This window comes from Mucilaginibacter panaciglaebae (assembly GCF_039539265.1).
GTDB classification, from domain to species: domain Bacteria; phylum Bacteroidota; class Bacteroidia; order Sphingobacteriales; family Sphingobacteriaceae; genus Mucilaginibacter; species Mucilaginibacter panaciglaebae.
This window is the reverse complement of sequence record NZ_BAABCV010000001.1, coordinates 346,029-528,286: the sequence shown is the minus strand read 5'-3', so window position 1 is coordinate 528,286 and position 182,258 is coordinate 346,029. Positions and strand designations below refer to the sequence as shown.

Genomic DNA, 182,258 nt, shown 5'->3' with positions numbered 1-182,258 from the left:
TGGCGCAGGAGCAGCGGCGACAGCGACGGCAGGGACCTACACCGGCAGCATCACCCCAAGCGCAGCCACGGGCGGAACGTTTAATGCCAGTAATTATACGATTAGCTACGCAACCGGAGACCTGATCGTAGACAAGGCAGCCATCACCATTACAGCTAATACTGTTCATAAAACCTACGGACAAACGCTGACAACAACCACCGGTTCGACAGCCTACACCATCACCAGCGGATCACTAAAGAATGCGGAAACCATAGGCAGCATCACCATTGCTTATGGCGCAGGAGCAGCGGCCACAGCAACGGCAGGGACCTACACCGGCAGCATCACCCCAAGTGCGGCCACCGGCGGAACCTTTAATGCGAGCAACTATACCATTAGCTACGCAACCGGAGACCTGATCGTAGACAAGGCAGCAATTACCATTACAGCTAATACTGTCCATAAAACCTACGGACAAACGCTGACAACAACCACCGGTTCGACAGCCTACACCATTACCAGCGGCTCCTTACAAAACGCGGAGACCATAGGCAGCATCACGATCGCATATGGCGCAGGATCAGCGGCCACAGCAACAGCAGGGACCTACACCGGCAGCATCACGCCAAGCGCGGCCACGGGCGGAACGTTTAATGCCAGTAATTATACCATTAGCTATGCAACCGGAGACCTGATCATAGACAAGGCAGCCATCACTATTACAGCTAATACTGTTCATAAAACCTACGGACAAACACTGACAACAACAGCCGGTTCGACAGCTTACACCATCACCTCAGGTACTTTACAAAACGCGGAAACCATAGGCAGCATCACGATCGCATATGGCGCAGGATCAGCGGCGACAGCAACAGTGGGTAATTATCCAAATACGATCACCCCAAGCGCGGCCACGGGCGGTACGTTTACTGCGAGCAACTATACCATTAGCTACGCAACCGGAGACCTGATCGTAGACAAAGCAGCCATCACCATTACGGCTAATACTGTTCATAAAACTTATGGACAAACGCTGACAACAACAACCGGTTCGACAGCTTATGCCATCACCAGCGGTACCTTGCAAAACGCAGAGACCATAGGCAGCATCACGATCGCATATGGCGCAGGATCAGCGGCCACAGCAACAGTGGGTAATTATCCAAATACGATCACCCCAAGTGCAGCGACCGGCGGAACATTTAATACCAGCAACTATACCATTAGCTACGCAACCGGAGACCTGATCATAGACAAAGCAGCCATTACCATTACAGCCAATACTGTTCATAAAACCTACGGACAAACGCTGACAACAACCACCGGTTCAACAGCCTATACGATCACCTCAGGTACTTTACAAAACTCGGAAACCATAGGCAGTGTAACGATCGCATATGGCGCAGGAGCGGCGGCCACAGCGACGGCAGGGACCTACACCGGCAGCATCACGCCAAGCGCGGCCACAGGCGGAACGTTTAATGCAAGTAATTATACGATTAGCTATGCAACCGGTGACCTGATCATAGACAAAGCAGCCATCACCATTACGGCCAATACTGTTCATAAAACCTACGGACAAACGCTGACAACAACCACCGGTTCAACAGCCTATACGATCACATCCGGCTCCTTACAAAACTCGGAAACCATAGGCAGCATCACGATCGCATATGGCGTAGGAGCAGCTGCCACAGCGACAGCAGGGACCTACACCGGCAGCATCACGCCAAGCGCTGCCACGGGCGGTACGTTTAATGCCAGTAACTATACCATTAGCTACGCAACCGGAGACCTGATCATAGACAAAGCAGCCATTACCATTACGGCCAATACTGTCCATAAAACTTATGGACAGGCACTGACAACAACCACCGGTTCGACAGCCTACACCATTACATCCGGCTCTTTACAAAACTCGGAAACCATAGGCAGCATCACCATTGCATATGGCGCAGGAGCAGCGGCGACAGCAACAGCAGGGACCTACACCGGCAGCATCACCCCAAGTGCAGCCACGGGCGGAACGTTTAATGCCAGTAATTATACCATTAGCTACGCAACCGGAGACCTGATCGTAGACAAGGCAGCCATCACCATTACAGCTAATACTGTTCATAAAACCTACGGACAAACGCTGACAACAACCACCGGTTCGACAGCTTACACCATCACCAGCGGATCACTAAAGAATGCAGAGACCATAGGCAGCATCACCATTGCTTATGGCGCAGGAGCAGCTGCCACAGCAACAGCAGGGACCTACACCGGCAGCATCACGCCAAGCGCGGCCACGGGCGGAACGTTTAATGCCAGTAACTATACCATTAGCTACGCAACCGGAGACCTGATCGTAGATAAAGCAGCAATCACCATTACAGCCAATACTGTCCATAAAACCTACGGACAAACGCTGACAACAACCACCGGTTCGACAGCCTACACCATCACCTCAGGTACTTTACAAAACGCGGAAACCATAGGCAGTGTAACCATCGCATATGGCGCAGGAGCAGCGGCGACAGCGACGGCAGGGACCTACACCGGCAGCATCACCCCAAGTGCAGCCACGGGCGGAACATTTAATGCGAGCAACTATACCATTAGCTATGCAACCGGAGACCTGATCATAGACAAAGCAGCCATCACCATTACAGCTAATACTGTCCATAAAACTTACGGCCAGGCGTTAAGTGGCTCAGCCGGTTCAACAGCCTATACCATCACCTCAGGTACTTTACAAAACGCGGAAACCATAGGCAGTGTAACGATTATTTATGGCGCAGGAGCAGCGGCGACAGCAACAGCAGGGACCTACACCGGCAGCATCACGCCAAGCGCGGCCGCGGGCGGAACGTTTAATGCAAGTAATTATACCATTAGCTATGCAACCGGAGACCTGATCGTAGACAAGGCAGCCATCACCATTATGGCGAATACTGTTCATAAAACTTACGGACAAACGCTGACAACAACCACCGGTTCAACAGCCTACACCATCACCTCAGGTACCTTGCAAAACGCGGAGACCATAGGCAGCATCACCATCGCATATGGCGCAGGAGCAGCGGCGACAGCAACAGCAGGGACCTACACCGGCAGCATCACGCCAAGCGCGGCCACGGGTGGAACGTTTAATGCGAGTAATTATACGATTAGCTACGCAACCGGTGACCTGATCATAGACAAAGCAGCCATCACTATTACGGCCAATACTGTCCATAAAACTTACGGACAAACACTGACAACAACAGCCGGTTCGACAGCGTACACGATCACCAGCGGCTCCTTACAAAACTCGGAAACCATAGGCAGTGTAACGATTACTTATGGCGCAGGAGCAGCGGCGACAGCAACAGCAGGGACCTACACCGGCAGCATCACGCCAAGCGCGGCCACGGGTGGAACGTTTAATGCGAGTAATTATACGATTAGCTACGCAACCGGTGACCTGATCATAGACAAAGCAGCCATCACTATTACGGCCAATACTGTCCATAAAACTTACGGACAAACACTGACAACAACAGCCGGTTCGACAGCGTACACGATCACCAGCGGCTCCTTACAAAACTCGGAAACCATAGGCAGCATCACGATTACTTATGGCACAGGAGCAGCGGCGACAGCAACAGCAGGGACCTACACCGGCAGCATCACCCCAAGCGCGGCCACGGGCGGAACATTTAATGCGAGCAACTATACCATTAGCTACGCAACCGGAGACTTGATCGTAGATAAAGCAGCCATTACCATTACGGCGAATACTGTCCATAAAACTTATGGCCAGGCACTGACAACAACCACCGGTTCAACAGCCTACACCATCACATCCGGATCACTAAAGAATGCAGAGACCATAGGCAGCATCACGATCGCTTATGGCGCAGGAGCAGCGGCGACAGCAACAGCAGGGACCTACACCGGCAGCATCACGCCAAGCGCGGCCACGGGCGGAACATTTAATGCGAGTAACTATACCATTAGCTACGCAACCGGAGACCTGATCGTAGATAAAGCAGCCATTACCATTACGGCGAATACTGTCCATAAAACTTATGGCCAGGCACTGACAACAACCACCGGTTCAACAGCCTACACCATCACATCCGGCTCACTAAAGAATGCAGAGACCATAGGCAGTGTAACGATCGCATATGGTGCAGGAGCAGCTGCCACAGCAACAGCAGGGACCTACACCGGCAGCATCACGCCAAGCGCGGCCACGGGCGGAACGTTTAATGCCAGTAATTATACCATTAGCTATGCAACCGGAGACCTGATCATAGACAAAGCAGCAATCACCATTACGGCCAATACTGTTCATAAAACTTATGGCCAGGCACTGACAACAACCACCGGTTCGACAGCCTACACCATCACATCCGGCTCTTTACAAAACGCGGAAACCATAGGCAGCATCACGATTGCTTATGGCGCAGGATCAGCTGCCACAGCAACAGCAGGGACCTACACCGGCAGCATCACGCCAAGCGCGGCCACGGGCGGAACATTTAATGCGAGCAACTATACCATCACTTACGCAACCGGAGACCTGATCATAGACAAGGCAGCAATCACCATTACGGCCAATACTGTTCATAAAACCTACGGACAAACACTGACAACAACCACCGGTTCAACAGCCTATACCATCACCTCAGGTACTTTACAAAACTCGGAAACGATAGGCAGCATCACGATTGCTTATGGCGCAGGAGCGGCGGCCACAGCGACAGCAGGGACCTACACCGGCAGCATCACGCCAAGCGCGGCCACCGGCGGAACGTTTAATGCAAGTAATTATACCATTAGCTATGCAACCGGAGACCTGATCGTAGACAAGGCAGCAATCACTATTACGGCCAATACTGTTCATAAAACTTATGGACAGGCACTGACAACAACCACCGGTTCGACAGCCTATACCATCACATCCGGCTCCTTACAAAACTCGGAAACCATAGGCAGTGTAACGATCGCATATGGCGCAGGAGCAGCGGCGACAGCAACAGCAGGGACCTACACCGGCAGCATCACGCCAAGCGCGGCCACGGGCGGAACGTTTAATGCGAATAATTATACGATTAGCTACGCAACCGGAGACCTGATCGTAGACAAGGCAGCCATTACCATTACGGCCAATACTGTTCATAAAACTTATGGCCAGGCACTGACAACAACCACCGGTTCGACAGCCTACACCATCACATCCGGCTCTTTACAAAACGCGGAAACCATAGGCAGCATCACCATTGCATATGGCGCAGGAGCAGCGGCCACAGCAACAGCAGGGACCTACACCGGCAGCATCACGCCAAGCGCGGCCACGGGCGGAACATTTAATGCGAGCAACTATACCATTAGCTATGCAACCGGAGACCTGATCGTAGACAAGGCAGCCATCACCATTACAGCCAATATTTTCCATAAAACTTATGGACAGGCGTTAAGTGGCTCAGCCGGTTCAACAGCTTACACCATCACCAGCGGATCACTAAAGAATTCAGAGACTATAGGCAGCATCACCATTGCATATGGCGCAGGAGCAGCGGCGACAGCAACAGCAGGGACCTACACCGGCAGCATCACCCCAAGTGCAGCCACGGGTGGTACGTTTAATGCGAGCAACTATACCATCACTTACGCAACCGGAGACCTGATCATAGACAAGGCAGCCATCACTATTACAGCTAATACTGTTCATAAAACCTACGGACAAACGCTGACAACAACCACCGGTTCGACAGCCTACACCATCACATCCGGCTCCTTGCAAAACGCAGAGACCATAGGCAGTGTAACCATCGCTTATGGTGCAGGAGCAGCGGCCACAGCGACGGCAGGGACCTACACTGGCAGCATCACACCAAGCGCAGCGACCGGCGGAACATTCAACGTCGCTAATTATAATATTGCCTATATTCCAGCTGACCTCACTGTTACTCCTGCCGCGATTACGGTTACTGCCGACGCAGCAACAAAAGTATATGGTAGTTTGGATCCGGCGTTAAATTTTCAGATTACATCAGGTACCTTACAACCTGGTGATACATTTAGTGGTAATTTAGGTCGGACACCTGGCGAAAATGTAGGTACATACGTAATTAACCTAAATACTCTGGCTCTCAGCACAAACTATATATTGACTTATGTTCAAAATAATCTGAATATAACACCTGCATCATTAGTAATTACTGCTGACAATGCTACTAAAGTTTACGGTGCTGCCTTGCCGCAGTTGACAGCAAATTATAGCGGTTTCGTTAATGGCGATTCTCCAGCTAGCTTATCTACTTCACCAAACCTGACTACAACCGCCACACAAGCCTCGCCGGTAAATAGTTACATAGTAACAGTTAACGGCGCTGCAGATCCTAATTATAATATATCTTATCATCAAGGTACCCTGACCGTAACGCCGGCAGTATTAAACGTTAGTGCAACCGGAATTAACAAGGTGTATGATGGTACTATCAATGCAACTGTAAGTTTAAGTGATAATCGCATCAGCGGAGATAATCTGACCATCGCTTATACTACCGCGTCTTTCAGCGATAAAAATGTGGGTGCCGGCAAATCTGTAAACGTTCGTGGAATAACAGTGAGTGGCCCGGCAATAGCCAATTATACTTTTAATTCTTCTACCATTACTACTGCTGATATCACCAAAGCCAACGTCACTGTAAACGCTCAGCCAGTTGCTAAAGTTTATGATAAGAAGGCCGTCTCCTCGGTAAATCCGACAGTTACCGGCTTGATGAGTGGCGATGTTATTGCGACAGCGCCGGTTCAATCTTATAGCAATGCTAACGCAGGTACAGGTAAAACAGTTATTCCTTCTGGTTTGGTGATTAACGATGGCAATGGTGGTAATAATTACAATATCACTTATACAAACAGTACAGATGGTACCATTACGCCAAAAAGCATAGCCGTAACCGCACAAGCAAACAACAAGGTTTATGACGGAACCAATAGATCGGCTACTGTGCCGGTAATGGACGCATTAATAAGTGGCGACGTGGTGGCTATATATCCTACGCAGGTTTATGCTAATATAAACGCAGGAACAAATAAAGTGCTGGTGCCATCTGGTGCAGTAATCAGGGATGACAATAATGGCAATAACTATGTTGTTAACTACATTAACAACAATAGTGGAGTAATTACGCCAGCTACATTGACTTATACAGCTAACGCGGTGACAAAAGTTTATGGCAGCGCAAATCCTGTATTTTCAGGCACTGTCACCGGATTTGTTGGTGTCGATACCGAAGCTTCGGCAACAACAGGGACGCCTATTTTCATAACTTCGGCTAATTTGGGTAGTTCCGTTGGAAATTATGCGATAAATGGTTCGGGGCTTGCTGCAAGTAATTACGTATTTGTTCAAGCTTCAACTAATAATTCGGCTTTAACTATTACCCCTGCGGATTTGACAATTAAAGCTGACGACCAAACCAAAGTATATGGCTCAACAAATCCTCCACTGACATTAAATTATGCAGGTTTAGTAAACGGTGATAGCCCGGCAATGCTAAATACACAGCCGGTAATCAGGACCAATGCTGATGCGAGCAGCCCTGTAAATATTTATCCTATAACGGTTAATGGAGCGTCGTCGGCTAACTATACTATAAACTACGTGCCGGGAACATTAACGATAACCCGGGCGGCATTATCGGTTTCTGTAGACAACGCCCAACGCAGCTATGGCAAAGCCGATCCGGCATTTACTGTAAATTATAATGGTTTTGTTAATGGCGACGATCAGCGTGTGTTAACGAGTCCGGTTCTGGTTGCCACTCCGGCCAAGATTGGTAGCTTGCCTGGCACTTATCCACTTGCTGTGAGCGGCGGCGCATGTGACAATTATACCATTAACTATACCAATGGCATACTTACAGTGATGCCTTTAACTAATGCTTCATTAGATAACTTATCTTTAAGTGCGGGCCTGCTTACACCGTCTTTCGATACCGATATTCAAAATTATACTATTGATGTACCTTACTCGACCAATCAAACAACGGTTACGCCTATTATGGGCGATCAAACGGCCAATATTGCAGTTAAGGGTATTCGGGTATCAAACGGAACCGCATCTCAAAGTATTCCATTAGCGGTTGGTACTAATGTTATTACTACAGTTGTTGTTGCGCAGGATGGTATCACCAAAAAAACTTATACTGTAACTATAAACCGGGCACCTCAACCTGTAATTACCGTGTTGGGCATTTTACCTTCGCAATCAACAATATACGGCAATGCATCGTCAATAGCCTCGTTCACTGTTTCGGGCCTACATATGGTTGAAGGGATCTTGATTACTGCGCCTAAGGGCTATGAGTTGAGTCTTGACAAAGATTCATTTAGTAAAACGCTTACTATTGGTGCCGGGGCTACTGTTGCACCTACTTTGGTCTATGAACGATTAGCAGCAACTGATGTAGTAGGTACTTATCAAGGCGATATCAAATTAAGTTCGGGTGAAGCAAACAATGTGACGATGTCTACCGGCGAAGGTACCGTAAGCCCCGCGCCGTTGCAAATCATAGCTGATAACAAAACCAAGGGAACAGGCCTTACTAACCCACCACTCACAGTTACCTACAAAGGCTTTGTTAATACTGACGGACCGGGCTCACTTGTTACGGCACCGACGCTTAACACGCCTGCAACTGTTACATCAGCCCCGGGGACTTACCCAATTGTAGTGGGTGCAGCTGCTTCGCCAAATTATCAGATAACTTATCAGGAAGGTACATTAACTGTTGCCAGCCTTGATTTCCCTAACTCATTTACTCCAAATAATGACGGCATAAATGACACCTGGGTAATTAAAAATATTGAGGATTATCACAATCTTACGGTCGAAATTTATAATCGCTATGGTGCGCGCGTCTTTTATTCTGTTAATTATCCATACCCATGGGATGGTAGAATGAATGGCAGCGACATACCGGCAGGTACGTATTATTATGTTATCCGCCTGGGCGGCGAAAATAGGCCATTATCCGGCTCGTTAACGGTTATCAGATAAGTAGGCAAACCAGCAGTGAACTGAACTGTTAAGTAAATATGCCTGCATCTAAAACTCCGATTTATACCGCTTTGGCTGCCAATATAGTTATTGCGGCTACTAAACTGATTGCCGCCGGCATCACTGGTAGTTCAGCAATGGCTTCAGAAGGCATTCATTCACTTGTCGACTCCAGCAATGAGGTATTGCTATTACTCGGTTTGCGTCACAGCCGGCGCCCGCCCGATACCAGGCGTCCTTTTGGTTATGGTAAAGAGCTTTACTTCTGGGCTTTTGTAGTGTCATTGTTGTTTTTTGCATTAGGTGGAGGTGTGTCTATTTATGAAGGCATTCACCATTTGCAAGAACCTGAACCGATGAAAGAGCCGGTGTGGAATTACATTGTGCTCGGTGTTGCATTTTTATTTGATGGTATTTCTTTTATCACAGCCCTGCGCGAATTTAACCGCCAGCGTGGTGGGACACCATTTTGGCTTGCTATCAGACGCAGCAAAGACCCATCTACTTTCGTAGTGTTGTTTGAAGACGCAGCAGATGTTATAGGTATAATTATAGCTTTTATTGGTATTTTTCTCAGTCGCCTGTTAAATAACCCCTACATTGACGGTATTGCCTCAATCCTCATCGGATTACTGTTAACCACCGTGGCTTTGTTGTTGGTACGGGAAAGCCGCAGTTTGTTGATGGGGGAGACCGTTGCACCGGAAGAATTAGCCGAAGTGAAGAAACTGCTATTAGCCGATAAATCTGTTCGCGAAGTATTCGACCAGCAATCCATGTATCTGGGCCCCGAGGAAGTGATCTTACTATTGCGTATTGGCTTTGAACCTGATCTGAGCAGCGAAAACGTAGCTATGCTTATAAAGCGATTACGTCAACGTGTTTGTCAGCATTATCCACATTATCGCCATTTATTTATTGAACCAGTTTAGCTTATGATTACAAACTGAACTCTTATCTGACCCTGATCCTCTTGCCTTCGCTGGTGATTGCCGTTCCCGTTAGCACCGATCCACTCTTGAATAAACGTTGCCTTCTTTCGCCTACCGATAAACGAAGATAATTAACCGTAAAATTAACTGAATAGTAAAACATTTATATTGTTAGTTGTTATTAATAAAGAATTCTATGAAAACAATTAATTCAAAACCCCAAAATCAATCGGGCAGCCGCTGACAGCCGACATTATGCAAGGAACGCTACGTGCAGGAGGAAGAACTATAAGATCTAATATAGAGGCCTAACAGATGCCGCGATCAACAAGTTCAGCCTTATTAATAAATTATTCAGACTTGCTTGCTTGCTATCTATTTCATAATAAATAAGAATATTACCAGTTATTTTCGTTTGATGAACCATGATGCTAAATTACCGCAAATAAAAGCCGACGATTCAAGCCCGTTGGAAGATAAGCAGGCTATGCTTGCGGCTATCATAGCATCTACGGATGATACCATAGTCAGCAAGACACTTGAGGGAATAATTACCAGCTGGAATCCAGCTGCCGAACGTATGTTTGGTTATACAGAGGCAGAAGCCGTTGGACAACATATTTCGCTTATTATACCGCACGATCGCCTTGACGAAGAAACCTTTATCATCAGGCAAGTAAAAAAGGGGGAAAAGGTAGATCATTTTAAAACAATAAGGCGCAAAAAAAACGGTGACCTGATACCGATATCGTTAACAGTTTCTCCGATAAGGAATAATAGTGGCAAGATTATCGGCGCTTCAAAAATCGCCCGCGATATAAGTGAGCAAGAAGAAGCCTATGAAAAGCAAGCTATGCTGGCCGCCATTGTAGCCACTTCTGACGATGCAATTGTCAGCAAAACTATTAAAGGAATTATTACAAGTTGGAATCCCGCCGCCGAGCGGCTTTTTGGATATTCAGAAAAAGAAGCAATCGGCAAACATATTTCCCTTATCATTCCGCCCGATCGGCTGGGCGAAGAGGATATGATCATTAGCAACATCACCAAAGGAAAAAAGATAGATCATTTTGAAACGATGAGGATGACCAAAGATGGCCGTCAGATACCAATTTCTCTAACTATTTCTCCTATTTTAAGCCCAACCGGCGAAATTATTGGAGCCTCAAAGGTTGCGCGGGATATTTCGGACAAGAAAGCAGCCTCTGAAAAACAAGCCGTGCTGGCAGCGATTGTGGGTACATCAGACGATACCATACTTAGTAAAACCTTAGACGGCATTATAACCAGTTGGAATAAAGCTGCAGAACGTATGTTTGGTTATACTGAAGAAGAGGCGATAGGGCAACATATCTCACTTATTATACCCCCCGACCGTTTGGAGGAAGAAACCTACATTATTAGCGAAGTGCGGAAAGGAAACAAGATTGACCATTTTCAAACCTTAAGGTTGGCAAAAGATGGCAAACTGATACCCATATCGTTGTCCGTATCGCCGGTACTGGATAACAGCGGTAAAATTGTAGGCGCGTCTAAAATAGCACGGGACATCTCTGCCGAGCAAGCAACACAGCACGAAATAACTAAGCTATATGAGCAGTTAAAAGAGCTAAATGCTAAAAAAGACGAATTTATTGGCTTGGCAAGTCATGAATTGAAAACGCCGTTGACCAGCATTAACGGTTATTTGCAGATAGTTGCTCAGCGAATGACTGATGAGAAGAACAAAATCTTTCTGCAAAAAGCGCAACAGCAGGTAGTTAAACTCAGCTCGTTAGTAAATGATCTGCTGGATGTATCAAAAATACAAGCCGGTAAATTAAGATTTGCTATACATCAATTCAATATACGTGATGTTGTAGAAGATGCTATCGAGCTCATTTCCCAGTCGAACAATAATTATGAGATCATCTTGAAGACGTCAGTTTCAAATTTGGTTATCATGGGCGACGCTCATCGTATTGAGCAAGTGATAATTAATTTACTAACTAACGCCATTCGATATTCACCAGGAAAAGACCGGATAGAAGTCTATTTAATTCAGGAAACCAATGAAATAAAGGTCGGAGTTAAGGATTTTGGTATAGGTATTTCACCTGAAAAGTTGGGCGATATCTTTTCGCGGTTCTACCGGGTTGATGACACTAACGCTAATGTTTCCGGATTGGGTATAGGGTTGTATTTATGTCATGAGATTATAACCCGTCATAAAGGGAGGGTATGGGCGGAAAGCGAACCTAAAAAAGGTAGTACCTTTTGGTTTGTATTGCCTTGCCTTGCTGATCTCTGAAGTATTGATCCTGTATGGAACCGGATGATTGCTCATATTAATATTCAGTCTGTTTAAATACTAAATTACCAACTTTGTCAACGTTGCGACCCCTGTTTCCACCATTTGGATGGTGTATCCCTGTAGTGACTTATTTCCTCAACTAATTGTTCTATTTGTTCAGTGTTTAACCGGTGCAAATTATTAGGCGTATAGGTAAAAATTTTGCCGGGCAACTCAAATGTTATATAGCCCAGATAACTTTCGTCGTCCTGCTTCTCTAAATGCTGCTTGCTATACTTCCCCCTTATATCAAATTTTCCGGATAAAGTTTCATCGTTTCGATATACGCTATAAGTATACGTAATTACGGGGTGCCCATTTACATGTGCCTCAGAGTCCGGAATTATCACCAGGCTTGTATAGCTGTCAATTGTAATGTAAAGTGGTTGCATGAAATAGTCCATTTCAGAAATGCAGCAATTTGTATGCCTCAGCACGCTTTGTTTTATTATTTTTTATCTTTCCGGTCAGCTCTTGATTTCTGAGCACCGCCTGGAATAAAAATTTACCAGCGTTCAGCGTCTTTTAACCTAAGGCTTTCTGGCAACTGCGGCATGATCTTCTGAATACAATCTGAAATGGAGTAATTTCGATAAGGAGATCAAAACTCCGTGCCAGATTATCTGCTTACATAACCAAAATATTTGGTGATAAATATTTTGGTTATTAAACTATTATGCAATAAATTTGTTGTAATCTAAACCATCTGCCTGTATTATAAGTTAAACGCTTTACTACGGAGAAATTCCCCCTTTAATTATTTGAACTTTTGGTCGTCATCCTAAATAGTTGATTGAATAAAATTTTTATAACCAAAATATTTCAGAGGCCTATATCTAAGAGAAACCAATTAGTAACCAGTTAAACGCAAAAACCTAAAAAGAGGTAAATAATCATCTATGAAAAAAAATAATATCGTTAAGGTACGGGGATTTCTATTGCCCAAATTTTTGGATAACCATAGCGCTCGCCCCTGGTATAAACCGCCTTGATGGTGGCGAAGGCTTCGTCTTCATCTCAAATCTATTCTGTACAGAATTACTATAAACACTTAACTAACTATTATGAAGAAATATGTAATTTATTCGATCTTATTTGCTTTGCTGTCGATACAAGCGATGGCACAAAGCAAAATAGCCGGTACGGTGACCGACGCGAAAGATAACTCACCAATGCCGGGCGTATCAGTAACAATCAAAGGTGCGCAAGGTGGTACTCAAACCGACGTAAATGGTAAATACAGTATCGATGTTTCTGACGGTAACTCAGTACTGGTTTTCTCGTTTATTGGCTATACCAGCCAGGAAATAAGTGCAGCCGGTAAAACAACAGTTGATGTAAAATTAGCCGGCGAAGCTAAAGCCATTAACGAAGTAGTTGTAATAGGTTACGGTACCGCCAGAAGGTCTGACCTTACCGGGGCCGTATCTACTGTAAGGGCTGAGCAATTGCTGGATAAACCGGCGCCAAATTTAAGCCAGGCGTTAGAAGGCAAGGTGGCTGGTGTCGATGTAAGCGTTAACAGTGCGGCTCCGGGTTCTCCTGCGAAGGTCCGCATCAGAGGTATCGGTTCTATTAATTCTAATGTCGACCCGGTTTATGTTGTCGACGGCGTAGTTGGTGTCGACCCTAACTCTATCAACCCAAATGATATCGCTTCCATTGAGGTATTGAAAGACGCGTCATCTACAGCTATTTATGGTGTACGTGGTGCCAACGGTATTATTATGGTAACTACCAAGCGCGGACGATCTGGCCCTGCTCAAATAAGCTATGAGTTTAATGGGAATGTTAGCGAATTGAACAGACATGTAAAAACGTTAGATGCCCAGCAATTTGTAGATGTTTATAACCAAGCATTTGCGAACGGACAAAAGTTTGCAACAGATGGCGCAGTACAAACTCCGGCCAAACCATTAAATCACGCTAACTTCCCGTTATTGTTTGATGTTAATGACAAGCCGCTGTATAACACCAATTGGGAAAAGGAAACCTATAAGCCGGCATTTTCTCAAAGCCATCAGTTAAACATACAGGGCGGTACTGATAAATCTCTTTACAGTTTATCATTGGGTTATCTTAATCAAAAGGGTTTGGCGCCTACGTCGGCATTTAAACGTTACTCTATTAAACTTACCATGGATAACGATGTTAAAGACTGGCTCAAAGTTGGTGGTAGCGTTAATTTAATTGCCAGCCGTCAGCGTATGGTGACCGATGGTAACGGAGGCCTTAACGTACCGCGCGACGTGATCGAAGAGGTACCTATTCTACCAATAAAGTACCCTGACGGAACCTGGGCTAATAATTACGATATCGATGGTTTAGAAGGTGCGCCTAACCCTATAAATGTGGCCAATAATCGTTATACCTTAAACAATACCACGCAAATGCTAGGTAACATTTATGCCACATTTAAAATTACTAATGACCTGGAGTTTAAAACTGATTTTGGCTACGACCTGAATACCCAGAAAAACAACTTCTATTCGTCTTTAGCGTTAAAGCATTTATCTTATGATCAGGGTGGTGTTGCTAATATTAATGAATATTCAAATTACTATTGGCAATCAGAAAATTACCTGACCTGGAACAAAAAAGTAAATGACAGGCAAAGATTTACTGCGTTATTAGGTTTTTCCTTAAGCCGCAACGGCTTTGAAAGGGTGCGTGCTGAAACGCAAAACTTTATTGACGATGCTTTTCAATATAATAACCTGAACGCCGGCTCGGTTAGAAGTGCTTCGGAATCTGATGCGCAATCAAATCAATTAAACTCCGTTTATGGCCGTATTAGCTATAATATCGATGAAAAATATTTGTTTACCGCTACCGGCCGTTATGATGGTTCATCACGCTTTAGTGCTAAAAACAAATATTCGTTTTTCCCATCGTTTGGTGCTGCCTGGCGTGTATCGCAGGAAGATTTCCTGAAAGGCAACACGACGATTTCAAATTTAAAATTAAGAGCTAGTGTTGGTGTAACGGGTAATCAGGAGATTGGTAACTATCGTTCGCTTGGACAATACGGAACCGGTCAAACTGTTTTAAATGGCGCAGCCGCTATTACTTTATTGCCAAGTTACCTGGGTAATCCTGACTTAAAATGGGAACGCACTACCCAGGTAGACGGGGGCCTTGAGTTAGGATTATTTAACGACAGAATAAACCTTGAACTTGATTATTATAACCGTACAACTAATGATTTGCTGCTGCAGGCACCAATCCCCTGGTCGGCCGGTTATACAACAGCAAATGTTTATAAAAACGTTGGCTCGGTTAGAAACAGCGGTGTTGAGTTAAGCTTGACTACGGTTAATGTCAGAAATAAAAACTTTCAGTGGACAACCACCTTTCTGGCAACTGCTAATAAAAACAAAGTGCTGAAACTAAATGCGGGTAATGCCGATATCTTCCCCGGCCCAAATTTCCTGGGGCAAAACTACGTGATTAGGGTAGGAGAGCCGATAGGAGCATTTTATGGTATGACTCGCGTGGGCACTTATAGTACCAGCGCCGCAGACGTAGCCGAAGCTGCAAGCCACGGTTTAAAATCGGGTGATCGGAAATATATATATAACGCCGATGGAAGCCCGTATTATAGCGTTATTGGTCATGCCTATCCGGATTGGACCGGCACTTTCAGCAGCTCAATGAGATATAAAAATTGGGATTTCTCATTTGACATCCGTTTTGTTGAAGGCGTCAACACCTCTGCTAACTTCAAACACTCAAGCGAGGATAGGCAAACAATTTCAAATAGTTTGGCAACGGTGTTAAACGCCTGGACTCCGACCAATCAGGATACTTATATCTCCCAGGTACGTAACTACAAATACGCCCAAGATTCACATTTCGATACATGGTGGGTTGAGGATGGGTCGTTTATCCGCGGTCAGAACTTTGTACTGGGATATAACTTCCCGGCAGATAATCTGAAAAAAATAAATATTAACCGCCTGCGTATTTATGCCAGCGTTCAAAACTTGTTCTTAATAACTAAGTATACCGGTTATGATCCGGAGGTTGATACTTTTAACTCAGGTTATGGATCGAACACTGCATTTTCACAAGGGTTAGACTTTTTCTCAGTACCACGCCCACGTGTTTGGAACCTGGGTGTACAAGTTGGATTTTAAACTTAACGTTATGAGAACAGTGATGAAAACCGAAAAAAAGTATTTAAATCACATTAAATGCATTAAGATGAAAAACTTTAAAAATATACTGGTAATTACATGCCTGCTGCTTACGTGCTCATGTAAAAAATTCCTGGAAGAAAAGCCATCAGGTTTTTTAACACCAGGATCGAACCTGTCCAGCGAAAAGGTAGCGCGGGCATTGGCTAACGGGGCCTATCAAAATCTGACCGGCCTGGTAGCAGGACAAAATGGTTCATACGGTGGAAATACATGGAACCTAATGGAGTTTATGACCGGAAAAGCTAACAGTGATCTGGGGCAAACCGGATTTGTAAGTTTCCAAACCTTAAACTATAGCTCGACATCGTTCTATTTTGATACATGGTGGCAGCAAATGTATTTAGGTATTGGTGCCGCCAATCTTGCTATACAAAAAATACCTACTATTACTGCCTCTGATTTAAGCGACGCAGAAAAGACGAACCTGCTGGCAGAAGCACACACTTTACGTGCCTTATATTATTTTTACCTGGTGCGTATGTACGGCGCGGTACCTGAAATAACAGTGCCGGCAGTTGATCTGAATTTGCAAGTTGCACGTACACCTGCGAAGCAAATTTATGATGAGGTGATCATTCCTGACCTGTTATTGGCCGAGAAATCAACCCTGCCCTGGCGAGATCCAAGTGGCAAAGTTAGTATGGGCGCGGTAAAATCAATTTTGGCCGATGTTTACTTAACCTATGCCGGTGCAGCTATTAATGGCGGTGCTGCTGCTTATACCGAATCAGCTAAACGCTCACTGGAGGTTGTAACTCAAGGTGGCTATACCTTATTCCCTAATTATACCGATATGATTAATCCCGCTAACAAAAACAGCGGCGAGTTTATCTTTCAGGTACAATTTGCGGCTGCGGTGCCGGCAACCAACCCGTTAACGGCTTTAACTATACCAAACTATTCGGGCATATCTAAATATTCAGACGAATATGGTTCAGTGTATCCCACACCACAGTTTATCGCCTCTTTCCCGGCTGGCGACAAAAGGGTGCAAGAGAAGCAATTCTTTTATACCAGTTATCCAAGCATAAGTAATGGCGCTACGGTAACCTTTCCTCATCCATATATTTATAAATGGTTTGATCAGACCGCCGTTACTACAACAGCCAAATCTGACCTGAATTATACCATTTATCGTTTAGCTGATGTAATGTTAATGTACGCAGAAGCGTCAAACGAGGCCGAGGGCGCACCAAACCCAACTGCCATAGACTATGTAAATGAAATCAGAGTCCGCGCGAATTTGGACCCTATTGGGGCACTTAGCAAAGATGCATTTGAACAAGAGGTTTGGTCGCAACGTTATTTTGAACTATGTTTTGAAAATAAAATGTGGTTTGATATCGTGCGTACCCGTAAGGTACGTAATGACATTACCGGTACATTTGACAATTTTGTAGGGCACAAAACGGTATTTGGATCCACTTTTACCGAAAAACAATTGCTCTTTCCAATACCTAAACAGGAAACAGATGTTAACCCTAAATTATTGCCAAATAATCCGGGTTTTAATTAATCTATAAACATTGAAAAGCAAGTCCTTGTCACTTTGTCTGACAAGGACTTTTTTTATGTTCTTTTCCTGGTATTGCTTGAAAGCAGAGGCAATGAGAATGGTTCAAAGCATAAACGTAACATTATTGCCGCTGCGGTATTCTCATTTCGTTTTCATAACTACGGTAGTCGGAATAGGGCTCGTGAATCCGGCTGTTCGGTTTTAAATAAATATAACCGTTCAGGTTATCAATGATCCAGTTGAAATGATTTAAGATTACATTCCCAAAGTACGTTCCGCTTCGCCTGGCCACGGGTAAGTTTGGGTCTGCCGCGTTGGTTACAATGTCTTTAAAGGTTACACCCGCTACAGTAACGTCAAGCCTGATGATTTTACGCCCATTGATTACAGTCAGTTCTTTTAAATTGTCCCATACCCCGGGTTGCCCCGTAAACTCCTCACCAAGCCGCATGGTGCCATCACGCCCGGTATCCATACCCACATAAAAAGTGTATTTTTTACCATTCTGTACGATACGCGTTTTCAGACTCAACTTATCAATTAGTGGCTGCTTAGTAAAGCTTTTTGCTTTCACGGGCAGCTTGTCGTGTACAATAAATAATTGCTTATCGTAGTCAATTTCGATAACCTTATGGCGTAACAGATTATAGCCGATGATTAGGTCCTCGCCCGGCTGCATATTACCGGTTTCTACCAATTGGATGTTTTTGAAATTTAAATGACCAACGGTGAGATTGTTGTTCAGGCTTTTCCGGACTTCATTGATCCCCTGCGAATTACTCAACACCGTTTTAGCGCCGAAGACCAGATTCAGCCTTCCTGACGAAGCTTTGCTGACACATGGTGCATTAGCGCCGGTATCAAACTGGATATTGACCGTGTCTTTACCGTTCAACACACCCTTTAAATAAAGCCGCGACCCAATTAAAGTAAGGGGTATAGTATCGGGGAAAGTGCCGCCGGGTTGTAAGGCCCTGGTCGCAGGGTCATCTTTGGCGCTGATGCGTATATGGCAGCTATCTTTGCCATTAATTAAAACAATCAGATCGTAATCATGACCAAACCTGGTTGTAAAGCTTATCCTACCTTGATCGGTAACTAAGCTTACCTTTCCTTTTCGCCGAGGCACATTTACATAGTAAATATCAAGCTTTTGCCTGGGATCCAAAGCAAAAGGCATTTTGATCATACCATCATAAATTGTAGACTCCCGGCTTGTAGCATTTACCAACGGTAATTTCGTTTGCGCTGGTGCAGGCACGTTGAAGCACAATATTAATAACAATGGTGTAATTAAGCTTGTTTTGGTTTTCATGCCGCAAAGAAAGATAAAACCTGAAACATGCAACCTGTTCCTTAGCCGCCAATTAGGCGACAATTGCCCGACCAGGCTAAAATAAACTGAACTTAATGTCAATGCGCAGTGCCCTGTTGCCGGCAATTGCTGCTGCATTGAGTAAGATGATGAAAACGTTGGCGAGTAGCCAGATAACCGGCACCAGTTTCATATACTGTCCCCGGATACCAAATACGTCGTTCAATAATATAATCATTAAAATCAATACACCGGCTACCAGTGTCCATACAATTTGAATAGTAACAATCTTTTTGGCGATCGGCCCAAACTGCTTTTTGAAGAGCATGACGAGCAGCGGAGCGGCAATATTTAGAGGTGGAAAAATAATGAATGGTAAAGAAGAAATATTGATCCATTTCAACAGGGTGGCGTTATGTTCGGTGACGGTAACGCCTTCCTTTTCCCGTAACTCGTCTTCAGGTATACCTAAGCCTTTTGCCAATGCTTTGAGTGTATAGCCTTTGGGATCGCTGGTACCTGCTTCTATTCGTTGAATGGTACGCACAGAAATGCCCGATCTTTCATATAACTCTTCCTGCGTTAAATTTTGTTGTTGCCTGATGGCATATAATCGAGACATATAGGCTGCTTTTTATGATAAAAATATAATAATAACAGCACTATTTTAAGCTTATCTGCTTTAAATCTATATAACAAAAAAACCGTAAGCCAAACATAGGTTCAACTTACGGTAATGATTTTTCTCGGTGGAGCCGGAGGGATTTGTATTACCCTTGTACTGCGCTGATATTCAATATTTTATAATGGCTCAATTTCTTACTCACCGAAACACTCACCACTTTTTTTGTACAGCTTAATTGCAAATCTTGTTAAGATAAAGATAAGCTTTTTATACAACTATCGCAAGTAATTACATCTATTGAACTGATGGGTTATAGGACTTTATGAAGTGATTCTCATAGTGATGTATATTTAAGTTTCATAAGACAAACCTACTAATGAATTAACAGGTATAAAGTATTGATCATCAGCTGAATTATTTTCAGCATATTCAAGAATAATTTTTCACTCAAATTGACCATCGTAGAGTATGTGGTATGCCGACTTATCGGTACCAAGTAGGATAACGGAAAGTTAATCAGGTATCGGGACCATAGTCCGATAACCAAAGGATTGCTTGCTCAGATCGAAATGGAAAATAATCGATTGATTAGTGGCAGCGGAGACATAAAGCATGGGAGAAAGTTGCTTATTCCCGAAGGAAAATTAACAGGTTTAGTAATCCGGGATACTACGTTGGTAGATTTCTTTATAAAATTTTACATACGTTTCAAGGCTGAATATTACCTATTTGGAGCAGAGAGGAGAACAGGGAAATTATTAGTTTGATATATCATGAACTCTGTTTTTGACGGGGATTGGTATAAGTTTACGCATTATTGAGAATGTATTTGTGGTTTTGCGGCAATCTATATTTGGTAATACAACCCTTCTAAACCTCTACTGTTTTGGCGATTAGCTTCTGCGTTAAAACAAAAAAATCGTTTTTGTTATTACCCTTAAAACTAAATGCCTCATTGGTTAAAAACTACTTTAAAGATCACCGTTGGCTTGGTACTACTTTTAGTGCTACTTATCGCGGGGGCGTCTTTGTACATTACCTTTCGCAAGGATAGATTTTTAAAGCTAGTCAATGCTGAATTGTATAAAAGTGTGGATGGCACTATCCAGATCGGCGATATGCACCCGCAATTTTTTAAAGGGTTTCCTAATATTTCGCTCGGACTGGAAAATGTATTAATTCGCGACAAGCGTTTCGCCCAACATCACCATACCTTACTGGCTGCAAAAAACTTTGACGTATCCGTTAATACCGCTAAATTATTCACCGGTACGATTGACGTTAACCATGTCGATATTAGTAACGCAACTATTGACTTATATACCGATAGTAGCGGCTACAGCAATATTTCTGTTTTTAAAACCGGGCCTGGTAAGAAGGATAAATCAGCCAGCGGCGGTTCGGCCACTCAACTTAAAAACTTCAGTCTGACTAATGTGAATTTCAAGGTGGATGACCAAAAAGCGAAGAAGCTCTTTGAGTTCGTGGTCAATGATATCCATGGAAAAATGGGCTATCCTGATTCCGGCTGGCATGCAGCCCTTCATTTGGATGTAACCGCCAAAAGCATGGCTTTTAACACTAAAAATGGCAGTTTCGTCAAAGGTAAAGACCTTGAAGGCGATCTGAATGCTGGCTATAATGCGCGAAATAAGCAAATCAGCGTACAGGCAGACAAATTGAATATCGGCGACGACCCTTTCCGGCTAAAGGCCACCTTTGCTGCCGGCAAATTCAATTTTTTTGTGAGTTGCGACCAATTGCTTTGGCGAAATGCTTCGTCTTTGCTAGCCAATAATATTACCTTAAAATTAAATCGGTTCAATATGTCTAAACCCATCGCCGTAACTGCTATTATATCTGGCAGTTTTAGCGGCGGTGACCCCAATTTGTATGTGACCGCTAAAGTAATAGACAACACGATCACTATTCCCGGCAGTACACTGGACAATTGTAGCTTCGATGGCATTTTTACCAATGAGTATGTAAAAGGCAAAGGCTTTACCGATGAAAACTCGGTCATTAAACTGATCGGCATGGGTGGCAGCTATCATCATTTACCTTTTCGTATCGATACCGGCAGCATCATTAACCTCACCCAACCAATTGCTACCGGCAATTTCAAATCCAGCTTCCCCATGGTTAGCCTGAATTACCTGCTTGGCGACAAGATCGCCAAATTCAGTGCGGGCCGGGCCAGCTTGAACCTGAAGTATAAAGCAGATATTGTGGATTACCGGATCAATAAACCAATAGTGACAGGTCGTATCGATGTCCGGAATGCGGATATCCATTATCTTTCTGCGAACTTATTATTAAAAAACACTTCCCTGTCGCTGATATTTGTTAAAGATGATCTCATCCTAAGTAATATTCGCCTGCAAACCGGCCGAAGCGTAGTTTTAATGAACGGCCGCGTCAATAATTTTTTAAACCTGTATTATAATGCCCCGGAGAAGATCTTGCTGAACTGGCATATTCGCAGCCCGCAAATGTATTTGGGAGAATTTATTGGTTTGCTTAGCAGCGGCAGCAGTCGGCCTACACCAGTAAAAAGCGCTAATAGCGGCGACGTGATCGACCAGTTAAGCAACGTGCTACAAAAAGGGCAGGCGGCTATGCAATTAAATGTCGCGAATTTGCATTATCATAATTTTTTGGCGACCGATGTACACGCCGATTTGCTCACCTCGCCGAATGGAGTGGCGATCAAAAATGTAGGGCTGAAAACTTCTGGGGGGGCTTTGCGACTGAATGGCAGTATCAAAAAGAATGGCGAGTTAAATCAGCTGGCTATAAACACGACAGTTAGTAATGTAAATATTCACGACTTTTTTTATGCCTTTGATAATTTTGGCATGACCGATTTTACCTATCAGAATTTGACGGGCATACTTTCTGGTAAGACGACTATCACCGCAGCTATAGATCGCAATGCGAACCTGGTACCGCGTACCGTTAGGGGGAACCTGGCTATCCATTTAAAAGATGCTGCTCTCATCGACTTTAAACCTTTGCAGGGTATCGGTAAATACGCCTTTCCCTTCCGGGACCTGAAGCATATCCGTATCCCGGTCCTCGACGCCAGTTTTAAAGTAAATGGCGATCAGATCGAGATCAGCCCGATGCAGATCAGTTCGAGTGTGCTGAACCTGGATATCGCCGGAACTTACGGACTAAGCAAAGGAACGAATATTGCTATTGATGTGCCGCTACGCAACCCCAAGGGAGATAGCACTATCACCGATCACGAGCAACTACAAAAAAAACGTTTTAAAGGTATCGTGCTGCATTTGCTGGCCAAAACAGATGAAACCGGAAAAGTCAAGATCGGGTTAAATAAGGACCGGAAAAAAAACGAGACGGATAACAAAACAGACGATAAAAAAAAGAACAATTGATATGGACCTGAAAACTTTTACCGGCCTGCCTTTTTACATCAAATTAGCCTGCGTGCTTTTTAGTCTTTTCGCTATCGGCTATCTCGTCATCCTTGGCAAAGAAATTTTGTCCCCACTGGTTTTCTCCTGTTTATTTTCTATCCTGCTATTACCCGTGGCAAAATTCTTTGAATTTAAACTTCGGTTACCCCGTAGTGTCGCTTCGATGCTTTCGGTGCTGTTGCTGCTTACTTTCATTAGCGGATTAATTTACGTGATCGCCTCTCAAATAGCTGAACTATTGAAAGACTGGCCGGAATTCCAGGCGCAGATCACCCACTCCCTGTGGGAGTTCAGGGGATGGGTCCAGGAACATTTGCATATCAGTCGCGGTAAACAGCTGCAGGTGGTCAATACCGCGACCAACAAAGTCCTGTCGCCCGACACCGCTGCTGTTGGAGCTACGGTGTTGTCCCTGTCTGCTATCCTGCTATTTCTGGTGTTTACTTTTATTTATTCTTTTTTCTTTTTATTATACCGCCGCCTCATTATGTCATTTCTGGAGTCGGTATTCCTGGAAGAAAATAAAGCCACCGTCCATGAGATCATTGACCAGGTGCAATATATCATCCGTAAATACATTATTGGTTTACTGATCGAAATGGCTATCGTGGCAACCGTCGTCAGTGGTGCATTTTCTGTTTTGGGACTGAGATATGCGATATTATTGGGCCTGATCACCGGATTGTTCAACATAATTCCCTACATCGGGATTTTAACGGCCCTGGCGATCAGCGCCGTTGTTACGCTGGGCAGCTCGCCGGATAGCACAAAAGTCATTTGGGTTATCGGCATCATGGCAGTTACTCATTTGGTGGACAGTAATGTTTTGTTACCGCTGGTGGTGGGCTCCAAGGTACGTATCAATGCGCTAATAACGGTGTTAGGTGTCGTGATTGGCGAGATGATCTGGGGTATTCCGGGCATGTTTCTGTCCATTCCAGTTACCGCCGTTTTAAAAATCATATTTGACCGGGTAGAGAGCCTGAAACCTTGGGGCATTATAATGGGTGATGAAGAAAAGAAGCAAAATAAGTTGGCCACCCGATTGATGATCAAGAAAAAGAAGATTATTATCAAAGCCGGTTAATTTTGATTCTGATTAATCATGTTTTTTGAAGTAGTAACAGCAGTGTGAGAGGGAGATGGCTAAAACATCTGAAACAAAATCATCTTCAGGGCTTTGGTATATGAGCAATCGTCCCTTCCCTAGTTTCTTTTAGTTACGGAGTAAAAGGAATATACTAGTATAATCCTATGGAAACCATTGAAACTCTGAAAAAAGAAATCTTATCTTTAAAAAAGAAAATCTAAATTTAAAACGTTCGCAAAGTTTAGATATATCAAAAATGCGGAACAGGAAAAATACTAAGTATCACAAATTCGCTTCCGAACTGTATTTGAATCTTCGCCGCTGGGCAATAAAATTATCGCTCCCGACTTAAGAATTTGGAAGTCAATCCCGTCCAGTTAGATCTTTTAGGTTATGACCATAAAGTAGAACTTTATCGGAACAAGGGTACTGATTATTCACTTACGCGCTACTAAAAACAATATTATAAGGCGCTAAAAGACTACAACAAAGCATTTGCAGTCTTTTTATTGGTATCAAAACACCATAATATAAGATCAGCGGGATATCGGCAGGCAAATATATCAATCACCTGAAAAATTGTCAACCATTGCCTTGCTAATGGATAACTAAAGCAAAATTCTTTTATCAATTACAAGTCAAGTACAAAGCCAAAGGGGCACTAAGCTGCATATCTTATCAGATCACATAACCATTTCCCGATTGATAGTGCGAACCTAGAATGCCCCTATTACATATAATATTTAGGTTGGTCATCTTATTAGGTTAGATTTCTTTGACACTTATTTATGAAGTATAAGCTAATATGGTTTTAGATAATATATCCTATTTTTTCACCTTCCAGTAGTTACGAAGAGTAATTCAACTTAGGAACACGCCATCGTGTACTGCCATCGGATTTAGGTGTCAGCCAGCAGATCAAAAAATTCATCATCTTCATTTTTACCGCCGAAGCCTTTTCCTATATGCTCGTGCGTGTCTAAAAACTCTATTTTTCTAATCCACTTTACCATTTTATAACCTAACTGGTTTTCTATCCGCACACGGAGCGGAGCTCCATATTTTTCCGGTAGCGCCTGATAATTCATTTCCCAGGCCAAGATCGACTCCGGTTTCAGGCAATTATCTAAAGTGTGGGTGTCGTAATACGTACCGCCGTAAAGCCCCTCGCCAAATGAGTAAAATACAACAGTAGTAACTGATTTGTGCGGCTTAACGAGTTCTATGAGCGACCTGATAGACAAGCCGCCCCACTCAGCGATACCCGACCACCCTTGTATGCAATGATGCATGGTAATATTTTGTTCCAAACCTAATTCTTTAAGTTCGTCGAGTGATAACTCAACAGGCTTTTCAACCCGACCACCAACAGAAAGCTTGAAATCTAAGAATTTATTCGCTGCTAATTTTCGCCACTCTTCAGATACCGGCATTTTGCCGTTTACCCAAAAATAAGGTGATATGTCCTTTTCCTTATAGTAGAGCTTAGGTTTGAATTTATTAATGGTGTTTAGCCACAATGTACCGTTGATAGCAGCTTCTGTATACTGTAAAGATCGCGGGCGTTGCCAGGAGATCCAATGTGCCAGAAACCCAAAGGCGATGGTAAATAAAATAATACCTAAGCCGATATATAAACCGGTATGGCTAACCGGGTTATCTGTATTTACCGTAATATGGTTCATGTTCCGGGTTAGCCCTGTTGCAACCACCATCGCCACATGAATGACAATGAATGCCAGGTAAGCCAGCATAACTAAAAAGTGGACCGAACGTGCACCTTGCCGGTTACCAAACAGTTTAGGCAGCCAATGAAAACGGTTTTCAATAGCGGGTGACATGGACATGCCGCTTATCATGGCAATAGGTGCCAAAAGGAAAACAACCGCGAAATAGGAAATTTGCTGTAAGGCGTTAAAATGATAAAAGCCGTTAGGTTCAACCGGCATGTGGAACGTGGCATAATGTACAAATACATTCCAGGAGTCAGGTAGGATTTGCCATGACACCGGAACCAGGCGTTTCCATTGGTTTGTGAAAAATAACAGGAGTATAAAAACTACCCCATTAAGCAGGAAAAACGGAACAGTTATAAAATGCCATGCACGGGCGATGCCTACAGAATAACGATACCCCGGCAATCCAACAATGGGATTTAAATAACGGCCATCTTCTTTTGCCGTATAAACACGGTCATCAGGAACCTTTACAGGTGTAAATCTAAGCCACTCCGAGTTCGGCGAACATCCCCGGTTCCAGTACAGGCGAGGGTGATCTGCTAAGATGGAAAGCCCGCTTCTGATAATCATTATTAGAAAAAAGAAGTTCACCCAGTGGCTTAAGCTTAACCACAAAGGAAATCCTTTTGGATCTGAAGGAGATAAAGTGGGAAGGTTTGCAGAAGGGTCCATCGGCAAGCCTAAAGCAATAAACTGGCACCACGCAGCGCCAACAGTTAATAATAATAAAATTACAACAATAACAAGCGCAAGGGGCTTAATGCCCATAAACCATCTTCTGTCATCGGGGAAACGTATTTCCCGTTCTGCTTCGTTAAAATTGGTAAACATTATTGTGAAGAATTGACCAAATGGCTTAATTGCCCGATTGATAGCTTTAAGTTAAGCTATACTCGGTTAAATAACCCATGCATCTTTTAATTGTTTCAGCAGGTTAACTTCAGGCGTTAGGTAATGTAAACCAGAAATCAGAGCCTTTGCCTGGTTCACTATCGACACCGATGTCATCCGCATGTCTTGATGATCTCAGAAAATATGTATAACCATTTCTGTTGCCTCCTGTCCAAACTTAACTGCATTTATGGACAAGGTTCACCAGCACCTGCTCTATAGTGTGTCTGTCGCCAGTTACCGTTAATGCCAGATCGCCTGTATAATGTAAATAGATGCATTCGATATAGTTTGATGGTTGAGGCTGCTGTCTATTAATCTTTACTGGCAACTCGCCTTGATGAGCTCCAATTGTTCCAGATCCAGCTTTGTTGTTTGTAAAAATTTTCCACCAGATTGGTCAGCTTTCCAATTCGTTCTCTTCCTTTTAAAGCGGCAATTCCTTCCGTAGCGACTCTAAAGTCTTCATAGGATTGACGGATATTTATTTATACAATCCTGCCGAAGTGGAAGATATGCTTATCCATGTAAGTCCGGAATCTACATTTTTTCAGTTTCATCGTCTTTTCTGTTTTTAATTAAAAAATTAAAAACTATCGCTCTGTACGGGCAAGGTGAACCAGAAAGTAGAACCCTTTCCCAGCTCACTGTCTACACCAATTTCACCTCCATGGGCTTTAATGATTTGTGCTGATATATATAACCCAAGGCCCAGCCCGGGAGTTTGAGTGTTGCCTTTGTTAATCTGGTAATACCGGTCAAACAGATGTGGGATGTCTTCGGGGGGAATGCCCGCACCTTTATCGCTAACTGATATCTTAATATGGTCTTTTAACTGTTCCACACGAATTGCTATCTCTTCTGATGCGGGGGCATACTTAAGCGCATTGTTGACAAAGTTGACAATGACCTGGTCGATCTTATGCCTGTCTGCATATACTTCGATGGCAAGATCGCCACTGTGTGTCACGTAATGTCTTCGGTCTAACTGCACATGATTACAACATCCGTCTATTACGTCAGATAACGGGAAGCAGCGTTTATTGATTGATAGCTTCCCCTGTTCATATTTTGCGGTGTTTAAATAATCCTCAACTAAATGGGTAAGCTTTAAGGTATAAAGCTGTGCGTCGGCGGCCAGTTTGGCTATCTTTTCCGGAATGGCAGATTCGTTTTTGATCATCCGATTCATCAGTTGCAAAGATGCTTTTAAGCTGGTAATCGGTGTTTTTAGTTCATGTGTTGCTATCCCTATAAATTCGTCCTTTTGTAGGCGAAGATCATGCTTTTCTGTAATGTCCTCAATAATAGTGTACCCTAAAGTTTCGCCCTGATCAGGAAATAGTATAGAGGTTACCTGGCACCAAATCAGAGAGCCATCTTTCCTTATCAGCACAGTTTCCAAACTAAAGGATGGGGTTGCTTCTTTCCAAAGTTGTTTCTGAAGCATTTGCCAATGCTTATGATTTTCTTTTGGGGAATAGTCCAGAATCTGGGTTCCAATAATTTCCTCCTTACTGCTATAACCCAAAAGCGCTACCATGGCCGGATTAACCTGCACAATTTTGAGATCCGCGGTAATAACTTTGTTGCCAAGCCTTGAATATTCAAATATGGTACTAAACCTGGTTTGACTATTCTGGAATTCGGTTTTGTCTACCTGTGAATTATTAGATTGTAATTGCTGATTTTCATTTTTCAACCGCTCATTTTCATTTTTGAGTGCAATTATGGTTTCCTCGTGGTTTTCCTGATGCGTTTTTTGCGGTGCCATAATTAAAATATCATGTAAATATAATCTTTATGTATAAAAAACTTTAAATATGAATACAGTAATTCGGTCCTTATACTATTGGGCCACTTATCGGGTAATCAATTCGTTCATAATATAATCTACTCCAATATAGGTCTTTATAAAGGGGCGTTTTAATAACTAGCGAATATGGCTTTTGCGAGGTTGAAATGACATAAGCGAGACGAAGATTATCGATTGCTTTAAAGTAACACCCTCTTACAACAAATAAGTAAGTTATGCGTTTATATATTATAGTCTTCCAAAAGAGACTCTACAAAGTACCTGCTGTTTTTGGCTTAATATCCCATAAACGTTTACTGATTGAATACAAACGCAGCTTAATTTATGCGTAAGTCTCACCAGACAAATCCAGGCCGACAGTGAACCACCCTCTCTGTTTAATTTCCTGTCAACAGTTATGGAAAGCCATGCCTGTTATTAAATCATTTATACCAAATTTCCATGTTAATTATTCTTTCATTTTTTATTGCACACTGGTTCCTGTCACTTTTTTTTCAGACGTTTTTTCAGCACCGCTACGCCTCACACCGTATGTTTACCACAAGCAAGATCTGGGAACGCATATTTTATGTTTTGGCTTACCTTTTTGAAGGTGCATCTTTTTTAAATCCAAGAGCCTATGCACTAATGCACCGTGCGCACCATGCATTCAGCGACACTGAAAAAGATCCTCATTCGCCTCATTTCTTTGTAGATGTCTACCAGATGATGAAAGCGACTATTGTTACTTTCGGCGACTATGTCAAACGTATTAAAGACCCCGAGGCGCAGTTTCCAGGGCATTACCCTGAATGGCCGCTGATCGACCGCATGGGTTCATCTATCCTTTCCAGGATATTGTTTGGCGCAGCCTATACTACTTTCTATATCTTTTTCGCGCCATACTGGTGGCTATTCTTATTGCTGCCGATCCACTTTATGATGGGTCCCATTCATGGCGCTATTGTAAACTGGTGCGGCCATAAATACGGTTATGCTAATTTTGACAACAAGGATAAATCTAAAAATACTACCCCGTTTGATTTTTTAATGCTCGGCGAATTGTTCCAGAACAACCACCATAAGCATCCCAACAGCGCCAATTTTGGCAAGCGCTGGTTCGAGCTTGATCCGGTTTATCCGGTGATGAAACTGATGCATTGGATGCGTATCATCACTTTAAGAAAAGCTTATTAATAAACTAACATTAAAATAGAACACTTATGAGTAAAGACAAAGGCGGCAAGAATATCAAAAAAGCGCCGGCTACCGAAGGAAAAAAGACCACCTCAGATTACCAGGCTGGCAAAAAAACAGTATCGAAGGACGATTTAAACACAAAAAAAACCAAATAAGATGAATGATCAAACAGTGGAGTTCCAGGCTAAAGTATATGTTTATGATTTGAATAACTGCGCGCGGGAATTTGGCTTTAAGGCCGATGAAACCTGGGAAGTCGACATGGCTTCCAGCCGCGATAAAGCCGACATTGAAAAAAAATATTTCCCCACGTTATCTGCCAAAGTATTGCCAGAGATGCTTGCCGAGATGATGAGCTCCGTCAAATTTAAATTAAGCCAGCGGCTGGCGGGTATTGAAAAAAACACAGACGCAACCCATATCCGGCAGCAAGAGCTGCAATACCTGATTGCTTACAGCCCTAACCGGTTGCGCCGTTAATATGATATTTATAAAATTTTAAACAAATGCCATTTCTAGATCATGTCTTACAAACCCCTCCTGCGGATGGAAGGATGATAACGGGCGTTTGGTAAAGCCTAACGGGAAACAAAAGCAGTTCTACAAGGATTATCATCTTCCTTACCGCCAGAACAGGCGCTTAAAGATCAATCAACAGGAAATATGAAGTTTAAACAAATAGGGTACGTAATAAGTATGTACTTTTTACTGCCTGCTGCGCTGTATGCGCAGGATGCCTCCAATATGATCCCGAAGCAAAGCGCCGTCAAGGATACATCGCGGCAAACCGATCTGATAGATATTGCCAAGGAACTCTTTAAAATCAACCCACAGAAACCGCGGGTACAGCAGGAAAAGAAGATCTATTTCTCCATATTGCCCATTCCGGGTGCAGTGCCCGGGGGAGCAGGTCGCGCGCTGATTACCAGTACAACCGCCGGTACCTATCTCGGGCCGAAAAGCACAACCAATCTTTCCAGCGCTACTTTTGCGCCTTACTGGAATCTGCACGGCCGATACGGCTTACCACTGCGCACCAGTATCTGGCTAAAGGATAATGCCTGGAACATACAAGGAGATATTCGATTCCTGGTCTATCCACAAAACACCTGGGGCCTGGGAAGCAGCCATGCTTATAACGAGAAAACGTTGGTTGATAACAATTATATTCGTTTTTACCAAAGCGCGCTCAAACGCATTAAGCCTTATTTTTTTGCCGGTTTAGGCTATAACCTGGATTATCACAGTAATATTAAAAGCGACGATGCCGCAATTGACCTGCGACAGTTTACTGGCTATCCTTACGGCACGAAAAACAGTTCGGTTTCGTCAGGCGTGAGCCTTAATCTTCTCTATGATACCCGAAATAATTCCATCAATCCTTTACCAGGTAGTTATGTAAACGTAGTCTACCGGGTAAACCCGACGTTTATGGGCAGCGGTGATTATTGGAACTCTTTATATGTTGATGTAAGAAAATACGTCCCTTTAAACCCGAGTAATAAAAACCAACAGAATACACTGGCTTTTTGGTGTTATTATTGGACCGTATTGGGGAGTAACGCACCTTATCTTGATTTACCGAGTATTGGGTGGGACCCGTATAACCGCTCGGGCGAAGGGATTGATCAGAATCGTTACCGCGGGAAATCGCTATTCTACCTCGAAAGCGAATACAGACGCGATATTACCACCAACGGGCTTTTGGGCTTTGTGGTGTTTGCCAATGTGAATACTGTCAGTGGTTCAGGCACCTTGTTTAAATCCTGGCATCCGGCTGCTGGCACCGGTTTAAGAATTAAATTCAACAAAGGCTCTAATACCAATATTGGAATAGACTACGCCGCAAGTAAAGGCTATAATGCTGTAATACTGAATATTGGCGAATCTTTTTAACTGGCATTTAAATGGTGATTGAATTTTATCACATTGTATAAATTAAAGCAGTTTTTCTTTTGAAACCTCTATAGAGCTCTCACTGAGGAAGATTGTTATAAGTCCACTATCAGTGCATTCAGCCCTCCGGCTGAAGCGCATACAACGATTAGTTGGCAGGTTTAGGATTGAAAGTTTCGAATCGTGGTCTTCATAATTTATAAGAACATCAAAAATCACTAAAGTTCCATTAGGGAAACAGTCCGCTTATTTACAGAATTTATAGTATTACAAACAATAATAAAATGCTCATTTCAAAAATATATTGTAAGTTTGATTTAATTCGATTGTCTGCCATCTAAGAATTGTTTAAATTCTGCCACCGCTCTTTAAAATCCTACAATGTTAAAAGATGATCCCCACCATATCATTGCTATAGGCGCCTCCGCGGGCGGCATGGAAGAGATAAATTCTTTTTTTGACCATACGCCTTTAGATGGCGTTTCTTATATCATCGTGCAACATTTATCTTCTGATTTTAAGAGCAGAATGGTTGAACTGCTGGCAAAACACAGTAAGCTTAAAGTTGAACAGGCTGAAAATGGAATGACCGTACAATGCAATCAGGTGTATCTTATCCCAAGTGATAAGTTCATGACCATCCGGCATAATAAATTATATCTAACAGCTAAAGAAAAAGTTAAAGGGCCTCATTTAACGATCAATGCGTTCTTTAACTCTCTTGCGGAAGATTCCGGCAAAAAGGCAATTGGTATTATTCTGTCTGGCTTAGGTGCTGATGGCACTGAAGGCGTTAAGGCCATAAAAAAAGCTGGCGGCATGGTAATGGCGCGTGATCCCGAAACTTCGGAGTTTGGCAGCATGCCTTCCCATGCTATCGCGACCGGAGTGATAGATTTTGTCATGGAACCTATAGCCATGCCGGATGCCATAGAAGATTATGTAAAAAACGAAGGAAATTTAACTATTGATCAGGCTGATGATGAAAAGAACCTCGCGGCTATTATTGATCTGATCAAAGAAAGATCGCCGCTGGACTTTACAGATTATAAATTACCTACCATATTACGAAGGACTAAAAGAAGGGCTTCTTTCGGGAATTTTACAACGCTGGGAAATTATCTTGATTTTCTGAAAGTCACCCCAAAAGAGGTAGAGGCCCTGACCAAAGAATTTCTGATCAGCGTTACTTCGTTTTTCAGAGATAAAGAAGCTTTTGATTTTATAAAAAGCAAAGTATTACCCGGCATCCTCGAAAGTTTATCCCCTGCTGAGGAACTTAAAGTATGGGTAGCCGGTTGTGCAACCGGAGAAGAAGCCTATTCCATAGCCATATTGATAGCCGAGCAATTAACGGGCAGGTTAGCGGATACCGTAGTAAAGATTTTTGCTACAGACATTGACAGCGCTGCTTTAGTGCATGCAGGCAAGGCCGTTTATAATAAGAACATTTCAAAAAATGTACCTGCTGATCTGCTTGAAAAGTATTTCTTAAAAGAGGGAGATAATTACAGGGTAAAACCAGTCATTCGCAAGATGCTGATCTTTGCGCAGCATGACTTGGTTAAAAATCCTCCCTATTGTAATATGCACTTGATAAGCTGCCGTAACCTGCTGATTTATATGGCCCCTGTTTTGCAAAAGAAAGTATTTGCCATGTTACTCTTCGGACTAAAAAAAGGCGGGTATTTATTTTTAGGTTCCAGCGAAAACCCGATGCCCATTATCAAAAACCTGGAAGTGACCCATAAAAAATGGAAGATCTACAAGAACCTGGAAACAAAGCGGGCCGTAAGCTTTGATGCCTTTTCAATGCCTGAATTTTTGGATACCAAACCCAAGCCATCCCGCTTTTCGCACGAAGAAGCATCTAAAAATACAAACCATTCCTTGGCCGAAGCCATGCATGAAAGCCTGGCAAAAAAATTGGATTATTTTACAGTTTGTGTAGATGAGAATAACCAGGTGATCAAATCTTATGGAGATAGTACCAAGTATTTACTTCATAAACATTTCAGTTCAAACCTGGCAGAACTTTTACCAAAGCCGCTTGCGGTGGCTTTCAATGCGTTGAGCAAAAAGGCTTTAAAAACAAAGGACGGTGTTGTTTTAAACGGTATAAAGATCAAACGGGGGCAGGTTATCGTTAAGGTAAACCTGGCAGTAAGTCCTTTCGTAGTAAAAGGTGAAGAGAAATTATTACTGGTCACTTTCAGTGAAGATAGATCGGTTCCGTCCTTACAGAAAGATACTGTATATGATGAAAAAATATACCTTGATCAATACGTTGTTAACCTGGAAGAGGAATTAAAGGAATCAAAAGACAAACTTCATTTTTCCAATGAAAAGCTGGATGCCTCTAATGAAAACTTACAATCCTTCAATGAGGAACTGATCTCTGCTAATGAAGAAATGCAAAGTACCAACGAGGAAATGCAGTCCGTAAACGAAGAACTCCATACTATTAATGCAGATTACCAGCTAAAAAATAAAGAGTTGCTGGAAATTAACGACGATCTGAATAATTATTTCAGGAGCAATATCAACGGGCAGTTATTTATTGATAATGAGCTGCGGTTAATGAAATTTTCGCCAGGTACGGTAAAGCAGATCAACTTACTGGAAACGGATATTGGCAGACCGCTCAGCAATATTTCTACCAATATTAAATTTGAAACCATCATTGAGGATGTTAAAAAAGTATTGGCCGATGGGAGTGTAATCACCAAAGAAGTTGAAACAAATAATGGTAAATGGTACCAGGTCATGACCATGCCTTACGTGCAGCAGGCAGATCATAAAAATACCGGCGCTATTATTACTTTTAATGACATTACCGAACTAAAAAAAATACAGCAGGAATTAAATATTAGTAATAAAATGCTGGGGATTGCTATGGATTCAGCCGCAATGGGTATGTGGTCTATAGAACTACCAACCCGCGAATTTATTCCGTCCCAACGACTTAAAGAGATATTTGGCTTTCACCCTGATGAGCAAATGACCTATGAAGCGGCTATTGCCCAAATTGATAGTAAATACCGGAGTTTAGTGACCGATGCTGTGGAAGCCAACATTAGCCAGGGTATTAAATGTGATGTGGAATTTCCGCTACAGGGATTTCACGACGGAAAACTTCGCTGGGTAAGGGCCAGTGGTGACCTTTCCTATGATCAGGACGATAAGCTAACCTATTTTACAGGAGTATTGCATGATATAACCGTACATAAATTGGATGAGATCCGGAAAAACGACTTTATCGCTATGGTGAGCCATGAGTTGAGAACCCCGCTTACCTCATTGCAAGGATATATACAGCTGCTAACTTCCAGGGCAAAGAAAGCTGAAGATACTTTTAATGTGGATAAATTGGATAAGGCGCACATCCAGGTAAAGAAAATGACCGCCATGATCAACGGGTTTTTAAATGTTTCGAGCTTTGAAGCCGGGAAGATTTATTTAAATGAGCAGACATTCGAGATGAATGCCCTGCTGAACGAAATAGTGGAAGAGGTTACGCTGATAACCGCCAGCCACAACTTTGTAGTACTGCCAGGTCCAACGGTATCTGTTAAGGCGGATAGAGATAAGATCGGCCAGGTGGTTAATAATTTTTTAAGTAATTCGGTTAAGTATTCACCGAAAGGTAAAAATATCGAGATCTCCTGCAAGGAAGTGGAAGGCGATATCCAGGTAAGTGTAAAGGATGAAGGAATGGGCATAAAACCGCAGTATCAGGAAAAGTTATTTGACCGGTACTATCGGATAGAAAATATGAATACCCAAACCATTTCCGGTTTTGGTCTTGGTCTATATCTGTCTGCTGAAATTATCCAGCGACATAAAGGTAAAGTATGGGTGGAGAGTGAAATGGGCAAAGGATCAACATTTTACTTTAGTTTACCGCAATTTTAATAGACTTATCGTTTGCAGGAGGGCCTAAAAATGGTAATCGTAAAGGAATTTTATCAAACTTAATATTGGCATCATATTAGCGATGAAACATTAAGTATTGTGTCTTCTCCTGATTTATGAGTAAAAAAAATATTAATTATTGACGATGATCCTGACATTTTAAAAATTCTTTCTTTAGTATTAGTAGAGGCTGGGTATGAAGTGCGGATGTTATCTTGTGGTGATACCGTATTTGACGATATTAAAGACCTTCAGCCAGACCTCATATTAATGGACGTAATGCTTGCCGGAATGGATGGTCGCGAAATTTGTAAAAGTATAAAGGAAAATCATTTGACTAATTTACTGCCCGTTATTCTGATTTCCGGGACACATGACCTGGCTGAATCACTACTTCTTCCAGGTGGGCCAAATGATTTTGTTGCTAAACCTTTTGATATTGACCATTTACTTGCACGAGTAGAAAAACAACTTGTAGCCTGTTAATTATGTATGTTTATTGCGAACACAAAACGTTAGCTACAGTCAATATTTCATTGAACACCATCTCATATTCACCGGTTGTACAACCCAAAAGCGGGAGCCGGGTAAAAAGTCAAAGCCGAGCCGCTAAAAAACAAAATACAACTGGCAGATTGTATATGTTGAGTTTAATCCCAACGATGGCGACCTTTGCCGCACTGATAATTTGGAATGTATCCATAAGGTGGTGGCCAATATACCCCGGTGTTAAAGTAGATATTGATGTTATTAATAATGACTTTCATGCTGAATTTACTTTACTTGATATTCAAATTTCGGCGCGGGTAAAGCCGTACCGAACCCATAACACGGGTAATTTATTTATTTGGCCGTGTGGCTTACCCGCCATGCCCTGCTGCGTTCAGGTGTGCCGAAAGAGGTGATGAACACGCGGGCCATACTCAACTGTTAAGCAACCAAGAGCGTGTAGCCGGGTAAAAGTCAAGGGCGGGCGGGGCCGCTGAAAGCGAACAACTCCCGCCCGTTTATATACCCTTTACTTTTTATTCCGGCGTGGGCTATCTTCGCTGTACAGGTGAATATGGAATGTTCCACGAGTGGGATTAGTTAAATTATATATAAAGGAAATTAATTTAGGCGCAATCATGGGAATTAATTCATTATCAAGTACCATAAAAACAACAAATCTATTCTATGAAAAAACATTAATCATTGTTATTGATTTTAGGTCGTCTCTTTTTTACAGGTTGATTTTTACTCTTTAGCGCTGCTACCTTTTCATTTGCCAACCTACTTTCCTCGGCGGCTTGCTTCGCCGCAAAGGCAGCTTCGGACATTGTTTGCTGTTCATCAATATTGGCTTTTGCCTTTTTTATCAGGAAGTCGGCGTTACTGATATAAGCGGTATCAATATATTTTGCCACATTGGGATAAAAACCCCGCAATATCAAAAATTTGTTGGTTTCATCTGCCCGGCGGTTGTTCTCAATCCAGAGGCTTATTGAAATACCTGTTAAAATGGCCACGGCAACTAATAGCCCTATTATTGTGCGGACAACATATCTTGACTTCGTATCAAACTGGTGTGTATGCCTTACGGGTATTTCTTTTGGTACGGCCTTTATCTTTTCATTCAAACCGTTAATTTGATTTCCGAATTGATTTATCTGGTCATTATAAGCTAATATATTGACTGTTGGATAGCTCGCAGCTTGTGTTTCTAATTCTTTTACCCTCGGTTGTAGTTTATTCAGTTCCATGTTATCTACCTTCTGTTGGCGGTTTTCCAGGTCAGTTACTTTCTTGGCCAAACTGTCTATGATTTCTTCGTGCATGTTCTTTTCTTCCTGATATGGCATAATTTACTCCTTTCTATTGGTTAATGATTTTTAATAGTTAATTCCACGGCTTTGATCCTGGTCTTGATCCTGTCCCTTCTTCTTTTTTCTCCTGTAAGGTTTATCCGGTTCCGGCGTAATTACCGGCAGGTGCCCAAATGGGTTAAATGATAGGTGATTAGATTGCTCTTTGCCTGGTTGTTTATTGATGACCTCCCTTAGCTGCTGTCCCAAAGATAGACGTTGTTCTATGACTTGCTTCTGTTGTTGCTCTATCTGTTTGCTCAACTTACCGTAGCTTAAACTGCGGTCAATCTCTGACCCCTTGAATTTGTATTTACCCTTACTGAAACTAATACCTTGTTTCTCCAACGTGCCGCTTTTGTATTTAAACTGCATACCAATGCCCTGCTTTAACAGCTCCTGTTTGAGTTCGGCCATACTGCTAACCTTTTGGCTAACCGATTTGATGGTATCGTGCAATTCATATTTCAGTTTGTCTATGCCTTTTAATTGCTGACGGTTTACTTTTTCCTTGCCCTGGCCTATGTGCATACCATACTTCAAGGTTAGCTCTTTGCTGATCTTGACGTTTTTTAGGTGTTGAAAATTATCAGGTATCGACTTGCCCTCATTATCCACCCGGTTATAAACGATATGGACATGTGGGTGCTCTTTATCCTTGTGGCGCACCATTAAGACCTGTGTATCCTGAATTTTCATTTTCTGTAAATACTCCTTGGCGATGCTCACCATTTTTTCATCGTTTAATTTATCGCTGTCGCTCGGGCTCCAGCTTAAAGCAATATGCCCGACCGCCTGACCTAAACCGGGGTTCATCTTCCGCTGCATGTTAAAATCATCAATGGTATGCGCTATCTTATCGATGCGCACACCATCCGCATAGAGTATCGCTGCCTCCTTTTTAAGCACATTATATTGGATGCAGCCCCCAAAGCTTTTTCCGGGTTTAGGTATCTTGCCTATCATTGCTGTTGAAATATTTTAAGGCTTCATCTATTTCTATCAGAAGCTGACCGCATTTAGTCGCAATGGTTAACAAGCCGTCCCTATGAGCGAGTTTGGTTAACTGGTTTAGGTTGTTGGCCATTCCCGTAAGCATCCGCATGATTTGTAAATCTTCCGGTTTTAGCCTGGCGACAACTTTAGCTGTTCGGGCTGCTGCCCTTATCCAGTCACTTAAACGCATACCCGCGTCTTTGGCCTTAGCGGCCATAAAAAAACGTTCCGTTGCGGTAAGCCTAACCTTTACGTGAGTTTCCCGTTTGATCTTCACCTTCGGCCTGCCGCCTTTGTGTTTTGGTTTATCGGTCTTGGCCAGTAACTTATTGCTTGTTTCCATACACTTCACTCTGTATTAATCCCTTGACTTTTTGCCTTTTCCTTTTTGCAACCAACGGGCGCAAAAAGCAAGTTTGCCGTTCAGCCATAGGCTGTAACGGAGTTTTTGGGTACCAAAAACACAAACTTGCTCCTTACAACGGATAAAAAACCGCTGTCCCCGCAAGGGGGAATAGGCGGTATATCTGTATATTTCAAACCGCCTAAAAGCCCGTGGCTCTTAGGCTATCCCGGCCAATAAATCAGGCTGCCATTTGCCGGGTGAAAAGATGGTTGATATCGGATGTAGCCATACTTATCAAGCTCCCTGATGCACTTATGATAAGTGGCAATGGATGCGATTTTTGAAAACGCCATCACTATCTTTCGAGTAATGGCAAAAGGACTAACAAAGCCGTCCCGCTGCCAAAAAATAAATAAAGCCGTGAATAAGCTTACATGAGTTGCCAGTACCCGCTTGTCCGTTCCCATGCGTCTAATAATGTCGCTGTAACCAGTTAATTCTTTTGAAACAATCATTGCCCGTTCTCCTCCAAAACCTTATTGATGTCCTCTAACTTGTAGTACATGATGCTGCCCATTTTGGTAAAGCGTAACGTACCGTTGATACGTAGATTCTGTAAAGTGCCTGGTGATATATTTAGCATCTTCCTTACCTCGCTGCTCTTTAGCCATTTTTTAGGCTGGCTTTGTCCCGGCTGAATAATCTGTTTGATCTCTTTTAATAAATCTTCCAACCGCCTTAAATCTTCTCTTGTGACCAATTCCACATTCATCTGTCATCCTCCTTTAATCTTTAATAGTTTGTTGCATGGCATTGAGTACCTCACTTTTTTTGAAGTACACCCGTTTATGCAGGCGCAAATAGGGTAAGCCTTTTTTCATCCAGTCGGTAAGCGTTACCAATGACACGCCGAGTTCGGCGGCAAGCTCCTGCTTGGATAAAAGTTTTTCTGATTCCAGCGGCTGGCTGTCGCCTGTTTTAAAGTGTTCCTGTAGTTCTGCCCTGACTGCCTCGCGTATGCATTGGCTTAGGGCGTTTGTGCTGAATATTTCCATAGCCTTTGATTTTTAAATCAAATAACTGGCAAAAAGGCTATTTTTCGTTACCACGCAGATTCGCGTGGTTAAATTGGAGTGGTTTTAGTTAAGTTGCAATGCTGTGCAATTAACTCATTATCAATAAAATGATAGATGGGATTAAACAACGTGGTTAAGCGAAAAGCGAGCTATATTAGCTTCGTTTTTTCGCTTCAACTATTTGGAAAAGCTGTGATTTAGTGGGAACTGCGGCTGACCTGCCGCTGGGTTCATCAGGATTGCCGGGGAAATATCGCCGAATGGTCTCAAACTTAATTTCCTTATTGCCATGCCTGAAATTCTTACAGATCATCTTTGTCCAGACGGATTGTGTTTGTGAAAATACAAGTTCCTTACCATTCATTTCTAAGCCTTGCATCTTCTTTGCGAGGTCAATCACGGTCAAAAGATAGCCCTCTTGGATATTTATAAAGTCTTCGGTTTCAAGTTTCCTTGCGGCTTTAAGTTCCTCTTTTAGCTCGGCGTTTTGTTCTTTCAGGCTTCTGATTTCACCCTCTTTATCTGCAATGATTTCATCTTTGGTTCGGCCTGTATTCCATTGGTCAATAATTTTAAGGTAAGCTAAGAAACTTTTTAAGTGCTGTTTATTTCTGAATTCCATTGCATGCCTGGAAGTGTAGCGGTTTTTTACTTTCAGTTCGGCGGTGGCATCGTCAATTATTTCCCAAACGTGTGTGAAAAATTCTTTTTCTTCGGCATCGGGATAAAGCTTTAGGAAATTATCCAGATGATATTGATAAAAAGCAGGAAATTCTGCTTCCTGCTTATCATATAACCTATATAAAAAATGATTGTCTTCGTTATCTTTTGGCCAAAACAAGGGACGGCCTATATCGTTAGTGTCTTGGGAAAAATCAGCCCAATGACGATGTTTAAAATATTGTGCTCTCATAAACCTGTTTCTTAGATAGATAACAAATTTACTATAAAGCTTTGTTTTCAAATGATTCTTAAAAACCGTCTGGTTTAAAGCCAATTACTTTGCGTTGCGGTTGGTTGTCTTTTTTATCGATTAGCTCGTCAAGGTAACGGAATACTATTTCCATATTCTTATCCTGATTATCAAGCTTGGATTTTATCTTTTCAATAGCTAACCAAACTTCCGTTTGTTCAGCGTAAACCTCTCTTAGCCGAACAAATACATCTATAATCCGAATACTTACCTGTACAGCGCTTTCACTTTTAAGCACATTAGATAACATTAAAATACCATGTTCTGAAAAAACAAATGGCAGGTATTTGGAATGTTCACCTTTCTTTAAGGTTGCATTTTGCGACCTTAAAAGTTCATTTTCTTCTTTTGTCAACTCAAACATATAGTGGTTTGGAAATCTGTTAAGATTTCTGTTAACCTGTTGCTTGAGCTTTTTGGTTTCTGTACCATACAATTCCGCCAAATCCTTATCAAGCATTACTTTTTGTCCTCTGATGTAAAATATTTTAGTCATGATGACTTCATCAGGTATAATTTGATTTTCCATTTTAATATGTTGGGTGATTAATGAAATTCTCTAAGGTCACAAAATGTGACCTTAGAGATCATAAAATTAAATTGCGGCGTATTTCTGTCTAATGGCGGCCATGTCCCGGCTAACTTTTAAATCCAATATTTTAGCGTAGTGTTGTGTAGTTTTAATATTGGTATGACCTAACATTTTGCTTACGCTCTCTATGGGTACACCGTTGGATAGTGTAACGGTAGTAGCAAAAGTATGTCGGGCAATGTGAAAAGTCAAAGGTTTATCTATGCCACAAATTCCTGCTATTTCTTTTAAATAAGCATTCATTTTTTGATTGGTACTTACCGGCAGGGCTTTACCTAAATTACTGCAAATTGGATGATCTGTGTATTTATCAAGTAGAGTTAAGGCAGATGGTAATAATGGAATACGGCTTGGGGTATCTGTTTTTTTACGTTTTGTGAATATCCACATCTCACCGTCTGGCCCTGTAACAATCTCATTTCTCTTAAGCTTATTTACATCAGCATAAGCTAATCCCGTAAAACAACAAAATAAAAAAATATCCCTTACCTGGTTTAAGCGCTCTGTTGAAAATACTTTGTTAGCCATAGCTTGTAAATCATCGCCACTAAGGAAAACCCTGTCAACCTGTTTAATTCTTATTTTGTAATTAATAAATGGGTCTTTGTCTAACCATCCGCTTGACAGACAGATACCAACAATTTTTTTAAAATTCTTTATATACTTAAAAGCAGAGTTATTTGCGCAATTACGTTCTGAACGGAGATAAAACTCATAATTGGCAATAAAATCATGGTCAATTTTTTTAATATCTATATCCGACACTTTGTATTGCCACTGCAAATATTCTTGCGTATGTTTTAGTGAGGTTTGATAGCGAATAGATGTACCTGCGGCATACTCTTTACCAACTAATGCTGCAATTTTCTTATTATGGTCTTTAAATATGTCTATGAGCATTCTCGCTTTTTCGCTTTTCCCCAATAGTTTATCCCTAAGAGTTTCAGCGGTAATAATGCTTTTTGTTTCAGTCAATTGACTGTGCGCCTCGTAAACTTGTTTTTGCAACGTGTCTAAATAGGCATTAAAGGATTTAGTGTCCTCCTTAGTCCCTTTTAATCTGCCCGCAATGCTGTTCCATAGACTTGGCTCACATTCCCGCCCTGTCGTAGTTTCGGAACGTTTACCGTTTACGGTAATACGTAGATAAATCGGCACCAGGCCGGCTTGATAGTTTTTTGGCTTTTTTAAATAAAAAAGCAAGCTGAAATTAGTTTTCATAATGTTTTAAGCATTAAAAAGTGAAACAAAATTAAGCTTGCAATCACACCTGTACAAGATGTTCAAAATTTAAACACGTTGATTATCAAAGGGATATGTCGTATTGGTGAGTAAGGAACTTTTAAAACTTACTCACCGAATTACGCTCCTTTTTATTACGAATTGGTGAATAATATAGCCATTTGACTAAAAAACAAAAGCCTGCAATCATTTGATTTGCAGGCTTTTAGTCTGTCTTAACATTGAACTTAGTGGAGCCGGAGGGATTCGAACCCTCGTCCAAACATGGTATAAGGTACGCTTTCTACATGCTTAGCGTCTGTTTAATTGTCGGGAAGGGGAAGGTCAGCAGCCTACCTGTACCGTCTTCCTTAGGTGCTTTGTTTCGCCGATTGCCCACACCTTACAATCAGCTATTTTCATTTTTCGATGCCCCGATTGCCGATCCAATGAAACGGAAAACCGGCGGGACAAAAGCTATGCTAATTCTAAATTAGGCAGCTAAGGCGTAGTTATTTTCGCCATTTGTAGTTTTGAACGTTCAGATTAAAGCGCTAATTCGTCCAACGCGCTGCATGCTTACATACTTATCTCCATCCTGTCAATTCCGGTCGACCCCTGTATTTTGAGGTAAAAGCTGAAAGAATAAAGCTTAAAGCGATTACAAATATACAAAACTCAGGCCAAAGGTATAGCTTATAAAATGCTTTCGGCTTTCTGCTTTCGGTTTTCTGCTGTAACTCTGCCGGGGTAAACTTTTAAAGCTTCTTCCAAACACTTCATCGCTTTGGCCAGATCATTATTATTCAATACGTAAGCCAACCGAACTTCGTTTAATCCTGCGCCTGGAGTACTGTAAAACCCTGTTGCTGGCGCCATCATTACCGTTTGGTTTTCATAGCTGAATTCTTCAAGCATCCACTGGCAAAATTTGTCTGAGTTATCAATGGGCAATTGAGCCATTACATAAAATGCACCACCGGGATTGGGGCAAAATACGCCTTCCATATTGTTAAGTGCGTTTACCACTGTATTGCGGCGGGCTGTATACTCGGCTTTTACGCGCTCAAAATATTCGTCGGGTGTGTCTATAGCCGCTTCGCCGGCAATTTGTTCAACCAGGCCGGGGCTTAGCCGCGCTTGCGCAAATTTGATAGCTGTTTCCCAGAACTTTCTGTTTTTGGTAATGATACAACCCAGGCGGGCACCGCAGGCGCTGTAACGCTTGCTTACCGTATCAATGATGATCACGTTTTCATCCAACCCATCCAAATGCATGGGCGATACAAAAGGTTGATCGTTGTAACAAAATTCGCGATAAGCTTCATCTGCAAATAAATACAGATCATGCTTTAATACCAGCGCTTTCAGAGCTTCCATTTCCTCGCGAGAGTAGAGGTAGCCTGTTGGGTTATTAGGGCTGCAGATAAAGATAGCGCGGGTTTTATCAGTAATGGTTTTTTCAAACTCGCTGATAGGCGGTAATGCGAAACCATTGGTGATGTGCGATAATATCGGCCTAACTACAATATCGCTCTGGCTGGCAAAGCTATTGTAATTAGCATAAAATGGCTCGGGTACAATCACTTCATCACCGGCATCCAGGCAGGTCATAAAGGTAATGGATATCGCTTCCGAACCACCGGCAGTAACAATGATATCTTCCGGGGTGATGTTGTATCCTGCTTTATTGTAATACTTGGTAAGTTGTTTACGATAAGACAAGGTGCCTTCTGATGGCGTATAGGCCCAAACTTTAAAATCGATATTTTTAACGGCTTGTATCATCCCCACAGGGGTTTCAATATCCGGTTGTCCAATATTAAGGTGGTAAACAGTTCTGCCATTAAGCTTAGCTTGATCGGCATAGGGAGTTAATTTTCTGATCGGGGAGGCGGGCATCCGCTGTCCCTTACGAGAGATATTTGGCATTTGGCAAAAATAGAAAAAAGATGAATTTTATTTTGATGAAACTGGTTGTTTATATAATTAAATTATACATAAACAGAAAAGGCCCGAATTTTCGGGCCTTTTCTGTTTTATTAAGTGACCCTTTATTCTGTAGAGATTAAAGGGTTAAGTCTGAAATCGCTACTTCGTACTTGGTGCCGCCGCTTTGGCTACAACTTCGCCTATAATTGTTAAATATTTTTGTGGAGTTTTTGCATTGCTGGTAACCACAATGGTTTTGCTAAATGGTGCTGCTACCGCCGCATTATAAGTAATGGTAATTTTACCGTTTGCACCTTTTTTTACCGGAGTTTTAGTATAATCTGCAATGGTGCAACCACAAGTTGGTTTTACTTCAGTTAAAATAAGCGGATCATTACCCACGTTGGTGAAAGTAAATACAGTAGTAACTGGTGTACCTTGAGGCACTTTACCGAAGTCGTGTTTTTCTTCGTTAAATTTAAACTCAGGTTTGTTGGCGTCCTGTGCAGTATTATCTTGTGCGGATACATTCAGAACAAATCCTAAAACTACTGCGCACATTAAAAATAATTTTTTCATAACGTATGTTTGATTATTACAAAGATATAAGGTTTAACCAAACTATCAATTTTTGGTTTCAAATAATGACCTCTTTGTGTGGCTTATACGGTTATTTGCACTGTTTTGTTGGTTTCAAAACAGATTTGTTACAATGTGAGCGGTAAGCTATAGTTGCCTTTATGGTATTGTGCCATTAAATACTTTTTATATGTTTGCCAATGTCAGGTGTGGGCGGTTAACTTATGTGCTCATCAAAACAGCTGCTTTAATGTGGATAAAAACTTATAGCGCAAAGTGCTTGTTTTGATTGATAGTTATGCCGATTACCAAATAGAATTTTTTAATTTTACAGACTAAATAAACGCTTATGCCCGAAACTGCAAATCCTGGTACCAGTAAAATTGATCTTACTGAGCTAAGTTTTGATGATTTCAAGAATGTAGTAATCAATGACTATCGTATAGCTTATGAAAGCCGGCAGGCCAGCTTAATAGGCCGCCGTGAGGTGCTGACGGGCAAAGCTAAATTTGGCATATTTGGCGACGGTAAAGAAGTTGCCCAGATAGCTATGGCAAAAGCGTTTAGAAAAGGCGACTGGCGCGCCGGCTATTATCGCGACCAGACTTTCATGTTTGCTACAGGCATGAGTAACCTCCCTGAGTTCTTCGCGCAGTTATATGCTCATCCGGATATCAATGAAGACCCGTCATCGGGTGGCAGGCAAATGAACTGTCATTACGCTACGCGTTTTATTGATGCAGATGGCGGTTGGAAAAATCAGGTTGAAAGCCTCAACTGCTCCTCCGATATGTCTACTACCGGCGGTCATATGCCGCGTTTGCTTGGTTTGGCTTTTGCATCAAAATTATATCGCCAGAATAAAGAATTAGCCGGAATGAACAATTTTTCAATCAACGGCAATGAGGTTGCTTTCGGAACCATAGGTAACGGCGCTACTTCTGAAGGTTTGTTTTTTGAAGTATTTAATGCTGCCGGGGTACTGCAGGTGCCTATGGCTATTTCTATTTGGGACGACGCTTACGCGATATCTGTTCCGGCTAATATACAAACTACCAAAGGCGATATTTCTGAAGTGCTGAAAGGCTTCCAGCGCGAAGACGGTACCAACGGTTACGAGATATTTAAAGTTCGGGGTTGGGATTATGTAGCCCTTTGCGAAACTTATGAGCGGGCTATAGCTTATTGCCGCACCGAGCACGTACCGGTGCTGATTCATGTGGTGGAGATGACACAGCCGCAAGGCCACTCAACATCGGGTTCGCATGAGCGTTATAAGAGTAAAGACCGTTTAGCCTGGGAAAACGAACACGACTGCCTGTTACAAATGCGCAACTGGATGTTGGAGTCGGCAATTATTGCTGAGGATGATCTTTCGTTTTTAGAAGACGAAGCCAAAAAATATGTTCGTCAATGCCAGCGCGACGCCTGGAACAACCTGTCTGACAAAATTAAAATAGAGATAGACGAGGTTGCAAACCTCATCAGCGAGCTGGCGCAGGTGTCGGCTTACGGTAACGACCTGGAAGCTATCAATGCCGAGTTACTGGCATGCGTTGATCCGGGGCGTAAAGACACTACCACAGCGGTGCGCAAAGCCTTACGTTTAACGATTACCGAAACATTTGCAGAAAAAAATGCTTTGACTAACTGGCTGGAGCAGGAAAACGAGACAAATGCAGATCGTTATAACTCAAAATTGTTTAGTAATTCACCGGCATCGCCATTAAAAGTACCGGTTGTGCCTGCGCAATACCCTGCAGATGCACAATTGCTTGATGGCCGCGAGGTATTAAACGCTTGCTTTGATGCCAATTTTACCCGCGATAAGAGGGTAGTGGCTTTTGGTGAAGACGTTGGCGCCATTGGCGACGTGAACCAGGGATTTGCCGGTTTACAAAGTAAATACGGTAATCTGCGTATTTTTGATACAGGTATCCGCGAGTCGGCTATTATAGGTAAGGGTATGGGGTTGGCTATGCGCGGCCTTAAACCAATTGCAGAGATACAATATGTAGATTATGTGCTTTACGCCATGACCGTGTTAAGTGATGACCTGGCAAGTTTAAGCTATCGCACAGCAGGGGGGCAAAAAGCGCCGGTGATTGTACGTACCCGGGGCCATCGTTTAGAAGGTATCTGGCATTCTGGCTCGCCGCTTGGAATTATTTTGAATGCTATGCGTGGCTTACATGTTTGCGTTCCGCGCGATATGACACAAGCAGCCGGCATGTACAATACCCTGTTGCGCGGAGACGAGCCGGCAATTATTATAGAGTGTCTGAACGGCTATCGTCTTAAAGAAAAATTGCCGTCAAACGTTGGTGATTTTACGGTACCGCTGGGCAAAGCAGAGATCATGCGCGAAGGCCCGGATATGACCGTGGTATCATATGGCTCTACGCTTCGTATAGTACTTGAAGCTGCTGTTGAACTGGAAAAATTAGGTGTTCATATCGAGGTCATCGATCCGCAAACTTTATATCCGTTTGATATTGATAACGTTTGTGGTAACTCGCTTTATAAAACCAATAAATTATTAGTAGTTGATGAGGATCTGCCCGGCGCGGCATCGGCTTATATACTGCATAATATCCTGGAAACGCAAAAAGGTTATTATGCTTTAGATGCGCCTCCGCGTACACTGACTGCCAAAGATCACCGCCCGCCTTATGGCTCGGACGGCGATTATTTTACAAAGCCCTCTGCCGATGATGTTGTGGAGCTGGTTTATGGCATGATGAGCGATAGCAATCCAGGCAAATATCCCCCGATTTATTAGTCGACAAGGTGTGGGCAATCATCCTAGCAACGACGAAGCCGGTATGGTTTGGCTCCCTTACCGCCGGTATGAATTAACAAGCAAATTATCGCCTGAGCAGATCAAAGAAAAATTGCAGGAAGGCGATTCGGAATATACCGCTGATTTTTTACCGGATTATATCCGCCTTAAAGAACAGGATATGTTCAGTTTCGGAGCATATTCCCGATCGTTTAAGCCTCAGGCAAAATTATATTTAACAGTAACGACGGACGGTACCAAAGCCAGCGTTGTACTAAAACCGGCAGCAAAAGTTATTTTGATATCATGCCTCGTTATCATCTTGTTATTGGCCAGTATAGCGTTTTCAAAAAGAAGCGATTTAAGTACGGGAAGATATAAAGAAACAGCGGTAGCCTGTTTTGGCATACTGGTGTTTGGTTATCTGTTGCCGGTAGTAGCCTTTAATGCCGACTTATCGAAATTCAAACTATTTATTGCCAACCTTCTGGAAGTTGAACAAGATTAATTTATGGATACCAACTTTGATATATTATCTTCTGTCGTAAAAAATCGCCGTACCATAAAGCCTTTTATGATGAACGGCCAAAAGATAGCCGACGACCAAATTAGCCAATTATTAGAGCTGGCCGACTGGGCGCCAACGCATGGCCTGACCGAGCCCTGGCGTTTTGTGGTTTATGCTAACCCGGCCGATTTTTGCAGCGTTCACGCAGAATTATATAAACAAAACACGCCCGCTGAAGAATTTACTCAGGGTAGTTATGATAATCTGTTGCATCAGGGCGATAAGGCGTCGCATGCAATTATAGCGGTGATGCAGCGTGGAAAGCTGGCTAAAATACCTGCCGTTGAGGAAATGGCTGCCACGGCCTGCGCAGTTCAAAATATGCTCTTAGGTGCAACCGCTCTAGGATTGGCTTCGTATTGGGGTACAGGGGGTATGATACTAAAACCTGCCATGCGTACGTTCTTGAATTTAAATGACGAAGACGAAGTAATGGGGGTTCTGTATTTTGGTCATGCTGATGAGCAGCCCAAAGGTGCCAGACGGATCCCATTGACTGAAAAGGTTAAATGGGCATAAACAACAATTTGCCGGGCTTTTCGTAAGCCAATTATAAATTTAATTTGAATATAATTGTTTTGTCAGATTTTAAATAACTGTTAATAAAATTTAGTTAGAAAGAAAAAAAAATGGTACATTTGTATAATCAATTATACCAAGTCACACCTGATTTTTTATTAACTATTTAGATTTAAACTCAACAAAGTATGAGAAAACATTTTTGGTGGATAAATTGCGTTGTACTGATTCTGGTAATGAGCATTATTGGTTGGACGCCGGTACGCGCAACAAAAAATACAGAAACTTTAAAGACAGCACATGTTACTACCGCTAAAGAATTATTTAGCCGGTATGTAAACACAGTATATCAAACTGCCCATTTACAGGAAACTGGTATGGATCTGGGTGTTTTTCAAAAAGCATTAACCGGTTATTTCAATATTAAATCGGCCAATAACCTGGCAAAAAACAGCTCGGTTATTACCGTGGTCGACTTTAGCAAATCAAGCCGCGAAAAACGTATGTGGATCATTGACTTGTTAAACAATCAGTTGTTGCTTAATACCTGGGTGGCTCATGGTCAGGGTAGTGGTAACGATATGGCAACCAGTTTTTCTGATACTAACGAGTCGCACCAAAGTAGTTTAGGCTTCTATTTAGCCGATGACGTATATTTTGGCAAGCATGGCCGCTCATTACGTTTAGATGGCTTAGATCAGGGTTTTAACGCTAATGCACGGTCGCGCGGTGTGGTTGTTCATGCCGCCGATTATGTAGGCGCGGGTACTATTGCAGCAATAGGCCGCTTAGGTCGTAGCTTTGGTTGCCCGGCTGTATCTCCGGCAGTGATTGATCAGGTTATCAATACTATTAAAGGTAAGTCAGTATTTTTCATCAATGGCAATAGCTCTGACTATACTTCAAAATATTTAAACGATACTGTATTCGCTAATTTTACTGCGCAGGATAGCACCATGATAGAGGCACCCAGATCGTAAACTTTTTCATTGTAGTTTTTTATAAAGAAGCCCCGCAGTTACTGCGGGGCTTCTTCTGTTTATATATTATATACTTTTTGTCATTTAGACGAGGAACGGGGAGAAATCTATACACGCTAATCAAATCTTGAATGTCGGTGTATGGATTTCTCCCGATGGTCGAAAAGACAATCGGGAGAGAAGTATGAATTTTGTTATTTTAAAGTTGCCAAAGCGTTGTACAGCACAATGTCCAACCCGTAAACATCGGGCACCGCGTGTACCGTGCCGGCGTCGTCAACCCAGGCCGTCATGTAAGTAATCAGTACCGGTACTTTTGGTGTCAGTGCTACAGATGTAGGCTCGGGTTTATCCTCACTCATATCTTTGGCAATTAAATCATATTTGGGGCCCCGTCCAAACAAGTTAAGCGCCAAACCCTGAGGGTCGCCTAAACGCACACAGCCATGGCTGATAGCTCGCATAGACATCCCGAACGCATTTTTGGCCGGCGTATCATGCAAGTAAACGCTGCTTTTATTATTAAACAGAAACTTGATCTTACCTAACGAGTTTTGGTCGCCCGGCTGCTGTTTAAACTCATAGTCGGCTGCTGATACATTATCCCAGTCAATATCATCCGGATCAACCAGATGGCCATTGTCGTAAACGTTGATACCTTTGTTTTCAAGATAGTACCGATCCTTTTTAGCTTCAACTATGATCTCTTTGCTGGCAATACTTTGCGGGATGTTCCAAACAGGGTTAACCTCGACACTATGAATTAAACTGCTTAACTGGGGAGTAGAGTGACGGTTAGGTTTGTCTACCTTGCCTGAATCGGCGTAGTTCATCAGTGTTTCACTGTTGTTTATATTGCGGCCCTGTCCCACGCAAACTTTCATATTCAGTACCGATTTGCCATTCTGCATTACATCAAGTTGGTAAGCCGGAATATTTACGCTGACATATTTGCTTGCATTAGGAGCGTTGTGCCATCTTAAACGCTCCAGGTTTACTGCGATGACGCGCTTGGTTTCTTCGGCTGATATCCCGTTTGCGGCGACGCCGCTTGCCAGTGCTTTTTGTAAGGCAATATAGCCCGGATCTTTAGGCTGAATGCTGTCCAGGTAAGTTTTTAAATCCGAAACCTGAAATACTTTAGTCATAGATGCACTGTCTGGCCGGGGTGTTGGGATATAATATCTGACATAAACAGATTTTGGATCGATAACACCAAACTGCAGCGCATTTGAATAACGCAGTAACGAGTTGGCCGAGAGTATCTCCAGTTCGGCAATGTCATGATATGCCTGATCGAGTGTCTTAATTGCTTTTTTATTATAAAACTTGTTAATCAATTCCCCTATCTCATTAGCCTTAAATAATTCGGGATTAAGTCCGTGCTGACCGGCATTTTTATAATAAGTAACCGATGTCTTGAGGTCTTTGTTAAAGATGTGATCCATCACAAAAACCGGGTCATAATTGTTTTGTTCGTAAAATTTGCTGATGAAGGAGCCGTAAGTGAGGTTAGATTTTTCTTCGGCTAATACTTTCTGAAATACGCGGGCAAGGCCATCAGGGGTTACATCTTTAAAAACTTTATTTCTGGTTTTCTTGAAAAGAATCTTGCCCATATCAGAGCGGCTTTTTTTGCAACTTTGAAAAACCGCCGCCGACGCCACGAGTAGGATTATTGTTAGTTTGACGAATTTTTTTGTATCTGTTAGCATAAGTTTAAATTAAAAACGTTTGGGGATATAGCAATACCTATACCATTTATTAAGGCGCATAATATTTGCAGTAGAATATATTCAAAAAAACTAGTAAATTGATGTATGGCAGATAAGCAAAAACCAGAAGTTTGGCTACGCGGTGCGCTGGAAGGTATTCCGCCTTTATTGCAGCCGGTAGCTCATGCCTTATTGCAAGCACGTGAGGAAGTTAACGCTTTAATGGCCGACTTTCCGGAGATATTGCTATGGGTAATGCCTGTGGGCATGGCTTCGCCGGGATTTCACCTGCAACATTTGGCCGGCGTACTCGACAGGTTGTTTACCTATGCACGAGGTGAAACGCTGACCGAACATCAGCTCAATAAACTGGCGTTAGAAGGAAAAATGCCCGAAATAGGCTACAGTGTAAACACTTTACTGGAAATTTTTAATCGCCAGGTAGACGATGCTGTCAAGCAATTAAGTGGTACTGATGAATTGACGCTGACGGATAAAAGAGGGGTAGGGCGGGCGCAGCTGCCGTCGACGGTCATTGGTTTATACACGCATGCAGCTGAACATATCATGCGACACCTGGGCCAACTGCTGGTAACCTCAGGGATATTGAGGGGATAATTTAATTATTAAAAAATATACCAGAAAATGTTGGATATCCGGAATCTTTATAGCCGTCGTAGAAAAAGCGGGTTAGGCGAAATTGCAAATGTCCGCTTATGGTGTAATTGAGATAAACGCCATTATCAAAACCCGAAATTATATTCGATTTCAATATTTTTTTGGTGACCGGATCAATCACATCAATAAGTATTTGCCGGTGTTGATGCTGCCAATCCAACAGATAAATGGACACTTTTTTCTTTGAGCCGTCAGCGATGTTTACATCAATAAGTTCATGCAGCGTTGCCGTGTTACCGCCCGCTACACGGCTTTCTTTTGTTGCAGAAGTATAGGGTGCGCTATCATTTACCGGTTTTAAGGCCCATCTTTCTAACTTGTTGCCGATGTAATTAAGGCTTAATGACGATGGTAATTTCTGTTTTCCGGCTGCTATATCATAACCTGATTTACCATATACGCCAACCCAATTGCCCCTGGTTTTTCTATCTGATCCATTAAATACCACAGTGCCTGAGACGGCAAGTTCATATATAGTACGGATATGTTTCATATCGGTACCATGCGGAACAATGCTCAAACATTCGCCTGCATTCATTTGCAAGATTATGGAGTGATCTCTGATATTTCTATTAGCTTCTTTAAGTACAATGGTATCCGGCCTGATCCAATAAATATCCGCGGTTTTAACTTTTTCCCAGGTTTTTGGAAACACCCAGGTACGCACTTTCCCGCTTATCGAATAACACATTATTTCAAGGTGGTCGAGCCAGTAAACCGGCATAAAAACGTCATAGCCTGATTTGATTAGATGTCCATCCTGTTCAATAGTTTGCAGGCTGTCTTTATAAGTGCTTATGGTATTCTCAGAAAAATTGGCGGTATAGCTGCCATTGTCCGCCGTATATTTTTCGCGCAGCAAACGGTTTAAATTAAAATAGGTAAGGGTATGATGTGCAAACTCGCGTTGCGCCCTCTCGGGGTGGTACTGAAACTGAATATCCTCAAACTGTACGCTGCTGCCAAATACCTGTAAGGCCGGTTTAATATCAAGCCGCTGGCCCAATAACCTATCGTGAGCTATGTCGCGGCCCCCGCACATTAAATACGGCGGTATTTCCATGGGATTGACACCTAACGAATATTGGCCCCAATCCCAGGTAATGCCTTGCGATAAATATCCGTATAATTGTTTATCTCCATATTCGGCAATTAACTGAATACCGTAACGGTTTTTGAGATAAAGAGCAATCTTTTTAATGGTATTGCGCTGATCGTCACTGGTATGCCCGTAAAACGGACTGGCCGGATATTGCGTAATGTTATCAAAATAAAGTACCCCGGTTTCTTTTAGCTGGGGAAAGGCTGCGATGAGCGCATCAATTCGCTTTTTAGAGACACCCGATTTCCATTCATTCACGAGGTCGACAAAATAACTTTGCCTGCCCCACCACTTTTGCCCTTTTACAAACGACCCGTCTCTTTCCTTGCAGATAAGATCTTTACCGGCATAAAGGCTCCACTTGGGGCTTTCCATATAAGCATCAAACGGGTTAACATGAAATGTACAATGCGTATGATATCGGGCGGCCTCTGCCATTAACCAATCTATTGCCGGCTTCCCCTTTAATCCGCCCGGCGCAAAAAGTGTACTGTCTGCAGGCAACCACCAGGGGTACTGATGATCATGCCCATTTTGTTGAAAGCCACCTAAGATGACTATTTTAGGCAAACCGCGCGTTATATTATCTAATTGTTTGATGTATTTCAACACTGCACCCAGATCAAGATTAGATACCTGGTCGGGCGTAGCGCATCTTAGCATTATTTTATAAGTCATGGTTTGCGACAAATCCCTGCCGAAAGGATAGGCAACCTGGGGCGTCTGTGCAGATAAAGCGTCGGTAAGCAGTAGTGAGGCTAAAAAAATAAATAGGTATTTCATCGGAATCGTTGCCCTAAATTAGCCTTTTTGAGAATAATAATAGTTAATTCTTTATCTTTCAACAACAAACCGGAACGCATGCTTATCAAAACCAAAAGAATTTATGAGCCGGCGGCAAAAGGGGACGGCTATCGTATATTGGTTGACCGCCTGTGGCCGAGGGGATTAAAGAAGGAAAATGCGCATATCGATAAATGGTTAAAGTCCGTTGCACCATCATCAGCTTTGCGCACCTGGATACATGGCGATAAGGGTAACTGGGATGAATTTGAATTAAGGTATCTGGATGAACTTAAAAATTCGGAAGGCTTACAGGAGTTGGAAACATTGCTAAAAGAACATCATACCGTTACTTTTTTATATGCGGCAAAAGATGAACAGCAAAACCATGCGTTGGTTCTTAAAAAGCTTGTATTGGTTTTAAGAGAAAGGTAATATCAGGAGTTGTTTGTCTTTAACCTATCCTGAAATAGGTTTACCGCAAGGTGTTTCACCGAGGTGTTTCACTGACAAAATTCTGCAGTACCCTAAAAATAGCTAAAATGCTATGTTTCAAATAATTATAACGATTAACTGAACCTTTACTACTGTTTCAAAGTGTTTCACCCGGTTTATGTAAATGGCTCATTTATAGTAAGTTGTCTTGAAAAAGTGTTTCAAGTGTTCCAAAGTGTTTCACTTTTAAGCGGAACACTTTATATCAATAAATGGTTATTGTGGTAAAATAGTATTGCGGTTGCGCAGCCAATGATCGGCCAATACCAAAGCAGCCATAGCCTCAACAATAGGCACAGCACGTGGCACCACGCAAGGATCATGGCGGCCTTTGCCTGATATCTCGGCAGCATTACCTTCGCTGTCAACAGTGGCCTGGTTTTGCATAATAGTAGCAACCGGTTTAAAAGCTACTTTAAACTCGATAGGCATGCCGTTACTGATACCACCCTGTATGCCGCCCGAGTAGTTGGTGATGGTGCGAATATCACCTGAATCAGATTTAATGAAGATATCATTATGTTCTGATCCGCGCATCTCACTGCCCTGAAAGCCAGAGCCAAACTCAAAGCCGTGTACGGCATTGATACTTAGCATAGCCTTACCTAAATCGGCATGTAATTTATCAAACACAGGCTCACCTAAGCCAACGGGGCAGTTCAATATATGGCAGCTTACCTTACCGCCAACGGTATCACCGTCTTTACGTACTGAATCAATAAAATTGATCATTTCTTCGGCTGTCGCCGGATCTGCACAACGTACAATGTTTTTCTCGCGGTCGTCAATAAACTCTTGTGCACTCTTGATCTCTACATTAGGCGCATTGATCTTGCCTACGCTGCTCACATGGGCAACAATCTCAATGCCCTGGCTTTTCAATAATAACTTGGCTAATGCCCCCGCAGCTACACGCGCTGCTGTCTCACGAGCTGATGAGCGGCCACCACCGCGGTGATCACGGATACCGTATTTGGTTTGATAAGTGTAATCCGCATGCGATGGGCGAAACACATCTGTATTGTGGCTGTAATCCTTGCTGCGCTGGTCCTCATTCGGTATCAGCATCATAATAGGGGTGCCGGTGGTTTTACCTTCAAATACACCCGAAAGAATGCGTACCGTATCGCTTTCCTTGCGCTGGGTAGTAATCTTCGACTGGCCGGGTTTGCGTTTATCCAGCTCAGCTTGAATGTATTCCAGGTCAACCGGTAACTGCGACGGGCAGCCGTCAATAATTACGCCTATAGCCTCGCCATGCGATTCGCCAAATGTGGTTATCCTGAATAATTGTCCGAATGAATTACCTGCCATCTCTATAATGAGTGAGTGAGTTATTGAATGGGTGAGTTTGTGTTATCTAAATTGCATCCACGCTAACAACAAAACGCAGATGCAATCTTTTGATTATATGTCTTTTACTTCAAAGCCTGCTTTTTCAAGATCGGTCCAGAAAGCCGGATATGATTTTTCAACCACTTTAGCGTCTTCAATTTCCAGTTCAGGAATGATCAGTGCCAGCGGTGCAAAAGCCATAGCCATGCGGTGGTCGTCATACGTATTGATAAACATGCGTTCGGGAATAAATTTACCACTACAGTCAAGCGTATAGGTTTCATTATCCTCAATAAGTTTAACACCCATTTTGCCAAGCTCATTTTGTAAAGCTTTGATCCGGTCAGTTTCTTTAATTTTTAAAGTTTCCAGGCCGGTAAAAGTAGCCTCATGATTCAGCGCTGCACATACTACCACAATGGTTTGTGCCAGGTCAGGGCATTTCTTTAAGTCGAATGCCTTGCGAACTATTTGCTTAGGCTCTTTCTTAATATGCACGCCACCGTCTCTGAACTGCGAGGTGATGCCAAAGTTAGCCATAATCTCGCCGATCACGCTGTCGCCTTGCAAACTGTAGGATGTCAAGCCGTGTAAAAACAAATCCGCTTTATCAGCCAAAGCCGCTATAGAGTACCAGTAAGATGCAGCACTCCAATCAGGCTCAACCGGTAGGCTGGTCTCTTTAAACTCCTGATGCGGAATGTCGATCACATTGCCGTTCCAATCATGTTTGATGCCTGCCTGCTCCAGCATACCCAAGGTCATTTCCACATAAGGGCGCGAAGTTAGGTCACCCTCGATATGAACTTCAAGACCCATCGGTAAGTTCGCAGCAATCAGCAATAACGCAGTAATGTACTGGCTACTAATATTCCCTTTAATACTAATTTTATTCGTAGCCTGTTGGATGTTACCCTGGATGCGGATAGGGGGGAAACCATCATTCTCCTCATAGCTGATCTCGGCACCCAGTTTGCGCAAAGCATCAACCAAAATACCTATGGGGCGTTGCTTCATTCGCTCACTGCCGGTAAGTACAACCTCTCCGTCTTGTAAAGTGTAGTAAGCAGTTAAAAAACGCATAGCGGTGCCGGCCGGGCCGATGTTTACAATTTTATTTTCGGCCACCTGCGTAACAGGCTCCGGCTCATGACCAGCGGTTTGCAAAGTCAAGCCTAAAGCCTTTTGCAGGGTAACGGTGTCCGCAGCGTCTGATATATTTTCAACGCGTACTTTTCCATTACTCAGGGCCTCGATTACCAGCGCACGGTTGCACTCGCTCTTTGAGCCGGTTAAGTGTACTTCGCCAATAGCTACTTTATCTTTTTTAGTAAGCAGGATATTCTGACTCATCTGGGTATTAAACGTGGGTAAGTTTCTCTGCTTGCTGACCTGCTGCCTGACCTTCGTTCATGATCTCAGTTTGCTTGCGGATAGACTCGGTGTGCAATAACTCTAATAATTTCTCGGTAAAATCCGGGCTTAATTTTAGCGCTTTGCCGTAGTTAATGCGTTTGTTTAATATTTCATCCCAACGGTTTACCTGTAAAATGGTAATGTTGTTCTCTTTTTTGTAAGCACCAATCTGTTCGGCAATTTTCATGCGCTCAGCAATTTTCTGGATCAGCAAATCGTCGATTTTATCGATGTTATTGCGTAGCTCGGTTAGTTTGTCATTAACCTGTGCATTGTTAGTATCAGGTTTACGTAAAGTCAAATGGTCTACCAATTCAGCCAAAGCAGCCGGAGTAACTTGTTGTTTAGCATCTGTCCAGGCCACACTTGGATCAATATGCGACTCGATCATCAAACCTTGCATATCCAGGTCTAACGCTTTTTGAGACACGTAGCCAATCAGGTCACGGTTACCAGAAATATGGCTTGGGTCGCAGATTAATGGTAAATGCGGAGCTAAAGTTTTCAGGTGGATAGCGATATCCCACATTGGCTCGTTACGGAAAGCCGATTTTTCGTATGATGAGAAGCCACGATGAATAGCGGCAAGTTTAGTGATGCCTGCATTATTGATACGCTCTATAGCGCCAATCCATAAAGAAATATCAGGGTTAACCGGGTTTTTGATCATTACCGGTACGTCAGCACCTTTCAAAGCGTCAGCAATTTCCTGAACAGTAAAAGGGTTGGCAGTTGAACGGGCGCCTACCCATAAAATATCAACCCCTGCAGCTAGCGCTTCTTCAACATGTTTTGCAGTGGCAACTTCAACGGCGGTTGGTAAACCGGTTTCAGCTTTAGCGCGTTTTAACCACTCTAAGCCAATGCTTCCTATGCCTTCAAACTCGCCCGGGCGGGTACGTGGTTTCCATATACCTGCGCGCAATGCCGTAACGCGGCCGGTGTTTTTTAATAAATGAGCAGTGGCTACTAACTGATCTTCAGTTTCTGCGCTGCACGGACCGGCAATCAATAGCGGTTCGTTGGTTGCTGTTATCCAAGAATTTAGTGGTTGGATGTTTAAATTAAGTTTCATTTTGTTGTTGTTATAATGTCTTGACTTATTAACTGTTTTTGGCCAGCTTTTTTACGCTGATATATTTACGCTCAGATTTTCCAGGCGATGTTTTGATGACTTTCTCAGGGCTTACTTCTTCCTCATGACGTTTATACTCACCCAGGATATTAAAGTTGTGGGTATATTTTAATATTTGTTTAACTGCGCTGTCATACTGCTTGGTTTCCTCCCATTCTACGTCCACATAAAAATTATACTCGTTGCGTTTACCCAATACCGGCATTGACTGTATCTTGCTCATGTTTACACCCAGGCTAGCAAAAATATTAAGCACTTTTGCCAAAGCACCTACCTGGTTACTCACCTGGAAACATAATGAAGCTTTGTTGGCCGGAACTTTAACCACATTTTCATGGGCAGTCAATATCAAAAAGCGGGTAAAGTTTTTCTTATTCGATTCTATACGCCGCTCAATTATATCTAATCCGTACAGCTTTGCCGCTAAATTATTAGCAATGGCAACAGTATCGGTTAACTTTTCGTCGGCTATACGTTTGGCGCATGCTGCGGTATCGCTGCTTTCAACGATTTTGAGGTGCGGGTACTCATCAAAGAAATCAATACACTGGCGGATAGCAATAGGATGCGAGGTTACATATTTGATCTGCTCGAACGATACCCCCGGCAAAGCCATCAGGTGCAATTGGATAGGCAGGTAAATCTCGCCAATCACGGGAAAATTGTAGTTTAATAACAAGGAGTAGTTTGGCAATATACTCCCTGCAATGCTATTTTCAATCGCCATTACTACATAATCGGCCTGGTTATTTTCCAGCGCGTCAAATGTTTGTTTAAAAGAGTTACACTCAATAGTCTGGATGTTTTCTCCAAAGTATTTTAAGGCCGCCTCTTCGTGAAACGAGGCGCGGATACCTTGTATGGCAACTCTTGTTTTTTCCTTTTTCATAATGGTTATTAAAGCAAAAAGTCCCGGCTTTTATGCCGGGACTTTTCAATTTCTTTATATGATTGTTAGTGCATATTAGTCCCGGCTCTTACTGGTAAAGTAAAAGTAGTAGCCATAAAAATATGCAGCGTTCAATTTCATTTGCTTGTTAATTATGGCGTAAAAATAGGAGTAATAAACTACTTTGTCAATAGATTATTTTATTTATTTGAAAATAATTGGACTTAAGCAAATTTTATATTGAAAAATGGAGTTTGTGCATAGTTTATTTGGTTGCAATTGTAAGCATGGACGCTTAGCTGAGTTCAAGGTGTGGACACTCGAACCGGTAAATAACAATAATGCCCATTCAAGTGTCCATTTGAATGGTTGCTGAATGTAAGCGTCTACGCTTACGATTATACAAACTATAAATTAGCGTAATAATTCAAGCCTTCAATAAGCTCTTCTTCGGTACAGATATTGTCGATATTAAACTGGCCGATCTTACTCAACAAGGTACAATTGATCTTACCATTCTGGTTCTTTTTATCCTTCAGCATATAATCAATAAGCGTAGTGTTGTCAGCTGTTTTTAGATTATAGCGGGGGTACAGATTCATCAGCACTTGAGTAATTTCGGTTAGTTCTTCGGCACTAAGGCTTGATTTTTTATGTGACAGATAAGCTTCGCAGATCATGCCGATAGCGATTGCTTCGCCATGCGACAATGAATCTTTATCATTGATCAGTGAGTACGTCTCAACTGCATGACCAATAGTATGACCAAAGTTTAACGATTTGCGGATATTTTTTTCGTTTGGATCTTCAAGTACCACCGCATTTTTGATAGCCACCGAACGATAAACCATCCAATCGGCCGGCGTTGTAAGGTCGCTTTGTTTTAGTTGGTTCCAGTATTCAGCATCGCAGATCAGCCCATGTTTCAGCATTTCTGCCGTGCCTGAAAGTATCTGGCGTGACGGAAGCGTTTTCAAAAACTCACCCTCAATAAATACTGCTTTTGGTTGGGTGAATGTGCCGATGATATTTTTAATGCTGTTAATGTCAATACCCGTTTTGCCGCCAACTGATGCGTCGACCTGCGAAAGCAGGGTAGTAGGCACATGTACAAAGTCGATACCACGTTTAAAGGTCGAGGCTGCAAAGCCGCCCAGATCGCTGATAACGCCGCCACCCAGGTTAATTAATAAACTCTGACGATCAGCGCCAAAGTCGATCAACATTTTCCATACGCCGATGCAAAAATCAATATCCTTGCTTTCTTCGCCGGCATTAACTTCGATAATATCAAAATTGTCAGGATCGCCCAGTCGTTCTCTAAGTAAAGGCAGGCAATATTTGGCCGTATTTTCATCGGTTAAAATAAAGAAACGCGAGTAACCTCCTTTTTCGACAAAACTGGCCAGCTCGCTTAAGCTGTTTTGAAAATATATGTTGTAATTGTTACTCTCAATGGTATCCATAACGTCAACTTTGCAGCTATCGGCATCTATTGTACTCATAAACTAAATCACTTTTATTTTATTACCGGCAAACTCAACCACATCACCCTTCTTTACTTTTAAGCGCTTGCGGTAGTCAATCTCACCGTTATATTTTACTTCGCCCTGGTCTACAACTATTTGTGCCTCGCCGCCGGTTGCAACCAGGTTGGTGGCCTTTAATAATTGTATCATGGGGATGTAATCGCCGGTAACTTTAAACTCTATCATTGGGCAGCAAAAATAAACTATTCGCAGAATAATGAGTTATGTAACTATCATTTTATAATTTTGTACCACGCTAATGATTCATAGCCAGCCGTATTATTGGTTGGCACAAGGCAAAACGTGAATCATAAATAATAACTATGACTCAAAAATACAGCTTATCTTTTGAGAATACGGAAATCGCATTCCGCCATTCATCAAATGCTGATCTAAAACGGGCCTATTGGCTTTTCAAAATTATCAATGTAAACTTCCTCGTTAAAATAGGCCCACCCATTACCAACTTTGCTGTAAAAATAGGTTTGCCGATAAAAGGGTTGATCAAAGCTACCATCTTCAAACATTTTTGCGGCGGCGAGACTATCCGCGAATGCGAAAACACCATTAAGACTTTAGAACGTGGTGGAGTAGGCACCATATTGGATTATTCCATAGAAGGTGAAGATGACGAGAAAGTTTTTGACGAAACCTGCGAGGAGATCATTCGTACGATAAAACGTGCTAATAAAGATAAAGCCATTCCGATTACGGTTTTCAAGGCCACCGGCGTTGGCCGTTTCGGTCTGTTAGAAAAGCTGGATGCGAAAGTAAAACTGAGCGCTGCCGAAGAAGAAGAATGGCAAAAGGTGCAGAGCCGGGTTATAGCTATTTGCGATAAAGCACACTCAATAGGTGTCCCGGTGATGATTGATGCCGAGGAAACCTGGATACAAAACACTATTGATCAACTGGCACTGGGTATGATGCGCAAATTCAATAAAGAAAAAGCCATCGTTTACAATACTTACCAGCTTTATCGGCACGATAAACTGGCCTCAATAAAGAGCGATACCAAGGTTGCCATAAAAGAGGAATTTATTTTGGGCGCCAAACTGGTGCGCGGCGCTTATATGGAAAAAGAACGCAAACGCGCTGAAGAAATGGGCTATCTATCGCCGATACAACCTACCAAAGAGGCAAGTGACCGCGACTTTAATCTGGCCCTGGAATATTGCACTGACAACATCGCTCACATAGCTTTTGTAGCCGGAACGCATAATGAAGATAGTTGCCGGTTGCTCACTGAATTGATGGAAAAAAAGAATATCGACCACAAATATCCGCACATATATTTTGCACAATTATTGGGTATGAGTGATAACCTTAGCTTTAATTTGGCCGATGCGGGTTACCTGGTTGCCAAATACGTTCCGTACGGGCCGATCAAAGCGGTGCTGCCATACTTGTTCCGCCGTGCGCAAGAGAATACCGCCATTGCCGGGCAAATGAGCCGCGAGTTAAGCCTGATTGTTAAGGAAAAGAAACGACGCGGAATATAGTACTATAATAATCCGCTGTTCATGAAATAGTCCTGAATATTATCCGGTGCCGTCATTAAGTACGTTTGCAAGCCAAGCTTTTTCGCGGTCTCTAAATGCTGCGGACTATCATCAATAAACAAAGTTTCGGCGGGGTCGAGGCTGTTTTCATTCAATACCTGTTTAAATATTTCAGCATCAGGCTTGCGCTTGCCCATTAGGTGCGAATAATAAACTTTTTCAAACAAGCCGGAGTTATCCTCCATATTATACTCGCGCTTTAAATAAGCATGTACATAATCATAATGGATAGCATTGATGTTGCTGAGCAGAAACGTACGGTACTTGTGTTTTAATTGCAGCAATAACTCGTGATTTCCTTTGGGAATACCGATAAAAATGGCATTCCAGGCATCGTCGATTTGCTGGTCAGTAAGCGTGGGTTTATGGGTGAGCTCGCGTATTCGATCTCTAAATACTGGTGGCGATATCTCACCACGTTCTAAAGCATCAAATACGTCGTCTTGTTTGCGATGCCCGTAAAACTCGTCGGCATTATCGATACCCAGGGCTTTCCAGGCCTCGGCTACTCTTTTAAAATCTATGTGGAATATTACGTTGCCGTAATCAAAAATAATGTTCTTTATATTGTTCATATACCTTGAGTAATCGCTTTCATTTTAGCCAGGCCCATTTTGGCTACTTGTAAGGCATCTTGTTTATAATAGCTTTCATTAAATACTTCCAGCGATAACACTGTAGGTCTTTCAGGGTTTTTGATAATCTGCAGTATTTGTTTAAGCGGAGCGACGCCATCGCCCGGATAAACCCGGTCGGGTTCAGATATTTTTTCGGGTGCGATGCCGGCAGGGTAGTCATTAATGTGAAATACCTCGATTGCATTTTTACCCACCAGAGGCAGACTGTTTAAACTTGAACCGCCTTTGTAAATGTGAAATGAATCCAGCAGTATTGAAGCATCTTTATGCTCGCTTGCGGCAGCCACATACAGTACGTCGCTTATTTTTTTGAGATTGTGCGATCCGCCCCACATCTCTAATATTGGCTTAACGCCAGTGCGTTTGCCTATTTCAAGGACAGCACGGTATCTTTCAGTAATTTTATCCAGGCTGATTGTTGGCAGGCCGGTAGCGCCTGCAGGGGGCGCCGCAATACGATGGCAGCCCATTTCAGCCAGCAAGTTCATTTGCCGCTCTAGTTGTAATAAGGCCTCTTTGCGGGTTTGCTCATCATCTACTATCCACGGTGCGAAGCCTATAGCATTTTCTACAGTAACCCCCAGTCCCGCAATAATTCTCCTGGCCTCGTTGGTCGACCCGGCATTTTGCAGGAAAACCTGGAAAGTATCTAGCCAAATCTCAACCGAAGTAAAGCCTGCGGCAGCGGCAGTTTGTATTTCTTTTATAAAGCCTAGCTTTTGCCCGCGGATGGTACTCATGTTCAATGAGTATTTAAAAGCCGGATTGGATTTCTTAGAAACGCTCATGCCGGAAGCCGTTGTATTAAGCAAAGCAGCACTTGCGCCCAAACCCAGGGTTTGCAACGCCTGCCTGCGATTTTGTGATAAATGAGCCATTTAGCAAAAATACTTTTAACCGTATCGATACCAAAAATATACTATTTTAATTAAAATAAGCCTTTGCATTTGTTGGCAGAAAATTGTAACATTGCAGCCTGAAATTTATAAGATTTCGACCGCGCCTATAGCTCAGTTGGTTAGAGTAGAAGACTCATAATCTTTTGGTCCCTGGTTCGAGCCCAGGTGGGCGCACTTAAGTAGCAAGATCTACACCTAAAAAGCCCCTTAAATCAGCGATTTAAGGGGCTTTTTTATTAATTTCCCCTTACTCGCCCCTTGTAAAGCCAAGGTTCTCGTTGCCTATCCGACTACCTGTTTTTGTTTTTAACTTAGAAACCGATTCAATGCATTGATAAATAGTTTATTACAGGGGTAAAAGTTTTTAAAAATAAACATCGCCCGCCCGCTTACGCCCCTGTTTTCATATAGTTTGATGATTATGTTGAAAACATGGGGCGCTTGAAAAAAGGCATTTTTAAGCTAAATGGAATAAATAATTTATCCAATTGTTATTAAGATGAATAAAGCTATAATATTGCATAATAATTCTGCTGTAGCCCAAATACGTAAGTATGCAACATACTATCCTGATCATCGATGATGAAAAAAAATTAAATGATCTGTTAACACGCATTATCGGTTTGGAGGGTTTCCGTGTATTGCAGGCATTTACAGGGAAGGAAGGCCAAAAGCTGTTGCAGCAGGAGGATGTTTTGCTGGTAATAAGTGATGTTAAGCTGCCCGATGTAAACGGTGTTGACCTGGTAAAAACCCTCAAAGAAAAGAAGCCTTACGTTGAGGTAATTAACTTAACCGCATATGGTACCATTGCCGATGGTGTGAAAGCAATGCAAAACGGCGCTTTCAACTATATAACCAAAGGCGATGATAATGATAAGATAATTCCTTTAGTTAACCAGGCAATTGATAAAGCTTTACGCCAATTGCACATTTTTAAAGCCGAAAAGAAAACAATTAGTAAGTATAGCTTTAACAATATAATTGGGAACTCGAAAGCTATTTTGGAGGCTGTATCGTTGGCGCGGAAAGTAGCAGCAACTGATACTACGGTATTACTTTTAGGAGAAACTGGCACAGGCAAAGAAGTATTTGCGTCGGCTATCCATTATGAAAGTGAACGCCGCTTAATGCCTTTTGTGGCTATTAATTGCAGCAGTTTTTCGGCAGAGTTATTAGAGAGTGAACTATTTGGCTATAAGGCAGGGGCCTTTACCGGTGCGCTGAAGGATAAGAAAGGTTTGTTTGAAGAGGCACAGCATGGCACCATTTTTTTAGATGAAATAGGCGAAATGAGCCAGGATTTGCAGGCTAAATTATTGCGGGTGCTCGAAAACAAAACCTTTATTAAAGTAGGTGACACTCAAACTACCCGTGTGAATATGCGCATTTTGGCCGCCACCAACCGCGATCTTAGAAAGGAAGCTGAGGCGGGCCATTTCCGGTTAGACCTATATTATCGTTTATCGGTATTCACTATTTCCCTGCCCTCACTTAATGACCGAACGGCCGATATTGAATTGCTGGCGAATTATTATTTAAAAGACTTTGCCGCTAAAACCGGTAAGTCTCCGCTTAAAATGAATGAAGAATTTTTAAGTCTGCTTAACCGTCACCATTGGAAAGGAAACATACGCGAACTAAAAAATGTGATGGAACGGGTGGTTATACTGGCTGATGATGGTTTAACAACCGACCTGTTACCTGTGGAATTCAAAAATGAAAATATTGACTACAGCGCTCTTGATTTGGCTAATATTGAAAGGCAGCACATCCAAAAAGTGCTGGCCCATACCAATGGCAATAAAACTGAAACCGCCCGCCTGCTGGGTATCGGTTTAACCACGCTTTACCGCAAGCTTGACGACTATAAGCTTAGCTAAAACTTATTCATAATGAAAATGAACCCTTCCATTTTGGAAGGGTTTTTTGTTTTAGTATAATTTCCGGCACGACAAAAAAATTATAAATGGCTGTCTGATAGTTAATTAAATCAAACCCTTTCTTGTTGGCTTCGGCTTTGCCAATTGTGGTGAAAAACATTTATAAAAATGAACACCATAATCCTACTCCTGGCCATCATCATCTTTTGTTGGCTATTTTTTAAATCCATCAATTGGTTCGAAAAAATCTAGTCGCCATGATCGCATTATTTATCATTTCCATCGCGGTATTCATATACATGATATATGTGCTGCTTAAACCCGAAAAATTTTAACTCAACATGAACACGGAACTATTTGGAATTTTAGTCTCTTTCATTATTACCCTGCTCATTGGTATTCCGCTGGGTAAGTACCTGGCTAAGATGTTTGCAGGAGAAAAGGTTTGGACCGATTTTATGAAACCGCTTGAAAAAGGTATTTATAAACTATCGGGCATTAACCCTAATGAATCCATGGACTGGAAACAGTTTTTAAAAGCCATGATGATGATCAATTCGTTATGGCTGGTTTACGGATTTTTTGTACTGCTGTATCAGGATAAATTACCGCTTAATCCGGATGGGAACCCTGGTATGACGCCCGACCTGGCTTTTAATACCATCATCAGCTTTGTAGTTAACTGCAACCTGCAACATTATTCGGGCGAAACCGGGGTTACCTATTTAACACAGCAATTCATACTGATGTTTCTGCAATTTACCAGCGCTGCAACAGGTATAACTGCTGCGGTAGCGATATTTAAGGCATTCAGAGATAAGACAACTACTAACCTGGGCAATTTTTGGGATTTCTTCGTAAAATCCATCACCCGTTTATTGCTGCCGCTTTCAGTAGCAATGGCGTTGATACTCACTTTTAACGGCACTCCTGCCAGCTATGCGGGCAAGGATCGGTTTATTTCTTTACAGGGCGATACCGTTAAGGTATCACGGGGGCCTGCGGCTCAGTTTATTGCCATAAAGCACCTAGGTACTAATGGGGGCGGTTGGTTTGGCGCCAACTCTGCACATCCACTGGAAAACCCGGATTATTTAACCAACATGGTTGAAGTCATTGCGCAAATGATCATCCCAATAGCAATGGTGCTGGCATTTGGTTATTTCATCCGCCGTAAAAAATTAGGGTGGGTTATATTTGGGGTGATGGCCGCGGGTATGTTCATGCTCATGATACCAACGATCTGTAGCGAGATGGGCGGCAATTTGGCCATCGCTAAAATGGGTATTACGCAGCACAGCGGCGCAATGGAAGGCAAGGAAGTAAGGATTGGCGCCATGGCTACCGCTTACTGGAGTACGCTCACTACAATCGTGTCTACCGGATCGGTCAACGGCATGCATGACAGTACCATGCCACTAACCGGCTTATGGCAGTTACTGGGCATGATGATCAATGCCTTTTTTGGGGGATGCGGTGTAGGTATACTTAATTATTTGATCTATTTGATTATCGCCGTGTTTATATCCGGTTTGATGGTTGGCCGAACTCCTGAGTTTTTGGGTCATAAGGTTGAGGCGCGCGAAGTAAAGATAGCCGCCATTATTACCTTACTTAGTCCGTTTTTAATATTGGCTGGTACTGCTTTATCCAGCTTTATATTTACCCATTTCGGAGCAGCCGACTGGGCCGTTAAGCCATCTGCGTGGTTAAATAACCCAGGCTATCATGGTTTTTCCGAAATGCTGTATGAAAATACATCAGCAAACGCCAACAATGGCTCTGGCTTTGAAGGATTAGGGGATAACAATATTTTCTGGAACGTAGTTACTGGTGTCGTACTTATTATGGGCCGTTTCCTGCCTATAATAGGTCCGGTTGCCATTGCCGGTTTGCTTGCGCAAAAGAAATACATTCCCGAATCGGCAGGGACACTTAAAGTTGACACGGTGACTTTTGGCGCAATGACCTTCGCCGTAATTATAGTTCTTAATGCATTGTCATACTTCCCTGCACTGGCTCTGGGGCCTATTGCCGAGTATTTCTCTATGCTTAAATAATTGATATCTCCATGAAAACTCAATCTAATAAATTATTTGAACCTTCTTTAGTTCAAACTGCACTCAAAGAATCGGTCATCAAGCTTAATCCTAAAACTATGCTGCGCAACCCCGTAATGTTTACGGTGGAGGTTGGTACGGTGATTATGGCCTATGTAACCTTTTACAGCTTAATACATAGCGGCCAGGGTTCATTCGTCTATAACTTCAGCATTTTTATTATGCTGTTGCTTACCCTGCTGTTCGCCAATTTTGCCGAAGCTATTGCCGAGGCACGTGGCAAGGCACAGGCCGACAGCCTTCGTAAAACCAGGGAGGATACACCCGCCAGGGTTTTACTGGACGACGGTTCAGTAATTTCCCGCTCATCCAACCAATTATTGAAAGGCGATGTGTTTATTTGCGAAACAGGCGATACCATACCTACTGATGGCGAGATCATCGAGGGTTTGGCAACCATTGATGAATCGGCTATTACCGGTGAATCAGCTCCCGTTATTCGGGAGGCAGGGGGTGATAAATCATCTGTAACAGGTGGCACTAAAGTATTGTCGGACAAGATAAAAGTGGTAGTGACTACTCAGCCCGGCGAAAGCTTCCTGGATAAGATGATCGCTTTGGTGGAAGGTGCATCCCGTCAAAAAACACCAAACGAAATTGCCCTTACTATTTTACTGGCCAGCTTTACTCTGGTATTCATTATTGTATGTGTTACGCTTAAACCATTTGCCGACTATGCTGATACGCCCATTACCATAGCCGCCCTGATCTCTTTATTTGTTTGCCTGATACCCACAACTATCGGTGGCCTGTTATCGGCTATCGGTATAGCGGGTATGGACAGGGCATTGCGTGCAAACGTGATCACCAAATCAGGAAAAGCTGTTGAAACTGCCGGTGATATTGATGTTTTACTATTAGATAAAACAGGTACCATCACTATTGGCAACCGCAAGGCCACCCAATTTTGGCCTGCCGATGGCATATCACAAGACGAATTGATCAAGGCCTGTGTACTGGCATCATTAGCTGATGAAACTCCCGAAGGTAAATCTATTTTAGAACTGGCCCAACAGGGTGGCAGCAAATTATCATTGAACGTTCCGGAGGGTTCGGCATTTATAAAATTCTCTGCCGAAACCCGTTGCAGCGGTATTGACACGCCTGATGGTAAACGCGTCCGCAAAGGTGCTTTTGATGCTATCCGTAACCTCACTATTAAAGCCGGGAATAAATTTGACGGCCAGGTAGGGGATACGGTAAAGCAGATTGCCTCAAAAGGAGGCACGCCCCTGGTAGTGGCACAGAACGAACAGGTTTTGGGTGTTATTGAATTACAGGATATTATAAAACCGGGCATAGCCGAACGTTTTGAGCGCTTGCGCAAAATGGGTATAAAAACCGTAATGGTAACCGGCGATAACCCCTTAACCGCCAAATTTATTGCGGAGAAGGCCGGTGTTGATGATTTTATTGCCGAGGCCAAGCCCGAAGACAAAATGCGCTATATTATAGCCGAACAAGCCACAGGTAAATTGGTAGCCATGATGGGTGACGGCACTAACGATGCGCCTGCCCTGGCCCAAGCTGATGTTGGGGTTGCCATGAATAGCGGTACCCAAGCCGCCAAAGAAGCAGGTAACATGGTCGACCTGGATAACGACCCAACCAAATTGATAGAGATCGTAGAAATTGGTAAACAGTTGCTCATCACCCGTGGCACATTAACTACTTTCTCTATCGCTAATGATGTGGCCAAGTATTTTGCTATAGTCCCGGCATTATTCATTGCATCTATTCCGGCATTGCAGGCCATTAATATTATGCACCTGTATAGTCCTGAAAGCGCCATATTATCTGCTGTAATATTTAACGCCATTATTATCCCAATGCTGATCCCACTGGCCTTAAAAGGTGTGGAATATAAACCCATTGGCGCCAGTGCATTATTGCGCCGCAACCTGCTCATATATGGCTTAGGTGGTGTAATAGCCCCATTCATCGGCATTAAATTAATTGATTTAATCATATCTATTTTAATATAAATAAAAATGAAAACCCTTATACAATCCATCAGATTGACCTTAGTACTTACGGTACTGTTATGTATCATATACCCGACTATCATCGCCTTTGCAGGCAAACTATCAAAAGGGCAGGGTGATGGCGAAAAAATAATTGTTAATGGCAAGGTGGTTGGCTATGCGGCCATCGGGCAAAAATTTAATAAGCCTCAATACTTCTGGGGGCGTCCATCGGCTGTCGATTATAATGCCGCCGGTTCTGCCGGTTCAAATAAAGGCCCGAGCAACCCTGACTATTTAAAGGATGTGAACAGTCGTATCAATACGCTGCTAAAATATAATCCCGGTTTAAAAAGAAGCGATATACCTGCCGACCTGGTAACCGCATCCGGCAGCGGTTTAGATCCCGATATTTCGCCTGAAGCTGCCCGCATACAAGTAAAGCGTATAGCACAATACCGTAAGCTCGACGAGCAAAAGGTAGCCGTATTGGTGAAAACTCATATACAAGCCCCGCTGTTGGGCATGCTTGGTCCGGCTACTGTGAACGTGTTAAAACTAAATGTGGCTTTGGATGAATTAAGATAAGTATTTCGCGACCGGCTAAAGGGGCGGGCTATTTAAAAACAAAATGGACGAACGCAAAGACAATACGGTAAAAAACTTTATCGACTTGGTTAAAAGATCAAGGCGCGGCAAGCTCAAAATTTATATTGGGATGAGCGCTGGTGTTGGTAAAAGCTATCGTATGCTACAGGAGGCACATACCCTGCAACGTAACGGTATTGGTATACAAATAGGTTATATTGAAACACATAACCGTAGCGAAACCCATGCTTTGCTGGATGGATTGCCTGTTATCAGCCGTCGAAAAATATTTTACAAAGGGAAGGAGCTGGAGGAGATGGATTTACGGGCTATCCTGAACCGGCATCCCGAAGTGGTAGTTGTTGATGAACTGGCGCACAGTAATATTGAAGGCAGCAAAAACTCTAAACGCTGGCAGGATGTACTGGATATACTGGAAGCGGGCATCAGTGTAATTACCGCCGTAAACATCCAACATCTGGAAAGCTTGAACGGAGAGATAGAAGAAATAACCGGTATTGCTATTACCGAGCGGATACCCGATAAGGTGTTGGAAATGGCTGATGAGATAGTCAATATTGATCTTACAGCTGATGAGTTGATAGACCGTTTAAAGGAAGGTAAAATTTATGATAAAAGTAAAATAGAACGGGCGTTACAAAATTTTTTCCAGAACGATAAGATATTGCAATTGCGCGAGATAGCCCTCAAAGAAGTGGCTCATCATCTGGAACGGAAAATAGACATTGAAATACCCAAGCAAATCAAACTGCGGCCCGAACGCTTTTTGGCCTGCATATCGTCCAACGCCGAAACGGCCAGGATAGTGATTCGAAAAACAGCAAGACTGGCTTCTTACTACCGTTCGCCGTGGATAGTGCTTTATGTTCAAAGCAGCAGCGAAAGTTTGGATAAAATAAAACTGGACAAGCAACGCCATTTAATCAATAACTTTAAACTGGCAACCGAGTTGGGCGCAGAAGTAATTAAACTAAAAAGCGACCGGATTACCCAAGCCATTATGAAAATTGCTGAAGAACGCGATATTACGACCATCTGTATTGGCAAACCACATTTAAGCTTGTTCCAGGTAATTTTAAGAACAACGGTATTTAACGAGCTGCTTAAAAAAATAGCAGCTACTGAAACTGATTTAGTAATACTATCATGAAAGTAAAAAATAAACTCTGGTTAGGATTCGGCTTTTTGTTTATTGTCGTGCTGTTTTTTGGTGCTGTGTGCGTTTTTTATATCAACCAGATATCGAATAGTGCTAAAGTGATTTTGAAGGATAACTATGAGACCCTGAGTTATTGCCGCGAAATGCGAACTATTTTAGATGAGAATGCCCTTCCCCTGAATGCTGCCGCGATAAGCGGATTTGATAACCAATTAACTAAAGAAGCCCATAACCTTACAGAACCCGGCGAAAAAGAAGGCGTGGAAGGATTAGCGGCGTCATTCCGCAAATTACAAAGCAAATTAACAACTGTAGCTGAACTTGCGCAGGCGGAAAAAGAGGCCCGCCGATATTTGCGTCGGATAGAACTCATTAACATGAGAGCCATTGTTCATAAAAATGATACTGCCCATGCCTCGGTTGACAACGCTGCCCTGTTTTTGGGTTTTGCCGCCACTTTTACCTTCCTGATATTGTTTAGCTTCAGCTTCAACTTTCCTGGAATTATTCTGAATCCTTTAAATACCCTTTTATCCGGCATAAGGGCTATCGGGCAAAAAAATTATAGCCAGCGCATACACTTTGATAAAAACGATGAGTTTGCCGAAGTAGCAGACGCGTTTAATGATATGGCCGTCAGGCTGCATGACTGGGAGAATAGCAACTTGTCAAAAATCATGTCGGACAAGCAGCGTATTGAAACCATAATTGAACAAATGCACGATGCTATTATTGGTATCAATGAAAAGCAGGAGATATTATTTATTAACACAGCGGCAAAAAATATTCTCAATTTAGGTGTAGATAGAATAGATGGACATTTGGTTGCGGATATTACAAAAAGCAATGACCTGTTTAGATCGATCATTGATGAAGATAAAACAGGTAAGCCATTCAAAATTGTTATTGATGGCAAAGATTCCTATTTTCAGTTAGAAGCCAGGGAAATTTCGGTACCCAATCTGTCGGCCAATACGGTGCAGCCATTAAACATTGCTAAAACAAGAGCTGGTAAAGTTTACATACTTAAAAATATAACAGAATTTAAAGAGCGGGATGAAGCCAAAACTAATTTTATCGCTACCATATCACACGAACTAAAAACGCCGATTTCATCGATTAAAATGAGCCTGAAGCTAATGAAGGATGAACGTGTCGGGCATATCAATACAGAGCAGCAACAATTGTTAGAGCATATTAAAGATGACAGCGACCGGTTGCTGAAAATAACAAGCGAACTCCTGGAACTTTCACAGGTGGAAACCGGAAACATCCAATTAAACTTTGTAACCGTTAAACCGGAGCAAATAGTAGATTATGCGATTTCATCTGTAAGCTTTCAGGCCGAACAAAAAAGTGTTAAACTGGAAGTAGTAAAGGACGAAAACTTGCCAATGGTAAATGTTGATGTCGAAAAAACTGCCTGGGTACTGGTAAATTTTTTATCGAATGCGTTGCGTTATAGTCCCGAAAAATCAAAGATTGTGATCAGCATAGTTAGTCAAGCTGGCGAGGTAGTATTTTCTGTAAAGGATACAGGTAGAGGCATTGATGAACAATATCAAAAACGCTTATTTGATCGTTATTTCCAGGTTCCTACTGATGGGCAAAATAAGTCAGGGTCTGGACTTGGGCTGGCCATATCTAAGGATTTTATTGAGGCACAAAACGGTCGTATTTGGGTAGAAAGCGCCATTGGTGAAGGAAGTACGTTTAGCTTCTTGCTACCTGAAACTATGAAGTGATAATTCAGGAAATTAAGTAAAAACGTAGAAGCCGTGTTTTTATCTTTTTTTGGATACTTTACTACAGAAATCCTTCAGGTGGGGCACTTAGGTAAATAAAAACCTCGATTCTTCAGAATCGAGGTTTTTATTTTTACTATTTTAACAAACTAACTTCACGGTATAATTCGGCGGTTTTTGGTGCGGGCCCATTGGTTTAAATCAAAGGGTAAATCTCAATATATGATGATTCACAATAAATTATAGCCCGAAGCTGAAACTAAACCAACCGGTAACTGACGAATCAACGATTCAACAATTGTATCAATAAAGGCTGTTGTAATGTTTTATTAACAATTACCTCGTGCCCTGAATTATTAATATGAATACCATCGCCGGCTTCATATATTGGTTTAATGCTCCAGGTTGGTGTGCTCAATGCATTAAGGTAATCATTTGCGTGAAGAGGATATAGGTAGTCAATTTTATCGTTGATGATTTTTAAACGCGTCCTTTGGCTGCTATCCTGAAAATCGCGCGGCTGCGTACTAAAAATTATATAAGCTACTTTTGCCGAATCGAGCATATGGGTAAGTTTGGCATAATTATTCAAAATTTCTTCATCTGTATAGTTAGCGGCAATATCATTAGAAGGAAAATTTATCATTACCATATCTGGCAAATATGATAAAGCTTTGGTAATGTTCCGGGCAGTATCGGGTAACGGCCTGTCGTCATGATGATATCCGGTTGGCATGGCCTTATATAAGGTATAACCTTCGACAGCCAAATTAATAAACCTGGCCTTTTGCTCTGTTTTATTAATTGTTGATTGCAGCCGGAAAACCCACCCGGAGTCACGAGGATTGGCCCCGCCGCCGGCAGCGGTTGACGAACCTAAAACCACTATGGTAGCTGGCTTTTTAATAATATGGAAATTTATAGGTGAAGACTTTTTGCAAGCTGCAGTACAAATTATAAGGAATAATAGCAGGCTGCGTGTTGAGTTTTTTATACAGAAATACGGGATGTTCATTTATTATTATTGTTATAGTGGTAAATATTTGATGTTGCAATTATCTAAAGACACAATCTATTTCGAATAAATTTTAGCTTTAAAGCGTTAGTTAATTACGCTTAGCTACAACCATGCCGATTTTGCCGATATTGATAATTATTTTAATTTTAAAGAAATCTGCTCAGATTTATCGTCATTTATCTCCGCTCAATTTCAGGTAAATCTGTTCAACCAAAAGGAAAACAAAAATAAATTTGCGTAACTCAGAAGTTACTTATACATTTGCGTAACCTTAAAGTTACTTATTATGGCAAAAATTATTAAACACCAGTATTTCTTTGCTCATCCAATTGAGACGGTTTGGGAATATCTGACCAACGCTGAACTCATTGGGCAATGGCTCATGAAAAACAATTTTATGCCTGTTATAGGGCACGAATTTCAATTTCGGACGGGAGGAAAAGCAAACCTGAATTTTGACGGCATCTTTTACTGCAAGGTATTAGACATTCAACCGCCAAAAACACTCAGCTATTCATGGAACTGTGGCCCCGGCGAAGGCAGAATCACGCTTGAATCGGTAGTGACCTGGCAACTGGAACCCAAAGACAACGGTACTGAGGTGTTCCTGGATCACCGCGGCTTTGATCGGGCAGAAAACCTGGACATGTATCACGGCCTGATGCACGGTTGGCTGGAGAAATTCCAAAACATCGACAAACTTTTAAACACTGAAGCTCATGGCCATACCAACGCTTGATACCTTCCAGGTAATTGGAGACCCCAGTAGGCGGAAAATGCTTATGCTGCTGTCAGAGGATAGCCTGACCATAAACAGCCTGGCCGACAATTTCGACATGAGCCGGCCTGCAGTTTCTAAACACGTGAAAATTTTAGAAACTGCCGGATTTATTTCCATAAAGGATAGGGGCAGGGAACGGTATTGTACACTGAAGAAGGATGGCTTCGAAGAATTACAGGCCTGGCTCAATTACTTTGATCAGTTCTGGACGACGAAACTTAGGAACCTTGAAAATTTATTAAACAGCAAATTACCCAATTAAAGAAAATTTAAACATGAAACTTAAAGGTCTGATAACAGCACTATGCCTGATCATAGGCAGCCAGTTAGCTACGGCACAAATAAAAGTAGCCGAATTAGTAAAGGAATGGGAAAGGTCAAAGGCGTATACCAAAGAATACCTGGATGCCATGCCCGAAAGCAGCTATGATTTAAAGCCTACGCCCGCAATGCGGTCTTTTGCAGAACAAAACCTACACTTGGCCGATGCAAATTACGGCCTGGCTTCGGCGGCATTAGCGATTAAAGATCCCTTTGTATTGGGAGAATGGGAAAAAACAAGAGATAAATCTAAAGCTAAGGTGACAAGGATCGTGCTGGATAGCTACGATTTCGTGATCGGTCAAATTAAGAAGCTGTCTGACGCGCAGTTGGATGAGCCGGTTAAAATGCTGGGCAGTTTTGATATGTCCAGAAGGATCGCTTTGGCTAAGGCTTTCGAACATCAGGTACATCATCGCGGGCAAACAACTGTATATCTCAGATTGGCAGGCGTTACGCCGCCGCAGGAAAAATTATTTTAACCAATTAACCAAAAAGCAGATGACAACGCAAGATTTTACCACTACCGTGATGGTAGACCAAAGCCCGGAAGAAGTATTCCGGGCGATCAATGACGTTCGTGCCTGGTGGTCGGAAGACTTTAAAGGGCAGTCGGAAAAACTGAATGATGAATTTGAAGTGCGTTTTGCAGATATGCACTACTCCAAACAAAAACTGGCCGAAATGATTCCCGACAAAAAGGTCGTCTGGCTGGTTACCGAAAGTTACTTAAGCTTCCTCGATGATAAAGGAGAATGGACTGGCACCCGGATCAGTTTTGAGATCGATCATAAAGAAGGCAAAACGCAGCTTCATTTCACCCATATTGGTTTAGTGCCCGAAAGTGAATGTTATCAGGATTGTTTTAAAGGCTGGAGCTATTTTCTGCAGCATAGCTTGTCCAATTTGATTACCACGGGCGCCGGAGAGCCGCACCGGCTGACTGATACAGAAGTAAAAACAGAAGTATAAGCTAAAACCTATCATGGAACGTGATATCACTGTAAAATGGTTTTTTACGCACTCGCCCGAAAAGGTTTGGGAGTGCCTGACTGACCCGGAACTGATTGGCCTGTGGCTGATGAAAAATGATTTTAAGCCGGTGATTGGCCACCGGTTTAACTTTCATACCAAACCGATACCCAAAATGGGCTTTGATGGGATTGTTTATTGCGAGGTCCTTGATATTGTCCCCGCTAAAAAACTGGTCTACACCTGGAAGGGTGGCCCCCGTCCTGGTGTGATCAAACTCGACACCCTGCTGATCTGGACGCTGAACGCCAAAAATGGCGGCACGGAAGTGCTGCTGGAGCATAAAGGCTTTAAAGGATTTGGCAATTACCTGGCCAGTATCTTTATGGGCAGCGGCTGGAAAAAAGGGATTACCCGCGCCTTCGAAAGAGTATTAAATAATTATGTGCAGGGCGGGGTGTTAACCAACCAACTGCCCGGCAATTGTTAACCACTAAGTTAAACATATGAAAGCTATTGAAATTATATCTATACCAGTAACCGATCAGGCAAGGGCTAAAGCTTTTTACTTGCAATTAGGGTTTGAATTGATCACTGAAGCGCCATTTGAGGGTGGCAATCAGTGGATACAACTGGGTTTCCCCGGTAGTTCGGTAAGTATTACGCTTGTCACCTGGTTTGAGAATATGCCAGCCGGTTGTATCAATGGCCTTGTCATCCAAACAGACGATATCGCTCGCGACATCGAAGAGTTGACCGCGAAAGGAATCAGCGTAGGTAAGGTCGATCAGACACCCTGGGGCAAGTTTGCGGCTGTGATAGACCCTGATGGTAACCGCCTGAGCTTGCATCAGGCATAAACCGCGTATCGAGATTTAAAGAGCCGCTTTAAAAACTAAAGCGGCTCTTTGTTTGAAGTGGAGCGATAGTAAAAACCGACTATCACGCTGAAGACTATTCTAATAGTCCAGCTGGTATTTTTCCATCTACTTTCGGAAACGGAATGCCAAGAAGTTTAACCATGATAGGCGTCATATCGCGCAGGTTCATCTCTTCTATTACAGCGCCTTTGCGGATGCCCGGGCCATGAGCCACCAAGCCCGTACGGATATTTTTTGTATCGGGGAAATGCCCGTGCGTGCCACCCTTGCCAGGCTTTAATATATTGCCTGTAATTGCGTTGCCAAAAGCCGCATCATGCTCACCCGTAAGTGCAAAAGCCACATTTGGGTTATAGCCGCCTTTGTCCATTTGTTCACGGCTTATAATGCGGTAGTATTGCTTTACGCTATCTGGTTGAGCTTCTAATAATGCTTTTACTTTGTTGGCGGTACCTTTATCAGCCGGGTTTTTCAGGTACAGGTAAGCAGATCCTCCCGAAGCGTTGAATTGTGCTTTCCAGTCGCCCGATTTTACGTCATTCATTAATCCCGCTTCTTTTAGCAATATATTAGGCGAAATAGATTTTTTTACGTCATAAAATCCGTGATCTCCACCAACAAGTAATACGGTGCTATCCCATATACCAGCTGCTTTCAAGGCATCTACAATAATGCCTACTGCTTCATCTGCATCGGCCACAGCTGCCTGTACTCGGCCGCCATCACGTCCCGAGGCATGTTCCGCACCGTCTACAGAGAACACGTGAATTGTCATTAGCTGAGGCTTGCTTTTCTGTATAATATACGCTGCAATCTTAGCTATATTCTGATTTTTTCCGTGATCTATCTTGTCAACGCCGCCAAACACTTTCTCCTTCACCTCAGCATAAAAACCTTTTGGCAAAGAATATTGTTCACGAACTCCGTCGCCCAGGCTCCCTATGTCCGGAATGTTATAGTCAACAGGAGCATTGGCAGATACCGGCCAGTAAAGCGAAGCTACGGTCATACCTTTGGCTTTGGCCGCCTTCCAGATAGTAAGTGCGTGGATAGAACTGTCTTGCCAGTAAGGTGGCTGCGGGGAACCATCAGGCATAAACATATTGTTATAAAATACGCCATGCTTGACGGGCTGCACACCGGTAACGATGGTGGTATGCGAAGGGTAGGTCATAGATGGAAATACACTGTTTACCCCTTTGGCATAAGCCCCGTCTTTCATCAGCGCATGAATGTTAGGTGTTTGCCATCCGTTGTTCAAATAAAAATCAGGCCGAAACCCGTCTATGGTAATAAAGATTACGTGTTTGGCGGTCTGTGCTTGGGTAACACTGCTGCTAATTAATAGCAGCAGTGTTAACAGGTATGTGTTTTTTTTCTTCATGGTATTGTTGTTCGACTATTATTGCCAACCCGGGTTTTGACCGAGTTTAGGGTTGATTAACCGATCTGCTTCGGGTATTGGGTACAGATAGTATTTATCATCCCATTTACGTGTTACATTTGTTAACCAGGTAAGCTCATTATCGCTATTCAGGCGCTGCGGATTTACCGAACCTGTTGTAAGTGTTTCGGCCACGCTTACGTAGGTAACTCCGGCTACGGGGTTAGCAGGCATGGTTTGGTAAAAAGCAACATCGAGCTTTCCATCGCCATTAAGGTCAAGCGGCGTGTTCAATGCCGGAACATAAAATCCATTCCAGGCCATATCCATCAACGAACCTTTTTTCCAGCGAACGATGTCATTAAAGCGGAAACCTTCAAACACCAATTCAATGCCACGCTCACGTCTGATCTCTAATAAAGAAGGGTCACTTATCTCCGGGAAATAAGTGCTTTGTAAATATGGATCAATCGTAGTGGGCTTGGTTGCCGTGTTACCGGTGATACCTGCCCTGCGGCGCAGGGCACCGATGGTTAGGTTCCAGTCAGCATCGGTTAGCGTGCCTAATTCTGCTTTTGCCTCTGCATAGTTTAACAATACTTCGGCGTATCTGATTGATGGTATCGAGTTTGTATTACGAGAACCACCATCCATCGAGGCGTCATCCTGCGTGAATTTTATTGGCTGATAACCGGTATAGGTATAAGAAAATACCGGCGGTGCAGCTTCTTGCGTTGCACCATTTAAACGGGTATAGTTACCCATGCGGATGGTTTGTTGCAAACGCATATCGCGGCCTTTAACCTCGTCAACAAAAGGCATAGTTTTATAACCGGCTGTGCTGGTAAACGGCGTACCGTCAATGTTTAAATAAGTATTGACAAAGGTACGTATCAGGCTTAAACGATCGCCATAGGTGGCGCTTGTCCAATACCAGTTAGCATCATTAAAAATACCTAATGTAGGGTCAACAACCGCAGCCAACATAGTTTCATTGGCAACCGGCACAGTGCTGGTAAATAACTGCCTATAGGCTTTGTCTGTACCACCAGCTGTATTTAAGCTAAACGCACCACCGTCTATCACTTGTTTTGCCGCGTCGGCAGCTTTTTGTAATAAGGCAGGAGCTGAGGCACCCAGCGGATATTCATTATGGTACTTACGGAATGTACCTTCAAAAAGGCACACTCTCGATTTAAAAGCGTACACAATATTTTTAGTGATCTGCGTGCGCGATGCATCGGTTGTTGTAAGGATATTCTGACCGGCGTAATCAAGGTCGGCCAGGATTGAGTCAACCACCAATGTCCGTGAATCACGACCCGCATAGAGTCTGGGGTCAGCAACATCCATTGGCGTGTTTATCCATGGTACATCACCAAAACGCTTCAATTTGTCAAAATAAAACCAGGCTCTGAAAAAGCGGGCCAGGCCGTTGAAATGTTTACGCTGATCTGCAGATACTGCTGCCCTGACATTGTTGGCTAAGAAGAAGTTAATATTTCTTAGTTGGGTCCAGGTCCAGCCTGTGCCTTGCTGCGCGCTGTAGGCACCCGGTCTTAAAAAATCGGGTACAGTGGTACGCGCGGCATAATCGGCCATGGCGTCGCCGCGCACCAGAGAGCCGGCATCTGGCAGCATTTCATAAAAAGAGTTGGTATACAATTGCAAACCGTTAACGCTGCTAAAAACTGCAGAGTTTGTAGCCTGGGCCTGTGGTTCCTGGTTAAGTTTTTTGCAGCCGTTGGCCATAATGCCTGTTATTGCTACTGCTAATAACAGACCGGCGTATTTAAATTTTATTGAAAACATATTTAACCTGATTAAATTGTTTGTAGTTAATTAAAATGTTGCGGTTACCCCAAGAGTTACACTTTTAAGTATCGGGTAGTTGTTGCCGTTACCATTGGTACCATCGGTTAACACACGGTCTGATCCGTTGATGCTTTCCGGATCAATATCTTTAGTGACCTTATACAAAGGCGACCATGTTAACAGGTTTTCGCCCGAAACAAATACTTTCAGATTGCTCAGCTTGATTCTGTGTACAAGCTGTGATGGCAGGTTGTAACCCAACTGAACATTTTTCATGCGCAGATAAGCTGCATTTTGCAGGTATTTGGTTTGCGCCGCTGTTAACTCGCCCGAACCGTTCTGCGCAACATAACCACGATAACGCGGGAAGTAAGCATCAGGATTCTCCGGCGACCAGATCTTGCCTATCATAGATTGCGGAACCTTGTTGTAAGGCCTGTTGTATTGTCCCCAGAATACGCTGGCTTCTGCACCAGGATACCAATCGCGTTTAGCCACACCCTGGAAGAATGCAGAGAACGAGAAGTTACTCCAGTCGGCATTTAAACCTATACCATAAACATAGCGCGGGGTTGAGTTACCTATTACACGGCGGTCGCCTGGTTTGTTGGCGGTTTGTGCTCCGTAATCGATAACGCCGTTACCGTCAAGGTCGGCAAATTTGATATCACCCGGCAGCAATTGTCCGGTATTTGAAGCTTTGGTCAATATTTGTTTTGGCGAACTGGCAATCTCTGCGGCCGATTTAAAGTAGCCTAAAGTAGTGTAGCCCCATATTTCACCCAGGGTTTCGCCGGTGTAATAATCGCTTAACCTTTTATCAATATTATTGTACTTAGTGATCTTTGCCAGGTAGTCAGACAAAGTTAGTCTGATGCCATAACTAAACGGCTTGGCGGCTACGTCAAAACGGTCATGCCAGTTCACGCTTATTTCCCAGCCTTTGGTTTGTAAGTCGGCGTAGTTCCCTTTTGGCGGATCTGCACCAAATACTGCCGGTAAAGTAGGCCCTACGGTATACATATTTTTTGTATCGCGTATGTAAGCATCAGCACTAATATTTAGGCGATCTTTCAATACACCTAAATCTAAACCAATGTTTTTGGTGCGCGATGTTTCCCAGGTAAGCCCGTCAGGTAATACAGTCGGGCTGCTTGTACGCTGTGGTAAAACACCGTTTATTATCCGGCCCGATTTTGAAATATTAAAGGTTTGCTGAAACTTATAAGAACCAATACTGCCATTTCCTAATGAGCCATATGAACCGCGGATCTTAAGGTTGCTAATCGCGTCTTTTGATATATTAAAGAAAGGTTCTTCAGATAATCTCCAACCTACTGATACAGAAGGGAAAAAAGCATAGCGTTGATCAGCAGGGAATTTTGACGAACCGTCATAACGACCATCGGCCTCAACTAAGTACCTTTCTTTATAAGAATAGTTTAAGCGGTAAAAGCCGCCAAGTATTGCCCAACGGTCCCAATTGCCGGTAGTAGTTATACCCTGACCAAGTGCCAGATTGATGTTGGTTGCGTCTTCAAATACCAAACCATTACGCACCACTTCTAAACTTTGAAAGGTTGATTGCTCAAAATTATAGCCGGCCAACGCTTTGAAATAGTGGCCGCCTTTTAGTTTAGGCTCAAATTCGCCGTAAACGTTGGTGGCCAGATAATTGGTTGTCTGGCTAACATTCTGTAAATCGTTATAAGCGGTACCAACATATTCAATAACCCCTGGTTTACGACTGTAAGGTACCTGTACACGTCTGCGGTCCTGGCCATTATCCGTATTCTGGAAGGTAAAGTCGCCTTTTACGCGGAACACGTCGTTAAAGAAATGAGCATTAAAGCTGGTAGTGTTTCTGAAAACACGGTTATCCATATCAATGCCGTTTTTGCCATAAACAAAATCACCCACAGTATAAGCTGCCGAATAAGTTAAAGTTCCGTCCGGGTTAAATAGCGGCACCATGGTATGGCCTTCGTCAGAAATGTTGCGCCATATACTACCACCCTCGCCCACGTTAAGCGGGTTATGATATTTCATGTTTGAGTAGTCGGCATTATTGGTTACCGTTAACCACGGATATACCTGTAATGATCCTTTTGCACGCAAATTATACATAGAATAGTCGTCGCTGTTATAGCGGAACAGACCATCCTGAGCATAGTACCGGCCAGTGATCAGGAAGTCGGCTTTGCCGCTGTTTCCTGAAATTGCCAGGTTGTGTTCGGTAGCGTTATTGTGATCTTTGTAAAGCAACTTATACCAGTCGGTATTATCATAATACTCGTACTCACCGGCAGCATTTACAATAGTATGAGGCAACGATGGATCGGCATCATGTTTTTGAAGATTTGCTAAATAGTCCTGTGAGAACTTTACGGTTTTGTTGATGTTTTGAGGCGTTTGCGAATAGTCGTTCCAGGCGCTCCAGGCATCATTAAACATTTTGCCGAAAGTATAACCGTTAGTAACATACTTAGGTACTGTTGTCGGGCTTTTTATTGATTCATTGAATGAGTAAGTCACACTGGTTTTGTCTTTAGACGGGTTTTTGGTAGTGATCAATACCACACCAAAAGCAGCACGAGCACCATAGATAGCAGAAGAAGAGGCGTCTTTCAATACTGATACGCTGGCGACGTCAGCCGGATTAAGGCGGCTCGGGTCACCCTCAACACCGTCTATCAATACCAACGCATTGCCACCCTGGCCAATTGATGTTGTGCCACGAATGTTAAATGTCGGCGATTGTATAGGCTTACCATCAAGCGGCACAATGTTTAAGTTAGGGATGGTACCTTGCAGGCCTTGCGCCAGGTTAGGTAATGAGCGATTCTCCAATACTTTTGAAGTTACCTGATCTACCGCACCGGTAAGGTTTTCCTTTTTTTGCGTACCATAACCTACCACCATAACCTCGTTCAAAGAACCGGTTTGAGCAGTAAGGGTGATAACATTAAGCGAGGTGTTTTCGCCACTCTTAATGCGCACGCCAGGAATCTTTTTGGTTTCGTACGACAAATAGCTCACGGCAACAGTGTATACACCCTCTTCAGCATCGAGGCTGAATGAACCGTCGAGCTGTGCCTGCGTCCCTTTGTTGTTTTCAACCAGCATAATGGTGGCGCCAGGCAGCGACTCGCCTTTTTCGTCGACAACTTTACCTGTTATTTTACCTGGTGCAGCAATTGCCACCTTTGGTTTTTTAAACAAGGTGACTTCTTTTAATGACGCAGCAAGTATTTGGTTTTTTAATGAAACGCTAATGCGCTTTTGAAAGATCCGCCCACCAGATGGTGAGGCGCTTGACGCGCCAGAACAGGCGATCAACGTAGTGTAAATCAGAAACTTAATACATATAGCCTTATTTAAGCGTCGTAGATTTTTTTTCATACATTTGATTAATTAGTGAAATTGTAAGTAACTAAGAGCAAAGCTGTTAGGGCTCAATCTGTCAGCAATGCAAACACGGGCCGGTACTGCTACAGTGCCGGCTTTTTTATTTGTTGATAGATAATTACTTCATTGTGTTCCTCCTGTAATGGTTTGATGCACCGAATTATTAATACGCAGTGTTTCGTCCAGTGTTACATTTTGTGTTGATTAAACTTAAATTTTAAACATTTTGTTCTGTCACCAGTTTTGGGTAAGCGTTGGTAATAGCAAAGCCAACTCATTAAATGCAGTGTTGCTGAATACCAGTTTACCCTCGGTATATGAACGCACTGCGCGTGGTTGTTTTTAGCGGTTGTAATAACCCCTCATCATTGAGGACGCGATTGCTCATTTTGCATGCGACAAATTTAGCCTCACAAAATAAAGTGTATGTTAAGTTTCTGTCGTATAATGGTTAGTTTTACTGGTGCCTGCGATTTGGAAATTCACGGCATGCTGTCTTTAATTATTTTTTTTACTGTTATGATAAAACAAACAACAGCACGCTTTGTTAAGTCAATCGCTGTTAAAACCAAAAAGTTGAAACAATCATCAACATTGCTTTTTTGTAATATTTTTTATGCCGTAGCTGATTTTTCTGCTTGTTATTTTAATGCTCGTTTCAGTAACTTTAATCGACATTCTCTACGTATACATTTGACCACTAGTTATTAACTATATACTTCATCCGAATCATGGAAGACAATACCATCGACGAATTGCTTGGCCATACACTAAAAACGGATACCTCCGACAGCGAAACGCTTGATCTTAAAGAGCTTTTACGAGTACTTTCTCTGGTAAAAAACGGGAAATTAAATGCCCGTATGCCGGTAACGCAAGCCGGAATCAACGGCAGGATCTGTGAGGTATTGAATGATATCATTGATATGAACGAACGCTTCGTTGCCGAAATATCTTCGGCCGAGGTGACTATCGGTAAGCGCGGTAACCTTGCTAAACGAATCGAACTGCTTGATGCCAAAGGCGAATGGGCCAGCGGCGTAAACTCGTTAAATAACCTGATCGAGGACCTCACTTCGCCCACGTTAGAGATTGCAGGTATGATTAACTCGGTAGCCAACGGCGACCTTTCTAAACATATCCCCTTAGAAATTAAAGGACACCCGCTGAAAGGCGAGTTCCTTCGTATCGCTAAAGAATCTAACCAAATGCTTTCTAAACTCCAGTTATTTTCAATGGAAGTAACCCGGGTAGCACGACAGGTTGGTTCTGAGGGTAAACTGGGTGAGCAGGCTAAAATTAAAGGCGTAGCCGGTGTATGGGCCGAATTGACCGATTCGGTTAACCAAATGGCAGGTAACCTTACCGCGCAGGTACGTAACGTAGCCGCCGTAACTACAGCGGTGGCAAAGGGTGACCTTTCCCGTAAAATTACCGTGGAAGCCAAGGGAGAAATTTTGGAGCTCAAAAACACTATTAATACCATGGTGGATCAGCTTAACTCCTTCTCTTCGGAAGTAACGCGTGTGGCGCTCGAAGTAGGTACGGAAGGTAAACTGGGCGGCCAGGCTAAGGTGCCTGGTGTTGCCGGAACCTGGAAAGATTTAACAGACTCGGTGAACCGCATGGCCGGTAACCTGACTTCGCAGGTGCGGAATATAGCGGGTGTAACAACAGCCGTGGCTAATGGCGATTTGTCTAAAAAAATTACGGTGGACGTAAAGGGCGAAATGCTCGAATTGAAAAAGACCATCAACACCATGGTGGATCAGCTCAACTCGTTTGCATCCGAAGTAACGCGTGTGGCGCTGGAAGTGGGTACCGAAGGTAAACTGGGCGGGCAGGCGCGTGTAAAAGGTGTCGGCGGGGTTTGGGCCGATCTTACCGACTCAGTAAACCAGATGGGTAGTAACCTGACCGACCAGGTACGTAATATAGCCGGTGTGACTACAGCGGTGGCGAAGGGTGACCTTTCGCGGAAGATCACGGTAGATGCCAAGGGCGAGTTATTGGAATTGAAAAATACCATCAATACGATGGTGGATCAGCTAAACTCCTTCTCGTCCGAAGTAACGCGGGTAGCACGTGAGGTGGGTTCTGAGGGGCAATTGGGCGGCCAGGCCAATGTACCCGGTGTAGGTGGTACCTGGAAGGATTTGACCGACTCTGTAAACCAGATGGCGGGTAACTTAACCGGCCAGGTGCGTAATATAGCCGAGGTAACTACCGCGGTGGCTAAAGGCGACTTATCTAAAAAAATTACAGTTGACGTACAGGGCGAAATGCTGGAGCTGAAAATAACCATCAATACGATGGTGGATCAGCTTAATTCATTCGGTTCCGAAGTAACGCGTGTGGCGCGTGAGGTGGGCTCAGAAGGGCAATTAGGCGGTCAGGCCAATGTGCCGGGTGTAGGGGGTACCTGGAAGGATTTGACCGACTCGGTAAATAAAATGGCGGATAACCTGACCTCGCAGGTACGTAATATAGCCGAAGTAACCACAGCGGTGGCTAAAGGCGACCTTTCGCGCAAGATAACTGTAAATGCCAAAGGCGAGCTCCTGGAATTGAAAGATACCATCAATACCATGGTTGATCAGCTGCGTGGTTTTGCATCCGAAGTAACACGTGTAGCGCGTGAGGTGGGTTCAGAAGGGCAGCTTGGCGGTCAGGCCAACGTACCTGGTGTTGACGGTACCTGGAAGGATTTGACCGACTCGGTAAATAAAATGGCCGGTAACCTAACCGCCCAACTAAGAAATATAGCGGATGTATCCATAGCAATTGCGAATGGTGACTTATCCAAAAAAATTACGGTTGACGTACGGGGTGAAATTTTACAGCTCAAGGAAACCATTAATACCATGGTTGACCAGTTACGGGGCTTTGCTTCCGAAGTAACACGTGTGGCCCGTGAGGTGGGTACTGACGGTAACCTGGGTGGCCAGGCCTTTGTACCTGGCGTTGCAGGCACCTGGAAGGACTTAACGGATTCTGTAAACCAGATGTCAAGTAACCTAACTTCGCAAGTGCGTAATATAGCTGAGGTAACCAAGGCGGTGGCCAGCGGCGATTTATCTAAAACGGTAATCATCGACGTTAAAGGCGAGATCATGGACTTAAAGAACACCATCAATACGATGGTGGATCAGTTGAACTCTTTCGCATCCGAAGTAACGCGTGTGGCCCGTGAGGTAGGTACGGAGGGCAAACTGGGTGGCCAGGCGCACGTAAAAGGGGTGGCCGGTACCTGGAAGGATTTGACCGACTCTGTTAACCAAATGGCTTCTAACTTAACCGGACAGATACGCGGTATAGCTAAGGTAGCAACGGGTATAGCTAAAGGTAACCTTAAACAACGCTTGTCCATTAACGCCTTGGGCGAGGTGGCGCAGTTAACGGATACAATTAATGAGATGATTGATACGCTGGCGGTGTTTGCCGATGAGGTAACAACGGTAGCGCGTGAGGTGGGTGTACAAGGGCGGCTTGGCCGGCAGGCCAGTGTGCCGGGCGCATCAGGTACCTGGAAGGATTTGACAGAGAACGTAAACCAGTTGGCGCAAAACCTTACCGTGCAGGTACGTTCCATTTCAGAGGTGGCCTCGGCGGTAACAAAAGGCGACTTAACGCAAACTATTCGAGTGGATGCTAAGGGCGAGCTCGAAGCGTTGAAAGATACCATTAATCAAATGATTGCCAACCTGAAAGGGACGACCTTGCGTAACCACGAACAGGACTGGCTCAAATCCAACCTTGCTAAATTTGCCCAGATGCTGCAGGGACAGCGCGACCGTAATGCGGTGGCTAACAAAGTACTGTCCGAACTGGCAGAGCTGGTGAACGCCCGCTACGGCGCATTTTATATTTTGCAGCAGCCTGAGGTATCTGACGAGCCTAAGCTTAAGCTATTTGCCGGCTATGCGCAAAAGAGCAGAAAACTGATAGATCAGGAGTTCTCTATGAGCGAAGGTTTGGTAGGTCAATGCGCTACTGACAAAGAACGGATAAGGTTGTCTAACGTGCCGGGTGAATATCTGCACATCAGTTCGGGCATTGGCAGTGCAGCGCCTATTGACCTGGTTATATTGCCTGTATTGTTTGAAAATAATGTAAAAGCGGTAATAGAACTCGCCTCTTTCGAAAATTTCAGTGATACGCACATCGACTTTTTGGATCAGTTGACTGAAAGTATCGGTATCGTATTGAACAATATCGAAACCAATACCCGTACAGAAGAATTGCTGGCACAGTCACAATCGCTGGCAAGTGAGCTTTCTGCTCAACAGGAAGAATTAAGAAGAGCAAATGATGAGCTGCATGACAAAGGCCGTTCATTAGAAGAAAAAGCCGAACAGTTAACTCTTACATCCAAATACAAGTCAGAATTTTTGGCTAATATGTCGCATGAGTTGCGGACGCCGCTTAACAGTTTGCTCATACTGGCCCAGCAGCTTTTTGAAAATCCGGAAGGAAACCTGACCGACAAACAAAGGATGTTTGCCAAAACGATTCATTCGTGCGGCGATGATTTGATTCAATTGATCAATGATATTCTCGATCTGTCTAAAATCGAGTCGGGTGTTATTGCTGCTGATGTCATGCCTGTTAGCTTTAAGGAAATTATCTCCTTTGCTGAATCGACCTTTAAGCCTATTTCAGAGGCCAAGAATCTCAAATTTGAGATCGAACTGGACGAAACGCTGCCTGAACTCATGGAAACGGATATGCAGCGGTTAAATCAGATATTAAAAAACCTGCTTTCCAATGCCTTTAAGTTTACTGAAAAAGGCCGCGTGAAGCTGCGTGTTTTCCGCCCTGACCGCGCGCAGGAAAACCCGCTTGGGCAAGATTCCGTGATCGCTTTCTCTATCGAAGACTCCGGCATCGGTATCTCTCAAAATACCCAGGGTATTATTTTTGAGGCCTTTCAACAAGCAGAAGGCTCTACCAGTCGCAAATATGGCGGTACCGGCCTGGGTTTGTCCATCAGCAAAGGCTTTGCCGAGTTGCTGGGCGGTACCATTACTGTAGGCAGCGAGCTGGGTAAAGGAAGTACATTTACGTTATACCTGCCGCTAAAATATAAAGCAGAAAAAGCAACAGCCCTTAAAGTCAGCGAGCCTCATGCCCTGCCGCAGCTTCGGGCCAGCATGATTGAGGCGCCGGAACTGGTAATTGATGATGACCGCCATAATATCACGGCCGAAGATAAAGTGTTACTGGTTGTAGAGGATGACCTGCGATTTACCAAGATCCTGATAGACAAAGCGCATGGCTTCAACCTGAAAGTAGTGGTGGCAATTACCTACCTGGAAATTTTTGATAATATCATAAAATATAACCCGGTTGCCATTACACTGGATGTGAATATGCCAGAGTCAAACGGCTGGAAGCTTCTAAAATTACTTAAAACAGATATTAACTTACGCCATATTCCGATCCATGTGATCTCTGGCGAGGATAATAGACAGATGGCCCTGAAGTTTGGTGCCCGCTCGTTTAATTTGAAACCACTGTCCAATGTTTCTCTGGATGAACTGATCAGCGGTATCGTCAAATTTAATATGCACACTAAAAAGCACGTGCTGGTCATCGAGGATAATGAAAACGAATTGCAAAGGCTGACTGAACTGCTATCCAATGAACGAATTGAAGTTTTCAGTGCAACTACGGCCAAAAAAGCGTTAGCCGTATTAAAAAAGGAGCTGTTTGATTGCATTATATTGGATTATGTGCTGCCCGACGCCAATGGCATAGAATTGCTCAATAAGATCGATTTACTAAAGCAGCCGCAAACTACTATCATCCTGCATTCTGCCCGCGATTTTACTCCGGATGAACTCATTCAGTTAAAGCGCCTTAACCACAAAATCGTTACCAAAACTCCTGCTTCGCATATACAGTTGCTTGAGGATATCCTGGTATTGCTGCATGTTGATAAAAATTTCATTAGCGAAAGCAAGTTGAAACTGATAGACAGCATCCGGGATAAAGCTGATGTACTCGATGGTAAAAAAGTGCTGGTGGTAGATGACGATGTGCGCAACCTCTTTGCGCTTACCGCGGTATTTGAACGCTCGAAAATTGAAGCCATTACTGCTGAAAGCGGCCGGGAGGCACTTGAGATACTTAATAAAGACAAAACAATTGATATTGTACTAATGGATATCATGATGCCTGAAATGGATGGTTATGAGACAATACAAATGATTCGTAGAGAATCTAAATATAAAAGCCTGCCTATTATAGCTGTTACTGCAAAGGCGATGATTGGAGACAGGCAAAAATGTATTGCATCGGGTGCGTCAGATTATATTACCAAGCCGGTTAAAACCGATCAGTTGTTGTCGTTGATGCGTGTATGGCTGATCAAGTAATTAATAATATGCCGGTAAAAATACTTTTGGTAGATGATAACGAAAATAACCTGCTTTCTATTGAAGTAGTGCTACAAAAGGAAAAGTATGAATTCTATCGTGCTACATCCGGCCGGGAGGCATTACGCCTTTTATTAAAGGAGGAAGATTTTACGCTGATCTTGCTTGACGTGAAAATGCCGATCATGGACGGTTATGAAACTGCCGAACTGATCTATCAACGGGATAAGCTGAAAAATATCCCTATAATTTTCATCACTGCCCATGATTACGAAGAAGCCGCTGTTTTTAAAGGTTATCGTGCCGGGGCAGTTGATTTTATCCGCAAGCCGTTTAATCCGGAAATATTACGTACCAAAGTAGCGGTGTTTACCGAGCTGTATCGAAAAAATCGATTATTAAGTCAACAGGAAGAGAAATTGCAGCTAATTAACAGCGAACTGGTGCAGTTGAACCGTGAGCTGGAAAAAAGAGTATTGGATCGAACCATCGCCTTAGAAAAGTTGAACATTGAACTCACTGCGCTCAATTCCTCAAAAGATAAATTCCTTTCGGTGATCTCTCATGACTTGCGTAATCCGTTGACCTCCCTGCTTGCTTCATCGGCCCAACTGGACCGTGATGCCGAAAAGTTAAAGCCCGAACAGATCAGAATGTTCTCCGGGATTATTAACCGTACTTCGCAAAAGATATTGAATCAGCTGAATGAATTGGTCAATTGGGCCAAAGAGCAGCGGGAAAAGCCTTATTTCAATCCTCAGAAATTTGAATTGCGCAAAGGAGTGGAGGAATCGCTCGAATTATTAAAAGCCAGCGCTTTGCAAAAACGTATCCAGTTAGATAACCTGGTACCGGGGGACATTTATGTACATGCAGATATTATGATGTTCCGCTCAATATTGCAGAACCTGGTAACTAACGCCATCAAGTTTACTCCCGAAGGGGGCAAAAATGTTATCGTTAGCGCTATCAAAAAGGGCAACGGGGTTGAGATATGTGTGAAGGATTTTGGAGTAGGCATGTCGGAAAAAATAAAAGATGTGCTGTTTGACAAGATGAATTCAACCTCGAATGTTGGTACCAATTCTGAAAAAGGCACTGGTTTAGGATTGTTACTGGTAAGAGATTTTGTTGTTCAGCACGGAGGTACCATAAGTGTAGAAAGCGATGAGCAGGCGGGCACTTGCTTTACTTTTACCTTGCCGACAATTGAAAATTGAACAGACAGGCCGATATACGGTATCGGAATATTTAAGAAGAATGAATAAATGCTATGTAAAAGTATTGGATGCATCTAATAAAGTATATATGGCAAAACTTGCAGATACACAATAGAATAATTATGGAAGCTCAATCAAAAAAAATTGTATTGTTTGATGACGATGAAGATATATTGTCGATTTGTTCATATATCCTTAGTGAGGCGGGCTGGGAGGTGCATGCTTTCACTGATTGTAACAACGTCATTGAAAGGGTTAGAAAGATTATGCCGGATGTTATTTTGATGGATAACTGGATACCGGATGTTGGGGGTATAGAAACAACACGGCAGCTAAAGAATGATCCTAAGTTAAAAGCTATTCCTGTTATTTACTTCTCTGCAAATAGCGACATCCACGAGTTAGCCGCGAGTGCGGGTGCAGAAACTTACCTGGCAAAACCTTTTGACCTGGATGACCTGCAAAAAAAGGTTAATGAATATTGTCTTTAACTCCGGTTCAAAAGGGAATAGGGAGTAAAAAGCCGCTTACTGCATAGTGCATAGGGCACCGATCAGGGTGTTTCACTTAGATGTTTCACCTCATTTGGTCAGAAAGTATAAAATCACATGTAAGTCGTTCATTTTCATTTTGTTAAACGTATTTACCTGAAGTATTGGTGCTGTTTCAAAGTGTTTCACTCTGTTTTTTCAAGTGCTTAATTTACAGGTGTTTATTAGTAAAAAGTGTTTCAACTGTTTCAATGTGTTTCATATTTAGGTGAAACACCTCATCAATAAAAAAGCCTTCAACCATGTCCGGGCCGAAAGCTAAATCCAGATTGAGGTTGATATTGGGTGAGCTATTCAAACTGCAATTCCCATTTATCTTCGCCCGCATCCACTACGCGGAATATTCGTTTTTCAACAGACTGCGTATGGTCGGTAGAACTGATCTGTACAATTTCATGATCATGAAACTCTTCTGATTTAGGCACCATAATGGCGGTCATACCATGTGGATCGCCGGGGATTGTTAAGGTCTTCATAAATATTGTTATTTGGTTTATAGTTTAATAACAATAAAGATCGCAATAAGTTTAGCTATTATTCTGATTTTCAGTGCTATTTATCACATATTTTCCTGCGTGGTAATCTTTAACATATTGCCTGTGATATTGCTTCAATGTCCTGGCGTAATTTTGTGCATAGTCTATCACCTTTTCCTGCCAGGCTGTGTCGGTGCCAAAGGCCATCAACTCGTCTATAGTGGCCGAACCCTGCATACCACCGCTACGCAGCTGTGCAGAAGCGGTTAGCGCTGCCATATCATCAATAACCTGGTACATATCCCGGTAGTTCTCCAATAATTTAAACCTGATGGTATCCTTGGCAGGCTGCAGCTCCTGTATAATATATGCGTCTCCCCGAAAAACAGTAGTGCTTAACAATGCAGCAGTTACGTTTTGCATCCGCTGCTGCACGCCAATTACCCTGTCGGCCTCTGTTGGCCACTGCAGTTGCTGCACAGGCAGGTACGGCAATACTGACGATGACCGGGCCTGTTTCATATCAAGCAGTAAATACTTATTTTTAGTATTAGTGCTTTTCAATAAGAATAAATAGCGTTTCAACCCAATACTGCCGGTACCTGCCAACCGGAAGACGGTACCAATTGTCTTATAGTTGTACGGGCCGTCGCTGCTGTTTTTTATCCATTCATTAATATGCAATTTTAACTCGTCCCGCAACTGCTTGTTTAACTTAAAATGCCGCTCATCTTCCAGCGACAGCATAATACTTTTTTTCTTGCTGACCGTACGCTTCTTAAGCAGTTGCTTATAACTGTTCTTTGCCGCCGATTGCAAAAAGTTGCACACAATACCCTTTGCCGTCCGTGGCTCAATGCTGATAGCCTTGCCTTTAGCCAATGTAGCCGAGTACGTTTTAAGAAAGAGCCCCGCCATCTTCAAAGCTTTCTTATGGTCAAACCCCAGGGTGTCAAAAGCTATAAAAATGCTGGTGGTCATTCGTGCCACTTCATAGCTGGCCGGCGCCAGCACTGCTTCGTCAAAGTCGTTCATGTCAAAATATACCAGCTTGTTATCACCCTTATAACTGCCGAAGTTCTCGATGTGCAGATCTCCGCATATCCATGCTAATGGAGAAAGGGGCAGGGGTTCGGCAGCTGCCAGATCCTCATAAAAAAGATGACAGGTGCCGCGAAAAAAACGGAAGGGGTTTTCGGCCATAGCCTCATATTTTAGCGGCACCATTTCAGGCAGCGCATCCTGGTTAAAAGCTTTTAATCGCTCAAGCAGTGTATCCATGCTCGATAATACTGTTATAACAATAGTTTTGTTTGATAATTTTTACATCGATGCGGCCAAATACTAGATTCATTAAAAAAAATCAGGGTAACACCTCTCAAGCGTGTTTCAGAGGAAAACACAAAGGCCAGGGCATTTTTTCGGCCGTCAGTGGATCTGTATGATCAGGAGGGTAATAATACCGCCTGGCATAGCGGAAAGTTTTAAAATGTGGGTGCGGTAGACAGTTGGGGTCAGTTTGTTTTAAGAGGATGTAATAGATATCGTTACAGGCCTGTTGCCAAATATCGGGTCTGAATGAAATCATCAGCAATATTTAAAGGAATCTTACTTTTCAAAAGCAAGGTCCTTTTTTAAAACTCGTCAACGGTAGACCGGCTTTCGGCAAATGGCGAGCTAAATAGCGTCATATTTTTTTCAGCCGGATTTACGGTAAACGTCCACTCAGATGTCTGGTCAGGCTTATCGGTTGTTACATCTTCGCAACCAAAAGTAAAGCTAATATCCAGTAATGTCCTGAAACTGCCTTTGGCAGTCGCAGCGTCATATTTTATTCTGTCGAATGATATCCGGCTTATATCAGGCGAACCGCCCCCTTTAAATTCACGTTGAAGCTCATAAACCAGCTTGAGATAGTTGTTGGTACCTGGCTGAAACAGATCACTTAATAAGTTTGCAATAGCAGGTGGAAATTGATTTAATAGGCAGATTTGTGCACTACTAAGTACAATGTTAAGGGTTTCCATGTGCTCAAAAGTCAGGAAATTTTTTGAATACTGCCATAAACAGGTGATCCAAAAAACGACTTAAAAGTCATATTTAGTGATCCAAAGTGATCCACTTTTTGAGTTTGCTATTTTTAACATCCTTATTTTCAGTATCTTGAATTCTCGGGGTGATCCAACTGATCCAAGTGATAGACATTCGCGCGTGGATCAGTGTTCATCGCTAATTGTATTATTCATTGTAGCTCAATTTTGTTCGCAATAAAACAATGCGTTTAGTTAACAGTTGGGATACTTTAAGCACCATATTTATAATATCGATTTAAAAGGTAAATTTGATAAGCAATCACTACTATCTATGAATTATCAGCAATTATTAGAAGATGTAAGAAAATATGTTTTAAACCATTTTAAAACGCATCATGACGATGATTTGCTGTATCACGACTTACAACACACTAAAGATGTTGTAGGCGCGGCTACTATGATAGCTAATCATTATCAACTAAGCGACGAGGATTTTTTCGTGGTAATAACCGGAGCCTGGTTTCACGACACCGGTTACTTTGTTGACAAAGCCGACCATGAAACTGCAGGGGCTAACCTGGCTGCCGGTTTTTTGAAGTCAAATAACGTTGATAAGGCTGTTATAGATAAGGTAAAAGCGTGTATCCTGGCTACCAGGATGCCACAACAACCAAACGGCTTGCTACAAGAAATTCTGTGCGATGCTGACCTGCATCATTTAGGCACTCCGGAGTTTATGGAAAAAAGCAAGAAGCTTCGTAAGGAAATTGAGCGAACCAAGAAAATAGAGATTGATAAGCCATTGTGGCTACAAAAAAACATAGAGTTTCTGCACTCGCACAAGTATTTTACTGATTATGCTCAGCTATTGCTTGCTGACAAACAGAAAAAAAATCTGCGTAAGCTTACGGAAAAGCAGACGGAAGATATGGCGGGGGCAACGCAGGCAGAGCAAAAGGATGTGATTGAAAAAGCGGACGATAGAAAAAAAGAAAAAGAAGGAACGAAAGCCGAAAAAGACGAAAAAAAGAAAAAGAAAGACAACGAGAAACCTGAAAAAGGCATAGAAACGATGTTTCGTATTACCTCGAACAATAACCAGCGCCTGAGCGATATGGCGGACAATAAGGCACACATTCTGATCACTGTAAACTCTATTATCCTTTCGGCTATTATCAGTTTGGTATTGCGTAAGCTTGAAGAAAACGGTTTTTTAGCTATTCCCAGCTTTATATTGCTTACTGTTAGTTTACTGTCGATGATATTTTCTATACTGGCTACGCGGCCGTCAATCCCGCAGGGGACTTTTACCCAGCAAGAGGTCGATGATAAAAAGGTAAATCTTTTGTTTTTTGGTAATTTTTATAAAATGGGATTGGAAGAATACACAGCCGGGATGCTTAAAGTAATGGACGACCGTGCTTTTCTATACGGCACCTTAATTAAGGACGTGTATTCGCAAGGTGTGGTTTTAGGGCGCAAATACCGGCTGCTGCGTGTGGCTTATAATATTTTTATGTTCGGGCTTATTGTAGCCGTAATAGCATTTATTATGTCGTCGGCGTTTCATGACAATGCAACCTCAGCTAACCACTAATATGGCTTATAGGTTTTTTGACAGGGACTTAAGCTGGTTAACGTTTAACGGCCGTATTCTGGAGTTGGCTGCGCAGGCCGATACGCCCCTTATGGAGCGTATCAATTTCATGGCTATATTCTCTTCAAATCTTGATGAGTTTTACCGCGTACGTATGCCGGTATTACAGGCCATGGATAAATTAGGTAAACTTAATTCTGATAATAAAGCTGTAGATGATGTGCTCGAAACAGCACAACAACTCATTATGGAGCAGCAACAGCAGTATGGTAAAGTGTTTTCGGGCCTGGTAGTGCCAAAGTTAAAAGAAAACAATGTTCATCTATTGGTGAATCAACCCATACCAAAGCGTTTGATGGAGAAGATAGAAGACTACTTTTTTGCCCAGGTAATGGCATTTCTGCAGCCTGTTGAACTGGCGGCGGATAAAAAATTTTTCCCGGAAAATAATGAATTGTATTTTTTAATAATGCTTGAGAATGACGGCGGGGATGAGAAAATCTTTGTGCTGAATATTCCGTCAATTGAACTGCCTCGATTTTATGTTGCTAAAGAGCAGGAGCAAACTTATGTGCTTTTCCTGGACGATATTATCCGGTATAATCTCGATAAGCTATTTCCTGACGAAAAAGTTAAAGGATGTTATTCATTTAAAGTTACCCGTGATGCCGAGCTGGAATTAAAAGATGAATACTCAGGTGATCTATCAAAACAAATTGAAAAACAATTGTTGAAGCGCGACTTAGGTATTGCTACACGTTTTCTGCATCAACCGGGAATACCTTTGCGCATATTGCATAATGTCTGCCATAACTGGAACATCAAATCATCAAGTTTGATTGAAGGCGGCAACTATCATAACCTGAAAGACTTATTTAGTTTTCCGGTTAATTTGTTTGATGAGCATTTTGAAAAATGGCCGGCGATATATAGCCGTTTGGATGCTAATCGGTCGATTTTTGATCAGATCGAACAAAAAGATCTGATTATAAATACGCCATACCAGTCTTATGACACTATTCTGCGATTTTTTAATACCGCCGCGCTGGATAACGATGTCGAAGAGATTTACGTTACCGTTTACCGCGTTGCCCGCGATTCGCGCATTGCCAATGCTTTGATCAATGCTGCATCTACAGGGAAAAAAGTAACGGTGATGATCGAGCTAAAGGCGCGGTTTGACGAAGCCAATAATATTAAATGGGCCAATCGTTTAAAGGCTGCCGGTGCTACAATTTTATATAGCGTTACTGCACTTAAGGTACATGCAAAAGTGGCACTTGTAAAACGCCGCGTAAAGGGCCGCTCAAAATATTACGGTTTGCTGGCCACCGGTAATTTCAATGAAAATACTGCGGCCATATATACCGACCAGATACTTATGACAGCCAATAAAGACCTGTTGCGGGAGGTAGAATTACTATTTATTTTTCTTGCCCGCCGGGAAAAACCGTCGTCGCCAGATCTGATTAAGTTTAAACACCTGCTTGTAGCGCAATTTAATTTGCAGCAGCGCTTTTTGGAATTGATTGACCGGGAAATTGGTAACGCTAAAAATGGACTGCCAGCATCAATTATTATCAAAATTAATAATCTGGAGGAACAGGTACTCATCAGGAAACTGTATGATGCTTCGCAAGCCGGTGTTAAGATATCTATGCTGGTACGTAGTATCTGCTGCCTTGTACCGGGCGTTAAAGGTATGAGTGAGAATATCACCGTAAAACGCATCGTAGACCGGTTCCTGGAGCACGGCCGCGCTTTTATATTTCATAACAATGGTAATCCTGAAGTTTACTTAGGTTCGGCCGATTGGATGAACCGGAATATTTACCGGCGCATTGAGGTTTGTTTCCCTGTGTATGATGAGCAGATCAAGCAACAGATAACAGATACAATTAATCTGCAACTACAAGACAACGTGCAGGCCGTAATGTTGAATGAACATATTCAGAACATTCCTGTTAAGACAACAGAGCTTGCGGTGCAGTCGCAGCACGCTATTTATGAATATTTAAATAAACCGGCATGAAAAAACGCGGATCTATTATTATCGTGTTCATATTATTAATGGTCTTTGTGACTTTATCTTGCATTGACAAAAAGACTTTTTCCAGTCCTCCGGGATATGATCTGAATAGCCCGATTAAATATTTTATGTCTGACGATTTGCTGGAAATATCAGGTATTGCCTTTCATCACGGTAACGCCGACTCAATTTATGCCGAGCAGGATGAAGAAGGCAAGGTGTTCTATTTAAAGTTAGGTGATAAAAAGCCGGGGCATTCTAAATTTGGTAAGGCTAATGATTATGAAGATATCGCTATCCTGAATGACCAGGTTATCTTGCTGCGCAGTGACGGCGTGTTTTTTATTTTTCCGTTTAAACTGTTACGTAGTGGCGAAATCCAAAATGTCCAAAAATGGAATAACGTGCTGCCCGCGGGCGAGTATGAAGGCCTGTTTGCAGATGAAAAGGCAAACCAACTTTATGTGCTTTGTAAACATTGCAATATAGATAACACTAAAAAAACAAATTCGGGTTACACTTTTCAGGTAGCTGCTAATGGTTCAGTTAAACAAACCGGCCAATTCAGCATCAGCGTAAAAGACATTGAGGCTAAACTAGGTAGCAAAAAGATTGCTTTTCATCCATCTGCATTTGCTAAAAATCAAAATACAGGCGAGTGGTTCGTCTTATCATCAGTAAACAAGTTGCTGGTGGTAACCGATGCCAATTTCAAGGTGAAAAATGTCTATCCTATTAATCCAGCGGTATTTATCCAGCCTGAAGGTATTGCCTTTGATAATCAAAATAACTTATACATCAGTAATGAAGGCAATAAGACATTGCCGGGAACCGTGTATAAATTCAATTACAAAAAGTAGCGTATGAGTCTTAATAGATACCTGATCTTTGCTTTTTTTACTGCATTTTCAACTCAGCTTTTTGCACAAAAAGAGAGAGATAGCATCACTGTGGCTATCGATGCAGATTATGCCAAAGTGACCAGGGTGCATAAAATTTTGTTGGGCGATAACTATCGCGAGTTGTGGGCAACGCCGGTATCATTTAGAATATTTCGCCTGGAAAAAGAAAAAGGCGGATTAAAGATCTTACAACCTGGCGGCGGTATGCAAACTAAATCGTTACGCCTGCAAGATTCAGCCGGCCACGAATGGGTGTTGCGTACGGTACAGAAATATCCCGAGCGGGTTTTGCCTAAAACTTTAAGGAAAACTATAGCAAAGGATATTATTCAGGATCAGATTTCAGCCGAACATCCGTTTGCGTCGTTAACAGTACCTGTAATGGCCGAGGCTTTGGGAATTCCTCACGCCAATCCGGAGATTGTTTATGTGCCCGACGATCCGGCCCTGGGTAAGTACCGTAAAGACTACACCAATCAGGTGTTTTTATTTGAGGAGCGTGAACCGCTTGACGCCACTAATACAGACAATACCGAGAAAACGCAGGATAAATTAGAGAAGGATAACGATAATAGGGTTGAGCAGAAATTAGTGCTACGAGCCCGTTTGCTGGATATGTTGTTAGGTGATTGGGATAGACACGAAGACCAATGGCGCTGGGAACGTATAAAGAACGATACGGGTATTGTTTATAAACCCATTCCGCGCGACAGGGATCAGGTATATTATTATTCCGTTGGTGTATTTCCGTGGCTGGTGTCAAGATATTTGCTGATGGCTAAGTTTCAGGAATTTCATGAACGCATACGTTCTATTAGTCGCTGGAATTTGAATGCCCGTAATTTCGACCGGTACTTTTTAAATGGCTTAAGCCAACAAGATTGGCAAGAGCAAATTACCTTTGTGCAAAACGCATTGACCGATGATGTAATAGAAAGGGCCATGCGCAAAATGCCCCCGGCAATTTATCGCGAAAGCGGTCAGGTCATCAAACGTAAACTCATTGCCCGCCGCAGTATTTTGAAAGACCAGGCTTTGACCTATTACCGCGACCTGGCGAGTACAGTTGCAGTTGGTACATCTGAAAAGCATGAAAATTTCGACATAACAAATCTGCCTGACGGACAGGTGAGCGTGAAAATCAACAAGATCAAGAAAGACGGCAAGGAAGAGCAGGTGATTTATAACAGAACATTTGATCCGAAAGTGACCAGGGAAATTCGTCTGTATGGCATGGGTGGTCCGGATGTATTTAATATGCATGGCGCAGCCCATTCGCCAATTACGGTGAGAATGATAGGCAATGATAAAAAAGACGAGTTTATTGCTGGCAATGACATTAAAGGCAAAGGCAACCGGTATATCTACGATGTACCGGAACAGGAGAATACATTACCTGTGCACCAGGCAAGGATAAATGTTTCTGGAGACACGTCGCTTACCAATTTTCATCGCTTGGGTTATAAATATGATTTTTTACAGCCATTGATGCTGGCCAATTATAACCGGGACTATGGATTTGTGCTGATAGGTAATCTGGTATATCAAAAGCAAGGTTTTGGTAAAGAACCCTATGCTTTCAGGCAGGCATTGAAAATAAGTTATGGCTTCGGTGTTAGCTCTTTGCTGGTAAATTATACCGGCGATTTTAAAGAGCTTGTTAAAAAAAACGACCTGGTTGTGAATATTCTTGATAAAGGCCCTAATTACAACAGTTATTTCTTTGGGATAGGTAATAACACCCAGTTTATTAATACACCCAATAGGCGCATTCATTACTATCGTAATATTTACAACTATATAAATGCCGACGTTAGACTAAAACATAATTACAACGATTGGATAGTCACCGCAGGTGTGGCTGGCCAATACTATAATGGCGATGGAGGTGGAAATCATGGTCGTTACCTGGATGATTACAACGCCACACATCCTGTTGAGAATGTTTTTGCGGCTCAGGAAAACGTTGGTTTAGTAGCGGGCTTTAGTTTTGATACGCGCGACAAAGGCAGTATCACACCACATCGCGGCGTTTATTGGAGTACCAATTTTACCGCCATGAAAGCACTGAATCAGAATGCACGTAATTATGGGCAAGTGGAGTCAGAATTTAGTTTTCTGCTTAACCCCGACCGTGATTCAGTGCTGGTATTTGCCGATAGGATAGGCGGTGGCGCCACCATTGGTAATGCATCATTCTATCAACAGCTAAAATTAGGCGGCAGTAATAATCTGCGTGGATTTTACACCTGGCGATTTACCGGTAAAGCTATGCTATATAATAACTTCGAAGTTCGCTTGAAATTAGCCGATTTCGCTTCATACCTTTTGCCCGGTACACTAGGGTTGATCGGTTTTGATGACATAGGCAGGGTATGGACACCCGGCGAACAATCAAATACCTGGCATAACGGTGTCGGTGGCGGCTTTTACTTTGAGCCCGCACAACTAATATCGGTGCAGGGCGTTCTGGGCTTCTCTAAAGAGGGTATATATCCGTATGTATCGGCTGGTTTCCGGTTTTAGGCAGCCTTTTGTATAGCTTGCTGTAGTCGATCGTATGATCTTCTTGTATGGCGCGGGTATGAATCAAGCCAACGCGCAGGGCTTTTAATCCGGCTACGCCCTGTAGTTCTTCTACCTCGAAATGTTCAACATCGTCACTTAGAACACCAGCATCTTGCAGGATGGAAATGTATCGCTGATATTCTTTACGCTCTTCGGCCTTGGCATAAATAATAGTGATCTTGCCTTGTTGAGTAATTCGTTCGGAAGTGCCCTTGATCATGGCCTTGTCAATACGCTTTTTAATTACCTCATAGCGGATATTGTAAGCGCCATCTACATCAAAATGTTTTTCGTGCATCCTGAAGCGTATAGCCAGCGGTGTACTGAATACCAGGACAAGCGACGTAACCCCCAATTGGTAAGGTAGGATACTTTTAAGGTTGTATTGCTCAACTTCCATTTCGGCAATTACACGCAACTGCCACAGACGCAGCCGGTGCAGGTCGTTAACCGTGAAAGTTTTATTAGGCGTTATGGTTTGCCCGATATAAATATTATGCTCAATACCATCAGTTTTGAAACGCTCGTAATAGTGAGGGAAAAACTCCTGTATTTCGGTCTGGCGGTTATCAATAATAGTAGCCAACTTCTGGTTGATCATCGACAGCGTCTTATCATAATTACGACGATGAACGTGATAACTACCGGTTAGAGCATCGGTATGGCTGAAATATTTCTCAATCCTGATCGTAAGTTTCGGTCCGTCATTTGCCTCTTTTAATATAGGGTGGATGTTTTCTTCAAGGTAATGCAGAATAATTTGCTCGGTGTCAGCCTTGAAGTTAGTTTTTAGGTCGACGATGAAATTTTTCAGGTCCGTAAGCCTTTCGTTGTTAACCGGCTTTTTATCGGCCTTGGGCATCATCTCCAGGATAGAGATCAATTCATTAAGCTGGTTAGTTAAATCGTTACAAACACTCAGATTGCGTGTCGCAGACGACTCACTGATGTCAACCTGCCCATAAAGCGGGTAAACATCGGCAAACTTAATTTCTTTAAGTTGATAAGTTGACCCTCCATTAGCGCAGTCAATAAAATTCTGCGCTTCACGCCTGAATTTCCAGTAAACGCTTGGGTGAAGTGTGGTATAATGCCGCTGAATAACTGCACGTACCCGGTCTTGCAATTCATGGATCTTACGGTCAATAGTATCTACCAAAAACGGCATTACGATATCCAGTTTATTAGCGGTCACACTATTTAACTCGCGTATACGTGGCGATACCAACTCTAAAATTCCCAGTAAAACACCATCTTTAACAATAGGCGCCAGTATAAAGCTGTTAATACCCTGCTTTTTCAAATGCTCGCCCAGCGAGTTGCCGCGTTCCTGCTTTATATATTTAGATATGTCGCTAACAGCAAAGTACGTTTGTTCTTTAATGATGCGTTGGTATGAATTGCCGCACAGTAGTTTTTCACCTCTATGAGCCTCTTGGTAAGGCACGAGAAAGCTATGAATATCAGGCCCAAAATGTGAGTTGATAAACTTGCCCTCATTAATATCAAATAAGGTAAATCCCATGCGCATATCAGATATTCCATACATCGACCTGAAAATGGTGATAAGGTTCTCTTTAATATCAGGGGTCGAGTAGTTGCCAAGTAAGTTGCTTTTTAGGTTAGATAGTGCATTCTCAACCGTAACATCAATCAATGTCATCAACCCAAAACCTTTAATAATATAACTGTTTATGGGGAATTTTTCTATCCAGACATCTATGTTGTCGTAGCTGTTCATCAGCTCATCGATATCAGCTTTAGATAATTTGGGCACTTTATCCGTAGCGCTGACATCCAGAAAATCAGCATTATATAAAATACGGTAATGCCGCATTACGCCATCAGCTGTGGGGATATCGTAAAACATAGGCCGGGAGAAATCGAGCTTAGTACCATATAAGCGATTAAGAATAATGCAACAGCTTAATATATACAGGTGCTTGTCGTCAAAATCTCGGATGGCCACCTGGAAATCTTGTCCGGCATCCGCCAATATCTTTTTAAAACGACAGGTATGGTTAAAGCTCAGTCCCATGTAGGGTATGCTTACCGCTTTAATTTCGTTGTTAGTCAGTGCTTCGGGGAACAGATCGGACAGCAAGTCGGCAATTAGCTCAGTATTGTCAGCAATCTGTTTTATGCTGGTTATACCTTCATCTAATTCGGGATGTTGCGCAAGGCGCATTAACAACTCCTTTGCGCGTACAGCCTTATAGCCGTTGTCAATGACAGCAGTTTGCCGTAGACCTTCAATCAGTTTATGGAATGAAAGCTCAAGCCTAAAGGGTTTGTCTGTTTTTTGCGTAAACATTATAACTAATAGCGCACAAATTTATTATAATATATAACGTTAGATATTAAATACAGGTTTTTGTGACAGTCTAGCTAACATTTTATTTATACTCTGTCTACCTGATTTGTAGATCAACCATAACCCATAATGATTGGATTAGTCGATTTTAAATTTATTCGGTAATAAATCCGTACTTCTTATAAATAGCTTTGGCGGCAGGGCTTATCATAAAGTCCAGAAAATCTTTTGCAGCTTGTGGGTGCGGTGCGGTTTTTAAAGATGCAGCTACATAGTTGGCGGCAATGTTGTGTTTAACAGGTATTTCAACAGCCTCAACAGGGTTGCCAATTTTTTGCTGGTAATAAACCTCGGTAAACCAAACCGGCCCGGCATCGCTTTGTCCATACAACACACGCATTGGTGTTTCGCGATGATGTATTTGGGTTAAATAGGTACTGCCAATCTTCACTTTGCTTTCCATAATTGCCTTTTGCAAATGCTCACCACCGGCTTTGGCATAGGCGTTCATAATTTGCGCACCGATGCCTTCAGTTTGTAAGTTGGGCATGCTCACGCGAATATCCTTTTTACCTAAGTCATTCAGGCTTTTTATTTGCTTGGGATTTCCCTTTTTAACCATGATGGCCAATTTATTACCTGCGTACGCCTCGGTACGGTTAAATAATTGTGCCAATTTTTCGATACCATTTTTGCCCGCGGTATAAATGTCAGGTTTTAAGCTGATGCGCATATTACCGACAGTAATCGTACCGGCAGTAATTTGTTTAGCCAGTATACCCGGTGGCAAGGTTTCAGCAAACACACGCTGATATTGAGGATATTTAGCTTTAAAAGCAGCCAGTAAGTCATCAACCACCATGAACTGGTTGCCGGCAAAAAATACGACCAATTGCGGGTCGTTAATGTCTCCATACAGATCAGGTACATTGTCAATACCACGCACGGTAAACTGCAGTTTACTGGCAGGTGGAGTATTCCAGGGCGGGTCGAAACGATGGTTTTGTGCTTTAGTAGTAAACGAAGTACTTAGCAGACCTAACAGCGAGGCTGCCGCTATTTTAACTTTATACATAGGTTACGAAATATGGAATGACCAAATGTAGGCATCGAAACAGATAATCGGGAAAGAAAATACGGTTAAGTTTTACTGGTAATTAACTGATTTATTCTGCTTAAATTTCATTGCTGAGTAAGTAATGCTAAAATCGTTTAATGAATAGACAATAACACAAAATTTTATATAGCGGCAATGTACTTTCTTTGATGTTAACCAATTTAGCCAATTCCCGTTAAATGCATTTATAATTAATATGATATCAAAAAAACTACCCTTAGTACTGGCCCTTACCTTATTGAGTTTTTCTATAGTATTTGCTCAAAATAGCGTAGTGACGGAAGTAAATACCAGAAACGAGCATTTAAAAAAATTGCAGCAGCAATTTATTGATTTGCGCTTTGGTATGTTCATCCATTTTAATATACCTACCTATATGGATGCCGACTGGCCTGATCCGGAAGCATCGCCCTCAAACTTTAATCCAACCAAACTAGATTGCGACCAGTGGGCAAAGGCTGCTAAATCGGCAAATATGACTTATGGCTGTCTCACTACCAAACATCACAGCGGTTTTTGTATCTGGGATACCAAAAGTACTGACTATAATGTAATGAATAGTCCGCTTCACCGCGATGTGGTAAAAGAGTATGTTGATGCTTTTAGAAAGAATGGTTTAAAAGTGATGCTTTATTATTCAATTCTGGATACTCATCACAAGCTGCGCCCTAACCAGATACAGCCAAGCCACATTGAAATGGTTAAAACCCAGATCACTGAGCTGTTAACAAAATACGGTAAAATTGAAGCGCTGATCATTGATGGATGGGATGCGCCATGGTCAAGAATCTCTTATGACGATGTGCCCTTTGAAGATATTTACAACCTTGTAAAAAAATTACAGCCTGATTGTTTGCTGATGGATCTTAACGGTGCTAAGTATCCAAAATTGGGTTTGTATTATACCGATATCAAGACGTACGAGATGGGCGCCGGTCAGCGTATGGAAGCCGGTAGCAATACCATGCCTGCTTTAGCCTGCTTACCTATTCAAAGCTCATGGTTCTGGAAAACTGATTTCCCGACTACACCGGTTAAAACCGCTGCCAGTTTGGTTAATGATTACCTGAAAAAACTAAATAACGATCGTTGTAACTTTATTCTGAATGTAGCGCCGAATAAAGACGGCCGTTTTGATGATAATGCCGTGGCCGAATTAAAGGAGATTGGCAAGATCTGGAAAAATGATGGCCCGTTGGCAGCATTGCCTGATAACGAAGCCCCAATCATTTCTTCAAATCTGGCTAAAAACGCTCCGGCTAACTCAAGTTGGAGTGATGATATGAATATCAGCGACTTTGGTAATGATGATAGCTTTAATACTTCATGGGTATCAAATCCGCGGGTAAAAGAACCATGGTATGAAGTTAGTTTTAAACGCGAAACTGCACTTAATACTATTGTTATTGCCGAAAGAAGATCGAACATTAACAAATACAAGTTGGAGTATTTTTCAGCAGGCTCCTGGAAGTCGATTTTAGAAGGCAATAAAACTACCGCTGTAAAGGTTCATCGTTTTAGCCGTATCTGGGCTAACAAAGTAAGGATACAAATATTAGGCTCACAAAGAAATCCTTCAATATCAGAGTTTGAGGTTTACAACGAGCAGCGTTAATCATCGAAAATAAAATTAAACAGGTTAAAAGTCGGTAACAATTACGTTATTTGCTTTTAACCTGTTTTGTTATTTATAGGCGTTATAAAACTAAATGCGAATTTTCTTTTCTATTTTAATGCTACTGGGCGGCTTAACTGCTATTGCTCAGGAAAGAAAAATACCTCCCGGCAAGGCCGGCAAGCAGCTTCGTTATGGGCACGAGCTGATCGCCAATACCGCCGTTTATCTTGGTCCGAAAGGCAAGGTAGCGCATCTGACCAATGGTATGAATTGCCAGAATTGCCACAACAACGCAGGGACTAAGGCGTACGGTTTAAGCCTTAAGGCTACTTCAGCAAATTATCCGAAATTTATGCCGCGTACCAATAATGTATTATCTATAGCGGGGCGAATAAACGGTTGCATGCAACGCAGCCTTAACGGCAAGACGATGGATACTACCAGCCGCGAAATGAAAGCTATGATTGCTTACATTAAATGGTTAGGCAAAGGCGTACCCAAAGGCCAGAAGCCCGCTGGTAGCGGTGTTTTGAAATTGGCTTATATGGATAAAGCTGCCGACCCGATTAAAGGCAAAGAGGTATTCATGAAAAAATGCCAGGTTTGCCATGGTGCTGATGGGCAAGGGCAGCTGACCCCAGATAAGGTAGCTTACACCTTCCCGCCGCTCTGGGGAAGTCATAGTTATAATGACGGGGCCGGTTTATACCGCGTAACCAATTTAGCAGCTTTTGTAAAAAGCAATATGCCTTTTGGTACCACCTATAAAAACCCGCAGTTAACTGATGAAGAAGCATGGAACGTGGCAGCTTTTGTTAACTCGCAGCCGCGTCCGCATTTTGATCAAAGCGCCGACTGGAAAAATATTGCCAAAAAGCCTGTGGATTTTCCATTTGCTCCGTATGCTGACAGTTTTAACGAACACCAACATAAGTTTGGCCCGTATCAGCCTATCGCTAATGAGCAGAAATTAAACACAAAAAAATAATAACTTTAAATTAATATACTGATTATGAAAATTCTATTTAAATACTTTCTTGTTTTGGCGGTAATTGCGTTGGTTAAACCGGCATTTGCACAAAAAACTGATGTCGGATTTAAAGGCGCTGCCGCTAGTAAAGCTCATTATAAAGCTTTGTATTTTGTTGACGATACCGCATCAGCAAAAATTAAAATGACCTTACGTAATATCGACAATGCTTTGGAAGATCCGCGTTTAAAAGGAAAGGTTGAAATTGAACTTGTGGCATTTTCTGGTGGTTATACTATGTTTTTGAAATCTGGCCCATACGAGAAAACGTTACAGGCTTTACAGAAAAAAGGTGTGGTGCTGGCACAATGCAACAATACCATCAAAGAACGTAATATTGATAAAAACACGTTGTTTGATTTTATCGGTTATGTACCTAGCGGTAATGGCGAGATCATCATTCGCGGTAACGACGGATGGGCCATAGTACATCCATAATAAATATACGCAATGAAGAATTTACTTTTATTAGCCGCATTTGTATCAAATGCGGCTTTTGTTTTTGCACAGGATATCAAAGGCAATTATGCCATTAAAAATGTACAAACAGGTATGCTGTTGCGTGTAAAGGATGCGAGCTCAAAAAATGGCACCCCTCTGGTGGCGTATTATCCCGAGAACTGGAAGTGTATGACCTGGAATTTTAAAAAGACCGGCGACAACACTTACCAGCTGCAAAACCTATTAACCAATAAAACGTTTCAACCGATAGGTACACCGGCAGCAAATGTGGCTTTTAATGAACAGCCACTGGTACCAGATAACAACAAACAACAGTATGAATTTATTCCGGTTAAGGCGGATATTTACCTTATCAAGCTAAAAGGAACCGATCTGTATATAACGTCGGCCGACAATAGGGGCGGCGTAAACTCAGCTATTATTTTGGGTGTAAAACGCAATACACCCGATCAGCTCTGGAGCATCTATGAGCAGGCACCCACTATGTAATAATATAACTGTGAGCGATTAAAACACTATTTATTAAACCGTTATCAACGTGGTCATTATTTCCATGTTGGCAGCAGTTATTATCGCCATGATATTTAATATCACATGGCAAAAGCGATATTATGAAAAGTTGTTTTTTGATTCGCAAAAGAAAGAGTTATCATTTATTAATTCGCATGAAGTGCGTCGTCATCTCTCTAATATTTAAGACTAATTGACCTGATCAAAAACAGTAACGATAAGCACAAGCAATACCTTGAAGCCGAAGAAAATATTTTAATATCGGTTGAAAAGCTGGACGGCGCCATTAAGACGATCTCTGAAAAACTGGAGCACGACGGAGATTTCTGACAATGTCAGGTTTTATGGGCAGTCTTTTGGCGGATAAAAATTAATGCCATTAACGCTCCAACGAACCCCAAACCTGCAGATATGCGCATAATATTAGCATAAGCGCTGATAAAACCTTCATGATAATATTTCTCTATCTGCGATTTATTGGCATTTAAGGCAGCGGGTACTTTAGCGTTGCCCAGGTTTTTTACTTGCTGCATAACCAGTTGTTTTTCCTTTGCGCTGAAAGACCCAGCTTGCAAACTTTGCTGCAACGCACCCGAGAAAAACAGTACGGCCATTGCTCCAAATATGGCATTAGCAAAAACACCGGATATCCGTGTCATGGCATTGTTAACACCCGATGCAGTGCCCGAAAAGTGATCGCTGACTGAACTCATCACCGCTGCGGTTAACGGAGCAACAGTGAAGGCCATACCGAGACCTAAAACCAACACGCCGGGGAAGAAGGAAGTCCAGTAATCCGCCGGTCCGCCGGTTTGTTTTACAAACGACAGAATAAGTAAGCCACTGCCGGCAACGGCCGGCCCCGCAATTAGAAACAAACGTGGGCCGAGCTTGTCAGCCAGGCTGCCGGCAAACCGTGCTATAGCAATCATAAGCACGGTAAAAGGTAAAAACGTTAACCCCGATTGCAGCTGGCTATAACCCTGTATCTGTACCAGGTTCAGTGACAAAAACAGCATCCCGGAACCTAGCCCTGCATAAAGAAAGAACGTTAGCAAGTTAGCCCCGCTAAAAGTGCTGTTGCTAAACAATTTTAACGGCATCATGGGGTTAGCACTCTTCATTTCAATCACGATAAATACTACCAAAAACAACAAGCCTGTAGTTAACGACCCGTAGGCCTGCACATTTGCCAAACCAACAGACGGTATCCGCAAAAATCCAAAAGTAATCATTGCCAGAGCCAGGGCAATAGTAATGGCTCCGGTGAAATCAAGCTCTGCTTTGCTGTCTTCATCTTTGATCTCATGTACCTTAAAGGCCAGCATAAATAAAGCTAAAACCCCAATAGGTATGTTTATGAAGAAGATGTATCGCCATAAACCAGCGTCGGCCAACGCACCACCTAAAACCGGGCCGCCCATAGTTACCACTGTTGTAAAAGCCGACCACGTGCCTATTGCCTTGCCGCGCTCTTTAGCATCGATAGATGAAGATATGAGTGACAAGCTTCCAGGTATCATTAGCGCGCCGCCAATGCCCTGTAGCAGCCGGCAAATCACCAGCATTAAGACGCCGGTTGATAAACCACATGCTGCTGAGCCAGCGATAAATATAAATATTCCGACCATGAATATTTTTTTGCGGCCCAGTTTATCTCCTATGGCGCCGCCAATCAGGATCAGCGAGGCAAGCATGAGCAGGTAAGCATTCAATATCCAGAAAAGATCGGCACCGGTTGCGCGCAGACCTTGTTGCAATGCAGGTAGTACAACATTAAGCGCCGTAGCGTCAATAAACGCCATAGACGACGCCAGTATGGTCGATGCCATGATCCATTTACCTGCGGGGCTATTTAATGCTACTGTCGCCATTGATTTATAACAGGGTGATTTATCGAGATTCGTAAAAATAAGTGTAAACTATGCTGATTAACGTTCATGCAATCTCCTGATTACGGCAAACGCCTCTTTCAACAATTGTTTAACCTCAGCCTCGGGCTTTTTTATTTCGGCGGCAAGTTGTGCCGTAGTTATCCTGCCATAGTAAATGTTGCAGAAAACAAGCTTTTGCTCATCGGTCATTTGGTTAAGGTAAACGTTTTGGAGGGTAGCTGATCTATTGTGTGCTGGGATTTCATAATCTTCTGCCAGTTTATAAAAGTCAACCAGTTCGTTTTTAGCAAAACGCCGCAATTGACACGATATATTGGTTTCGCCCCAGTCAGTTTCATTAAATTTTTCAGCTATGCGGCAAAAGGTTTTTACCAGGTAGTGTTCAGCTATTTTGTGGTCTTTTACCACTTCAAAAATGTAGCCAAGCAACATACCGGCATAAGCATCATATATACTACGGATACTTAAAGGTTTGGTATTTAATATTTCCTGATCCTGTTTCGCCATTCTAATTTCTTGTATAGAAATCCGCCCAAGGTTGCTGTAGGTAAACAGATTACGAAACTACACAAACTTATAATAATATGATACAAGTATTTTTTAGTGCTACGGCTTATATGTTTAAAGCTTATTATTAAAGATTATACCCATGTTTTGACTTTGCCTTTTAAGACGATAAGCTTTAACTTGCATATTATAAAACAGCCTGTTTTAATAAAATAACATACTTAAAACAAACGTCCGCTTTATGAAAAACCGTGTAATTATATTAACCACCGTTGCTTTGTTATCAGGCAATCTGCTAAACGCCCAAACCGGCGTTAAGTTTATTAAACATGTAGTTACTAACAATTTTATATCAGAAGGGGTATCTGTTGGCGATGTTAATCGCGACGGGAAGCTTGATATTATAGCCGGCAGTTGCTGGTTTGAGGCGCCCAATTGGACTCGCCACGAAATAGCCCCGACGCCAGTTTTAAAACCTGGTACCGAATATAGTACATCATTTTTAAACTATAGTATTGATGTGAACCAGGATAGCTGGGCCGATCAGGTCATTGTCGGTTATCCCGGTACGCCGGCCTGCTGGTATGAAAACCCAAAAGGCGAGGCTGGTTACTGGAAAAAACACGCTATTGTAGATAACCTTGGGGTGGGAAATGAGTCGCCCAATTTTGTAGATGTCGATGGCGATGGCCGTGTTGATATTTTGTGTGCCGATATAGATGCTAAGCAAATGGTATGGCTCAGTCCGCCAGTAAAAAAAGGCGATACTGCCTGGGTGCGTTATGCTATCAGTGATACAAATGCCCCGGGTACCGATCGTTATTCGCATGGTTTGGGTTTCGGCGATGTTAATAAAGATGGACGCAAAGATGTACTCATTAAAGAAGGGTGGTGGGAAGCCCCAGCCGATCGTAAGCAGACTGACTGGAAATTTCATCCTGCCAACTTTGGCGATGATTGCTCTGAAATGTATGTAATAGATGTTAATGGTGATGGTTTGAACGACGTAATCAGTGCATCAGCACATAAATATGGTATATGGTGGTATCAGCAGGGTAAGGATGTGCAGGGAAATACTACCTGGACAAAGCACGAGATTGACAAATCATTTTCTGAAACACACGGTGTGGCCCTGGTAGATATAAATAATGACAGCTATCCTGACCTGGTTACCGGTAAGCGCTGGTTTGCTCATAACGATACCAACACCGACCCCGGCTCGCACGAACCGGCTGTATTATACTGGTTTGAATTTACACCTGGCAAAGCGCCTTATTTCATAGCACACCAAATTGATGATAACTCGGGCGTTGGTTTGCATGTTGTGGTACAGGATATGAATAAAGATAAATTGAAGGATATCGTAATTTCCAACAAAAAAGGTGTATTTTATTTCGAAAATAGTCGTTAATAAAACAAGCATCAAACTTATGACCCTGACTCGTAAACAAGCTTATCGCCGCATTGAGATAATTCGCATTATCATGATTGTTATTGGTATTGCCAGTGCCGCTTTCGGACTTAAAGGATTTTTAATCCCTAACGAGTTTATTGATGGAGGCGTTACCGGTATCTCGCTATTGATTAGTTCATTAACCGACTGGCCGATATCAATATTGATTGTGGTGATTAATGTACCGTTTATTTTTTTAGGATATAAAAGGATAGACAAACTGTTTGCTATAAAATCCTCTGTAGCTATAGTCCTCCTGTCGCTTGTTCTATACTTTGTTAACTTTCCGTTGGTAACTCATGATAAGTTGCTTACCGCAGTTTTTGGCGGGTTGTTTCTGGGCACCGGCATCGGCTTAGCCATGCGCGGTGGCAGTGTGATTGACGGCACCGACTTGCTGGCGGTTTATATTAACCCCAAGTCGCCACTATCCATAGGGCAGATCATTCTGGTAATTAATATCTTTATTTTTGGAATTGCGGCTTTTTTCCTGGGGATTGAGGCGGCTCTATATTCAATATTAACTTACCTGGCAGCTACGCAAACCATTAACTACATCGTGCAGGGCTTTGATGAGTTTACATCAGTAACCATTGTATCACCCAAAAGCGAGTTAATAAAAAACGTTATAATGCGGCATCTGCATAGAGGAGTAACTGTTTACAAAGGCGAACGCGGTTTTGGTAAGACGGATATAAATGAAAAAAATGTTGATATTATTGTAACCGTTATCACCCGATTAGAGGTACAGCGTTTGGTAGCCCGGGTACAACAAATTGATCCAACGGCTTTCATTGTAACCAACTCTGTTTCGGAGGTGAGAGGTGGATTGATTAAACGCCGTGCATTAGATCATTAAAACCCAGGTTTTATTGCGAAATTCATAATAAAAGTTTGGCATACCCCGGTTTTGAGGGTTTTGAACTGATTGGAGCTGTTTTAGACCAGAAAGTAGTGAATCTGGTCAATTTTTCGGATTTTTTGTCATGATTTGTCAGTAATGTTGTTCGGCTGACAATATGGCGTAAAATATTTTCCCCTTTAATTAAGGATTGATGATCAAAATCAATAGCGTCGAATTTTTGGACGAGTCTTTCAAATTGAGTTGTTTTTCAGGCTCTTTTTTTTTAAAAAATAGTACTTTTTTCGATTTCGGCCCGCTAAACATCGGAAAATTCGCAATTGTCAGTCTTTTTTCGGCACGTTTTTACTTTTTGGCCAAAAAACACTTTTTTGTTTTTCCGAAGCAAACTTTTTTCCCGTGCCAATTTTAAAAAACAGACAATATCTAACCAAACTTTAATATTCACCGGTGAATTGTTTAAATTTTTGATTTCAAAAAATTTGGTTTTTAGACTCGGGAAACGCCTATTTTTTTATGGCATATTTTGTGTCGAATAACAACACGGATGCAATCGCTTTGTGCGATTGTTTCTGCAAAGACAGTTAACATCAATTAAAACATTAAAATTAAGAACCACTATGTTAGTAATATTAGAAGTTGTCGCATTATTAGCTGCTATTATTCTTCCATTGGCTTATCAGGCTAAAAGAGCAGAGTCAAGAAGAGCTAATTAAATACAGTTTATCCGTCCTGAAACAAGAAGGGATAGTCCGATCGGGCTATCCCTTCTTGTTTGTTGTATTAGTAACAATTGTAATACAGATTAAGCCTCTCGTTTAATTTAATTACTGTTTTCAGCTTTAAAAGTGCATTGCTGACACTGGCAGTAACAGTTTTTAATTATAAAATTTATTTTTCATTTGCATTTGTGCCATCGATTGCACAACTTTGATGGTCTATTGATATTGTTTAACTTTGTTCGTCGCCAATTAATTTAATAAGAGCTGATATATAAACGTGTTTAACTGTTAAACCTCTTAGTTAATAATTAGTCGTACCACCAAGTAATCAATTTTATACATATATACACAATATCCGAAATGAAGAAGATCGCAATCTTAACTACCGTTTTTTTTACAATGTTTGCTGTGAGCACATCGTTTGCACAAAAAGTTGTAAAAAAAACCACTACAAAAAAAACTACTGTAGTTAAAAAAACTACACCAGCTGCGGCCGGTAAGGTTAGCGCTGTAACCCTTGAACAAGGAAAGCAACTACTAACAAAAAACGATTGCTTAAGCTGCCATAAAGTTGACGTTAAAAATGTAGGCCCTGCTTACAAAGACGTTGCTAAAAAATATCCTGCAACTGCCGCAAATTATGAGAAACTAACGCAAAAAGTTATTGCCGGTGGTAGTGGTGTATGGGGCGATGTGCCAATGTCAGCACACCCCTCGGTACCACCAGCTGATATCAAAAAGATGGTGCAATACATCTTATCGCTTAAATAAATTGCATGAAAACGCGGTTATCGTATACCATACAATTATACAATAACCCCCAAACTGGCCGGTATAGCAATCCATATTAATACTATATAGATTACTACACCGGCCTTTTAATTTATAACCAATTGTAACCTAAACTCCGTAATAAATAAATTGCCTTAACACCCGTTTTGGTGTATCGGCTGTGCTATGTTAAAATTTGAAGTATAAACCTTAAATTATGAAGAAAAATTACAAAGGTATTTTAATTGTCGTGTCGGCGGCAGCAGTGTTGTTTTATACCTGTAAGTCGGTGCAGAAGTATGTAACGCAGTATCCTGTACAGCGCGATGCATCGGGCAGGATTTTGGTTGATATGCATCCTGATCCGACGCCGAAGTCGCCGGTCGAGGAAATGAAGCATATTTATGTGCCACCGGGCTATCATTTACAATTGGTAGCTTCTGAACCGATGGTTAGTCAGCCTACTGCAATTGCATGGGATGGAGACGGCCGCATGTATGTTGCCGAAATGAACACCTATATGTTAGATGTTAACGGTACTCATGAACGCGATAAAACCTGTAAGATAAAACTTCTTGAAGATACAAACGGCGACGGTGTGATGGATAAAATGACTGTTTTTGCCGATAACATTATTTTGCCGCGCACTTTACAACCTCTAGACCACGGACGACTGTTGGTTAGTTTAACCTGGTCAAACAGCGTATATTGTTTTCAGGACACCAATGGCGATGGCGTTGCCGATAAGAATTGGATAGCTTACGAAAATAACGGCACCAATACCAACAATCTTGAACACCAGAAAAGTGGTTTGATCTGGAACCTGGATAACCGCTTATACCTCACTTATGACCCGGTTAGATATACGGTTAGCGGCGATAAAGTAATACCTGATACATTGATTGACGGTACTGCGGGCCAGTGGGGTATGGGCAATGATGATTACGGTCGTTTGTTTTACTCATCTGCCGGTGGCGAGGACCCTGCTTACATGTATCAGCAAAACGTTCATTATGGTCAGTTTGATTTTGGCGACCGGTATGACCGTGATTTTGTTGCCGTATGGCCAATTGTTACCACACCAGATGTACAGGGAGGTTTCGGCCGCCTGCGTTTTCCGGATAGTACATTGAACCACTTTACCGCAAGTAATGGGCAGTCGATATATCGCGGCGATAAATTACCTGCCGATATGCGCGGCGACCTGTTTATCTGCGAGCCTGTCGGTCGCTTGATCCGGAGGGCCAAAGTTAATGACAACAACGGAAAGGTCACCATCCGGAATGCATATGATAAATCGGAATTCCTGGCATCGACAGATCTGAACTTCCGTCCGGTCAATACCATTACCGGACCTGATGGCTGTATGTATATTGTAGATATGTATCACGGTATTATTCAGGAAAGTGAGTGGACAAAAGCTGATAGCTACCTACGCCCAAAAATTCTGCAAAAAGGATTGCAAAAAAACATAGGCCGCGGCCGTATCTTTCGCCTGGTGCATGATGATTTTAAATTATCAAAAGAAAAACCGCACATGCTTGAAGAAACCAGTGCTCAATTGGTTGATCACCTTAATAGTATGAATGGTTGGTGGAGAGATAATGCTCAAAAACTACTGGTACTAAGGGGTGATAAATCTGTTGTGCCTGCCTTGAAAGCATTGGCAGTTAATGGCGGTCAGCTGGCACGTATACACGCCCTATGGACGCTGAATGGCCTGGATGCAATGGACGAAGAAACATTCAGTACCGCTTTAAAAGATAAAGATCCTGAAGTACGTAAAACCACTATTTGGCTGGGCGAGGATTTTATGAAAAAAGACAGTCATGCCATTGACCTGCTTGAACAATTAAGCAATGACCCGAGTGCCGACGTGCGTTTCCAGTTATTGCTGACCATGCGCTTTGTTAATTCAGACAAATCAAAAGCTATTATTGCGGGTTTAATAAAAAACTATCCCGACGATCCGGCTTTGCAGGGGTCACAGCGCAGCTATGAAAATAAACTGAGGGCCCGGGCTGAGCAACTGGCACGTCAGAAAATGATGAACGAGCAGGGTGCCAAACTGGTAGCGCAAGGCGCTCTTGTATTTAAGCAACTATGCTTTACCTGCCACGGTTTAGATGGTAAAGGCATTAAAACCGGAGGCGATGCATTCACCGCACCGCCACTGGCCGGAAATTCGGATGTTAATGCTAACTCGCCTGATAGAATCATCAGAGTATTGTTATATGGTTTACAAGGGCCTATAAGAGGCACAACTTATAATGATGCAATGCCGGCTTTAGGCAGCAATACCAATGACTATATAGCATCAGTATTAAGTTACATCCGCAGTGATTTTGGTAACAAAGGCAGCGTTGTTTTGCCTTCGGATGTACAAAAGGTAAGAGACGCAACAACCGGTAGAACCAAAAGTTATACCATGGAAGAGCTAAACCGCACCAGGTCGGTTTTAGGCAGATAATAGAATATCCGTAGTCACAAAAAAAAGGGAGTTGTAGATATACAACTCCCTTTTTTTGTGACGTTTAAATTAAACACAATTATTATCACAGCTTGTTAAATCTAGTATGAATACTGAAGAACTTAAACAAATAGCCGATGCACTTATGGCAGACGACAAGGGCCTGCTCGCAATGGATGAAAGTTTGCCTACCTGTAACAAACGTTTTAAAGCAGCGGGCATCCCGCAAACAGAAGAATATCGGCGTAAATATCGCCAGCTTATAGTCACCACGCCGGGATTGGCAGAAAGTATAAGCGGTGCAATATTGTTTGACGAAACCATTTATCAGTCGACAGACGATGGTGTTTTATTTATTGATGTATTGCAGAAGGCAGGTATTATTACCGGTATTAAGGTGGACGAAGGGACAGCGGAAATGCCCGGCTCGCCTAAAGAAAAGATAACTAAAGGATTGGATGGGCTTGACATTCGCCTGAATAATTACTATGGCTTGGGTGCCCGTTTTGCCAAATGGCGTGCAGTAATTACCATTGGTAAAAATTTGCCAACAGAGGCGAATATTCAAGCCAATACAGAAACATTAGCCAAATATGCGCGCCTGTGCCAGGAAGACGATATTGTGCCGATTGTGGAGCCAGAAGTATTAATGGACGGTGATCATACCATTGAGCGTTGCTATGAGGTGACAGAGCGTGTAATTAAAGAATTGTTCAGGCAATTGGAAAAGGAAGGTGTATACCTGCCCGGCTTACTCTTGAAACCAAACATGGTAATAGCCGGCAAAGACAGTCATATAAAAAATAGTACCGATGAAGTTGCAACCGCTACCATCAATTGCCTGCTTGCGTCGGTCCCACATGACGTTGCCGGCGTAGCATTTTTATCTGGAGGGCAAACCCCGCAGCAGGCCACAGCGAATTTGCACGAGATGCACGTTAAATATGAAAGTAAATTGCCGTGGCCGCTTACATTCTCATTCGCCCGTGCTATACAGCAGCCTGCTCTTGATATCTGGAAGGGCAAGGACAAAAATGTAAAAGCAGCCCAGGATATGCTGCGTTTTAGGGCAAGCATGGATAGTGCCGCACGTGTCGGCCGCTATAGTGTTGATCTGGATAAATACCCTGTGCTATGAAGAAGCTAATCGTATTTGACCTGGATGGAACGCTGGCCGAAAGTAAAGCAGCAATTGACGACGAAATGGTAAAGATATTGAACGCGCTGATTGATGTCACTCAGGTAGCCATCATGTCTGGCGGTGATTGGCCGCAGTTTAAAAAACAAGTATTGGCGCACCTCACCAATAAAAAAGCATTCAAAAACCTGTCGATATTGCCCACTTGTGGCACTAAGTTTTATCAGTACAAATCGGGTTGGAAAAAATTATATTCTGAAGATTTTACGGAGGAGCAAAAGAAAAAGATCGTCAGCTGCTTAAACGCCGCTGTAGAAGAGCAGGGTTTTAAACCCGAAAAAACCTGGGGCGAGCAGATTGAAGATCGCGGTAGCCAAATCACCTACTCGGCGCTGGGGCAGCATGCTCCTTTGAAAGAAAAGAAGAAATGGGACCCCGGATTTGCCAAACGCAAAAAGATACAGGCCGTATTAGCCAAGACTATACCTGAGTTTTCAGTAAATCTGGGCGGTACCACATCGGTAGATGTTACCAGGCCGGGTATTGATAAAGCTTATGGTATAAAAAAACTGCGCGAAATACTCGGCATCAAAAAGAAAGAGATGATATTCGTTGGCGATGCGATATTTCCCGGGGGTAATGATTATCCTGCCAAAGAAGCTGGCATTGCGTCCATTTGTATTAAAGACCCCAATGAAACTAAGCGCGTTATTGAGGGTATTATAGCCTGTCTGGATAAAAAAGGTAAGTATGAAAATGCCTTTTAATTGTTGTAAAGGCATAAATGGCAAACAATATAGCCTGTTATAGCATTAATAACTATAAACATTTATGCTATGAATACTAAACTCATCGGAATAATTTTAATAGTAATCGGCGCCATTATGCTGGTTTGGACAGGTTTTACTTATACCAAAAAAGAAAAGGTTTTAGACGCCGGCCCTGTACAGATATCGGCCGATAAGCAAAAAACAGTTAACTGGCCGCCATACCTGGGTGGTATATTAATTGTCGGTGGAATTGTTGTAGTGGCTACTGCAAAAAAGTCAAATTAATTTCTGGCTGCGAGAATGGTAAGGGTTAAAAAAGAAAAGGCGCTGCTTAGTACCACAGATCTCGGTTTTGAAAGCGAAGGCGTATTGAACCCGGCCGCAGTTAAAGAAGGGAATACTGTACACTTGCTTTACCGGGCAGTACGTAAAGGTAATTTTTCAAGCATTGGTTATTGTAAGCTCGATGGACCGCTCACAATAGCCGACCGCATGATATCGCCGCTTTTGTCGCCTGAATATGATTATGAAAGGCACGGTATGGAAGATCCGCGCATTGTTAAGATTGATGATACGTATTATCTTTCGTATGTGGCGTTTGATGGTACCGATGCGCTGGGGGCGGTCGCAACATCTACCGACCTGATTCACTTTGATAAAAAAGGCATCATTGTTCCGCAATTAAAATGCAGTGAGTTTGATCTGCTGGCAAAACGCAATAATGCCGATATCATAGCCCGGTATCGTGACGATTATAATTCGCCCGAGGTTATCATCATGGACAAGGATGTCGTTTTCTTTCCGCGACGTGTCAATGGTAAGCTGATGTTTTTGCACCGCATAAAACCTGATATACAGTTGGTAGCTGTTAATAGTTTGGATGAACTGACCGAAGATTTTTGGGAAGGTTATGTAAGCGACCTCAAGGATAACATTGTGCTTACCCCTAAAAATTTGCACGAGTTAAACTATGTCGGTGCAGGTTGCCCTCCGGTTGAAACCGAATGTGGCTGGCTGGTAATTTATCACGGGGTGCAGCATTTTGATAATGGTTACCATTATTCGGCTTGCGCGGCACTATTCGATCTTGATGATCCGCGGAAAGAGATTGCCCGTTTGCCTTACCCTTTATTCGTGCCAGATCAGCCATACGAATTGGCTGGCGATGTAGACAATGTCTGCTTTCCGACAGGGACGGCTTTGTTTGACGACACGCTTTATATTTACTATGGTGCCGGGGATGATGTTATTGCCTGTGCATCTGTAATTTTAAAAGAGTTGGTTGATGAGTTACTCGCTTTCGATATACGCAAACGATAACGTAAATAACTCGATATAATATTGATATAACAGGTTATAAAAAGTATAATTGCGCTCAGCAAATTACAACCTGACAATGAAAAACTTTCTTGACGATGACTTTTTACTGGAAAGCAAAACTGCCCAAAAACTATATCATGACTATGCCAAGTCTATGCCTATCATTGATTACCATTGTCATTTACCACCCGATGAGATAGCTGCCGACAAGCAATTTGCCAACCTTACCCGTATTTGGCTAAACGGCGATCATTATAAATGGCGGGCTATGCGTGCCAACGGCGTCCACGAAGGTTATATCACTGGCGACAAAAGCGATCGCGAAAAGTTTGAGAAATGGGCAGAGACAGTGCCTTATACGTTACGGAACCCGCTGTACCATTGGACTCACCTGGAGCTTCAACGTTATTTTGGTATCAAAGAAATATTGTCGCCGGCTACTGCCGGAAAAATATACGATGAATGTGCTGAGAAACTTCAATCGCCGGAATATAGCGTACGCAGTTTGCTGAAGAAGTTTAAGGTAGAGGTAGTGGGCACAACCGATGACCCATTGGATGATCTTGCCCATCACCAAAAAATCAAAAAAGACGATTTTGGAGTTAAGGTGTTGCCTTCGTTCAGGCCGGATAAGGCGATGAATCCAGATAATATAGATGTACTTAATACTTATATCGATCAGCTGGAAAAAGTAGGCAACACCAAAATTGATAATTACGAAGCTTACTTATCAGTTCTGAAAAACCGCCACGATTATTTTGCTGCAAATGGAAGCAAACTGTCTGATCATGGACTGGATCATATTTATTCGGTTGATTATACCGAAAATGAAATCAAAAGCATCTTCCTGAAAATAAGAGCCAACAAACCTATCTCTGCCGACGAAAACCTGAAATTCAGGTCGGCTTTGTTATACCGGTTTGCGCTGTGGGATCACCAAAAAGGCTGGGTGCAACAATATCATTTAGGAGCTTTGCGCAACAACAACACCCGTGGATTAGCCACCTTAGGGCCGGACACCGGCTGGGATTCGATAGGGGATTTTAACCATGGCAAGGCGCTTTCAAGGTTTTTAGACAAGTTAGATACTGATAATCGTCTGGCCAAAACCATCATCTATAACAGCAATCCGGTAAACAATGACCTGTTTGCGGCCATGACGGGTAATTTTAACGATGGATCGGTAGCCGGCAAGATCCAATTTGGTTCGGGCTGGTGGTTTATGGATCAGAAAAGCGGAATGATAGATCAGCTGAATTCACTGTCAAACATCGGCTTACTAAGCCAAATGGTGGGTATGCTGACCGACTCACGTAGCTTTATGTCATTCCCGAGGCATGAGTACTTCCGCAGGATACTATGTAATCTGCTGGGAACTGATATCGAGAATGGAGAACTGCCGAATGATCTCGAATGGACCGGTAAAATCGTACAGGACATCTGTTACAATAACGCCAGAGAGTATTTTGGGTTTTATAAGTAAGTAAAACTTTGAGGCTTCTCCAATATGTCATCTCTCCTTAGGTCTAAGAGATGACATCATTTTATAGTATACTATAAACCGGAACCTTTACCACCAGCTTTTTGATCAATCCTTCGCCAATCATTGGTGCATGTACATCCTCAGGGAAAAAGATCACGTATTGCCCGTTTTTTAACGAGAAGTAAGTGTCAGGCTCATCGTTGTAAAACATATAATCCTTTTCAGGATTGTAAGGCACTTCAACTTGTTGGCAATCGGCACGAGGTTTCCAGCCCATGGTTTCAAGACCGTGTATGCAAACTTGTATGTCAATGTTTTGGTTATGACATTCAAAGATTTTGGCAGCAGCTTCTCTTGTACGCCCCGGATCATTGGATACAATTACGCGAATGCCGTCGCCCAATTCAATTACCCCATTTTCAAGCGCAGCTAAATTGGTTGAGTTCAGATATTCGAAAGCGGTTTTAAAACCGCTGTGTAGGGTATAGTAACGTTCTGCGTTTTTAAGGGTATCGATGATCATAGTAGCTGTTATCGTTGTATTTTTCCTGAGCGATTACCTTTTACCAGATCTTCCACTTCGGGTAAGGTAGCATGGTTCATATCGCCGGGAATAGTATGTTTCAAAGCGGATGCGGCAACGCCAAATTCAGCGGCGTCTATGGCGCTCATTCCGTTAAGCAGCCCGAAGATCAACCCGCTGGCAAACGAATCGCCGGCGCCTACACGGTCCACAATCCGTACATCATAACGAGCGGTTTGATACATTTCATTGCCGTCATAAATCAGGGCGCTTATGCTGTTGTCAGATGCGCTATGACTCTCGCGTACACCTGACGCTATGTACTGAAAGCCGTATTTATCTTTCATTTGCTTAAATACGGTTTTATAATCTTCTGGCTTTAACTCATTTAAATTTACATCCGTATCTCCGGCATGAAAACCCAGCGTAGCGTCCGGGCCAATGCAAACATCTACATATTGGCAAAGCTCGGTCAATACCTCACGTGCCTTTTCTGCACTCCATAATTTTTTTCGATAATTTAAATCTAAACTGGTAGTAATGCCTTTTGCCTTAGCAGCTTTCAGAGCAGCTAAGGTGAGGGCCGCAGCCTTATCACTAAGCGCGGGAGTGATGCCAGAAGTGTGAAACCATACGGCATTTGCAAATATGGCGTCGAAATCAAAATCGCCGGATTCAGCCTCGGATATTGAAGCATCAGCCCGGTCATAAATAACCTGCGACGACCTCATAGAAACGCCCGGCTCCAGAAAGTAAAGGCCCAAACGTTTACCGCCACGGGCGATGAATTGCGTATCAACCCCAAAACGGCGCAGATGATTAATGGCTGCCTGCCCCAGTGCGTTGTCTGGTAATTTGCTAAAAAACACACCCTGCATGCCATAATTACAAAGGGCCGCGGCTACATTAGCCTCGCCGCCGCCATAGGTAATGTCAAGACTATCGGTTTGTACAAAACGTTTGTTGCCCGGTGTCGACAACCGCATCATGATCTCACCGAATGTTACTATTTTTTTTGGCATTGTGTACTGGATAAATAGGTAATTGGTTAATGCTGTGCAGCCAAATGTACATCAAAGCAAATTAATTAAGAAGGCTTTCGCACCTAAATAAAATGACATCGTTTGCGTGGTTGGCGACTTCGGTTTTAAATATTCTTTCCTACTTTTACCGCATGGACAAAAAAGCCACCATACTCAAACTAATACCTGAGCAGGGTATCCTTCCGTTATATTTTAATAAGGACGAAGAGGTAAGCGTTAATATTCTTCATGCTTTATACAATGCCGGTATAAAAACCATAGAATATACCAATCGCGGCGAAGCGGCGCTGAAAAATTTTGCCCGTTTGCGCAAGGTTTGCGATAATGATTTAGGCGGGATGTATCTGGGTGTGGGTACTATTAAAGACGGTAAAAGCGCACAGGCTTTTATTGACGCAGGTGCCGATTATATTATCAGCCCAGGATTAGTAGAGGATGCTATAGAGGTGGCTGATAACAACAACGTATTTTGGTTGCCTGGCTGTATGACGCCGACTGAAATTATCAAAGCCGAGCAAATGGGCGCCAAGATCATCAAACTTTTCCCGGGTAATATTTTAGGTCCGGCTTTTATGGCGAGCATAAAAACATTGTTTCCCAATTTGCTTTTTATGCCAACCGGCGGTGTCGAACTGACTGCAGAAAGTATTGGCGGATGGTTTAAAGCCGGTGTTTGTGCGGTAGGCATGGGTAGCCAGCTGATAAGCAGTGCTGTAATGGAAAGAGGAAAATATGCTGAGTTGACTGAGGCTACCAAAAAAGCTATTGAAATAGTAAAGTCAAGCAGGTAAAAGTATGCAGGAACAAGCCAACAATCCACTTCATGGTAAAACGCTTGAGGCGATATTAACCGAACTGGTAGCCAAATACGGGTGGCCGGAATTGGGTTATCGTATACGCATTAATTGTTTTCTGGATAATCCGAGTATAGCCTCAAGCCTCAAGTTTTTAAGGAAAACGCCCTGGGCAAGGAAGAAGGTGGAAGACCTATATATGCGCGGGAAATAATGATTTTTGTTATCCTGAGTGGAACGAAGCGTAGGCAAACTATTCGATAGTCGCTCGGCAGATCCTTAGCTCCGCTCAGGATGGCAAATAGGTGTAATTACACTTTCTTAGGCGGCAAATCAAAAGCTACTGCATTATGCTCGAAATGACCTTTATGCGAACCATCGCAGAATGGTTTATTGGCCGATAACCCGCAGCGGCAAATAGAAACTACGGTACGTCCCTGTAAACCGTATTGATTGCCTTGCATATCCACAATTTCAAAGTCGCCATCAATTTTTACTGATCCGTTGCTATTAATAGTAAGTTTTGTACTCATATAGAATTTAGTTTCGGCAAAGATAATCAAGCCTGAATTGCTTCAATAAGCAGATTGTTATTCAGAATCTATCTTAGTTTGCTCTTAAGGCTTTCTTTTACAGAGCCATGCCATTCATCTTTCAGAATACTTAGAATGATTGCGTCTCGGCGGCCGCCATTGCGCAGCGGCATATAGCTGCGGATTACACCTTCAACTGTACAACCGATGCTTTTCATGGCTGCAATACTAGGCTTATTGCGGTTGTCTGCTCTGAACTCTACCCGTTCGGCACTGAAAGTTTCAAATGCAAGCTGTAAAAGCAAAAATTTGCAATGTTTGTTCAATCCTGTTCCCCGAAAGTCCTTGCCATACCAGGTATAACCCAATTGCAACGTATCGTTGTTTATTTGGATATCATAAAAGCGGGTGCTGCCAGCATAGCGGCTGGTGGTTTTGTCAAATACAATAAAAGGATATTCCTTGCCCTCGGCGCGTTGCGCCAGCGCTTCTGCGATATAAGCTTTTAGTGCTTCCTCGCCTGCGGCAGATTTGGATGAAAGGTCCCAGGTCTCGGGTTCGTTTAAAGAGATGGGCAAAAGGTTTATATAGTCATCTTTTTGCAAAGGCCTTATTAATATAACGTCGTCCTCAAGTATATAGTCTTGATCTTTATTGAAATTCAGGGCCATTTTTTATTTTTTAAAATTTAAAAGACTTTGTAGACATAATCGTCTATTATTTTATTGAGATTTAAAACAATTGCACAATATTTGACACAAAGAAACATACATGCCGTCACAAAAACCTCAAACAGCGCAAAAAAAGTCGCCGGGTATTATGAGCTTGCTTAAACCTTACAGAGGTTTAGTATTGCTACTGTTGCTCTTTGCCTTACTCAGTAATAGCATCAACTTACTGTTGCCTAAAATCATTGCTAATGGTATTGATGCTTTTACACATCACACTTTTGATGTCAGGCATATCGTCGTTCAGTTTAGCGGAGCGATAGCGCTTATATTTATCTTCGCTTACGTACAAAGTATTATCCAAACCTATGCTTCAGAACGTGTAGCACGCGATTTGCGCACTCGCCTGGCTGACAAAATATCCCGACAAAGCCATGCTTTTATCGAAAAAGCGAATCCGTCTAAGCTGCTGACCAATTTGACTGCCGACACCGACTCAATCAAAATGTTTATATCGCAGGCTATAGTGTCTATCGCCTCGTCGGTATTTATTATAATAGGTGCAAGCATTTTGTTGTTGACTATCGACTGGAAGCTGGCTTTGACGGTTATAGCCATTATCCCCATTATAGGCGGCACCTTCTTTTACGTATTGAAAAAGGTAAGAGCATTGTTTATCGAAAGTCGTCAGGTGATCGACTGGCTGAATAAGATTATTAATGAAAGTATCCTGGGTGCGGCATTAATTCGTGTTATTAACTCTCAACAATTAGAGATCAACAAGTTTTTGCAGGCCAATACCAAAGCCCGAGATTTTGGATTGTCAATATTGAATTTGTTTGCCGGTTTGATCCCCGTTATCACATTTACGTCCAACTTATCGATGCTGACTATCCTGATGTTGGGTGGGCATTATGTAATTAACGGGAGCATGACTTTAGGCGATTTTGCCGCTTTTAACAGCTATTTGTCAATGCTGATCTTTCCTATTCTGGTAATTGGTTTCATGAGTAACATCATCGCGCAAGCAACAGCATCATACACCCGTATTACCATGATTCTGAACGCTGCGGATATGCAGGACAACGGCACAATAACAGATGAGATAAAAGGCGATATCGAACTAAAGGATATTACCTTAAAATACGACCAGAAACCGGTGTTGAGGAGTATTTCGCTTTCAGTTAAAGCTGGATCAAAAATCGCCATTATCGGTCCCACTGCTGCCGGTAAAACACAATTACTTTATTTGTTAACCGGACTAATCGACGCTGATAGCGGTTCGGTTGAATTTGATGGTAAACCAATTGGCGACTATAATAGCGAGGTATTTCATAGCCAGGTGGGATTTGTATTTCAGGATAGCATTATCTTTAATATGAGTATCCGCGAAAATATCGCGTTTAGCGATACCGTAACTAACGGGTCGCTGGAAAAAGCTATTGAAACGGCGGAGCTGAAAGATTTTATAGATAGCTTGCCCGGGGGCTTAAGCACAGTGGTTTCTGAGCGTGGGTCGAGTTTGTCAGGCGGACAGAAGCAGCGTATCATGCTGGCTCGGGCGCTGGCGGTTAATCCTAAAGTTTTGTTACTGGATGATTTTACAGCTCGAGTCGATGCCAGTACCGAGAAAAAGATATTGGCCAATGTACAGCGCAATTATCCCAACCTGACGCTTTTGTCAGTAACCCAAAAAATAGCGGCTATTGAACATTATGACCAGGTGATTCTTTTAATGCAGGGCGAAGTTATTGCCCACGGCTCGCACAAATATTTAATGGATACAAGCCCCGAATATGTACAAATTTTTAATTCGCAACAAAGCACAAGCAACTATGAATTATAATTTGAACAAATTATCCGGGCAAACCGAAAAGACTTCGAACCTGGCTGCCTTAAAAAAACTGCTGCAACTCATCGCGCACGAGCGGCCAACATTGTTACTTGCCACTCTTATTATATTGCTTAATGCTTCATTAAACTTGTTCGGGCCGCTTATTATAGGTCGTACAATTGATCATTATGTGATACCTAAACAATATAGCGGCGTGTTTTTCTGGTCGACAGTGCTGTTGTGCATGTACCTGATAGGATTAGCCACAAGCTACCTGCAAACCAAATTGATGGGTGGGGTAGGGCAACGTATGCTGTTTACTTTACGCAATGCCATTTTCAATAAGCTACAGCTATTGCCGGTTGATTTCTTTAATCAAAACAAAGCCGGCGACCTGATATCGCGCGTAAATAACGATACAGACAAGCTGAATCAGTTTTTCTCGCAATCGCTGGTGCAATTCATTGGTAGTATTGCTACAATGACTGGGGCGGGTGTATTCTTGCTGCTGATTCATATCCAATTGGGTTTAGCTGCAATGGCGCCAATGGGCTTGATATTGATATTTACCATGCTGGTATCGCCATGGGTTAAAAGAACCAATGCTAAAAGCTTAAAAAGCGTAGGGAGCATGAGCGCCGAGATACAGGAGAGTCTGAATAATTTCAAAGTGATCATAGCCTTTAATCGCCGCGATTATTTCAGGAAACGGTTCGATATAGCTAATCAGGAAAATTATAGATCAGCTATTGGGGCCGGTCTGGCTAATAATATTTTTTTGCCGGTTTATAGTTTGGGGGCCAGCATGGCGCAGTTGATTGTGCTGGTGTATGGTGTTTATCTGATCGGTAACGATTTTTCTGTCGGATTGCTGATTGCTTATCTGTCTTATGTAACCCTGTTTTATAACCCTTTAAGGCAGCTGGCAGCACTTTGGGCTAACTTTCAGACCGCTATGGCGGCCTGGGATAGAATATCGCAGATATTGGGTTTAGATTCAAACCTGACCAATATTGAAGATGACCACGCCGGGGATGATGAAACATTATTGGAGTTTAAAAATGTACACTTCGGTTATGCCCAGGGCCATGAGATTTTACATAACGTCAGCTTTAAAATGGAACGGGGCAAAACTTATGCATTGGTTGGCCCTACCGGCGGTGGTAAAACCACTACAGCATCGTTAATTGCGCGTTTATATGATCCTAACAGAGGCGAGGTGTTATTGAACGGCAAGGATATCAGAAGTTATGATGCCATAGAGCGCTCAAAGAAAGTAGGTTTTATTCTGCAAGAGCCGTTCCTGTTTACAGGCACCGTGCGTGACAATATCCTGTATGGTAATGAGACTTATAAGGATTACTCCAATGATCAGTTACAACAAGTTATTCATGATGCTAACCTAAGCGCTTTGCTGGCTATTTTTGAGAAGGGGTTGGATACGCCGGTTACATCGGGCGGCGATAGTATCAGTTTGGGGCAGAAGCAATTGATTGCTTTTATGCGTGCTGTACTGCGTAATCCTGAATTGTTGATATTGGATGAAGCAACGGCTAACATCGACACTATCACCGAAAAATTATTGGGCGATATCCTGAATAAACTGCCCGATACTACCACACGGGTCATCATTGCGCACCGGTTGAATACTATTGAGAACGCCGACGAGATTTACTTTGTTAATTCGGGCGAGGTTACCCGTGCCGGTTCATTGGATGATGCGATGGATAGGTTGTTAAAAGGTAAGCGCGTTAGCTAATCGAAGGGACTTACCTCTGAATTGGTTAGGTGCTTAGGTAGGGTAACAGTAAATTTGGAGCCAATATTTGGAGATGATTGCACCTGGATGGTGCCATTGTGTTTCTCAATAATACCAAACACAATGGATAAACCCAGACCTGTACCCTCGCCAACATTTTTAGTGGTAAAGAAAGGTTCAAATATGCGTTGTCTCACCTCATTAGACATTCCAATACCTGTATCCATAATTTCAATGGTAATATGGTCAGGGAAATCATGTGTATAAATGGTAATATTCTCTTTATGGTGCTCTTTTTTCGCTTCGATGGCTTGGATACTATTATTAATCAGGTTAAGTAAAGCCTGGTTGATTTTGCCTGTATAGCAGTTGAGTGGCTCCAGGGTATTAAGTATGGGTTTTACTTCAATATAATAAGGTATAGCGCTCCTGAGAATTACCAGTGTATTCAATATTGCTGTATTAATATTGGTTGGGGTAAGGGCCGGTTCATCAATGCGACTAAAGGTTCGCAGACTTTGTACAATTTCCGCCGTACGGTTTGCGCCATCTTCAATACCGTTCAGCAAAATATGTATCTCTTCTTTAAGGAAATCAGAATCAATTTTTTCTTTATACTCTTTGGCCGCTATCAATAGTTCAGGCTTATCAGGGTTGTTAGCGGCAATTTCGAATTTTCCTAACAACTCTATCAGCTCGTTCATATCCAGTCGTAGCGGGCTGACATTAGCACCCACAAAGTTAATCGGGTTATTGATTTCATGCGCGACACCTGCGGTAAGCAAACCAAGCGATGCCATCTTTTCTGTTTCAACTAATTGTATCTGCGCCGATTTGAGATTGTCAATGGTTACTGATAGGCTTTGGTTGGTTTGAATCAGTTCCTGCGTACGATCTTTTACTTTGTTTTCAAGAGATATATTTTGTTCGGTTATTAAACGTTCGTTTTCTTTGGCGATAGCCAATGCGGCCAATTGCGACTCGGTATTTTGCCTGCGGTAGAAGTTGATCTGGTCTGCCAGCGCAACCGAAAATAATATCAGCTCAATTAAGCCGCTATATACAACAATGTTTGCCGTAAAATAATTGTAAGGTACAACACCATAGTTTTTACATATAGAAATCAGGATGGCTATCAGAAACAACCCCCAGCCCATAATAAAGAATTTAGCCGGGTTAAAGCCTCGGGTATACAGAATAGTAACCAGCATGATCAGCGTGAGGCAGGTAGTGAAAATGGCAAAAGTAATAAGACTATAAGCAATATCTGTATAGCCATAAAGGGTTGCCAACAGGGGTAATGCATAAAGCACATATAGAAATTGATAAAACTTATAAAAGGGCTTTTTTACGTTTTGCTTAAAACGTAAAAAATTGCCTGCGAACCACAGTAAAGTATACCCGAAGCAAATCCTGGTTAAGGGTATGATATAATTATTAAGGAGTCTAAGATTGCCGGAAAATAAATTATTCCCAAAGCCAAGCTGTAAGCCCTGAGTTAGCGACAAAAACACGATATATATGCTGTAGTATAAATAATTTTTATCGCCTACAATGATAAATAACATCAGGTTATACAATGCCATGATGGCAAACATGCCCATTACGGCTCCATTAATTAAGTTTTCAATGCCACGGCGTGTAATGAACAAGTCTGCACTATTGATCTGAATAGGGATAACTGTAGTTGCATTGCTTTTAATCCGGGCAAACAGGGTGATAGATGAATCCGGCTCAAGGGGCGCTTCAACAAGGGTAATGCTTTGTGTAAGCAGATTCGAACTATTTGAGGCATCTTTTGCCGATAGGTGCCTCAGGCGGGGCGGGCCCGTTTTATTGCTATCAATAAAATAAACGTCAAACTCATCTATAACACTTCTGCTGATAGTGATAGGTACAGTAGATTGTCGGCTTGCGTTTTTTAGGGTGAATTTGAGCCAGGTTATGGTCTTTGAATATTCCAGGCGCGGGAATTGATCATTTATCCGGTGGAAATTATGATTGTAGATGATATCTCTGGCCAGAATTTTATTACGCGGATCTTCGAGCTCAAGGAAATAACTGTTGGTCAAATAGCGGCTTTCGTCGTCGTGTATGACTAATGTGTCAGTTTTTTGAGCAAATACGCCAAGATTTTGTATCAGGCAACATAAGATTAATAATATTTTTTTCATTTTTACATAGCGGCGCCGCAGCCGCTTAATAAAAATGCACAGAAAATTGAGATTTTGCGCATTTTTTAAAACTAATTACTAAGACAATCTGATAACCGATAAATTTTATTATGGCAATAGGTGTACTTTACATTGACGACGAAGTTAATAATTTGAATAGTTTTAAAGCCGCTTTCAGACGCGATTTTGAAATATTTACAGCAAGCTCTGCTAAGGAGGGGCGCAAAATACTGGACACGCAGGAAATAGGTGTTATCATAACTGACCAGCGTATGCCCGGTATGACGGGTATTGAATTTTTAGAATCTATATTGCCGGTATATCCCGACACCATTCGTATTTTATTAACCGGGTTTTCTGATATCAATGCGGTTATGGACGCTATCAATAGAGGGCAGGTTTACAAATACCTGGTAAAGCCATGGCAAAATGATGAGTTAAAAATGTACATTGAAAACGCCCTGGAAATTTATAATCTGCGTAAAGAAAATAAAGAGCTGGCCCGTAAACTAAACGCTGCTTATGCCGAACTTGACGCGTTTGGTAAACCACGCGCCTGAGATGGCAACTGATTTAGCAAAACCTGCGTATATTACATACCAATTCGGGTAAATAAACGTTAGCGTGTAAATTATTTTAAGTGAAGAAGGCATTTTATAGCGTAGTAATCCCCCTGTTACTCCTAATAAGTGTTAGTGGCAACGCGCAAAGTAATAAAGGCACAGAGTTCTGGACAGCTTTCATGTCGCATAATGCCGGCGTTGACAATCCTAATACGGGTGCTATGATGGTGTTGTATATCACATCAGATATATCAACTACCGGCAGCGTAGAAATTGGGGGCTCATTGCTTCAAAATTTCACAGTCACCGCCAACCAGGTTACCTTTGTTGATATACCCACAAGCGCTTTTTTGGAACATGCAGGTACATTTCCTAACGGTGGTATCCATATAACGTCAGCAAAGCCTATAGCTGTTTATGCGCATATTTATGCCTTCAACGTGTCAGGAGCTACTTTACTATTGCCGGTCAGCGCTATGGGTAAAGAGTACATGTCGCTTAACTACACACAGCTATCGAATGCGCCTTCTACTGCACCGGCATATTCGTCTTTTGCAATAATTGCTACCGAAGATAATACAACCGTAGCCGTAACCCCGCCCTCAAATTTACTTGATGGGCACCTGGCAAATACAACATTTAATATCACTTTAAATAAAGGCGAGGTATATCAGGGCCTGGCAGAAACAGACCTTACCGGCACCCAAATACAGTCCATCAGCAATAATGCAGGCAGCTGTAAAAAAATAGCTGTTTTTTCTGGCAGCACACGTATGGGCATTGGCTGTGTTAATAACGGCCGGAACTTTAGCTCTGACAATTTATTCCAACAAGTATATCCCACTTCTACCTGGGGTAAAAATTATGTGGCTGCGCCGCTACGTTCAAGACCTTATGATGTTTTCAGGATTATATTGAGCGATCCGAATACTACTGTTACTTTAAATGGTAAAACTATTGATCCGGCAAATTTTACTAATGGGTTATATTATCAGTTTGAGTCGACACGGGAAAATATTATTTCGGCAGATAAGCCCATACAGGTTGTGCAGTATTCGCCTTCACAAAACCAACAGTTGGATTGTACCGTTGGCACCGGCGATGTCGGCGACCCCGAAATGATTTATCTCAGCCCTGTTGAACAGGGGCTGACGCATGTTACCTTGTATGCTACAGGCTATTATCGCATACTGCAAAGTTATGTTAATGTTGTTATGCCAAGTTCCGCTGTTTCAACTTTTAAGGTCGACGGAATTTCCTACGCCTCAAGCTTTATACCTATACCTAACTCCAGCTATTCGTATGCACAGATTTCGGTAAGTTCAGGCCCTCAAACTGATAATAATGGGGCAGGTTCGGTTACCGCCGGTACACATACGCTGGACGCTGCGGTACCTTTTAACGCTATTGTATACGGGTTTGGCAGTACCGAATCTTATGGCTATGCGGCAGGCACAAACTTGGCAGATTTAAATGAGCATGTAACTATTGCCGATGCTAACAACCCAACCGTTACGCAAACTACGACAGGTTGTAGCAATATAACCTATAAAGCCCAGGTTACCATCCCTTTCCAAACAACAAATATAAATTGGAAAATAGACGGTGCTACTGTTTATAGCGATAATAATCCGGTGGTAAAATCAATCACCGTTAAGGATAACAAACAGCTTTATTTATATGAGTACAATGCTCCGGTTAATTTTATAGCCGGTAATCATACTATTATAGCAACGGTTTTTAATCCGGTGGCTGATGTGTGCGGATCAAATCAGGATATTCAAAACGACTTCTCAATATCCGACCCCCCGCCTGTCAGCTTTATAGCGCCGGATGAGGACTGCCTGGGCGATTCGACCGCATTTAAGGATAACACTGTTCTTACTACCGGCGAAAGCATAACAAGCTGGCTATGGGATTTTGGTGATAACACTACCTCTGCTTTACAAAATCCTCTTCACAAATATGCCGCGGCAGGGCATTACAATGTACACCTGACCGAAATTGATAATAATGGTTGTACTAATATTTCGGCTCCTAAGACAGTACATATTATCGCCAGACCTGTGGCAGCTTTCAATATCCCGACGCCTGATTGCTCCGGCCAACTTGTTACTTTTAGTAATACCTCGAGAGCGACAGAAGGAACCATTACTAAATGGACATGGGATTTTGGTGATAGCACGATAGTTAACGCAACAACCGGCAAAAATCAAACGCACAAATATACCAATGCCGGCGATTATAATGTTAAACTATACGTTACCACCGATGCAGGATGTACCAGTGACACCTTAACCCAGGTATTAACAGTACATCCACTGCCGGTGGTTGATTTTACCGTGCCGGATGTTTGCCTAGCCGATGGATTTGCAGGCTTTACAGATAACAGTACAATCAGCGATAATACTGAGGCTGATTTTAACTATTTATGGGATTTTGGAGATTCCAGATCGACCTCTGCAAACAACCAATCGGCCTTGAAAAATCCACGGCATGCTTACACCACAGTTGGGTTGTATACAGTTAAACTGACGGTTACCTCAAAATATGGCTGCTCAACTACCTTACAGAAGTCGTTTACTGTAAACGGCTCGAATCCTAAAGCTGATTTTGCCGTTGAAAATAATTGCAGTGGCGAGGATATTGTGTTTGATGATAAGTCGACTATTGACGCCTACAACATTACCAGGATAGTTTGGTATTTTGATTACGACAGACATCCGGAAATATATGAGACTTATATCGGCAGCGCTATCCACAGCAATAAAAAATACTTGCACCGGTATACTTTCAATACTCCGCCAACACAAACCTATAATGTACGGATGGATGTTTACTCAGGTCAGACCTGTGTAAACACCATTTATAAAGAAGTTGTAATTAATGCCAATCCGGTTGTCAGTTTATCGGCTAACAATAACTTAATCAAAACAAGCAACACAAAACCTGATACAGTTACAATGTGTTACAGCGATTTACCACTGCAGATAGTTGAAGATAAAGGCTCATACACAGGTGTCGGCGCATTTACCGGGCCAGGTATCTCAACAGATGGATTAATAGATCCGCAGAAAGCGGGTGCCGGTATTTTTACCATTAATTATCTTTTTACCGCATCGGCAACAGGATGTACTTATGTCGCTACTTTTGTGCTTAAAGTTAGCCCTGCACCAACGATTTCTTTACAGCAACATTTTGCCGTTCTTGAAGGTAACCAGATTACCTTACGGGCTATTGCAGGTATTGCCGGCGGGGGTAATCTTACTTATAAATGGACGCCATCCACAGGACTGAGTGCCGATAATATACCAGATCCGGTGGCAACGCTATCTGCCGATACAAAATATACCCTAACCGTTACATCGGGTACAGGGTGTCCAACTTCAACAGAAACCTTCGTTAAGGTTTTAAAAATGCCGCTTATTCCAAATGCTTTCACACCAAATGGTGATGGTATAAATGATACCTGGGAGATTAAGTATCTTAACGATTATCCTAATGCCACCGTCGAAATACTTAGCCGGTATGGTGGGCGCGTATATTATTCGAACGGTTATGGAACGCCATGGGACGGAAGATCAAACGGCGCCAATTTACCCGTAGGTACCTATTATTACATTATCAGCCCCAATAGTGGCCGTAAACCCACCAGTGGGTATTTAACCATTATAAGATAATTCTTTATAACGGTTTAAACTTTTGCTTTAATAAAGACAATGGTAACTTTATAAGCTTTTTACAGAATTTGAACGCCGCAGAAAAAATCGCTTCAATCAAACTCACAAATGCCCTGCTTTTTGTGACCGGCTTTTTTATGCTTTTTAATTTAACTGTGTTGAAGGCTCAGAGTAATCAAACTGTAGAAAACGGAGAACAAACAAAGCTTATAACCCTGCCCGGAGGAGGCTGTTCTTACAAATGGACGGTAACAGACAATGCACAGATTGGCTTCCCCCTATCAAATGGTACCGGTAATGTTCAGCCATTTACAGCGGTTAATAATACAAACAAACCAATTACTGCACATATCAGCATAACGCCTTTGTCTGAAGGTTTTGCTTATGTAGCCAATTCTTTATCAAACAATGTTACCGTCATTAACACATCTACCCATGACGTAGTAACTAATATTCCGGTAGATAGCCAGCCTTTTGGTGTAGCGGTAAGCCCTGACGGCAGGAGGGTTTATGTGGTTAACTCAAAAAACGAAACCGGCCATGCCAAGCCTGGTGTAGTATCTGTAATTGATGCTGCAAGTAATACTATTGTTGGCAATTATACCGTTGGAAAAAATGCGAAGGCAATCGTTGTAAACCCTGATGGCAAACGTGCCTATGTGGCTAATGAGAGCAGCAATACAGTATCAGTAGTGGATTTGACGGATAATACAAGCATACCTGATATTACCGTAACGGGGCCGCTGGGTATAGCTATAAGCGTAGACGGCAGCCGGCTATATGTAGGAAGCACTACAGCCCAGCTGTATGTTATTGATGCCGCAACTAACCAGGTGTTAAAAAAAATTCCGGTGCAGTCCACTTATCCTACGGCGGTAATGGTGAGTCCGGATGGTAGTAAGGTTTATGTCACCAATAATACAGCTAACTATATATGTGTTATAGATGTTGCTACAGGAGGGGCGCAAACCGTTACTGTTGGTACTGCACCTTTTGCTTTGGCAATCACTCCTGCCGGCGATAAATTATATGTAAGCAACGCCATTTCCAGAGACGTAACTGTTGTTAATACCGCTTCCAATACGGTGATAAAGAATTTAATTATTCCCAGTTCATCAGAAGGTATTTCGGTTAGCCCAAATGGGAAACAAGTATTCGTTGTGGGCCAAAATCCAAACGAACTTGAAGTGATTGACACAAGTACTGATCAATTGGGGCCGCCAATACCAACTAATCAAGGCGCGGCTATTTCTATCGGCAACTTCGTAACAGCGGGTATTGGATGCAGTACCGTACCTATCACTTACAGTATTACGGTTAATCCGTCGCCAAATATTAATGCGCCTGGTAGTATTGCTGCATTGTCCACGCATTACGGTATTGCATCTACCGGACAGGTGGTCAATGTTGGAGGCAATAATCTTAAAGGCCCTATTATAGCAACAGCGCCGGCGGGGTTCGAGATCAGTAAAGACGATATTATATTTAAAGATACCCTTATGGTGGGAACCGAGGGCGACGTAGCTCAAACGGAGGTTTTTGTCAGACTTAAGGCTACTACACCTGTAGATACCTATCATGGCAATATCCAATTGAGCAGCCCGGGTGCAGAGCCTGTAAACGTGCCGGTTGAAGGTGCCGTTTTAACCACCCAGCTAAATATTACAGCTGATAATAAAACTAAATTTTTTGGCGACCCCTTACCAACATTCACCGTAACTTACACAGGCTTTGTAAATGGCGATGGTCCATCGCTGCTCACTACGCCTCCAACTGTAACAACTACGGCCGTAGTTTCGTCGCCTGTTGGTAAATACCCAATCAACGTTGCCGGTGCCATCGCAAAAAATTATGCAATTGCTTATGTGCCGGGTATACTGGAAATAGTCACCGGGGCGATCAGCACACCCAATGCTTTCACACCCAACGGTGATGGCATCAATGATACCTGGGATATCAAAAACTTAAGCTTGTATGCCGGCTGCACGGTTGAGGTATTGAACAGATATGGGCAACAGGTATATTACACTAACGGCTATCCATCGCCGTGGAATGGTACCTTTAAGGGACAACAGGTGCCGATAGGAACGTATTATTATATCATCAAATTAAAATCAGGCACAAAACCATTAACCGGGTCAATTAATATCATCAGATAATATTCCAAATAGGAATAAATCGAAACTTTAAATAATTTATGCCGTATTGGAGTAGATTAAACAAGAAGAGTTATATTCGGTAATTAATTTGATTTTAAATAACCCTATAATCAGTTATTATTTTTTGTGCAACTAATTACATGGGGTAAATTGTGGGCAAGTATTAATTTGAGGCGTCGATTTCTATGAAGAGAAATATACTTTTATTGGTTTGTTTTGCTGTCATTATTAAAGCAGCTTCCGCTCAGCAGTTGCCTCAATATACTCAATACGTTTTCAATAACTTTTTATTAAACCCTGCAGTGGCAGGTATTGAAAATTATACTGATGCCAAGTTGGGTTACCGCAGCCAGTGGACCGGATTAAACGGTGCACCTCAGACGGGCTTTTTGTCTATCAACGCGCCATTAGGCACAGATTTTACGCAAGGCGATGCAGCCGGATTTCCGGGTGGGGGAGATGTTAACCCTTCAAGCCGGTTGTATACACAATATTATCAGGCATCGCCACCGCATCACGGTATAGGCTTTACCCTGGTATCCGATAAAGCCGGTCCAATCACGCAAACCAACGTCGCCGCCGCGTATGCTTATCATTTGGGTTTGGCGCCACGTTTAAATTTGTCGGTAGGGGTTTCTGCGGGTATGAATCATATCCTTTTAAATACTTCTGAAATTACACTGGCTACGCCGCTTGACCCTGCTATTTCCAACGGTAACAACAGCCAGTGGAAGCCCGATCTAAGTATTGGCACATGGCTATATTCTGCCGATTTTTACGTTGGTATATCGGTACAGCAGTTGCTTAAACAAAATTTATATTTCAGTACCTCGACTACGGCAGTTGATGTAAGTAAAACGGTGCCGCATTTTTTCTTTACGGCCGGTACCAAATTGTATGCCTCGGATGATGTTACGCTGTTGCCATCAATACTGGTTAAAGAAATTCAACCTGTACCGTTAACTTATGATTTGAATTTGAAGGCTTCATTCCAGGATAAATTCTGGCTGGGTGGTTCATACCGTCACAATGACTCGTTTGGTATACTGGCAGGCTTTAACCTGAGTTCATTTATAAACGTAGGCTATTCATACGATATTACCACCTCTTCATTAAATACCGTAAGCAACGGTACGCATGAAATTGTAATTGGCTTACTGTTGAATAACAGGTATAAGGTTACTTGTCCGCAACACGGATTCTAACAGCGCGTTTAATCGGGGCGAAGGATCAAGTTTTTGTATTAATATTAAGCCCTGTAGTATTATGCTACAGGGCTTTGTTTTTTAATATCCTGAGTGTCTGATTTTAAGAACTAAAGTTCCTTTCTTAGCCTTGCAACCGGGATATTCATCTGCTCGCGGTATTTGGCTACGGTTCGACGGGCTATGTTGTAGCCGGCTTCTTTGAGTATTTCGGTAAGTTTTTCGTCAGCCAGCGGGTGGCGTTTGTCTTCTTTGCCAATGTGCTCTTCCAGTATCTTTTTAACCTCTTTGTTTGATACTTCTTCGCCGCTTTCGGTTTGGATAGCCTCAGAAAAGAATGATTTTAAAAGATACGTACCATGTTCGGTCTGAACATATTTGGAATTAGCAACGCGCGATACCGTTGAAATATCCATGCCTATCTTGTCGGCAATATCTTTCAATATCATCGGTTTTAGGTTTTTATCATCGCCGGTTAAAAAGAAATCATACTGGTAATGCATGATGGCATTCATGGTTTTGAGTAAAGTTTGCTGACGCTGTTTAATAGCATCGATAAACCATTTAGCCGAATCCAGTTTTTGCTTTACGAATTGTACCGCCTCTTTTAACTTTTTATCCTTTTGAGATGCTTTATCATAATGCTGAAACATTTCCTGGTACGAGCGGCTTACGCGCAGTTCAGGAGCGTTCCTGGAGTTTAATGTCAATATCAATACGCCATCACTATTCTTGATATGAAAATCAGGAATAACCTGCATTTGCTTGGTGTTTACCTCGTTCGAGTCGCCTGGTTTTGGGTTTAGTTTTAGTATCTCGTTTATTACTCCGCGCAATTCAACCGAGGTCATGTTCAGTGATTTTTCAAGCTTGTCGTAATGCTTGCGGGTAAACTCGTCCAGGTAATGCTCAACAACCAGAATTGCCTTAGCTACTATCGGATCATTGATGTCCTTACGACGAAGTTGGATCAACAGGCACTCCTGTAGGCTGCGTGCACCAATACCGGGCGGGTCAAAGCTCTGTATCAACTTCAGCATCTCCTCAACTTCCTCATCTTCGGCCATCACGTTTTGCGAGAAGGCCAGGTCATCTGTAAGTGAGGTTATAGGGCGGCGCAGATAACCGTCGTCATCTAAGCTGCCTATAATCTGGTTAGCTATCTTGAAGTCTTTGTCAGGCATAGGTATCATATCCAGTTGCGATTGCAACATCTCGAAAAAAGAGCTTTGCACGGCAAAAGGTATTTCTTTACGGTCGTCGTCGTCCTCCCCATTCTGGTCATAGCGCGATCCGTATTCATTTACATTATCTTCCTGCAGATAATCGTCAATGTTAAATTCATCTGCTTCGCCGCGTTCTTCGTCATTATTAAAATTGTCCTCGTCAGGGTCGCGGTCGGGGTATTGTTCTTCGGGCTCGTTAAGATTGGTTAAGCTTAAATCCTCAAGCGCCGGGTTCTCTTCCAATTCCTCCTTGATACGGGTGTCCAACGATACCGTAGGCACCTGCAACAGCTTAATAAACTGTATCTGCTGTGGCGATAGCTTTTGTAGTAGCTTTTGTTGGAGATTTTGTTTTAGCATAAATCAGACAGGGCAAATCTACATCAATTACCCAAATTTTTAAAACTTGATTGTTATGATAGCGTTTATCTGTAAATGCCTAAACGCAACATTTGTTTGGGCAAGACGATAATTTTATAATAACTTTATCAGTGTAACTTGTAAACTATGGCTATTGTAAAAGAATTTAAGGAGTTTGCCATGCGTGGCAATGTTGTTGACCTGGCAGTTGCTGTTGTAATTGGTGCCGCCTTTAGTAAGATAGTAAGCTCTATGGTTGATGACATTATCACCCCGGCTATACTTACCCCGGCGCTTAAAGCAGCTCATTTAACAAACTTGGCTGAACTGGTAATACCGGGCACAGCTATAAAATACGGCAACTTTTTGTCTCAAATCATTTCTTTTGTGATTGTGGCCATTGCTTTATTTCTGATAGTTAAAGCCATTAACGTTACTAAAAAGAAAGAAGCTGACGTACCGCCACCACCTGCTCCACCTACAAAAGAAGAGATGCTGCTTACAGAGATACGTGACTTGCTGGCAAAAAAATAACGGGACATTGGTATGTTAATGATCCACGTAAATGCGGATCAGCGTGAATCACTTTTTTTGTAAATTCTGATATACAGTGAGCTGTAAAATAATGTGGATCAATTTGGATCACCAAACATGACTTTTAAGTAAGGATTCTGAAATATTTTCGATCACTTACCGGGAGCTGATTTAAACTGATATAAAAAGCAACTCAAACTTATCAACGCAGTACCGGTAATTTTTTTTTAAGTCGTGTATTTGAAAAACTAAAAAATTACGCTACATTTGCGCTCTTGTTTTTTAAAAACAAATAGAATAAAGAATCATGAAAAGAACGTTCCAGCCTTCTCAAAGAAAAAGAAGAAATAAACACGGTTTCCGTGAGCGCATGTCATCTGCTAACGGTAGAAGAATATTAGCTGCAAGAAGAGCTAAAGGCAGAAAAAGATTAACTGTATCAAGCGAAGGTCGCCACAAAGCATAATATCTGGTTACTTGCTCTCTGGTATTTAGAGGGTTTGAACCTGTTTTAAATTACGGTTCATAATTAGTAATCATGTACACCTTTACAAAAGAAGAACGGTTATGTAATAAAAAGCTTATTGATGAGCTTTTTCATAATGGTTCTTCTTTTTTATGTTACCCCTTTAAAGCCTCCTGGCTGGTTGTATCGCAACCGCAGAAATTCCCTGCTCAAATATTATTTTCAGTATCTAAAAAGCGGTTTAAGCGCGCTGTCGATCGTAACCTGATTAAACGCCGTATGCGTGAAGGATACCGTTTAAATAAACAATTGTCGCTGTATGCTTCGCTTACTGCAGCCGAAAAGCAAATAGTGTTATCAATAGGTTATATAGGTAAAGAAATTGCATCTTATGAGTTTATCGAAAAAAAGATGCTCAAGCTGTTAACCCAGCTTAATACAGAGATGACAAAATGAATGCACTTGTACGCATATTAAAAGCGCTTATAGGTGCTTTTTTTGTTTTACTGATACGGATATATCAATATTTTATCTCACCATTAACGGGAGCTTCATGTCGCTATACACCAACTTGCTCGCAATATGGTGTTGAGGCTATAAAAAAATACGGTGCTTTTAAAGGCGGATGGCTAACTTTGAAACGCATTGCCAGCTGTAACCCCTGGGGCGGGCACGGGCACGATCCGGTGCCATAAATACAATTTAAAATAATGAGTGTTATACTTCAAATAGAAACGGCAACTACTGTTTGTTCTGTCGCGTTAGCAAAAGATGGTGAGACCATTGCTGTTAAACAATTAAATGAGCGCAATATACATGCCGAGGTAATTACCCTTTACATTAATGAACTTATTGTTAATAATGGATTAAAGTTTGATGACGTTGATGCTATTGCTGTAAGCAGTGGGCCCGGTTCGTATACTGGCTTACGTATAGGCGTATCGACAGCTAAAGGTCTTTGCTTTGCCCTGGATAAGCCTTTGATTTCCATTGAAACTCTTGAAGCAATGGCACATGGTATAATGGCAGAAGATAATATCGATTCAGACACGCTCTTTTGCCCCATGATCGACGCACGGCGCATGGAGGTATATACTGCGCTGTTTGACGCCGGGGGTAATATGGTAAAACCTACATCGGCAGAGATTATTGATGAACACAGTTTTACTGAACATCTGCAGACAAAAAAAATATTGTTTTTTGGCGATGGTGCCGAAAAATGTCAGGCTCTTTTAAGCAAGAGCTCTAATGCCCGGTTTAATACTGAATTTATAAATTCGGCAAAGCACCTTACCAAAAAAGCTGCCGAAAAGTATCTAACCCAGCAGTTTGAAGATGTAGCTTATTTTGAACCTTTTTATCTTAAAGATTTTCTGGTAACTCAGAAAAAGAATTAATAGTTAGGATCTGACTTACCAAACAGCCCATCCCATAGTTTGCCAAAAAATCCTTTATCACCGGCAGGAGCTATGCCGCTTGAGTTCATCTTGCGTTCAATAAGCGGGCCAAATTTTAATGAGGCGCCAATATAAAAATCCATGCCGGTAAAAGCAGTTGGCGGCGTTTTTGCCTGGGACATAGTACCCTGGCTGCCGCTTTTAAAGGCCGCGTTTAAAAAGCTGCCGGTTGCGAAAAGGCGTTCGCTGCCAATAAAAAATTCGGCATCATCACTCTTTTTCATATACTGAAAGCCCAGGTTAAATAACTTTAGTTCGTTATAACTTGAAGTTAGCGCCAGGTTATGTTTACCTAATTGTATCGGTGCAACTAAGGCAGCTGTAAAGCCGTTATAAAATAATTCCTTCGAGCCGATCAGCGTCGGTGTAAACTTAATATGACCCTCATCGTCTAACCAGTACGTTCGGTTAATACTTAACTCAAGCAAGCCATTGGTTGGTGTGATAAACCCATGTTTGCGCTGTCCGCCTTGTGTAAGGCTGTCAATTGAATGTTCTATAATTGATTCACGATCTGCTGATGAAAAATTATTGATTAAGGCAGAGCCGTTGAATGTATTGGTATTTGATTTACTGCCCCAATGAATAAAGCCCAGATTTTTAATATTTCCCTGCCACTTAAAGCCACTTTCGTCAAAATAGGTTAAACCAAAACTAACAGAAGCCCCCGGATTAATAAAAATTGGGAATATCTGGTCAAAATTCGATTCGTCTTTATTGCTATTTGCGCGGTAAGAGCCTTGTAATGCCAGCCTGGCCTGATCTGCAGTTTTATTAAAGGTAGCGCTTGACTGGGTGATATTTAACTGGTGATAATCAATACCTGCCAATGCGCTTAATTTAAAGCCTATAGCCGTTCGTTTGTCTATTTGCTCGCGGTAAGTAAAGCTTAATTGATGGTAGACCTGTGATTTGTAATTGCTGTTAAAAACGTTGGCATAGACATCCTGAGGAAACTTAGTAAAGCCATTAAAAAAAGAAATAGTTTCGTCGGTAGCTATGGCGCGCCCCTCAAATCTGGTATTTAAAGCAAGCCCCATTTCCTGGTCGCCATTTTCGCTGGTGAACACTTTCAGCATGATGGTGTAATCATTGAAATTAGCATTCAGGTGGTTATAAGCGCCCTGACCGGTTACGAGGTTGGCGGTATTATAATACGAGTGAAATGCGCGGGTTTTTAAGGCCTGCTGTCCGTTGCCCGCTACGAAAAAATTGGCATTTAAATTTGGAATAAAAAAGTTGAAAGCAATTTGTTTGCTGGTATCAGGTATAAAGGCCCGTTGCGAAGGATTCTCAAATGAATCGTACAAAGTGCCGGTATTATATAGCGCGAACTGTTGTCCAAAAGCTTTAATCGTTGCAAGAAAAAAGAAGCAAACAAGTAGGTATTTTCTCATTTAGTATTAATAGCTAACATGGGGTCAAACTCATTAAAGATAAAATTACTAATCAATTTAACCCAAAATAAAATTAATTATTTGTTTCAGGGTTAGTTAACTATTTGTAAGGTTCAATTATTTTAAGGCTGTTGCGGCGGTATCGGGTTGGTTTAGGTTCATACAAAAGCTGGTATAAAAGTTTTTGTTTGACGAAATCAGCTGATATGACGCCGCATAAAAATTCTTCCAGCCGGCCTGATCGTTTTCAAAGCTATGGTAAAAATCGTCACTTAGATCGCGCTTCAAAATGGGCTGTGCATTTTTAAAGTTAATATACCAGGTTATGTTGCTGCGCTCGGCAGTTAGATCAGAAAATTGGTTGTACTGTTTTAGTTTGCTTTGTAATTTATGATTAAAGTAATAGTCATGATAGCTGGTTAACTCAGACTGGCTGTTAGCCATGATGAGGTAATTGTCAACAATCATAAACCACGGATGATTGAACAGGCCAAAGGCATCACCCAATAAATAAAAAGGCAGTTTGCGATAATTTACCTGTCCGATATCACTGGTAGCCATGGTACTGATATTATTCATAACAGGTCTGAAAGCTGACCCGTCCTTAAGACATACAATGGCATATTTTTCCATGTACCTGGTGGTTACCACAGCAAATTCCTGCCCTAATGCATGGTTAAATTCGGTGATCAGGTTAACGCCTGTTTCGGCTTTTACTTTGGCAAAAATCGAATCTTTCTCCGTTTGTAGTTTGGCTTTGGCATACCAGTCAGAAAGGTCAGTCTTGAACTTCACAGGGTCTGATACCGCAAAGCAAATGCTGTAGGCGGTGGTTGACGGAAAAACGTCCTGCAGGTTATTGGCAATTGGTTGCTGATTGGTAAACAGATTCAGATAACTGCTGGGCTGATCGCGTTGAATGTTTGAAAAACCCGTGAATAACAGGGCATCGCTTTTGAAATTTAAACTCAACGCAGCAAGTGCGGGAAACAACTTAAAGCTTTTAAAAATATCCGTATTCTCGTTGCTAAACAGCGCTGCAAACAGCGGGTTAAGATTATGATAGTTAATATACAGGTTAGCCAGCGAATTGGCGTTTTGCTGCTCGGGCAAAGCCATAAAGATCTTTTTATCTTTTGATGCGGTGTATTTGGCGCTTAAATCTATCAACTCTTTGGAGAAACTACCTAAATAAATTCCATCCTCTTTGTTAAGCAGGTAAAAACGTTTCTTTAATGTGGCTGAGTAAATAACAAAACCCTTTTTGCCGTCGAACGCGGTGGGCGTAACTACCAGGCCCTTGTGGGTTTTAACGGTGAGCTGGTCAATATCTTCGGGATTAAAACCTTTAGTTGCGGCGGTGGTAATAAGCAAGCCGATAGATTTATCAGACAGGGGATGTAGCGAGATAAAGGTATTTTGACCATTAAAGAATTTATTCAGCACCGGGTCTATGAACAGTTGTTCGCGCAGCGTATCCAGGTCGCCTAATTGTTGCCGGCCAATTACTGCAGTAAATAGCTTGTTATCTTTAAAAATATCGTAAAAACTTTCCTCATTATTGAATTCAAAAACCAGTGCTGCATTGTCCGGAATGTTAAGCATGGTTTGGGCAGTATGCAAACCGGGAGTGTTTAAATTCTTAAAATAAACGACTGTAATACCTGCAGTTGCCAGTATCAGTAATATCGTGATAGCGATTAGTCGTTTCATTGTAATAGAATACGCCGCAAGTTAGATTTTTAAGGCGAGCCATTCAAGTAATTGTTTCAATTGGTTAACTTAGCCTTTTCAAATACTTATGAACAGATCAATCACTATTACTGCAGCATTGTTTGGCATGGTTGCCGTTATGACCGGCGCTTTCGGGGCTCACGCATTGAAGACAATGATAGCGCCTGACGAACTACAGATATGGCGTACGGCGGTTGAATATAATTTTTACCACGTTTTTGCTTTGTTGTTTTTGGCTGTATTGGCAAAAAATAATAGTAGATGGATATCAGCCAGCTATTATTTATTCACCTTTGGTATTATCTTATTTTCCGGTTCTCTGTACTTGTTGGCTTGTCGCGATATTTTGCATTTAAAGGCTAGTGTGATAGGCCCGATAACGCCTGTCGGCGGATTGCTTTTTATAGGGGGATGGGCGTCGCTGGCTATAGCTGCATCCAGAAGTAGGTAATTATGCTTGAGTTTGCCGAAGCCCGACACCAGGACCGCAAAACGCTTTTTGTTGAAGTGATTTTGCCGCTGGCAATAGCGAAAAACTATACCTACCGTGTTCCTTTTGAGCTAAACAATGTGATAGCTATAGGCAAGCGCGTGGTGGTGCAGTTTGGTAAAAGTAAACTGTATACCGCGATAGTATTAGCTATAACAGAACAGCCTCCTGAAAAGTACGAAGCCAAATATTTACTGGAGATTTTGGATGATCGCCCGGTGGTTACAGATCAGCAGTTGCATTTCTGGAAGTGGTTATCTGAATACTACATGTGCTTTGAAGGCGAGGTAATGAATGCCGCATTGCCATCGGCCCTAAAATTGGCCAGCGAAACCAAGATCATCCTCAATAAAGATTTTGAATATGATAAATCAGAGCTGCATGATAAAGAATACCTGATTGTAGAGGCTTTAGAAATACAACCCGAGTTAACTATTAGCGACATCTCTAAATTGCTGAGCCAAAAGACGGTGATGCCGCTGCTCAAGGGCTTATTTGAGAAAAATATCATCAATATATCTGAAGAGGTTAACGATCGGTACAAGCCGCGCAAGCGTACGTTTCTGACCATTAACCCCGCTTATCATGATCAGGATAATTTGCGTGAGCTATTTGCAATATTAGAGAAGCGGGCACCAAAGCAAGCGGATGCCGTTTTAGCCTACTTGAAATTGGCCCGTCATCAGAAAGCTATCACAAAAAACGAGCTGGTAGACGAAAGTGGGGCGGGTGCGGCGAGTATCAATTCATTGATAGAGAAAGAGGTTTTTATTGCGGAAGAGCGCAATGTAAGCCGCCTGTTTTTTGAGGAGGAGTTTCTGGATGCCAACTTTGAATTGAGCGAGCATCAGCAAACGGCATTGGATGCTATTAAAGACCAGTTTAAGCAAAAGGATGTGGTATTACTACATGGCGTTACCTCGTCAGGAAAAACGCAGATCTATATCCGCCTTATTGAACAAGCCATGGCCCAGGGTAAGCAAGTGCTGTATTTGTTACCTGAAATTGCGCTGACTACTCACGTTATAGAGCGTTTACGACAGTATTTTGGTGCCAGCATCGGTGTTTATCACTCGCGTTTTAATGATAATGAACGGGTAGAGGTTTGGCAGAAAGTGTTAAACGGCGACTATAAAGTGGTACTGGGGGCGCGGTCGTCCGTTTTCTTGCCCTTTGTCGGCCTGGGCCTGATCATCGTCGACGAAGAGCACGAAACATCCTACAAACAGTTTGACCCTGCACCGCGCTATAATGCGCGCGATGCAGCCATCTTTTTAGCCAACATGCATGGCGGTAAAGTACTGCTGGGGTCGGCTACGCCGTCGTTTGAAAGTTACTTTAATGCCCGTACGCATAAATATGGTTTTGCCGAATTGACCGAGCGTTACGGTGGTGTAGAGTTGCCAACCATTGAAGTCGTCAGCATCGCAGAAGAAACTAAAAAGAAAACCATTCAATCGCACTTTACCAGTGTTTTGATGGGCGATATGCAGGCTGCGCTAACCAATAAAGAGCAGGTCATCCTTTTCCAAAATCGGCGTGGTTATGCTCCGGTTTTATTATGTAAAATATGCGCCTATACGCCCAAATGTATTAACTGCGATGTAAGCCTGACCTACCACAAGCATACGGGTAAACTACATTGTCACTATTGTGGTTATAAAGAAGATTCGCCGGTTATTTGCCCGGCGTGTGGGTCAACACAGTTGGAGTACCGGGGGTTTGGTACCGAAAAGGTGGAGGACGAGCTAAGCATGATCTTACCCGAGGCCCGCATAGCGCGCATGGACCTGGATACTACGCGGTCACGTAATTCATTGCAAAATATCCTTAATGATCTTGAAGAGAAAAAGATCGATATATTGGTAGGCACCCAGATGGTAGCGAAGGGGCTTGATTTTGCAGATGTAACCGTTATCGGTATTATTAATGCGGATAGCTTGCTTAAATATCCGGATTACCGGGCCAATGAGCGCAGTTTCCAGCTACTGGCGCAAGTAAGCGGCAGGGCAGGGCGTCGGGGCAAACAAGGCAAGGTGGTGATACAGACCTATGACCCTGCGCATCGCGTTATCCGGCAAGTAATTGGAAATGATTATAGCGACCTTTATTTTACCGAAATGGAAGAGCGCAGAGCATTTCATTATCCCCCGTTTTACCGTATTATTAATCTGGACGTTAAGCACAAAGACCCCGAGATCCTCTACAATCAGGCAACTTACCTGGGCAAGGAACTGCGTAAGCATTTCGGCGAGGAGAGAGTTGTTGGTCCGCAGATACCATTGATCAGTCGGATCCGTAATTACTATATCCAATCTATCATGCTTAAATTTGAGAAGGACGGGGTATCAATTAATAAAGTAAAGACAACCATCCGCGATGTTATTACGCAGTTTCAAACTACTAAGTTGAGTAAAGGGAGCATAGTACAGCCCGACGTCGATCCGTATTGACACGATTAAGGGATTTTAAGTTTGACAGTATTAATGTTAATGTTGTTGATTTGATTTATTAGATTGATTAAATTTAATGTTAGATAACCTGTCAATCTTTCACAATGGATAATAACGCTAACAAGAATGTCAATGAATTGACTCATAAAATAATTGGATGTGCGATGCGCGTTCACAATCATTTAGGGAATGGTTTCTTAGAAATAATTTATCAGCGAGCGTTAGCGATTGAGTTGTGCAATTCAGGAATAAGATTTGAGCGTGAAAAGGAGATGCCCATTATTTATTGTGGTGAATTGATTGGGTCAAGACGTGTTGATTTCTTTGTCGAGGATAGAGCGTTATGGTTGAGTTAAAGGCGTTTGAGAAAATTGAAGATATTCATAAAAATCAAGCTATAAATTACCTGGAAGTTTATAATATTGCCGACGGATTATTAATCAATTTTGGAGGATCAAGTTTAGAATTTAAAAGGGTTTATAACAAGAAATTAGTGAATCCGGGCGAAAATCCAATTCGATAAAATTAGGACTATTCATTCTAAAAGAATCACTAAATCGTATTATCATCCTGCCAAATCCTAAAATCACTAAATCGTGTAAATGGCATATAAGTACGTTGATAATTACCGCGAGCAAGGCGCCCGTAAAAAGCTGGTTGATGAACTACGCAAGAAAGGTATTGAGGACGAAAACGTTTTACAAGCAATAGGCAAAATCCCTCGTCATTACTTTTTCGATGAGACTTTTTGGAAACAGGCCTATAAAGATATTGCCTTCCCGATAGGAGAGGGGCAAACTATTTCGCAACCTTATACCGTGGCCTATCAAACCGAATTGCTGCATATAAAAAAGGGCGACCGGGTGCTGGAAATTGGTACCGGTTCGGGGTATCAAGCTTGTGTATTGGCTGAAGTTGGGGCGAAGGTTTTTACCATAGAAAGGCAGGAGAAGTTATACGAACGTACGCGCAATCTATTGCCTCGTATGGGTTATAAAGCTCATTTCTTTTTAGGCGATGGCTCAAAAGGAATTGCTAGTCATGCGCCTTATGATAAGATCATTGTTACCGCAGGCGCGCCGACTGTACCTGAAACTTTGCTAAGTCAATTAAAAATCGGTGGTACGCTGGTCATCCCTGTCGGCGATGAAAGATCGCAGCAGATGGTGACTATCTTAAAAACGGGCGAGAATGACTATGAGCGACATGTGCTGGATACTTTCAGGTTTGTGCCATTGGTAGGAGAACGAGCGTGGTAGAAAACTTCACTATATAGGAGCGATGTTAATTAACGTTTCAGCGCTCTGTCCATCTCAACTTTGGTGTCGCGTTCTTTCAGGGTTTCGCGTTTGTCGTAGGTTTTTTTGCCTTGTGCTAATCCTATTTCCAGTTTGGCAAAGCCGCGTTCACTTATAAAAAGTGCCAGCGGAATAATAGTTAGCCCCTTTTCTTCGCCCCGGGTTTGCAGCTTTTTGAGTTCTTTTTTGTTCAATAATAACACGCGGTCGCGTTTGGCCTCATGGTTATAGAATGAGCCGAAGGTGTATTCTGAAATATGCAGGGCGCGCACGTAAAGCTGGCCGTCAATAAATGTGCAAAATGCGTCGTTAAGGTTGGCTTTCCCACTGCGGATAGATTTGATCTCGGTTCCCAATAATTTTATCCCTGCTATATATTTATCCAGGATAGTGTATTCAAAATAAGCTTTCTTGTTCTTGATGTATATCTTTTCGTCGGCCATTGCAGTGCAAACTTACGTAAAATGGATTTATTTTGATGCCTTAACTACCAGTACTGGAATGTTAACCATGTGGCGTACTTTGTTTACCGTAGTGCCAAAAATCAGGTCCTTTAACGCTTTATGGCCATGCGACCCCATCACTATAAAATCAACCCGCTGCGTGTTCACAATATCTGTTATTGCGCTGGCTGCTGTGCCATAGCCAATCCTGGCGTTGGCTTTATAGCCCAATTTATGTAAGGCTGCAACATATTGACCCAGATTATCTACGTCGCTTTGGGTTTCGTGGTCCATGGCCTGGTCGCCATAATAGCGTGCGCCGGCAGTTTCAACTACATGCATCAATATATAAGTAGCGCTTTTGCCGCCCTGCATAATGGCATGCCTGATTGCATTGGTGTCATTTTTTGAAAAATCAATGCTGACGCCAATGGTATGGTAATGGACGGTCTCTAAATTGTCAATCTCGGCAGCAATACCATGTGGAATATATGCAGGCGCATCGGCATGTTTAAACAGCAGCGGACGCAAGAGGACATATAGCAACAACAATGCAATGCCAATAACCATCGGGATAACCAAAGTGTACATCCAAAACGCTGTCTCCGGCGATGCAGCTGCCCAGGTTTTAATCTGTTCGTAAACCAGTTTAACATTCAGCCCGACAATGAGTAAGGCGGCTGCCCAGGCAAAGATTTTGACTTTAGCACTGATAGCAAAGTTGCCCATCTTTTTCCTGTCGGATGTGAAATGTATCAACGGAATAACAGCAAACCCCAGCTGTAAACTTAAAACCACCTGACTTAAAATTAACAAATTTCCTAACCCGTCCTGCCCGGAATATATAATGGTGAATACAGCCGGAACTATAGCCAATACACGGGTCAGCAAACGACGCAGCCAGGGTTCGATACGCAGGTTAATGTGTCCCTCCATAATGATCTGCCCTGCCAGCGTACCGGTAATGGTTGAGCTTTGCCCTGCGGCTATTAATGCTATGGCAAATAACACCGGCGCAGTGCGGCCAAAAATATGTTCAAGCAGTTTATAGGCATCCTGTATCTCGGCAATATGGAAATAGCCGTTCTTGAAAAAGGCGCTGGCCGCCAGGATCAGTATTGCTGCATTGACAAAAAAGGCCAGGTTAAGCGCAATAACCGTATCAAATAAATTAAAGCGGATAGCACTTCGCAGCCCTTCTTCGGTCCGGTTTATTTTCCGGGTTTGTACCAGCGATGAATGCAGATACAAATTATGCGGCATTACCGTGGCTCCTATAATCCCGATAGCGATGTATAACGCATTGCCGCTTAAATTTTGCGGAATAAAGCCCAAAGCCACTTCCTTTACATCCGGCGTAACAATAAACATCTCTACCAAAAAAGATAATCCTACAATAAATATCATTGACACAATGAAGCCCTCGAGCTTGCGCATGCCCTTGTTCATGAGAAATAACATCAGCAGCGTATCGGTAATAGTTAATGATACACCCCAGATTAGGGGTAGGCCGAATAATAAATTCAAGCCAATAGCCATACCAATGATCTCAGCCAGGTCGCAGGCAATGATAGCTATCTGCGCCAAAAGATAAAGGCAAAAGTTAATAAAGCGCGGATAGGTGATCTTTGAAGCCTGCGCCAGGTCCAGGCCCCGCACAATGCCTAATCGGGCAGATAATGACTGCAGCAATAAGGCTATGAGGTTAGATGCAAAGAGTACCCAGATCAATTTATAGCCAAAGGCGCTGCCCCCGGCTATATCAGTAGCCCAATTTCCGGGGTCCATATAGCCTACGCTAACTAAATATGCAGGGCCTATAAAGGCTAATATTTTTTTCCAGCCCGTTTTGTTTTCTGTAGATACCGAGCCGTGGACGTTTCCTAATGATTCGTTGTAACCGTTGCTCATATTACTATTAATAAATTTTTGGCCACTTCGCGGCTTATGTGTGTAATAGTGCCTTCAACCTGTAATATCATAGAATTATCGTATTCAATAATATCAGTCACTTTTATTTTTTTGCCAATGGTTAGTTGTTGCTTTTCCAGATACTGTAAAAAGCCCGGTGTATGATCGCGCACGCCCGATATAATGCCAACCTCATTTAATTTTAAAGAAGCGATAGGCCTAAGCTCGTGCTTCTTAAACTTGCCTTCGCGGTCAGGTATCGGATCGCCGTGCGGATCGTGTTTTGGATAATCCATAAACTTATCCAGGCGGTCAATCAACTCAACCGATGAAATATGCTCTAGTTCCTCAGCCATTTCATGCACCTCGTCCCACTTAAAGTTGAGCTTCTCTACCAAAAAGTATTCCCAAAGCCGGTGCTTACAGATAATTTGCAAAGCAATTTTCTCGCCGACAGCAGTTAATGTTACACCCTGATATTTCTCGTAGTTTATCAGTTCTTTATCAGCCAGTTTTCTCACCATATCTGTAACAGAGGCCGCTTTGGTGCACAGCGCCGCAGCTATCTGGTTGGTACTCACGCTTAAATCATTTAACGAGAGATGATAAATGGCTTTTAAATAATTTTCTTCGGCTAAAGTATTCATTTAAACAAATCTAATATTTTTTTTAGACAAGTCTAAAAATTGTTAATAATAAAATTTAATTTTTCAGATATCTTAGTATGGAAAAATATAATTTTGTATTTTGTTTAAAATTTTCACGTATTTATGGCTGCAGAACTGGACAGGATTGACCTGCAAATACTTAAAACCTTACAAGAGAACGGAAGAATCACAAATCTCCAACTTTCGACAGAAATTGGCTTATCGCCTGCGCCGACACTGGAACGTGTTCGAAAACTGGAAAATGCCGAATACATAAAAAGCTATCATGCTCTGGTTGATGAAGAAAAGCTTGGCCTGGGTATTAAAACTTTTATACAGATATCGCTTGATTTTCATCAGAAGGATACTATCCATACTTTCATCAGCGAAATACAAAAGATCAAGGAAGTAACAGAGTGCCACCACGTAACCGGCCAATGCGATTTTTTGCTGAAAGTTTATGTGCGCGATATTAAATCGTACGAGCAACTGATCATGGAAAAGATAAGCCGCATCAGCGTGGTTAAAACCTTTCAGACCATGATGATCATGTCCACCAGCAAGAAAGAACCCATTGTGCCGCTGGAGTATTGATCAGTGGTGAGTAATTGATCGTAAAGATCGAAGATTAGTTATTGAAGATTAGTGATCAGATGCGGTAGTGTTTGATTTCTAATCTTATTTCACAAGTCGTATACTAATCTTCTTCATAACCAATTTAAAAATCATTCAATCATTCACTTATTAGACACCTGCCAGTCGATAGGCTTTTCGCCGTGCTCTTTCAGGTAATTGTTTGTTTTTGAGAATGGCTTTGACCCGAAGAAACCGCCGTGGCTAACGGCCATGGGCGAGGGGTGGGTTGATTTAATGATCAGGTGTTTATGCGGGTCGATCAGCTGCGCTTTTGATTGCGCGTAGGCACCCCAAAGTATAAATACCACATGTTCTTTTTTGTCTGATATGGTTTTAATCACCATATCTGTAAATTGTTCCCAACCCTTTTTTTGGTGCGAGCCTGCGTTGCCGGCGTGTACAGTTAGTGTAGCATTTAGTAACAATACTCCCTGTTCGGCCCATTCAGTGAGGTTTCCGTTGTCAGGGATAATGAAGCCGGGGATATCAGTAGCCAGCTCTTTATAAATATTTTGCAGCGATGGCGGTGTGCGTACACCGCGCTGTACAGAAAAAGATAACCCGTGCGCCTGATTGGCTCCGTGATAGGGGTCCTGCCCTAATATCACCACCTTAACTTTATCAAACGGCGTTTTTGAAAATGCATTAAAAATATCGGTATTTTTAGGGTAGATAGTCTTACCGGCTTGCTTTTCGTCTTTTAAAAATTGCTTAAGCTTTAGCATATAATCTTTATCAAATTCGGGCTGTAAAACCTCAAGCCAGGAAGCCTCTAACTCAATTGCCATAAATATTTCTGAAATATTGATTAAGACTACAAATAAACGGATATTTGCACTTTAATTCATAGCATAACAAATTATGTCAAATATAGTTCGGCTGATTGCAGCCTGCGTTTTTTTGGGTGCTGCAGTAGCACTCTGTGTCTTTGGTTTTTGGGGCTGGGGGATATTGGTATTGTTATTGGGCGGTATCATCCTGTTATCATACTTCTTTAATGAGAATATGATTATCGCTCAATACTTTCTGCGTAAAGAAAAATCAGAAAAAGCAGAAACCTGGTTGTCGAAAGTTAATAATTACGAAAAACAACTGCATAAAAATCAGCATGGATACTACAATTTGCTGATTGGTTTGATCGAATCGCGCAAGGCACCGTTAAAATCTGAGAAATATTTCAAAAAGGCATTGCAGCTAGGCATGACCATGTCGCACAATACAGCGCTTGCTAAATTAAGCCTGGCAGGTATAGCAATGGCTAAACGCAACAAGCGCGAAGCAACTATGTACCTGCAAGAGGCCTCCAAAGATGATAAGAATAAATTGTTGACGGAGCAGATAAAAATGATGAAGCAGCAAATGTCTCAGATGGACAAACAGGTAATTAAAGGCGGATATCGCCAGCAATTCTAAAAAAGGATACAAAATAAGCTTTAGAACACACGGTTTTAAAGCCTATTTTTCTTCAAGCGAACTGAAATAATCAGGCTCAGACTGGTGATTCTGATTATAAGTTATATTTCTGTCGGGCGTTGAAAAGTTGTCCTCTCGCGGATTAGCAACTTCAACAATTTTCAACAGACTTCTGATAAATGACAGATTAAAATTTGATCTGTTTAGTTTAATCAGATATTCGCTTTCCGTAATTTCTAACATTGAATTATTAGTCATAACTTTTGCATAAGATGTGTATGTAAAAGTAAGTAACATATTAAATGCCAAAGTTTCCGCAATTTTATTTTTATATTAAAGAATTGTTAATAACGGTTGTTGAAAACCTATAAATGAACATAGAGACGCGATACTTCGCGTCTACAACATCCCCAAAGACGCAAAGTATTGTGTCTCTACAAAATACGGAGACGCAAAATATTTATTATTCAAACCAGGCCATCACCACTTCTTTAGCAGGCATAGTAATTTCCAACTTCAATTTTTTGCGCATACCGCCCAGATCATTGAACACTTTGTTTGGATTTGCAGCCTTTAATTCCTCAACTGTATTAAAACCCATTTTATTCAATACCTGCACCCATTCGGCCGGAACACCTACTTTAACAAAGTCATCGGCAGTAGCTACCTTAGCTTTCTTTTCCGGGCGCATTTGCGGGAAGAACAATACCTCCTGAATGGTGCTTTGATTAGTTAGCAGCATCACCAAACGGTCTATACCGATACCCAGACCTGAGGTAGGCGGCATACCATATTCCAGCGCACGTAAAAAGTCATCGTCCATCGCCATAGCTTCATCATCACCACGGCCTGCCAGGATCAACTGTTCTTCTAAACGTTCGCGTTGGTCAATAGGGTCGTTCAATTCTGAATAGGCATTGGCAATCTCTTTACCATTCACAAATAGCTCAAAGCGCTCAACCAGGCCATTTTTGCTGCGATGCTTTTTGGCCAGCGGAGTCATTTCGATAGGATAGTCGGTAATGAAAGTAGGTTGTATCAAATTAGCTTCAACTTTAGCACTGAATATTTCGTCTATCAGTTTGCCTTTACCCATAGTAGCGTCTACCTCAATTTTTAGGTCATTACAAACCTCACGCAAGCCGGCCTCATCCATAGCGGACACATCAATGCCTGTATATTTCTGTATTGACTCATACATGCTTAGTCTGGTGTAAGGGCCTGCAAAGTTGATCTCATTGGCGCCTACCTGTACCGCAGCGATGCCATGCACCGCACGGGTTACCTGCTCAAGGCATTCCTCAACCATACTCATCATCCAGATATAGTCTTTGTAGGCTACATATATCTCCATTGCGGTAAACTCAGGGTTATGGGTACGATCCATGCCCTCATTCCGGAACATCTTACCAAACTCATAAACACCGTCAAAACCGGCAACAATTAATCGTTTTAAATATAGCTCGTTAGCTATACGCAAAAACAGCGGCATATCCAGTGTGTTGTGGTGCGTAGCAAACGGACGCGCCGCCGCACCACCATGTACAGGCTGCAGTATCGGCGTTTCTACCTCCATCCAACCCTGGGCGTTAAAGTAATTGCGCATTGCGCTGATTACCTTTGATCGTTTAATGAAGATCTGTTTATATTCCGGATTAACCGTTAGATCTACATAACGCTGGCGGTAACGCAATTCAGGATCTGTAAAGCCGTCGTGGATATTACCTTCTTCGTCGCGCTTTACAACGGGTAACGGTTTCAATGATTTTGAAAGAATAGTCAGCTCCTGTACATGTACCGAGATCTCGCCGGTCTGGGTTAAAAAAACAAAGCCTTTTACACCAACGTAGTCGCCGATGTCAAGTAATTTCTTGAATACGGTATTGTAAAGTGTTTTATCTTCATCAGGGCAAATATCGTCGCGTTTCAGGTAAATCTGCATGCGGCCGGTACTGTCCTGTATCTCGGCAAACGATGCACTGCCCATAATACGGCGCGTCATGATACGGCCGGCAATGGTTACCTGTTTATAAGTATCCGGATTAGCATTGAAATTATCAGTTATATCCTGCGCAAAACCAGTAACCTTAAACTCCTCGGCAGGATAAGGATCTATGCCCAGGGCACGTAATTGCTGTAAAGATTCGCGGCGTATAATTTCCTGTTCGGATAGTGCAATACTCATGTTGTTGTACGATATTTTATTGAAGCTGCAAAAATAGGATTTTTTTGGGTTGTGCGATAAGATAAGCTTAAACATTTACCGCACAGGGCATACACTAACGACTTAAAATTACGGCTTGATAAGCCCCCGGTAATATTTTTATACTGCAATCTGTTTGATACCTTTGCCGTATGAACGTGAAGGTTATTGCTTTTGATGCTGACGATACCCTTTGGGTAAATGAGCCCTATTTCAGGCAAACTGAGGAAGCTTTTTGTACGTTGCTGGAGGAATACCTGCCGCGTCATGAACTGGAGCGAGAACTGCTTAAAATTGAAATTGGCAACCTTGGCTTATATGGTTATGGCATCAAGGGCTTTATATTGTCTATGATTGAGACGGCCATGGCCGTTACCAATAACATGATCTCGACCAAGACCATTGGCGAGATCATGAACTTGGGTAAACAAATGCTTAATCAGCCTATAGAATTGTTGGACGGCGTAGAAGAAGTGTTGCATAACCTAAAAGGTAAATACCGCCTGGTAGTGGCCACTAAAGGCGACCTGCTTGATCAGGAACGCAAGCTGCGCAAATCAAACCTGACCAACTATTTTCACCATGTAGAGGTTATGTCCGAAAAAGACGATGTTAATTACCTGAAACTTATCAAACACCTTGACATACGTCCCAGCGAGTTACTCATGGTTGGTAACTCATTAAAAAGCGATGTGCTGCCGGTACTTAATATCGGCGGTTATGCTATACACGTGCCTTATCACATTACCTGGGCTCATGAAGAGATTGAGCAAAGTATTGACAGCGGCATGTTTAAAAGTGTGGAGTGTATTAGGGATATTCTGGCGTTTTTATAAATAATTACATTGTCATTGCGAGGAGGAACGACGAAGCAACCGCACGCGTTCTATTTGTTTTGCGATTGCCACGCTACGCCCGCAATGACAAAACCTTTTTCTCAATCCGCTTCCACGTCCCCATCATACATCTCGTCAATCGCTTCGGCGTATTTCTTTTCAATAACCTTGCGCTTTGGTTTCATGGTCGGGGTGATTTCGCCATCGTCCATGCTGAACGGTTTGCGTTTTACTTTGAAATTCTTGATGCGTTCGAATTTGGCCAGTTCGTTTGATAGTTTGCGGATGTCCTGGTTCAGCCAGTCGCGCACCTCTTTGCTCTCGATGAACGGATCGGCATCTTCGAAGAAATCTTCTTTGAAGCCAAATTGCTCTTGCATCGCCTCTTTTGCCGGGATGATAATGGCGGTGACATGTTCGCGTTTATCACCTAATAAAAATACGCCTTCAATTTTAGGGCTTTTTAGGTAGGTGTTTTCAACCGGAGTTGGATAAATGTTTTTACCATACGCGTTAACCAGCATGTTTTTAAGGCGATCGGTGATCTGCAGATTGCCTTTGAAATAACGACCAATGTCGCCGGTATGCAGCCAACCGTCTTTGTCAATAGTCGCGGCGGTTTCTTCAGTTTTGTTTAAATATCCCTTCATTACACAATGCCCACGTACGATGATCTCTCCTTCTTCCGACTGAAAATCTTCTTTAAAAGATTCATGGGTTTGTATAGTATAAATTTCTTTGGTGTCGACGTTTTGTATAGCCACTTCGATGCCGGGCACGATCCGGCCTACAGTGCCATAGATCTGGCGATGAACTTCGGTAACCGACATTACCGGCGAGGTCTCGGTTAATCCGTAACCTTCGAGCACTTTGATGCCCAGGTCGCCAAAAAACTCGCCAATATTTTTGGGCAAGGCGCCACCGCCCGATAGCATGATCTTTAAATTGCCGCCGGTGCGTTCTTTGATCTTGCTGAAAACTAATTTATCGGCCAAAGCGTGTTGTGCGTTTAGTATAGGGCCTGATTTTTTACCGTCTTCATTAGCAATACGGTATTTTTTACCGACTTCTAAGGCCCATGAAAATATTTTAGGTTTTAATCCGCCGCCGCTGGTGCCGTTCTTCATGGCGCGGTCGTGGATACGCTCCAACAGGCGCGGAACGCAATTCATGACGTTTGGCTTAACTTCGGTCATGTTCTTGGCCAAAAGGTCAAGGCTTTGAGCAAAAGCAATCTTACAGCCCGCATATAAACAAACATGGTAAGTGGCTGTGCGCTCAAATACGTGCGACAATGGTAAGAAAGACAAGAAGACATCGGTTTTTTCGATGATGGGTATTTGTATTAAACAAACACGGACATTTTCCACCAAATTATGATGCGTAAGCATAACCCCCTTTGGCGTGCCGGTGGTGCCGGAAGTATAAATTAAACAAGAAAGATCTGACGGCAAAATAGCCTCGCGCGCGCTGTTAATAGCAGAGCGGTGTTTGCCAACCAAACCGGTACCAATTTGAACCAACTCTTTAAAGCCGATGACGCCCGCATTGAGCGCTTGCTTTTCCAGGTGTTTTTCAAAGTCGTCAAAAGCCGGAATAATGCGGATCAGCGCGGGGCAATTGTTGGCTATCTTCAGCACTTTTCTGAATAAAAACGAATTACCGCAAATAATGGTACGGGCGCCTGAATCATTCAGAATATATTCAATTTCAGTTTCTGAAAGAGTAGGATATATTGAAGTATTTACGCCACCAATTTGCTGCAGTGCCTGGTCATAATAAATATAGTCAGGTCCGTTTTCCATGATCAGCGCCAGGCGGTCGCCTTTTTTTATACCGATATCAATAAACCATGCCGATAAGGCATCTATTTTATCCAACGCCTCGCGATAGGTGATATCCACCCAGTTGTCGCCGGCCTTATGGCTTAAAAAGGTACGGGTATCCGGGTGGATATTTTTTACTAAGTAACGGATGAGGCTGGGTACAGTGCTGCGCTCGTTGGCTAAAGTCATTGTTTGATAATCGGTTTATTACTGTGGCAAAACTAACACGATTTCATCATTTTTTTTGATTCTATGGATTTTTTTGAGTAAAAAGAATAATAGTCTAATTTATCATTCTGAGCAAAGCGAAGAATCTGCCAGGCAGTGTACGTATAGTTTACAGCATTTGCTGTGTTCAGAATAATTAAACAAAAAAGGCGCTAAAGGCGCCTTTTTTGTTTTTATCAAATCAGTGAAATTAAAAAAATTATACCGAAAAACTTTCGCCGCAGCCACAGGTGCGTGTTGCGTTAGGGTTGTGAAAGTTAAAACCTTTGCCGTTCAGGCCGTCAGAAAAATCAAGCTCAGTACCGGCAAGATACAGGAATGATTTCATGTCAAGGGCCATGCGTACGCCTTTGTCTTCGAAAAATTGGTCGCCCTTTTTCTCTTCGTTATCAAAATCAAGGTTATATGATAACCCTGAGCATCCGCCGCCCTGCACAGACACCCGCAGAAAATAAGAGCTATCTAAGCCCGAATTCCGCATCAGGTCTTCTATCTTACTTTTTGCTTTATCAGTTACAGTTACCATCTCTTTTAGTCTTAAGACTCGACACTGAATTAATGGTGCGTTTTTTCTACTTCAATCGGCTCTAAACCGTTTTTTACGCGGAAGTCGTTGATAGCGGCTTTAATTGCATCCTCTGCCAAAACTGAGCAGTGTATCTTTACCGGTGGCAATGCCAATTCTTCAACAATATCCATGTTGTCAATTTTCATTGCATCATCAATGGTTTTTCCTTTTAGCCACTCGGTAGCTAATGATGAAGAAGCAATAGCCGAACCGCAGCCAAAGGTTTTAAATTTAGCATCAGTGATGACGTTGTCATCGCCAACTTCAATTTGCAGGCGCATTACGTCGCCGCACTCTGGTGCACCAACCAGGCCGGTACCTACCTTATGACTAGCTTTGTCTAAGGTACCAACGTTACGTGGGTTGGTGTAATGATCAATTACTTTATCTGAATATGCCATTTTCTTAATTATTGAATTTGTGAGTTAATAAATTATTGAATAACTCTCTATATGTTTATTTAACACGGCATCTGCATTTGCATATCCGCACATTTACTAATCTTTTAGTGTTCTGCCCACTCAATCGAGTTAAGGTCGATGCCGTCTTTAAACATCTCCCAAAGCGGCGACAGATCACGTAAGTGGTTAACCGCGTTTTTAGTTACCTCGACAGCGTAGTCAACTTCCTCTTCGGTAGTAAATCTACCTAAACCAAAACGTATCGAAGAGTGTGCCAGATCATCAGATAAACCTAAGCTTTTTAACACGTATGATGGCTCTAAAGAAGCTGATGTACAAGCAGATCCTGATGATACCGCCAGGTCTTTCATCGCCATCATTAAGCCTTCGCCTTCAACATATTTAAAACTGATGTTGGCTACGTGTGGTAAGCGGTGTTCAACATTTCCGTTTACATAGCTTTCTTCCAGCTGTGTTAAGGCTATTTCCAGTTTGTCACGCAAGGTTGATAAGCGTTTTGCTTCGCTTTCCATTTCTTGCTGACATAACTCGCAAGCTTTGCCTAAACCAACAATGCCCGGAACGTTCAGCGTGCCTGAACGCATACCGCGCTCGTGGCCGCCGCCATCCATTTGGGCTGTAACTTTAACCCGTGGTCCTTTACGACGTACGTATAAAGCGCCAACACCTTTTGGCCCGTATATTTTGTGTGCCGACAAAGCCAGCAGGTCAATGCCGTCTTTGTTAACGTCAACCGGTATTTTACCAACCGCCTGTACTGCATCTGTCATAAACAATGCGCCATATTTATGCGCAATTGCTGATATTTCTTTTATCGGTTGTATAACGCCAATTTCGTTGTTGCCATACATTACCGAAACAAGGATAGTCTCGTTAGTCATAGCCGCCTCTAAAGCCGACAGATCTAACAAGCCATCTTCTTTAACCGGCAGATAAGTAACCCTGCCGCCCATTTTCTCTACGTGTTTGCAGGCATCTAATACTGCTTTATGTTCGGTAACCGTGGTGATAATGTGGTTACCCTTTTCTTTATACATTTCAAACACGCCTTTAATAGCCAGGTTGTCTGATTCAGTAGCGCCTGATGTAAAGATAATCTCTTTCTCACTGGCGCCAATCAATTTGGCTACCTGCTCGCGAGCGTAATCCACCGCTTCTTCAGCTACCCAACCAAAGGCATGGTTGCGGCTGGCAGCGTTACCAAACTTATTGGTAAAGTAAGGCAACATAGCTTCCAGCACCCGCGGATCCATAGGTGTTGTAGCATTATTATCGAGATAAATTGGGATGTTCATGTCTTAAATGTATTAATAATACAAAGATAGGTAAACATTTTTTATTTAAGATCACATAACGTAGGGTAAACGGTCATATTAAACTAATAATTTGAGCTTTTTTTAATTTGAAAAATACATTTTCAAATTACCGGCGTTATATCAATAAATTTTGGTACCCTTGCCTTTTTATTAAACGGTTCGCCATATTCTTAAAAATATCGTATTTTTAAGTCATCATATTAATGATATTGGCAACTGTCAAAACAAACTTCTGCGTGTATGAATATCACCTACAATAAAGATATTGGCACAAAACAAAAAGCCCTTGCCATTAACCTTGACCCTCAGATTTATGGATCATTTGCCGAAATAGGCGCGGGTCAGGACGTAGCTGCCAATTTTTTCAAAGCCGGAGCATCATCAGGAACCATTGCCAAAACCATGTCGGCTTATGACATGACCGTATCCGACGCTATTTACGGGGCATTGAAAGTTAAGCGCTATGTGAGCGAGTCGCGCCTGATGGCCATGCTCGATCACGAATATAGTCTGCTCGTTGAACGTTTAGCTCAGCAACGCGGCGACAATACCACGTTCTTCGCATTTTCCAACACCGTATCGACCCTTAACTATCACAAAACAAACGAAGCACATGGCTGGATGGGCTTGCGTTTTCAATTGGAACCCAATGGCCCTTATAACGATGTTGTAATTCACGTTAAACTGTTGGATAGTGACAGTAATCAACAGCAACAAGCTGTAGGGGTACTGGGCGTAAACCTGGTCTATGCTTGTTACTACTATCATGCTACGCCCAATATCTTTTTGCTGTCGCTGATGGATGAGTTATCGAAAGACAGGATACAGATAGACATGATCCGTTTTGAGGGGCCAAACTTTGAAAAGGTTGATAACCGTTTGATGAGTTTGCATCTGGTGAAATACGGCTTTTCGGATGCCGCTTTGTTTGGTGCTGACGGTGAGAACCAGCAACCCTCAGAAGCACTTTATAAAAAACATATCGTAGTGATTCGCGGCCGTTTTCGCCCGCTTATCAACGTGCACATGGATATGCTGAATACGGGCGTAAAGCAGTTTAAAGCCGAACCCGATGTGGACAAAAAGAATGTTACCGTAGTTTGCGAACTTACCCTGCAGGCGCTTAAAGAGCGTAATGCCGACGAAAGCGCCGAAATTGACGAAAAAGATTTCCTGGACAGAGTAGATATTCTTTGTTCGCTGGGGCAAACGGTATTAATATCCAACTTCCACGAATATTACAAACTGGTTTCTTATCTGTCAAAGATCACCAACCTGAAAATGGGTGTGGTGCTGGGCTATCCAAACCTGGAATATATCTTCTCTGAGGAGCACTATAAAGACCTGCCCGGCGGCATTCTCGAATCATTTGCGACGCTATTTAGCCGTAAGGTAAAGTTGTTTATCTATCCAACGCTACGCAACGGCGTCATCATGAACTGCCTGCGTTTTTATCCGCCGCCGCATCTGATAGACCTGTACCGTTACCTTATAGCCAATAATAAGATAGAGGATATCAGTAACTACAACGAAAATAACCTGCACGTGCAAACCGATATTGTAATGCAACTTATCAAACAAGGTGTAACCGGCTGGGAGCAATACGTACCCAATGAGGTTGCTGCAATCATCAAAGAGCGCTGTTTGTTTGGTTTCCCTTGTGAAGTGCCACAGGGCCGGCAATTAGAGGCGCCGAAGGACGAAGCTGCGGCTAAGTAATATGTCTGGTGTACCTGGCTTTAATTTTTGAGGATTTTAAAAAAGAGATAACATTTTATATCTTTAATAAAATTAAACCTTGTTTATGAAAAAAGTTTTAGCTTTTGTTAGTTGCATTCTTGTCTTGTTTGCTTCATGCAAAAAAGATAAACAACAAGCGCCCACATATTATATAACCGCTGATGTTGATGGCGTGCCGGTAAGTTTTACTACAAATAATCTGGCCAAATTGAGCAAGGCTACTCTAATACAAAGCAATAAATTATATCTTTACGGGGCTGCCGGATTGGATGAAAATTCAGATGTTATTTCAATTAATATAACCGAGCCCCAAGCTCTTACTCAAGGTTCTACCTATACCGCCACTATTGATGACACGCATTACGTTGGCATTACCTATGTAACAGGGCCTTTTTCACCTACCCGTCCAAATCAGTACACAAGCTATTTTGACGACGGTGGCATGGGCATTACTATTACTTCATTAACCGATAAGGGGATAGAGGGTACTTTCAGAGGGACGCTGGCGAACATCAATAACGGCACTGAAAAAAAACTTACCAATGGCAAGTTTAAATTGATCTTTAACTATTGAGTATCTACAGTTAAGGGTGGTTATTTAGGTTTCTGTAATCTGTAATAAAGCAATCAAATTGAATAAAATTGAACATATAGGCATCGCTGTGCGCGATCTAAAGATAACAGGCGACCTGTATGAGCAATTGCTGAATACCAATGTCTATAAGATGGAAGAGGTGACCGGCGAGGCTGTAAAGACCGCATTTCTGCAAGCCGGGCCAAATAAAATCGAACTGCTCGAAGCTACATCTGCAGACAGTCCCATTGCCAAATTCATTGACAAAAAAGGCGAAGGCATACATCATATTGCTTTTGAGGTTAACGATATTAAAGCCGAAATGGCACGGCTGAAAGCTAAGGGTTTTGTTTTGTTAAGCGATGAGCCTAAGCCAGGCGCGGACAATAAGTTGGTTTGTTTTGTGCATCCTAAAAGCGCAGGTGGCGTGTTGGTGGAGTTGGTGCAGGAGGGGTACAACGCTTAATCTGGTATTCTATCAAAGTGTTTCACCCCTCAAATTAAAAAAATGCTACGAAATATTGTAAATTACTGGTTAGTAGTATCTTAAATATATTTACCTGAACTATTACTACTGTTTCAAAGTGTTTCACCCTGTTTTTATAATATGCTTAAAATGAATAACTTACGATGCGAAAGTGTTTCAACTGTTTCAAAGTGTTTCACTTTTAAGTGAAACAGTAACAGCAGCGAAAAGATGAGGTTGTTTGCTCGTAATTATATCGCTTAATAGCCAGGCATCAAAGACTAATCTCTAATCACCGGTCTCTAACCACTAATTTTTTTATTTTCCTCTTTTTACTTTTGATTTAAAATACTACATTTGCACCTCTTTTATAAGAAAGAAGAAGAGAATTAACACGATGAAAAAAGATCTGCATCCATCAAACTATAGATTAGTTGTATTTAAAGACATGTCTAACGACTATTCTTTTATCACTAAATCATGCATCGATACCCGCGAGACTATTAAATGGGAAGACGGTAACGAATATCCATTAGTAAAATTAGAGATTTCTCATACATCACACCCTTTCTATACCGGTAAGATGAAACTGGTTGACACTGCGGGTCGTATTGATAAATTCCGCACTCGTTACAACAAGAACTAATAGCTTGTTGATAAAATATTTGAAAGTCCCGGCTTTGCAGTCGGGACTTTTTTTATTTTTGCGCCATGGCAATTATCCTGTTCGACGATAACGCACATCAATCACTTCTGCCGTTAACTTACACTCGTCCTGTAGCCGATCTGCGCATTGGTATTTTAACCATCGCCGAAAAATGGGCTAAGCATTTAAATGCTGAGCACTCTTTCCAGACGCAGCCTTATTTGCAAGCCAAATTTCCGCAAAAAGTTGGTGCCGATGACCTTTATATCAATGGCTCTGTTTGCCCGGATGATGGTTTGCTGGAAGCCATCAGCCAACTAAAAACCGGCGAGGCACTTCAACAAGGTGATTTCCTGATCGCGTCCAAAGCATCTATTGACAGTAAATTTAGTAAGGTTATCAATTACGATCCTTTCTTTATCAGTCTAAAACATCCTGAAGATATTTTCAGCAAGAACGAGATCGAATTGCGCAAAGACTTTAAACTGCTTACCAAAGGCCGCACCAGCGTTGAAATAAGCAGCACTAATACTATCATTGGCAACGATTTCTTTGCTGAGGAGGGCGCCACTGCGGAATGCTCAACTTTTAATACTACCAATGGGCCGATTTACCTGGGCGCCAATAGCAGCGTTTGGGAGGGGGTTAATATTCGCGGAGCCTTTGCCTTATGCCAGGACTCGCAGGTTAAAATGGGGGCGAAGATTTACGGTGCTACAACCGTCGGGCCTTTTTGCCGGGTAGGCGGCGAAATAAGTAATTCGGTGATCTGGGGATATTCATCAAAAGGCCATGAGGGTTTTTTGGGTAACTCTGTTTTAGGCGAGTGGTGCAATATTGGTGCCGACAGTAATAACTCCAATCTGAAAAATAATTACGCCGAAGTGAAGCTGTGGGATTATACCGTGCAGCGTTTCCGCAAAACCGGTCTGCAATTTTGCGGCCTCATCATGGCCGACCATGCGAAATGCGGCATCAATACCATGTTTAACACCGGTACTGTAGTGGGCGTCAGCGCTAATGTATTTGGTGCCGGCTATCCACGTAACTTCGTGCCTGATTTTGCATGGGGTGGCGCGCAGGGTTTCGAAACCTATTCGCTAAAGAAGATGTATGAAACCTCAATGCTGGTATACCCGCGTCGTGACCGTGAATTTGATAAGATTGAGCAGGAGATACTAAAAGCCGTTTTTGCTTTAACAGAGTCTTATAGAAGCGTATTTTAATTTGATGTCCCACAGACCATGGTCGATAGTCCGTGGTGATTATATAAGTTCAAAACAACATTAACAACCATGGCCATTGACCATGGACTAACAAATCCATCATGAGAAAAAAAATCGTTGCCGGAAACTGGAAAATGAACCTTGATTATAACGAAGGTTTGTCTTTATTTTCTGAAGTACTAAATATGGTTAAAGACGAGGCTACGGGCACGCAGGAAGTGGTAGTTTGCAGTCCGTTTATTCATTTACATAGCCTGACGCACTTGGCTAAAGGTTCGGCAAAGGTATCGGTGGGTGCGCAAAATGCTCACCAGGCCGAGAGCGGTGCTTATACCGGCGAAGTATCAGCTAAGCAAATTAAATCAGTTGGTGCCGCTTATGTCATCCTAGGGCACTCAGAGCGTCGTCAGTATTTTGGTGAGACCAATGAGTTGCTGGCTAAAAAGACCGACACTGTTTTAGCTAACGATCTGAAACCGATCTTCTGTATCGGCGAAACATTGCAGCAGCGCGAAAGCAATACGCATTTTGAAGTGATCAAATCGCAATTGGCTGAAGGTGTCTTCCACCTGGATGCTGCGCAGTTTAGCAAACTGGTTATTGCTTATGAGCCTGTTTGGGCCATTGGCACAGGTGTTACCGCTACGTCGGCTCAGGCGCAGGAGATCCACGCTTTTATACGCAAGGAGATTGCTGCTAAATATGACCAGTCGGTTGCTGATGCTACTACTATTTTATATGGTGGTAGTTGTAACCCTAAAAACGCTGCCGAATTGTTTGCACAGGCAGATATAGACGGGGGCTTAATAGGGGGCGCATCATTAAAATCTCGCGATTTTACAGATATCGTTAAAGCTTTTAACTAAAAACATTGTTATAGGGGGTAGTATGTTTAAATACCTTGTAAAAATAATACTGCCCCCTTTAGTTGCTTTCTGGCTCTTTGCCGGATTTATAAAGTTCACTACATTTTTCCATTACGTCGATATTAAGCATATAGGCGAAGACTCTGTATATGGCTTAATTGCTTATTACAAGATATTTGCGCCTGGCCAGATACTCATTGCCGTGCTTACGCAATTTTTAATTGTAATGCCTTTATGGAATAAGGTATTAGCTAAACCAAAATCAGCTATAAACTTATTTGGTGTTATGTTTTTGGTTTGCCTGGTTTTAGCATTTGGGCTGGCTTACATTATCTGGGACCCGCTAACCAAAGTAAACCATTTGCTTGAAATTGGCTTCTTTATGATGGGTGTACAACTGTTTTACTGGATCATAAACTTTTTACTTTTATGCCTGTTGGATTGGAAACTACTCAAAACCACAAAGCCTGAACCACAAGTAGAAACCGAAAACAAATCATGAATTATTACGAAGTATTTTTCACTACTATAACTACAGAGGATTATCAGCAAGATCTTTTAATTAACGCTCTCGGCGATATCGGCTTTGATACTTTCGAAGAAACCGAGCTTGGCTTTAAGGCCTATATACCCGAAACTGATTTCAACGAAGAACAGTTGCTGGAAACTTTAACGCCTTACCGTGATTTGTTCACCTTTAGTTATGAAGCGACACTTATCCCGCAAAAAAACTGGAATGAGGTGTGGGAAAGTAACTTTGAGCCAATTACTATTGGCAATAGGGTTTTTGTTCGCGCTACCTTCCATGAGTCCCGCCCCGAGTTTGCATACGAAATAGTTATCGACCCGAAAATGGCTTTTGGTACCGGGCATCATCAAACTACAGCTATGGTACTGCAGCTAATGCTCGAAAATGAGTTTGCCGGCAAGAAAGTGCTTGACATGGGTTGTGGTACAGGTATCCTGGCTATAATGGCCGCCAGGTTGGGCGCCGATGATATCATGGCTATAGATTATGATCCGGTTTGTTATGATAGCACAGTCGAGAATGCTCAGCTAAATCATGTTTCAAACATTACCGCCGGTTGCGGATCAAAGGAAGCTATTCCTGATGAGCAATATGATATTATCCTGGCCAACATTAACCGCAATATTCTTATTGATCAAATGTCCCGTTATGCCGAGGTCTTAAAGCCGGAAGGCGAGATATACTTCAGCGGTTTCTATGAAACTCCGGACCTGGATATTATTACCGACGAAGCCCGTAAATACGGCTTAAAGTACATCACCCATAAAAAAGATAGTGAATGGGTGGCTGCTAAGTTTATCAAGTAGGGTAGGATATTTCGTCGTGTATCACAGTGCACCTATTCGGCGATAACTTTTCTAATGGCATCAGTGTGAGCTTTGCCGGGATCCTACAATAGCAAGTTATCTTCAAACTCTATTTATATTTATGTGTTTTATTTGACAGAGTGTAAAGTTCCTTCAATTAATTTTGTATTGACTTTTATACCAAGATAGTCAAAACGACAACAACTAACACTGCTATTATGAGAACTTATCTTATACCTATTGATTTTTCAAAAGCCTCAATAAATGCTGCCGAATTTGCCGCCGAACTAAGTAAGCAAACTGATGTTGAACATATAGTATTACTAAATGCTTACTATGTATCGCCCATAGAAACTATGTTGCCTAACCCGGATATGGTACAGCTTATGGAAGAAGAAGTTGAGCTCGAAGTGGCTGCCCGTATTGAAAAATTGGAGCGTTTGAAGCATAGTTTGCAAAAACATGCGAGAGAGGGTGTAAAGATAAGTGTCCATCTCAATCGTTCACACCTGTTGCGTGCTGTGATTGAAAATGTGGATACAAAAAGTGCAGACCTGGTTATTTTAGGCAGTAAAGGTAATACCAGTAAAACAGATACGCAGATTGGTGGCCACGTGGTAAAAATATCGAAAGCGAGCCCGGTGCCGGTTATAGTTGTGCCGCCGCGTTATAGTTTTAAACAAATCAAAAGGGTAGTAGTGGCTTGCGATTTTGATAAGGTAAAAGAAACCGTTCCGCTGGATTCATTAAAACAGCTGTTAGACAAAAAGAAGTTCGAACTATTGGTTGTCAATATCGATAAAGAATCAAAACACTTATCGGGCGATGCAGAACGCAAGGCTGAAGAAACTGTTTTGTATAGCATGCTTAAACAGTATAATCCAAAATACAGCTATGTAAATGATACTGATGTTATAAACGGTATCTTGCATTTTGCAACCGAAAAGGATGCGCAATTGGTAATAGCATTGCCGCATAAGTACAGCTTTTTTCAATCGCTGTTGCATGATAGCGTGTCTCAACAATTGGCTGAAAGTGCCGCCGTGCCCGTATTGTTGTTGAAAGAATAATCTTTGCTAAGCCAGGCGTTTTTGTGTTTATTTGCACCATGAGAGTACATTTTATCGCTATAGGTGGTGCGGCCATGCATAACCTTGCCATTGCTTTGCACAAAAACGGTTGTGATGTGACCGGCTCTGACGATGTTTTGTTTGAGCCATCGGTATCTCGTTTGGCAAGCTATGGTATCCTGCCTGCGGAAAATGGCTGGTATCCTGAAAAGATCACTGCTGATCTGGATGCTATAATATTGGGCATGCATGCACGCATTGATAATCCGGAGCTGTTAAAGGCACAGGAGCTGGGTATTAAAGTGTATTCATACCCTGAATATGTTTATGAGCAATCAAAAAATAAACTGCGGGTAGTTATTGGTGGTAGCCACGGTAAAACTACTATTACCTCTATGATCTTGCACGTGTTGCGAGCAGCAGGCAAAGATTTTGACTATCTGGTTGGCGCACAGCTTGAAGGATTTGATACCATGGTCAAGCTTACTAAAGAGGCGCCTGTTATGGTTATAGAGGGCGATGAATATTTAGCTTCGCCGATTGACAGGCGACCAAAATTTCATTTGTATAATGCCAATATAGGTGTCATAAGTGGTATAGCCTGGGATCATATCAATGTGTTCCCGACGTTTAAAAGTTATATTGACCAGTTTAAAATATTTATCGAAACCATACTGCCCGGGGGGAGTTTAATTTATAGTAAAACCGACGCTGTTTTAGAAGAAGTGGTAGCAAGCAATGCATCGAATGTTCAAAAAGAACCTTACGCATTGCCTGAATACATAATTGAGAACGGCGTAACTACCATACTGTCAGATGGTAAAAGATACACCCTGCAAATTTTTGGTGAACACAATTTGCTGAATATGCAAGCCGCCCGTTTGGTATGTGAGCAACTTGGCATTACTAATGCTGATTTTTATCAGTTCATTACCAGTTTTAAAGGTGCTGCCCGGCGTTTGGAACTGGTGGGTAAAAACGACACCGCGACAATTTTTAAGGACTTTGCACATTCGCCCTCAAAACTGCAGGCTACTATCCATGCAGTCAAAGCACAATTCCCTGATAGAAAGTTAATTGCTTGTATAGAACTTCATACATTCAGTAGTTTAAATAAAGATTTCCTGGCTGAATACTCCGGTACTATGGACGAAGCTGAAGAGGCCATTGTTTTTATTGATAAGAAAACTTTTGAGCAAAAAAAAATGGAACCTTATCCTGCAAAAGTCGTAAAAGCAGCGTTTGCAAAAAACAATTTAACCTTTTTTAATGACCCGCAACTACTATCAGAGCAATTGGAAAGTACTAAATTAAACAATTCCAGCCTGTTAATGATGAGTTCAGGTAATTTTGGAGGTATAAATTTGAGTGAACTAAAAAATAAAATACTATAGATTTGTTTTTAAATAAAAAAATAATAGTAACTTTATTAACTATTGAGAAAACCCTTACCCCCAAATTTACAAGATCCTAAATGAAATCACTAGGAAAAAAAATCAGACTATTACGTCATCAAAAGGGATGGAGCCAGGAAGACGTAGCTAAAAGGTTAGATATTTCTATTCCTGCTTTTTCTAAAATCGAAACCGGCATTACTGATATCAATTTATCGCGTTTAGAGCAGATATCAAATTTGTTTGAAATGTCAGTAGTTCAGCTACTTACGTTTAACGATCACGAACAAGAGCAAAAATTTGTCAACGAGTTAGACCTGGTCAATAAAAAACTTACTGACCGCGAGACTGAGATTATTGAATTACAGAAAAAAGTTATTGAGCTTTTTGAAGAGCTAAGGCACAACAAAGCCACAGCTTAAGCCATATAAAACTTTTGCCTAATATTAAAAGGTTTATGTTTACAACCTATGGTTGTGTGGCAAGCCTTTTTTGGTTTATGGCTTTACGGTTTCTGGCATAAAAATATAACGCATGGTTAAGTGGCGATGCGCAAAGGTTGCGCCCATAGAGCGGTGCAATGCCATCATCTTATCGTTGAAATCGCCCACCCATGATAGTTCAAGAACCTCATATTGGTTAAGCGACAATACATATTCCTTTAGTTTGGTAAAGATTGCTGACTCCAGTCCGTGATTTTGAAGGTGTTGCTTGGTACCCATAACCACAGCGCGCATGCGTTTTACGCCTTTCCACCTATAGTATAAAAACTTGAGTTTGCCTATCAGGTTAAGTTTTCCTTTTAGTGGTTTTATCATCTGGTTGGCATCGGGCAGTACCACGATAAAGGAACCCGGCTCGCCATTAACATAAGCAAACCAGATGAGTTTCTCATCCATAATAGCCTTCATTTTATTGAAGCTTTCCAGGATAGTACTGTGTGTTATAGGAACAAAATTTTTAAAATCTTTCCATGCATCGTTATAGATCTCTATAAAATCGGCAGCAAACGTCTCAATATCCGATGCCTTTAGATGCTTAAACTCGTAACCTGGCTTTTGTGCCACCCATTTGGCAATTTTTTCAAAGCGATCCGGGAAGGGTACATGGGGATATAGGTGGTTAGTTATCTGCTCGTACATTACCTTAAACCCATAGTCGTCAAAAAACTTTTTGTAGTAAGGTGGATGATAATTCATTCCATAAGACGGCTGTGAAAATCCTTCAGACAGCAAGCCCCAGAAAGTATCATTCTCGCCAAAATTGATGGGGCCGTCCATGGCTTCCATGCCCCTTTCTTTAAGCCACTCTTTCGCGGTATCAAACAGCAGGAAGGCAGCTTTTTCGCAATCAATACTCTCAAAGAAACCAATGCCGCCAGTGGGTTGCTCAAAGGTATAGGCTTTTTTATTATTGATAAAAGCAGCTATCCTGCCAATTAGTTGGCCTTTGTCATTCTTCAAAATCCAACGGGTGCATGTGCCAAATTGATGGAAGTTGTTTTTCTGTGGATCAAAAACCGCTTCTATATCATTATCCAATGGGCAAACCCAGTTTTCGTCATCTTTATAGACGATGCGGGCTACATCAAGAAATTGTTTTTTTGTTGTTTTGTCTTTAACTTCTGTAAGCGTCATGAAGTGAAATAAAAAAGCACCCAAGATATGGTTCCGGGTGCTTTAAATAAGTTACTAATTATATTAACTGATTAATAATCGTCGTCGTCATCTTCATCACCATAATCTTCAAAGCCGATATCATCTAAGGGCCCGTCAAAATCGTCATCGTCATCAACTGCCTTTCTTTTAGGCGTTGTTTCCAAGTCATCGTCATCGTCTTCTGCATCCGTGCTTCTTGGAATATTCTTGTCTGCATTTTTTCTTGGCGCTCCCATGAGGTGAAAATGTTTTATAAAATTAAAATTATGATAATGATTAAGCTAATTAAATCTTGCCAATGCTATTGGTTAACAATAGTAAAAATAACGAAATTTCATTTTAAAGAAAAAACATTTAATTTTTTATTCCTGCGGTTCGCCAATGGTTGACGAGGTGTCTGTAAGTTCCTTTATTTGAGGTAATTCTGCAATGCTATTAATCCCAAAATAGTCCATAAATAACGGGCTTGTACCATATAAAATTGGTTTGCCTATGGCATCAGACTTACCATTTATTGCGATTAACTCCTTTTCTAAAAGTTTTTGTATTGAATAATCGCAATTGACTCCCCGTATCTGCTCAACCTCGGTTTTTGTTATCGGCTGCTTGTAAGCAATAATGGCCAGAGTCTCTAGAGCGGCCTGGCTCAGCTTCTTTTTAGCACGTTGTAACTGCAATAAACTGATTACCGGATGGTAGCTTTTTTTGGTTAAAAACTGGTAGCCGTTATTGATATGAACCAGCTCAATAGCAAAATCAGTCGCCGCGTATTTTTGTTTGATGTTTGTCAAACAGGTATTAACTTCCGCTTGCTCAAAATCGCGCTCAAACGTAGCTTGAAGACAATACAGTATTTCTTCAACGCGGATGCTTTGCTCTGAAGCAAATACAAGAGCCTCTATATACAATTCGGGATTTTCCATCAGGTAGTAAAATTAGTATTCCTGGCACGTGTAACAACTTTATTTTTCAAATAGGCACCAATTGAACCCAACGCCTTTTTGCACGGCTACAATTTGATCACTTATTAATCGTGACAGGAATTATTGCCTTTACGTGGCATGCTAATTGTCTTTGCGGTAATCTATCTTAAATTATTAAAGTTGTAATTTTTATCGTTTAAAATGATAATGTTTTAATTATTCCCCGTGGGAATGATAAGATTAAAAATATCAAAACCAAGACAGGTAAGCGCCTCGTACATAAAAAAGAGCACCACTAAACTAAACACTAAATATATAAACATACTTAACAATTTTATTTATGAAAACAGAAGCCCAATTTGAAAATGCTGATGTAAACATGGCCCGCCGGTCGTTTTTACATTATGCGGGAGCAGGCATGGCCGCTCTAAGCGTGTTATCCGCCGCTTCATGCAAAAAAGACCATAGCAAGCCACAGATGACAACTGGAATTGATATAGGTGCCACCGGCGACCTTGCAATTTTGAATTATGCTTATGCACTTGAGCAGTTAGAGGCAGCATTTTATATTAATGTTGCAGCACATATGTACACCGGTGCATCTGACGATGAAATAGCTTTATTAACTGATATACGCGACCATGAGGTTGCTCACAGAGAGTTTTTTAAAGCCGCCCTGGGTACTCATGCTATACAGGCATTAACGCCAAATTTCAGCAGTATTAATTTTAGCAGCCGAGCCAGCGTTTTAGGTGCCGCCAAAGCATTTGAAGATACAGGCGTGAGTGCCTATAACGGCGCAGGTTACCTGTTAAAAAGTGCCGATTATTTATTGCTTGCCGGAAAAATCGTTTCGGTAGAGGCGCGCCATGCTTCTTATATCCGCGACTTGATCAGCCCAAGTAGCTTTGCGGACAGTACTGTAATTGATTCAAATGGCATGGATAAGCCACAATCAATTGCGCAGGTATTGGCAATTGCGAACGGTTATCTTACTACCAAAGTAAGTGCAATCAACTATGGTTATAAAGCATATTAAAACAGACAGACATGAATTTACTTGGAATAATTGAAGAAATTGAAAAAGCTGATCCTGAGTTTCAGGACAGAATAAGCCCGCGCCGTGCAGCTATTAAAAATATCACGAGCTTTGGATCAAAAGTTGCTGTTGCTGCTCTGCCATTTGCTTTGGGCAGCTTAATGAAAAAAGCCTATGGCCAAACGGCAACCCCATCTGTAAATGACGTATTAAACTATGCCTTGAAGTTAGAATATCTTGAAGCCGCATTTTACAACGCTGGTGTTGCCTCGAACATTACTTTCTCTGCAACAGAGAAAAGTTATTTAGTCACCATTCAAGGTCACGAAAATGAACATGTTGTGTTTTTAAAGAGTGTGTTAGGGTCTGCAGCTGTTGCACAAAATACACAGGGTATAAACGGTACTTATGATTTTACTGCAGGCGGTACTTTTAACGATGTGTTAACTAATGCTGATACCTTTTTTGCAGTTGCTCAGGCATTTGAAGATACCGGTGTACGCGCATATAAAGGCCAGGCTGGTTTCCTGGTTGGTAATCAGACTGTTTTAACTGCTGCTTTAGATATCCACTCGGTTGAAGCACGCCATGCGTCAGCTATCCGCCAGATTCGCAGGACAAGAGGTGCTTCAGGTACTAAGCCGTGGATTGTCGGTGCTAATGATACTGGTATTGCTGCAGTAAATAATAATTATGTAGGCGAAGACAATGTTTTGCAAGGTGGCGTGACGATCACCAGTTTAAATGGGGTAGGTGGTAAGATTTCTGGTGCTGCTGCTACCGGAGCCTTTGACGAGCCATTAACTTCAGCACAAGTTGTTGCCCTGGTTGCTCCGTTTGGTGTAAAATAAGGTTGATATTAACTTTTATGATTAAGCGTCCGGGCAGATCGGCCCGGACACTTTTATATTAATAGTCAATTACCTGTTCTTCTAATTGGGCAGGCAAATCGCGCCACTCATATTTTTGGGTACGCAACTGCGGCTCAAAACCTGCAGCGCGAATGGAGTCCTGAATACCTTTTGCTGTAAAACGGTGAGGGGCACCTGCAGCAGATACCACATTTTCCTCGATCATGATGGAACCGAAATCATTTGCCCCGGCATTTAGGCAAATCTGCGCAACCTGCTTACCAACAGTTAACCATGAAGCCTGGATGTTTTTAATGTTAGGCAGCATGATACGGCTCAAAGCAATCATTCTGATATATTCGTCACCGGTAACATTGTTGGTTATCCCGCGAACTTTTCGCAGCAAAGTTCCGTCATCCTGAAAAGGCCAGGGGATAAAGGCTATAAAGCCATAATGTCCTTCGGGTTTTTCTGATTGTACCTGGCGTATCCAAACCAAATGCTCAAAGCGCTCTTCGATAGTCTCCACATGGCCAAACATCATCGTGGCTGATGTCGGCAAATTCAATTGATGTGCAGCGCGCATTACATCCAGCCATTCCTGCCCGCCGCATTTACCTTTTGAAATGAGACGACGTACCCGATCATTTAAAATTTCGGCCCCTGCCCCCGGTAGAGAATCTAAACCGGCTTCTTTCAAAGCGCGCAAAACGTCAATATGACTCATGTTTTCCAACTTAGCCACATGCGCAATTTCAGGAGGGCCTAATGAGTGAAGTTTTAATGTCGGATATAGCTCTTTTAATTGTTTAAACAGATCAGCATAAAATTGTAAACCCAGATCAGGATGATGACCGCCTTGCAATAAAAGTTGGTCGCCGCCTAAACGAAAAGTCTCCTCAATTTTACGTTTATAAGTTTCAATATCGGTAATATAACTATCCTCATGCCCCGGGCGGCGAAAGAAATTACAGAATTTGCAGTTAGCGATACAAACGTTGGTTGTGTTAACGTTACGGTCTATTTGCCAGGTTACTTTGCCATGTGGTACCTGTTTTTTACGCAGTTCGTTAGCTACGTACATCAAATTGGCAGTAGATGCATTGTGATATAGGTAAACACCCTCTTCGATACTCAAAAACTCAAACCGCAAAGCGCGCTGTAACAAATCGGCAGTAATCATAGAGCAAATATAAGTATATTGTCTGACCCACTGGTCAATGTGATTGTAGGATTAATGTGATTTTATGGTTCAATTACCTACGACCCGGCCTTTTTCCAACTTCAAAACCTTAGCAACACTTTCAGGTATTTCGTGCTGGTAATGTGTTACATAAATAAGCGTAACCTCACTTAAACCGCAGATAGCATCTACCAGTTTTTTAAAATGTTGTTGTTGATGGCTATCCATGCCCTGGCAAGGTTCGTCAAAGATCAACAGAGGTGGATTTTTGATAAGCGCCCGGGCCAACAGACACAAACGTTGGGCGCTGGCGGGTACGTTTTTCAATAATACGCGGGCATATTTATCAATTTCTAAGGCTTTCATCCAACGTAAGGCAACTTCAGTGCGCGCTTTATTACTTGGACGGAATAACCCTAAAGTGTCGTAATATCCCGATTCTATTACCTGCAGGCAGCTGTTATCAGTAGGGAAGTACTGATGCAACTCGGGCGATACAAAGCCAATCTTCTTTTTGATGTCCCAGATACTTTCGCCGGTACCGCGCTTTTTATCGAACAAAACAATATCGTTAGCATAAGCCTGCGGATTATCTCCGTTAATTAAACTTAACAGGGTTGATTTGCCTGCGCCGTTATGGCCTAGTAAGGCCCACCGCTCGCCGGGGTTTACCTGCCAACTTACATCGTCCAGAATCACGTTATCGCCATATTTAACATGCACGTTTTTCATAGCAACGATCTGCCGATATTCGCCAGACGAATTATGATGGCTCAATAGTGATTTTAACTCGCCTTTATCTATATGATCATCTTCTTGCAAGTCGGCTATACCCGGTTTGAAATCCGCTTTTGCAACGCTTTGTGCAATACCGCAATTTTTTAAAACCGCTACATTGGTGATCGCATCGGGAATTTCATAGGGCGACGTGGCCATGATTACCGTGATGCCAGATTGTGTGATTTCCTTAATAACGTCATTAAACTCCCGACGGGTTTGCACATCAAGCCCTGTCAGTGGACTATCCAGCAGTAACAACAATGGGTTTTTAATCAAGGCAGCAGCAATCCGCAGCCGCTTGGTTTCGCCGTTAGATAATTTAATGAGTTGCTTTCCACTTAGTTGATCCAGCTTAAGCGTTTGTACAATCTTATCAAAGTGCCAATATAAATCAAGCTGAGGGGCGGGGTTTATGGTATGCAAATACTGCTCAACAGTCAGTGCGTCATCGCTATCCATTGAATTATAACGCTGCTGATAATAAAAATTCCCGGTATTGCTCAGGTTTTTAAAATGATGCTTTGCCTCTACCATCGCAATCAGTTTATGGTGGGTGAGACGTTCCGTGTTGTCTGGATGATCTTGCAGGTAATCTTCAAAAAAATGATAACAAACTTCGCCGCCTGTGGCATTTAAGTTGCCGGCTATGGTTTGCAGCAACGCGCTTTTGCCTGATCCGCTTTCGCCCACCAAAGCCCAGTGCTGCCCTTTGTCTATACTAAAGTTTAAATCGGTAAACAGGACATTATTTAAAAACCTTACGGTAAGATTTTTTGCTGAATATATAGGTGATGCCATGGCCGGTAAAATTAGACATCAGTATACATAAAGACATAATGTTTAAGTAATTTTCTGCCTATGAAGGTTACGGTAAATAACGATTAATCTGTCAAAGCAAACTAAAAGCGTTACACATTGTATATTAATTACAAACTATTTAAAACCATTTTACAACATTTTACCGATGAAAAAAATAAACATTTCCCTTATCCTGCTGGCAATGATTGCCTTGAGCGGATGTTCTGTGATTAACGGCATTTTTAAAGCCGGCGTATTTGTGGGTATACTGGCAGTAGTAGTTGTAGTAGGTATAATTATTTGGCTATTCTCGATGTTTATGGGAGGCAAATAATTTACTTTTTTTGACAACTTATTGCGCTTGCATTAACTTTTGGCCCGTTTTTGGTTATTGATAACTTAAACAAATATCAAAAAGACATGGAAAATAATAAAGCAACCATCGAGACATTGAATGACCTGGTTCAAATTAACAATGACCGTATTAAAGGTTTTGAAAAGGCCATTAAAGAAACTACAGAAGCCAATAATGATCAGGAACTTATAGCGGTTTTCAATAACAAAATATTAGAAAGCCAGCAATTAAAATCAACCCTTGCTCAAGAAGTACAGGTGTTAGGTGGCGATGCGGATACCGACACTTCAGTAAGCGGTACTATTCATCGTACCTGGCTTCAGGTTAAAGCTTCATTCACCGGACATAGTGAAAAAAGTATTCTTGAAGAGTGTGAATTTGGCGAGGATGCTATCAAAAAAGCGTATCAATCTGCTTTAGAAGAAGAAGGCTTGCCAGCTTATATTCGTGATATTTTAAATGATCAAAAATCTATCATTGATCAGTCGCACGATGAAATCAAAGCCTTACGTGATTCAGTAGAACAAAGTCATTAACCAGCGATTGCAAATTACAACAAAAAAGCCTCCGCGATAAAATCGGGAGGCTTTTTTGTTAATTAAAAAAATGATTACATTTTTTTAGCAGTGTCAGCTTTAGCAGTATCAGCTTTAGCAGTATCAGCTTTAGTAGTGTCAGTAGTAGTTACAGTTGAATCAGTTTTAACTGAATCAGTAGTAGCTGAACTTGAACCTTTGCAAGCAACGAAAGAAGCCATAACTAAAGCGATTGCTGCGAATTTAATTGAATTTTTCATGTTGAGTTTTTTAAAAAGTGACTATATAGTTTTTCTATTAATACAATAAACATCAAAAGGTAACCCACTATTTGTAAAATAATTGATCACCCTTTGATAAAAAACTAAAAATCAGCTATAAAAACTAGAAAAATTATTTTTTTAAGTGCTCTTTTTAACAATCGCTTATATAAATTAATACGTGGTTTTTAAGGTAACCCGGATTATTGTAAACAAAAGGGGAGGAGCTTAATCGCTATCCCCTTTTGTTGCATACTTATTGCTTTTTATGAGATTCGGCAGATCGGATTTTAGTTGTGGTAGTGGTAGTGTGTACGTTGGTGTCCTTTTTTAAAGAATCGGGCGTCATAGAGTTAGTATCCTTCCTGGTAGTGTCAGTTACCGTGGTAGAAGTTGATGAATCAGTTCTAACCGAATCAACATTGGCTGATCCCTTGCCTTTACAGGCTGCAAATGATACTGCTACGGTTAAAGCAAGCAATCCGTTTTTAACTGTGTTTTTCATGATCGTGCAATTATTTATTAGTGTCATTAAAAATTATTCGATTTGATACAATGCATTAAGTATGCCAATTAATTTTTATCTGATGTTTAATGGCCTGCTAATGAAAAAGTTAATAGTTTAACCCCTAATTAAGCAACAAATAATAAAGGGCTAAACATATTATTATTTATTTTTAGATTTTCTTATCCCCAATGGGTTACTATTTGGTGATAATGGTATTAAGTAATGAAGATATAGAGTGAGCAAACAGCTAAAAGATTCAACGCCAACAGATAGCGAAGTTATTCTTGGTATTTTAAATAATTCGGAAACAGCACTAAAAAAATTATATACAGCTTACTTTCCGATGGTACTGCAACTCATTATTAATAATAATGGCGACGCAGACGATGCCAAGGACATTTATCAGGAGGCTGTAATAGTTCTTTATAATAAGGTAAAAGCAGGCGACTTTGAGTTAAGCAGTAAGTTAAAAACTTACATTTATTCAATT

Annotated in this window: 152 protein-coding genes, 1 tRNA gene and 1 other RNA gene (1 of these 154 only partly in view); 91 read left to right on the top strand and 63 right to left on the bottom strand. The window is 42.2% G+C overall.

Annotation, left to right across the window (positions count from 1 at the left end; all coding sequences use genetic code 11):
• The 3 genes from ABD772_RS02345 to ABD772_RS02335 all read left to right on the top strand — a co-directional run.
• The coding region (locus ABD772_RS02345; RefSeq protein ID WP_345100813.1) for an MBG domain-containing protein at positions 1–9,028 on the top strand (9,028 nt) is incomplete at its 5' end.
• A 38-nt stretch (positions 9,029–9,066) separates the two neighbouring features.
• Positions 9,067–9,960 (top strand): cation diffusion facilitator family transporter, encoded by an 894-nt coding sequence (locus ABD772_RS02340; protein ID WP_345100812.1) that lies wholly within the window; start codon positions 9,067–9,069, stop codon positions 9,958–9,960.
• 418 nt (positions 9,961–10,378) lie between these two features.
• On the top strand, positions 10,379–12,250 hold the full coding sequence (locus tag ABD772_RS02335) for a sensor histidine kinase (RefSeq protein WP_345100811.1): 1,872 nt from the start codon (positions 10,379–10,381) through the stop codon (positions 12,248–12,250).
• A gap of 77 nt (positions 12,251–12,327) precedes the next feature.
• On the opposite strand, the gene ABD772_RS02330 is transcribed toward ABD772_RS02335, so the two are convergent.
• Positions 12,328–12,684 carry a hypothetical protein gene (locus tag ABD772_RS02330; RefSeq protein WP_345100810.1) on the bottom strand — a complete coding sequence of 119 codons (357 nt, stop codon included), beginning with the start codon at positions 12,682–12,684 and terminating at the stop codon, positions 12,328–12,330.
• 672 nt (positions 12,685–13,356) lie between these two features.
• Between ABD772_RS02330 and ABD772_RS02325 the strand changes: the two genes are divergently transcribed.
• Together ABD772_RS02325 and ABD772_RS02320 are read left to right on the top strand one after the other, a co-directional pair.
• Complete coding sequence (locus ABD772_RS02325; RefSeq protein WP_345100809.1) at positions 13,357–16,431, top strand: SusC/RagA family TonB-linked outer membrane protein; 3,075 nt, start codon at positions 13,357–13,359, stop codon at positions 16,429–16,431.
• A gap of 67 nt (positions 16,432–16,498) precedes the next feature.
• Complete coding sequence (locus ABD772_RS02320; RefSeq protein WP_345100808.1) at positions 16,499–18,010, top strand: RagB/SusD family nutrient uptake outer membrane protein; 1,512 nt, start codon at positions 16,499–16,501, stop codon at positions 18,008–18,010.
• 121 nt (positions 18,011–18,131) lie between these two features.
• Here ABD772_RS02320 and ABD772_RS02315 read toward each other — a convergent pair whose 3' ends face one another.
• Entirely contained in the window at positions 18,132–19,325 is a 1,194-nt protein-coding gene (locus ABD772_RS02315) for a retropepsin-like aspartic protease (RefSeq protein ID WP_345100807.1), read from the bottom strand.
• A 76-nt stretch (positions 19,326–19,401) separates the two neighbouring features.
• Positions 19,402–19,947: a helix-turn-helix domain-containing protein gene (locus ABD772_RS02310; protein ID WP_345100806.1), complete on the bottom strand. Its 546-nt coding sequence runs from the start codon at positions 19,945–19,947 to the stop codon at positions 19,402–19,404.
• Between the two features lie 950 nt (positions 19,948–20,897).
• Between ABD772_RS02310 and ABD772_RS02305 the strand changes: the two genes are divergently transcribed.
• Positions 20,898–23,351 carry an AsmA family protein gene (locus ABD772_RS02305; protein WP_345100805.1) on the top strand — a complete coding sequence of 818 codons (2,454 nt, stop codon included), beginning with the start codon at positions 20,898–20,900 and terminating at the stop codon, positions 23,349–23,351.
• Position 23,352: 1 nt separating this feature from the next.
• Positions 23,353–24,480, top strand: coding sequence for an AI-2E family transporter (locus tag ABD772_RS02300; protein ID WP_345100804.1), 1,128 nt, complete (start codon positions 23,353–23,355; stop codon positions 24,478–24,480).
• Positions 24,481–25,382: 902 nt separating this feature from the next.
• On the opposite strand, the gene ABD772_RS02295 is transcribed toward ABD772_RS02300, so the two are convergent.
• Together ABD772_RS02295 and ABD772_RS02290 are read right to left on the bottom strand one after the other, a co-directional pair.
• Complete coding sequence (locus ABD772_RS02295) at positions 25,383–27,053, bottom strand: molybdopterin-dependent oxidoreductase (protein WP_345100803.1); 1,671 nt, start codon at positions 27,051–27,053, stop codon at positions 25,383–25,385.
• Positions 27,054–27,699: 646 nt separating this feature from the next.
• On the bottom strand, positions 27,700–28,887 hold the full coding sequence (locus ABD772_RS02290) for an ATP-binding protein (protein ID WP_345100802.1): 1,188 nt from the start codon (positions 28,885–28,887) through the stop codon (positions 27,700–27,702).
• Between the two features lie 483 nt (positions 28,888–29,370).
• Between ABD772_RS02290 and ABD772_RS02285 the strand changes: the two genes are divergently transcribed.
• The 6 genes from ABD772_RS02285 to ABD772_RS02260 all read left to right on the top strand — a co-directional run bounded on the left by ABD772_RS02285 (position 29,371) and on the right by ABD772_RS02260 (position 36,405).
• Positions 29,371–30,105, top strand: coding sequence for an acyl-CoA desaturase (locus ABD772_RS02285; RefSeq protein WP_345100801.1), 735 nt, complete (start codon positions 29,371–29,373; stop codon positions 30,103–30,105).
• Between the two features lie 26 nt (positions 30,106–30,131).
• Positions 30,132–30,263 (top strand): hypothetical protein, encoded by a 132-nt coding sequence (locus tag ABD772_RS02280; protein WP_345100800.1) that lies wholly within the window; start codon positions 30,132–30,134, stop codon positions 30,261–30,263.
• Position 30,264: 1 nt separating this feature from the next.
• A complete protein-coding gene (locus ABD772_RS02275) occupies positions 30,265–30,588 on the top strand; it encodes a hypothetical protein (protein ID WP_345100799.1) in 324 nt (107 codons plus the stop codon).
• A 183-nt stretch (positions 30,589–30,771) separates the two neighbouring features.
• A complete protein-coding gene (locus ABD772_RS02270) occupies positions 30,772–32,004 on the top strand; it encodes a BamA/TamA family outer membrane protein (RefSeq protein WP_345100798.1) in 1,233 nt (410 codons plus the stop codon).
• Between the two features lie 381 nt (positions 32,005–32,385).
• Positions 32,386–35,919, top strand: a complete 3,534-nt coding sequence (locus ABD772_RS02265) for a chemotaxis protein CheB (protein WP_345100797.1) — start codon at positions 32,386–32,388, stop codon at positions 35,917–35,919.
• A gap of 129 nt (positions 35,920–36,048) precedes the next feature.
• Positions 36,049–36,405 carry a response regulator gene (locus tag ABD772_RS02260; RefSeq protein WP_345100819.1) on the top strand — a complete coding sequence of 119 codons (357 nt, stop codon included), beginning with the start codon at positions 36,049–36,051 and terminating at the stop codon, positions 36,403–36,405.
• 701 nt (positions 36,406–37,106) lie between these two features.
• Here the strand turns inward: ABD772_RS02260 and ABD772_RS02255 are convergent.
• The 12 genes from ABD772_RS02255 to ABD772_RS02200 form a co-directional block, all read right to left on the bottom strand.
• Entirely contained in the window at positions 37,107–37,760 is a 654-nt protein-coding gene (locus ABD772_RS02255) for a hypothetical protein (RefSeq protein ID WP_345100796.1), read from the bottom strand.
• A 30-nt stretch (positions 37,761–37,790) separates the two neighbouring features.
• The gene (locus ABD772_RS02250; RefSeq protein WP_345100795.1) at positions 37,791–38,729 is read right to left on the bottom strand and encodes a relaxase/mobilization nuclease domain-containing protein; all 939 of its coding nucleotides are present in this window, start codon (positions 38,727–38,729) and stop codon (positions 37,791–37,793) included.
• Complete coding sequence (locus ABD772_RS02245) at positions 38,710–39,102, bottom strand: plasmid mobilization protein (protein WP_345100794.1); 393 nt, start codon at positions 39,100–39,102, stop codon at positions 38,710–38,712. Before ABD772_RS02245 ends, ABD772_RS02250 begins: the two co-directional genes overlap by 20 nt.
• A gap of 224 nt (positions 39,103–39,326) precedes the next feature.
• Entirely contained in the window at positions 39,327–39,620 is a 294-nt protein-coding gene (locus ABD772_RS02240; RefSeq protein WP_345100793.1) for a hypothetical protein, read from the bottom strand.
• Positions 39,617–39,877 (bottom strand): helix-turn-helix domain-containing protein, encoded by a 261-nt coding sequence (locus tag ABD772_RS02235; RefSeq protein ID WP_345100792.1) that lies wholly within the window; start codon positions 39,875–39,877, stop codon positions 39,617–39,619. Before ABD772_RS02235 ends, ABD772_RS02240 begins: the two co-directional genes overlap by 4 nt.
• 13 nt (positions 39,878–39,890) lie before the next feature.
• Positions 39,891–40,160, bottom strand: coding sequence for a helix-turn-helix transcriptional regulator (locus tag ABD772_RS02230; protein ID WP_345100791.1), 270 nt, complete (start codon positions 40,158–40,160; stop codon positions 39,891–39,893).
• Between the two features lie 175 nt (positions 40,161–40,335).
• A complete protein-coding gene (locus tag ABD772_RS02225) occupies positions 40,336–41,094 on the bottom strand; it encodes an SH3 domain-containing protein (protein WP_345100790.1) in 759 nt (252 codons plus the stop codon).
• 58 nt (positions 41,095–41,152) lie between these two features.
• Complete coding sequence (locus ABD772_RS02220; RefSeq protein ID WP_345100789.1) at positions 41,153–41,683, bottom strand: ORF6N domain-containing protein; 531 nt, start codon at positions 41,681–41,683, stop codon at positions 41,153–41,155.
• A 66-nt stretch (positions 41,684–41,749) separates the two neighbouring features.
• Positions 41,750–42,967, bottom strand: a complete 1,218-nt coding sequence (locus ABD772_RS02215; protein WP_345100788.1) for a site-specific integrase — start codon at positions 42,965–42,967, stop codon at positions 41,750–41,752.
• 249 nt (positions 42,968–43,216) lie between these two features.
• Positions 43,217–43,586, bottom strand: a transfer-messenger RNA (tmRNA) gene (gene ssrA, locus ABD772_RS02210).
• Positions 43,587–43,663: 77 nt separating this feature from the next.
• Entirely contained in the window at positions 43,664–44,899 is a 1,236-nt protein-coding gene (locus ABD772_RS02205) for a pyridoxal phosphate-dependent aminotransferase (RefSeq protein WP_345100787.1), read from the bottom strand.
• Positions 44,900–45,058: 159 nt separating this feature from the next.
• Positions 45,059–45,478: a DUF1573 domain-containing protein gene (locus tag ABD772_RS02200; RefSeq protein WP_345100786.1), complete on the bottom strand. Its 420-nt coding sequence runs from the start codon at positions 45,476–45,478 to the stop codon at positions 45,059–45,061.
• 349 nt (positions 45,479–45,827) lie between these two features.
• Between ABD772_RS02200 and ABD772_RS02195 the strand changes: the two genes are divergently transcribed.
• From ABD772_RS02195 to ABD772_RS02180, 4 genes are all read left to right on the top strand, one after another.
• Positions 45,828–48,260, top strand: coding sequence for an alpha-ketoacid dehydrogenase subunit alpha/beta (locus ABD772_RS02195; RefSeq protein ID WP_345100785.1), 2,433 nt, complete (start codon positions 45,828–45,830; stop codon positions 48,258–48,260).
• Between the two features lie 10 nt (positions 48,261–48,270).
• Entirely contained in the window at positions 48,271–48,768 is a 498-nt protein-coding gene (locus ABD772_RS02190; RefSeq protein WP_345100784.1) for a hypothetical protein, read from the top strand.
• 3 nt (positions 48,769–48,771) lie between these two features.
• Positions 48,772–49,347: a nitroreductase family protein gene (locus ABD772_RS02185; protein ID WP_345100783.1), complete on the top strand. Its 576-nt coding sequence runs from the start codon at positions 48,772–48,774 to the stop codon at positions 49,345–49,347.
• 188 nt (positions 49,348–49,535) lie between these two features.
• Entirely contained in the window at positions 49,536–50,327 is a 792-nt protein-coding gene (locus ABD772_RS02180) for a murein L,D-transpeptidase catalytic domain family protein (RefSeq protein ID WP_345100782.1), read from the top strand.
• A 194-nt stretch (positions 50,328–50,521) separates the two neighbouring features.
• On the opposite strand, the gene ABD772_RS02175 is transcribed toward ABD772_RS02180, so the two are convergent.
• A complete protein-coding gene (locus ABD772_RS02175) occupies positions 50,522–51,946 on the bottom strand; it encodes a L,D-transpeptidase scaffold domain-containing protein (RefSeq protein ID WP_345100781.1) in 1,425 nt (474 codons plus the stop codon).
• A 201-nt stretch (positions 51,947–52,147) separates the two neighbouring features.
• Between ABD772_RS02175 and ABD772_RS02170 the strand changes: the two genes are divergently transcribed.
• Positions 52,148–52,660: a DinB family protein gene (locus tag ABD772_RS02170; RefSeq protein WP_345100780.1), complete on the top strand. Its 513-nt coding sequence runs from the start codon at positions 52,148–52,150 to the stop codon at positions 52,658–52,660.
• A 1-nt stretch (position 52,661) separates the two neighbouring features.
• On the opposite strand, the gene ABD772_RS02165 is transcribed toward ABD772_RS02170, so the two are convergent.
• On the bottom strand, positions 52,662–54,605 hold the full coding sequence (locus ABD772_RS02165) for an endo-alpha-N-acetylgalactosaminidase family protein (protein ID WP_345100779.1): 1,944 nt from the start codon (positions 54,603–54,605) through the stop codon (positions 52,662–52,664).
• 78 nt (positions 54,606–54,683) lie between these two features.
• Here ABD772_RS02165 and ABD772_RS02160 point away from each other — a divergent pair, with 78 nt between their 5' ends.
• Positions 54,684–55,040 (top strand): DUF488 domain-containing protein, encoded by a 357-nt coding sequence (locus tag ABD772_RS02160; protein WP_345100778.1) that lies wholly within the window; start codon positions 54,684–54,686, stop codon positions 55,038–55,040.
• A gap of 276 nt (positions 55,041–55,316) precedes the next feature.
• Here ABD772_RS02160 and aroC read toward each other — a convergent pair whose 3' ends face one another.
• From aroC to ABD772_RS02130, 6 genes are all read right to left on the bottom strand, one after another.
• Positions 55,317–56,414: a chorismate synthase gene (gene aroC / locus ABD772_RS02155; protein ID WP_345100777.1), complete on the bottom strand. Its 1,098-nt coding sequence runs from the start codon at positions 56,412–56,414 to the stop codon at positions 55,317–55,319.
• Positions 56,415–56,507: 93 nt separating this feature from the next.
• Positions 56,508–57,788: a 3-phosphoshikimate 1-carboxyvinyltransferase gene (gene aroA, locus ABD772_RS02150; RefSeq protein WP_345100776.1), complete on the bottom strand. Its 1,281-nt coding sequence runs from the start codon at positions 57,786–57,788 to the stop codon at positions 56,508–56,510.
• 7 nt (positions 57,789–57,795) lie between these two features.
• Positions 57,796–58,926: a chorismate mutase gene (locus ABD772_RS02145; protein ID WP_345100775.1), complete on the bottom strand. Its 1,131-nt coding sequence runs from the start codon at positions 58,924–58,926 to the stop codon at positions 57,796–57,798.
• A gap of 28 nt (positions 58,927–58,954) precedes the next feature.
• Positions 58,955–59,875, bottom strand: coding sequence for a prephenate dehydratase (locus ABD772_RS02140; RefSeq protein WP_345100774.1), 921 nt, complete (start codon positions 59,873–59,875; stop codon positions 58,955–58,957).
• Between the two features lie 407 nt (positions 59,876–60,282).
• Positions 60,283–61,341, bottom strand: coding sequence for a 3-dehydroquinate synthase (gene aroB / locus ABD772_RS02135; RefSeq protein WP_425562809.1), 1,059 nt, complete (start codon positions 61,339–61,341; stop codon positions 60,283–60,285).
• 42 nt (positions 61,342–61,383) lie between these two features.
• A complete protein-coding gene (locus tag ABD772_RS02130) occupies positions 61,384–61,590 on the bottom strand; it encodes an RNA-binding S4 domain-containing protein (protein WP_345100772.1) in 207 nt (68 codons plus the stop codon).
• A gap of 137 nt (positions 61,591–61,727) precedes the next feature.
• On the opposite strand from ABD772_RS02130, the gene ABD772_RS02125 reads away from it, so the two are divergent.
• Positions 61,728–62,906 (top strand): proline dehydrogenase family protein, encoded by a 1,179-nt coding sequence (locus ABD772_RS02125; RefSeq protein WP_345100771.1) that lies wholly within the window; start codon positions 61,728–61,730, stop codon positions 62,904–62,906.
• 2 nt (positions 62,907–62,908) lie between these two features.
• Here the strand turns inward: ABD772_RS02125 and ABD772_RS02120 are convergent, their stop codons facing one another.
• A complete protein-coding gene (locus tag ABD772_RS02120; protein ID WP_345100770.1) occupies positions 62,909–63,541 on the bottom strand; it encodes an HAD family hydrolase in 633 nt (210 codons plus the stop codon).
• Positions 63,538–64,482, bottom strand: a complete 945-nt coding sequence (locus tag ABD772_RS02115) for a sugar phosphate isomerase/epimerase family protein (RefSeq protein WP_345100769.1) — start codon at positions 64,480–64,482, stop codon at positions 63,538–63,540. Before ABD772_RS02115 ends, ABD772_RS02120 begins: the two co-directional genes overlap by 4 nt.
• A gap of 121 nt (positions 64,483–64,603) precedes the next feature.
• Between ABD772_RS02115 and ABD772_RS02110 the strand changes: the two genes are divergently transcribed.
• The 8 genes from ABD772_RS02110 (at position 64,604) to ABD772_RS02080 (ending at position 73,983) form a co-directional block, all read left to right on the top strand.
• Positions 64,604–64,677, top strand: a tRNA-Ile gene (locus ABD772_RS02110).
• 380 nt (positions 64,678–65,057) lie between these two features.
• Positions 65,058–66,386 (top strand): sigma-54-dependent transcriptional regulator, encoded by a 1,329-nt coding sequence (locus ABD772_RS02105; RefSeq protein ID WP_345100768.1) that lies wholly within the window; start codon positions 65,058–65,060, stop codon positions 66,384–66,386.
• A gap of 257 nt (positions 66,387–66,643) precedes the next feature.
• A complete protein-coding gene (gene kdpF / locus ABD772_RS17540) occupies positions 66,644–66,721 on the top strand; it encodes a K(+)-transporting ATPase subunit F (RefSeq protein WP_157540818.1) in 78 nt (25 codons plus the stop codon).
• A gap of 6 nt (positions 66,722–66,727) precedes the next feature.
• Complete coding sequence (gene kdpA / locus ABD772_RS02100; protein ID WP_345100767.1) at positions 66,728–68,446, top strand: potassium-transporting ATPase subunit KdpA; 1,719 nt, start codon at positions 66,728–66,730, stop codon at positions 68,444–68,446.
• A gap of 11 nt (positions 68,447–68,457) precedes the next feature.
• The gene (gene kdpB, locus ABD772_RS02095; protein ID WP_345100766.1) at positions 68,458–70,491 is read left to right on the top strand and encodes a potassium-transporting ATPase subunit KdpB; all 2,034 of its coding nucleotides are present in this window, start codon (positions 68,458–68,460) and stop codon (positions 70,489–70,491) included.
• A gap of 6 nt (positions 70,492–70,497) precedes the next feature.
• A complete protein-coding gene (locus tag ABD772_RS02090) occupies positions 70,498–71,058 on the top strand; it encodes a K(+)-transporting ATPase subunit C (RefSeq protein WP_345100765.1) in 561 nt (186 codons plus the stop codon).
• Positions 71,059–71,101: 43 nt separating this feature from the next.
• Positions 71,102–72,229 carry a sensor protein KdpD gene (locus ABD772_RS02085; RefSeq protein WP_345100764.1) on the top strand — a complete coding sequence of 376 codons (1,128 nt, stop codon included), beginning with the start codon at positions 71,102–71,104 and terminating at the stop codon, positions 72,227–72,229.
• Positions 72,226–73,983 (top strand): ATP-binding protein, encoded by a 1,758-nt coding sequence (locus ABD772_RS02080; RefSeq protein ID WP_345100763.1) that lies wholly within the window; start codon positions 72,226–72,228, stop codon positions 73,981–73,983. The genes ABD772_RS02085 and ABD772_RS02080 overlap by 4 nt, the downstream gene beginning before the upstream one ends.
• A gap of 283 nt (positions 73,984–74,266) precedes the next feature.
• On the opposite strand, the gene ABD772_RS02075 is transcribed toward ABD772_RS02080, so the two are convergent.
• On the bottom strand, positions 74,267–74,998 hold the full coding sequence (locus tag ABD772_RS02075; RefSeq protein WP_345100762.1) for an SGNH/GDSL hydrolase family protein: 732 nt from the start codon (positions 74,996–74,998) through the stop codon (positions 74,267–74,269).
• A 289-nt stretch (positions 74,999–75,287) separates the two neighbouring features.
• Here ABD772_RS02075 and ABD772_RS02070 point away from each other — a divergent pair, with 289 nt between their 5' ends.
• The 6 genes from ABD772_RS02070 to ABD772_RS02045 are packed head-to-tail and all read left to right on the top strand — an operon-like array spanning position 75,288 to position 77,935.
• Positions 75,288–75,740 (top strand): SRPBCC family protein, encoded by a 453-nt coding sequence (locus ABD772_RS02070; protein ID WP_345100761.1) that lies wholly within the window; start codon positions 75,288–75,290, stop codon positions 75,738–75,740.
• Positions 75,721–76,044 (top strand): ArsR/SmtB family transcription factor, encoded by a 324-nt coding sequence (locus ABD772_RS02065; RefSeq protein WP_345100760.1) that lies wholly within the window; start codon positions 75,721–75,723, stop codon positions 76,042–76,044. The genes ABD772_RS02070 and ABD772_RS02065 overlap by 20 nt, the downstream gene beginning before the upstream one ends.
• A gap of 13 nt (positions 76,045–76,057) precedes the next feature.
• Entirely contained in the window at positions 76,058–76,585 is a 528-nt protein-coding gene (locus tag ABD772_RS02060; protein ID WP_345100759.1) for a DinB family protein, read from the top strand.
• Positions 76,586–76,604: 19 nt separating this feature from the next.
• Positions 76,605–77,075 (top strand): SRPBCC family protein, encoded by a 471-nt coding sequence (locus tag ABD772_RS02055; RefSeq protein WP_345100758.1) that lies wholly within the window; start codon positions 76,605–76,607, stop codon positions 77,073–77,075.
• A gap of 13 nt (positions 77,076–77,088) precedes the next feature.
• Positions 77,089–77,565: an SRPBCC family protein gene (locus ABD772_RS02050; protein ID WP_345100757.1), complete on the top strand. Its 477-nt coding sequence runs from the start codon at positions 77,089–77,091 to the stop codon at positions 77,563–77,565.
• Positions 77,566–77,581: 16 nt separating this feature from the next.
• Entirely contained in the window at positions 77,582–77,935 is a 354-nt protein-coding gene (locus tag ABD772_RS02045; protein ID WP_345100756.1) for a VOC family protein, read from the top strand.
• Positions 77,936–78,029: 94 nt separating this feature from the next.
• On the opposite strand, the gene ABD772_RS02040 is transcribed toward ABD772_RS02045, so the two are convergent.
• The 3 genes from ABD772_RS02040 to ABD772_RS02030 are packed head-to-tail and all read right to left on the bottom strand — an operon-like array spanning position 78,030 to position 84,557.
• Positions 78,030–79,340 carry an alkaline phosphatase family protein gene (locus ABD772_RS02040; protein ID WP_345100754.1) on the bottom strand — a complete coding sequence of 437 codons (1,311 nt, stop codon included), beginning with the start codon at positions 79,338–79,340 and terminating at the stop codon, positions 78,030–78,032.
• Between the two features lie 18 nt (positions 79,341–79,358).
• Positions 79,359–81,152 (bottom strand): RagB/SusD family nutrient uptake outer membrane protein, encoded by a 1,794-nt coding sequence (locus ABD772_RS02035; protein WP_345100753.1) that lies wholly within the window; start codon positions 81,150–81,152, stop codon positions 79,359–79,361.
• A 30-nt stretch (positions 81,153–81,182) separates the two neighbouring features.
• Entirely contained in the window at positions 81,183–84,557 is a 3,375-nt protein-coding gene (locus tag ABD772_RS02030; protein WP_345100752.1) for a SusC/RagA family TonB-linked outer membrane protein, read from the bottom strand.
• Positions 84,558–85,294: 737 nt separating this feature from the next.
• Here ABD772_RS02030 and ABD772_RS02025 point away from each other — a divergent pair.
• The 3 genes from ABD772_RS02025 (at position 85,295) to ABD772_RS02015 (ending at position 92,654) form a co-directional block, all read left to right on the top strand.
• The gene (locus tag ABD772_RS02025) at positions 85,295–90,943 is read left to right on the top strand and encodes a HAMP domain-containing protein (protein ID WP_345100751.1); all 5,649 of its coding nucleotides are present in this window, start codon (positions 85,295–85,297) and stop codon (positions 90,941–90,943) included.
• Positions 90,928–92,163 carry a hybrid sensor histidine kinase/response regulator gene (locus tag ABD772_RS02020; protein ID WP_345100750.1) on the top strand — a complete coding sequence of 412 codons (1,236 nt, stop codon included), beginning with the start codon at positions 90,928–90,930 and terminating at the stop codon, positions 92,161–92,163. The genes ABD772_RS02025 and ABD772_RS02020 overlap by 16 nt, the downstream gene beginning before the upstream one ends.
• A gap of 122 nt (positions 92,164–92,285) precedes the next feature.
• Positions 92,286–92,654, top strand: a complete 369-nt coding sequence (locus tag ABD772_RS02015) for a response regulator (RefSeq protein ID WP_345100749.1) — start codon at positions 92,286–92,288, stop codon at positions 92,652–92,654.
• Positions 92,655–93,004: 350 nt separating this feature from the next.
• On the opposite strand, the gene ABD772_RS02010 is transcribed toward ABD772_RS02015, so the two are convergent.
• The 3 genes from ABD772_RS02010 to ABD772_RS02000 all read right to left on the bottom strand — a co-directional run bounded on the left by ABD772_RS02010 (position 93,005) and on the right by ABD772_RS02000 (position 95,217).
• Entirely contained in the window at positions 93,005–93,190 is a 186-nt protein-coding gene (locus ABD772_RS02010; protein WP_345100748.1) for a hypothetical protein, read from the bottom strand.
• Positions 93,191–93,241: 51 nt separating this feature from the next.
• A complete protein-coding gene (locus ABD772_RS02005; RefSeq protein ID WP_345100747.1) occupies positions 93,242–94,471 on the bottom strand; it encodes a DUF2252 domain-containing protein in 1,230 nt (409 codons plus the stop codon).
• 353 nt (positions 94,472–94,824) lie between these two features.
• Positions 94,825–95,217, bottom strand: a complete 393-nt coding sequence (locus ABD772_RS02000; protein WP_345100746.1) for a hypothetical protein — start codon at positions 95,215–95,217, stop codon at positions 94,825–94,827.
• Positions 95,218–95,554: 337 nt separating this feature from the next.
• Here ABD772_RS02000 and ABD772_RS01995 point away from each other — a divergent pair, with 337 nt between their 5' ends.
• Genes ABD772_RS01995 through ABD772_RS01980 form a run of 4 tightly spaced genes read left to right on the top strand, consistent with a single transcriptional unit; the run spans position 95,555 to position 102,277 of the window.
• Positions 95,555–96,820: a Pycsar system effector family protein gene (locus ABD772_RS01995; RefSeq protein WP_345100745.1), complete on the top strand. Its 1,266-nt coding sequence runs from the start codon at positions 95,555–95,557 to the stop codon at positions 96,818–96,820.
• Between the two features lies 1 nt (position 96,821).
• On the top strand, positions 96,822–98,852 hold the full coding sequence (ppk1, locus tag ABD772_RS01990; protein WP_345100744.1) for a polyphosphate kinase 1: 2,031 nt from the start codon (positions 96,822–96,824) through the stop codon (positions 98,850–98,852).
• Positions 98,849–99,709, top strand: a complete 861-nt coding sequence (locus ABD772_RS01985) for an SdiA-regulated domain-containing protein (protein WP_345100743.1) — start codon at positions 98,849–98,851, stop codon at positions 99,707–99,709. The genes ppk1 and ABD772_RS01985 overlap by 4 nt, the downstream gene beginning before the upstream one ends.
• A 3-nt stretch (positions 99,710–99,712) precedes the next feature.
• The gene (locus ABD772_RS01980; protein WP_345100742.1) at positions 99,713–102,277 is read left to right on the top strand and encodes a BamA/TamA family outer membrane protein; all 2,565 of its coding nucleotides are present in this window, start codon (positions 99,713–99,715) and stop codon (positions 102,275–102,277) included.
• Here the strand turns inward: ABD772_RS01980 and ABD772_RS01975 are convergent.
• The gene (locus tag ABD772_RS01975; protein WP_345100741.1) at positions 102,231–104,633 is read right to left on the bottom strand and encodes a GAF domain-containing protein; all 2,403 of its coding nucleotides are present in this window, start codon (positions 104,631–104,633) and stop codon (positions 102,231–102,233) included. The two genes, ABD772_RS01980 and ABD772_RS01975, sit on opposite strands and share 47 nt — an antisense overlap.
• Positions 104,634–104,787: 154 nt before the next feature.
• Complete coding sequence (locus tag ABD772_RS01970; RefSeq protein ID WP_345100740.1) at positions 104,788–105,708, bottom strand: molybdate ABC transporter substrate-binding protein; 921 nt, start codon at positions 105,706–105,708, stop codon at positions 104,788–104,790.
• 238 nt (positions 105,709–105,946) lie between these two features.
• Here ABD772_RS01970 and ABD772_RS01965 point away from each other — a divergent pair, with 238 nt between their 5' ends.
• The 4 genes from ABD772_RS01965 to ABD772_RS01950 all read left to right on the top strand — a co-directional run bounded on the left by ABD772_RS01965 (position 105,947) and on the right by ABD772_RS01950 (position 109,349).
• A complete protein-coding gene (locus ABD772_RS01965) occupies positions 105,947–107,365 on the top strand; it encodes an alpha-L-fucosidase (protein ID WP_345100739.1) in 1,419 nt (472 codons plus the stop codon).
• A gap of 94 nt (positions 107,366–107,459) precedes the next feature.
• Entirely contained in the window at positions 107,460–108,356 is an 897-nt protein-coding gene (locus tag ABD772_RS01960) for a c-type cytochrome (RefSeq protein ID WP_345100738.1), read from the top strand.
• 24 nt (positions 108,357–108,380) lie between these two features.
• A complete protein-coding gene (locus ABD772_RS01955) occupies positions 108,381–108,836 on the top strand; it encodes a DsrE family protein (RefSeq protein WP_345100737.1) in 456 nt (151 codons plus the stop codon).
• A 12-nt stretch (positions 108,837–108,848) separates the two neighbouring features.
• Entirely contained in the window at positions 108,849–109,349 is a 501-nt protein-coding gene (locus tag ABD772_RS01950) for an RICIN domain-containing protein (protein WP_345100736.1), read from the top strand.
• A 356-nt stretch (positions 109,350–109,705) separates the two neighbouring features.
• On the opposite strand, the gene ABD772_RS01945 is transcribed toward ABD772_RS01950, so the two are convergent.
• Complete coding sequence (locus ABD772_RS01945) at positions 109,706–111,244, bottom strand: MFS transporter (RefSeq protein ID WP_345100735.1); 1,539 nt, start codon at positions 111,242–111,244, stop codon at positions 109,706–109,708.
• A gap of 57 nt (positions 111,245–111,301) precedes the next feature.
• Positions 111,302–111,772 carry a sigma factor-like helix-turn-helix DNA-binding protein gene (locus ABD772_RS01940; RefSeq protein ID WP_345100734.1) on the bottom strand — a complete coding sequence of 157 codons (471 nt, stop codon included), beginning with the start codon at positions 111,770–111,772 and terminating at the stop codon, positions 111,302–111,304.
• Positions 111,773–112,013: 241 nt separating this feature from the next.
• Here ABD772_RS01940 and ABD772_RS01935 point away from each other — a divergent pair, with 241 nt between their 5' ends.
• The 9 genes from ABD772_RS01935 to uxaC all read left to right on the top strand — a co-directional run bounded on the left by ABD772_RS01935 (position 112,014) and on the right by uxaC (position 122,761).
• On the top strand, positions 112,014–113,183 hold the full coding sequence (locus ABD772_RS01935; RefSeq protein WP_345100733.1) for an FG-GAP repeat domain-containing protein: 1,170 nt from the start codon (positions 112,014–112,016) through the stop codon (positions 113,181–113,183).
• A gap of 19 nt (positions 113,184–113,202) precedes the next feature.
• Positions 113,203–114,084 (top strand): YitT family protein, encoded by an 882-nt coding sequence (locus tag ABD772_RS01930; protein ID WP_345100732.1) that lies wholly within the window; start codon positions 113,203–113,205, stop codon positions 114,082–114,084.
• A 1,085-nt stretch (positions 114,085–115,169) separates the two neighbouring features.
• Complete coding sequence (locus ABD772_RS01925; RefSeq protein ID WP_345100731.1) at positions 115,170–115,580, top strand: c-type cytochrome; 411 nt, start codon at positions 115,170–115,172, stop codon at positions 115,578–115,580.
• Positions 115,581–115,797: 217 nt separating this feature from the next.
• On the top strand, positions 115,798–118,050 hold the full coding sequence (locus ABD772_RS01920; protein ID WP_345100730.1) for a DUF7133 domain-containing protein: 2,253 nt from the start codon (positions 115,798–115,800) through the stop codon (positions 118,048–118,050).
• Between the two features lie 106 nt (positions 118,051–118,156).
• Complete coding sequence (locus ABD772_RS01915; RefSeq protein WP_345100729.1) at positions 118,157–119,188, top strand: class I fructose-bisphosphate aldolase; 1,032 nt, start codon at positions 118,157–118,159, stop codon at positions 119,186–119,188.
• A complete protein-coding gene (locus tag ABD772_RS01910; protein ID WP_345100728.1) occupies positions 119,185–119,955 on the top strand; it encodes an HAD-IIB family hydrolase in 771 nt (256 codons plus the stop codon). Before ABD772_RS01915 ends, ABD772_RS01910 begins: the two co-directional genes overlap by 4 nt.
• A 69-nt stretch (positions 119,956–120,024) precedes the next feature.
• Positions 120,025–120,243 (top strand): hypothetical protein, encoded by a 219-nt coding sequence (locus ABD772_RS01905; RefSeq protein ID WP_345100727.1) that lies wholly within the window; start codon positions 120,025–120,027, stop codon positions 120,241–120,243.
• 15 nt (positions 120,244–120,258) lie between these two features.
• Positions 120,259–121,278 carry a glycoside hydrolase family 130 protein gene (locus ABD772_RS01900; protein ID WP_345100726.1) on the top strand — a complete coding sequence of 340 codons (1,020 nt, stop codon included), beginning with the start codon at positions 120,259–120,261 and terminating at the stop codon, positions 121,276–121,278.
• A 76-nt stretch (positions 121,279–121,354) separates the two neighbouring features.
• Positions 121,355–122,761, top strand: a complete 1,407-nt coding sequence (gene uxaC / locus ABD772_RS01895; protein WP_345100725.1) for a glucuronate isomerase — start codon at positions 121,355–121,357, stop codon at positions 122,759–122,761.
• Positions 122,762–122,822: 61 nt separating this feature from the next.
• On the opposite strand, the gene ABD772_RS01890 is transcribed toward uxaC, so the two are convergent.
• Together ABD772_RS01890 and ABD772_RS01885 are read right to left on the bottom strand one after the other, a co-directional pair.
• Positions 122,823–123,284 carry a NanQ anomerase/TabA/YiaL family protein gene (locus ABD772_RS01890; RefSeq protein WP_345100724.1) on the bottom strand — a complete coding sequence of 154 codons (462 nt, stop codon included), beginning with the start codon at positions 123,282–123,284 and terminating at the stop codon, positions 122,823–122,825.
• 8 nt (positions 123,285–123,292) lie between these two features.
• Positions 123,293–124,306, bottom strand: a complete 1,014-nt coding sequence (locus ABD772_RS01885) for a PfkB family carbohydrate kinase (RefSeq protein WP_345100723.1) — start codon at positions 124,304–124,306, stop codon at positions 123,293–123,295.
• A gap of 152 nt (positions 124,307–124,458) precedes the next feature.
• On the opposite strand from ABD772_RS01885, the gene ABD772_RS01880 reads away from it, so the two are divergent.
• Together ABD772_RS01880 and ABD772_RS01875 are read left to right on the top strand one after the other, a co-directional pair.
• Positions 124,459–125,118: a bifunctional 4-hydroxy-2-oxoglutarate aldolase/2-dehydro-3-deoxy-phosphogluconate aldolase gene (locus ABD772_RS01880; protein WP_345100722.1), complete on the top strand. Its 660-nt coding sequence runs from the start codon at positions 124,459–124,461 to the stop codon at positions 125,116–125,118.
• Between the two features lie 4 nt (positions 125,119–125,122).
• Positions 125,123–125,335, top strand: a complete 213-nt coding sequence (locus ABD772_RS01875; protein ID WP_345100721.1) for a VF530 family protein — start codon at positions 125,123–125,125, stop codon at positions 125,333–125,335.
• A gap of 97 nt (positions 125,336–125,432) precedes the next feature.
• Here ABD772_RS01875 and ABD772_RS01870 read toward each other — a convergent pair whose 3' ends face one another.
• Positions 125,433–125,654 (bottom strand): CDGSH iron-sulfur domain-containing protein, encoded by a 222-nt coding sequence (locus ABD772_RS01870; protein ID WP_345100720.1) that lies wholly within the window; start codon positions 125,652–125,654, stop codon positions 125,433–125,435.
• Positions 125,655–125,722: 68 nt separating this feature from the next.
• Positions 125,723–126,325, bottom strand: a complete 603-nt coding sequence (locus ABD772_RS01865; RefSeq protein WP_345100719.1) for a GNAT family N-acetyltransferase — start codon at positions 126,323–126,325, stop codon at positions 125,723–125,725.
• 100 nt (positions 126,326–126,425) lie between these two features.
• On the opposite strand from ABD772_RS01865, the gene ABD772_RS01860 reads away from it, so the two are divergent.
• Together ABD772_RS01860 and ABD772_RS01855 are read left to right on the top strand one after the other, a co-directional pair.
• The gene (locus ABD772_RS01860) at positions 126,426–128,168 is read left to right on the top strand and encodes an ABC transporter ATP-binding protein (protein ID WP_345100718.1); all 1,743 of its coding nucleotides are present in this window, start codon (positions 126,426–126,428) and stop codon (positions 128,166–128,168) included.
• Positions 128,158–129,915, top strand: a complete 1,758-nt coding sequence (locus ABD772_RS01855; protein WP_345100717.1) for an ABC transporter ATP-binding protein — start codon at positions 128,158–128,160, stop codon at positions 129,913–129,915. The genes ABD772_RS01860 and ABD772_RS01855 overlap by 11 nt, the downstream gene beginning before the upstream one ends.
• Here ABD772_RS01855 and ABD772_RS01850 read toward each other — a convergent pair.
• Positions 129,912–132,089, bottom strand: a complete 2,178-nt coding sequence (locus ABD772_RS01850) for a sensor histidine kinase (RefSeq protein WP_345100716.1) — start codon at positions 132,087–132,089, stop codon at positions 129,912–129,914. The genes ABD772_RS01855 and ABD772_RS01850 overlap by 4 nt on opposite strands.
• A gap of 110 nt (positions 132,090–132,199) precedes the next feature.
• Here ABD772_RS01850 and ABD772_RS01845 point away from each other — a divergent pair, with 110 nt between their 5' ends.
• The 4 genes from ABD772_RS01845 to ABD772_RS01830 all read left to right on the top strand — a co-directional run bounded on the left by ABD772_RS01845 (position 132,200) and on the right by ABD772_RS01830 (position 139,696).
• Positions 132,200–132,649 (top strand): response regulator, encoded by a 450-nt coding sequence (locus ABD772_RS01845; protein ID WP_345100715.1) that lies wholly within the window; start codon positions 132,200–132,202, stop codon positions 132,647–132,649.
• An 80-nt stretch (positions 132,650–132,729) separates the two neighbouring features.
• A complete protein-coding gene (locus tag ABD772_RS01840; RefSeq protein WP_345100714.1) occupies positions 132,730–136,332 on the top strand; it encodes a PKD domain-containing protein in 3,603 nt (1,200 codons plus the stop codon).
• Between the two features lie 158 nt (positions 136,333–136,490).
• Positions 136,491–138,491, top strand: a complete 2,001-nt coding sequence (locus tag ABD772_RS01835; RefSeq protein ID WP_345100713.1) for a T9SS type B sorting domain-containing protein — start codon at positions 136,491–136,493, stop codon at positions 138,489–138,491.
• A gap of 185 nt (positions 138,492–138,676) precedes the next feature.
• Positions 138,677–139,696, top strand: coding sequence for a PorP/SprF family type IX secretion system membrane protein (locus ABD772_RS01830; protein WP_345100712.1), 1,020 nt, complete (start codon positions 138,677–138,679; stop codon positions 139,694–139,696).
• A 110-nt stretch (positions 139,697–139,806) separates the two neighbouring features.
• Here the strand turns inward: ABD772_RS01830 and rpoN are convergent, their stop codons facing one another.
• Complete coding sequence (gene rpoN / locus ABD772_RS01825) at positions 139,807–141,282, bottom strand: RNA polymerase factor sigma-54 (RefSeq protein WP_345100711.1); 1,476 nt, start codon at positions 141,280–141,282, stop codon at positions 139,807–139,809.
• A gap of 147 nt (positions 141,283–141,429) precedes the next feature.
• On the opposite strand from rpoN, the gene mscL reads away from it, so the two are divergent.
• The 5 genes from mscL (at position 141,430) to tsaB (ending at position 143,679) form a co-directional block, all read left to right on the top strand.
• Positions 141,430–141,816 carry a large-conductance mechanosensitive channel protein MscL gene (gene mscL / locus ABD772_RS01820; RefSeq protein WP_345100710.1) on the top strand — a complete coding sequence of 129 codons (387 nt, stop codon included), beginning with the start codon at positions 141,430–141,432 and terminating at the stop codon, positions 141,814–141,816.
• A 307-nt stretch (positions 141,817–142,123) separates the two neighbouring features.
• Positions 142,124–142,282 carry a 50S ribosomal protein L34 gene (gene rpmH / locus ABD772_RS01815; RefSeq protein ID WP_345100709.1) on the top strand — a complete coding sequence of 53 codons (159 nt, stop codon included), beginning with the start codon at positions 142,124–142,126 and terminating at the stop codon, positions 142,280–142,282.
• A 72-nt stretch (positions 142,283–142,354) separates the two neighbouring features.
• Positions 142,355–142,738 (top strand): ribonuclease P protein component, encoded by a 384-nt coding sequence (gene rnpA, locus ABD772_RS01810; protein WP_345100708.1) that lies wholly within the window; start codon positions 142,355–142,357, stop codon positions 142,736–142,738.
• Positions 142,735–142,977 (top strand): membrane protein insertion efficiency factor YidD, encoded by a 243-nt coding sequence (gene yidD, locus ABD772_RS01805; RefSeq protein ID WP_345100706.1) that lies wholly within the window; start codon positions 142,735–142,737, stop codon positions 142,975–142,977. The genes rnpA and yidD overlap by 4 nt, the downstream gene beginning before the upstream one ends.
• Before the next feature lie 15 nt (positions 142,978–142,992).
• Entirely contained in the window at positions 142,993–143,679 is a 687-nt protein-coding gene (tsaB, locus tag ABD772_RS01800) for a tRNA (adenosine(37)-N6)-threonylcarbamoyltransferase complex dimerization subunit type 1 TsaB (protein WP_345100705.1), read from the top strand.
• Here tsaB and ABD772_RS01795 read toward each other — a convergent pair.
• Positions 143,676–145,136 (bottom strand): DUF5723 family protein, encoded by a 1,461-nt coding sequence (locus ABD772_RS01795; protein WP_345100704.1) that lies wholly within the window; start codon positions 145,134–145,136, stop codon positions 143,676–143,678. The genes tsaB and ABD772_RS01795 overlap by 4 nt on opposite strands.
• A gap of 117 nt (positions 145,137–145,253) precedes the next feature.
• A complete protein-coding gene (locus ABD772_RS01790; RefSeq protein ID WP_345100703.1) occupies positions 145,254–146,849 on the bottom strand; it encodes a hypothetical protein in 1,596 nt (531 codons plus the stop codon).
• Between the two features lie 88 nt (positions 146,850–146,937).
• On the opposite strand from ABD772_RS01790, the gene ABD772_RS01785 reads away from it, so the two are divergent.
• The 5 genes from ABD772_RS01785 to ABD772_RS01765 all read left to right on the top strand — a co-directional run bounded on the left by ABD772_RS01785 (position 146,938) and on the right by ABD772_RS01765 (position 151,072).
• A complete protein-coding gene (locus ABD772_RS01785; protein WP_345100702.1) occupies positions 146,938–147,321 on the top strand; it encodes a DUF423 domain-containing protein in 384 nt (127 codons plus the stop codon).
• Between the two features lie 2 nt (positions 147,322–147,323).
• Complete coding sequence (gene priA / locus ABD772_RS01780) at positions 147,324–149,813, top strand: replication restart helicase PriA (protein WP_345100701.1); 2,490 nt, start codon at positions 147,324–147,326, stop codon at positions 149,811–149,813.
• Between the two features lie 104 nt (positions 149,814–149,917).
• Positions 149,918–150,169, top strand: coding sequence for a GxxExxY protein (locus tag ABD772_RS01775; protein WP_345100700.1), 252 nt, complete (start codon positions 149,918–149,920; stop codon positions 150,167–150,169).
• Positions 150,157–150,336 carry a GxxExxY protein gene (locus ABD772_RS01770; RefSeq protein ID WP_345100699.1) on the top strand — a complete coding sequence of 60 codons (180 nt, stop codon included), beginning with the start codon at positions 150,157–150,159 and terminating at the stop codon, positions 150,334–150,336. Before ABD772_RS01775 ends, ABD772_RS01770 begins: the two co-directional genes overlap by 13 nt.
• A 79-nt stretch (positions 150,337–150,415) precedes the next feature.
• Positions 150,416–151,072 carry a protein-L-isoaspartate(D-aspartate) O-methyltransferase gene (locus ABD772_RS01765; protein ID WP_345100697.1) on the top strand — a complete coding sequence of 219 codons (657 nt, stop codon included), beginning with the start codon at positions 150,416–150,418 and terminating at the stop codon, positions 151,070–151,072.
• Positions 151,073–151,101: 29 nt separating this feature from the next.
• On the opposite strand, the gene smpB is transcribed toward ABD772_RS01765, so the two are convergent.
• Genes smpB through ABD772_RS01750 form a run of 3 tightly spaced genes read right to left on the bottom strand, consistent with a single transcriptional unit; the run spans position 151,102 to position 154,112 of the window.
• The gene (gene smpB / locus ABD772_RS01760) at positions 151,102–151,554 is read right to left on the bottom strand and encodes an SsrA-binding protein SmpB (RefSeq protein WP_345100696.1); all 453 of its coding nucleotides are present in this window, start codon (positions 151,552–151,554) and stop codon (positions 151,102–151,104) included.
• 27 nt (positions 151,555–151,581) lie between these two features.
• Entirely contained in the window at positions 151,582–153,465 is a 1,884-nt protein-coding gene (locus ABD772_RS01755; RefSeq protein ID WP_345100694.1) for an Nramp family divalent metal transporter, read from the bottom strand.
• The gene (locus ABD772_RS01750; RefSeq protein WP_345100693.1) at positions 153,462–154,112 is read right to left on the bottom strand and encodes a metal-dependent transcriptional regulator; all 651 of its coding nucleotides are present in this window, start codon (positions 154,110–154,112) and stop codon (positions 153,462–153,464) included. Before ABD772_RS01750 ends, ABD772_RS01755 begins: the two co-directional genes overlap by 4 nt.
• A 123-nt stretch (positions 154,113–154,235) precedes the next feature.
• Between ABD772_RS01750 and ABD772_RS01745 the strand changes: the two genes are divergently transcribed.
• Positions 154,236–154,706 carry an Lrp/AsnC family transcriptional regulator gene (locus tag ABD772_RS01745; RefSeq protein ID WP_345100691.1) on the top strand — a complete coding sequence of 157 codons (471 nt, stop codon included), beginning with the start codon at positions 154,236–154,238 and terminating at the stop codon, positions 154,704–154,706.
• Between the two features lie 143 nt (positions 154,707–154,849).
• On the opposite strand, the gene ung is transcribed toward ABD772_RS01745, so the two are convergent.
• Positions 154,850–155,536, bottom strand: coding sequence for a uracil-DNA glycosylase (gene ung / locus ABD772_RS01740; protein WP_345100690.1), 687 nt, complete (start codon positions 155,534–155,536; stop codon positions 154,850–154,852).
• Between the two features lie 73 nt (positions 155,537–155,609).
• Between ung and ABD772_RS01735 the strand changes: the two genes are divergently transcribed.
• Positions 155,610–156,161: a DUF2892 domain-containing protein gene (locus tag ABD772_RS01735; protein ID WP_345100688.1), complete on the top strand. Its 552-nt coding sequence runs from the start codon at positions 155,610–155,612 to the stop codon at positions 156,159–156,161.
• 42 nt (positions 156,162–156,203) lie between these two features.
• On the opposite strand, the gene ABD772_RS01730 is transcribed toward ABD772_RS01735, so the two are convergent.
• Positions 156,204–156,419: a hypothetical protein gene (locus tag ABD772_RS01730; RefSeq protein ID WP_345100687.1), complete on the bottom strand. Its 216-nt coding sequence runs from the start codon at positions 156,417–156,419 to the stop codon at positions 156,204–156,206.
• A gap of 205 nt (positions 156,420–156,624) precedes the next feature.
• Entirely contained in the window at positions 156,625–158,346 is a 1,722-nt protein-coding gene (gene lysS / locus ABD772_RS01725; RefSeq protein WP_345100686.1) for a lysine--tRNA ligase, read from the bottom strand.
• A gap of 170 nt (positions 158,347–158,516) precedes the next feature.
• On the opposite strand from lysS, the gene ABD772_RS01720 reads away from it, so the two are divergent.
• The gene (locus tag ABD772_RS01720) at positions 158,517–159,200 is read left to right on the top strand and encodes an HAD family hydrolase (RefSeq protein ID WP_345100685.1); all 684 of its coding nucleotides are present in this window, start codon (positions 158,517–158,519) and stop codon (positions 159,198–159,200) included.
• Positions 159,201–159,301: 101 nt separating this feature from the next.
• Here ABD772_RS01720 and ABD772_RS01715 read toward each other — a convergent pair whose 3' ends face one another.
• From ABD772_RS01715 to ABD772_RS01700, 4 genes are all read right to left on the bottom strand, one after another.
• A complete protein-coding gene (locus ABD772_RS01715) occupies positions 159,302–161,215 on the bottom strand; it encodes an AMP-dependent synthetase/ligase (RefSeq protein ID WP_345100682.1) in 1,914 nt (637 codons plus the stop codon).
• Between the two features lie 238 nt (positions 161,216–161,453).
• Complete coding sequence (locus ABD772_RS01710; protein WP_345100680.1) at positions 161,454–161,780, bottom strand: HesB/IscA family protein; 327 nt, start codon at positions 161,778–161,780, stop codon at positions 161,454–161,456.
• Between the two features lie 29 nt (positions 161,781–161,809).
• Positions 161,810–162,223 (bottom strand): Fe-S cluster assembly scaffold IscU, encoded by a 414-nt coding sequence (gene iscU / locus ABD772_RS01705; RefSeq protein ID WP_345100679.1) that lies wholly within the window; start codon positions 162,221–162,223, stop codon positions 161,810–161,812.
• A gap of 104 nt (positions 162,224–162,327) precedes the next feature.
• Entirely contained in the window at positions 162,328–163,539 is a 1,212-nt protein-coding gene (locus ABD772_RS01700; RefSeq protein ID WP_345100678.1) for an IscS subfamily cysteine desulfurase, read from the bottom strand.
• A gap of 261 nt (positions 163,540–163,800) precedes the next feature.
• On the opposite strand from ABD772_RS01700, the gene ABD772_RS01695 reads away from it, so the two are divergent.
• The 11 genes from ABD772_RS01695 (at position 163,801) to ABD772_RS01645 (ending at position 173,299) form a co-directional block, all read left to right on the top strand.
• Positions 163,801–165,279 carry a TonB-dependent receptor gene (locus ABD772_RS01695; protein ID WP_345100677.1) on the top strand — a complete coding sequence of 493 codons (1,479 nt, stop codon included), beginning with the start codon at positions 163,801–163,803 and terminating at the stop codon, positions 165,277–165,279.
• A gap of 85 nt (positions 165,280–165,364) precedes the next feature.
• Positions 165,365–165,874, top strand: coding sequence for a hypothetical protein (locus ABD772_RS01690; protein WP_345100676.1), 510 nt, complete (start codon positions 165,365–165,367; stop codon positions 165,872–165,874).
• A 58-nt stretch (positions 165,875–165,932) separates the two neighbouring features.
• Positions 165,933–166,340, top strand: a complete 408-nt coding sequence (gene mce, locus ABD772_RS01685) for a methylmalonyl-CoA epimerase (RefSeq protein ID WP_345100675.1) — start codon at positions 165,933–165,935, stop codon at positions 166,338–166,340.
• 397 nt (positions 166,341–166,737) lie between these two features.
• On the top strand, positions 166,738–166,986 hold the full coding sequence (locus tag ABD772_RS01680; protein ID WP_345100674.1) for a type B 50S ribosomal protein L31: 249 nt from the start codon (positions 166,738–166,740) through the stop codon (positions 166,984–166,986).
• Between the two features lie 65 nt (positions 166,987–167,051).
• Positions 167,052–168,212 carry a GlmU family protein gene (locus ABD772_RS01675; RefSeq protein WP_345100673.1) on the top strand — a complete coding sequence of 387 codons (1,161 nt, stop codon included), beginning with the start codon at positions 167,052–167,054 and terminating at the stop codon, positions 168,210–168,212.
• Positions 168,213–168,313: 101 nt separating this feature from the next.
• Entirely contained in the window at positions 168,314–169,078 is a 765-nt protein-coding gene (gene tpiA, locus ABD772_RS01670) for a triose-phosphate isomerase (protein WP_345100672.1), read from the top strand.
• A gap of 22 nt (positions 169,079–169,100) precedes the next feature.
• On the top strand, positions 169,101–169,580 hold the full coding sequence (locus ABD772_RS01665; protein WP_345100671.1) for a hypothetical protein: 480 nt from the start codon (positions 169,101–169,103) through the stop codon (positions 169,578–169,580).
• Entirely contained in the window at positions 169,577–170,413 is an 837-nt protein-coding gene (gene prmA, locus ABD772_RS01660; RefSeq protein WP_345100670.1) for a 50S ribosomal protein L11 methyltransferase, read from the top strand. The genes ABD772_RS01665 and prmA overlap by 4 nt, the downstream gene beginning before the upstream one ends.
• A 218-nt stretch (positions 170,414–170,631) precedes the next feature.
• The gene (locus tag ABD772_RS01655) at positions 170,632–171,483 is read left to right on the top strand and encodes a universal stress protein (protein ID WP_345100669.1); all 852 of its coding nucleotides are present in this window, start codon (positions 170,632–170,634) and stop codon (positions 171,481–171,483) included.
• Positions 171,484–171,521: 38 nt separating this feature from the next.
• Positions 171,522–172,877, top strand: coding sequence for a UDP-N-acetylmuramate--L-alanine ligase (locus ABD772_RS01650; RefSeq protein ID WP_345100666.1), 1,356 nt, complete (start codon positions 171,522–171,524; stop codon positions 172,875–172,877).
• Positions 172,878–172,957: 80 nt separating this feature from the next.
• Positions 172,958–173,299 (top strand): helix-turn-helix domain-containing protein, encoded by a 342-nt coding sequence (locus ABD772_RS01645; RefSeq protein WP_345100664.1) that lies wholly within the window; start codon positions 172,958–172,960, stop codon positions 173,297–173,299.
• A gap of 75 nt (positions 173,300–173,374) precedes the next feature.
• Here ABD772_RS01645 and ABD772_RS01640 read toward each other — a convergent pair whose 3' ends face one another.
• The 3 genes from ABD772_RS01640 to scpB all read right to left on the bottom strand — a co-directional run bounded on the left by ABD772_RS01640 (position 173,375) and on the right by scpB (position 175,458).
• Complete coding sequence (locus ABD772_RS01640; protein ID WP_345100662.1) at positions 173,375–174,514, bottom strand: GNAT family N-acetyltransferase; 1,140 nt, start codon at positions 174,512–174,514, stop codon at positions 173,375–173,377.
• 71 nt (positions 174,515–174,585) lie between these two features.
• Positions 174,586–174,771, bottom strand: coding sequence for a hypothetical protein (locus ABD772_RS01635; protein ID WP_345100661.1), 186 nt, complete (start codon positions 174,769–174,771; stop codon positions 174,586–174,588).
• A 126-nt stretch (positions 174,772–174,897) separates the two neighbouring features.
• A complete protein-coding gene (gene scpB, locus ABD772_RS01630) occupies positions 174,898–175,458 on the bottom strand; it encodes an SMC-Scp complex subunit ScpB (protein ID WP_345100660.1) in 561 nt (186 codons plus the stop codon).
• Positions 175,459–175,798: 340 nt separating this feature from the next.
• Between scpB and ABD772_RS01625 the strand changes: the two genes are divergently transcribed.
• Positions 175,799–176,497, top strand: a complete 699-nt coding sequence (locus ABD772_RS01625) for a ferritin-like domain-containing protein (RefSeq protein ID WP_345100658.1) — start codon at positions 175,799–175,801, stop codon at positions 176,495–176,497.
• Between the two features lie 11 nt (positions 176,498–176,508).
• Positions 176,509–177,348: a ferritin-like domain-containing protein gene (locus ABD772_RS01620; RefSeq protein WP_345100656.1), complete on the top strand. Its 840-nt coding sequence runs from the start codon at positions 176,509–176,511 to the stop codon at positions 177,346–177,348.
• Positions 177,349–177,406: 58 nt separating this feature from the next.
• Here ABD772_RS01620 and mqnC read toward each other — a convergent pair whose 3' ends face one another.
• Positions 177,407–178,531: a cyclic dehypoxanthinyl futalosine synthase gene (gene mqnC / locus ABD772_RS01615; RefSeq protein WP_345100655.1), complete on the bottom strand. Its 1,125-nt coding sequence runs from the start codon at positions 178,529–178,531 to the stop codon at positions 177,407–177,409.
• 69 nt (positions 178,532–178,600) lie between these two features.
• The gene (locus ABD772_RS01610) at positions 178,601–180,109 is read right to left on the bottom strand and encodes an ATP-binding cassette domain-containing protein (protein WP_345100653.1); all 1,509 of its coding nucleotides are present in this window, start codon (positions 180,107–180,109) and stop codon (positions 178,601–178,603) included.
• A gap of 166 nt (positions 180,110–180,275) precedes the next feature.
• Between ABD772_RS01610 and ABD772_RS01605 the strand changes: the two genes are divergently transcribed.
• Positions 180,276–180,443, top strand: a complete 168-nt coding sequence (locus tag ABD772_RS01605) for a hypothetical protein (RefSeq protein ID WP_345100651.1) — start codon at positions 180,276–180,278, stop codon at positions 180,441–180,443.
• Positions 180,444–180,529: 86 nt separating this feature from the next.
• On the top strand, positions 180,530–181,000 hold the full coding sequence (locus tag ABD772_RS01600) for a PA2169 family four-helix-bundle protein (protein WP_345100650.1): 471 nt from the start codon (positions 180,530–180,532) through the stop codon (positions 180,998–181,000).
• Positions 181,001–181,074: 74 nt separating this feature from the next.
• On the opposite strand, the gene ABD772_RS01595 is transcribed toward ABD772_RS01600, so the two are convergent.
• Positions 181,075–181,260: a hypothetical protein gene (locus ABD772_RS01595; RefSeq protein ID WP_345100648.1), complete on the bottom strand. Its 186-nt coding sequence runs from the start codon at positions 181,258–181,260 to the stop codon at positions 181,075–181,077.
• Between the two features lie 256 nt (positions 181,261–181,516).
• Positions 181,517–181,765 (bottom strand): hypothetical protein, encoded by a 249-nt coding sequence (locus ABD772_RS01590; protein ID WP_345100645.1) that lies wholly within the window; start codon positions 181,763–181,765, stop codon positions 181,517–181,519.
• A 238-nt stretch (positions 181,766–182,003) separates the two neighbouring features.
• Between ABD772_RS01590 and ABD772_RS01585 the strand changes: the two genes are divergently transcribed.
• A protein-coding gene (locus ABD772_RS01585; protein ID WP_345100643.1) for an RNA polymerase sigma factor crosses the window boundary here: on the top strand, positions 182,004–182,258 show its 5' portion. Its footprint extends 318 nt past the window's final position; the window shows 255 of its 573 coding nt (coding positions 1–255); the start codon lies at positions 182,004–182,006; the stop codon falls past the right edge of the window.

Bases quoted from the DNA above. Each gene is read 5' to 3' on its own strand.
- ABD772_RS02080 (WP_345100763.1), top strand. From the start codon at position 72,226: ATGAAAGTAAAAAATAAACTCTGGTTAGGATTCGGCTTTTTGTTTATT.
- ABD772_RS02330 (WP_345100810.1), bottom strand. From the start codon at position 12,684: ATGCAACCACTTTACATTACAATTGACAGCTATACAAGCCTGGTGATA.
- ABD772_RS01590 (WP_345100645.1), bottom strand. From the start codon at position 181,765: ATGAAAAACACAGTTAAAAACGGATTGCTTGCTTTAACCGTAGCAGTA.
- ABD772_RS02245 (WP_345100794.1), bottom strand. From the start codon at position 39,102: ATGGAAACAAGCAATAAGTTACTGGCCAAGACCGATAAACCAAAACAC.
- ABD772_RS02165 (WP_345100779.1), bottom strand. From the start codon at position 54,605: ATGAAATACCTATTTATTTTTTTAGCCTCACTACTGCTTACCGACGCT.
- ABD772_RS02325 (WP_345100809.1), top strand. From the start codon at position 13,357: ATGAAGAAATATGTAATTTATTCGATCTTATTTGCTTTGCTGTCGATA.
- ABD772_RS02055 (WP_345100758.1), top strand. From the start codon at position 76,605: ATGACAACGCAAGATTTTACCACTACCGTGATGGTAGACCAAAGCCCG.
- ABD772_RS01980 (WP_345100742.1), top strand. From the start codon at position 99,713: ATGAGTCTTAATAGATACCTGATCTTTGCTTTTTTTACTGCATTTTCA.
- ABD772_RS01645 (WP_345100664.1), top strand. From the start codon at position 172,958: ATGAAATCACTAGGAAAAAAAATCAGACTATTACGTCATCAAAAGGGA.
- ABD772_RS01905 (WP_345100727.1), top strand. From the start codon at position 120,025: ATGAATACTAAACTCATCGGAATAATTTTAATAGTAATCGGCGCCATT.
- rnpA (WP_345100708.1), top strand. From the start codon at position 142,355: ATGTACACCTTTACAAAAGAAGAACGGTTATGTAATAAAAAGCTTATT.
- ABD772_RS02025 (WP_345100751.1), top strand. From the start codon at position 85,295: ATGGAAGACAATACCATCGACGAATTGCTTGGCCATACACTAAAAACG.
- ABD772_RS02065 (WP_345100760.1), top strand. From the start codon at position 75,721: ATGGCCATACCAACGCTTGATACCTTCCAGGTAATTGGAGACCCCAGT.
- ABD772_RS01715 (WP_345100682.1), bottom strand. From the start codon at position 161,215: ATGACTTTAGCCAACGAGCGCAGCACTGTACCCAGCCTCATCCGTTAC.
- ABD772_RS02180 (WP_345100782.1), top strand. From the start codon at position 49,536: ATGAGAAAACATTTTTGGTGGATAAATTGCGTTGTACTGATTCTGGTA.
- ABD772_RS02115 (WP_345100769.1), bottom strand. From the start codon at position 64,482: ATGGCTCATTTATCACAAAATCGCAGGCAGGCGTTGCAAACCCTGGGT.
- ABD772_RS01875 (WP_345100721.1), top strand. From the start codon at position 125,123: ATGCAGGAACAAGCCAACAATCCACTTCATGGTAAAACGCTTGAGGCG.
- smpB (WP_345100696.1), bottom strand. From the start codon at position 151,554: ATGGCCGACGAAAAGATATACATCAAGAACAAGAAAGCTTATTTTGAA.
- ABD772_RS01620 (WP_345100656.1), top strand. From the start codon at position 176,509: ATGAATTTACTTGGAATAATTGAAGAAATTGAAAAAGCTGATCCTGAG.
- ABD772_RS01920 (WP_345100730.1), top strand. From the start codon at position 115,798: ATGAAGAAAAATTACAAAGGTATTTTAATTGTCGTGTCGGCGGCAGCA.
- ABD772_RS01870 (WP_345100720.1), bottom strand. From the start codon at position 125,654: ATGAGTACAAAACTTACTATTAATAGCAACGGATCAGTAAAAATTGAT.
- ABD772_RS02170 (WP_345100780.1), top strand. From the start codon at position 52,148: ATGGCAGATAAGCAAAAACCAGAAGTTTGGCTACGCGGTGCGCTGGAA.
- ABD772_RS01675 (WP_345100673.1), top strand. From the start codon at position 167,052: ATGGCAATTATCCTGTTCGACGATAACGCACATCAATCACTTCTGCCG.
- ABD772_RS02250 (WP_345100795.1), bottom strand. From the start codon at position 38,729: ATGATAGGCAAGATACCTAAACCCGGAAAAAGCTTTGGGGGCTGCATC.
- ABD772_RS01635 (WP_345100661.1), bottom strand. From the start codon at position 174,771: ATGGGAGCGCCAAGAAAAAATGCAGACAAGAATATTCCAAGAAGCACG.
- ABD772_RS01640 (WP_345100662.1), bottom strand. From the start codon at position 174,514: ATGACGCTTACAGAAGTTAAAGACAAAACAACAAAAAAACAATTTCTT.
- priA (WP_345100701.1), top strand. From the start codon at position 147,324: ATGCTTGAGTTTGCCGAAGCCCGACACCAGGACCGCAAAACGCTTTTT.
- tsaB (WP_345100705.1), top strand. From the start codon at position 142,993: ATGAGTGTTATACTTCAAATAGAAACGGCAACTACTGTTTGTTCTGTC.
- ABD772_RS02050 (WP_345100757.1), top strand. From the start codon at position 77,089: ATGGAACGTGATATCACTGTAAAATGGTTTTTTACGCACTCGCCCGAA.
- ABD772_RS01680 (WP_345100674.1), top strand. From the start codon at position 166,738: ATGAAAAAAGATCTGCATCCATCAAACTATAGATTAGTTGTATTTAAA.
- ABD772_RS02310 (WP_345100806.1), bottom strand. From the start codon at position 19,947: ATGTCTCGATTATATGCCATCAGGCAACAACAAAATTTAACGCAGGAA.
- ABD772_RS02035 (WP_345100753.1), bottom strand. From the start codon at position 81,152: ATGTTTTCAATAAAATTTAAATACGCCGGTCTGTTATTAGCAGTAGCA.
- ABD772_RS02235 (WP_345100792.1), bottom strand. From the start codon at position 39,877: ATGAATGTGGAATTGGTCACAAGAGAAGATTTAAGGCGGTTGGAAGAT.
- ABD772_RS02075 (WP_345100762.1), bottom strand. From the start codon at position 74,998: ATGAACATCCCGTATTTCTGTATAAAAAACTCAACACGCAGCCTGCTA.
- ABD772_RS01985 (WP_345100743.1), top strand. From the start codon at position 98,849: ATGAAAAAACGCGGATCTATTATTATCGTGTTCATATTATTAATGGTC.
- ABD772_RS01785 (WP_345100702.1), top strand. From the start codon at position 146,938: ATGAACAGATCAATCACTATTACTGCAGCATTGTTTGGCATGGTTGCC.
- ABD772_RS01945 (WP_345100735.1), bottom strand. From the start codon at position 111,244: ATGGCGACAGTAGCATTAAATAGCCCCGCAGGTAAATGGATCATGGCA.
- ABD772_RS01755 (WP_345100694.1), bottom strand. From the start codon at position 153,465: ATGAGCAACGGTTACAACGAATCATTAGGAAACGTCCACGGCTCGGTA.
- ABD772_RS02005 (WP_345100747.1), bottom strand. From the start codon at position 94,471: ATGGATACACTGCTTGAGCGATTAAAAGCTTTTAACCAGGATGCGCTG.
- ABD772_RS02030 (WP_345100752.1), bottom strand. From the start codon at position 84,557: ATGAAAAAAAATCTACGACGCTTAAATAAGGCTATATGTATTAAGTTT.
- rpmH (WP_345100709.1), top strand. From the start codon at position 142,124: ATGAAAAGAACGTTCCAGCCTTCTCAAAGAAAAAGAAGAAATAAACAC.
- ABD772_RS02175 (WP_345100781.1), bottom strand. From the start codon at position 51,946: ATGGGCAAGATTCTTTTCAAGAAAACCAGAAATAAAGTTTTTAAAGAT.
- ABD772_RS01695 (WP_345100677.1), top strand. From the start codon at position 163,801: ATGAATATCACCTACAATAAAGATATTGGCACAAAACAAAAAGCCCTT.
- ABD772_RS01730 (WP_345100687.1), bottom strand. From the start codon at position 156,419: ATGACTAATAATTCAATGTTAGAAATTACGGAAAGCGAATATCTGATT.
- ABD772_RS01845 (WP_345100715.1), top strand. From the start codon at position 132,200: ATGGCAATAGGTGTACTTTACATTGACGACGAAGTTAATAATTTGAAT.
- ABD772_RS02230 (WP_345100791.1), bottom strand. From the start codon at position 40,160: ATGGAAATATTCAGCACAAACGCCCTAAGCCAATGCATACGCGAGGCA.
- ABD772_RS01890 (WP_345100724.1), bottom strand. From the start codon at position 123,284: ATGATCATCGATACCCTTAAAAACGCAGAACGTTACTATACCCTACAC.
- ABD772_RS01650 (WP_345100666.1), top strand. From the start codon at position 171,522: ATGAGAGTACATTTTATCGCTATAGGTGGTGCGGCCATGCATAACCTT.
- ABD772_RS01880 (WP_345100722.1), top strand. From the start codon at position 124,459: ATGGACAAAAAAGCCACCATACTCAAACTAATACCTGAGCAGGGTATC.
- ABD772_RS02220 (WP_345100789.1), bottom strand. From the start codon at position 41,683: ATGGAAAATCAAATTATACCTGATGAAGTCATCATGACTAAAATATTT.
- ABD772_RS01775 (WP_345100700.1), top strand. From the start codon at position 149,918: ATGGATAATAACGCTAACAAGAATGTCAATGAATTGACTCATAAAATA.
- ABD772_RS01965 (WP_345100739.1), top strand. From the start codon at position 105,947: ATGATATCAAAAAAACTACCCTTAGTACTGGCCCTTACCTTATTGAGT.
- ABD772_RS02020 (WP_345100750.1), top strand. From the start codon at position 90,928: ATGGCTGATCAAGTAATTAATAATATGCCGGTAAAAATACTTTTGGTA.
- ABD772_RS02200 (WP_345100786.1), bottom strand. From the start codon at position 45,478: ATGAAAAAATTATTTTTAATGTGCGCAGTAGTTTTAGGATTTGTTCTG.
- ABD772_RS02335 (WP_345100811.1), top strand. From the start codon at position 10,379: ATGAACCATGATGCTAAATTACCGCAAATAAAAGCCGACGATTCAAGC.
- ABD772_RS02090 (WP_345100765.1), top strand. From the start codon at position 70,498: ATGAAAACCCTTATACAATCCATCAGATTGACCTTAGTACTTACGGTA.
- ABD772_RS01940 (WP_345100734.1), bottom strand. From the start codon at position 111,772: ATGGCGAAACAGGATCAGGAAATATTAAATACCAAACCTTTAAGTATC.
- ABD772_RS02280 (WP_345100800.1), top strand. From the start codon at position 30,132: ATGAGTAAAGACAAAGGCGGCAAGAATATCAAAAAAGCGCCGGCTACC.
- ABD772_RS01795 (WP_345100704.1), bottom strand. From the start codon at position 145,136: ATGAGAAAATACCTACTTGTTTGCTTCTTTTTTCTTGCAACGATTAAA.
- ABD772_RS01935 (WP_345100733.1), top strand. From the start codon at position 112,014: ATGAAAAACCGTGTAATTATATTAACCACCGTTGCTTTGTTATCAGGC.
- ABD772_RS01690 (WP_345100676.1), top strand. From the start codon at position 165,365: ATGAAAAAAGTTTTAGCTTTTGTTAGTTGCATTCTTGTCTTGTTTGCT.
- ABD772_RS01750 (WP_345100693.1), bottom strand. From the start codon at position 154,112: ATGAATACTTTAGCCGAAGAAAATTATTTAAAAGCCATTTATCATCTC.
- ABD772_RS01745 (WP_345100691.1), top strand. From the start codon at position 154,236: ATGGCTGCAGAACTGGACAGGATTGACCTGCAAATACTTAAAACCTTA.
- ABD772_RS02300 (WP_345100804.1), top strand. From the start codon at position 23,353: ATGGACCTGAAAACTTTTACCGGCCTGCCTTTTTACATCAAATTAGCC.
- ABD772_RS02145 (WP_345100775.1), bottom strand. From the start codon at position 58,926: ATGAAACTTAATTTAAACATCCAACCACTAAATTCTTGGATAACAGCA.
- ABD772_RS02045 (WP_345100756.1), top strand. From the start codon at position 77,582: ATGAAAGCTATTGAAATTATATCTATACCAGTAACCGATCAGGCAAGG.
- ABD772_RS02185 (WP_345100783.1), top strand. From the start codon at position 48,772: ATGGATACCAACTTTGATATATTATCTTCTGTCGTAAAAAATCGCCGT.
- ABD772_RS02130 (WP_345100772.1), bottom strand. From the start codon at position 61,590: ATGATAGAGTTTAAAGTTACCGGCGATTACATCCCCATGATACAATTA.
- ABD772_RS02040 (WP_345100754.1), bottom strand. From the start codon at position 79,340: ATGAAGAAAAAAAACACATACCTGTTAACACTGCTGCTATTAATTAGC.
- aroA (WP_345100776.1), bottom strand. From the start codon at position 57,788: ATGAGTCAGAATATCCTGCTTACTAAAAAAGATAAAGTAGCTATTGGC.
- kdpA (WP_345100767.1), top strand. From the start codon at position 66,728: ATGAACACGGAACTATTTGGAATTTTAGTCTCTTTCATTATTACCCTG.
- ABD772_RS01915 (WP_345100729.1), top strand. From the start codon at position 118,157: ATGAATACTGAAGAACTTAAACAAATAGCCGATGCACTTATGGCAGAC.
- yidD (WP_345100706.1), top strand. From the start codon at position 142,735: ATGAATGCACTTGTACGCATATTAAAAGCGCTTATAGGTGCTTTTTTT.
- lysS (WP_345100686.1), bottom strand. From the start codon at position 158,346: ATGAGTATTGCACTATCCGAACAGGAAATTATACGCCGCGAATCTTTA.
- tpiA (WP_345100672.1), top strand. From the start codon at position 168,314: ATGAGAAAAAAAATCGTTGCCGGAAACTGGAAAATGAACCTTGATTAT.
- mqnC (WP_345100655.1), bottom strand. From the start codon at position 178,531: ATGATTACTGCCGATTTGTTACAGCGCGCTTTGCGGTTTGAGTTTTTG.
- ABD772_RS01850 (WP_345100716.1), bottom strand. From the start codon at position 132,089: ATGAAAAAAATATTATTAATCTTATGTTGCCTGATACAAAATCTTGGC.
- ABD772_RS01765 (WP_345100697.1), top strand. From the start codon at position 150,416: ATGGCATATAAGTACGTTGATAATTACCGCGAGCAAGGCGCCCGTAAA.
- uxaC (WP_345100725.1), top strand. From the start codon at position 121,355: ATGAAAAACTTTCTTGACGATGACTTTTTACTGGAAAGCAAAACTGCC.
- ung (WP_345100690.1), bottom strand. From the start codon at position 155,536: ATGGCAATTGAGTTAGAGGCTTCCTGGCTTGAGGTTTTACAGCCCGAA.
- rpoN (WP_345100711.1), bottom strand. From the start codon at position 141,282: ATGCTAAAACAAAATCTCCAACAAAAGCTACTACAAAAGCTATCGCCA.
- iscU (WP_345100679.1), bottom strand. From the start codon at position 162,223: ATGGCATATTCAGATAAAGTAATTGATCATTACACCAACCCACGTAAC.
- ABD772_RS02275 (WP_345100799.1), top strand. From the start codon at position 30,265: ATGAATGATCAAACAGTGGAGTTCCAGGCTAAAGTATATGTTTATGAT.
- ABD772_RS02305 (WP_345100805.1), top strand. From the start codon at position 20,898: ATGCCTCATTGGTTAAAAACTACTTTAAAGATCACCGTTGGCTTGGTA.
- ABD772_RS01700 (WP_345100678.1), bottom strand. From the start codon at position 163,539: ATGAACATCCCAATTTATCTCGATAATAATGCTACAACACCTATGGAT.
- aroC (WP_345100777.1), bottom strand. From the start codon at position 56,414: ATGGCAGGTAATTCATTCGGACAATTATTCAGGATAACCACATTTGGC.
- ABD772_RS01860 (WP_345100718.1), top strand. From the start codon at position 126,426: ATGCCGTCACAAAAACCTCAAACAGCGCAAAAAAAGTCGCCGGGTATT.
- ABD772_RS01910 (WP_345100728.1), top strand. From the start codon at position 119,185: ATGAAGAAGCTAATCGTATTTGACCTGGATGGAACGCTGGCCGAAAGT.
- ABD772_RS01595 (WP_345100648.1), bottom strand. From the start codon at position 181,260: ATGAAAAATTCAATTAAATTCGCAGCAATCGCTTTAGTTATGGCTTCT.
- ABD772_RS01855 (WP_345100717.1), top strand. From the start codon at position 128,158: ATGAATTATAATTTGAACAAATTATCCGGGCAAACCGAAAAGACTTCG.
- prmA (WP_345100670.1), top strand. From the start codon at position 169,577: ATGAATTATTACGAAGTATTTTTCACTACTATAACTACAGAGGATTAT.
- ppk1 (WP_345100744.1), top strand. From the start codon at position 96,822: ATGGCTTATAGGTTTTTTGACAGGGACTTAAGCTGGTTAACGTTTAAC.
- ABD772_RS01865 (WP_345100719.1), bottom strand. From the start codon at position 126,325: ATGGCCCTGAATTTCAATAAAGATCAAGACTATATACTTGAGGACGAC.
- ABD772_RS01600 (WP_345100650.1), top strand. From the start codon at position 180,530: ATGGAAAATAATAAAGCAACCATCGAGACATTGAATGACCTGGTTCAA.
- ABD772_RS02000 (WP_345100746.1), bottom strand. From the start codon at position 95,217: ATGGAAACCCTTAACATTGTACTTAGTAGTGCACAAATCTGCCTATTA.
- ABD772_RS02105 (WP_345100768.1), top strand. From the start codon at position 65,058: ATGCAACATACTATCCTGATCATCGATGATGAAAAAAAATTAAATGAT.
- ABD772_RS02010 (WP_345100748.1), bottom strand. From the start codon at position 93,190: ATGAAGACCTTAACAATCCCCGGCGATCCACATGGTATGACCGCCATT.
- ABD772_RS01770 (WP_345100699.1), top strand. From the start codon at position 150,157: ATGGTTGAGTTAAAGGCGTTTGAGAAAATTGAAGATATTCATAAAAAT.
- ABD772_RS02320 (WP_345100808.1), top strand. From the start codon at position 16,499: ATGAAAAACTTTAAAAATATACTGGTAATTACATGCCTGCTGCTTACG.
- ABD772_RS02270 (WP_345100798.1), top strand. From the start codon at position 30,772: ATGAAGTTTAAACAAATAGGGTACGTAATAAGTATGTACTTTTTACTG.
- ABD772_RS01610 (WP_345100653.1), bottom strand. From the start codon at position 180,109: ATGGCATCACCTATATATTCAGCAAAAAATCTTACCGTAAGGTTTTTA.
- ABD772_RS02120 (WP_345100770.1), bottom strand. From the start codon at position 63,541: ATGAACAATATAAAGAACATTATTTTTGATTACGGCAACGTAATATTC.
- mscL (WP_345100710.1), top strand. From the start codon at position 141,430: ATGGCTATTGTAAAAGAATTTAAGGAGTTTGCCATGCGTGGCAATGTT.
- aroB (WP_425562809.1), bottom strand. From the start codon at position 61,341: ATGGATACCATTGAGAGTAACAATTACAACATATATTTTCAAAACAGC.
- ABD772_RS02225 (WP_345100790.1), bottom strand. From the start codon at position 41,094: ATGAGAGCACAATATTTTAAACATCGTCATTGGGCTGATTTTTCCCAA.
- ABD772_RS01625 (WP_345100658.1), top strand. From the start codon at position 175,799: ATGAAAACAGAAGCCCAATTTGAAAATGCTGATGTAAACATGGCCCGC.
- ABD772_RS02240 (WP_345100793.1), bottom strand. From the start codon at position 39,620: ATGATTGTTTCAAAAGAATTAACTGGTTACAGCGACATTATTAGACGC.
- ABD772_RS02015 (WP_345100749.1), top strand. From the start codon at position 92,286: ATGGAAGCTCAATCAAAAAAAATTGTATTGTTTGATGACGATGAAGAT.
- ABD772_RS01960 (WP_345100738.1), top strand. From the start codon at position 107,460: ATGCGAATTTTCTTTTCTATTTTAATGCTACTGGGCGGCTTAACTGCT.
- ABD772_RS01605 (WP_345100651.1), top strand. From the start codon at position 180,276: ATGAAAAAAATAAACATTTCCCTTATCCTGCTGGCAATGATTGCCTTG.
- ABD772_RS01830 (WP_345100712.1), top strand. From the start codon at position 138,677: ATGAAGAGAAATATACTTTTATTGGTTTGTTTTGCTGTCATTATTAAA.
- ABD772_RS01790 (WP_345100703.1), bottom strand. From the start codon at position 146,849: ATGAAACGACTAATCGCTATCACGATATTACTGATACTGGCAACTGCA.
- ABD772_RS01720 (WP_345100685.1), top strand. From the start codon at position 158,517: ATGAACGTGAAGGTTATTGCTTTTGATGCTGACGATACCCTTTGGGTA.
- ABD772_RS01665 (WP_345100671.1), top strand. From the start codon at position 169,101: ATGTTTAAATACCTTGTAAAAATAATACTGCCCCCTTTAGTTGCTTTC.
- ABD772_RS02070 (WP_345100761.1), top strand. From the start codon at position 75,288: ATGGCAAAAATTATTAAACACCAGTATTTCTTTGCTCATCCAATTGAG.
- kdpB (WP_345100766.1), top strand. From the start codon at position 68,458: ATGAAAACTCAATCTAATAAATTATTTGAACCTTCTTTAGTTCAAACT.
- ABD772_RS01970 (WP_345100740.1), bottom strand. From the start codon at position 105,708: ATGTATAAAGTTAAAATAGCGGCAGCCTCGCTGTTAGGTCTGCTAAGT.
- ABD772_RS01975 (WP_345100741.1), bottom strand. From the start codon at position 104,633: ATGTTTACGCAAAAAACAGACAAACCCTTTAGGCTTGAGCTTTCATTC.
- ABD772_RS01930 (WP_345100732.1), top strand. From the start codon at position 113,203: ATGACCCTGACTCGTAAACAAGCTTATCGCCGCATTGAGATAATTCGC.
- ABD772_RS02205 (WP_345100787.1), bottom strand. From the start codon at position 44,899: ATGCCAAATATCTCTCGTAAGGGACAGCGGATGCCCGCCTCCCCGATC.
- ABD772_RS01925 (WP_345100731.1), top strand. From the start codon at position 115,170: ATGAAGAAGATCGCAATCTTAACTACCGTTTTTTTTACAATGTTTGCT.
- ABD772_RS02060 (WP_345100759.1), top strand. From the start codon at position 76,058: ATGAAACTTAAAGGTCTGATAACAGCACTATGCCTGATCATAGGCAGC.
- ABD772_RS01995 (WP_345100745.1), top strand. From the start codon at position 95,555: ATGAATTATCAGCAATTATTAGAAGATGTAAGAAAATATGTTTTAAAC.
- ABD772_RS02290 (WP_345100802.1), bottom strand. From the start codon at position 28,887: ATGGCACCGCAAAAAACGCATCAGGAAAACCACGAGGAAACCATAATT.
- ABD772_RS01885 (WP_345100723.1), bottom strand. From the start codon at position 124,306: ATGCCAAAAAAAATAGTAACATTCGGTGAGATCATGATGCGGTTGTCG.
- ABD772_RS02285 (WP_345100801.1), top strand. From the start codon at position 29,371: ATGTTAATTATTCTTTCATTTTTTATTGCACACTGGTTCCTGTCACTT.
- scpB (WP_345100660.1), bottom strand. From the start codon at position 175,458: ATGGAAAATCCCGAATTGTATATAGAGGCTCTTGTATTTGCTTCAGAG.
- ABD772_RS02295 (WP_345100803.1), bottom strand. From the start codon at position 27,053: ATGTTTACCAATTTTAACGAAGCAGAACGGGAAATACGTTTCCCCGAT.
- ABD772_RS02340 (WP_345100812.1), top strand. From the start codon at position 9,067: ATGCCTGCATCTAAAACTCCGATTTATACCGCTTTGGCTGCCAATATA.
- kdpF (WP_157540818.1), top strand. From the start codon at position 66,644: ATGATCGCATTATTTATCATTTCCATCGCGGTATTCATATACATGATA.
- ABD772_RS02255 (WP_345100796.1), bottom strand. From the start codon at position 37,760: ATGCCATATCAGGAAGAAAAGAACATGCACGAAGAAATCATAGACAGT.
- ABD772_RS02265 (WP_345100797.1), top strand. From the start codon at position 32,386: ATGTTAAAAGATGATCCCCACCATATCATTGCTATAGGCGCCTCCGCG.
- ABD772_RS01655 (WP_345100669.1), top strand. From the start codon at position 170,632: ATGAGAACTTATCTTATACCTATTGATTTTTCAAAAGCCTCAATAAAT.
- ABD772_RS02215 (WP_345100788.1), bottom strand. From the start codon at position 42,967: ATGAAAACTAATTTCAGCTTGCTTTTTTATTTAAAAAAGCCAAAAAAC.
- ABD772_RS02125 (WP_345100771.1), top strand. From the start codon at position 61,728: ATGACTCAAAAATACAGCTTATCTTTTGAGAATACGGAAATCGCATTC.
- ABD772_RS02315 (WP_345100807.1), bottom strand. From the start codon at position 19,325: ATGAAAACCAAAACAAGCTTAATTACACCATTGTTATTAATATTGTGC.
- ABD772_RS01950 (WP_345100736.1), top strand. From the start codon at position 108,849: ATGAAGAATTTACTTTTATTAGCCGCATTTGTATCAAATGCGGCTTTT.
- ABD772_RS01955 (WP_345100737.1), top strand. From the start codon at position 108,381: ATGAAAATTCTATTTAAATACTTTCTTGTTTTGGCGGTAATTGCGTTG.
- ABD772_RS02140 (WP_345100774.1), bottom strand. From the start codon at position 59,875: ATGAAAAAGGAAAAAACAAGAGTTGCCATACAAGGTATCCGCGCCTCG.
- ABD772_RS02160 (WP_345100778.1), top strand. From the start codon at position 54,684: ATGCTTATCAAAACCAAAAGAATTTATGAGCCGGCGGCAAAAGGGGAC.
- ABD772_RS01735 (WP_345100688.1), top strand. From the start codon at position 155,610: ATGTCAAATATAGTTCGGCTGATTGCAGCCTGCGTTTTTTTGGGTGCT.
- ABD772_RS02195 (WP_345100785.1), top strand. From the start codon at position 45,828: ATGCCCGAAACTGCAAATCCTGGTACCAGTAAAATTGATCTTACTGAG.
- ABD772_RS02085 (WP_345100764.1), top strand. From the start codon at position 71,102: ATGGACGAACGCAAAGACAATACGGTAAAAAACTTTATCGACTTGGTT.
- ABD772_RS01710 (WP_345100680.1), bottom strand. From the start codon at position 161,780: ATGGTAACTGTAACTGATAAAGCAAAAAGTAAGATAGAAGACCTGATG.
- ABD772_RS01900 (WP_345100726.1), top strand. From the start codon at position 120,259: ATGGTAAGGGTTAAAAAAGAAAAGGCGCTGCTTAGTACCACAGATCTC.